214 protein-coding genes, 1 tRNA gene and 2 pseudogenes (2 of these 217 only partly in view) are annotated in these 226622 nt (G+C 72.1%); 117 read left to right on the plus strand and 100 right to left on the minus strand.

The annotated features are described in order from the left end of the window. Positions 1-661 carry the 5' portion of an SDR family NAD(P)-dependent oxidoreductase gene (locus BJ982_RS05755; protein WP_184877270.1) on the minus strand. The gene continues 83 nt to the left of window position 1, outside the view, so the window shows 661 of its 744 coding nt (coding positions 1-661); it begins with the start codon at positions 659-661; its stop codon lies beyond the left edge, outside the window. A gap of 54 nt (positions 662-715) precedes the next feature. On the opposite strand from BJ982_RS05755, the gene BJ982_RS05760 reads away from it, so the two are divergent. Continuing rightward, positions 716-2161 carry a gamma-glutamyltransferase gene (locus BJ982_RS05760; RefSeq protein ID WP_184877272.1) on the plus strand — a complete coding sequence of 482 codons (1446 nt, stop codon included), beginning with the start codon at positions 716-718 and terminating at the stop codon, positions 2159-2161. 103 nt (positions 2162-2264) lie between these two features. Next, a complete protein-coding gene (locus tag BJ982_RS05765; RefSeq protein ID WP_184877274.1) occupies positions 2265-3470 on the plus strand; it encodes a M20 family metallopeptidase in 1206 nt (401 codons plus the stop codon). A gap of 122 nt (positions 3471-3592) precedes the next feature. Here BJ982_RS05765 and BJ982_RS05770 read toward each other — a convergent pair whose 3' ends face one another. The 10 genes from BJ982_RS05770 to BJ982_RS05815 all read right to left on the minus strand — a co-directional run bounded on the left by BJ982_RS05770 (position 3593) and on the right by BJ982_RS05815 (position 10229). After that, on the minus strand, positions 3593-3733 hold the full coding sequence (locus BJ982_RS05770) for a hypothetical protein (RefSeq protein WP_184877276.1): 141 nt from the start codon (positions 3731-3733) through the stop codon (positions 3593-3595). After that, positions 3721-4128, minus strand: coding sequence for a hypothetical protein (locus tag BJ982_RS05775; RefSeq protein WP_184877278.1), 408 nt, complete (start codon positions 4126-4128; stop codon positions 3721-3723). The genes BJ982_RS05770 and BJ982_RS05775 overlap by 13 nt, the downstream gene beginning before the upstream one ends. Continuing rightward, the gene (locus BJ982_RS05780; protein ID WP_184877279.1) at positions 4125-4499 is read right to left on the minus strand and encodes a hypothetical protein; all 375 of its coding nucleotides are present in this window, start codon (positions 4497-4499) and stop codon (positions 4125-4127) included. The genes BJ982_RS05775 and BJ982_RS05780 overlap by 4 nt, the downstream gene beginning before the upstream one ends. Before the next feature lie 38 nt (positions 4500-4537). Continuing rightward, the gene (locus tag BJ982_RS05785) at positions 4538-4825 is read right to left on the minus strand and encodes a hypothetical protein (protein WP_184877281.1); all 288 of its coding nucleotides are present in this window, start codon (positions 4823-4825) and stop codon (positions 4538-4540) included. A 637-nt stretch (positions 4826-5462) separates the two neighbouring features. Next, positions 5463-6683, minus strand: a complete 1221-nt coding sequence (locus tag BJ982_RS05790; RefSeq protein WP_184877283.1) for a helix-turn-helix domain-containing protein — start codon at positions 6681-6683, stop codon at positions 5463-5465. Between the two features lie 210 nt (positions 6684-6893). Next, a complete protein-coding gene (locus BJ982_RS05795) occupies positions 6894-7331 on the minus strand; it encodes a GlcG/HbpS family heme-binding protein (protein ID WP_184877286.1) in 438 nt (145 codons plus the stop codon). Further along, positions 7328-8002 (minus strand): 2-oxo acid dehydrogenase subunit E2, encoded by a 675-nt coding sequence (locus BJ982_RS05800; RefSeq protein WP_184877288.1) that lies wholly within the window; start codon positions 8000-8002, stop codon positions 7328-7330. Before BJ982_RS05800 ends, BJ982_RS05795 begins: the two co-directional genes overlap by 4 nt. Then, a complete protein-coding gene (locus BJ982_RS05805; protein ID WP_184609804.1) occupies positions 7999-8229 on the minus strand; it encodes a biotin/lipoyl-containing protein in 231 nt (76 codons plus the stop codon). Before BJ982_RS05805 ends, BJ982_RS05800 begins: the two co-directional genes overlap by 4 nt. A 21-nt stretch (positions 8230-8250) precedes the next feature. Further along, the gene (locus tag BJ982_RS40285) at positions 8251-9222 is read right to left on the minus strand and encodes an alpha-ketoacid dehydrogenase subunit beta (RefSeq protein ID WP_184877290.1); all 972 of its coding nucleotides are present in this window, start codon (positions 9220-9222) and stop codon (positions 8251-8253) included. Beyond that, complete coding sequence (locus BJ982_RS05815) at positions 9219-10229, minus strand: thiamine pyrophosphate-dependent dehydrogenase E1 component subunit alpha (protein WP_239123293.1); 1011 nt, start codon at positions 10227-10229, stop codon at positions 9219-9221. Before BJ982_RS05815 ends, BJ982_RS40285 begins: the two co-directional genes overlap by 4 nt. Before the next feature lie 137 nt (positions 10230-10366). On the opposite strand from BJ982_RS05815, the gene BJ982_RS05820 reads away from it, so the two are divergent. Beyond that, positions 10367-11167 (plus strand): SDR family NAD(P)-dependent oxidoreductase, encoded by an 801-nt coding sequence (locus BJ982_RS05820; protein ID WP_184877291.1) that lies wholly within the window; start codon positions 10367-10369, stop codon positions 11165-11167. Between the two features lie 2 nt (positions 11168-11169). Further along, positions 11170-12132: a lipoyl synthase gene (gene lipA / locus BJ982_RS05825; protein ID WP_203959297.1), complete on the plus strand. Its 963-nt coding sequence runs from the start codon at positions 11170-11172 to the stop codon at positions 12130-12132. A gap of 27 nt (positions 12133-12159) precedes the next feature. Here lipA and BJ982_RS05830 read toward each other — a convergent pair whose 3' ends face one another. Next, positions 12160-12858, minus strand: coding sequence for a GntR family transcriptional regulator (locus BJ982_RS05830; protein WP_184877295.1), 699 nt, complete (start codon positions 12856-12858; stop codon positions 12160-12162). A gap of 421 nt (positions 12859-13279) precedes the next feature. Here BJ982_RS05830 and BJ982_RS05835 point away from each other — a divergent pair, with 421 nt between their 5' ends. Beyond that, entirely contained in the window at positions 13280-14578 is a 1299-nt protein-coding gene (locus BJ982_RS05835; RefSeq protein ID WP_184877297.1) for a dicarboxylate/amino acid:cation symporter, read from the plus strand. A 166-nt stretch (positions 14579-14744) separates the two neighbouring features. Further along, positions 14745-14945 carry a hypothetical protein gene (locus BJ982_RS05840; RefSeq protein WP_184877299.1) on the plus strand — a complete coding sequence of 67 codons (201 nt, stop codon included), beginning with the start codon at positions 14745-14747 and terminating at the stop codon, positions 14943-14945. A 134-nt stretch (positions 14946-15079) separates the two neighbouring features. Here BJ982_RS05840 and BJ982_RS05845 read toward each other — a convergent pair whose 3' ends face one another. After that, positions 15080-15688, minus strand: coding sequence for a hypothetical protein (locus tag BJ982_RS05845; protein ID WP_184877301.1), 609 nt, complete (start codon positions 15686-15688; stop codon positions 15080-15082). A gap of 312 nt (positions 15689-16000) precedes the next feature. On the opposite strand from BJ982_RS05845, the gene BJ982_RS05850 reads away from it, so the two are divergent. Both BJ982_RS05850 and BJ982_RS05855 read left to right on the plus strand, forming a co-directional pair. Beyond that, entirely contained in the window at positions 16001-16870 is an 870-nt protein-coding gene (locus BJ982_RS05850) for a D-alanyl-D-alanine carboxypeptidase family protein (RefSeq protein WP_221482277.1), read from the plus strand. Between the two features lie 174 nt (positions 16871-17044). Beyond that, a complete protein-coding gene (locus BJ982_RS05855) occupies positions 17045-17644 on the plus strand; it encodes a CBS domain-containing protein (protein ID WP_184877304.1) in 600 nt (199 codons plus the stop codon). An 83-nt stretch (positions 17645-17727) separates the two neighbouring features. On the opposite strand, the gene scpA is transcribed toward BJ982_RS05855, so the two are convergent. Genes scpA through BJ982_RS05880 form a run of 5 tightly spaced genes read right to left on the minus strand, consistent with a single transcriptional unit; the run spans position 17728 to position 25100 of the window. Beyond that, positions 17728-19893, minus strand: a complete 2166-nt coding sequence (gene scpA / locus BJ982_RS05860) for a methylmalonyl-CoA mutase (protein ID WP_184877306.1) — start codon at positions 19891-19893, stop codon at positions 17728-17730. Next, positions 19890-21599, minus strand: a complete 1710-nt coding sequence (locus BJ982_RS05865) for a methylmalonyl-CoA mutase subunit beta (RefSeq protein ID WP_239123802.1) — start codon at positions 21597-21599, stop codon at positions 19890-19892. The genes scpA and BJ982_RS05865 overlap by 4 nt, the downstream gene beginning before the upstream one ends. After that, a complete protein-coding gene (locus tag BJ982_RS05870; protein ID WP_239123801.1) occupies positions 21596-23377 on the minus strand; it encodes an acetyl/propionyl/methylcrotonyl-CoA carboxylase subunit alpha in 1782 nt (593 codons plus the stop codon). The genes BJ982_RS05865 and BJ982_RS05870 overlap by 4 nt, the downstream gene beginning before the upstream one ends. Further along, a complete protein-coding gene (locus tag BJ982_RS05875) occupies positions 23374-23565 on the minus strand; it encodes an acyl-CoA carboxylase epsilon subunit (protein ID WP_184877310.1) in 192 nt (63 codons plus the stop codon). The genes BJ982_RS05870 and BJ982_RS05875 overlap by 4 nt, the downstream gene beginning before the upstream one ends. Then, positions 23562-25100 (minus strand): acyl-CoA carboxylase subunit beta, encoded by a 1539-nt coding sequence (locus BJ982_RS05880; protein ID WP_184877312.1) that lies wholly within the window; start codon positions 25098-25100, stop codon positions 23562-23564. The genes BJ982_RS05875 and BJ982_RS05880 overlap by 4 nt, the downstream gene beginning before the upstream one ends. Positions 25101-25188: 88 nt before the next feature. On the opposite strand from BJ982_RS05880, the gene BJ982_RS05885 reads away from it, so the two are divergent. Further along, the gene (locus BJ982_RS05885) at positions 25189-25878 is read left to right on the plus strand and encodes a TetR/AcrR family transcriptional regulator (protein ID WP_184877314.1); all 690 of its coding nucleotides are present in this window, start codon (positions 25189-25191) and stop codon (positions 25876-25878) included. Between the two features lie 27 nt (positions 25879-25905). Here the strand turns inward: BJ982_RS05885 and BJ982_RS05890 are convergent, their stop codons facing one another. After that, positions 25906-27021, minus strand: coding sequence for an FAD-dependent monooxygenase (locus BJ982_RS05890; RefSeq protein WP_184877316.1), 1116 nt, complete (start codon positions 27019-27021; stop codon positions 25906-25908). Between the two features lie 92 nt (positions 27022-27113). Here BJ982_RS05890 and BJ982_RS05895 point away from each other — a divergent pair, with 92 nt between their 5' ends. Next, positions 27114-28097, plus strand: a complete 984-nt coding sequence (locus BJ982_RS05895; protein ID WP_184877318.1) for a GntR family transcriptional regulator — start codon at positions 27114-27116, stop codon at positions 28095-28097. Here the strand turns inward: BJ982_RS05895 and BJ982_RS05900 are convergent. From BJ982_RS05900 to BJ982_RS05915, 4 genes are read right to left on the minus strand one after another with little or no spacing between them, the layout of a single operon-like run. Then, complete coding sequence (locus BJ982_RS05900) at positions 28054-29139, minus strand: enolase C-terminal domain-like protein (protein ID WP_184877320.1); 1086 nt, start codon at positions 29137-29139, stop codon at positions 28054-28056. The two genes, BJ982_RS05895 and BJ982_RS05900, sit on opposite strands and share 44 nt — an antisense overlap. Before the next feature lies 1 nt (position 29140). Then, a complete protein-coding gene (locus BJ982_RS05905; RefSeq protein ID WP_239123800.1) occupies positions 29141-32236 on the minus strand; it encodes an FAD-binding and (Fe-S)-binding domain-containing protein in 3096 nt (1031 codons plus the stop codon). Then, positions 32233-33999, minus strand: coding sequence for a thiamine pyrophosphate-dependent enzyme (locus BJ982_RS05910; protein WP_184877321.1), 1767 nt, complete (start codon positions 33997-33999; stop codon positions 32233-32235). The genes BJ982_RS05905 and BJ982_RS05910 overlap by 4 nt, the downstream gene beginning before the upstream one ends. Continuing rightward, complete coding sequence (locus BJ982_RS05915; protein ID WP_184877323.1) at positions 33996-34247, minus strand: hypothetical protein; 252 nt, start codon at positions 34245-34247, stop codon at positions 33996-33998. The genes BJ982_RS05910 and BJ982_RS05915 overlap by 4 nt, the downstream gene beginning before the upstream one ends. A 351-nt stretch (positions 34248-34598) precedes the next feature. Between BJ982_RS05915 and BJ982_RS05920 the strand changes: the two genes are divergently transcribed. Then, positions 34599-35114: a DinB family protein gene (locus tag BJ982_RS05920; RefSeq protein WP_184877325.1), complete on the plus strand. Its 516-nt coding sequence runs from the start codon at positions 34599-34601 to the stop codon at positions 35112-35114. 39 nt (positions 35115-35153) lie between these two features. Here the strand turns inward: BJ982_RS05920 and BJ982_RS05925 are convergent, their stop codons facing one another. Then, the gene (locus BJ982_RS05925) at positions 35154-36293 is read right to left on the minus strand and encodes a polyamine ABC transporter substrate-binding protein (RefSeq protein WP_203959512.1); all 1140 of its coding nucleotides are present in this window, start codon (positions 36291-36293) and stop codon (positions 35154-35156) included. 403 nt (positions 36294-36696) lie between these two features. Between BJ982_RS05925 and BJ982_RS05930 the strand changes: the two genes are divergently transcribed. The 6 genes from BJ982_RS05930 to BJ982_RS38430 all read left to right on the plus strand — a co-directional run bounded on the left by BJ982_RS05930 (position 36697) and on the right by BJ982_RS38430 (position 42057). Next, positions 36697-37914 carry a multidrug effflux MFS transporter gene (locus tag BJ982_RS05930; RefSeq protein ID WP_184877327.1) on the plus strand — a complete coding sequence of 406 codons (1218 nt, stop codon included), beginning with the start codon at positions 36697-36699 and terminating at the stop codon, positions 37912-37914. 121 nt (positions 37915-38035) lie between these two features. Further along, the gene (locus BJ982_RS05935) at positions 38036-38743 is read left to right on the plus strand and encodes a CBS domain-containing protein (RefSeq protein ID WP_184877329.1); all 708 of its coding nucleotides are present in this window, start codon (positions 38036-38038) and stop codon (positions 38741-38743) included. After that, complete coding sequence (locus tag BJ982_RS05940; RefSeq protein WP_184877331.1) at positions 38740-39234, plus strand: CBS domain-containing protein; 495 nt, start codon at positions 38740-38742, stop codon at positions 39232-39234. Before BJ982_RS05935 ends, BJ982_RS05940 begins: the two co-directional genes overlap by 4 nt. Positions 39235-39299: 65 nt before the next feature. Then, positions 39300-39683, plus strand: a complete 384-nt coding sequence (locus BJ982_RS05945) for a hypothetical protein (protein WP_184877333.1) — start codon at positions 39300-39302, stop codon at positions 39681-39683. A gap of 101 nt (positions 39684-39784) precedes the next feature. After that, complete coding sequence (locus BJ982_RS05950; protein ID WP_184877334.1) at positions 39785-40837, plus strand: PLP-dependent cysteine synthase family protein; 1053 nt, start codon at positions 39785-39787, stop codon at positions 40835-40837. Continuing rightward, positions 40837-42057, plus strand: a complete 1221-nt coding sequence (locus BJ982_RS38430) for an MFS transporter (RefSeq protein ID WP_239123799.1) — start codon at positions 40837-40839, stop codon at positions 42055-42057. The genes BJ982_RS05950 and BJ982_RS38430 overlap by 1 nt, the downstream gene beginning before the upstream one ends. A 111-nt stretch (positions 42058-42168) precedes the next feature. Here BJ982_RS38430 and BJ982_RS39025 read toward each other — a convergent pair. Next, positions 42169-43305 (minus strand): annotated as a pseudogene (locus BJ982_RS39025) (aminotransferase class V-fold PLP-dependent enzyme); the annotation flags it as partial. A gap of 208 nt (positions 43306-43513) precedes the next feature. Between BJ982_RS39025 and BJ982_RS05960 the strand changes: the two are divergent. Continuing rightward, the gene (locus tag BJ982_RS05960) at positions 43514-44269 is read left to right on the plus strand and encodes a TetR/AcrR family transcriptional regulator (RefSeq protein ID WP_184877337.1); all 756 of its coding nucleotides are present in this window, start codon (positions 43514-43516) and stop codon (positions 44267-44269) included. A gap of 148 nt (positions 44270-44417) precedes the next feature. On the opposite strand, the gene BJ982_RS05965 is transcribed toward BJ982_RS05960, so the two are convergent. Next, positions 44418-46565 (minus strand): (Fe-S)-binding protein, encoded by a 2148-nt coding sequence (locus tag BJ982_RS05965; protein WP_184877339.1) that lies wholly within the window; start codon positions 46563-46565, stop codon positions 44418-44420. Between the two features lie 298 nt (positions 46566-46863). Between BJ982_RS05965 and BJ982_RS05970 the strand changes: the two genes are divergently transcribed. The 18 genes from BJ982_RS05970 to BJ982_RS06055 all read left to right on the plus strand — a co-directional run bounded on the left by BJ982_RS05970 (position 46864) and on the right by BJ982_RS06055 (position 65080). Beyond that, a complete protein-coding gene (locus tag BJ982_RS05970) occupies positions 46864-47910 on the plus strand; it encodes an acyl-CoA dehydrogenase family protein (protein ID WP_203959357.1) in 1047 nt (348 codons plus the stop codon). A gap of 2 nt (positions 47911-47912) precedes the next feature. After that, positions 47913-49040 carry an acyl-CoA dehydrogenase family protein gene (locus tag BJ982_RS05975; protein ID WP_184877342.1) on the plus strand — a complete coding sequence of 376 codons (1128 nt, stop codon included), beginning with the start codon at positions 47913-47915 and terminating at the stop codon, positions 49038-49040. A 224-nt stretch (positions 49041-49264) separates the two neighbouring features. After that, positions 49265-50506 carry an ABC transporter substrate-binding protein gene (locus BJ982_RS05980; RefSeq protein WP_184877344.1) on the plus strand — a complete coding sequence of 414 codons (1242 nt, stop codon included), beginning with the start codon at positions 49265-49267 and terminating at the stop codon, positions 50504-50506. A gap of 7 nt (positions 50507-50513) precedes the next feature. Then, positions 50514-51380, plus strand: coding sequence for a branched-chain amino acid ABC transporter permease (locus tag BJ982_RS05985; RefSeq protein WP_184877346.1), 867 nt, complete (start codon positions 50514-50516; stop codon positions 51378-51380). Between the two features lie 3 nt (positions 51381-51383). Then, positions 51384-53261 (plus strand): branched-chain amino acid ABC transporter ATP-binding protein/permease, encoded by a 1878-nt coding sequence (locus BJ982_RS05990; RefSeq protein ID WP_184877348.1) that lies wholly within the window; start codon positions 51384-51386, stop codon positions 53259-53261. Continuing rightward, a complete protein-coding gene (locus tag BJ982_RS05995) occupies positions 53261-54010 on the plus strand; it encodes an ABC transporter ATP-binding protein (RefSeq protein ID WP_184877350.1) in 750 nt (249 codons plus the stop codon). Before BJ982_RS05990 ends, BJ982_RS05995 begins: the two co-directional genes overlap by 1 nt. Positions 54011-54023: 13 nt before the next feature. Then, positions 54024-54770: an SDR family NAD(P)-dependent oxidoreductase gene (locus BJ982_RS06000; protein ID WP_184877352.1), complete on the plus strand. Its 747-nt coding sequence runs from the start codon at positions 54024-54026 to the stop codon at positions 54768-54770. A gap of 2 nt (positions 54771-54772) precedes the next feature. Then, on the plus strand, positions 54773-55912 hold the full coding sequence (locus BJ982_RS06005) for a CaiB/BaiF CoA transferase family protein (RefSeq protein ID WP_184877354.1): 1140 nt from the start codon (positions 54773-54775) through the stop codon (positions 55910-55912). After that, positions 55909-58017: an acetate--CoA ligase family protein gene (locus BJ982_RS06010; RefSeq protein ID WP_184877356.1), complete on the plus strand. Its 2109-nt coding sequence runs from the start codon at positions 55909-55911 to the stop codon at positions 58015-58017. Before BJ982_RS06005 ends, BJ982_RS06010 begins: the two co-directional genes overlap by 4 nt. Beyond that, positions 58010-58456: a MaoC family dehydratase N-terminal domain-containing protein gene (locus BJ982_RS06015; RefSeq protein WP_184877359.1), complete on the plus strand. Its 447-nt coding sequence runs from the start codon at positions 58010-58012 to the stop codon at positions 58454-58456. The genes BJ982_RS06010 and BJ982_RS06015 overlap by 8 nt, the downstream gene beginning before the upstream one ends. Continuing rightward, positions 58453-58950 (plus strand): MaoC/PaaZ C-terminal domain-containing protein, encoded by a 498-nt coding sequence (locus BJ982_RS06020; protein ID WP_203959358.1) that lies wholly within the window; start codon positions 58453-58455, stop codon positions 58948-58950. Before BJ982_RS06015 ends, BJ982_RS06020 begins: the two co-directional genes overlap by 4 nt. Then, positions 58947-59399, plus strand: coding sequence for a Zn-ribbon domain-containing OB-fold protein (locus tag BJ982_RS06025; RefSeq protein WP_184877361.1), 453 nt, complete (start codon positions 58947-58949; stop codon positions 59397-59399). The genes BJ982_RS06020 and BJ982_RS06025 overlap by 4 nt, the downstream gene beginning before the upstream one ends. Further along, entirely contained in the window at positions 59396-60562 is a 1167-nt protein-coding gene (locus BJ982_RS06030) for an acetyl-CoA acetyltransferase (protein WP_184877363.1), read from the plus strand. Before BJ982_RS06025 ends, BJ982_RS06030 begins: the two co-directional genes overlap by 4 nt. Then, positions 60559-61332, plus strand: a complete 774-nt coding sequence (locus BJ982_RS06035) for an enoyl-CoA hydratase/isomerase family protein (protein ID WP_184877365.1) — start codon at positions 60559-60561, stop codon at positions 61330-61332. The genes BJ982_RS06030 and BJ982_RS06035 overlap by 4 nt, the downstream gene beginning before the upstream one ends. Beyond that, entirely contained in the window at positions 61329-62141 is an 813-nt protein-coding gene (locus BJ982_RS06040; protein ID WP_184877367.1) for an enoyl-CoA hydratase/isomerase family protein, read from the plus strand. Before BJ982_RS06035 ends, BJ982_RS06040 begins: the two co-directional genes overlap by 4 nt. A 4-nt stretch (positions 62142-62145) precedes the next feature. Beyond that, positions 62146-62916, plus strand: coding sequence for an electron transfer flavoprotein subunit beta/FixA family protein (locus BJ982_RS06045; RefSeq protein ID WP_184877369.1), 771 nt, complete (start codon positions 62146-62148; stop codon positions 62914-62916). A gap of 13 nt (positions 62917-62929) precedes the next feature. After that, positions 62930-63889, plus strand: coding sequence for an electron transfer flavoprotein subunit alpha/FixB family protein (locus BJ982_RS06050; RefSeq protein WP_184877371.1), 960 nt, complete (start codon positions 62930-62932; stop codon positions 63887-63889). After that, complete coding sequence (locus BJ982_RS06055) at positions 63890-65080, plus strand: MFS transporter (RefSeq protein WP_184877373.1); 1191 nt, start codon at positions 63890-63892, stop codon at positions 65078-65080. A 102-nt stretch (positions 65081-65182) separates the two neighbouring features. Here the strand turns inward: BJ982_RS06055 and BJ982_RS06060 are convergent, their stop codons facing one another. Then, positions 65183-65734, minus strand: coding sequence for an isochorismatase family protein (locus BJ982_RS06060; RefSeq protein WP_184877375.1), 552 nt, complete (start codon positions 65732-65734; stop codon positions 65183-65185). A 253-nt stretch (positions 65735-65987) separates the two neighbouring features. Between BJ982_RS06060 and BJ982_RS06065 the strand changes: the two genes are divergently transcribed. Beyond that, complete coding sequence (locus BJ982_RS06065; protein WP_184877377.1) at positions 65988-67202, plus strand: MFS transporter; 1215 nt, start codon at positions 65988-65990, stop codon at positions 67200-67202. A 19-nt stretch (positions 67203-67221) separates the two neighbouring features. Here BJ982_RS06065 and BJ982_RS06070 read toward each other — a convergent pair whose 3' ends face one another. Continuing rightward, entirely contained in the window at positions 67222-68619 is a 1398-nt protein-coding gene (locus BJ982_RS06070; RefSeq protein ID WP_184877379.1) for a sensor histidine kinase, read from the minus strand. A gap of 446 nt (positions 68620-69065) precedes the next feature. Here BJ982_RS06070 and BJ982_RS06075 point away from each other — a divergent pair, with 446 nt between their 5' ends. Further along, positions 69066-69431 (plus strand): hypothetical protein, encoded by a 366-nt coding sequence (locus tag BJ982_RS06075; protein WP_184877381.1) that lies wholly within the window; start codon positions 69066-69068, stop codon positions 69429-69431. A gap of 77 nt (positions 69432-69508) precedes the next feature. On the opposite strand, the gene BJ982_RS06080 is transcribed toward BJ982_RS06075, so the two are convergent. Then, complete coding sequence (locus BJ982_RS06080; RefSeq protein WP_203959359.1) at positions 69509-70258, minus strand: DUF2306 domain-containing protein; 750 nt, start codon at positions 70256-70258, stop codon at positions 69509-69511. A 114-nt stretch (positions 70259-70372) separates the two neighbouring features. Here BJ982_RS06080 and BJ982_RS06085 point away from each other — a divergent pair, with 114 nt between their 5' ends. The 4 genes from BJ982_RS06085 to BJ982_RS06100 all read left to right on the plus strand — a co-directional run bounded on the left by BJ982_RS06085 (position 70373) and on the right by BJ982_RS06100 (position 72870). Then, positions 70373-71158 (plus strand): TetR/AcrR family transcriptional regulator, encoded by a 786-nt coding sequence (locus BJ982_RS06085; protein WP_203959360.1) that lies wholly within the window; start codon positions 70373-70375, stop codon positions 71156-71158. 77 nt (positions 71159-71235) lie between these two features. Then, positions 71236-71400, plus strand: a complete 165-nt coding sequence (locus tag BJ982_RS06090) for a hypothetical protein (RefSeq protein WP_184877385.1) — start codon at positions 71236-71238, stop codon at positions 71398-71400. Next, positions 71397-71597 (plus strand): ferredoxin, encoded by a 201-nt coding sequence (locus BJ982_RS06095; RefSeq protein ID WP_184877387.1) that lies wholly within the window; start codon positions 71397-71399, stop codon positions 71595-71597. Before BJ982_RS06090 ends, BJ982_RS06095 begins: the two co-directional genes overlap by 4 nt. A gap of 1 nt (position 71598) precedes the next feature. Continuing rightward, complete coding sequence (locus BJ982_RS06100) at positions 71599-72870, plus strand: cytochrome P450 (protein ID WP_184877389.1); 1272 nt, start codon at positions 71599-71601, stop codon at positions 72868-72870. Between the two features lie 63 nt (positions 72871-72933). Here the strand turns inward: BJ982_RS06100 and BJ982_RS06105 are convergent, their stop codons facing one another. Further along, a complete protein-coding gene (locus BJ982_RS06105) occupies positions 72934-74751 on the minus strand; it encodes an RICIN domain-containing protein (RefSeq protein WP_184877391.1) in 1818 nt (605 codons plus the stop codon). Positions 74752-75418: 667 nt separating this feature from the next. On the opposite strand from BJ982_RS06105, the gene nhaA reads away from it, so the two are divergent. Then, positions 75419-76696, plus strand: a complete 1278-nt coding sequence (nhaA, locus tag BJ982_RS06110; RefSeq protein ID WP_184877393.1) for a Na+/H+ antiporter NhaA — start codon at positions 75419-75421, stop codon at positions 76694-76696. A 93-nt stretch (positions 76697-76789) separates the two neighbouring features. Continuing rightward, the gene (locus BJ982_RS06115) at positions 76790-77713 is read left to right on the plus strand and encodes a TIGR03620 family F420-dependent LLM class oxidoreductase (protein WP_184877395.1); all 924 of its coding nucleotides are present in this window, start codon (positions 76790-76792) and stop codon (positions 77711-77713) included. A gap of 22 nt (positions 77714-77735) precedes the next feature. Here BJ982_RS06115 and BJ982_RS06120 read toward each other — a convergent pair whose 3' ends face one another. The 4 genes from BJ982_RS06120 to BJ982_RS06135 all read right to left on the minus strand — a co-directional run bounded on the left by BJ982_RS06120 (position 77736) and on the right by BJ982_RS06135 (position 82678). Beyond that, positions 77736-78164, minus strand: coding sequence for a DUF2267 domain-containing protein (locus tag BJ982_RS06120; protein ID WP_184877397.1), 429 nt, complete (start codon positions 78162-78164; stop codon positions 77736-77738). 59 nt (positions 78165-78223) lie between these two features. Then, complete coding sequence (locus tag BJ982_RS06125; protein ID WP_184877399.1) at positions 78224-80227, minus strand: erythromycin esterase family protein; 2004 nt, start codon at positions 80225-80227, stop codon at positions 78224-78226. 12 nt (positions 80228-80239) lie between these two features. Continuing rightward, a complete protein-coding gene (locus tag BJ982_RS06130; protein WP_184877401.1) occupies positions 80240-80689 on the minus strand; it encodes a DUF1931 family protein in 450 nt (149 codons plus the stop codon). A gap of 114 nt (positions 80690-80803) precedes the next feature. After that, positions 80804-82678, minus strand: coding sequence for a glycoside hydrolase family 15 protein (locus BJ982_RS06135; protein ID WP_239123442.1), 1875 nt, complete (start codon positions 82676-82678; stop codon positions 80804-80806). A gap of 266 nt (positions 82679-82944) precedes the next feature. Between BJ982_RS06135 and BJ982_RS06140 the strand changes: the two genes are divergently transcribed. The 8 genes and pseudogenes from BJ982_RS06140 (at position 82945) to BJ982_RS06175 (ending at position 90606) form a co-directional block, all read left to right on the plus strand. Further along, positions 82945-83865, plus strand: a complete 921-nt coding sequence (locus BJ982_RS06140; RefSeq protein WP_184877405.1) for an SRPBCC family protein — start codon at positions 82945-82947, stop codon at positions 83863-83865. Positions 83866-83874: 9 nt separating this feature from the next. After that, positions 83875-85047 (plus strand): zinc-dependent alcohol dehydrogenase, encoded by a 1173-nt coding sequence (locus tag BJ982_RS06145; RefSeq protein ID WP_184877407.1) that lies wholly within the window; start codon positions 83875-83877, stop codon positions 85045-85047. Between the two features lie 118 nt (positions 85048-85165). Continuing rightward, positions 85166-85810 (plus strand): annotated as a pseudogene (locus BJ982_RS06150) (sugar isomerase domain-containing protein); the annotation flags it as partial. A gap of 409 nt (positions 85811-86219) precedes the next feature. Beyond that, positions 86220-86408: a DUF6229 family protein gene (locus BJ982_RS06155; RefSeq protein ID WP_184877409.1), complete on the plus strand. Its 189-nt coding sequence runs from the start codon at positions 86220-86222 to the stop codon at positions 86406-86408. 26 nt (positions 86409-86434) lie between these two features. Then, on the plus strand, positions 86435-86623 hold the full coding sequence (locus tag BJ982_RS06160) for a DUF6229 family protein (RefSeq protein ID WP_184877411.1): 189 nt from the start codon (positions 86435-86437) through the stop codon (positions 86621-86623). A 19-nt stretch (positions 86624-86642) separates the two neighbouring features. Continuing rightward, complete coding sequence (locus tag BJ982_RS06165; protein WP_184877413.1) at positions 86643-89516, plus strand: type 2 lanthipeptide synthetase LanM family protein; 2874 nt, start codon at positions 86643-86645, stop codon at positions 89514-89516. Positions 89517-89863: 347 nt separating this feature from the next. After that, a complete protein-coding gene (locus tag BJ982_RS06170; protein ID WP_184877415.1) occupies positions 89864-90205 on the plus strand; it encodes a DUF3147 family protein in 342 nt (113 codons plus the stop codon). Then, positions 90202-90606, plus strand: a complete 405-nt coding sequence (locus BJ982_RS06175) for a DUF3147 family protein (RefSeq protein WP_184877417.1) — start codon at positions 90202-90204, stop codon at positions 90604-90606. The genes BJ982_RS06170 and BJ982_RS06175 overlap by 4 nt, the downstream gene beginning before the upstream one ends. A 14-nt stretch (positions 90607-90620) precedes the next feature. Here BJ982_RS06175 and BJ982_RS06180 read toward each other — a convergent pair whose 3' ends face one another. The 4 genes from BJ982_RS06180 to BJ982_RS06195 all read right to left on the minus strand — a co-directional run bounded on the left by BJ982_RS06180 (position 90621) and on the right by BJ982_RS06195 (position 95223). After that, positions 90621-91679, minus strand: a complete 1059-nt coding sequence (locus tag BJ982_RS06180; protein WP_184877419.1) for a sensor histidine kinase — start codon at positions 91677-91679, stop codon at positions 90621-90623. After that, complete coding sequence (locus BJ982_RS06185) at positions 91666-92331, minus strand: response regulator transcription factor (RefSeq protein WP_184877421.1); 666 nt, start codon at positions 92329-92331, stop codon at positions 91666-91668. Before BJ982_RS06185 ends, BJ982_RS06180 begins: the two co-directional genes overlap by 14 nt. 323 nt (positions 92332-92654) lie before the next feature. Further along, entirely contained in the window at positions 92655-92813 is a 159-nt protein-coding gene (locus BJ982_RS06190; RefSeq protein WP_184877424.1) for a hypothetical protein, read from the minus strand. Positions 92814-92895: 82 nt separating this feature from the next. After that, entirely contained in the window at positions 92896-95223 is a 2328-nt protein-coding gene (locus BJ982_RS06195) for a phosphoketolase family protein (protein ID WP_184877426.1), read from the minus strand. Between the two features lie 86 nt (positions 95224-95309). Here BJ982_RS06195 and BJ982_RS06200 point away from each other — a divergent pair, with 86 nt between their 5' ends. Beyond that, on the plus strand, positions 95310-95951 hold the full coding sequence (locus BJ982_RS06200; RefSeq protein ID WP_184877428.1) for a response regulator transcription factor: 642 nt from the start codon (positions 95310-95312) through the stop codon (positions 95949-95951). 52 nt (positions 95952-96003) lie between these two features. Continuing rightward, positions 96004-96408, plus strand: coding sequence for a pyridoxamine 5'-phosphate oxidase family protein (locus BJ982_RS06205; RefSeq protein ID WP_184877431.1), 405 nt, complete (start codon positions 96004-96006; stop codon positions 96406-96408). Positions 96409-96411: 3 nt separating this feature from the next. On the opposite strand, the gene BJ982_RS06210 is transcribed toward BJ982_RS06205, so the two are convergent. From BJ982_RS06210 to BJ982_RS06220, 3 genes are all read right to left on the minus strand, one after another. Next, positions 96412-98109, minus strand: a complete 1698-nt coding sequence (locus BJ982_RS06210) for a sensor histidine kinase (RefSeq protein WP_184877433.1) — start codon at positions 98107-98109, stop codon at positions 96412-96414. A 69-nt stretch (positions 98110-98178) separates the two neighbouring features. Then, complete coding sequence (locus tag BJ982_RS06215) at positions 98179-98727, minus strand: DoxX family protein (protein WP_184877435.1); 549 nt, start codon at positions 98725-98727, stop codon at positions 98179-98181. 98 nt (positions 98728-98825) lie between these two features. Continuing rightward, positions 98826-99839 carry an Acg family FMN-binding oxidoreductase gene (locus BJ982_RS06220; RefSeq protein WP_184877437.1) on the minus strand — a complete coding sequence of 338 codons (1014 nt, stop codon included), beginning with the start codon at positions 99837-99839 and terminating at the stop codon, positions 98826-98828. A 282-nt stretch (positions 99840-100121) separates the two neighbouring features. Here BJ982_RS06220 and BJ982_RS06225 point away from each other — a divergent pair, with 282 nt between their 5' ends. After that, positions 100122-102749, plus strand: a complete 2628-nt coding sequence (locus tag BJ982_RS06225) for a bifunctional acetate--CoA ligase family protein/GNAT family N-acetyltransferase (protein WP_184877439.1) — start codon at positions 100122-100124, stop codon at positions 102747-102749. 51 nt (positions 102750-102800) lie between these two features. On the opposite strand, the gene BJ982_RS06230 is transcribed toward BJ982_RS06225, so the two are convergent. Then, a complete protein-coding gene (locus BJ982_RS06230; protein WP_184877441.1) occupies positions 102801-103475 on the minus strand; it encodes a CBS domain-containing protein in 675 nt (224 codons plus the stop codon). 359 nt (positions 103476-103834) lie between these two features. Between BJ982_RS06230 and BJ982_RS06235 the strand changes: the two genes are divergently transcribed. From BJ982_RS06235 to BJ982_RS06250, 4 genes are all read left to right on the plus strand, one after another. Next, positions 103835-104482, plus strand: coding sequence for a DsbA family oxidoreductase (locus BJ982_RS06235; protein WP_184877443.1), 648 nt, complete (start codon positions 103835-103837; stop codon positions 104480-104482). Positions 104483-104504: 22 nt separating this feature from the next. Continuing rightward, a complete protein-coding gene (gene cseB, locus BJ982_RS06240) occupies positions 104505-105170 on the plus strand; it encodes a two-component system response regulator CseB (RefSeq protein ID WP_203959362.1) in 666 nt (221 codons plus the stop codon). Continuing rightward, the gene (locus BJ982_RS06245; RefSeq protein ID WP_184877445.1) at positions 105167-106468 is read left to right on the plus strand and encodes a sensor histidine kinase; all 1302 of its coding nucleotides are present in this window, start codon (positions 105167-105169) and stop codon (positions 106466-106468) included. Before cseB ends, BJ982_RS06245 begins: the two co-directional genes overlap by 4 nt. A 113-nt stretch (positions 106469-106581) precedes the next feature. Next, positions 106582-107499, plus strand: a complete 918-nt coding sequence (locus BJ982_RS06250) for a D-alanyl-D-alanine carboxypeptidase family protein (protein WP_184877447.1) — start codon at positions 106582-106584, stop codon at positions 107497-107499. Here the strand turns inward: BJ982_RS06250 and panD are convergent. The 4 genes from panD to BJ982_RS06270 form a co-directional block, all read right to left on the minus strand. Continuing rightward, on the minus strand, positions 107483-107929 hold the full coding sequence (gene panD, locus BJ982_RS06255; protein WP_184888476.1) for an aspartate 1-decarboxylase: 447 nt from the start codon (positions 107927-107929) through the stop codon (positions 107483-107485). The two genes, BJ982_RS06250 and panD, sit on opposite strands and share 17 nt — an antisense overlap. Before the next feature lie 264 nt (positions 107930-108193). Beyond that, entirely contained in the window at positions 108194-109168 is a 975-nt protein-coding gene (locus BJ982_RS06260) for a Ppx/GppA phosphatase family protein (protein WP_203959363.1), read from the minus strand. Positions 109169-109510: 342 nt separating this feature from the next. Next, the gene (locus tag BJ982_RS06265; protein WP_184877451.1) at positions 109511-110599 is read right to left on the minus strand and encodes a hypothetical protein; all 1089 of its coding nucleotides are present in this window, start codon (positions 110597-110599) and stop codon (positions 109511-109513) included. Further along, positions 110583-111197, minus strand: coding sequence for an RNA polymerase sigma factor (locus BJ982_RS06270; protein ID WP_184877453.1), 615 nt, complete (start codon positions 111195-111197; stop codon positions 110583-110585). The genes BJ982_RS06265 and BJ982_RS06270 overlap by 17 nt, the downstream gene beginning before the upstream one ends. A 304-nt stretch (positions 111198-111501) precedes the next feature. Between BJ982_RS06270 and BJ982_RS06275 the strand changes: the two genes are divergently transcribed. The 3 genes from BJ982_RS06275 (at position 111502) to BJ982_RS06285 (ending at position 115387) form a co-directional block, all read left to right on the plus strand. Then, positions 111502-113871 carry an NACHT domain-containing protein gene (locus BJ982_RS06275; RefSeq protein WP_184877455.1) on the plus strand — a complete coding sequence of 790 codons (2370 nt, stop codon included), beginning with the start codon at positions 111502-111504 and terminating at the stop codon, positions 113869-113871. A gap of 135 nt (positions 113872-114006) precedes the next feature. Further along, complete coding sequence (locus BJ982_RS06280; protein ID WP_184877457.1) at positions 114007-114645, plus strand: maleylpyruvate isomerase N-terminal domain-containing protein; 639 nt, start codon at positions 114007-114009, stop codon at positions 114643-114645. 34 nt (positions 114646-114679) lie between these two features. Beyond that, positions 114680-115387: an RraA family protein gene (locus BJ982_RS06285; protein WP_184877459.1), complete on the plus strand. Its 708-nt coding sequence runs from the start codon at positions 114680-114682 to the stop codon at positions 115385-115387. Positions 115388-115430: 43 nt separating this feature from the next. Here BJ982_RS06285 and BJ982_RS06290 read toward each other — a convergent pair. Next, positions 115431-115502 (minus strand) — tRNA-Cys (locus BJ982_RS06290). Between the two features lie 718 nt (positions 115503-116220). Between BJ982_RS06290 and BJ982_RS06295 the strand changes: the two genes are divergently transcribed. From BJ982_RS06295 to BJ982_RS06310, 4 genes are all read left to right on the plus strand, one after another. After that, positions 116221-116718, plus strand: a complete 498-nt coding sequence (locus tag BJ982_RS06295) for a DoxX family membrane protein (RefSeq protein WP_184877462.1) — start codon at positions 116221-116223, stop codon at positions 116716-116718. A 138-nt stretch (positions 116719-116856) separates the two neighbouring features. After that, positions 116857-117366 carry a hypothetical protein gene (locus tag BJ982_RS06300; protein ID WP_184877464.1) on the plus strand — a complete coding sequence of 170 codons (510 nt, stop codon included), beginning with the start codon at positions 116857-116859 and terminating at the stop codon, positions 117364-117366. An 8-nt stretch (positions 117367-117374) separates the two neighbouring features. Continuing rightward, positions 117375-118292 (plus strand): hypothetical protein, encoded by a 918-nt coding sequence (locus BJ982_RS06305; protein WP_184877466.1) that lies wholly within the window; start codon positions 117375-117377, stop codon positions 118290-118292. Positions 118293-118326: 34 nt separating this feature from the next. Continuing rightward, a complete protein-coding gene (locus tag BJ982_RS06310) occupies positions 118327-119646 on the plus strand; it encodes a hypothetical protein (RefSeq protein ID WP_184877468.1) in 1320 nt (439 codons plus the stop codon). Between the two features lie 95 nt (positions 119647-119741). Here the strand turns inward: BJ982_RS06310 and BJ982_RS06315 are convergent, their stop codons facing one another. Further along, entirely contained in the window at positions 119742-121064 is a 1323-nt protein-coding gene (locus BJ982_RS06315) for a helix-turn-helix domain-containing protein (protein ID WP_184877470.1), read from the minus strand. A 188-nt stretch (positions 121065-121252) separates the two neighbouring features. Here BJ982_RS06315 and BJ982_RS06320 point away from each other — a divergent pair, with 188 nt between their 5' ends. From BJ982_RS06320 to BJ982_RS06330, 3 genes are read left to right on the plus strand one after another with little or no spacing between them, the layout of a single operon-like run. Further along, a complete protein-coding gene (locus BJ982_RS06320; protein WP_184877472.1) occupies positions 121253-121609 on the plus strand; it encodes a hypothetical protein in 357 nt (118 codons plus the stop codon). Next, complete coding sequence (locus BJ982_RS06325) at positions 121606-122058, plus strand: hypothetical protein (RefSeq protein ID WP_184877474.1); 453 nt, start codon at positions 121606-121608, stop codon at positions 122056-122058. The genes BJ982_RS06320 and BJ982_RS06325 overlap by 4 nt, the downstream gene beginning before the upstream one ends. After that, positions 122055-122333, plus strand: a complete 279-nt coding sequence (locus BJ982_RS06330) for a hypothetical protein (protein WP_184877476.1) — start codon at positions 122055-122057, stop codon at positions 122331-122333. The genes BJ982_RS06325 and BJ982_RS06330 overlap by 4 nt, the downstream gene beginning before the upstream one ends. An 81-nt stretch (positions 122334-122414) precedes the next feature. Here BJ982_RS06330 and BJ982_RS06335 read toward each other — a convergent pair whose 3' ends face one another. After that, a complete protein-coding gene (locus tag BJ982_RS06335) occupies positions 122415-123605 on the minus strand; it encodes a type II toxin-antitoxin system HipA family toxin (RefSeq protein ID WP_184877478.1) in 1191 nt (396 codons plus the stop codon). Then, positions 123602-125215: a GmrSD restriction endonuclease domain-containing protein gene (locus BJ982_RS06340; RefSeq protein ID WP_184877480.1), complete on the minus strand. Its 1614-nt coding sequence runs from the start codon at positions 125213-125215 to the stop codon at positions 123602-123604. Before BJ982_RS06340 ends, BJ982_RS06335 begins: the two co-directional genes overlap by 4 nt. Before the next feature lie 197 nt (positions 125216-125412). Between BJ982_RS06340 and BJ982_RS06345 the strand changes: the two genes are divergently transcribed. Continuing rightward, positions 125413-126150 carry an SDR family NAD(P)-dependent oxidoreductase gene (locus tag BJ982_RS06345; protein ID WP_184877482.1) on the plus strand — a complete coding sequence of 246 codons (738 nt, stop codon included), beginning with the start codon at positions 125413-125415 and terminating at the stop codon, positions 126148-126150. Between the two features lie 79 nt (positions 126151-126229). Here the strand turns inward: BJ982_RS06345 and hpnH are convergent, their stop codons facing one another. The 8 genes from hpnH to BJ982_RS06380 all read right to left on the minus strand — a co-directional run bounded on the left by hpnH (position 126230) and on the right by BJ982_RS06380 (position 134997). Beyond that, a complete protein-coding gene (gene hpnH, locus BJ982_RS06350; protein ID WP_184877484.1) occupies positions 126230-127234 on the minus strand; it encodes an adenosyl-hopene transferase HpnH in 1005 nt (334 codons plus the stop codon). Further along, the gene (locus tag BJ982_RS06355; RefSeq protein WP_184877486.1) at positions 127231-127965 is read right to left on the minus strand and encodes a phosphorylase family protein; all 735 of its coding nucleotides are present in this window, start codon (positions 127963-127965) and stop codon (positions 127231-127233) included. The genes hpnH and BJ982_RS06355 overlap by 4 nt, the downstream gene beginning before the upstream one ends. Then, complete coding sequence (gene shc, locus BJ982_RS06360) at positions 127962-129980, minus strand: squalene--hopene cyclase (RefSeq protein ID WP_184877488.1); 2019 nt, start codon at positions 129978-129980, stop codon at positions 127962-127964. Before shc ends, BJ982_RS06355 begins: the two co-directional genes overlap by 4 nt. After that, complete coding sequence (locus tag BJ982_RS06365; protein ID WP_184877490.1) at positions 129980-130993, minus strand: polyprenyl synthetase family protein; 1014 nt, start codon at positions 130991-130993, stop codon at positions 129980-129982. Before BJ982_RS06365 ends, shc begins: the two co-directional genes overlap by 1 nt. After that, positions 130990-132312: a hydroxysqualene dehydroxylase HpnE gene (gene hpnE, locus BJ982_RS06370; RefSeq protein WP_184877492.1), complete on the minus strand. Its 1323-nt coding sequence runs from the start codon at positions 132310-132312 to the stop codon at positions 130990-130992. Before hpnE ends, BJ982_RS06365 begins: the two co-directional genes overlap by 4 nt. Then, on the minus strand, positions 132309-133166 hold the full coding sequence (gene hpnD / locus BJ982_RS38435) for a presqualene diphosphate synthase HpnD (protein ID WP_203959364.1): 858 nt from the start codon (positions 133164-133166) through the stop codon (positions 132309-132311). Before hpnD ends, hpnE begins: the two co-directional genes overlap by 4 nt. Positions 133167-133169: 3 nt before the next feature. Continuing rightward, entirely contained in the window at positions 133170-134075 is a 906-nt protein-coding gene (hpnC, locus tag BJ982_RS38440; protein WP_203959365.1) for a squalene synthase HpnC, read from the minus strand. Positions 134076-134175: 100 nt separating this feature from the next. Continuing rightward, a complete protein-coding gene (locus BJ982_RS06380; protein WP_239123445.1) occupies positions 134176-134997 on the minus strand; it encodes a polysaccharide deacetylase family protein in 822 nt (273 codons plus the stop codon). Between BJ982_RS06380 and BJ982_RS06385 the strand changes: the two genes are divergently transcribed. Then, the gene (locus BJ982_RS06385) at positions 134991-136160 is read left to right on the plus strand and encodes an MGDG synthase family glycosyltransferase (RefSeq protein ID WP_239123446.1); all 1170 of its coding nucleotides are present in this window, start codon (positions 134991-134993) and stop codon (positions 136158-136160) included. The genes BJ982_RS06380 and BJ982_RS06385 overlap by 7 nt on opposite strands. Here the strand turns inward: BJ982_RS06385 and BJ982_RS06390 are convergent. After that, positions 136072-136950 (minus strand): DMT family transporter, encoded by an 879-nt coding sequence (locus BJ982_RS06390; protein ID WP_184877494.1) that lies wholly within the window; start codon positions 136948-136950, stop codon positions 136072-136074. The genes BJ982_RS06385 and BJ982_RS06390 overlap by 89 nt on opposite strands. Then, positions 136947-137840: a DMT family transporter gene (locus BJ982_RS06395; protein WP_184877496.1), complete on the minus strand. Its 894-nt coding sequence runs from the start codon at positions 137838-137840 to the stop codon at positions 136947-136949. Before BJ982_RS06395 ends, BJ982_RS06390 begins: the two co-directional genes overlap by 4 nt. Before the next feature lie 409 nt (positions 137841-138249). On the opposite strand from BJ982_RS06395, the gene BJ982_RS06400 reads away from it, so the two are divergent. After that, entirely contained in the window at positions 138250-139203 is a 954-nt protein-coding gene (locus BJ982_RS06400; RefSeq protein ID WP_184877498.1) for a methyltransferase domain-containing protein, read from the plus strand. Here BJ982_RS06400 and BJ982_RS06405 read toward each other — a convergent pair. After that, positions 139200-139634, minus strand: a complete 435-nt coding sequence (locus BJ982_RS06405) for a hypothetical protein (RefSeq protein WP_184877500.1) — start codon at positions 139632-139634, stop codon at positions 139200-139202. The genes BJ982_RS06400 and BJ982_RS06405 overlap by 4 nt on opposite strands. A gap of 222 nt (positions 139635-139856) precedes the next feature. Here BJ982_RS06405 and BJ982_RS06410 point away from each other — a divergent pair, with 222 nt between their 5' ends. Further along, complete coding sequence (locus BJ982_RS06410; protein ID WP_203959366.1) at positions 139857-140258, plus strand: ribosomal maturation YjgA family protein; 402 nt, start codon at positions 139857-139859, stop codon at positions 140256-140258. A gap of 227 nt (positions 140259-140485) precedes the next feature. Here the strand turns inward: BJ982_RS06410 and BJ982_RS06415 are convergent, their stop codons facing one another. The 3 genes from BJ982_RS06415 to BJ982_RS06425 form a co-directional block, all read right to left on the minus strand. Continuing rightward, positions 140486-141334: a dioxygenase family protein gene (locus tag BJ982_RS06415; protein WP_184877504.1), complete on the minus strand. Its 849-nt coding sequence runs from the start codon at positions 141332-141334 to the stop codon at positions 140486-140488. A 421-nt stretch (positions 141335-141755) separates the two neighbouring features. Further along, on the minus strand, positions 141756-144032 hold the full coding sequence (locus tag BJ982_RS06420) for a M4 family metallopeptidase (protein ID WP_239123452.1): 2277 nt from the start codon (positions 144030-144032) through the stop codon (positions 141756-141758). Positions 144033-144212: 180 nt separating this feature from the next. Beyond that, positions 144213-145178: a LysR family transcriptional regulator gene (locus BJ982_RS06425; protein WP_184877508.1), complete on the minus strand. Its 966-nt coding sequence runs from the start codon at positions 145176-145178 to the stop codon at positions 144213-144215. Between the two features lie 355 nt (positions 145179-145533). On the opposite strand from BJ982_RS06425, the gene BJ982_RS06430 reads away from it, so the two are divergent. Beyond that, positions 145534-146214 (plus strand): hypothetical protein, encoded by a 681-nt coding sequence (locus BJ982_RS06430; RefSeq protein ID WP_184877510.1) that lies wholly within the window; start codon positions 145534-145536, stop codon positions 146212-146214. Positions 146215-146417: 203 nt separating this feature from the next. Here the strand turns inward: BJ982_RS06430 and BJ982_RS06435 are convergent, their stop codons facing one another. From BJ982_RS06435 to BJ982_RS06490, 12 genes are all read right to left on the minus strand, one after another. Beyond that, positions 146418-149015, minus strand: coding sequence for a DUF4118 domain-containing protein (locus tag BJ982_RS06435; protein WP_184877512.1), 2598 nt, complete (start codon positions 149013-149015; stop codon positions 146418-146420). A 53-nt stretch (positions 149016-149068) separates the two neighbouring features. Beyond that, positions 149069-149947: a potassium-transporting ATPase subunit C gene (locus tag BJ982_RS06440; RefSeq protein WP_184877514.1), complete on the minus strand. Its 879-nt coding sequence runs from the start codon at positions 149945-149947 to the stop codon at positions 149069-149071. After that, complete coding sequence (gene kdpB, locus BJ982_RS06445) at positions 149947-152094, minus strand: potassium-transporting ATPase subunit KdpB (RefSeq protein WP_184877516.1); 2148 nt, start codon at positions 152092-152094, stop codon at positions 149947-149949. Before kdpB ends, BJ982_RS06440 begins: the two co-directional genes overlap by 1 nt. Beyond that, positions 152094-153755 carry a potassium-transporting ATPase subunit KdpA gene (gene kdpA, locus BJ982_RS06450; protein WP_184877517.1) on the minus strand — a complete coding sequence of 554 codons (1662 nt, stop codon included), beginning with the start codon at positions 153753-153755 and terminating at the stop codon, positions 152094-152096. Before kdpA ends, kdpB begins: the two co-directional genes overlap by 1 nt. Continuing rightward, positions 153755-153844 carry a K(+)-transporting ATPase subunit F gene (kdpF, locus tag BJ982_RS06455; protein WP_184877518.1) on the minus strand — a complete coding sequence of 30 codons (90 nt, stop codon included), beginning with the start codon at positions 153842-153844 and terminating at the stop codon, positions 153755-153757. The genes kdpA and kdpF overlap by 1 nt, the downstream gene beginning before the upstream one ends. Next, positions 153841-153969, minus strand: a complete 129-nt coding sequence (locus BJ982_RS39030; protein ID WP_260413732.1) for a hypothetical protein — start codon at positions 153967-153969, stop codon at positions 153841-153843. The genes kdpF and BJ982_RS39030 overlap by 4 nt, the downstream gene beginning before the upstream one ends. Before the next feature lie 145 nt (positions 153970-154114). Then, the gene (locus BJ982_RS06465) at positions 154115-154789 is read right to left on the minus strand and encodes a DUF6766 family protein (RefSeq protein ID WP_184877519.1); all 675 of its coding nucleotides are present in this window, start codon (positions 154787-154789) and stop codon (positions 154115-154117) included. 174 nt (positions 154790-154963) lie between these two features. Then, positions 154964-155449 carry a hypothetical protein gene (locus BJ982_RS06470; protein ID WP_184877520.1) on the minus strand — a complete coding sequence of 162 codons (486 nt, stop codon included), beginning with the start codon at positions 155447-155449 and terminating at the stop codon, positions 154964-154966. Positions 155450-155585: 136 nt separating this feature from the next. Beyond that, a complete protein-coding gene (locus BJ982_RS06475; protein WP_184877521.1) occupies positions 155586-156002 on the minus strand; it encodes a CBS domain-containing protein in 417 nt (138 codons plus the stop codon). 414 nt (positions 156003-156416) lie between these two features. Beyond that, positions 156417-156749 carry a DUF3140 domain-containing protein gene (locus BJ982_RS06480; RefSeq protein WP_184877522.1) on the minus strand — a complete coding sequence of 111 codons (333 nt, stop codon included), beginning with the start codon at positions 156747-156749 and terminating at the stop codon, positions 156417-156419. 1 nt (position 156750) lies between these two features. After that, complete coding sequence (locus BJ982_RS06485) at positions 156751-156978, minus strand: hypervirulence associated TUDOR domain-containing protein (RefSeq protein ID WP_184877523.1); 228 nt, start codon at positions 156976-156978, stop codon at positions 156751-156753. Positions 156979-157028: 50 nt separating this feature from the next. Then, positions 157029-157490: a carboxymuconolactone decarboxylase family protein gene (locus tag BJ982_RS06490; RefSeq protein WP_203959367.1), complete on the minus strand. Its 462-nt coding sequence runs from the start codon at positions 157488-157490 to the stop codon at positions 157029-157031. Positions 157491-157584: 94 nt separating this feature from the next. On the opposite strand from BJ982_RS06490, the gene sigJ reads away from it, so the two are divergent. The 4 genes from sigJ (at position 157585) to BJ982_RS06510 (ending at position 160699) form a co-directional block, all read left to right on the plus strand. Then, on the plus strand, positions 157585-158484 hold the full coding sequence (sigJ, locus tag BJ982_RS06495) for an RNA polymerase sigma factor SigJ (protein WP_184877524.1): 900 nt from the start codon (positions 157585-157587) through the stop codon (positions 158482-158484). A 164-nt stretch (positions 158485-158648) separates the two neighbouring features. Then, positions 158649-159095: a BP74-related protein gene (locus BJ982_RS06500; protein ID WP_184877526.1), complete on the plus strand. Its 447-nt coding sequence runs from the start codon at positions 158649-158651 to the stop codon at positions 159093-159095. Positions 159096-159209: 114 nt separating this feature from the next. Then, positions 159210-159788: an RNA polymerase sigma factor gene (locus BJ982_RS06505; protein ID WP_184877528.1), complete on the plus strand. Its 579-nt coding sequence runs from the start codon at positions 159210-159212 to the stop codon at positions 159786-159788. Beyond that, positions 159785-160699 (plus strand): hypothetical protein, encoded by a 915-nt coding sequence (locus tag BJ982_RS06510; RefSeq protein WP_184877530.1) that lies wholly within the window; start codon positions 159785-159787, stop codon positions 160697-160699. The genes BJ982_RS06505 and BJ982_RS06510 overlap by 4 nt, the downstream gene beginning before the upstream one ends. Positions 160700-160837: 138 nt before the next feature. On the opposite strand, the gene BJ982_RS06515 is transcribed toward BJ982_RS06510, so the two are convergent. Both BJ982_RS06515 and BJ982_RS06520 read right to left on the minus strand, forming a co-directional pair. Next, positions 160838-161446 (minus strand): class I SAM-dependent methyltransferase, encoded by a 609-nt coding sequence (locus BJ982_RS06515; RefSeq protein ID WP_307784655.1) that lies wholly within the window; start codon positions 161444-161446, stop codon positions 160838-160840. Positions 161447-161552: 106 nt separating this feature from the next. Next, a complete protein-coding gene (locus BJ982_RS06520; protein WP_239123454.1) occupies positions 161553-162872 on the minus strand; it encodes an XRE family transcriptional regulator in 1320 nt (439 codons plus the stop codon). Between the two features lie 282 nt (positions 162873-163154). Here BJ982_RS06520 and BJ982_RS06525 point away from each other — a divergent pair, with 282 nt between their 5' ends. Next, the gene (locus tag BJ982_RS06525) at positions 163155-163400 is read left to right on the plus strand and encodes a hypothetical protein (protein ID WP_184877534.1); all 246 of its coding nucleotides are present in this window, start codon (positions 163155-163157) and stop codon (positions 163398-163400) included. Next, the gene (locus tag BJ982_RS06530; protein ID WP_184877537.1) at positions 163382-163852 is read left to right on the plus strand and encodes a hypothetical protein; all 471 of its coding nucleotides are present in this window, start codon (positions 163382-163384) and stop codon (positions 163850-163852) included. Before BJ982_RS06525 ends, BJ982_RS06530 begins: the two co-directional genes overlap by 19 nt. Positions 163853-164258: 406 nt before the next feature. On the opposite strand, the gene BJ982_RS06535 is transcribed toward BJ982_RS06530, so the two are convergent. Continuing rightward, positions 164259-165152, minus strand: a complete 894-nt coding sequence (locus BJ982_RS06535) for a maleylpyruvate isomerase N-terminal domain-containing protein (RefSeq protein ID WP_239123455.1) — start codon at positions 165150-165152, stop codon at positions 164259-164261. Between the two features lie 69 nt (positions 165153-165221). Here BJ982_RS06535 and BJ982_RS39035 point away from each other — a divergent pair, with 69 nt between their 5' ends. Beyond that, positions 165222-165644: a hypothetical protein gene (locus BJ982_RS39035; RefSeq protein WP_239123456.1), complete on the plus strand. Its 423-nt coding sequence runs from the start codon at positions 165222-165224 to the stop codon at positions 165642-165644. Between the two features lie 116 nt (positions 165645-165760). Continuing rightward, positions 165761-166321 carry a hemerythrin domain-containing protein gene (locus BJ982_RS06545; protein ID WP_203959368.1) on the plus strand — a complete coding sequence of 187 codons (561 nt, stop codon included), beginning with the start codon at positions 165761-165763 and terminating at the stop codon, positions 166319-166321. Positions 166322-166618: 297 nt separating this feature from the next. Here the strand turns inward: BJ982_RS06545 and BJ982_RS06550 are convergent, their stop codons facing one another. From BJ982_RS06550 to BJ982_RS06565, 4 genes are all read right to left on the minus strand, one after another. Next, positions 166619-167131 carry a hypothetical protein gene (locus BJ982_RS06550; protein ID WP_184877539.1) on the minus strand — a complete coding sequence of 171 codons (513 nt, stop codon included), beginning with the start codon at positions 167129-167131 and terminating at the stop codon, positions 166619-166621. Between the two features lie 98 nt (positions 167132-167229). Beyond that, positions 167230-168318, minus strand: coding sequence for a winged helix DNA-binding domain-containing protein (locus BJ982_RS06555; RefSeq protein WP_184877540.1), 1089 nt, complete (start codon positions 168316-168318; stop codon positions 167230-167232). A gap of 49 nt (positions 168319-168367) precedes the next feature. Continuing rightward, positions 168368-168742, minus strand: a complete 375-nt coding sequence (locus BJ982_RS06560) for a hypothetical protein (protein ID WP_184877541.1) — start codon at positions 168740-168742, stop codon at positions 168368-168370. A gap of 105 nt (positions 168743-168847) precedes the next feature. Further along, positions 168848-169015: a hypothetical protein gene (locus BJ982_RS06565; protein WP_184877542.1), complete on the minus strand. Its 168-nt coding sequence runs from the start codon at positions 169013-169015 to the stop codon at positions 168848-168850. Between the two features lie 25 nt (positions 169016-169040). Between BJ982_RS06565 and BJ982_RS06570 the strand changes: the two genes are divergently transcribed. From BJ982_RS06570 to BJ982_RS06580, 3 genes are all read left to right on the plus strand, one after another. Next, positions 169041-169562: a CGNR zinc finger domain-containing protein gene (locus BJ982_RS06570; RefSeq protein ID WP_184877543.1), complete on the plus strand. Its 522-nt coding sequence runs from the start codon at positions 169041-169043 to the stop codon at positions 169560-169562. Positions 169563-169598: 36 nt separating this feature from the next. Then, positions 169599-169829: a DUF2277 domain-containing protein gene (locus BJ982_RS06575; RefSeq protein ID WP_184877544.1), complete on the plus strand. Its 231-nt coding sequence runs from the start codon at positions 169599-169601 to the stop codon at positions 169827-169829. Positions 169830-170405: 576 nt separating this feature from the next. Beyond that, entirely contained in the window at positions 170406-171464 is a 1059-nt protein-coding gene (locus BJ982_RS06580) for a PP2C family protein-serine/threonine phosphatase (RefSeq protein ID WP_184877545.1), read from the plus strand. A gap of 15 nt (positions 171465-171479) precedes the next feature. Here BJ982_RS06580 and BJ982_RS06585 read toward each other — a convergent pair whose 3' ends face one another. The 4 genes from BJ982_RS06585 to BJ982_RS06600 all read right to left on the minus strand — a co-directional run bounded on the left by BJ982_RS06585 (position 171480) and on the right by BJ982_RS06600 (position 176054). Next, complete coding sequence (locus BJ982_RS06585) at positions 171480-172664, minus strand: site-2 protease family protein (RefSeq protein ID WP_184877546.1); 1185 nt, start codon at positions 172662-172664, stop codon at positions 171480-171482. Continuing rightward, on the minus strand, positions 172661-173572 hold the full coding sequence (locus BJ982_RS06590; RefSeq protein WP_184877547.1) for a universal stress protein: 912 nt from the start codon (positions 173570-173572) through the stop codon (positions 172661-172663). Before BJ982_RS06590 ends, BJ982_RS06585 begins: the two co-directional genes overlap by 4 nt. A 54-nt stretch (positions 173573-173626) precedes the next feature. Beyond that, on the minus strand, positions 173627-174208 hold the full coding sequence (locus BJ982_RS06595; RefSeq protein ID WP_184877548.1) for an Rv1733c family protein: 582 nt from the start codon (positions 174206-174208) through the stop codon (positions 173627-173629). A gap of 355 nt (positions 174209-174563) precedes the next feature. Next, positions 174564-176054, minus strand: a complete 1491-nt coding sequence (locus BJ982_RS06600) for a phenylacetate--CoA ligase family protein (protein ID WP_239123458.1) — start codon at positions 176052-176054, stop codon at positions 174564-174566. 211 nt (positions 176055-176265) lie between these two features. On the opposite strand from BJ982_RS06600, the gene BJ982_RS06605 reads away from it, so the two are divergent. Next, positions 176266-177243: a hypothetical protein gene (locus BJ982_RS06605; RefSeq protein ID WP_184877549.1), complete on the plus strand. Its 978-nt coding sequence runs from the start codon at positions 176266-176268 to the stop codon at positions 177241-177243. Here BJ982_RS06605 and BJ982_RS06610 read toward each other — a convergent pair. The 3 genes from BJ982_RS06610 to BJ982_RS06620 are packed head-to-tail and all read right to left on the minus strand — an operon-like array spanning position 177240 to position 181012. Continuing rightward, positions 177240-178499, minus strand: coding sequence for an APC family permease (locus BJ982_RS06610; protein ID WP_184877550.1), 1260 nt, complete (start codon positions 178497-178499; stop codon positions 177240-177242). The two genes, BJ982_RS06605 and BJ982_RS06610, sit on opposite strands and share 4 nt — an antisense overlap. Next, a complete protein-coding gene (locus BJ982_RS06615) occupies positions 178496-179128 on the minus strand; it encodes a DedA family protein (RefSeq protein WP_184877551.1) in 633 nt (210 codons plus the stop codon). Before BJ982_RS06615 ends, BJ982_RS06610 begins: the two co-directional genes overlap by 4 nt. Positions 179129-179164: 36 nt before the next feature. Then, the gene (locus BJ982_RS06620; RefSeq protein ID WP_184877552.1) at positions 179165-181012 is read right to left on the minus strand and encodes a bifunctional copper resistance protein CopD/cytochrome c oxidase assembly protein; all 1848 of its coding nucleotides are present in this window, start codon (positions 181010-181012) and stop codon (positions 179165-179167) included. Positions 181013-181242: 230 nt separating this feature from the next. Between BJ982_RS06620 and BJ982_RS06625 the strand changes: the two genes are divergently transcribed. Next, on the plus strand, positions 181243-181437 hold the full coding sequence (locus BJ982_RS06625) for a CsbD family protein (protein WP_184877554.1): 195 nt from the start codon (positions 181243-181245) through the stop codon (positions 181435-181437). Positions 181438-181548: 111 nt separating this feature from the next. Here the strand turns inward: BJ982_RS06625 and BJ982_RS06630 are convergent, their stop codons facing one another. Next, positions 181549-182292, minus strand: a complete 744-nt coding sequence (locus BJ982_RS06630; RefSeq protein ID WP_184877556.1) for an RraA family protein — start codon at positions 182290-182292, stop codon at positions 181549-181551. A 551-nt stretch (positions 182293-182843) separates the two neighbouring features. Further along, positions 182844-183311 carry a VOC family protein gene (locus BJ982_RS06635; RefSeq protein ID WP_184877557.1) on the minus strand — a complete coding sequence of 156 codons (468 nt, stop codon included), beginning with the start codon at positions 183309-183311 and terminating at the stop codon, positions 182844-182846. A gap of 216 nt (positions 183312-183527) precedes the next feature. On the opposite strand from BJ982_RS06635, the gene BJ982_RS06640 reads away from it, so the two are divergent. The 7 genes from BJ982_RS06640 to gnd all read left to right on the plus strand — a co-directional run bounded on the left by BJ982_RS06640 (position 183528) and on the right by gnd (position 191928). Beyond that, positions 183528-183920, plus strand: coding sequence for a PPOX class F420-dependent oxidoreductase (locus BJ982_RS06640; protein WP_184877559.1), 393 nt, complete (start codon positions 183528-183530; stop codon positions 183918-183920). Between the two features lie 173 nt (positions 183921-184093). Continuing rightward, entirely contained in the window at positions 184094-185413 is a 1320-nt protein-coding gene (locus BJ982_RS06645) for a hemolysin family protein (RefSeq protein ID WP_203959369.1), read from the plus strand. Between the two features lie 19 nt (positions 185414-185432). Further along, entirely contained in the window at positions 185433-186458 is a 1026-nt protein-coding gene (locus BJ982_RS40290; RefSeq protein WP_184877561.1) for a hemolysin family protein, read from the plus strand. Positions 186459-186585: 127 nt separating this feature from the next. Then, complete coding sequence (locus BJ982_RS06655; RefSeq protein WP_184877563.1) at positions 186586-187887, plus strand: acyltransferase family protein; 1302 nt, start codon at positions 186586-186588, stop codon at positions 187885-187887. Between the two features lie 144 nt (positions 187888-188031). After that, positions 188032-189459 (plus strand): LCP family protein, encoded by a 1428-nt coding sequence (locus tag BJ982_RS06660; protein WP_184877566.1) that lies wholly within the window; start codon positions 188032-188034, stop codon positions 189457-189459. Positions 189460-189643: 184 nt separating this feature from the next. Next, positions 189644-190312 (plus strand): HAD family hydrolase, encoded by a 669-nt coding sequence (locus tag BJ982_RS06665; protein WP_184877568.1) that lies wholly within the window; start codon positions 189644-189646, stop codon positions 190310-190312. A gap of 179 nt (positions 190313-190491) precedes the next feature. Next, positions 190492-191928: an NADP-dependent phosphogluconate dehydrogenase gene (gene gnd, locus BJ982_RS06670; RefSeq protein WP_184877570.1), complete on the plus strand. Its 1437-nt coding sequence runs from the start codon at positions 190492-190494 to the stop codon at positions 191926-191928. A gap of 6 nt (positions 191929-191934) precedes the next feature. Here gnd and BJ982_RS06675 read toward each other — a convergent pair whose 3' ends face one another. Then, on the minus strand, positions 191935-192129 hold the full coding sequence (locus BJ982_RS06675; protein WP_184610194.1) for a hypothetical protein: 195 nt from the start codon (positions 192127-192129) through the stop codon (positions 191935-191937). 264 nt (positions 192130-192393) lie between these two features. Here BJ982_RS06675 and BJ982_RS06680 point away from each other — a divergent pair, with 264 nt between their 5' ends. The 13 genes from BJ982_RS06680 to BJ982_RS06740 all read left to right on the plus strand — a co-directional run bounded on the left by BJ982_RS06680 (position 192394) and on the right by BJ982_RS06740 (position 206653). Next, the gene (locus BJ982_RS06680; RefSeq protein WP_507763472.1) at positions 192394-193629 is read left to right on the plus strand and encodes a helix-turn-helix domain-containing protein; all 1236 of its coding nucleotides are present in this window, start codon (positions 192394-192396) and stop codon (positions 193627-193629) included. Positions 193630-193805: 176 nt separating this feature from the next. Further along, positions 193806-194645: an undecaprenyl-diphosphate phosphatase gene (locus BJ982_RS06685; protein WP_239123461.1), complete on the plus strand. Its 840-nt coding sequence runs from the start codon at positions 193806-193808 to the stop codon at positions 194643-194645. 88 nt (positions 194646-194733) lie between these two features. After that, positions 194734-195696, plus strand: coding sequence for a 3-oxoacyl-ACP synthase III family protein (locus tag BJ982_RS06690; protein ID WP_184877575.1), 963 nt, complete (start codon positions 194734-194736; stop codon positions 195694-195696). A gap of 10 nt (positions 195697-195706) precedes the next feature. Further along, complete coding sequence (locus BJ982_RS06695; protein ID WP_184877578.1) at positions 195707-196453, plus strand: glycosyltransferase family 2 protein; 747 nt, start codon at positions 195707-195709, stop codon at positions 196451-196453. Continuing rightward, on the plus strand, positions 196450-197607 hold the full coding sequence (locus BJ982_RS06700) for a cytochrome P450 (RefSeq protein WP_239123462.1): 1158 nt from the start codon (positions 196450-196452) through the stop codon (positions 197605-197607). Before BJ982_RS06695 ends, BJ982_RS06700 begins: the two co-directional genes overlap by 4 nt. Then, a complete protein-coding gene (locus BJ982_RS06705) occupies positions 197600-199171 on the plus strand; it encodes a class I adenylate-forming enzyme family protein (RefSeq protein ID WP_239123463.1) in 1572 nt (523 codons plus the stop codon). The genes BJ982_RS06700 and BJ982_RS06705 overlap by 8 nt, the downstream gene beginning before the upstream one ends. A gap of 73 nt (positions 199172-199244) precedes the next feature. Next, the gene (locus BJ982_RS06710; RefSeq protein WP_239123464.1) at positions 199245-200180 is read left to right on the plus strand and encodes an NAD-dependent epimerase/dehydratase family protein; all 936 of its coding nucleotides are present in this window, start codon (positions 199245-199247) and stop codon (positions 200178-200180) included. A 213-nt stretch (positions 200181-200393) separates the two neighbouring features. Then, positions 200394-201569: a cytochrome P450 gene (locus BJ982_RS06715; protein ID WP_239123471.1), complete on the plus strand. Its 1176-nt coding sequence runs from the start codon at positions 200394-200396 to the stop codon at positions 201567-201569. A gap of 238 nt (positions 201570-201807) precedes the next feature. After that, the gene (locus BJ982_RS06720; protein WP_184877585.1) at positions 201808-202884 is read left to right on the plus strand and encodes an ABC transporter substrate-binding protein; all 1077 of its coding nucleotides are present in this window, start codon (positions 201808-201810) and stop codon (positions 202882-202884) included. 97 nt (positions 202885-202981) lie between these two features. Beyond that, a complete protein-coding gene (locus BJ982_RS06725) occupies positions 202982-203818 on the plus strand; it encodes an ABC transporter ATP-binding protein (protein WP_184877587.1) in 837 nt (278 codons plus the stop codon). Between the two features lie 3 nt (positions 203819-203821). Further along, positions 203822-204682: an ABC transporter permease gene (locus BJ982_RS06730; protein ID WP_184877589.1), complete on the plus strand. Its 861-nt coding sequence runs from the start codon at positions 203822-203824 to the stop codon at positions 204680-204682. Further along, positions 204682-205077, plus strand: a complete 396-nt coding sequence (locus BJ982_RS06735; protein WP_184877592.1) for an RrF2 family transcriptional regulator — start codon at positions 204682-204684, stop codon at positions 205075-205077. Before BJ982_RS06730 ends, BJ982_RS06735 begins: the two co-directional genes overlap by 1 nt. A 97-nt stretch (positions 205078-205174) precedes the next feature. Beyond that, on the plus strand, positions 205175-206653 hold the full coding sequence (locus tag BJ982_RS06740; protein ID WP_184877594.1) for a serine/threonine-protein kinase: 1479 nt from the start codon (positions 205175-205177) through the stop codon (positions 206651-206653). Between the two features lie 9 nt (positions 206654-206662). Here the strand turns inward: BJ982_RS06740 and BJ982_RS06745 are convergent, their stop codons facing one another. Beyond that, positions 206663-208597 carry an amino acid transporter gene (locus BJ982_RS06745; RefSeq protein WP_184877596.1) on the minus strand — a complete coding sequence of 645 codons (1935 nt, stop codon included), beginning with the start codon at positions 208595-208597 and terminating at the stop codon, positions 206663-206665. 598 nt (positions 208598-209195) lie between these two features. Between BJ982_RS06745 and BJ982_RS06750 the strand changes: the two genes are divergently transcribed. Together BJ982_RS06750 and BJ982_RS06755 are read left to right on the plus strand one after the other, a co-directional pair. Beyond that, positions 209196-210161: an ATP-binding protein gene (locus tag BJ982_RS06750; RefSeq protein ID WP_184877598.1), complete on the plus strand. Its 966-nt coding sequence runs from the start codon at positions 209196-209198 to the stop codon at positions 210159-210161. Positions 210162-210277: 116 nt separating this feature from the next. Then, complete coding sequence (locus BJ982_RS06755; protein WP_184877601.1) at positions 210278-210664, plus strand: SCO5389 family protein; 387 nt, start codon at positions 210278-210280, stop codon at positions 210662-210664. On the opposite strand, the gene BJ982_RS06760 is transcribed toward BJ982_RS06755, so the two are convergent. After that, the gene (locus BJ982_RS06760) at positions 210612-211676 is read right to left on the minus strand and encodes a LysR family transcriptional regulator (RefSeq protein WP_184877603.1); all 1065 of its coding nucleotides are present in this window, start codon (positions 211674-211676) and stop codon (positions 210612-210614) included. The two genes, BJ982_RS06755 and BJ982_RS06760, sit on opposite strands and share 53 nt — an antisense overlap. A gap of 97 nt (positions 211677-211773) precedes the next feature. On the opposite strand from BJ982_RS06760, the gene BJ982_RS06765 reads away from it, so the two are divergent. From BJ982_RS06765 to BJ982_RS06780, 4 genes are all read left to right on the plus strand, one after another. Then, positions 211774-213048 carry a pyridoxal phosphate-dependent aminotransferase gene (locus BJ982_RS06765; RefSeq protein ID WP_184877604.1) on the plus strand — a complete coding sequence of 425 codons (1275 nt, stop codon included), beginning with the start codon at positions 211774-211776 and terminating at the stop codon, positions 213046-213048. 140 nt (positions 213049-213188) lie between these two features. Next, entirely contained in the window at positions 213189-214376 is a 1188-nt protein-coding gene (locus BJ982_RS40295) for a cytochrome P450 (RefSeq protein ID WP_184877605.1), read from the plus strand. A 2-nt stretch (positions 214377-214378) separates the two neighbouring features. Then, positions 214379-214705: a 2Fe-2S iron-sulfur cluster-binding protein gene (locus BJ982_RS06775; protein WP_184877606.1), complete on the plus strand. Its 327-nt coding sequence runs from the start codon at positions 214379-214381 to the stop codon at positions 214703-214705. Then, positions 214705-215952, plus strand: coding sequence for an NAD(P)/FAD-dependent oxidoreductase (locus BJ982_RS06780; RefSeq protein ID WP_184877607.1), 1248 nt, complete (start codon positions 214705-214707; stop codon positions 215950-215952). Before BJ982_RS06775 ends, BJ982_RS06780 begins: the two co-directional genes overlap by 1 nt. A 15-nt stretch (positions 215953-215967) precedes the next feature. Here BJ982_RS06780 and BJ982_RS06785 read toward each other — a convergent pair whose 3' ends face one another. The 4 genes from BJ982_RS06785 to BJ982_RS06800 form a co-directional block, all read right to left on the minus strand. After that, a complete protein-coding gene (locus BJ982_RS06785) occupies positions 215968-216891 on the minus strand; it encodes a LysR family transcriptional regulator (RefSeq protein ID WP_184877608.1) in 924 nt (307 codons plus the stop codon). Positions 216892-216954: 63 nt separating this feature from the next. Continuing rightward, the gene (locus tag BJ982_RS06790) at positions 216955-217845 is read right to left on the minus strand and encodes an ABC transporter permease (RefSeq protein ID WP_203959059.1); all 891 of its coding nucleotides are present in this window, start codon (positions 217843-217845) and stop codon (positions 216955-216957) included. Next, positions 217842-218786, minus strand: coding sequence for an ABC transporter permease (locus BJ982_RS06795; RefSeq protein ID WP_184877609.1), 945 nt, complete (start codon positions 218784-218786; stop codon positions 217842-217844). Before BJ982_RS06795 ends, BJ982_RS06790 begins: the two co-directional genes overlap by 4 nt. Before the next feature lie 18 nt (positions 218787-218804). Continuing rightward, positions 218805-220706, minus strand: coding sequence for a dipeptide ABC transporter ATP-binding protein (locus BJ982_RS06800; protein ID WP_203959058.1), 1902 nt, complete (start codon positions 220704-220706; stop codon positions 218805-218807). Between the two features lie 351 nt (positions 220707-221057). Between BJ982_RS06800 and BJ982_RS06805 the strand changes: the two genes are divergently transcribed. The 3 genes from BJ982_RS06805 (at position 221058) to BJ982_RS06815 (ending at position 224124) form a co-directional block, all read left to right on the plus strand. After that, the gene (locus BJ982_RS06805) at positions 221058-222644 is read left to right on the plus strand and encodes an ABC transporter substrate-binding protein (RefSeq protein WP_184877611.1); all 1587 of its coding nucleotides are present in this window, start codon (positions 221058-221060) and stop codon (positions 222642-222644) included. A 91-nt stretch (positions 222645-222735) separates the two neighbouring features. Further along, complete coding sequence (locus BJ982_RS06810; protein WP_184877613.1) at positions 222736-223263, plus strand: DUF3237 family protein; 528 nt, start codon at positions 222736-222738, stop codon at positions 223261-223263. 216 nt (positions 223264-223479) lie between these two features. Further along, positions 223480-224124 (plus strand): GNAT family N-acetyltransferase, encoded by a 645-nt coding sequence (locus BJ982_RS06815; RefSeq protein ID WP_184877615.1) that lies wholly within the window; start codon positions 223480-223482, stop codon positions 224122-224124. A 368-nt stretch (positions 224125-224492) separates the two neighbouring features. Here BJ982_RS06815 and BJ982_RS06820 read toward each other — a convergent pair whose 3' ends face one another. Continuing rightward, positions 224493-224981 carry a hypothetical protein gene (locus tag BJ982_RS06820; RefSeq protein WP_184877617.1) on the minus strand — a complete coding sequence of 163 codons (489 nt, stop codon included), beginning with the start codon at positions 224979-224981 and terminating at the stop codon, positions 224493-224495. A gap of 609 nt (positions 224982-225590) precedes the next feature. On the opposite strand from BJ982_RS06820, the gene BJ982_RS06825 reads away from it, so the two are divergent. After that, a protein-coding gene (locus BJ982_RS06825; protein WP_184877619.1) for an AfsR/SARP family transcriptional regulator crosses the window boundary here: on the plus strand, positions 225591-226622 show its beginning. Its footprint extends 1995 nt past the window's final position; only the first 1032 of its 3027 coding nucleotides appear in the window; its start codon is at positions 225591-225593; the stop codon falls past the right edge of the window.

Below are 226622 nucleotides of genomic sequence, written 5' to 3' on the forward strand. Positions count from 1 at the left end.
GACCGGCGATGTCCTCGGGCTGCGCCTGGCGGCGCAGCGGGATGCGGGACTCCAGCTCCTTGAGCGCCTCGGCGGGGCTGGCCTGGTGGTGCCAGAAGGCGTCGTTGAAGGGGGTGTCCACCCATCCCGGGCAGATACAGTTCACCCGGACGCCGTGCGGTGACAGCTCGTCGGCCAGCGCGCGTGCCAGGTTCACCAGCCCCGCCTTGGAGGCGTGGTAGGCGGGCATGCCCGCGTGCCCGCGCAGCGCGCCGGTGGACGAGGTGAAGATCAGCCGCCCGAGCGGGGACTTCTCCAGGTGCGGCGCGGCGGCCTGCGCGACGAGGAAGGGCGCGCGCAGGTTGACCTGCATGGACAGGTCCCACTGCGCCACCGTCCACTCCGCGAGCGGTGCGGCGAGCAGCACGCCGGCGTTGTAGAAGACCACGTCGAGGCCGCCGCCGAACTCGACGGCCGCGCGCACGGCGTCCCCCGGCCCGTGCGCGGTCGCGAAGTCGCACTCCAGGATCCGCAGCGGGCCCGGCGCCGCCTCCTCGGCGACCTCGCGCGCGGCCGTGAGGTTCCGGTCGGCGAGCAGCACGCTGTCGCCGCGTTGTCGGAACGCCTGGACCACCGCTCTGCCGATGCCGGTCGCGCCGCCCGCGACGAGAACCGATGCCATTGCCACCTCCGAGTATGTTTTATAAATTATCTTCTATATGCAGAGGAGGGGTCAATGGCAAGTTCGCCCGGCTCCGCGTCCACGGCCCACCCCCGGGCCACCGAGGCCGCGCTCGCCGTGTTCCCCGCGGGCGGCAACGCCGTGGACGCCGCCATCGCCGCCCAGGCGGTGCTCACCGTTCTCATGCCGGACGCCTGCGGGCTCGGCGGGGACGCGCTCTGCCTGGTGCGCACGCCCGACGGCCGGGTGACGGCGGTGACCGGCGCCGGCGCGACGGCCGCGGCCTCCCCCCGCGCGCTGTGCTCCGACGGCGGCGGCAGCGTCACCGTGCCCGGCATCGTGGACGCCTGGCAGGTCATGAGCCACCGGTGGGGCCGGCTGCCGCTCGCCCAGGTGCTCGCCCCCGCCATCGCGCTCGCCGCCGACGGGATGCGGGTGAGCGAACCGCTCGCCGCCGCCGTCCGCGCCCAGCGCGCGCGGCTGCTGCGCGGCGGGGCCGAGGGCTGGCCGCTGCTCGACGCGGCGCCCGGCGACCTCGTGACCCAGAAGGAGCTGGCCCGCACCCTGGAACGGATCGCCGCCGAAGGATCACCCGCCTTCTACCAGGGGCGCCTGGCCGGCGCGGTGGCCGCCGCCGTACGGCGCGACGGCGGCCTGCTCACCGAGGACGACCTCGCCCGCCACCGCACCCCGACCGGCCCCCCGATCGGCACGCCGTGGGACGGCGGCACGGCGTTCGTGCAGCCGTCCCCCAGTCAAGGCGTGCTGCTCGCCATGGCGCTCGCCTGGCTGGAACGCGAGGGCGTGCCGGGGCCGCTCGACCACGTCTGCGTGGAGCTCACCGAGGCGGTGTTCGCCGCCCGTGACCGGTGCGCCCGGGACGGCGCCCGGCTCCTCGACGTCCCGCTGCGGGTGGATCTCGAACGGTCCTCCCTGCGCGGCGGGCCGCGCGCCTACCTGCACACCGCCGGGGTCGCCACCGCCGACCCGGCGGGGCACGTCGTGTCGTCGCTGGTCAGCGTGTTCGACGACTTCGGGTCCTGCACGTTCGTGCCCGAAGGCGGGTTCACGCTCAACAACCGCGCGGGCGGATTCACCGCTCCCCCCAACGACCCGGGCCCGGCGCGCCGCCCCGTGCACACCCTGGCCCCCGCGCTGCTGACCGCGCCGGGCCGGGTCACGGCGCTCGCCACCCCCGGCGCCGACGGCCAGGTGCAGACCCTGCTCCAGGTGCTCGCGCGCGTGCGTTTCACCGGAAGCTCCCTGGCCGACGCCGTCCGCGCCCCGCGGTGGCGCAGCGAGGAGGGGCTGCTGCTCGTCGAGGACGGCCACGCGAGCGCCGGCGACCTCGCCCGGCGCGGGCACCGCGTCACCCGCGTCCCCGGCGCCGACATGCGGCTCGGCGCCGTCGTCGCCGCGGGCGCCGAGAACGGCGAGGTCTTCTGCGCGGGCGACTGGCGCAGGCAGGTGCACGCCGCCGTCGCGGAACCGTCCGTCTAGCGGGCCCGGAACGCCGCGGTCCCTCGAACGCGGCCAAGCCCCCTCGGCCCGGCATCTCCCAGCCCGGCATCCCTCAGCCCGGCATCCCTCAGTAAGGAGAACAATGTCCCTGTCCGAAGAACTGGACGCCCTGGTCGACGGCGCCCGCGAGGACCTCGTCGCGCTGTGCGGCCGGCTCGTCGCGGCCCCCAGCGTCAACCCGCCCGGCGACACCAGGGCGGTGGCCGACGTCGTGGCCGGCTACCTGCGTGAGCACGGGTGCGAGCCGGACCTCCTCAGAGTCGATCCGGTGATGCCGAACGTCGTGTCCCGGATCGAGGGCACGGGCCCCGGCCCGCACCTCGTGCTCAACGTGCACATGGACACCATGGACCCGGGCGACGAATCGCTCTGGTCGGTCCCCGTCCACGAGATGACCCGCGAGGACGGGCGCCTGTACGGCCTGGGCATGGGCAACATGAAGGGCGCCGTCGCCGCGATGAGCCTCGCCTACACACTGCTCGCCCGGCACGCCGACCGCTGGCCGGGCACGATCACGTTCACCGCCGTGTCCGACGAGTGCGTGTTCGGGGACAACGGCGCCGCCCACCTGCTCGGCGCGCTGCCCGAGCTGCGGGGCGACGGGCTGATCTGCGGGGAGGGGCCGGGCTGGATGCGGCTCGCGGTCGCGGAGAAGGGCGTGCTCTGGCTGGAGCTGTCCGCGACGGCCGACGGCGGGCACTCCTCGCTGGCGGAGAGCGGCTCCGGCGCGGTCCCCCGGCTCGCGAGGTTCGTCGCGGCCGTCGACGAGCTGAACGGATGGCGCACCACGCTGCCCGCCGAGCTGGCCGACGTCCGCGCCTCCGGCGAGGACCCCTCCGCACGCCTGTCCGCCAACCCCGGCACGGTCGAGGGAGGCTCCTACGTCAGCCAGATCTCCACGAGGGCCGCCGCCGCGGTGGACTTCCGGCTGCCGCCGGGCATCCGCATGAGCGACGTCGAGGACCAGGTGAGCCGCATCGCCGCGCGGATCCCCGGCGCGGACTGGTCCAGGATCAAGGGCTGGGACGCCAACTGGACCGGGACCCGTTCCCCGCTGGTCAGCGCGCTGGCCGGCGCGTTCCGCGAGGTGCGGGGCGCGGAGCCGGAGTACACGATCAGGCTGCCCGCGAGCGACGCCAGCCGCTGGCGGGCCCTCGGCGTGCCGGCACTGTGCTTCGGCCCGCAGCCGGTCCTCGCCGCGGGCATCGACGACTACGCCGAGGAGCAGGACGTCGTCGACTGCGCGAAGATCTACGCCAGGGCCGCCCTGGACTTCCTCACCGCTTGAACGACCTCCGAAGCCCCGAACAACGTCCGAGAGGCCCATCCCCCACATCGTGAGATGTCAGCGACTCGCCTGACGCCGTCCCCGGCATCGGGCACGGCTCGCCCGCCGACGGGAACGCCGCGTCACCATGTGAGCCGGTCGGTGTCGTCATCGGAATCGTCCGGGCTGTCACGGTGTGCCACCCACGCCAGCACCAGACAGCCTGCCGTGAACAGGACGGCGATCGTCAACGCCGCGACGTCGCCGCCGGTCAGATGCTCCACGGACCTGCCCTTCCTTCGACGACGAAGAGCGGGGGGCGGCCTGCCTGGCACAGCGCCTCGTCGACCGCCGCGCGCAGTGAGGCGAAGCGCTTCAGGTGGTTGCGCACGGTGATCTCGCTCCGGCCTATCCTGGTCGCCGCCCGGGGGATGGACAGCCCGGCGGCCAGCAGCGGTGGCAGCCGTGGGTGCCAGGTGGTGTCGGTGGCGGGGCCGTGCAGCCGGCGGTGCCGCACGCGGCGCGCCTGCGCGTGGAAGGCGGGGTCGGCTTGGAAGTGCTTGGTGAGAGTGGCGGTGCCCACGCCCAGCCTGCCGGCGGCGGCCTTGAAGCTCAGACCGTCTTCGACCAGGCGCAGGAAGTCACCGTGCCATCTGACGTCCTTACGGGGCGCCATCATCGGTCCCTTTTCTGGACAAGATCCGCTTCCGCGCCGGCTCGGACGTCGCGGAGCCTGCCGGTGATGTCGTCCTGCGCGCAGACCTCCATCACCAGGTCGGCCACGGTGCGCCGCGCGATGCAGGGGTACAGCCCGGCCGCGCGTTCGGTGGCGTCGAGCCCGGCACGGCGGAAGGCCCACCAGCCGCCGTGCCCGCCGTCCGATCGGCGCACACAGGTGATGCGCCAAGCGGGGTAGTCCCGGTTGAGCGCGGCGAGCCGGTACTCCACGGTCAGCGCCCTGTGCCATCCTTCGCGGGGCGCCTCGCCGTGCTGGGGCACGTAGCCGCCGACGACAGGCCGGGCGTCGTACATGCCGTACACGTCGGGCACATCGCTACCACGGCGGGTGTGCCTCCCTGCTGCGCGGCTCATGCGACCCTCAGCGAGCCGGGCCCCCTCGCGGCCATCGCCTCCGACTCGCCCTCGCGCATCCGCTCGCGCAGTTCCTCCGCCGTGAGCGCCTCGACCATCAGGGCCACCGGGCAGCAGATGGCGATGGCGAAGAACCTGCGGCTCCACAGGCCGTACATGACGTGCCAGCCGGGTTCGAGCTGATCGAGCCGCGCGGCCGTCGCCCTCTTGTCCTCATCCCACCGCAACGGCCGAACGCGGGTGACGGGCGCGCCCACCTCGTGCCGCCCCGCCGCGCGGCTCACGCCGCCGCCCCATGCGGGTGTGGCACGCGCCGGTTACCGGAGCCCGGGATGTCGGGCGCCCGGCCCCGGCCGTAGGCGGCGGCCTCCACGAGGCGGCCGGGCCTGACGCTGCGGGTACCGGCGGGCGGGTGGACCGCCGCCGGACGCGCGGGACCTGCGGGAAAGGACGCGCACAGGCCCAGGCGCCGCCGGGAGGCCATGCGGGCGCGGACCTGCGCCGGGGTCGGCTGCTCCCAGTGGTGGACACGGCGGTGCGGCAGGCTCGCTGCCTCGTGCGCGTAGGGCGGGTGCCCGCACCAGCGGCACCCGAGCGGCTTGGGCGGGGTGTCGGCGCGATGCCGGATACGTATGACACGGGGAGTCGGTCGGATCGGGACAACCCTAGGATTGGGCATCGGATCGCACCTCCAGTGTGCGGTCAAGGGCTCGTCCGGTCGTGTGCAGCGCCGGGCGAGCCCGCCTACGTGTTACGGGTAGAAGCGAACGACGTTGCGTTGTTCATCACGTAGCCCTGTGGCTGCGATGGCGCCGTCACGAATCGACGGCGCGCAGAACGTTCGCATGGTGACAGAACGTAGGCGACAGATGACACACGGATTCCACGGGTGTGAACTACCGGCAGATTGGCCGGATCCGGTCAGTGCGGGAGCCCCATACGGGCGGCCATGCCACGCAGTTCCCTGCCGCCGGCGGCGAGGAGTTGCTGGTTGAGCAGAACCGCCACGGTCTCCCGGATCAGGGGGGAGTTCCGGACGCGCTGAGGCGCCGCCGTCTCGGCACGTCGCAGCCATCCGATCGCCTGGTGCCGAGACGTCTTCTCGCGCGCCAGGCCACGACCCACATCAGCCATCATGCTGACGTACCGGCTCGGGCGGGCGAGCGCCTTGTCCTCCCGCACCCGGCCCGCCAGGTCGAGTACGGCGCCGCCGACCTCTCCGCGCTCCACAGCGATGGCCACGTTCCAGATCCCCACGTTCGTCGTGGAGAAGGCGGCCCAGTTGGCCGTCATGTCGTCGGACACCCGCTTTGCCAGGTCAGCGGCCTCGCGCAGCCAGTGCGCGGCCCCGGCGTTGTTGTGCACCGAGGCGGCGGCGAGCGCGGCCGTCAACGTGAGCATGCCGCACACAGGTACCGCGCCAGGTTCGGCGAGGTGCGGCTGCATCCGGTCCGCCGCCTGCTCCGCAGCCCGCAGTGTGCGGTCCCAACTCCCCTCTCGGGGCATGGTCTGGACACGGAGGAAGTCCGCCTTGCCCTGCTGAACCGGATCGCCCAGGACCACCCCGGCCTCGGCCGCTCGCACGGCGGCGAGATGCGCCAAGTCGGGATGACCGAGTTCCTTGAGTGGGGTCACGGCGAACCGGCATGCCTCGATGAGTGCTTCCAGAGCACGCCGCATCTGCTGCTCGTCCGCCGGTGCGGCGATGTGCACATGCAGTTCATCGATGATCCCGGGGAGCATTCGCCCGATCGCGAGGTAATCCGAGGCCGCCGTCAGCGCATCGACCTTCGCCACATCTTCAAGAAGGTCGGGCAGGGGACGGGCATGGTCCGTCGCGGCGCTGGTGAGGCTGTTGGTCTCCAGAGCTACACGCAGTGCGGGAACGTAGGCGTACGGTCCGGACTGCACCGGATCGTGTGACAGGTGCGGGCCGCCCACGAGATCGGCCTCAGAGACCTGAAGGGCACGGGCGATCGCGGCGATATGGGAGCGCCGGTCGAGGGCCCGTTCCCCGCGCTCCACCATCGACAGGAAACTCTTGCTGACTCCCGCCTGCCCGGCGAGTTCAACCAGGCTCTTCTTCCGCCATTTGCGGAGCATGCGCAATCTGGCACCGGTGGTAGTGCCGTTGTCGTACATAGCCCCGCCCCTCCTGAAGCCTCGACGCCTTCAGGCTAAGCCGCGGAGCTTTCTCCCTGCTATGGATGCCGATTTTCGGTCATCCCACGTCTGAGTCCGCTGGAGCCCGTTACGTTGCGAAACGGGCTCCAGCGGACTTTCTGGTGGTCGTGACGACACCCCGGTGCGGGAGTGCGGTGTGACGGGGTCTCGTCACGCCTTTCCGTGCCGTCAGGCGGTGGTCAGGCCGGCGGCGGCGAGTGCCGCGTCCGCGCATGCCTGGTCGACGTCGGCCGCCGACCCGCTGACGCCGAGGCCGCCGACGAGCCTGCCGCCCACCTTGATGGGCATGCCGCCGGCGAAGACGACGAAGCGCCCGCCGAGGGTGGTGTTGAGCCCCCAGTCGGGGCCCCCGGGCTGGGAGCGTTCCGCCCAGACGTGGCTGGGCAGCCCGCAGCCGACCGCGGTGTACGCCTTGTCGATGGCGAGGGGAAGCGCGACGATCTGCGCCCCGTCCATGCGCATGGCGGCGACCACCTGCCCGCCGAGGTCGACGACGGCCGCTCCCATCGCCACCCCGCGACTCTCGGCCTCGGCGCGTACGCCGTCCAGCAACCGGCCGGCCAGATCGAGGCTCACGTCCTCGCGGCTCACGGTCAGATCGGTCATGCGATCACCTTCATCCACTCAGGTGCTTCCAGCAGTTCGCCGACGTGGGTCAGGAATCGGGCCGCCGGCACGCCGTCGACGACCCGGTGGTCGCACGTCAGCGTGAGGGTGAGTCGGGAGCCGCGGGCCGATCCCACGGCGAGGATCGCCGCCTGCGGCGGCAGGACCATCGCCTGGAACCTGGTGACGCCGAACGGGCCGAGGTTGGAGATCGTGAAGGTCGCCGTGAAGAGCTCCGCGGGACGCAGCTTCCCGTTCCTGGCGGCCTCGGTCAGCCGGACCCGTTCCGCGGCGAGCTCGGGGAGGCCCTTCGTGTCCGCCCCCTGGATCACCGGGGTGATCAGGCCGTCGTCGAGCCCGACGACGAAGGCGACGTTGACGTCGGGGTTCTCCACGATCGCGTCCCCGTCGAAGCGGGCGTTGACCACGGGGAACTCCCGGAGGGCACGGGCCGAGGCCGCGACGAGCGCGTCGGAGTACGACAGCGCCGTCCCCGACGCGCGCAGCGCGGCCAGCGCCCCGGTGTCGATCTCCACGTCCACGCTGAACTGCGGGACCCGCGCGCTGGCCTCCACCGTGCGCACCACCCCGGCGCGCATCCGCGACAGCGGCCGGCGCACCTCCGTCGCGCGCTCGGTCTGCTCGGCCTGCGGGGTCTCCTGGCCGGTCATGGGCTGAGGCGGGCGATGACGGCGCCGACCTCCACGGTGTCGCCCGCCGTCACCAGCAGCTCCGTGACGGTCCCGTCGCCCGGCGACTCGACCTCGGCGTCGACCTTCTCGGTCTCCACCGTGGCGACGGGCTGGCCCTCGGTGACGGTGTCGCCGACCTGGACGTGCCACTCGGTGATGACGCCCTCTTGCATTGACATGCCCCACTTGGGCAGCGTGATGTCCATCCGTGTCCTTTCCGCGGGCCGTCAGGCGAGGGTCTTCATGACCGCGGCCCTGATCCTGTCCTCGTCCACCAGCACCCGCTTCTCCAGGACCGGCGAGAAGGGCACCGGCACGTCCTCCCAGGCCACGCGCTGCGGCGCGGCCTTGAGCACGCCGTAGGCGTTCTCGGTGACGGTGGCGACGATCTCGCTGGCGGCCGAGCAGGTGAGCCGGGCGCTGTCGCAGACGACGAGCCGGCCCGTCTTGCCGACGGACTCCAGGATCGTGTCGGTGTCGAGCGGCGCCAGCGTGCGCGGGTCCACGACCTCGGCCGAGATGCCCTCCTTCTCCAGGGCGGCGGCCACCTTGAGCGCCTTCGGCACGGTCGCGCCGATGGCGACCACGGTCACGTCCGTGCCCCTGCGCTTGACGTCCGCGACGCCGAGCGGGATCGCGTACGGCTCCTCGGGGACCTCGCCCTTGGTGCCGCCGAGGACGAAGTCCTGGAAGTAGACGACCGGGTTCGGCTCGCGGACCGCGGACAGCATCAGTCCCTTGGCGTCGTACGGCGTTGAGGGCATGACGATCTTGAGCCCGGCGACGTTCATCAGCATCGGGTGCGGGTTCTCCGAGTGCTGCGCCGCGCCGGAGCCGCTCGGGCCCGTCGCGGTGAAGTACACGATGGGCAGGTCCACCTGGCCGCCGGACATGTAGCGCAGCTTGGCGGCCTGGTTGGCGACCTGGTCCATGGCGACGTAGAAGAAGGAGCCGACCATGAGGTCCACCACGGGCCGCAGCCCGACGGCGGCGGCGCCCACGCAGGCGCCGACGAACGTGGCCTCGGAGATGGGGGTGTTGCGCACCCGGTCCTCGCCGAACTCGCCGACCAGGCCCCGGGTGGCGCCGATGATCGACCGGTCGACGTCCTCGCCGATCACCACGACGGAGTCGTCCTCGGCCATCGCCGCCCTCAGGCCCTCCTGCATGGCCTGGATGTAGTAGATCTTCCTGCTCACGGGCGGGCACCTTCCGTACGGTCGGCATACAGGTGGGCGAGCGCCTCGTCGGCGTCGGGGAAGGGGCTGGCGTCGGCGAAGGCGACCGCGGCGTCCACGGCGGCCACTTCTTCAGCGTCGATCCGGTCCAGTTCCCCCTCGCCGGCGATCCCGGCGTCGATCAGGTGCCGGCGGAACCTCGCGATGGGCTCCTTGCCCCGCCAGTCGTCCTGCTCGTCCTGCGGGCGGTACTGCCCGGCGAACGCCTCCTCGCCCTCGTTGTGGCCGTGCCACCGGTAGGTGGCGGCCTCGATCAGGCTCGGGCCATCCCCGGCGCGGGCGCGGGCCACCGCCTCCTCGGTCGCCTGCCGTACGGCGAGCACGTCGTTGCCGTCCACCTGCACACCCGGGATGCCCATGGGCGCGCCGCGGTCGGCGATCTTCCCGGCGGTGAGCCGGTGCGTGGGAGTCCACTCGGTGTAGCCGTTGTTCTCGCAGACGAAGACCACCGGCAGCTTCCAGATGGCCGCCAGGTTCATCGCCTCGAAGAAGACCCCCTGGTTGGAGGCCCCGTCGCCGAAGAAGGTCACCGTGACGTTGTCGCGGCCCAGTTGCTTGTCGCCCCAGGCGGAGCCGGTGCCGATCGGGATGCCGCCGCCGACGATGCCGTTGGTGCCGATGATGCCGAGGCTGAAGTCCACGATGTGCATGGATCCGCCCTTGCCGCGGCAGTAGCCGTCCACCCTGCCGAACAGTTCGGCCATCATGCGGTCGACCTGCGCGCCCTTGGCGATCAGGTGGCCGTGGCCGCGGTGCGTGGAGGTGATCCGGTCGTCGTCCCGCAGCGCCGAGCACACGCCGACGGCGACCGCCTCCTCTCCCAGGTAGAGGTGGACGAAGCCGGGAAGCCTGCCCCGTTTGAACAGGAGCGCAAGCCGCTCCTCGAAACGCCGGATGCGCACCATCTGGCGCAGCATCTGCAGTTGCTCGTCGCGCGCGAGCGCGGCACCTCGCATGACGTCGGTCACTGTGCCTCCGAACCGGCCGACCACCATCAGTTCACGTTCCTGCTGCTACGGCTCTTGGCCGACTACGGATTTTTTTATAATATATAGCCCTAACTCCGCAAGGGGTGTCACGCTCCATATCCGCGAAGGGCCACAAATTGGACATTCAGTCATCCCGATCGCTGACAGGGCGCGTCGCCGTCATCACCGGAGGCGCCCAGGGCATCGGCCGGGCCATCGGCGAGCGGTTCGCCGCGGAGGGTGCGACGGTGGTCCTGGCCGACCTCGCCGTGGACAGGGCCGCGTCCGCCGCGGCCGAGATCGAGAGGACCCACGGCCGCCCGGTTCACGCGGTGCGCATGGACGTGGCCGACCCGGCGTCCGTCGAGCAGGCGGCCGACGAGGTGCGCGACCGCGCCGGCCACCCGGACGTGCTGGTCGCCAACGCGGGAACACTGCTGCTCAAGCCCGTGCTCGACATCAGCCTAGACGAGTGGCGGCGTGTCCTCGACGTCAACTTGACCGGCGCGTTCGTCACGGCGCGCGCCTTCGCCGCGCGCATGGTGGAGCGGGGCGCCGGGGGACGGATCATCTTCTCCTCCTCGCTGTTCGGACGCCGCGGCGGCAGGGAGAACGCCGCCTACTCGGCGTCGAAGTTCGGGGTGATCGGGCTGATGGAGTCGATGGCCGCGGAACTGGCCCCGCACGGCGTACTCGTGAACGCGGTCTGCCCCGGCCAGGTGGCGACCGAAATGATCGACCGGCTGGTCGGCGAGCGCGCCGCGCTGACCGGAGCCGACGCCGAGACCGTCAGGAGCGAGATGGTGGAGAGGATCCCCGTCGGCAGGCTCGGGTCGGTCGAGGAGATCGCCGACGTCTACGTCTACCTCGCCGGCGAGCTCAGCCGGTACGTGACGGGACAGTCCCTGATCGTCGACGGCGGCTGGACGGTGGGATGAGCATGGACGCCCCCGACACCCGCGCCCCCGCCGCCGAGCGTCCGGCCGCGAACCCCCCGGCCCGGCGGACGCTGCGCCTGGAGGCGCGCAACAGCGTGACCCCCATCGAGAAGCGGCCCGACTGGATCAAGGCCAGAATGCGCGTGGGCCCGGTCTCCCGCGAGCTGCACGACCTGGTGCGCTCGGCCGGCCTGCACACGGTCTGCGAGGAGGCCGCCTGCCCCAACATCCACGAGTGCTGGGAGGACAGGGAGGCCACCTTCCTCATCGGCGGCGAGCGCTGCACACGGCGCTGCGACTTCTGCCAGATCGACACCGGCAAGCCGTCCGGCTACGACCGGGACGAACCACGCCGGGTCGCCGAGTCGGTCGCGCGCATGGGCCTGAACTACGCGACGGTGACCGGCGTCGCCCGCGACGACCTGCCCGACGGCGGCGCCTGGCTGTACGCCGAGACCTGCCGCCGCATCCACGCGGCGGTCGAGGGATGCGGCGTGGAACTGCTGATCCCCGACTTCATGGGCGTTCCCGAGCTGCTCGGCGAGGTGTTCTCCGCGCGCCCGGAGGTCCTCGCGCACAACGTCGAGACGGTGCCCCGCCTGTTCCGGCGGATCAGGCCCGGTTTCCGCCACGACCGCTCGCTCGGCGTGCTGACGGCGGCGCGGAAGGCCGGTCTGGTCACCAAGTCGAACCTGATCCTCGGGCTCGGCGAGACCCGCGAAGAGGTCTCCGAGGCCATGCGGGAGCTGCTCGACGCGGGCTGCGAGCTGCTCACCATCACCCAGTACCTCCGCCCGAGCACGCGCCACCACCCCGTGACGCGCTGGGTACGACCTCAGGAGTTCGCCGACCTGCGGCAGGAGGCCGAGGAGATGGGCTTCGCCGGCGTCATGTCGGGTCCGCTGGTCCGGTCCTCCTACCGGGCGGGGCGGCTGTACCGGCAGGCCGTGGCCGCGCGGTCGTGACGCCCGGCCATCGCGGGGCGGGCGGGGCTAGTGCTCGACGAGGCCCCGGATCGCGGCGACCGTCGAGCGCACGTGCTCGGCGGCGACGCGGTCGGCCCGCTCCGCGTCCTGGTCGCGGATGGCGTCCAGCAGCTCGGCGTGCACGTTGATCCACCCGCGGCCCAGCGTGGGGGCGATCGCCGAGTAGTAGAAGCGGGCCCGCTTCTTCATGCCCGCCAGGGTGGCGCCCAGCACCGAGTTGTGGGCCGTGGCCCAGATCAGCTCGTAGAACTGGACGTCCAGGACGGCGAGCTCGTGGTCGTCGCCCCGCTCGGCGGCGTCGCGGCTGGACTCGACGATGCGGGAGAGCTCGGCGAGCTCCTGCTCGGTGCGGCGCGCGGCGGCGCGGGCCGCCGCCATGCCTTCGAGCTCGGCCCGCACGTCGAACAGTTCCTCAAGCTCCTTGCTGGTCCGCTCGCAGACATAGGTGCCGTACCGCGGCCGGATCTCGATCCACCCGGCGGCGTCGAGCGCGCGCAGGGTCTCGCGGACGGGAATGCGGCTGACGCCGTAGTGCGCGGCGATGTCGTCGGCGTGCAGGCGCTGGCCCGGCTTCAGACCGCCTCCGATGATCGCCTCTTCCAGCACCTGGTAGAGCTGGGCGGGCAACGTGCTCGACCCGGGCATGGCCAGTAACCCTTGCAGGGACGATGCCGCCTCTTCGGCGTCCCTCGCCTTTCGTGGCATCGCTCTCTCATCCGTCTTGGGAACCTTGAATAAACTATACACTTACCGGCCCGCGTCGATCCGCGACCACTCCCGGCCGGAATCACTTGCGGGCACCGGCCTCATCCTGGAAGAACCGCCCTCCTCCCGTCCAGCCCCAAGCGCCGACGACGCGGATGACCGGATTACGGGGCGGCAGAGGCTTCTCTCCCGGCGGGGAACGTGATATGGATCACAGAAGAAACCGGAATTATCCTACCGGGTAAGGAGGTTTTACCGCCTCGTGAGGTTCTTCCCGGTGACCGTGTGGCTCGTCGAGCGCCTGCACGTGGACCTGTGCCGCCTGAACAGTCAGCTCTGTCCCTGAACGCAGTTTCCACTCCCTTCCCTCACCCCGCATGCCGCCTGGGCGCGAGCATGCCCTTTCGCCGGAGTCGCGTTCGTGAAGAAACCCTCCTTCTCCCTGCAGTTGCTGCTCGGCCTGGTGGTCGGCGTCGCCCTCGGGTTCATCGCCCGCGCCGGTGACGTCGCCTGGCTCACCGCCACCCTGACCGAGATCGGCAAGATCTTCGTCCAGCTTCTCAAGCTCGCCGTCCCGCCGCTGGTCTTCACCGCGATCGTCGTGAGCGTGGCCAACCTGCGCAACGTCAGCGGCGCCGCCAGGCTCGCGAGCAAGACGCTGCTGTGGTTCCTGGTCACCTCGCTGATCGCGGTGGCCTTCGGCATCGGCCTCGGCCTGATCCTGAACCCCGGCCGGGGCGTCACCATCTCCACCGCCGGCGCCAAGGCCGTCGACCTGGAGGGCGCCGGGACCTGGCTGGACTTCCTCACCGGCATCATCCCGACCAACATCGCCACCGCGTTCACCGAGCTCAACGTCCTCCAGATCGTCTTCCTCGGGGTCGTCCTCGGCGCCGCGGCCCTGGCCGTCGGCGAGCGGGCCGAGCCGTTCGTCGCCTTCAGCCGCTCGGTCCTCGACCTGGTCCAGAAGGCCCTGTGGTGGGTGATCAGGCTGGCCCCGATCGGCACCGCCGCCCTGATCGGCAAGTCGGTGGCCTCCTACGGCTGGGACCTGCTCGCCCCGCTCGCCAAGCTCAGCGTGGGCGTCTACATCGGCTGCCTGCTGGTGCTCGTGGTGAGCTACCCGCTGCTGCTCGCCTTCGTCGGCAAGGTCAACCCGCTCACCTTCTACCGCAACGCCTGGCCCGCGATCGAGCTGGCGTTCGTCTCCCGCTCCTCGGTCGGCACCATGCCGCTCACCCAGCGGGTCACCGCCGACCGCCTGGGCGTGGACCGCGACTACGCCGCCTTCGCGGTGCCGTTCGGGGCGACCACCAAGATGGACGGCTGCGCCGCGATCTACCCCGCGCTCGCGGCGATCTTCGTCGCCCAGGTGTTCGCCGTCCCGCTCCACGCGGGCCACTACCTGCTGATCGCGTTCGTGTCCGTGGTCGGCTCGGCCGCGACCGCAGGCCTGACCGGCGCGATCGTGATGCTCACGCTGACGCTGAGCACCCTGGGGCTTCCTCTGGAGGGTGTCGGGCTGCTCCTGGCGATCGACCCGATCCTCGACATGATCCGCACCGCGACCAACGTCGCGGGGCAGATGGTGGTCCCCGTCCTTGTCGCCCGGTCCGAGGGCCGCCTCGACGAGGCCGTCCTGAACGCCCCGCCGCAACCCCTCGACGACGCCCCCGCCACGGTCCGTCCCGCCGCGGGCCCCGAGCCGGCGCCCGCCTGACCGGGCCGGCGTGCTGCCGCCGTGAGGAACATTCGTGGGACCACGGGCGAAGATGCGCCTGTTTCCGCATAGGAGCGGAACGGATACGGCAAAGCGTGGCGTGGGCCTGGGGCGGAGCGGGTAAAACGTGTCAGTTCACTCCGAGGGGTCACCGCGAGGAGGAACCATGAGTGAGGGCACAGTGAACCACGACGTGCCCGTGGAGGGTGTCAGCGGCGCGGAGCCGCCGGCCTCTCCCGGGACGGCATCCGGGACGCGCCGGGCGGAGCCCTACCACGGCGCCGCCCCGCGCTTCTCCGACATCTCCGAGATCGACGACACCATGCGCGAGCACCTCAAGGAACTCAATCCCGACGACTTCGAATGAAGCGAGCGCACCGCCGCAGGACATCGTGTGCGCATCGTTGAGAACCGTCTGAGCAGGGCCGTCGAACCGAAACCGCTGAAGGACACCGCCTCCGGAAGGGCGGCGGACGGGGCGCCGCCCTTCGCGGCGGTCGCTCAGGGAATCTCGGTGTAGCGGAACGAGGAGCGGCCGTTGGCGTCGGTCCAGACATCGGCCGCGGTCGACGCGCCGGACGCGTTGGTCCGCTGCACCTCCAGGCGGATCGTCGTGGGCCCGTTGACGGTGATGTACTCGCTGATCGGGGCGGTCTCGTTCTTGCCGATGGCCCCGGCGGCCAGCGGCGTGGTGTCGAGGATCTGGCTGAGCAGGCGCTCGCTGTTGGGCACGAGCGCGCCCGCGGTGGTGTTCCAGAGCCGCCCGACGACGTACGCGTTGACCGGCGGGACGCCGGTAAGCCGCGTGCGGACGTTCAGGTCGAGCGCGTAGGTGCCCGCGTGGGGCAGGGTGACCGCCAGCCCGGTGCCGACCCACGCCCCGGACGCCGTCGGCTGGAGGTTGACGCGCGCGGGCAGGTAGTTGATGCCCGACGCGATCGCCAGGCCGGCGCCCTCGGCGGGGCCCGACGCCGCGCCGGGCGGCGGCTCCGAGGTCGCGCCGGACGCCGAGGTCGTCATCATGCCCCCGGCCATGAGGACGGCGGCGCCGGCGGCCACCAGGCAGGCACGCCTGCCGGAGACGAAGGCCCTGCGGCTGAAGCTCGACATGGTGATCCCCCACTGCTGTCTCGGCGGGGACCGTGGCCGATCGCACGGTCCTGCGGTCGCGGCACGGCGGCCCTTCCGGGGGGCCGGGGCACGACCGTGGATCATCCTGCCGGTAGAGCGATCATGAGCGAGGGCTCCGCGCGTACAGGTCGGCTCCGTAAACGGTAAACGAACCCCCACCGGCGGGACCGACGCGAGCGTGCCGGTCCTTTCCCGCACCCAGGCCGGGATTTTACTTTTATCGCATAAAAGCATTTCCAACCCCATGGCACGCTAAATGCCGTGCGTCTCTGGAAACTTGCGACAAGCGGCTTGCTCGCCACGTCCGCCCTGGTCAGCGGTGTCTCGTCACCGGCGATCGCCCAGCCCGCGCCCACCGCCGTCCTCGCGTCCGCGCAAAGCCGCGCGCCCGAGGTGTTCGGGCGCGCCGTGTATCTCATGGACGCCTCCAACGGCGCATCCCTGTTGGACGAGAACGCCGCCACGCGGATGCCGATCGCGAGCCTCACCAAGGTCATGACGGCTTACATCGTCCTCAGCGAGGCCAAGCCGGCGGACACCGTCCAGATCGTCCAGCAGGACGCCGACTACGCGGAGGAGGGCGGCGGCACGACCGCCGACCTGCGTCCCGGCGACAAGATCCCGGTCGGGGAGCTGCTCTACGGCCTGATGCTGCCCTCGGGCGCGGACGCCGCGCACGCGCTCGCCCGCCGCTACGGCCCCGGCGTCGACGGTTTCGTCCGCAAGATGAACGCCACCGCGCACCGGCTCGGGCTGCGCGACACCCTGTACGTGAACGCCGACGGGCTGCCGACCCCGGACGGCGACGGCTACTCCACGGCGCGGGACCAGGCGCGGCTGGCCGCGGCCGCCCTGCGCGACGGCAGGTTCAGGGCGATCACCGCCACGCCGAGCCACTCCCTGGCGGAGTCGGCGGAGCACGGGTCCTACACCTGGACCAACACCAACAAGATCGCCGGAGAGCCGGGCGTGCTCGGCGTGAAGACCGGGTTCACCAACGACGCGGGCTTCTGCCTGACGTTCGCGGCGGACCGCGCCGGACGTCGCCTGGTCGGCGTGATCCTCGGCGAGGACGTCTCCTCCCGGCGCTTCGTGACCGCCGAATCGCTGCTGGACTGGGGCGGCGACCACGCCGGCGACACCGCCCGCGACCAGGTGTGACGACCGGCGGACACGGGTTCGCCACGGCGAGCGCCGGAGCGGGCCGAACGTCCCCGGAGCCGGGGCCCTCGGCCTCTTGGCGGCCACCGGCGGCCACGGTTCGATGAAGGAGACGACGAGCCGTATCGAGCATGGCGGGCCTCCCTGGGACGGCCCCGGCAAGGAGGGGGAAGGATGCTCGTCCAGGAGGTCATGACCAGCCCCGCCATCACCCTGCGGCCGGAGGATCCGATACGGCGGGCGATCCGCACGCTGCACTCCCACGGGATCACCGCGGCCCCCGTGCTGGGCGACTACGGGGAGCTGGTCGGGATCGTCAGCGAGATGGACCTGCTGTGCGGCGCGTTCGAGCCCGATCCCCGGGTGAGCGTCCGCAGGTCGGGCGGACCGGCGGACCCCGCGCCGCGGCGGGTCGGCAGCGTGATGTCCACCCAGGTCACCACGGTGGCCGAGGACACCGACGCCGCCGTCCTGGTGGACCTGATGGTCGCCAAGCGGGTCAAGAGCGTGCCGGTGCTCCGCGACGACCAGGTGGTCGGGATGGTCAGCAGGCGTGATCTGATGGCCACCCTCGCCGCGCCCGACGACGAGGTGCGCCGGGCCGTCCTGGACGCGCTGCGCGAACGGTTCCCGTCCGGCCCCGCCTGGGAGGTGACCGTCACCGACGGCGAGGTGGAGCTGCGCGGCCACGCGGGCGGCGACCTCGACGAGATCGCCGGCACGCTGGCGCGCACCGTCCCGGGCGTGAGCCGCGTCCGGCACACGCCCGCGTAACCGGGTCGCCGGGTTCACCGGGGCGCCGCGGACCACGGGTCGCCGGATCGCCAGACCACCGGGCGCGTCGCCGGGGCGCCGGGTCAGACGCCGGCGGTGGCCGGGTGGCCGAGGCGGGACGACAGGTCGCCGAGTAGGCGTAGCGCGGCGTCGGTGATGACGGTGCCGGGCGGGAAGACCTCCGCCACCCCGGCCGCGCGCAGGGCGGGCACGTCGCCGGGCGGGATGACCCCACCGGCCACGATCATGATGTCGTCGCGCCCGAGCGCGGCCAGCTCGTCGCGGAGGGCGGGCACCAGCGTCAGGTGCCCGGCCGCCTGCGAGGAGACCCCGACGATGTGCGCGTCGGCTTCGACGGCCTGGCGGGCGACCTCGGCGGGGGTCTGGAACAGCGGACCCACGTCCACATCGAAGCCGAGGTCGGCGAACGCGGTGGCGATCACCTTCTGGCCCCGGTCGTGCCCGTCCTGGCCCATCTTCGCGACCAGGATGCGCGGACGGCGCCCCTCGGCCGCGGCGAACGCGGCGCAGGCGTCGCGGACCGCCGCGGCGGCGCGGGCGGTGTCCGAGCCGTCCCCCATCTCGTCCCGGTAGACGCCGGTGATGGTGCGGACGTCGGCCTGGTGGCGGCCGAACACCTCCTCCAGCGCCGCGGAGATCTCCCCGACCGTGGCCCGCGCGCGGGCCGCGTCCACGGCCAGGGCCAGCAGGTTGCCGTCCCCGGCCGCGCCTCGGGTGAGCGCGTCGAGCGCCTCGCGTACGGCGGCGGGGTCGCGCTCGGCGCGCAGGCGGCGCAGCCGTTCCACCTGCGTGGCGCGGACGGCGGTGTTGTCCACCTTCAGCACCTCGACCTCGCTGTGCGCGTCGGTGCGGTACCGGTTGACCCCGATGACCGGCTGGGCTCCGGAGTCGATGCGCGCCTGGGCGCGGGCCGCCGCCTCCTCGATGCGCAGCTTGGGCAGCCCGGCCTCGATCGCCTTGGCCATGCCTCCGGCGTTCTCGACCTCGGTGATGTGCTCCCAGGCCCTGCGGGCGAGCCTGCCGGTGAGGGTCTCCACGTAGGAGGAGCCGCCCCAGGGGTCGATGACACGGGTGGTCCCCGACTCGTGCTGCAGGACGAGCTGGGTGTTGCGGGCGATGCGGGCGGAGAAGTCGGTGGGCAGGGCGAGCGCCTCGTCCAGGGCGTTGGTGTGCAGCGACTGGGTGTGCCCTTGGGTGGCGGCCATCGCCTCGACGCAGGTGCGCACCACGTTGTTGAACACGTCCTGCGCGGTCAGCGACCAGCCGGAGGTCTGGCAGTGGGTGCGCAGCGCCAGCGAGCGCGGGTCCCGCCCGCCCGCCTCGCGGACGACGCGGCTCCACAGCAGGCGGGCGGCGCGCAGCTTGGCGACCTCCATGAAGAAGTTCATGCCGACGCACCAGAAGAACGACAGCCGCGGCGCGAAGGCGTCCACGTCGAGCCCGGCGGCGGTGCCGGCGCGCAGGTACTCCAGGCCGTCGGCCAGGGTGTAGGCCAGTTCCAGGTCGCAGGTGGCCCCGGCCTCCTGCAGGTGGTAGCCGGAGATGGAGATCGAGTTGAACTTCGGCATCCGCTGGGAGGTGTAGGCGAAGATGTCGGAGATGATCCGCATCGACGGCGCCGGCGGGTAGATGTAGGTGTTGCGGACCATGAACTCTTTGAGGATGTCGTTCTGGATGGTCCCGGTCAGCTCCTCCGGCCGCACCCCCTGCTCCTCGGCCGCCACGATGTACAGGGCCAGGATCGGCAGCACCGCGCCGTTCATGGTCATCGACACCGACATCTCACCCAGCGGGATGCCGTCGAACAACCGCCGCATGTCGTAGATCGAGTCGATCGCCACCCCCGCCATGCCCACGTCCCCCGCCACCCGCGGATGGTCGGAGTCGTAGCCGCGGTGCGTGGCCAGGTCGAACGCCACCGACAGCCCCTTCTGCCCGGCCGCCAGGTTGCGCCGGTAGAAGGCGTTGGACTCCTCGGCGGTGGAGAACCCCGCGTACTGACGGATCGTCCAGGGACGGGTGACGTACATGGTGGGGTACGGCCCTCGCACGTACGGCGGAATGCCCGGATAGGTGTGCGGGTCGTAGTCCTCCGCTTCGAGGTCGGCGGGGGTGTAGACCGGCGCGACGGGGATGCCCTCGGGGCTCTGCCAGGGGTCGCCGCCGGGCGCCGGGGGCGCGTACCGGGCCGCGCCGGTGAGACCGACGCCGCGGAAGTCGGGGATCACGCGGTCACCTCCAGGTCGGCGAGGGTCGTGCGGAGCACGTCGGGCACGTCGCACCCGGCGTGCAGGACGGCGTCCACGCCGTCGTGACGGTCGCGCCCGGCCAGCCAGATCCTGGTGGCGCCGGCCGCGCGCAGCGCCGCCGCGGCCTGCGCCGCCTGCTCGGCGTACCGGCGGTCGCCGCCGCACAGGCAGGCCACCGTGGTGACGCGCGGGTCGAACTCCTCGGGGATCCCGGTGACGGTCTCGATGCCGCCCGCGTGGAAGACGCCGGCGGCGAACGAGGTCCGCGCGGCGTGCTCGCGCGCCGGGCCGAGGGTGGCGAGGAACACGCGGGGCCGGACCGGGCGGGCGTCGGCCAGATCCCGGAGGTCCTCGTACTCGCCCGCGTGGCGGATGCGGGGCAGGACGCCCTCGGGCGGGCGCGGGGACGGGGCGGCCGGGCGCGGCGGCCGCGACAGGTCGGGGTAGTGGGTGACGCCGATGATCGGGGCGCGCCCGCGCGCGATGTCGCGTGCCCTGGTCGCGCGGACGGCGGCGATCCGCTCGGGCACCAGGCCCGAGGCGAGCGCCGCGGCCATGCCGCCCGCCTCCTCGATCTCCTGGAACCACTCCCAGGCGTGGCCGGCCAGGTCGGCGGTGCGGCGTTCGACGTACCAGGAGCCGCCCGCCGGGTCGGCCACCCGGGCCACGTGCGCCTCGTCGGTCAGCAGCGCGGAGGTGTTGCGGGCGAGACGCCGGGAGAAGGCGCCGGGCGCGCCGAGCGCGTCGTCGAAGGGCCGCACGGTCACGGCGTCGGCCCCGCCCACACCCGCGGCGAAGCAGGCCAGGGTGGTGCGCAGGATGTTGGTGTGGGGGTCGTGGCGGGCCATCATGGCCGCCGAGGTGACCGCGTGCTGGAACTGGCCGGGCGGCCCGCCGCTCACCTCGGCCACCCGCGCCCACAGCACGCGGGCCGCGCGGAACTTGGCGATCGTGGCGAACTGGTCGGCGGTGGCGGCGTAGCGGAACTCGATCTGCCCGAACGCCTCCTCGACGGTGAGGCCGGCGTCGGTGAGCGCGCGCAGGTAGGCCAGGCCGGTCGCGATCGAGCAGCCGAGCTCCTGCGCGTCGCCGGCCCCGGCCTCGTGGTACGGGGTGGCGTCCGCGACCATGGCGCGCATGCCGGGCAGGCCGCCGGCGCGCGCCAGGCCGGTCGCGCCCGCGAGGCCGGCCGGCGTGCCCGGCGGAAGGCCCAGCGGGTCGGCGCCGAGACAGCCCCGCAGCGAGGCGGGCGGCAGGCCGCGCCGTTCGGCCAGCGCGCGCAGCGCCGCGGCGGCCTCGGAGGTGCGGGCGCCCGCGTCGAGCACGATCGGGGTCGTGTCGAGCGGCACGCCGGCGAGGGCCTGGGACAGGTCCTCGGGGGCCACGGCGAGCCAGAGCGACCCGGCGCCATTGGCCAGGTCGGCCAGGACGGCGTCCGGGTCGGCGATGTCGTGCCGCGGCCGCACCTGCCAGGGACGGCCCGGCGGGCGGCCGTCACCGGTGGCCGGCGGGAGGCCGGGCGCGTCGTCGGGCAGGTCCGCGGCGTCGTACAGCGGCGCGAGGGTGACGCCGTCGTAGGTCGTGGTGGCGAGCGCCCGCTCCGGTTCGGCGCCGTCCCCGCCCGCCTTGCGCAGGACCTCCCCGGCCAGCTCCCGCCAGCGCTCGCGGGTCGCGGCCGGTGTCACGACCCGTCCTTGATCTCGCAGATCACCGCGCCCGCCGTCACGGTCGCGCCGGTCTCGGCCGACAGACCGGTCACGACGCCGTCCCGGTGGGCGGTCAGTGGTTGCTCCATCTTCATGGCCTCCAGGACGACGATGACGTCTCCCGCGGCGACGACGTCGCCGTCGGAGACGGCCACCTTGACGATGGTCCCCTGCATGGGGCTGACCAGGGCGTTCCCGCTCGCGGCCGCTTTGGCACCGCCGCGCCGGGACGTGCTCCCGGCGGGGGACGGCCGCCGGTTCGCGGCGGTGACAGGGGCGGTGACAGAGGCGGTGACGGTGCCGGCGGGGAGCACGACCTCCAGGCGCTTGCCCCCCACCTCGACCGTGATCCGTTCCCGCTCCTGTGCCGCCGCGGCCTCGGCGTGGCCGTCGTAGGGGGCGATGGTGTTGTGGAACTCGGTCTCGATCCAGCTGGTGTGGACGGTGAACGGTTCGCCGGTGAAGGCGGGGTCGGTCACGACGGCCCGGTGGAAGGGCAGCGCGGTGGGCATGCCGTCGATCTCGAACTCGGCCAGGGCCCTGCGGGCGCGCCGCAGCGCCTCGGCGCGGGTGGCGCCGGTGACGATCAGCTTGGCGACCAGCGAGTCGAACGCGCCGGGCACGGTCTCGCCCTGCTCGTAGCCCGCGTCGAGGCGGACGCCGGGGCCGGAGGGCGCGCGCCAGCGGGTGATCGTGCCGGGTGCGGGCAGGAAGCCGCGGCCGGGGTCCTCGGCGTTGATCCGGAACTCGACGGAGTGGCCGCGCGCGGGCGGGTCGTCGTAGCCGAGGGGTTCGCCCGCCGCGACGCGGAACATCTCCCGTACCAGGTCGATGCCGGTGACCTCCTCGGTGACCGGGTGCTCGACCTGCAGGCGGGTGTTGACCTCAAGGAACGACACGGTGCCGTCCTGCCCGACGAGGAACTCGCACGTCCCCGCGCCGACGTACCCGGCCTCGCGCAGGATGGCCTTGGAGGACTCGCGCAGCCGCGCCTCCTGCGCCGCGGTCAGGAACGGGGCGGGGGCCTCCTCGACGAGCTTCTGGTGGCGGCGCTGCAGCGAGCAGTCGCGGGTGGAGACCACGACGACGTTGCCGTGCGCGTCGGCCAGGCACTGCGTCTCGACGTGCCGCGGCCTGTCGAGGTAGCGCTCCACGAAGCACTCGCCCCGGCCGAACGACACCACCGCCTCCCGCACGGCGCTGTCGTACAGGTCGGGGATCTCCTCCAGCGTGCGCGCGACCTTGAGCCCGCGCCCGCCGCCGCCGAACGCCGCCTTGATCGCGATGGGCAGCCCGTGCTCCTCGGCGAACGCGACGACCTCCGCCACACCGGACACCGGGTCGGGGGTGCCCGCCACGAGCGGCGCGCCGACCTTCTGGGCGATGTGCCGCGCCTGGACCTTGTCGCCGAGCGCGGTGATCGCGTGCGGCGGCGGCCCGATCCAGGTCAGCCCGGCGTCGATGACGGCCTGGGCGAACGCGGCGTTCTCGGCGAGGAATCCGTAGCCGGGGTGCACGGCGTCCGCGCCGGACCGCGCCGCGACGTCGATGATCTTCTCGATCGACAGGTACGTCTCGGCGGGCGTGGCGCCGCCCAGCGCGTACGCCTCGTCCGCCATGCGGGCGTGGGAGGCGTCCCGGTCGGGGTCGGCGTAGACCGCCACGCTGCCGATCCCGGCGTCCCGGCAGGCCCGGATGACGCGGACGGCGATCTCGCCGCGGTTGGCGACCAGCACCTTGCGCGGACTCGTGCTCACAGGGACCTCCCAAGGTTCCATCGCGACTCCCGCCAGCCGCGGGGACCGGTCGCGAGAGGACCGCGCAGCGCGGGCCGGGGACGGGGCGCCGGGGGCGGCGGCGCGGGGGCGGCGGCCCTCGCGACGCGCAGGGCCACGACGAGGGCGGCGAGCTCCTCGGGCGTCGGGTGGCCGGTGACGACGTTCACAGCGGGATGTTCCCGTGCTTCTTGGGCGGCAGGGCGTCGCGTTTGCCGCGCAGCAGCCGCAGCGCCAGCGTGACCTCGCGGCGCGTCTCGCTCGGCCGGATCACCGCGTCCACGTAGCCGCGCTCGGCCGCCAGGTAGGGCGTGGCCAGGGTCTCCTCGTACTCGCGGATCAGCTCGGCCCGCAACGTGCCGGGGTCGCCGGCGGCGGCCAGGCGCTTGCGGTGCAGGATGCCGACCGCGCCCTGCGCGCCCATCACCGCGATCTGCGCGCTGGACCAGGCGAGGTTGACGTCGGCGCCCAGGTGCTTGGAGCCCATCACGTCGTAGGCGCCGCCGTAGGCCTTGCGGGTGATGACGGTGACGAGCGGGACGGTGGCCTCGCCGTAGGCGTACAGGAGCTTGGCGCCGCGCCGGATGATTCCGTTCCACTCCTGGTCGGTGCCGGGCAGGAAGCCGGGCACGTCCACCAGCGTGAGCACCGGGACGCTGAAGGCATCACAGGTGCGGACGAACCGGGCGGCCTTCTCGGAGGCGTCGATGTCCAGCGTGCCGGCCATGCGCATCGGCTGGTTGGCCACGACGCCGACCGGACGGCCCTCGACGCGGCCGAAGCCGACCACGATGTTGGGCGCGAACAGCGCCTGCACCTCCAGGAAGTCGCCGTCGTCCAGCAGGGCGGCGATCACCTCGTGCATGTCGTAGGGCTGGTTCGGCGAGCCGGGCACCAGCGCGTCCAGCGCGAGGTCGGCGGCGGACGGCTCCAGGTCCGCCTCGAAGACCGGGTGCGGCGGCTCGTCGAGGTTGTTGTCGGGCAGGTACGACAGCAGCGCCCGCGCGTAGTCCAGCGCGTCGTCCTCGTCGTGGGCGAGGTAGTGGGCGACGCCGCTGCGGCTGTTGTGCACCCGGCCGCCGCCCAGTTCCTCGAACGTGACGTCCTCGCCGGTCACGGTCTTGATCACGTCCGGGCCCGTGACGAACATGTGGGACGAGGAGTCCACCATGATCGTGAAGTCGGTGAGCGCGGGCGAGTAGACGTGGCCGCCCGCGCAGGCGCCCATGACGAGGGAGATCTGCGGGATCACGCCGGACGCGCGGATGTTGCGGCGGAAGATCTCGCCGTACATGCCGAGCGAGACCACGCCCTCCTGGATGCGCGCCCCGGCGCCTTCGTTGATGCCGATGATCGGGCAGCCGTTGCGCACGGCCAGGTCCATGACCTTGCAGATCTTCTGGCCGTACACCTCGCCGAGGCTGCCGCCGGCGACCGTGAAGTCCTGCGCGAACACGCACACGCGGCGGCCGTGGATCGTCCCGTGCCCGGTGACCACGCCGTCACCGTAGGCGAGAGATCCCTTGGCCAGCGCGTCCAGTTCGACGAAGGTGCCCGCGTCCAGCAGGCGTTCGACGCGCTCGCGCGCGGTGAGCCTGCCCTTGGCGTGCTGTTTGGCCGCGGCGCGGGCCTCGGCGGCGTGGACCGCCTCGTCGAGGCGCTCCTTCAGGCGGGCGAGGCCGTCCGCGGTTCCGTGCGGGTTCATCCACCACCCCGATAAGACTGAGTATCGCTTTTATGGTACTCAGTATCATGGCGAATGGCAACCCCGCAGGTCCGGAAGAATGACCCACGTGTCCACACCGCCCATCCGCCGCCGCCTCGCCGAGGCCGCCGTCGCGCTGTTCGACGAGAACGGCTACGACGCGACCACGGTCGACGACATCGCGGCCCGCGCGGGGGTGAGCCGCAGCACGTTCTTCCGCCACTACCGCTCGAAGGACGACGCGATCTTCCCCGACCACGACGCGCTGCTGGCCAGGATCGACGCCCGGCTGCGCGCCTCCACCGCCGAGACCGCGATCGTGGCCATCACCGACGCCGTCCGCATCGTGCTCGCCCACTACGTCGACGACGCCGACGTCTCGCTGCGCCGCTACCGCCTCGTCCGCAGGGTGCCCGCGCTGCGCGACCGCGAGATCTCCAGCGTGGCCCGCTACCAGCGGCTGTTCCGCGAGTTCGTCGGCGCGTGGCTCGGCGCGTCCCCCGACGCGGACCTGCGCGCCGAACTCATGGCCGCCTCCGTCGTCGCCGCCCACAACCAGGTGCTGCGCGGCTGGCTGCGCGCCGGCGGCACCTACGACCCCTCCGCCCCCCTCGACCACGCCCTCGGCTACGTCATCGCCACCTTCCGCCACCTGGAACAACCCCAGGACAAGGGGGACGAGATCGTCGTCGCCGCCTTCCCCCGCTCCGCCACCCCCCAGGCCGTGATGTCCGCCGTCCGGCGACACCTGGAGTCCGGCGGAGGCAGCCCCTCCTGAGCCGTCGCCGCGCGTCCCGGCGGAGCGTCAGGGAAGCTCGATCGCGTTCTTGACGCGGTCCACCGGGCTTTCGCCGTCGGGGTCCTCTTCCATGTGCTTGCGGTTCTCTTCGACGAGGGACTGGTTGAGGGTGACGAAGGGGCGCATGCGGGACTCGTAGGCGGCGAAGGCGGTCTCGTGGTCGGACCTCGCCAGCTCGGCGGCGAGGACGTAGGCGCCGATCAGAGCCAGGCTCGTTCCCTGGCCGGACAGCGGGGACGCGCAGTAGCCGGCGTCGCCGAGCAGCGTCACCCGGCCGGACGACCAGCGGTCCATGCGGACCTGGGCCATCGAGTCGAAGTAGAAGTCCGGGGCGTCCCACATCGCCTTGAGCAGCCGGGGCACCTCCCAGCGGGCCCGCGCGCAGCGGTCGGCGACCAGCCGCTTCTGCGCCTCGACGTCACGGTGGTCGTACGCGATCGGGTCGGGGGACTCGAAGCCCAGGTTGACGCGCAGCTCGGTGTTGCCGCGCACCGGGTAGACGGCCCCGCCCACCGACCCGTCGTTGAACCAGGTCTGCCAGTCCTCCAGGCCGAGGTAGTTGTCCGTCGAGAAGATCGACACGTACATCCCGAGGTGGTGGACGAACTCGCGTTCGGGGCCGAAGGCGAGCCTGCGCACGGCCGAGTGCAGGCCGTCCGCGCCGACCACCAGGTCGAAGGCGCGCGGCGCCGACCGCTCGAAGGTGACGCGCACGCCGTGCCCGTCCTGGTCGAGCGTGGCGATGGAGTCGCCGAAGACGTACTCGACGTCGTCGCGCGTCCTGTCGTGGATGAGGCGGCTCAGGTCCTCGCGGAGCAGCTCCACGTCGTCGCCGCCGAGCCGGCCGCTGGACAGCGCCATCTCGGTGGACCGCCACAGCTCGTTGCCGTCGCCGTCGAGCATGGACATGCCCTTCATGTGGGTGCGGTGGCGGCGCACGTCGGCGAGGATCCCAATGCGGTCGGCGACCGTGAGCGCGGCGCCGCGCACGTCGATCGCCTGGCCGCCGGCACGCGCGGCGGGGGCGCGCTCGACCACGGTGACGGCGAAGCCGTGCCGGCGGAGCAGGTAGGCGAGGGCGGGGCCGGCGACGCTCGCGCCGGAGATCAGCACTGAAGTCATGGCTCATTGGTATTCCAGGCGGTGTTCACCCACCCAACTGTGCTAGAACAGTTTCCGCTCCTCCCGCCGCAATCTGTACTAGGACAGTTCTCGTGGACCATCCCTACCTGCGCATCGCGGACGAGCTCCGGCGGCGCATCAGGACCGGCGAGCTCGTGCCCGGCGACAAGGCTCCCTCCACCCGCGCGCTCGCCCGCGACTTCCAGGTGGCGGCGGCCACGGCGGTGCGGGCGCTCGCCGTGCTCAAGGACGAGGGCCTGCTGGAGGCGAGGCCGAGGTCGGGCACCGTGGTGGCGGCGACGCTCGGCAGGCCGCGGCGGCGCGCCGGAGGGACGGAGCTGACCCGGGAACGGATCGTACGCGAGGCGATCGCGACCGCGGACGCCGAAGGGCTCGGCGCGGTGACCATCCGCGCGGTGGCCGCCCGGCTCGGCGTCCCGCCCGCGGCCATCTACCGGCACGTGCGGGGCAGGGACGAGCTGGTCAGGACCATGGCGGACCTGGCCTACAGCGAGGAACGCTACACGGCAGGCCCGCTCGGCAGGCGCGAGCGGCTGGAGACGGTGGCGCGGACGCTGTGGCGGACCTACCGGCGGCATCCGTGGCTGCCCCATCTGACCCCTCTCAGCCGCCCCCTCCCGCTGCCGGGCCTGCTCAGGCACGGCGAGCAGATGCTGCGCGCGCTGGACGGCCTCGGCCTGCCCCCGGCGGCCATGCTGTCCATCGAGGTGCTGATCTACGGGTACGTGCAGGGCTTCGCCGTGCACCTGGAACGGGAGACCCAGGCGATGGCCGCCACCGGGCTGTCCGGCGACCAGTGGATGGACACCCAGGAGCGGGCGATGAACGCCCTCATCGCCTCCGGCCGGGCCCCCTTGTTCACCGGCCTCATGAGACGTCTCGACACGAACGGCTACGACTTCGACCTCGACGAGCTGTTCGAGTTCGGCCTCCGGACGCTCCTCGACGGCCTGGCCGTCGGGGACGACGGGATCGGATCCGCCGGCATGCCGCCGGGAGCCCCGCCCTCGGTCAGGCCACCCGCCAGCGGGCCGCGTCGGACTCCTTCAGGGTGAGCCCGTTGCCGGGGTCGCCGGACGGCACGCGCACCTCGCCGCCGTCCGGCGAGCCGGTCCCGTCGAACAGCATGGTCTCGACGCGCACGTGATCGTGGAACCATTCCAGGTGGCGCAGGTTCGGGACGGCGGCGGCGACGGCGAGGTGCTGGTGCGGGGCGCAGTGGCCCGACACGTCCAGGCCGTGGGCGGCGGCCACGGCGGCGGCGCGCAGGAACTCGCTGATCCCGCCGCAGCGGGTCACGTCGATCTGCTGGCAGTCCACGAACGGGGCCATGCGCCCGAAATAGGTGAGGTCGTAGCCGTACTCCCCGGCGGCCACGTCGGCGTCCACCGCGTCGCGGACCACGCCGAGGCCCTCCAGGTCGTCGGACGAGACCGGTTCCTCGAACCACCGGACGTCCAGGTCGGCGGCGCGTTCCATCACGCGGACGGCCTGCTTGCGCGTGTAGCCGCCGTTGGCGTCCACGAACAGCTCGGCCCGGTCGCCGATGGTCCGGCGGGCGTCGGCCATCCGCCGCAGGTCCCGTCCTGACGCCCGTCCCCACGACTGCGCGATCTTGATCTTCACGCGGGGGATGCCCTGCTCGATGGCCCAGTGGGCCAGCTGGCGGTGCTGCCGCTCCTCGTCGTAGGTCGTGAACCCGCCGCTGCCGTAGACGGGCACGGCCGGGCGCGCCGTGCCGAGGAGGCTCGCCAGCGGCAGGCCGTGGCGGCGCGCCTTGAGGTCCCACAGGGCGCAGTCGGCCGCGGACAGCGCCATCCCCGCGACGCCGGGACGGCCGGCGTTGCGCACCTGCCGCGCCATCGCCGTCCACGCGCCGGGAACGTCGTCGGGGTCCAGCGCGCCGACCGCCGGCGCCAGCAGCTCGGCCACGACCGCGGCCGTCGCGGCGGGCCCGTACGTCCAGCCGAAACCCGTGACGGGGCCGTCGGCGGCGTGGACGATCACGATGGTCGTGCTCGACCAGGCGAAGGTGCCGTCCGCCTCGGGGTCGTCCGTGGGGATCCGGTACGCGCGCGCGGCCAGGTCGATCGCCATGTCATCCCCGCAGGACGCGCCTCGCTCCGAGCGCGAGCCCCGCGAGGAGCACCGCCGCCACGCCCGCGGACGCGCAGGCGCGCACCGCCAGGGACGGGCGCCTCGGCCATGTGGCGAAGGCCCCTTCCGGGCGGGGTGAGTCGCCCTGGTCGCCGCGCAGCCCGGCCCGCAGGAGCTGGGCGAGGTGGACGGCCGCGCGCCCGTCCGCGTCGCTCTGTTCGAGCTGCGTCCGGCAGCTGAACCCGTCGGCGAGGATCACGGCCGACGGGTCGGCCTCCCGGACCGCGGGCAGCAGGACCCGCTCGGCGCACGCCTCGGACACCTCGTAGTGCCCCCGCTCGAACCCGAAGTTGCCCGCCAGCCCGCAGCACCCGGAGTCCAGCACGTGGGCGTCCACGCCCGCCGCGCGCAGCAGCGCCTCGTCGGCGTCGTGCTTGAGGATCGCGTGCTGGTGGCAGTGCACCTGGACGAGCGCCGACCGGGGCACCTTTGGAGGCCGCCACCCCGGGGTGTGGTCGCGCAGCAGCTCGGCCAGGGTCACCGTCTGCCGGCTCAGCCGCCGGACGTCCTCGTCGTCGGGGAACAGCTCCGTCGCGTCGCCGCGGAGGACGGCCGCGCAGCTCGGCTCCAGCGCGACCACCCGCAGTCCGGCCTGGATCGCGGGTCTCAGCTCGGCGACGGTGCGGCGCAGCACCCGCTTGGCGGTGGCGAGCTGGCCGGTGGAGATCCAGGTCAGGCCGCAGCAGACGGCCGCGCGCGGCACCCGGACGCGCCACCCGGCCGACTCCAGAACCTCGACGGCGGCGTCGGCGACGTCGGTGTGGAAGTGGTTGGTGAAGGTGTCCGGCCACAGCAGCACCTCGCCGCGTGTCCCATCGCCTCCCGGCCGACGGCGGGCGAACCGGTCCTGGAAGGTCCGCGGCGCGAACAGCGGCGGCTCGCGCCGCCGGTCGACGCCCGCGGCGGCCTTCGCGAGCCGGCCGAGCAGCGGGGCGTGGGCGAGGACGTTGACCACGCGCGGGGCGCGGGAGGCGAGTACGGCCCAGACGGGCAGCCATCCCATGGAGTAGTGGGCGCGGGGCCGCAGGCGTCCCGCGAAGTGGTGGGACAGGAACTCGGCCTTGTAGGTGGCCATGTCGACGTTGACCGGGCAGTCGGACTTGCACCCCTTGCAGGCCAGGCACAGGTCGAGCGCCTCGTGCACGGCCTTCGACCGCCAGCCCTCCGTCACCGCGCCGCCGCGCGCGGACCCGTCCAGCATCTCGAACAGCAGCCGGGCCCGGCCGCGGGTGGAGTGCTCCTCGGCGCGGGTGACCATGTACGAGGGGCACATGACGCCGCCGTGCTCGCGGCGGCACCGCCCCACCCCCACGCAGCGCAGCACGGCGCGCCCGAAGCTGCCCTCGTCGTCGGGGTACTTGAAGTGGGTCGCCACGTCGCCGTGGTTGTAGTCGGCGCCCAGGCGCAGGAACCCGTCCAGGGGGTAGGGCTTCACCACCTTGCCGGGGTTCATCCGGTCGTCGGGGTCGAAGATCGCCTTGAACCGGCCGAAGGCGTGCACCAGTTCGTCGCCGAACATCTTGGACAGCAGTTCGCCGCGGGCCTGCCCGTCGCCGTGCTCGCCGGACAGGGAGCCGCCGTAGGAGACGACGAGGTCGGCGGCCTCCTCCATGAAGGAGCGGAACCCGGCCACGCCGGCGGCGGTGGTCAGCGCGAACGGGATCCGGGTGTGCACGCAGCCCTGCCCGAAGTGGCCGTAGAGCGAGGCCTGTCGCAGGCCGTACCTCTCGTAGAGGCCCTGTAGGTCGCGCAGGTAGTCGCCGAGCCGGTCCGGCGCGACGGCCGAGTCCTCCCACCCGGGCCAGGTGTCGGGGAGCCCGGGGACGCGCGCGGTGGCGCCGAGCCCGGACTCCCGGATGAGCCACATCTCCTCTTCGAGCCGTTCGTCGTCGAAGTACCCGACGCCGGGGCCGCCCCGGCTCTTGCCGAGGTCGCGCAGCATCGCGTCGGCGGCCCGGTCGGCGTCGTCCTTGTCCTCGCCGCCCATCTGCACCAGCAGCCACGCGCCACCCGCGGGGAGTTTGGACACGGCCTCGGAATTGAGGTGCTTCATGCGCTCGAAGTGGATGAGCTTGTCGTCGACGCCCTCCAGCGCGACGGGCTTGTGCGGAAGGATCGCCGGGACGGCGTCCGCCGCCGCCGCGATGTCGGGATAGGCGATGTAGATCATCGTGCGCGCCTTGACGACGGGCACGAGCGCCAGCCTGGCCCGCAGGACGACCACGAGGGTCCCTTCGGAGCCGACCAGGGCCCGGCCGACGTTGAAGCGGCGTTCCGGCAGCAGGCTGTCGAGGTTGTAGCCGGAGACGCGCCGCGGGATGTCCGGATAGCCCGTGCGGATCCGCTCCAGGTGGGCGTCGCGCAGCTCGCGCAGCCGCGCGTAGATCTCCGCCCGGCGGCCCCCCTGCCGCCGGATCGCCGCGTACTCCTCCTCGCCGGTCTCGCCGACCCACATGCGGGTGCCGTCGTAGAGCAGCACCTCCATCTCGACGAGGTTGTCCACGACCTTGCCGGTCCGCTGGGCCGTGGAGCCGCACGAGTTGTTGCCGATCATCCCGCCGATCGTGCAGTGGTCGTGCGTGGCGGGCCTCGGGCCGAACTCCAGCCCGTACCCGGCGAGCCGCGCGTTGAGCGTGTCCAGGACGATGCCCGGTTCGACCAGGCAGGTCCTGGCCTCGGCGTCGACGTCCAGCAGCCGGTGGCAGTACTTGGACCAGTCCAGCACGACCGCGGTGTTGGTGCACTCCCCCGCCAGGCTGGTCCCTCCGCCGCGGGACAGCAGCGGCGCCCCGTGCCGCCGGCAGACCGCCACCGCCGCGACGGCCGCCTCGACGGTGCGGGGGCACACCACCCCGAGGGGGATCTGCCGGTAGTTGGACGCGTCGGTGGAGTAGGCGCCGCGCATGGTGGCGTCGAACCGCACCTCGCCGTGCACGGCCGCCTCCAGGTCGCGCCGCAGCGCCGCCACGTCGACCGGGGCCGCGGGCTCGGGACGGCGTCCGGTCAGGCCCGGAGGGCGCTGGGTGACGGCGCTCACGACCGCAGCTCGCTGATCTTGTCGCGCGCGACCGTGGCGAGGATGGCGGCCTTGTGCGGCTGGCCGCGCAGGAACGCCTCGGTGAACGCCTTGGCCTGCTCGTACTTGACCTTGCCCGGCATCGGCGGCTCGTTCGGGTTCACGTCGCAGTCCACCAGCGCGGGTCCCGGGTGGGCGAACGCCCGCCGGATCGCGTCCGGCAGGTCCCCCGGCTCCTTCACCTTGGCGCCGAACGCCCCGCACCCGCGTGCCCAGGACGAGAAGTCGGCCTCCGGCTGCCGGTGGCGCACGGCGTACTCGGGATAGCCGAGGATGATCTGCTCCCAGAGGATCTGCCCGTAGGAGTTGTTGTTGTTGATCACGACCTTGATGGGCAGCTCGTGCCGTACGGCGGTCAGGAAGTCGGCCATCAGCATCGCGAACCCGCCGTCGCCGACGAACGCGACGACCTGCCGGCCGGGGAAGGCGTGCTGGATGCCGATCGCGTACGGCAGTCCCGGGGCCATGGTGGCGAGGTTGCCCGACAGGTAGAACTCCCGGCCGCCGCGTATCGTCCAGTGCCGCGCCGCCCACGTGGCGATGGTCCCGGAGTCGCAGGTGAGAACGGCGTCGTCGCCGGCGGCCTCGTCCACGCACGAGATGAGGTACTGCGGGGCGATGGGGTTACGTGACGGGTTCTGCAGCGCCTTCATGTCCGCCCGCCAGGCGTCCATCTTGCGCTGGTACTTGGTCAGGAACGACCGGTCGGAGGCGGGTTCCAGCATGGGCAGGAGCTGCTGGAGCGCCAGCTTGGCGTCCGCGGCGACCGGCGCCTCGGTGGGCCGTCTCATGCCGACCAGGCTGGGCTCGTCGTCGATCTGCACCACGCGCGCCTGGCCGTCGGGCGGCAGGTACTTCCCGTACGGGAACGAGGTCCCGACCATGAGCAGGGTGTCGCATTCCTCCATGAGTTCCTCGCTGGGCGCGGTGCCCAGCAGGCCGAGGCCGCCCGTGGTCAGCGGGTGGTCGTCCGGCACCACGAGCTTGCCGGGGAGGGTCTTCACGATGGGGCTGGCCAGCCGCTCCGCCACCGCCAGCACCTCCCCGCGCGCGTGCCGGGCGCCGACGCCGACGAGCATCGCGACGCGCTCGCCCGCTCCGAGCACCTCCGCCGCCCGCGCCAGGTCCTCCTCGGCCGGCCGCAGCGGCGGCCGCGAGTAGGTGGGCACGCTGTTCGGCGGGCTGCCGGGCCCGACGTGCCGGTACGGGTCCTCGGTGACGGCCGCGACCTGGACGTCGTTGGGGAAGGTCAGGTGGGCCACCGTGCGCCGCGACAGCGCGGTCCGCACGGCCAGGTCGACCACCCCGGGAAGCTGCTGCGGGTTGGTGATCATCAGGTTGTAGGCCGCGACGTCCTGGTAGAGCCGGTCGAGGTGGACCTCCTGCTGGTAGTGCGTGCCGAGGACCGACGTCTCCTGCATCCCGGTCAGCGCCAGGACGGGCACGTGGTCGAGCTTGGCGTCGTACAGGCCGTTGAGCAGGTGGATGGCTCCGGGGCCTGAGGTGGCGGCGCACACGCCGAGCCTGCCGGTCGCCTTGGCGTAGCCGGTCGCCATGAAGGCGGCCGCCTCCTCGTGGTGCACGAGCACGAACCGGAGCTTGTCGCGGTGGCGGCGGAAGCCCTCCATCAGGCCGTTGATGCCGTCGCCGGGCAGACCGAAGATCGTGTCGACTCCCCAGGCCACCAGGCGCCTGGCCAGGCTCTCTCCGACGATTTCCTTCACGCTCGGCCTCCAAGGGTCCGTTCCCCGGCCGCGACGGGACGGCGGGACGCCGTCCGGCGCGCGCGACGCCGGCCGAGCACGTAGGCCAGCGCGATCCCGCCGCCCACGAGGGAGTTCCTGGGCGAGGCGAGGGACGACCTGAGCCGCCGCAGCCCGCCCTTGGGGTCGGCGACGGCGCCCGTGACACCGCCGATCGCCGACACCAGGGCGTCGCCGGCGTTCTTCATCCAGGTGTGCTGATCGTTCATGATGGACTCCGGCCTCGCACGTCCCCGCCGGTCGGCCGCCGGGCGGAGGAACGCGCACCCGATCCGCGATCTCTTGTCCTGTCCGCTGTCGTGCTTCGCGGTGTCCAGCGACCCATTCGGGCCGTTCCCGCGCCCGATCGCCGCAAACGGCGGTTGTGCTGGGATTACCTCATCGGGCCCCGACCCGCACGCGCGCCTGTCGCGCCCGCGCGCCCGGACGGGCCGTACCGGCCCGCGCGTTGACGTCCTCTTGACGCGGACCGTCCGCCGGTCGCGTCACGACTCGCCCTGACTCCGGCGACAGGAAAACACGGTGCGAGAGTGTGGCCGTCCGGCGTAGCGTCGGCAGGCGTGAGCCTTCCGCGGGTACGTCCTCCTTTCGTGGCCGACGAGCGCACCCAGCTGCTGGGCTGGCTCGACATGCAGCGCGGGATCCTCCAGTGGAAGTGCGAGGGGCTCTCGGAGGAGGACGCGCACCGTCCTCTCCTGCCGGGCAGCCCGCTCATGACGGTGGCGGGGATCGTCTCGCACGCCCGCTGGACCGAGCACGGCTGGTTCGAGGTGCTGTTCCTCGGCCGTTCCGCGGAGGGCAACCCCCAGTTCGACCAGGACGTGAAGAACGCGGACATGCGGGCCGAGGGCGTCCCGCTCGCGCGGCTGCTCGACGAGTACGAGCGCCAGTGCGCGATCTCCAACGAGATCGCGGCCGCCCATTCCCTGGACGAGGTGGGCAGGCACCCCGACCACCGCTCGGGCGCCGCGTCCCTGCGCTGGATGCTCCTCCACATGGTCGAGGAGACCGCCCGGCACGCCGGCCACCTGGACGTGATCACCGAGTTGCTGGACGGCCGGAAGGGCTACTACTGACCGGGCGGGCCCGGCCCGCCCGGCGTCCCGGGGCCGTGGCTACTGGTGGACCGTCATCTCGGTGGCGAGGCGGCTGTACTTGGACGCGGCGTCGCCGACGTCGTTGATGGTCTCGCCCTGGAGCAGCTCCGCCGGGGTCATCTGCAGCGGGAGGTTCTTGGCGATCAGCTCCGGGTCGTTCCTGGCGATCAGGTCCATGGCCGCCTTGTTGGGCACCTTGGTGAGGATGTTCTCGGCCACCCAGCTCTGGACGGCCGGGTCCAGGAGGTAGTTGATGAAGGCGTGCGCCGCCTCCTTCTTCTTGGACGACTTCATGACCACCATGGTGTCGGCCCAGAGGTCGCTGCCCTCCTTGGGCACCACGAACTTGATCTTCGGGTTCTGGGTCGGGCACCGGCGGTCGAACGACTCGACCATGGCGGCCTCGCCCTTCTCCAGCCGTTCGGTGAAGGTGGTGTCGTCGTAGGCCAGCAGGGACTTCTTGGTCCTCAGCAGCACTTCCTTGGCCTGGGCGAGCTGCTTGTCGTCGGTGGTGTTGATGGAGTAGCCGAGCGCCTTGAGCGCGGGCAGCGCCAGCCACCGCTCGGTGGTCATCATCGTCACCTTGCCCCGCAGCTCGGGCGCGGGGTTCAGCAGGTCGTTCCAGCTCGTCGGCGGGGTCTGCACCATGTCCGTGCGGTAGCACAGGCCCGTGGTGCCCCAGGTGTAGGGCACCGAGAACTTGTTGCCCTTGTCGAAGGAGAGCTGCGACGCCTCGGGGTAGAGGTTGGCCAGGTTCGGGATCAGCTCGGGGTGGATCGGCTCCAGCCAGCCCTGCTCGTTCAGCGCCTGGGCGTACTGGCCGGAGACGAACGCCACGTCGACGTCGCTCGGCGTGCCGATCGTGTTGGTGACCCGCGCGAAGGCCATCTCGTTGGTGTCGTGCAGGACGATCTTGACGTCGAAGCCCAGCCGGTCCTTCACCCGCTGCGGCATGTCCTTGGGGCTGTAGTTGTCCCAGATCGTGATGCTGAGCGGCGTCTGCTTGCTCAGGTCGGCATTGAGGTCGAGCTGGTTGGCGGCCGCGCTCAGCGCCACTCCCTCGGTGGCCGGACCACCGCCACAGGCCGCGAGGGCGAGCATCGACCCGAGGGCTGCCACCGCGGCCGGAAGACGACGGCTGTACCGGGACCGGGACACGGCCACCACTCCTTAGGTTCTGGAGGTGCTGTGGTTCGAGAAAGGCCGCAGTGCCTGACCCTCGCACGGCAAGCGAGACACAGGAGTGTTGCAGCCCAACCAATTACGGGCAAGGGCTTCCGATCACGACACCGTAGCCTCAACGGCTCAACGGCATAACGGCCGACCCTCATCGGCATATCCGGCCACACATCTCCCCAGGCCACGGGGCGTCGCCGTCGCCGCGCGACGAGGGCCGCGCCGGCCCCTCGCCGTTCCACATGTCGGAACAGACCATCATCAATTGCGCATATCAGGCAAAAATTGCGGCAAGGGACGTCCAAGACCGCTCCCCGCGCGTGATCCGCGCACCGAGGGGTCCTGGCCGTCCGACGCAGCACGCCCAGGAGGATGAATGACGGCGATGTCGACGCGACCCCCCGGGGAACGGCTCTTGATCGGGACGTTCCTCGTTCTCGGGTCGCTCACGGCATTCGGCCCGCTGGCCATCGACCTGTACCTGCCGGCCATGCCCGACCTGGCGAGGATGCTCGGCACCTCCGACTCGCTCGCCCAGCTCACGATCTCCGCCTGCCTGGTCGGCCTGGCCGTGGGACAGCTCGTCGCCGGGCCGCTCAGCGACCGCGTCGGCAGGCGCTGGCCGCTGCTGATCGGGGTGATCCTGTTCACGCTCACCTCCGTGCTGTGCGCGCTGGCCACCTCGATCTGGGTCCTGCTGGTGCTGCGGCTCCTCCAGGGCCTGTGCGGGGCCGCGGGCGTGGTGATCGCCCGCGCCATCGTGCGAGACATGTTCGAGGGGCACAGGACCGCCAAGGCGTTCTCGCACCTCATGCTGATCACCGGTGTCGCCCCCATCGTGGCGCCCCTGCTCGGCGGGCAGATCCTGCGCTTCACCGACTGGCGGGGCCTGTTCGTGGGGCTGGGCGCGATCTCCCTGCTGATCCTCCTCGGCTGCGTCCTCGTGCTGCGCGAGACCCATCCCCCGCACCTGCGGCAGCACGGCGGGGCGGCGGGCACCTTCCTGTCGCTGCGCGGCCTGCTCGCCGACCCGGTCTTCCGCGGCTACCTGATCATCGGCGGGCTGCAGAGCGCCTCGCTGTTCACCTACATCTCGATGAGCTCGTTCGTGCTGCGCCAGGAGCACGGCGTGAGCCCGCAGGGGTTCTCCCTGATCTTCGCCGTCAACGCGGTCGGGCTCGTCCTCGGCAGCCAGGTGAACGGGGCGCTGGTCTCCCGGTTCGGGCCGGAGCGGTTGCTGAGCTTCCAGCTCGTGGTGATGTGCGTGGCCGCGGCCGCGGTCGTGGGCGCCGCCCTCGCCAACGCCGGCCTCGTCGTCCTGCTCGTCCCGCTGTGGATCGTCATGGCCGGCATGGGCGGCATGGGGGCCAACACCACGGCGCTCGCCCTCATCCCCTACGGACACGCCGCGGGCTCGGCCTCCGCCCTCATCGGTACCAGCCAGTTCCTGGTGGGCGCGGCCGTCGCCCCCCTGGCGTCGCTGGTCGGCACCGACAGCCGCGTCATGGGCGCGACCATCGCCCTGGCCACCGCCCTCTCGCTCCTCACCCTCTGGCGGGTCGATCACGCCCGCCGTACCGCCCCCACCGCACCTGCCGAGTAGTGGCCGAGGCCGGGTCAGGACGGGGCCAACGCCTCGGCCGAAAGGGGCCTACGTCCCTGTCCCGCGGGGCCCCCTGCGCGGTGTGCTGGAAGTGGGTCGTCCACCCGCGAGGGAGCCGAACATGCGGAAGAAAGTGCGGGACGTCATGACCGTGAAGGTCGCGTCCGTCAACGGGAGCACGCCGTTCAGGGATGTCGCCGAGGTCCTGATCCGCCACGAGGTGAGCGCCGTCCCGGTGGTCGACGGGGAGGGCCACGTCCTCGGCATGATCTCCGAGGCCGACCTGCTCCGCAAGGAGGAGTTCAAACGGCAGTACTACACGGAGGGCTACCACCTGCCGCTCGGCGCGCGGCTGCGCGAAAGGCTCATCGGCCACGGCTCCAGGCCCGAGGACCGGGCGCGCGGCGAGACGGCCGCCGAGCTCATGACCAGCCCCGCCGTCACGATCAAGGACTACGCCTCGGTGGTCACCGCGGCCCGCCGGATGAGCGCGAACGGCGTCAAGCGCCTGCCGGTGGTGGACGACGAAGGGCGCCTGCGGGGCATCGTCAGCCGCCACGACCTGCTCGCGGTGTTCCTCAGGGCCGACGAGGAGATCGCCAAGGAGATCGAGGACGACGTCATCGGCGCCCTGTGGCCGTACCGGCCCGAGGTGCGGGTGACGGTGGACGACGGCGTCGTGACCCTGACCGGGCGCATGCCCACCGCCCGCGACGCGCGGCTGCTGATCCAGATGACCGGACGGGTCAACGGGGTGATCGACGTGGTCGACGCGCTGCGCCACGGCCCGGCCGGCCTGCCGCGCGCCCGGGGGACGGAGGCGTCATGAACCTCGACCGGCTGACGGCCGCCGACGTGATGAGCCGGGTCCTGGTCGCCGTCGGACCGGAGGAGTCGCCGCTGATCGCCTGGGAGATCATGCGCCGGGGAGGCGTCCACCACCTGCCCGTGATCGACGACCGGCTGCGGCTGCACGGCGTGCTCACCCGCGAGCAGGTCGCCGCGAACTGGTCGGGAGGCCCGGCCGTGCAGTCCGCCGGCCAGGTGAGTCACCTGCTGGCCGGGCGGGCGTGCCCGCACGTGTCCCCCTCCACCCCCGTGCCGGTGATCGCCGCCGCCATGGTGGACCACGGCGTCGACGTACTTCCCGTGATCGGCCGGTCGGAGACGCTGGAAGGGCTGGTCACAGCCACCGACGTGCTCCGCGCGGTCGCGGGGCGCCCCGGCCCGGCACCCACCCACACCGACATCGCCACGGGGCTGTTCCGGCTGGAACCCATCGTCCCGCCGCGCCGCGACGACCCTCCGGCGGCCACCTGAGGCGAAGTGATTACCCGTCCGTCGCCAACACAGGGTGGTGATCGTGTTACTTGTAGTGACTAGTCATGAATGCCGAGGACCGGTCGCGAAGAGAGCCACGCTGGACGGCGTGGCTCTGCGTGCTGGTCGGCGTCATCACGGTCGCCCACCTGTGGACGCACGTCACCGCCCCGCACCAGCACGGCTTCCAGCTCGGCGCGCTGGTGATGGACTCCTGCCCCGACCACCCCGCGCACGACCACCACGACGAGTCCGCCCATCCCGAGGTGTTCCTCCTGCCCGCCTGGGGCTGCGCGGTCCCGGCGCAGGCGCCGGTCGCGCTCGCCGTCCCCGGCGCCACCCCGGCGCCCGTCGCCGCCGCCCCGCGGGAGCGGCCGCGCCGCGCCCCGCCGCGCTGTCACCGTGAGAGGGCCGCGCTGACCCACACGCTTGAGATCTGCCGTCGCTGACGGCCGGCGAGCCGCTGTCCGGACCGGACACCGGGCTCGCTCGCCGTGCCGATCACCCAGCGACGCCGGCGCCGACCGCGCCGGAGAGAGCGTGCGTCACCATGTCGACCCTTTCACCCGTCATCGCCTCCCCCGCCGTCGCCCAGTTGGTGGGCAACACCCCCGTCCGCCGTATCTCCGCACCCTTCACCCCCGCGGGCCGGGGCTTCTGGGCCAAGCTCGAAGGGGCCAACCCCGGCGGCGTCAAGGACCGCGCCGCCCGGCACATCATCGAGCGCGCGCGGGCGCGCGGCGACCTGGCGCCCGGCGCGACGATCGTCGAGTCCACGTCCGGCACGTTCGGGCTGGGCCTCGCGCTGGCCGCGATCACGCACGGCCATCCCCTCACCGTGGTCACCGACCCCGGCATGGAGGCGATCGTGGCGCGCCTTTTGACCGCGTACGGCGCCCGCGTGGACACCGTGACCACCCCGCACCCGGCCGGGGGCTGGCAGCGGGCCCGGCTGGACCGGGTACGCGAGGTGCTCACCGCCGACCCCGGCGCCTACTGCCCGAGTCAGTACGACAACCCCGACATCGTCGACGCCTACGCCGGCCTGGCGGGCGAGCTGGCCGACCAGGTCGGCCGCGTCGACGTCCTGGTGTGCAGTGTGGGCACCGGAGGCCACTCGGCCGGCATCGCCAAGGTGCTCCGCGGCCGGTATCCGGACATGAGGCTGATCGGCGTCGACTCGATCGGCTCCGCGATCTTCGGGCAGCCGGCCAGGCCGCGGCTCATGCGCGGCCTGGGCAGCAGCATCCACCCGCGCAACGTCGCCCACCCCTGGTTCGACGAGGTCCACTGGGTCGCCCCGCACGAGGCGGTGTGGGCCTGCCGGACGCTGGCCGCCACGCACTACACCACCGGGGGCTGGAGCGTCGGCGCCGTCACCGTCGTCGCCGCCTGGTGCGCCCGCACCCTGCCCGCCGGCACCCGGATCGTCACGGTGTTCCCCGACGGCCCCGCCCGCTACTACACCACCGTCTTCGACGACGCCTACTGCGCGGCCCACGACCTGCTCGGCCGGCCTCCCGCCGAGGAGCCCGACGAGATCCGGCATCCCGGACAGGCCGAGGTGACGCGCTGGACCCGCTACGCCATGGCGAACCGCTGATGTGGCGGCGTTTCACCGCGTTCGACCGCGGCGTGCGGCTGCTCATGCTCAACCAGCTCACGATCAACATCGGCTTCTACATGCTCATGCCCTACCTCGCCGGGCACCTGTCGGCGGGGCTCGGCATGGCGGCCTGGGCGGTCGCACTGGTGCTCGGCGTGCGCAACCTGTCCCAGCAGGGCCTGTTCCTGCTGGGCGGCACGCTGGCCGACCGGCTCGGGTACAAGCCCGTGATCGTCGGCGGCTGCCTGCTGCGCACCGCCGGGTTCGCCCTGCTCGGGCTGTCCGACTCGCTGCCGGCGCTGCTGGTGGCGTCGGTCGCCACGGGGTTCGCCGGGGCGCTGTTCAACCCCGCGGTGCGCGCCTACCTGGCCCACGACGCCGGGCCGCGCCGCGTGGAGGCGTTCGCGCTGTTCAACGTGTTCTACCAGGCGGGCATCCTGGCGGGGCCGCTGATCGGGCTGGCGCTGGTGGCGCTGGACTTCCGCCTGGTGTGTCTCGTGGCGGCCACGCTGTTCGCCCTGCTCACCGTCGTGCAGATCCGTGCGCTGCCCCGCTGCGCCGTCCCGCCCGCCTCGCCCGGCGCCGCCACCGGCGTGCTGGCCGCCTGGCGGGGGATGCTGGGCGACCGGCCGTTCGTGCTGTTCTGCGCGGCGATGGCGGGCGCGTACGTGCTGTCGTTCCAGATCTACCTGCTGCTGCCGTTGGCCGCGGGCGGCAGCGGGGCCGTGAGCCTGCTGTTCGTGCTGTCGGCGGCGGTCGCCATCGCGGGCCAGACGCGGATCACCGACTGGGCGCGACGCCGCTGGAGCAACTCCGCGGCGATCACCCGCGGGCTGCTGCTCATGGGGGCGGCGTTCCTGCCGCCCGCGCTGTGCGTCACGCTCTGGCCCCGGTCCACGGTGGCGCAGGTGGCGGCGGTCGTCGTCTGCACGGCCGTGCTGACGCTCGGGACGACGCTGAGCTACCCGTTCGAGATGGACACCATCCTCACCCTGTCACGGGGCAGGATGGTGGCCACGCACTACGGCCTGTACAACACGGTCGCGGGCGTCGGCATCGCGGCGGGGAACCTGCTGGTCGGCGTGCTGATCGACATCGGGTCCCCGGCGCTGCCCTGGCTGGCCCTCGCGGCGCTCGGCGGGGCGTGCGCGCTGGCCGTGCGTCTGTTGCGCGAGGTCCCGCAGGGCGCGCGCGAACAGGTCCACCTCGTCCCGTGACGTGAACAGGGCGGGCGTGACCCGGACGCAGGCGCCCCCGGCCGTCCCGCCGCGCTGGACGGTGAAGACGCGGTGCCGGTCGTACAGGTGCGCGACGATGGCCTGGTTGGCGGCGTCGGAGGTGTGCCCGGTGAGCCGGAACGCGGTGATCGCACCGTACATGTCCGGGTCCTCGGGGGTGAGGATCTCCACGTTCGGCAGGTCCCGCACCTGGTGGACCCAGCGGTCCCTCAGGAAGCGCAGCCGCGCCTGCTTGGCCGCCGCGCCCAGGGCGTCGTGAAAGTCCAGCGCGGCGGGCACGCCGAGCACGGCGGCCACGTCCAGGGTGCCGCTGTGCACCCGCGAGCGGACGTCGCCGGCGGGATAGGTCTCGTCGGCGAAGGCCCGGTCGATGTCGGCCAGGCGATGCGCGCGGATGTGGACGAACCCGGTGCCGAGCGGCGCGCCCATCCACTTGTGCAGCGAGAACCCGGCGAAGTCCGCGCCCAGGTCCGGGACGGCGAAGTCGAGCTGCCCCCACGAGTGGGCGGCGTCCACGATCACGTCCACGCCGGACGCCCGCGCCGTCGCCGCCAGCTCGGCGACCGGCAGGACCAGGCCGGTGCGGTTGTTCATGTGGCTGAGCAGCAGGAGCCGCACCCGGGGGTTGTCGCGCAGCGCCCGGGCGTAGACGTCCACGGCCCGGGTGCGGCTCACCGGCTCGGGGATCACGACGCGCACCACGTCGACGCCCCGGCGCTCGCGCAGCCAGTTCATCGCGTACTGCATGCCGGGGTAGTCGAGGTCGGCGTACATGACCGCGTCGCCGGGCCGCAGCCGCCGGTACCCGGCGATGAGGAGTTGCAGCGCCTCGGTGCCGCCCCGGGTGAGCGCGATCTCCTCCGGCGGGACCCCGGCCGCGGAGGCGACGCGCCGCCGCACCTGCTCGGCCCGCTGCTTGTAGGCGGTGCGCAGCAGGTGGCTGTTGCGCGCGTTCACCAGGTCGACGGCGCGGTGGTAGGCGTGCCGCACCGGCTCGGGCATGATCCCGTAGTAGCCGTTCTCCAGGTTCACGAAGTCGCGGGCCACCCGGTACCGGCGCGCCACGCCCCGCCAGAACCGCTCGTCGGTGGCCAGGTCCTCGGCGCTCACCCCCGAGGGGGCCTCCGGCGGCCCGGCCGCGGCCTCCGCCCGCGCCGGGGTCCGCCCCGGCGGGGCGAGCCCCAGCGAGAGGCCCAGCGTCCCCACGTCCCGCCTGGAGAGGCTCATCGGTCCACGCCACGCGCGTCCGGCGCTCTGAGCTGCCTGTTCGTCACGTGATCACCATTCCCTGCCGCCGTGGCCGCTCAATCTCTCCCTGGCACGCGAGCCGTTTTCCTGGGGCCGCGGCAGTGAGGGCGGCCGCCTTTTGTCATAGACTGAATGGCATTCAGATATTGGGGTGTCAGTGGACCTGTTAGACGTGGTGGGGGCTCGAATGGCGAAGCCGGGTGCGGCGCCGAGAAAGCAGGGGAGATCGTCCCGAGAGGGCGACGACACCGAGGCGGTCATCGATCTCGACGATCCGCGGTTGCAGACCGAGGCCGCGCGCGGCCTCGTCGAGGCGGCGCGTGAACTGTTCGTCAAGAAAGGCTTCTCGGCGACGAGCGTGAGCGACATCACCGAGCGCGCGGGCATGAGCGTGGGGTCGCTGTACTACCACTACGGCAGCAAGACCAACATCTACGTGGCGATCTGGCTGCAGTACCAGCGCAGCCAGGAGGCCCGCGCCCGCGAGACGGTCATCGCGGTGCGCGCCGCGGGGGTCACCAACGGATTGCGGCTGTTCCTGGCCGGCACCCGCGCCTACCTGCTCGGGGCCTGGGAGCACCGGGACGTGGTGCGGCTGGCCGCCGACGGCGACACTCCGCCGGGGTTCGGGCTGCGCACCCGGCGGATCAACCAGGAATGGTTCCGGCAGAATTCCGCGCTGCTGCGCGACAGCGCCAACACCGCTGGGCAGGACGATCCGCTGGCCATCCGGGCGATCGTCGCGATCGTCACCGACGCCATGGGCGGGATCTGCCGGGAAGTGGCCGCCTGCGCCACCCGCGAGGAGGCCGAGGAACTGGTCGCCCGCGCCATCGACGTCTTCGCCCGGCTGGCCAATTCTCCCGTGGACCAGCAATTCCGGCCCGACGTCCGGCCGGCCACGGCGTTCGGCGTCACCGTCCGCGACGACGGCGGCTGGTGACGGCGAATCGGCCGCGCCGGGCCGGCGCGGCCGATTCATCGGGAAATAACTGATCTCCGAGTAATGCCCCGAGTCAGGCGGCGAACGGATCACGGGTGAGGGAAGCGGTCGAACGCCGTCCGGCCCCGGACGGTGATCCGGGGGCGGCTCACCGTCCCGCGGGACCGCTCGCCACGGGCTCGCCCTTGACGGACTTGATCAGGAGCTGGGCGACGTCGACGACTTCCAGGGTTTCCTTGGCCTGGCCGGTGTTCTTCTTCTCGTTGATCGCGTCCCCGAGCATCACCAGGCAGAACGGGCACGCGGTGGACACGGTGTCGGGGTCGGTGGTCAGCGCCTCGTCCACCCGCTCGGTGTTGATCCGCTTGCCGATCCGCTCCTCCATCCACATCCGCGCCCCACCCGCACCACAACAAAACCCCCGCTCCTTGCACCGGTGCATCTCCTGGGTCCGCACCCCCGGCACCGTGGCCATGATGTCGCGCGGCTGCGCGTACACCTTGTTGTGCCGCCCCAGGAAACACGGATCGTGGTAAGTGATCTTCTCCTCGATCGGCGTCACCGGGGTCAGCCTGCCCTGCTCCACCAGATGCGCCAGCAACTGGGTGTGGTGGACGACCTCGAAGTGGCCGCCGAGCTGGGGGTATTCGTTGGCCAGGGTGTTGAAGCAGTGCGGGCACGTCGCCACGATCTTCGTCACCCCGGCCTCGTTCAACGTCTCGATGTTCTGCCGGGCCAGCATGTCGAACACGAACTCCATGCCCAGGCGACGAGCCGGATCCCCGGTGCACGCCTCCATCGGCCCCAGCACCGCGAACCTCACCCCGGCGATGTGCAGCAACTCGGCCACCGCCTTGGTGGTCTTGCGGGCCCGGTCCTCCAGCGCACCGGCGCACCCCACCCAGAACAGGTACTCCACATCGCCGGGCATCTTCTCATCGACCATCTGGACCTCGATGGGGTCCACCTCACGAGAGGCCAGCTCCTCGATCCACTCGGCGCGCTTACCCTCCGGCAGACCCCACGGATTGCCCTTGTTCTCCAGGTTCTTCAACATCACCCCCGCCTCCGAGGGGAAGCTGGACTCGATCATCACCTGGTAACGGCGCATGTCGAGGATGTGATCGATGTGATCGATGTCCACCGGGCACTGCTCCACACACGCGCCACAGTTGGTACACGACCACAACACATCCGGATGGATCACACCCTCCTCGCCCACCAGCGGCTTCTCCAGCAGGGCGAGCACGTCCTGCGGATGGGAGTCCTTCTCCGCGTCGCCCGCGAGCAGGTACGGAGCCACCTGGAACGCGTGGTCGCGCTGGTCGAGGATCAGCATCTTCGGCGACAGCGGCTTGCCGGTGTTCCAGGCGGGGCACTGCGACTGGCACCGCCCGCATTCCGTGCAGGTGTAGAAGTCCAGGAAGCCCTTCCACGTGGTGTCCCCGATCTTGCCGCGGCCGAAGACGTCGGTGTCGGGGTCGGCTTCCTCGAAGTCGAGCACCTTGCCGTTGCTGCGCATCTCGGGCACCGGCCCCAGACCGTCGGGACGGCGCGAGAACAGAACGTTCAGCGGCGCGGTGAAGATGTGCAGGTGCTTGGAGTTCACCACGATGACCAGGAACACCAGCATCACGCCGATATGCAGCAGGAGGCCGATCTCCTCCAGGAGCGTGCTCGTGGGCAGGATCCTCGCGGTGAGCTCGGAGGCGAAGGCGCCCGACTCGTAGGGGAAGTTGCCCGTGTTGATCGAGGCGCCGCGGAACAGGAACAGCGTCCAGATCACGTTGAAGATCATGAAGAGCACGAGCCAGGCCCCGCCGAGGTGCGAGCCGGAGAACCGTGAGCCGCGGCCGAGCCGCTTGGGCGAGTTCTTGACGCGGATCGCGGCGAAGGCGACCAGTCCGGCGAGCGCGGCGACGGCGATGAAGTCCTGGAGGAACCCGAGCACCGGCCAGGTCCCGATGAGCGGGATGTGGAAGTCGGGCTCCCCGGTGATCGCCCCCTGGATCAGCGCGCCGTACGCCTCCAGGTAGACGGTGGCGAGGATGAAGAACGCCCACATCACGAAGAAGTGCGCCGTGCCGGACGGCGTCCACTTCAGCAGCTTCTTCTGGCCGAAGACCTCCACCACCTGGGCTTTGATCTCCGCCCCGACGTTCTCCCTGGCGTACCGCAGGCGTTCGGGGGCGGGCTGGCCGCTGGTGGCGAGCCTGTAGAGGAACGCCACCCGGCGGCCCGCCAGGGCGAGCGCGACGCCGGTCGCGACGAGCCCGATGATCGCAACCCAGAGCACGGGTCCTCCTCAGCGAGGCGACATGGCTGGTGAAACCGCCATCTGAATGTCATTCATCGCCGCATGGAATCCGTGCGGAGCGGGTACCGCGTCACGCCCGGGGCTTCCGATCGGCATTGAAGAAGCTAAACATGCTGCTGAAGGGGTGGTCAACAGTCCCACCGAACGGGATTCAAGTTGCGGGAATGTAACGCCCATGTGTCCGTTGACGCCCTTCTCGGCACCGTGCTAGACATTGCCCTGAATGACATTCAGTCATGTTCCGCCCCTGGTCGCAAGGGGCATGGGAGGTGCTGTAGTGCTCGCTCTACTGAGTGACGAGCAGCAAATGCTCAAAGAGGTGGCCGCCCAGATCGCCGGCTCCGCCGGCCCGTCGAACCCCAGTGACCTGAACACCGTGGACCGCGCCGCGGCCTGGCGGTCGCTCGCGCAGGCCGGGCTGCTGGCGCTGCGGACCCGGGACGACGACGGGCGCCCGGTCGGTTCGGGCGTGGAGGTCGCGGTGGTGGCCGAGGCGCTGGGCGCGGGCCTGGTACCGGTGCCCTACCTCGGATCGGCCGTGCTCGCCACGGAGCTGCTCGCCCTGGCCGGCGCGCACGACGAGGCCGAGGCCCTGTCCGAAGGGGACGCGAGGACCACGGTGCTGCTCGACCGCCACCTGTCCGCCCTGGCCGTGCTGCCGGGCGAGCAGGTCTACGCGTGGGACGCGGACGGCGCCGCCGACGCGCTGGCGCTGACCGCCGGGCCCGACGGGCACCAAGTCGTACGGGTATCACTGGACACCGGGTTCGTCCCCGCGACCGGAGCCGACCTCACCCGCACGCTGCTGCGTTCCGACGGCCCGATCGACGAGGCCCGGCTCACCCCGGTGGGCCGCCCCCTCTCCGCCGAGGCGCTGCTGCGCTGGGAGGCGCTCGCGCTCACGGTGATCAGCGCGGACATCGTCGGCGTCATGCGCGCCGCCGTGGCCAGGGCCGTCGCCTACACCAAGGAGCGCGTCCAGTACGGCGTGCTGATCGGCTCGTTCCAGGCGGTGCAGCACCTGTGCGCCGAGGCGTACGTGCAGGCGGAGGCGTCGGCGAGCGCGACCAACTACGCGGCCTGGGCCGTGGACGAGCTGGACGTGGCGGAGGCCCTCATGGCGGCCCGCACCGCGAAGACGCAGGCCGCCCTCGTGGCGCGCGAGGTGACCGAGACCGTCATGCAGGTGTTCGGCGGCATCGGCCAGACCTACGAGCACATCGCGCACGTCCACACGCGGCGTGCCCTGACCGACCGCCAGGTCCTCGGCGACGAGGGCGTCCAACTGCCGCGCATCGCCGACGTCCGGCTGACGGGAGAGTGACCATGGACTACCGCGACACCCCCGAGGAGGCGGAGTTCCGCGCGACCCTGCGCGAGTGGCTGAGCGCCACCATCCCCGCCGGCTGGGACAAGATCGAGGACGAGCTGGAGGCGGTCAGGCTCCGCAAGGACTGGCACCGCACCCTCTACCGCGCCGGATACGTCGGGATGAGCTGGCCGGTCGAGTACGGCGGGCGCGGCCTGAGCCCCGTGTACGACGCGATCCTCAACGAGGAGTCGGGCAACCTGGGGGCCCCTCCGCTGCCGTCCGTCGGCTACATCGGCCGTGCCATCTTCATGTACGCCTCCGAGGAGCAGAAGAGGCGGTTCCTGCCGCCGCTGCTGTCCGGCGAGGCGAGCTGGTGCCAGGGCTTCAGCGAGCCGGAGGCCGGGTCCGACCTCGCCTCGCTGCGCACGGCGGCGCGGCTCGACGGGGACCACTACGTGGTCAACGGGCAGAAGATGTGGACCAGCGGCGGCCAGTACGCCGACTGGTGCCTCCTGCTGGCCAGGACCGACCCGGACGTCCCCAAGCACAAGGGCATCTCGGCCTTCCTGGTCTCGATGACCGAGCCGGGGGTCACGGTACGGCCCATCGTGATCGCCAGCGGCGAGGCCGAGACCGCCGAGGTGTTCTGGGACGACGTGCGGATCCCGGTGGAGCAGCGGCTCGGCGCCCCCGGCGAGGGCTGGCGGATCGCGATGACCACGGTGGCCTACGAGCGGGGCCCCGCCGACATCGGGTTCATCGCCAACTACCGGCGCACGCTGCGCAAGGTCGAGGGGCTCGCCGCCGAGCGCGGCCTGCTGGAGAAGGAGGAGGTCCGCAAGGCCCTGGCCCGCGCCTACGTACGCGGCGAGGTGCTGCGCCTCAACTGCATGGAGCAGCTCTCGATGCGGGTCTCCGGGCGGGCGCCGGGCCCCGAGGGTTCGATCGCGAAGCTGCTGTGGGCCGACGCCGAGCAGTCCCTGCAGCACCTGGCCATGGACATTCTCGGCGCCGACGAGATGACCGGCGTCGCCGCCGGCTGGCTCAGCTCCTACTTCACCTCCCGCCCCGTCAGCGTCTACGGCGGGTCGGCCCAGATCCAGAAGAACATCATCGCGCGCATGCTGGACATGCCGCGCTGATCCGCGGGACCTCGGCCGCGCCCGGCCCCTTCTCCGGTCCGGGTGACGGCGCCCCGGCGGGCGCCGGGCTCCCATTTCCGTGATCTTCATGTGGTCGGCGGCACGCAGGCCGTGCCGTATGCGATCACTTCTCTTTCCCATCCCCCAGGGCTCGCGCGGCCCGTCGCGCGCGCCCCTCCTCCCTGAACACCATTCAGTCGCATCGCCCGGCCGAGGAGGCCGCCATGAGATCACGCCACATCCGTCTTTCCGCGATATCGCTCAGCGCCCTGCTCGCGTTCTCCGTGGCCGCGTGCGGCGGCGAAGGGAGCGACGGCGCGTCCGGCGGCAGCGCCGACAAGCCCTTCGTCGTCTACTTCACCGGGGACTACTCCGGTGCGATCTCCACGAACAACGCGAGCCTGGACGCGGGCATCAAGATCGCGGCGGAGGAGCTGAACGCCGCCGGCGGCATCAACGGCCGCAAGGTCGTGGTCGAGACGGCCAACGACCAGAACGACCCGACCAAGGCGGTCAGCCTCCTCCAGCAGCGGCTCTCCTCGGGATCCAAGCCCGACCTGGTCTACCCGGGCGGCTCCAGCGCCGTCTCCCTCTCACTGCTGCCGATCCTGAGCCGACAGAAGATCCTCTCGATCGGCGGCACGGTCAGCACCCTGCTGAACGACCCGAAGAAGTTCCCCTACCACTTCGGGGTCTCCTCACCCGGCAAGGACTACGCGCCCGCGCTGATCCGGACGGCGAAGGAGAAGGGCTACAAGAAGATCGGCATGCTCTACTCCAACGACGCCACGGGCCAGAGCTCGGCCGAGATCTACAAGGCGGCCGTCCAGGGCGCGGGCATGGAGTTCGTCGAGGCCCGCTACGAGGCCACGGCGCTGGACATGACCTCGCAGCTCAACCAGCTCCGCGCGCAGAACCCCGACGCGCTGGTGCTCAACGGGTACGGCACCGCGGCGCTGTACGTGATGCGCAGCCGGGCCCAGATCGGCTGGGACATCCCTGCCTTCTGCGACCAGCTCGCCTCCGGCTTCCCGTACCTGAAGAACCTCAAGACGGACCAGCTCAAGAACGTGTTCGTGGTCGTCTCCAGCGCGACGCTGGAGGACAGCGAGCGTCACCCGAACCTGGGCGCCTTCATCGACGACATCAAGAAGAGTCCGGCGGCCGGCGGCATCGGCAACACCGGCTGGGGGCTCTACGCCACCGGGCACGACGCCCTCGCCGTCGTCGCCTACGCCGCGCAGCAGGCCAAGACCAACGAGTCCGACAAGGTCAAGGCCACGCTGGAGAACCTCCCGCAGCCCTCGGGCGCGCCGCTCTGGTACGCCGCGGGTCCCGCCGGGCAGTACGTGCAGTTCAAGTACTCGCCGGCGAACCACTTCCCGACCACGAGCGAGGAGACCTTCCAGTACGTCCCGCCGGGCGTCTACAACGGCGAAGGCTTCTACGCGCCCGAGAAGGCGTGAGGTCGCGATGACGACCGTATGGGCCGGGCTGGCGACGGGCGCGATCTACTCGCTGATCGCGATCGGGTACAACGTCGTGCTCCTCGCCTCCGGGACGTTCAACTTCGCGCACGCGCAACTCCTGATGGTCGGCACGTTCCTGGCCTACACCGGGGCCGTCACGCTGGGGCTCCCCGTGCTGCCGACCGTGCTGCTCGCGATGATCGGCGTGGCGGCCATCGCGCTCATCGAGGAGCGGATCGCCATCCGTCCGCTCCTCGGCCGCAGCGACAGCCACGGCACGCTGATCACCACGGTCGGCGCCGCCACCATCCTGGACGGGCTCGCCGCGGTCATCTGGGGCAGGGAGCCGCTGACCGTGCCGTCGGTGCTGCCCGACCGGCCGCTCGACCTGCTCGGCGGCACCGTCCGGCCGGTGGACCTGGTGCTGATCGCCTTCACGCTCGTCGTCGGCGTGGGACTGCACCTGTGGTCCCGGCACACGCTGACCGGCCTCGCCTCCCTGGCCTCCGCGGAGGACAGGGACGCGGCCTCGGCGCGCGGCATCAACGTGCGGCTCCTCGGCGTGGGCGCCTTCGCCCTCGCCGGGGCGGTCGCCGGAGTGTTCGGCCTGCTGGTCGGGGCGCGCACGTACGCCGTCTTCGACCTCGGGCACGACCTGGCGCTGTTCGGGTTCGTGGCCATCGCGATCGGAGGATCGGGCAGCCAGCTCGGCGGCCTGATCGGCGGATTCGCCACCGGGCTCGTGTACGCGTTCGCCGCCAGGTACATCGGCGCGGCCTACCCGCAGATCGTGGTCTTCGCGGCGTTCCTGCTCATCCTGTTCCTGCGACCGCGCGGCCTGTTCGGCGCCGCGCTCGAACGGCGGGTGTAGCCCATGAACGCCCTCGTCCACCGGTACCGCCCGCTGGGCATCGTGCTCCTGCTGGCCCTGCTGCTCATCGCCCCCACCGCGGGCCTGCTCAACGGCTACTGGTCGCGCACGGTGATGCTGATCGCGATCCTGAGCCTGCTGGTCAGCGGCCTGAACGTCGTCCTCGGCTACGCCGGCGAGCTGGCCATGGGACAGGTCGCGCTGTACGCCGTGGGCGCCTACGTCGCGGGCTACCTCGGCGTCGAGCTCGGCATGACGAACGTGCTGTTCTCGCTGCTGGGGGCCACCCTGGCCGCGGTCGTGGTCGGTCTCATCACCGGCATACCCGGGTTGCGCCTCGGCGGCTGGTCGCTGGCGATGGTGACGTTCTTCCTGGTCACGCTGGTGCCGAACCTGGTCGACGTCTTCTCCGGCTTCACCGGCGGCACGCTCGGCATGGGCACCGCCGTCCCCACCCTGTTCGGCATGGAGATCGTCGGCGACCGGCTCTACTGGCTGATCATCCTGGTCGTGGCGGCCTGGTTCGCGGTCGCCCGCAACCTGCTGCTGTCGCGGCACGGCAACATGTTCCTGGTCCTGCGGCAGAGCCCGATCCTGGCCTCGGTGCTCGGCGTCTCGGTGTACCGGCTGAAGCTGCTGGTGTACGTCGTCGGCGCGATCCCCGCCGCACTGGCCGGGGCGCTGTTCTCGATGCTGGACGGGTTCATCGCGCCGGACACCTTCACCTTCGCGCTCGCGCTCAGCGTGCTCGCCGCGTCCGTCGTCGGCGGCGCGACCTCGGTGTACGGCGCGATCGCCGGCGCGGCGGTGATGCAGCTCGGGCAGCAGACCTTCACCCAGTTCCAGACCTGGCAGCTCGTCATCTACGGCGCGTTCCTGCTGATCGCGGGCATCGCGTTCAACCGAGGGCTCGCCGGCCTCGCCCAGGACGGCCTGGCCGCCGTCCGCCGCAGGGGCTGGCTGCCGACTCCCGCCCCGGTCACCGTCGCCGCCGCCGAACCGGCCGGCGAGGTGGAGACGCGGCTCGAACCGCTGCACGGCGTGACGCTGCGCACCGAGGGGCTCGGCAAGTCCTTCGGCGGCAACCGGGCGCTCGACGACGTCACGATCGAGGCCAGGCCCGGCGAGGTCACCGCGCTCATCGGCCCGAACGGCTCGGGCAAGACCACCATGCTGAACCTGATCTGCGGCCTCTACAAGCCGTCCGCCGGGCGGCTGCTGCTGGGCGAGGAGGAGATCGGCGGCCACCCGACGTACCGCATCGCCCGGCACGGCGTGGCCCGCACCTTCCAGACCCCGCTGATCCCCGCGCACATGACGACGCTCGCGTTCGTCGCCACCGGCAGGTACGTGAGCCACCGCGTCGGCATCCTGCCCGCGATCCTGCGCCTCCCGGCCTTCCGCAAGGGGTACGCGACCGACGACGCGCGGGCCATGGCCCTGCTGCGGCTGGTCGGCATCGCCGACGTCGCCCACCAGCAGGTCGACTCGCTGGCCCTCGGCACCCGGCGGCTGGTCGAGGTGGCCCGCTGCCTCGCCTCCGGCGCCCGCGTGTTCCTGTTCGACGAGGTCGGCTCCGGCCTCGACGAGAGCGACCTCGAAGTGCTCGAACGGGCCATCGGAATGATCCGCGAGGCCGGCGGGACGGTGATCCTCGTCGAGCACAACTTCCCCCTCGTGCTCAAGCTGTCCGACCGAATCCACGTGCTCAGCCAGGGACGGCTGCTCGCCTCCGGCACTCCCGCGCAGATCCAGAACGACCGCAGGGTGCTCGCCGAGTACACCGGCGCGACCGACGGCGGGGATGCCGCCGACGCCTTCGACTCGGTGGCCGACCTTCAGGCCGCCGACGGTCCCGCCACGCCGAAGGGAGCCAAGTGATGTTGTCCGTCACCGGCGTCACCGGTGGATACGGTGACCTGCGGGTCCTGTGGGACGTGGACGTGGCCGTGCGCCCCGGCCGGATCACCGTCGTGCTCGGGCGCAACGGCGCCGGCAAGACCTCGCTGCTCTCCGCCATCGCCGGGCTGCTGCCCACCGTGAGCCAGGGCCGCGTCGAGCTCGACGGGCGCGACCTCAGCGGCGCCGCCGCCCACCGGCGGGTGCGGGCCGGTCTCGCGCTCGTGCAGGAGAACAAGCGGGTGTTCCGCGCCCGCAGCGTCGAGGAGAACCTGCTCCTCGGCGGATACAGCCTCGGCGGCTTCGGGCTGCGCGGCGGCGCGCGCGGGGCGGCGCTGGAGAAGGCCTACGAGCGTTTCCCCGTCCTGCGCCAGCGGCGGCGCGAACCGGCGGGCAGCCTGTCCGGCGGCCAGCAGCAGATGCTGGCCATCGGACAGGCCCTGATGCCGGGGCCGAAGCTGCTGATGCTCGACGAGCCCTCCGCGGGCCTCGCGCCCGCCATCGTCAACGAGGTCCTGGAGATGGTCGCGGCGCTGCGCGACGAGGGCCTGTCCATCCTGCTGGTCGAGCAGCGGATCGAGCACGCGCTGGCCATCGCCGACGACGTCGCGGTCATGGAGAACGGGCGCATCATCACCACCGGCCCGAAGTCCGCCTTCGACGACGGCGCGGTGATCCGCGAGGTCTACCTCGGCCGGTCGGGCGAACGCCTGACCACCGGCAACCATTGAGAGGAAAGAACTGATGTTGCTGAAGGACAGGGTCGCCGTGGTCACCGGCGCCGCGCAGGGCATCGGCCGGTCGGTCGCCGAGCTGTACGCCCGCGAGGGCGCCCGGGTGGCGGTGGTCGACGTCAAGGCGGACGCCGCGGAGAAGGTGGCGGCGGGCATCCGTGAGGCGGGCGGCCAGGCGATGGCCGTGGCCTGCGACGTGTCGGACCGGGCGGCGGTGGACGAGGCGGCCGCGGCCGTGAAGGCGGCGTACGGGCCGATCGACATCCTGGTGAACAACGCGGGCGTCACGCGCCCGGCGATGCTGCACAAGATGACCCAGGAGGAGTGGGACGTCGTCATGGGCGTCCACCTGCACGGCTCCTTCTACTGGCTGCAGGCCGTGGTGCACGACATGATCGAGCGGCAGCGCGGGTGGATCATCTTCAGCTCCTCCTCGACCGCGCAGAACGGCTCGATCGGCCAGATCAACTACGCGGCCGCCAAGTCGGGGATGCTCGGCATGGTCCGCACGGCCGCCCGCGAGCTCGGCCGGTACAACATCCTGGTCAACGCGGTCGCGCCCGCGGCGGCCACCGAGATGACGCTCAAGGTCCGCACGGACCCGCGCTTCGCCGACGGCGTCAAGCGGCTGCCGCTGCGCCGCCACGCCGAACCCGAGGAGATCGCGCCGACCTTCCTGTACCTGGCCTCCGACGCGAGCAGCTACGTCACCGGCCAGGTCCTCTCGGTGGACGGCGGCGGGATGATGGTGCGTTGACGGTGACGGCCAGTGGCCCGCTGGGCGGCGTGCGGATCGTCACCTTCGCCCCGCTCTACCAGGGGCCGTACGCGACGACGCTGCTCGCCGACCTCGGCGCGGACGTGATCACGGTCGAGCGGCCGGGGACCGGCGACGGCGCCCGCCTCCAGGGCGTCATGTTCGCCGCGCTCAACCGGGGCAAACGCTCGGTGGCCCTGGACCTCAAACGCCCCGAGGACCAGGAGACCGCCCGCCGGCTCGCCGGCACGGCCGACGTCCTCGTCGAGGCGTTCCGCCCCGGCACCATGGAACGGTACGGCCTCGGGTACCCGCGCCTGAGCGCCGGCCATCCCGGCCTGGTCTACGTGTCGCTCTCCGGCTTCGGCCAGGACGGGCCGTACCGGGACCGGGCCGGGCACGACCTGATGTACCAGGCGGCGGCGGGACTGCTCGACGGGCTGGTGGACCGGCCCGGGGCGGTCCACCCGCCGCCCGAGCTGGAGGCGGGCGCGATCGTCGGCGCCCTCTACGCCGCGCTCGGCGCGCTGGCCGGCCTGGTCGGCAGGGCCGCCACCGGCCGGGGCACCCACGTCGACATGTCCACCCACGAGGCCCTGCTGTCGGTGATGTCCCTGCGGCTGGAACCGGTGCTCAACGGCTCCGGCACACCGGCCCCCGCGCCCGGCCCCGAACCCGGATACGGGCTCTACCGCTGCGCGGACCGCCGGCTGATCGCGCTCGGCATCGGCTTCGAGGACCATTTCTGGGCTCTGCTGTGCGAGGCGACCGGCCTCACCGCGTACGCCGGGCTCACCCAGGCCGAGCGGGCGGCGCGGGGCGACACGCTCGCCGGGCTGCTGTCCGAGGCCCTGTCCGCCCATACCTACGCCCACTGGCAGGAACTCTTCGACCGGATCGGGGTGCCCGCCGGCCCGGTCCACCGGCTGCGCGAGATCCCCGACGACCCCCACGTGCGCGCCCGGCAGGCGATCCGCGCGCTGGACGGCGGCGACGGCCGCCGCTACGTGCGCCAGCCGCTGCGGTTCAGCGGATACGGCGCGCCCGACCCCGCCCCGGCCCCCGGCCTGGGCGAGCACACCGCTTCGCTCCTTCACGAGCTGGACGCATCACCGCACCATCAGGAGGTACCCGAGCCATGACCGCGCCCCCGCCCCCGCCCGCGCTCGACCGGCTGCTCTCCCCTCGGTCGATCGCCATGGTCGGCGCGTCCAACAGCCCCACCCGCATCGGAGGCACCGTCTTCGGCAACCTCCTGCGCGCCTTCCCCGGCGAGGTCCACCCGGTACACCCCAAGGACGAGGTGGTCCAGGGCCGGACGGCCTACCGCAGCGTGAGCGACCTGCCCGAGGCCGTCGACATGGCCGTGATCGCGGTGCCCGCCCGCGCCGTCGTGGACGTGGTCGCCGAGTGCGCCGCCCGCGGCATCGGCGGCGCCACCGTCATCACCTCGGGCTTCGCCGAGGCCGGGCCGGAGGGCCGCGCCCTCCAGGACCGGCTGACCGCGGTGGCCCACGAGACCGGCATCCGCGTGATCGGCCCGAACTGCATCGGGTACATGAACACGCACGGCGGCGTGATGGCCAACTTCATGATCACCCCAGACCAGCCGCTCCCCGAGTCCGGTCCCGTGGCGCTCGTCTCGCAGAGCGGCGGCTTCGGCTCCTACATCACCAACAAGGCCGTGCTGGCCGGGCTGCGGCTCGGCTGGTTCGTCTCCACCGGCAACGAGGCCGACGTCAACGTGGCGCAGGTCCTGCGGCACCTGGTGGAGCGGCCCGAGGTCGGGGTGCTGCTGTCGTTCGTCGAGACGCTGCGCGACCCCGAGATCTTCATGGCGACCGCGCGCCGCGCCGCCGAGCTGGACAAGCCGCTGGTGCTGCTCAAGGCCGGCCGCTCCGACGAGGCCGCCCGCGCCGCGATGAGCCACACCGCCTCGATCGTGGGCTCGGCCCAGGTCTTCGACGCGGTCTGCCGCCAGTACGGGGTGTTCGTGGCCTCCACCATGGAGGAGCTGCTCGACCTCGGCACCATCTTCCAGGACGGCCGCCGCGCGGCCGGCGACCGCGTGATCGTGATGACGTCCTCCGGCGGCGCGGGCGTGCTGCTCGCCGACGAGGCCGGGCAGGCGGGCCTGTCGGTGCCCGAGCTGCCCGCCGAGGAGCAGGCGGCGCTGGAGGCCGACATGCCGCTGCCGTTCTACGGCAGCACCTCCAACCCGGTCGACACCACCGCGCAGACCACCGCGATGCCCGACGCCTACCGCAAGGTGCTGAACAAGGTCGCGGCCAGCCCGTCCGGCGACATGGTCGCCGCCGTCACCTGGGCGGGGCCGGGTCCCGCCAACGACGCGATCGTCGAGATGTACCGGAACACCGCCAAGCCGGTCGCGATCCTGTCCACCGCCTGGTCCGAGCAGTTCCAGCGGGCCGGGGTGCCGACCTTCACCGACCCGCGCCGGGCGATGGCCTCGCTGAGCGCGCTCGCCCGTCTCTCGGCGCGCGGCCCGGTGCCGCCCGACCCGGAGGCGTTCGCCGCCGACGGCGACCGCGTGCGGCGGGTGCGCGAGCTGATCGCGGCGGCGGGCGAGGAGACGACGCTGCTGGAGTCGACCGGCAAGAGCATCCTCGCCATGTACGACGTGCCGGTGACCCGCGAGGAACTGGTCACCGGCGTGGACGCGGCGGTGGAGGCGGCGGCGCGCATCGGCGGGCCCGTGGCGATCAAGGTGATGTCGTACCGGCTGCCGCACAAGTCCGACGCCGGGGCGATCCGGCTCGGCCTGCGCGGCCCGGACGCCGTGCGCGACGGCTACCGCGAGATGCTCGACGAGGTGGCCCGCCGGGCCCCGGACGCGCGCGTCGAGGGCGTGCTCGTCCAGCAGATGGCGCCCGCCCGGCTGGAGCTGACCTGCGGCGTGCAGCGTGACCCGGTCTTCGGGCCCATGGTCGCGGTCGGGCTCGGCGGGGTGCTGGTGGAGGTGCTGAGCGAGGCCGTGCTGCTCCGCCCGCCGTTCGACGCGGACGCGGCGGTGGCGGCGCTCGGCCGGCTGCTCGGCGGGCGCCTGGTCACCGGGCGGCGCGGGCTGTCGGAGGAGGAGCTCCGGGCCACCGCCCAGATCATGACCGGGCTCGGCGCGCTGGCGCTCGAACTCGACGAGGTCGCCGAGGTGGACGTCAACCCGCTGCGCGTCGCCGACGGCGCGGTGCTGGCCGCCGACGCGCTGATCGTCGTGCGCCATGACTGACCGTCGCCACCTGATCGGGCACGCGTACACGCCGTACACGTTCCCGGTGGAGCACGGCAAGGTGCGCGAGTTCGCCCGCGCCGTCAAGGACGAGGACCCGGTCTACCACGACGTCGAGGCGGCGCGGGCCGCCGGATACCGGCACCTGCCGGCGCCGCCCACCTTCTCCGCCGTCACCTCGCACTGGGCGACGCGGAACGTGGACGTGCTCCGGCTGGACCTGCGCCGGGTTCTGGCGGGCGGCGCGGAGTGGGAGTACCTGGGCGACATCGCCGCCGGCGACGTGCTCACGGTGCGGTCGCACATCGCGGACGTGCAGGAGAAGACCGGCAGCCGCGGCCCGATGACCTTGGTGATCACCGAGCACGAATTCGTCAACGAACGCGAGGAGACCGTGATGCGGCTGCGCAGCACGGTGATCGAAATGGGGGAACAGTGACAGCACCGGACCCGGAACCGGGCACGGCCCCGGACACAGGACCGGACACGCCACCGGGGACGGTGGCCCCGGAGCGCCGCGTCGGGCCGCTGACGCGCACCGACTTCGTCCGGTACGCCGGAGCCGGCGGCGACTTCAACCCCATCCACCACGACGAGACCTTCGCCCGCTCCGCCGGGTACCCGTCGGTCTTCGGGCACGGGCTGCTCACCGCCGGCGTCCTCGCCGGGTACGCCGCCTCGTGGCTCGGCCGCCGCAACCTGCGCCGGTTCACGGTCCGGTACGTCGGCCAGGTCTGGCCGGGCGACACGCTCGTGCTCAGCGGCGAGGTGCTCCGCACCGGGACGGCCGAGGACGGCGGCACCGAGGTCGAGGCGAGCCTGGAGGTGCACACCGAGGCCGCGGGCCGCGAGCGCAGGCTGGTGCTCCGGGGCGGCGCGACCGCCGCCTACCCGGCCCCCGCGCTCGCCCTGGCGGAAGGAGAACGGGCATGACCGCGCCCGACAGGGAGGCGACCGCGACCGGGCCGGCCTCCCACCATGAGACGGCCCTGACCGGATCGGCCCCCCACCGGGAGTACCTGGACCGGCTCGCCGCCGGCAGCGTGCCGTTCCAGACGTGCGACGGATGCCTGACCGCCGTGTTCCCGCCCCGGGTGATCTGCCCGGCGTGCGGGGCCACCGAGCTGCGGTGGAGCGAGAGCTCCGGGCTCGGCGCCGTCTACTCGACCAGCGTCATCACCCCGCGGGACACCGACCCGTACCCGGTCGTGCTCGTCGACCTCGACGAGGGCTTCCGGATGATGAGCACCGTCGTGGAGACCCCCGCCGCCGACGTGCCGATCGGGATGCGCGTGCGCGCCCACGTCGACCGGGAGGGCTCTTCCGACCCCCGGGTCGTGTTCACGGCGGCGGAGGCCGCGGAAGGAGAGGAGGCGTCATGAGTTCCCGCGATCTGCGAGGCGCCGCGGCGATCGTGGGGGTCGCCGAGTCCGACCTCGGAGAGGTGGGCCAGGACCGGTACGCCGTCGAGCTGGCGGCGCAGGCCGCCGGCGCGGCGCTCGCCGAGGCGGGCCTGACCACCCGGGACGTGGACGGGCTGTTCTGCGCCATCGCCGGGCGCGGCATGGCCCCGCTCGACGTCGGCGAATACCTGGGCGTGCGCCCCCGCTACACCGACGGCACCATGGTCGGCGGCAGCTCGTTCGTGTCGCACCTGCACCACGCCGCGCTGGCCATCGCGGCCGGGGCGTGCGACGTCGCCCTGATCGTCTACGGCAGCACGGCGCGCTCCGACAGCGGGCGCGGCAGGCTCGCCATGGGCCCGCCCGAGCTGCCCTCCTACGAGGCCGCCTACCGGCCGCGCCCGCCGATCACCGGATACGCGCTCGCCGCCGCGCGGCACATGCACCAGTACGGCACCACCCGCGCCCACCTCGCCGAGGTCGCGGTCGCGGCGCGGCAGTGGGCGCGGCTCAACCCCAAGGCGTTCGCCCGCGACCCGCTGACCGTCGAGGACGTCCTGGCCGCCCGCGTCGTGTCCAGCCCGCTGTCCACCCTCGACTGCTGCCTGGTCACCGACGGCGGCGGGGCGGTCGTGGTGACGAGCGCGGCGCGCGCCGCGGACCTGCCGCGCCCGCCGGTGTACCTGCTCGGCGCGGGCGAGGCGCACTGGCACCGCGCGATCTCGCAGATGCCCGACCTGACCGTCACGGCCGCCACCGAGTCCTCCGCCCGCGCGTACGCGATGGCGGGCCTCGGACCCGAGGACGTGGACATGGTGCAGCTCTACGACGCCTTCACCATCAACACCATCCTGTTCCTGGAGGACCTGGGCTTCTGCAAGAAGGGCGAGGGCGGCGACTTCGTCTCCGGCGGACGCATCGCGCCGGGCGGGGTCCTGCCGGTCAACACCAACGGCGGCGGCCTGTCGTACTGCCACCCGGGCATGTACGGCATCTTCCCCCTCATCGAGGCCACCCGGCAGATCCGCGGCGAGGCGGGCGAGCGGCAGCAGCCCGGCGTGTCCGTCGCGGTCGCGCACGGCAACGGCGGGCAGCTCTCCAGCCAGGTCACCGCGATCCTCGGCGGGCGGGACGCCCTATGAGCACGGTGATCACCGAGCGGGACGGCCCCGTGCTGACCGTCACGCTGAACCGGCCGCACGTGCTCAACGCGCTGGACGCCGAGACGCTGCTCGCGCTCGCGGACGCCTGGCACGAGGCGGCGGACCCGGAGGTCCGGGCCGTCGTCGTGACCGGCAGCGGGAAGGGCTTCTGCGCCGGAGCCGACCTGCGCACGCCCCCCGACCCGTCCCGCAAGCCGGGCAGCTCCGGGCTGCGGCACACCTACCACCCGCACGTGCTGGCGATGGCCGCGCTGGAGAAGCCGGTGATCGCCGCGGTGAACGGCGCCGCCGCCGGGGCCGGGCTGTCCCTGGCCGCCGCCGCGGACGTGCGGATCGCCGCCGCCACCGCGAAGTTCGTGCCCGCCTTCGCCACGGTCGGGCTCGTGCCCGACGCCGGAGGCGCCTACTTCCTGCCCCGCCTGCTCGGCTACGCCCGCGCGTTCGAGTGGCTGGCCACCGGCAGGGCCGTCCCCGCCGAGGAGGCCCTGAGCTGGGGACTCGTCTCGCGCGTGGTCCCGCCAGAGGAGCTGCTGCCCGCCGCGGCCGAGCTGGCCCACCGGATGGCCGCCATGCCCGGCGTGGCGGTCGGGCTGACCAAGAGGCTCCTCGACCACGGCCTCACCCACGGGCTCGCCGACCTTCTGGACGAGGAGGCGCGGGCCCAGGCCCGTGCCGTCGCCGACCCCGGACGTCAGCGCGCCCGCGCCGAGATGGTGAACCGGCTTTCCGCTACCAAGGAGGACAGATGAGCGACTACAAGACCTTGCTGGTGAGTGTGGAGGACGGGCTCGCCACGATCGCGCTGAACCGTCCGGAACGGCTGAACGCGATCGGCGGCGGCCTGGAGCGCGAGCTGGCCGAGGCGCTCGCGGAGGTCGGCGCGGACAAGTCCGTGCGGGCCGTGCTGCTGCGCGGCGAGGGCCGGGCGTTCTGCGTCGGCGGCGACGTCAAGGAGATGGCCGTACGCGCCGAGGACTCCGAAGACGCCGAGGGACCGAGCGCGGGCCAGCAGGTCTACCAGCTCCTGCACGGCCGCCAGATCCTGGAGACCATCCTGTCGGTGCCGCAGCCGATCGTCGCCGCCGTGCACGGGTACGCGATGGGGCTCGGCGCGACGATCGCGCTGTTCTGCGACGTCGTGATCGCCGCCGAGGACGCCCAGTTCGCCGACACCCACGTCGCGGTCGGGCTCGTCGCCGGCGACGGGGGCGCCGTGGCGTGGCCGCTCGCGATGCCGCTCGGCGCGGCCCGCTACTACCTGATGACCGGCGACCGGCTCGACGGCGCCGAGGCGGTACGGCTCGGCCTCGCCCTGCGCGCCGTCCCCGCCGGCGGCCTGGTGGACGAGGCGACCGCCGTCGCGCGCAAGCTCGCCGCCTGCGCCCCCCTCGCGGTGCAAGGGACGAAGACGACGGTCAACAAGATCGTGCGGGAGCGGATGAACCTGCTGCTCGACCTGGGCCTGATCCTGGAGGGCGGCACCTTCGTCAGCGACGACCACAAGGAGGCAGCCGCCGCGTTCGTCGAGAAGCGCGCCCCCGTCTTCCGGGGCCGGTGACCACATGAAGATCGTTGTCTGCGTCAAGTACGTCCCCGACATGGCCTCCCAGCCGCGCTTCACCCCCGGCCACCGGGTCGACCGCGCGGGCGGGCAGCTCTCCGAGCTGGACGAGTACGCCGTCGAGCAGGCGCTGCGCGTCGTGGAGTCCGTGCCCGGCGCGCACGTCACCCACCTGACCGCCGGGCCGCCCGCCGCCGCCGAGGCGCTGCGCAAGGCGCTCGCGATGGGCGGCGACGCGGCGGTGCACGTCAGCGACGAGGCGATCGCCGGGTCCGACGGGCCCGCCACCGCGCTCGTCCTCGCCGCCGCGCTGCGCCGCCTCGACCCCGACCTCGTGGTCTGCGCGATGGCCTCCACCGACGGCGGCACCTCGCTGGTCCCGGCCATGCTCGCCGAACACCTGGACATGCCGCAGCTCACCTTCGCCGGCGAGGTGAGCGTGGCCGGCGGCGCCGTGCGGATCCGGCGTGACGCCGCGGGAGAGATCCGGCACCTGGAGGGCACGCTGCCCGCCGTCGTGTCGGTGACCGACCGCATCGGCGACCCCCGGTACCCGTCCTTCAAGGGGATCATGGCGGCGAAGAAGAAGTCGCTGGAGACCTGGACCCTCGCCGACCTCGGCGTGCCCGCCGACCAGGTCGGCGCCGCGGCCAGGACCGTGGTCGAGGACATCACCGCGAGGCCCGCCCGCACCGCCGGGACCATCGTGCCGGACGAGGGCGAGGGAGGGCGCTCGCTCGCCGGCTTCCTGTCCACGCGCAAGTTCATCTGAAGAAGGGACGGCAGTGTCAGAGATTCTCGTGCTCATCGGGCACGTCGCGGGACAGGTCGGCAAGCCGGGTCTGGAACTGCTCACGCTGGCCCGGGAGCTCGGCGACCCGGTCGCCGTGTGCGCGGGCACGGCGGACGAGGGCGTCGTCGAGACGCTCGGCCGGTACGGCGCCCGCCGGGTCCACGTCATCGAGTCCGCCGAGCTGGAGGAGTATCCGGCGGCCTGGGTGCGCGCCCTGGCCGAGCTCGCCGCGGAGGCGTCGCCGGCGGCCGTGCTCGTCGAGTCCACCCCGGACGGCAAGGAGACCGCGGCGCGCCTGGCCGTCCGGCTCGGCGGCGGCGTGCTGACCGACGCCGTGGACGTCCGGCCGGGGCCGGACGGCCCCGTCGTCACCCAGTGGGCCTTCGCGGCGTCCTTCACCGTGACGTCCCGGGTGGCGCGCGGGCTGCCGATCATCGCGGTCAAGCCGAACGCCGTCGTGCCCGCCGAGGCCCCGGTCACGCCGGCCGTCACCCGGAGCGCCCTGACGCTCGGCGACGCCGACCGCCGCACCCGGATCGTGTCGCGCGCCGCCCGGGAGAGCACCGGCAGGCCGCAGCTCACCGAGGCGGACGTCGTGGTCGCCGGCGGCCGCGGCATGGGAGGAGCCGAGCAGTTCACGCTGATCGAACGGCTCGCGGACGCGCTCGGCGGCGCGGTCGGCGCCTCGCGCGCCGCGGTGGACTCGGGCTGGTACGCCCACACCCACCAGGTCGGGCAGACGGGGGCCACGGTGTCGCCGCAGCTCTACCTCGCCGTCGGCATCTCGGGGGCGATCCAGCACCGCGCCGGCATGCAGACCAGCAAGACCATCGTCGCGGTGAACAAGGACCCCGAGGCGCCCATCTTCGAACTGGCCGACTACGGCGTGGTCGGCGATCTCTTCGAGGTGGTGCCACAACTCCTCGACGAGGTCGCCAGGCGGCGATCCTAGGTGGGCGGCTTCCGCGAGCTGCCCCGCGAGGTCAAGATCCTGACCGTCGTCGCCTTCACGGTGGCGGTCGGGTTCGGCATCCAGTCCCCGGCGATCCCCGTGTTCGCCGGGGAGTTCGGGGTCGGCAGCACGGCCATCGGGGCGGTGGTCTCGGCGTTCGCGTTCATGCGCCTGGCCACCGGCCTGCCCGGCGGGCGGCTGGTCAACCGCTTCGGCGAACGCCGGGTGCTCCTCACCGGCATGGCCATGCTCGCCGCGACCAGCATCCTCGCCGGGCTCTCCTGGAACTACGCGCTCCTGCTGATCTTCCGGGGCGCGTGCGGCGTCGGCTCGGCGCTGTACACGGTGTCGGCCATGAACATGCTGCTGCGGGTCACCCCGGCCTCGCACCGGGGAAGGGCCACCGGCTACTTCCAGGGAGGCTACTACCTCGGCACGGTCACCGGCCCCGCCCTGGGCGGAGGGCTGCTCGGCGTCTCCCCGCGCCTGCCGTTCTTCGTGTACGGCGTGGCGGTGGCGATCGCGGGCGTCATCGCGGCCGTCGCGCTGGCGCGGGCCGCGCTGGTCGCGCCCGCCCCGCCGCGCGCGCAATCGGCCCGGCAGGGCGTCACGCTGGGGCAGGCGCTGCGGCAGCGGCCCTACCTCGCCGCGCTGAGCTCGAACTTCGCGCTCGGCTGGGCGGTGTTCGGGGTGCGGGTCTCGGTGCTGCCGCTGTACCTGCTGGTGGTGATCAAGGCGAGCCCGACCTGGATCGGCGCCGGGCTCGCCGTGGGAGCCATCGTGCAGGCGGCGGCGCTGCCCCTCGCCGGACGGATGGCCGACCTGTGGGGACGCCGGCCGTCCCTGCTGCTCGGCCAGGGGCTGATCCTGTGCTGCCTGGCCATGGTGACGGCGTGGCAGACGCTCCCGTCCTACCTCGCCGCGTTCGCGCTGATCGGGCTCGGCACCGCCTTCTGCACCACGGGCGGCGCGGCCACCGTGGGCGACGTCACCCAGGGGCGCGGCGGCACCGTCGTGGCCGGGTACCAGATGACCGCCGACCTCGGCATGACCGTCGGCCCCTTGGTGGCGGGCGCGCTGGCGGCCTCGTTCTCCTACGAGGTGGCGTTCATGGGCACCGCCGCCGTCGTGCTCGTCAGCTGGTTCATGGCCCTCACCGTCCCGCCACGCCCCACCGAACAACCGGCCTGACCGCACACCGGCTCCACCGGGCGACCGGCCCGGCCCCCCGACACCGGCGGCCCGCCGTTCCCGCTCCGCGAGTCCGGGGACCGCGGGCGCCGGCGTGCCGGCTCAGGCGAAGGCGACGTCCGCGGTGTCGACGGTGCCGCCCTGGCGGCCGGGCGCGTTCTGGTACTTCCAGTAGAGGTTGGTGTGCGCGATCACCTGGTCGGGGGGCGGCGCGCCGTACTTGGTCAGGTCTTCGGTGGTGTGCGCGTCGCCGACGAGCGTCACGTCGTACCCGCGGACCATGGCCCCGTGGATCGTCGCGCGGATACACGCGTCGCTCTGGGCGCCGGTGACGACGACCCGGCCCACCCCGCGCTCGGCGAGCACGGCCTCCAGCTCGGTGTCCTCGAAGGAGTCGCCGTAGTTCTTGTGGACGACGGGCTCGGAATCGCCGTGGACCAGCTCGGGCACGTACCGCCAGGCGTCGCTGTCGCGCGGGAGGCCCTCGTCGGAGTGCTGGACCCAGACCACGGGCACGGCCTCGGCGCGGGCCTTGTCGACGAGGGTGTTGATGTTCGCGATCACACCGTCTCGGTTGTGGGCGTCGGCCACCACGCCGTTCTGGACGTCGATGACGAGCAGGGCGGTGTTCGGCCGGTCGGGCAACGTGGTCATGGCACCTTCTGTTCCTGGTCTCGTTTCCTGCGGCCTCCCACACTAGGCACCGCGACCGACAAAGCGGCAGGCCAGATCACCCGGCGACCGCATGGACGGCACGCTGACCGCCGGCGTGGCCCCCGTGCCCGCCGGAGGCGGGGCGGCATCTCTTTGACACCGGTTCGCGGAGGACGGTGGTGTTCTGCCGCGAATGTGTTAGTCCGGAGGTGAAACCGCCGAACGCAGTCGGACCCGCGGGCAGGTCGTCACCATGATTCCGGAGGAGGACGTCGCCCGCCGCGCCCGGCGGAGATCTCTCACGGCCCTCCTGCTCGCCGAGGTGATCTCGGTCGCGGGCACCTATGTCACCCGGCTGGCGCTCCCCTGGTTCGTCCTGACCGCGACGGACTCGACCAGCCAGATGGGCGCCGTCCTCGCGACCCAGATGGCGGCCATGGCGATCTTCGGCATTCCCGCGGGGCCGCTCGCCGACCGGCTCACGCCCCGGCGCACCATGCAGATCGCCGACCTCGCGCGCGGGGCCCTGATCCTGCTCGTGCCGGTGCTCCAGGCGGCGCACCTGCTGTCGTTCCCCGTCCTGCTCGCCATCGTCTTCCTCGTGGGGTCGTTCTTCACGCCGTACCACGCGGCGCAGCGGGTCCTGCTGCCGGATCTCGTCCGGGACGACCAGCAGGCCCTGTCCCAGGCGAACGCGCTGCTCATCGGCGCCACCCGGACCGCGTCCCTGCTCGGCCCCGCCGTCGCGGGAATGCTCGTCGCCACCTCCGGCGCCTCCACCGCGCTGATCGTCGACGCGGCCACCTTCTTCGCGTCCTACCTCCTGATCACGTTCTTCGTCCGCGGGAAACAGCCGTCCTCCGCCGGGAACGCGCCGCCGACCGTCTTCTCCGGCCTGATCCTGCTGGTGCGCGACCGCGTGCTGCGTCCCTGGACGATCGCGCAGTGCGTCTGTGAGATGGCCGTCCAGATCGTCCTGGCGGCCGTCCCGATCATGGCCTTTCTGCGGTACGGCGGGGACCCGCGCACGGCGGGCCTGCTCCTCATGATGTTCGGCGCGGGCGCCGTCGCCGGCAACGTCCTCGTGCTGCTCCTGCTGCCCCGCTGGACCACCTCCCGCCTGATCGTCGCGGGTTGCGTCCTCGAACCGGCCATCCTCTGGGTGCTCGCGATCGACACCCGCGCGGTCACCGTCGGCGTGGTGCTGCTGCTCGCCGGCTCGGCCCTCGGGCTCATCAACGGCCCCGGCACCGCGATGCAGACCCACCACACCCCGCCCGCCCTGCGCACCCATGGCATGTCCGCCTTCGCGACCCTCATCCTCGGGTCCGGCGCCCTCGGCCTGGCGCTGACGGCCCCGGCTCTCGAAACCCTCTCCCCCGAGGCCGTCTTCACCCTGGTCGCCATGCTCTACACGATCGGCTCCCTCTTCGCCATCGCCTCGACCGCGCGCTCGGACGGCGCGTGACGGGCCGGGAGGCGCGCGCTCAGGAGGCGGCCGGGTCCGCGGCGGGCGCGTGGCCGGGGTGGCGGGGCAGGCGGAGGACGAAGCGGGCGCCGGTGGAGCTGTCCTCGATGCGGAGGGTGCCGCCGTGGGACTCGGCGATCTGGCGGGCGATCGCCAGGCCCAGGCCGGTGCCGCCCGCGTCCTTGGCACGGGCCTGGTCCAGGCGCGCGAACCGCTGGAAGACCAGCTCGCGCTTGTCCGGGGCGATGCCGGGGCCGTCGTCGAGGACCTCCAGCACGGCGGCGCCGTGCGGGAAGCCCTCGCCGGCGGCGTCGCCGTGGCCCACCACGACCGTGATCATGCTCTCGGCGTGCCGGTCGGCGTTGTCCAGGAGGTTGGTGAACAGCCGGCCCAAGTGGGTCCGGTCGCCGAGCACCACCACGCCGGGCTCCAGATGGCAGACGATCTTCTTGGTCGTCTGGTGGCGCATCCGGCACTCCCCCACCACCATCTCGACCAGGTCCACCGGCTCACGCTCGGGCGGCACGCCGGACTCCAGGCGGGCGATGGTCAGCAGGTCGCAGACGATCGACTCCAGCCGGTCCAGGCCCGCCAGGATGGCCTCGGCCAGCGCGGGGACGCTGGTCTGCCGGGGCGCCAGCATGGCGTCCTCCACCTCGGCGCGCATGGCGGTGATGGGACTTCTGAGGTCGTGGGAGGCGGCGGAGGCGAACTGGCGCTGCTGCTCCATGGCGCCCTGGAGCCGGGTCAGCGTGTGGTTGACGCTGTCGGCCAGCTCGTGGATCTCGGTGTCGGCCGGCGCGGGCACACGGCGGCCGGGACAGGAGACGTTGATCTCGTCCAGTTCTCTGCGGATCGCGTCCACCGGCCGCAGGGACCTGGTGACGATGCGGTTGCCGAGGTAGGTGATCGCGACGGTCAGCAGGATCACCGAGGCGCCCACCAGGGCGGCCAGCCCCGGGTCGGTCCACACGGGAAGTTGCGGCGAGGCGGTGTAGACGGTCCAGTCGCCGCCCGGCCGGTGCGCGGACTGCGCCACGACGATGAAGCACCGGTCCCGCCCGGCGACGCCGTCGCACACGACCTGGTTCCGGGTGCCCTCGCCGTCGGGGGTGAACGTCGCCATCGGGGGTTGTCCGCGCAGGGCGGGGGTGGACGCCACGACCCGGCCGTCCTGATCGACGATCTGCACGTCGCGGAACCGCCGGACGGTGAGCACGGGATCCACCTGCCCGTGCTCCACCTTGAGCGCCACGCGGCCCGCGGTCGCGCGGATTTCCTCGGTGAGTTTGGTGGTGGCGTAATGGTGGAGGGCGGTCATCAGCGCGACGGCCATCAGCGTGGAGAGGACGGCGGCCACCATGCCGGTGAACACGGTGATGCGGCGGGTGATCGAACGTCCGTGCCTGGCGTTCATCCTCCCCTCCCCCGCCAATGGACCGCACCGGCCCTGAGCCTGTCGATGAGGCGTCGTCCGCGGGTCCCGAGACGTGATCGGGCGGTGATCGTCCGCCCACGCATCCAACGCATCGTCGTACATACCCGCTGGTCAGCGGCACTACCAAGGCAAAACCGGAGGGGCGCGGCTCCCGGACGTGGACCGGACGGGGCCGGCGTGGCGGCTGGTCGCGCACCCCGGTCACTCATTCGAACTATTCGAAGTATTCGGACATATCCGACTATTCACGGTGAATGACATAATGAGAGGCTAAATAGCGACCAAGAGGTAGTTATCGTCGTTTGCCGGGCATCGGCCTGGAAAGACCCTAGGTGGGCAGGCTCTGGACGAGTCACCTGCGCATTTATCTCGATACAAGCGATAAATGCCTTCATAGGGGGACCCGACATCAAGGGGGATACGCAATGCCCGGCATCAAGAAATTCGCCGCGACGCTCGCCGTCACGGCCGCGCTCACCGGTGGCGCCGTGGGGCTGAGCGCCGTGACGGCCACCGGCGCCGCCGCGTCCACCGCCGTCACGACCGGCGGCGACTGGGAGGGCGGCCACGGCAAATGGGGCCACGGCGGCGGCCACGGCAAGTGGGGCGGCTGGAGCGGCGGCCACGGCAAGTGGAGCGGCTGGGAGGGCGGCGGCGGCAACTGGGGCGGCCACGGCGGCGGTCATGGTGGCGGCCACGGCAAGTGGGGCGGCCACGGCGGTGGCAACTGGGGCGGCTGGGGCGGCGGGTTCGGCTTCCCCATCTGGGAGCTCACCGACTTCTGGTGGTGATCCACCCTCGTGGATCATGATCACGAAGGTCCTGGAGCGATCACGCTCCAGGACCTTCCGCATCCATCCGGTCGCGCTCAGGCGGCGGTGCCGGCGCGGGCACGGGCGCGGCGCCTGCCGGCGGCGCCGCGCTCCAGCCACCACTCGACCAGCAGCAGGGGCACCGTCCATCCCAGCCAGCCGCCGAGCCCGGCCACGGTCCGGGTCAGCTCCTGCTGGTCGCCGCCGAAGAGGGTGTCCAGCGACGGGGTGAGCGTCAGGGTGAGGATCACACCCCAGATCCGGTTGGTGATGATGGAGAACGTCAGCGCGAAGGCCCGCAGCATCCATCGCCGGTGGTCGGCGAACCGGCGCCGCCTGGCCATGCGGTACCCGGCGGCGGTGCAGCCGAGCCACAGCAGCGCCAGCATGACGTTGCTGACCGCCAGCACCGGCCCGAACGGCGTGACCGCCCCGATGACGATGCCGGAGAGTCCGGCGGGGAGCACGCCGGCGAAGACGTAGACGCGACCGGCCCACCGGTGCGCGGCGGGGTGGCGCCGCCGGAACCACGGCCACACCTGCAGGAAACAGGTGATCATGGCCACGCTCGCGAACAGCACGTGGGCGACCAGCAGCGGGTAGTGGGCGGCGAAGCCCTCCACCTGCGGCACCCGGGACCGCGCGGGGTCGCCGGTGAGGTACGGGGGCAGCGAGAAGGCCAGGAACAGCACGGCGAGGAACCCGAGCGGCGCCATCCAGGGCCGCCGCCACCAGGGAACGCGCGCGCGAGCCCGCGGTGACGGGCTGGGGTCGTGCTCTTGAGGTGCCCGCGTGGAGATGGCCATGGACGGCTCCGTTCGCCTGGATGCGTATGACGTACGCAGAGCGTAGAGCATGCGCATCGCGTAGGGAATACGCCTTGCGTATGAGATACGCGTAGGCTTGCTACCATGGCGGCGATGAACGAGAAGTCCCGCGACGATCTGCCGCGCTCACTGGAAGCCCTCTGGAAGGGCAGGGAACGCCGCCCGCGCGGCCCGGCGCAGGCGCTCAGCCTGCCGCGCATCGTCGACGCGGCCATCGCCCTCGCCGACGAGGAGGGCCTGCCCGCGCTGTCCATGGCCCGGCTCGCCCAGCGTCTCGGCTGCGCCACCATGTCGCTGTACCGGCACGTCGCCGGCAAGGACGAGCTGCAGCTCCTGATGGCCGACGCGGCGTCGACCCCCGCGCCGCGCATCGAGCCGGGCCCGGGCGGCTGGCGGGCCGGGCTGGGGCGGTGGGCGCTGGAGATGCTCGGGGTCTACCACCGGCACCCCTGGATCCTCCAGATCACCGGCGGCCCGCCTCTGGACCCGGGCCAGCTCGCCTGGGTGGACGCCGGGCTGCGCACGCTGAGGGACACGCCGCTGTCGCCGAGAGAGAAGCTGTCGGCGCTCATGCTGGTGATGTACTACACGCGCGGCCACGCGCAGATCTGGGCGCGCCCTCCCTGGCAGCCCGCCGAGGCCCTCACCGACGAGGCGGCCTATGAGACGCTGCTCACGCGCTTGGTGGACGCCGAGCGGTTCCCTGATCTGGCGGAGGCCATCGCGGGGGGTGCCTTCGCCCCCGAGCCGGACGCCGCTCCCGAGGCGGGCTTCACGGCCGGGCTCGACCGCATTCTCGACGGCATCGACACCCTGATCGGCCACCGCGATCCGGAGTACCGGACTTCACCGGACACCGACTACAAAACCTCCGAATAAACCCATTAATCGTCGCTAGCTGCGAAAACTCCCACCATTTCTTGACATGCCGTGTGAATGATCTTTTAATCTGGGGTATGGGGCGTATCTCGGTGGTCACCGCCACCGAGTCGAATCGGCCGATCATCGATCTGCCGCTCACCGTCGGCCTGCTCCCGCGGCCGGGCGAATTTCTGATCGCCGAGGCGCTGGTCGCCGCCCGTCGCGAGGGACATCACGACACAGAGGGAGCGCCGGAATGAGACTGAAGATCGACCCTCGGCGGTGCCAGGGCCACGGCCGCTGCTACGACCTCGCGCCGGGCCTGTTCGGCGAGGACGACGAGGGGTACGGGAAGGTCCTCGGGGACGGCGCCGTGCCGCCCGGGGAGGAGGAGGCGGCGCGCCTCGCGGTGTCCAACTGCCCGGAGCGCGCGATCGAGACCGGCCGGGAGCCCTGACATGACCGTCGAGGACCGCTTCACGCGGCAGTTCCGGGAGAAGCCGAGCGACCGTCTCATGGGCGCCCGCAACCAGGTCGTCACCGGCCCGGTGTCGGACTGGACCACCGACTTCTCCCACACCGAGCCCGAGTGGGCCGCCGACCCGTACCCGATCCAGGACGACCTGCGGCGGCGCTGCCCGATCGCGCACACCGACCGGTTCGGAGGCGGCTGGCTGCCGACCCGGTACGACGACGTCGCGGCCATCGCCTACGACACCGAGCGCTTCTCGTCGCGGGCGGTCATCATGGGCAACTACCGGCCGCCCCAGACGCTGGCGCCGGTCGGCGGCGCGCCGCCGATCTCCTCCGACCCGCCCTTCCACCACGACGCCCGCAAGCTGCTGCTCCCGGCCTTCACCAAGAGCGCGGTCGCCAAACGGGAGGAGGCGACCCGCGCCTACTGCCACGAGCTCGTCGACGCGCTGGAGGGCCGGGAGGTCGTGGACGCGGCGCGCGACTACGCCCAGCACATCCCGGTCCGGGTCATCGCCGACATGCTGGGCTTCCCGCCCGAGGACGGGCCGCGGTTCCGGGAGTTCGTCGAGAACACGCTCGAAGGCGCCAACCTGCCGCCGGACGAGCGGATCCGGCGGCTGGACGCGCTGTTCGACTACCTGTACGACCAGATCGGCGACCACGTCGACAACCCTCGCGACGATCTGACGACGTACCTCATGAACGCCGAGCTCCACGGCACGAAGCTGCAGCCGTCCCACGTGGCCGGCACGATGTCGCTCCTGCTGATCGCCGGCATCGACACCACGTGGAGCGCGATCGGGGCGTCGCTGTGGCACCTGGCGAAGACGCCCGAGCACCGCGAGCGGCTGGTGGCCGAGCCCGGCCTGCTCCCGACCGCGATGGAGGAGCTGCTCAGGGTCTACGCGCCGGTGACGATGGCGCGGCTGGTCAAGGACGACATGCGCTGGGGCGGCGTCGACATGAGGGCCGAGGACTGGATCCTGCTGTCGTTCCCCGCGGCCAACCGTGACCCGGCGCAGTTCGACCGGGCGGACGAGGTGGTCCTGGACCGCGAGGTCAACCGGCACGTCGCGTTCGGCCTCGGCATCCACCGCTGCGTGGGCTCCCACCTGGCCCGCATGGAGCTGCGGATCGCCCTGGAGGTCTGGCTGGAGCGCCTCCCCGTCTTCCACCTCGCCGCCCCCTCGGCCGTGACCTGGGCGGCGGGCCAGGTCCGCGGCCCGCGGGCCCTCCCGCTCCGTATCGGCTGACCGTTCCGGGAAGCTCAGGAAGGAAAGGCGTGGGCCGCCCCGGAAAGGGCGGCCCACGGTGGGTCAGACCGGGTTGAGGTACCAGATCTGGTTGCCGGCGACGATGCCGCTGCCGCCGTCGGTGTTACCGGTGATGGTCTGCTGGTCGAGCGTTGTGCCGCTCGTGGGCGAGTCCAGCACCTTGCCGCTGAAGCGGTTGACCAGGTAGAACGTCCCGTCCGCGACGCGGCGCAGCGTCCATTGCTGGTTGGTCGCGGTGCCGCAGGTCGCCTGCCTGATCTGGACGCCGTTGGAGCTGCTCGCCGTCACCAGGTCCAGGCACTTGGAGCTGTTGACGTTCACGAGCTTCCAGTACGAGCCGGTGGCCTGGAGCTGCCAGCGCTGGCTGGTGGCCCCGGACGGCGCGTTGTGCGTGATCAGCGCGCCGGACGCCGTCGAGCCGCCCGCGGGCTCGGCGTTGTCGCGGGTGCCGAGGCCCTGCAGGTAGTAAATGCCGTTGTTGACCGGTGCGATACCGGTGACCTGGTTGAACACCCACTGCTGGTTGGTCGCCCCGGTGTAGACCTCCTGGGTGACGGGGGCGGGGTAGGCCGAGCCCGCGGTCAGCGCGAGACCGGACAGCCAGTCGAAGATCGCGTAGGTGTTGGTGCCGGTCGGCAGGTAGGCGAAGCGCATGCCGTCCTGGCCGTTGCAGATGTACTGCAGCAGGGTCGTGCCGGGCGTGGTGCCGCTGTAGGCGCTGTCGGCGCACAGGCGGCTGCCCACGTTGATGAACTGCAGCCCGGTCGTGTAGCCCATCAGCCACTTCTGGCTGGGGGTGTCGACGCGCGTGCGCTGGCTCAGCTCCGTCAGCGCCCCGGTGGAGGCGCCGATGGGTTCCAGTGCCCCTCCGGTGGCCACGTTCGTGATGACGTAGGTATTACCGGTCTTGGGGTGCGGGTCGCTGTCGGCGGTGCCGCCCTGGATCAGGTACGCGCTGTTGGCGACGTTCCAGTGGGTGGCGAGGTAGCTGCCCGCGGTGGGGGCGGCGTTGTAGTAGTCGTCCCGGTTGCAGTCGGGGAGGCGGTAGTCGTTCCACTGCAGGCAGGACCACGTGGGCGTGCCCCCGTAGCACATCAGGTCCCACTGGTCGAGGCAGTGCCAGCTCCCGTCGGAGTGGGCGGCACTGAGCTGCACGGCGCCGAAGGTGTGCCCGAGCTCGTGGGCGATGGCGTTGGCGCCGAAGCACCCGGGGATGGCGTCGACGCGGGCGTAGGCGAGGCCGTTGTTGAGGTTGGTGGACCCGGTGGTGGTGTCGTCGCCGCTGATCTCACCCATGCCGCAGATGACCGTGGCCTCGGTGAGCAGCAGGTAGTGCCGGTCGGTGCTGGTGTAGCCGAGGGCCGCGACGGCGCTCTTGCCGGAGGCGAAGTCGACGAGCGAGCCGGCGGGGACGACCACGTTGCGCACGACGGCGGCGCAGCCCCCGGACACGGCCGTGGTGACGTAGCGGACGTGCCTGCTGCGGTTGGAGGTGGCGGCGGCGTCGTTGAAGGCGTCGTCGGCGTTGGCGAGCCAGGCGCGGATCATGGGGAGGAGCTGGGTGTAGCGGTCGGGCATGGACGGCTCCCGCACGTACAGGACCTCGACGCGCTTTCCGCTGGTGCCGTCGCCGTCGCAGGCGACGAGCTGCGGGCTGACCCGGGCGGCCTTGGCCTGGCTCGGCGCCAGGGCGGCCGGTCCCGCCCGCTGGCCGATCTTCGCGCCCGGGAAGACGTCGGAGGCGACGCGGACGGGACCGTCGTCCCGGGGGGCGGCCATGGCCGCCGAGGGTAAGGCGATCAGGCCGGTCGCGAGGAGGAGCCATGCGGCGAGGAGGGACAGCTTTCGCCTGGGTTGCATTCCGATGAACTCCCATCGGTGTACGGATACACCCTCAAAGGGGCGATTCATCGGCAATGATCACATCCGACGGAGTAAATGCAAGGCGCTTGTAATATTTATCACAAGCCATTGACTCGATGGATGTCAGCGCGTATTGGCGTGTTTGTCAACACGTTGGGTAACGCTTCTTTCCGCTTCGAACACACACCGAAGTCGAGGAACACGGCAGGTGACGGCGAGACGACGGCCAGACGACGGCCGGAAGACGCCAGGCGGAGGCGATGGCCGTCCTGACATATACGAAAGGCGGACCGCCATGATTAACGGCCATGACAAAGCCCGGCCACTTTCACGGTGAAGCGTAATAACCGGGATTCCCGGGGCCGGTCAGCTCACGTGGCGGTGGGCGGCCGAACGGCACCGCGGCCCCTCCAGGACGGCGAAACGCGGCTCGACGTGCGGCGGCGGCGACCGCCGTTCCCCAGCACGTCCGGCTCCACGAGGATCCGCGCGGTGAGGACCGCGAGGCGCGGGAAGCGGTCGAGCGCGTCGGCCGCCCGGCTCAGGCAGCCGGGGTCCACCCGGCCCCCGCCGGATCACGGTCCCGTCTTCCTTTAAGGTAGGGAACGGTGCGCCGGGAAGTCTGGTCGGCAATGTCCGATTCAATGGCGACCCTGGAGCGTTCGTGGGCACCTCACAGACGAAGGCGTTCCGCCTGCTGGGCCGAGGCTCGAAAGGCGAGGCCGGCCGTATCGCCGCCGTCCTGCGCGAAGAGACCGTCGGAGGCGCCCTGCTGCTGTTCGCCGCGGTGGCGGGGCTGGTCTGGGCCAACAGCCCATGGTCCGGCGCCTACCACGCCGTGCGCGCCTTCGAGTTCGGGCCCGCCGCCCTCCACCTGCGCCTGAACACGGCGGCCTGGGCGGCGGACGGCCTGCTGGCGATCTTCTTCTTCGTGGCCGGGCTGGAGCTCAAGCGGGAGTTCATCGCCGGCGACCTGCGCCGGCCGCGCCAGGCGGCGGTGCCGGTCGCGGCCGCACTCGGCGGCGTGATCGTCCCGGCCGCGATCTACCTGTGCCTCACCATGGGCACGGCGACGGCCAAGGGCTGGGCGATCCCCACGGCCACCGACATCGCCTTCGCCCTGGCCGTGCTGGCGGTCGCGGGACGGCACCTGCCCTCGGCGCTGCGGGCCTTCCTGCTCGCGCTCGCCGTCGTGGACGACCTGGTCGCCATCGTGATCATCGCCGTCTTCTACACCACCCACCTGTCGGTGCCGCCCCTGCTCGCCGCGCTGCTCCCCCTGGCGGCGTTCGCCGTGCTGGTACGGCGCGGGGTGCGCGCGTGGTGGCTGCTGATACCGCTCGCGGTGGTCACCTGGGCGCTGGTCCACGCGTCCGGCGTGCACGCCACCGTCGCCGGGGTGCTGCTGGCCTTCGCGGTGCCCGTACGGCGTGCCGACGCGCCCGGCTCTCCGGCCGGCTCTGTCCCCGGCTCCGTGCCCGACCTCGCCGGGCACTTCGAGCACCGCTTCCGGCCCATCTCGGCCTCCCTGGCGGTCCCGGTGTTCGCGTTCCTGTCCGCGGGGGTGACGCTCGGCGGCCTGGACGGCGTCGCCACCGCGCTCGGCGACCCCGTGGCGGTCGGCGTGGCCACCGGGCTGGTGATCGGCAAGCCCGCGGGGGTCATGGCGGCCACCTGGCTGGTGGCCCGCTTCACCCGGGCGGAACTCGACTCGGGTCTCGCATGGATCGACGTGCTCGGCCTGTCCGTCCTGGCCGGGATGGGGTTCACCGTGTCGCTGCTCATCGGCGAGCTGGCCTTCGGGGCCGACACCACCGCGGGCCGGCACGTCACGATCGCGGTGCTCGCCGGGTCGCTCACCGCGGCCGTGCTCGCCTCCGTGATCCTGCGCCTGCGCGGCCGTGTCTATCTCCGCATCCGGCAGGCCGAGGAGAACGGATAGCACCGGAAAAGCGGAAAACATTGATGTGACCCGCACCTCCGCCCGCGGGAGACGGGGAAGGCTCCCGAGCGTGACCAGGACCGGAGGCCGGCCATGCACGAGACGAACACCGCGCCGCGGACGGACCCCGCGGCGCTGAAAGAGCGTTTGGGCCGCGTCGGGGTGTGGCTCGCCCGGCCGTGCTTCGACCCCGCGGCCACGAGCCGGGCCGCGGCGGTCACGATCGAGGAGCTGGGATACCGGGCCCTGTGGTTCGGCGAGCTGCTGGGCGGCAAGGAGTCGCTGGTCAACGCGTCGATCCTGCTGTCGGCGACCGACGACCTCATGGTCGCCACGGGCATCGCCAACATCTGGGCACGGGACGCGACCGCCGTGGCGGCCGGGGCGAACGCGCTCGCCGAGGCGTGGGAGGGACGCTTCGTCCTCGGCCTCGGCGTGAGCCACGACCCGCTGGTGCGGCCCCGGGGGCACGCGTACGGCAGACCGGTCGCGACCATGCGGGCCTACCTGGACGCCATGGACCGCGCCCCCTACCAGCCCCCGCTGCCGGAACCGCCCGCCCGGGTGCTCGCGGCCCTGCGGGAGCGGATGCTGCGCCTGGCGGCCGAGCGCGCCCAGGGGGCGCACACCTACTTCGTCACCCCCGAGCACACCTTGCGGGCGCGGGAGATCCTCGGCCCGGAACCGCTGCTGGCCCCCGAGCAGGCGTTCGTGCTGGAGACCAGCCCGGACCGGGCCCGCGCCGCCGCGCGGGAGTACATGTCCTTCTACCTGGAGCTGCCGAACTACCTCAACAGCCTGCGCGAGCTCGGCTGGTCGGACGCCGACTTCGGCGACGGCGGCAGCGACGCGCTGGTGGACGCGATCGTGCCGTGGGGTGATCCGGACACCGTGGCCGAACGGGTGCGCGCCCACCACGAGGCCGGCGCCGACCACGTCTGCGTCCAGCCCCTGGCGGACTCGACCGACGGGTGCGTCGAGCAGCTCCGGCGGCTCGCCCCCGCCGTCCTCGGCTGACGCGGGGCCCTGCCAGGCACGGCTAGGGGAGCACGTCGGCCAGGTCCCTCGGCATGCTCGCCTTGACGTCCTCCCACTCGCCGTCGGCGATGTAGGCGCGCAGGGCGGTCAGCACCGTCGCGACGAGCTGCTCGGTGCCGCCCTTGACCTCGTAGGGGAACTCCTTGCGCACGCGTGCCAGGAACTTCCGCCTGTCCATCTTGGCCGGCACGGCGCTCGGGTCCCAGCCCTCGTAGTAGAGGCCGCGGACCAGCATCGGGAGCTGGGCGCCGAGCTGCGCCGCCTCCTCGACGGTCAGCCGGTCGCGCAGCGTGTGCAGGACCGCCCGCGCGGCGGCGTAGGACTGGTTGCGCCGCTCCTTGGGCCAGCCGTACGCCTGCTCGATCTGTTTGAGCAGGTGGTTGGTCTTGTCGACGGTGGTGTTGAACGATGAGTATCCCGTGTCCGCCATCGGTTCTGCTCCGTCCCTGCGGTTTCGCCGTTCACGGGGCCCGTCGTGCCTGCGGCGCGTCAGACGGTGAACGGATAGGTCTCCGGAACTTCGCCCTCTTCCCACCGGGCCGTGCGTTCGAGGGGTTCGACGGCCCGCGTCTCGTCGATGTGGATCACGGCGTCGAACTGCTCGGACACGCGGCAGCGGAAGTAGTGGCTCTGCCGCTCGGTCCGCGGCCGGTAGATCACGCCGATCGCCCGTTCCAGGCGGGCCTTGCGCAGCGCCCGCGCGGCCTCCGGCGCGACCGCGAACGAGACCAGGAACTCCTTGCCCCCGACCTCGTGGTGCAGTTCCTCGATCGACTCGGGGAGCCCCGGACGCACCCGCTTCCGCCCGGCGGGCCCGTCCCAGTCGTCCGCCGCGGTCACCGTGCCCGTGTAGGTGGTGAAGCCGATCAGGCGGCACTCCCCGGCGAACCGCTCGCGGGCGAGCTGCCCTAGGGTGACCTCGCCGCGCGTGCCGGCCTCGGTCACCCGCGCGTCCCCCACGTGGGAGTTGTGCGCCCACACCACGATCTTCGCGGGGCCTCCCCGGCGGCCCAGGTGGGCGGCCAGCGCCTCCAGCGTCTCGGCCATGTGACGGTCGCGCAGGTTCCACGACGAGACCGGGCCCCGGAACATGGTGCGGTAGTACTCCTCGGCCGCCGCGACCACCCGCGCGTTGCGCTGGGCGTAGAACAGCTCGTCCTCGGCCAGGATCCCGTCGCGCCGCGCGTACTCCAGGGCGTGGCGCCGCAAATCGACGAGCTGGTCGACCACCTCGCGCTCGCAGCTCTCCCCCGCTCCGAACCCGGCCGCGAAGCCGTACGCCCGGCCCTCGTCGCCGTCCTGGTGGTCGAAGCAGGCGTAGCGCTCGCGGGCCCGCGCCGCGGCGGCCGGGTCCACCCGCTCCAGGTAGGCGATGACCTCGTGCATGGACCGGTGGAGGCCGTACAGGTCGATCCCGTAGAAGCCGGCGCGGTCCTCCTCCGGCAGGCCGTCGTTGTGCCCGCGCAGCCATCCGGCGAAGTCGAGCATGACCGCGTTGCGCCACATCCACGCGGGGAAGCGTACGAAGCCGCGCAGCGCCTCCTCGGCGGAGCCGTCCTCGCCGTGTCCCCGGACGTACCGGTTCACCCGGTAGGCGTCGGGCCAGTCGGCCTCGGCGGCGACGGCGCGGAACCCCTTCTCCTCGATGAGGCGACGGGTCATCCGGGCGCGTGCCGCGTAGAACTCGTGGGTGCCGTGGGACGCCTCGCCGATGAGGACGACGCGCGCGTCCCCCACGAGCGTGAACAGGGCGTCGTCGCCGGGGACGCCGTCCTCGGTGGACAGCGCCTCGGCGCGGACGGCGGCGACGTCGCTCATGGCCCGCGTGCCGTGCGGCCCGGTGCGGGTCCTGGACGCCGCGCGCAGCAGGTCGCGGACCTCCTCGTCGGTCGCCTGGGTGAAGTCCCAGTAGGACCGGCCGACGGAGAGGAACGGCGACGGGGTCGTGGCGCAGACCACCTCGTCGACGAGGAACTCCAGGTCCTCAAGGGTGGACTCGGGCGCGGCGGGCACGGCGACGACGATGGCGGCGGGCTCGAACCCGCGCAGGGCGTGGATCGCCGCCCGCATGCTCGCCCCGGTCGCGAGCCCGTCGTCCACCAGCACGACCGTCTTCCCGGTGAGCTCGGGCGGCTGCCGTCCCTCGCGGTAGATCCTCTCGTGCCTGAGCAGTTCATGGGCCTCGCGCCGGGCCGCCGCGCGCATCGTCTCCGCCGGGATGTCGAGCGCCCCCGCGATGTCCTCGTTCACGACGACGGCCCCGCCACCGGCGATCGCGCCCATCGCCAGCTCCTCCCGGCCGGGCACGCCGAGCTTTCGCACGAGGAAGACGTCGAGCGGCGCGTCCAGGGACATGGCGATCTCGTACGCCACCGGCACCCCGCCGCGCGGGAGCGCCAGGACGACGACGCCGGGGCGGTCCCGGTAGCCGTCCAGCAGACCCGCGAGAACCCGCCCCGCGTCGCGCCGATTCTGGAACAGGCGGTTCGACATGGCGGCGGCCTCCTAGAGCAGGAGCTCGAAGACGGAGATGGCGCGGTCCCATTCCTCGGCGGTGGGGTTCTTCCGGCCGGGATCGAGGATCTTGAACGTGCGGGCCAGGGCCAGTGAGAGACCGCCGACCACCTCCGGCAGCCGCTCCACCACCTCCGTGCCGAGGGAGCCGTTCAGCGGCGGGAACGCGGCGAGCCGCTCCAGGACGGGCGTGAGCGCGATGTCGTGGTCCAGTTCCCTGAACCGGTGGATGCTCTCCTGCAGGCCCTTGGTGACGGGCAGGTCCCACGGCTCCACGACGTCGCGGCCGTTGGCCTTGGCGTGGGCCTCCGCGATCACCAGCAGGTCGTAGAGCTTGCCGTTGACGAAGTCGTTGTAGCGCCGCAGGTCGGCCTTGTCCACGTCCAGACCCGCCGCCGCGCGAAAGAACCGCTCGAATCGCGGCACCGCCATGAGTACCATGCGAGTTCCTTCCGACCGTGCTTCCCTGAGACTAAAAGCACCTCATATCCATCAATTCGGACATAGCTCGCTAAAGCTGACACTACGCCCCTCTTCTTGGCGTGGGGAAGGTGGTCAGAGCCTTCCGCCGGGGAAGTCGCCCGCGCGCGCCGCGGGCTCGCCGTGCTCGGCGCGGATGAGGTGGATCACCGCGTTGATCAGCGACAGGTGCGCGAACGCCTGGGGAAAGTTGCCCAGGTGCCGCCCGGTGAGCGGGTCGATCTCCTCGGCGTAGAGGCCGAGGGGGCTCGCGAAGGACACGAGCTTCTCGCAGAGGCGGCGGGCCCGGCACAGCTCCCCGATCTCGGTGAGCGCGGACACCAGCCAGAACGAGCAGATCGTGAAGGTGCCCTCCTCGCCCGGCATGCCGTCGTCGGTGTCCTTGGTGGAGTAGCGCAGCACGAGATCGTCCACGGTCAGCTCGCCGGCGATGGCCAGCACGGTGCTCCGGACGCGCGCGTCCTCCGGCGGCAGGAAGCCGACCAGGGGGATGAGCAGGAGGGACGCGTCCAGGGCGTCGGTGTCGTAGTGCTGGGTGAACGTCCCCCGCTCGCTGACCGCGCGGGCGCACACCTCGGCGTGGATCTCGTCGGCGACCGACTGCCAGCGCGCGGCCAGTTCGGTCTCCTCGCGCGTGCGCGCCAGGCGGGCGCCCCGGTCCAGCGCCACCCAGCACATGACCTTGGAGGAGGTGAAGTGCTTGGGTTCGCCGCGTACCTCCCAGATGCCCCGGTCGGGTTCCCGCCAGTGCTCGATGGCCGACTCGACCAGGCGCTTCAGGATGGGCCACATGCGCTGGTCCAGGCGGTCGCGGGACCGGGTGTGGATGTAGAACGACTCCAGCACCATCCCCCACACGTCGTTCTGGCGGTGCCGGTAGGCGGCGTTGCCCACACGCACCGGCCGCGCGCCGTCGTGGCCGTGAAGATGGTCGAGCACCCGTTCCTCCAGGTCGCGCTCGCCGTCCACGCCGTACACGACCTGCAGGTCCCGGTCGCGCTCGGCGACGTCGGCGGTGAACCAGAAGAAGTCGTCGGCCTCCCAGTCGAGGCCGAGCGTGTAGAGGCCCCAGAGCGCGAAGGTGGAGTCGCGGATCCAGCTGTAGCGGTAGTCCCAGTTCCGCTCGCCGCCGGGCGTCTCGGGCAGCGAGGTGGTGGGCGCGGCGACCAGGGCGCCGCTCGGGGCGAAGGTCAGGCCCTTGAGGGTCAGCGCGCTGCGCTCCAGGCATCCGCGCCAGGGATGGTCGGGGAAGCGGCCCCGGGCGAGCCAGTGCTGCCAGTGGTGCGCGGTCCACACCAGGCGGCGGTACGCCTCGTCGAAGGTGTACGGCGGCTCGTGCTCGGTCCAGGACAGCGAGCAGAACCGCGTCTGCCCCTGCTTCAGCAAAGTACGGGCCACGGCCCGCCCCTTCTCGAACCCCAGCCGCATGTCGGTGGTCAGCTTCAGCTCGATCGGCGTTCCCTCGGCGCGGGCGAGGCCCTGGTGGTAGCCGCGGTCGGTGTAGCACCAGTCGGCCGCCAGCCGGCCGTAGTCGAAGACCGGCTCGCAGTCGAGCGTGATCTGCGCCTCGCCGCTGACGCAGCGGACGGTCCGCAGCAGGACATGGTCGGCGTCGTAGTCGGTCGGCGCCCGCCGGTGGGTGCGGGACATTTCCCCGTGGTGGTGCCACGGGCCGATGAGCAGGAGGTCGCGGACGATGATCCAGCCGGTGGCCGTCCCCCAGCTCGTCTCCAGCACCATCGTGCCGGGCAGGTAGCGCCGCGCCGAGGGGACGGCGATGTCGGCGGGGCCGAGGCGGAAACCGCCCGCGCTCCGGTCGAGGATGGCCCCGAACACGCTCGGGGAGTCCAGCCGGGGCAGGCACAGCCATTCGATGTTCCCGCTCGGCGCGACCAAGGCCGTGACCTCACAGTCGGAGAGGAAGCCGTAGTCGGCGATCGGAGGGAACACCGATTCTCCACGCGACGTGTCCATCTCGAAGCACCCCCGTGCGCCGGCGGGCGGCCCGGCAGGTCTCCCCCTAGCCACCAAACCCGGCTAAATCAGCATATATACCACCAAACCACCTACTCGGATCAGTGTCGCCCCGGGTCAGAGGGGTACGGCTTAGCGGTACACGAAGGATTCGCCGCGGGCCGGGGGACGACGCCCGGCGAGGGCGCGAAGGCGGCGCCCGGTGGATCGCATCGAGAATCACTCGGCCATGTGAGGTTCACATGAGCGAAGCAGATCACCACAGCGCTCAGCGCTGGGCCGGCGTCCTCGGATGGGTCAGCGCGGGCCTGGGCGTCCTCCAGGTCGCCGCGCCCGACGCCGTCCTCCGGGTGATCGGCGTCGGGGACAGGCCCTGGGCCCGCCAGGTGGTGCGGCTGGTCGGCATCCGGGAGCTGTTCCAGGCCGCCGTCCTGCTCGGAAGCCGCAGGCCGGGCCCGCTGGTGTGGACCCGCGTGGCGGGCGACGCCATGGACCTGGCCCTGCTGGGCCGCCTGATGGCCGAGCCCGAGGACGGCGGCGGCCGGCGGCGTCTCGCCGCGAGCACCGCCGCCGTGACCGGCATCGCCTTCGCCGACATCGTCACCGCGGTGCGCGGCGGCCACGAGCCGGGCATCCCGTCGCACCACCTCACCAACCTGCGCGCGGCCACCACCGTCAACCGGCCGCGCCGGGAGGTCTACCGGTTCTGGCGCGACGTCGAGAACCTGCCGCGCTTCATGATCCACCTGGAGTCGGTGGAGCCGATCGCGGGCGGGTACTCGCACTGGAGGGCCAAGGGCCCCGCCCACAAGCGCGTCGAGTGGGACGCCGAGATCATCGAGGACCAGACCGAGCAACTGATCGCCTGGCGGTCGGTCGAGGGCGCCACCGTGCGCAACCGGGGCTCGGTGCGCTTCACCGACGCCCCCGGCGGGCACGGCACCGAGGTCCGGGTGGACATCGACTACGACCCGCCCGCGGGCAAGGTCGGCCTCGCCTTCGCCCGGCTGCTCGGCGAGCACCCCCAGCAGCAGGTGTGCGACGACCTGCGCCGGTTCAAGCAGGTCATGGAGGCCGGCGAGGTGGCCCGCTCGGAAGGCAGCCCCGAGGGCACGCGCGCCCGGCGGCAGCTCTTCCAGCGCCCCGCGCAGCCGGTGAGGTGAGGAGGGACCATGAAGGCCAACTGCTGGATGGGGCGCAACACGGTCGAGGTCCAGGAGGTCCCCGAGCCCCGGATCATCAACCCGAGGGATGCCGTCGTCCGCATCACCTCCACCGCGATCTGCGGCTCCGACCTGCACCTGTACGACGGCTTCGTCCCGACCATGAAGAAGGGCGACGTCCTCGGCCACGAGTTCATGGGCGAGGTCGTGGAGGTCGGCCCCGGGGTCACCACGCTCCGGGTGGGCGACCGGGTCGTCGTCCCGTTCCCGATCGCCTGCGGCGGGTGCCTGGCCTGCGAGAACGGGCTGTTCTCCGTGTGCGAGAACTCCAACCCCAACGCGGGCATGGCCGAGAAGCTCCTCGGCCACTCCCCGGCGGGGATCTTCGGCTACTCCCACATGCTCGGCGGGTACCCCGGAGGCCAGGCGCAGTACGCCCGCGTGCCCTTCGCCGACGTCGGGCCGATCGTGGTCGACGACGACCTGCCCGACGACAAGGTGCTGCTCCTGTCCGACATCCTCCCCACCGGCTGGATGGGCGCCGAGATGTGCGAGATCAAGCCGGGCGACGTGATCGCCGTGTGGGGCGCGGGCCCGGTGGGACAGTTCGCGGTCGCGAGCGCCCTGCTCATGGGCGCCGAGCGGGTGATCTGCATCGACCGCTTCCCATACCGGCTCCAGATCGCCGCACGCGCCGGCGCGGAGACGATCAACTACGAGCAGACCGACGTCCTGGACGCGCTGCGGGACATGACCGCGGGCCGGGGGCCTGACGCGTGCATCGACGCCGTGGGCATGGAGGCGCACTACCCCGTCCCGGTCGTCCACGCCTACGACCGGGCCAAGCAGGCGACCCGGGTCGAGACCGACCGGCCGTACGCGCTGCGGGAGGCGATCCTGGCCTGCCGCAACGGCGGCATCGTCTCGGTGATCGGCGTCTACGCGGGCCTGGTGGACAAGTTCCCGATGGGCTCGTTGATGAACCGGTCGCTGACCATGAAGACGGGCCAGTGCCACGTCCAGCGGTACATGGAGCCTCTGCTGCGAAGGATCAGGGAGGGGGCGCTCGACCCCAGCTTCGTGATCACCCACCACCTGGACCTGGAGGACGCCCCGCGCGGCTTCGAGATGTTCAAGCACAAGGAGAACGAGTGCAACAAGGTCGTCCTGCACCCCTGGTGACCGGAGACGCGCCCGCCCTGAGCGAAGGCGCGGGCGGGAGAACGGTGGAGCCGATCGCCCCTCGGTTCCACCGTCTTCCGTTCCATGTCCACCCGCCGCACAGACGACCGATTCCGCCCGGCCCGGTTCCGGCATCATCCAGGCGTTCGGCACCGGGCACTCCCGCTCGTTCACCATGGAGATCGCCGGCCGCGCGGGCGGCCTGGTGCCCGCGAACCAGATCGCGATCAAGGATCTCGTCATGCACGGCGGCGCCGGCCCCGCCGAGATCCTCGACCCCACCAGCGAACGGGACCCCTCGCTCGCGCGGCGCATCTGGTCGCTGCACGACATCCGCGCGGACGACGTCTTCCTGATCGCCTCCAACTCCGGCATCAACGGCACGATCGTCGAGATGGCCAAGCTCGCACGGGCGAACGGCAACGCCGTCGTCGCGGTCACCTCCGTGGCGCACAGCATGACCACGCCCTCCCGGCACCCGTCGGGGCGGCGCCTGCTCGACGAGGCGGACGTCGTGATCGACAACTGCGGCGTGCCCGGCGACGCGGCCTACACGCCGGCCAACGGCGCCAAGATCGTCCCGACCTCGACCATGACGAGCGTGCTCATCGCCCAGCTCATCACCGCGGAGATCTGCGCGGACCTGCTCGCGCGCGGCATCGCCCCGCCGGTCTATCTGTCCGCGAACATCCCGGCCGGCGACGACCACAACGAGCGGGTCCTGGCCAAGTACGCCGCCCGGATCCGCAAGAGCGAGCCCTGACGGGCGTTGTCACAACCGCCGCGCGCGCCGCGCTCCGTGAACGCGCGACGCGAAAACGGCTTTGTCATGCGGCCGTAATTCCGGAACCCACCCGGTGCCGGAAATGAGGCACGAGCCCCCCAGGTCACGGTGCCGGCCACCCGTGCGGCACCCGGCCGGGGAGCATGCGACCGAATTCGCGATACGGTCGGATCACCTGGTCCGTATCGTGCCGGGCGGGTGGCACGGGCGGCGCCACCGGCCGATGACCGCGATACGAATCGCATTCGGCATAACATTCGCTACACCTTCTCCCCATTCCCGTTCCAATAAATGGCGACAAAGCGGGATCTGTAACTGGTGGCTGTTGATTTCGCGAAACATCCCGTTAACGTGGATCTGCACCACCAGGTCGCGAAGGGAGTAAGAAATGCCAGTCACCCTGGAACGCTCCGAACAGATCATCGCCGCGTGGCGCAGCGGCGCGGACGTCGACGGCTGGGAGAACCCCGCCGGTCCGCTCCTCAGCGAGTACGCCGAGTCCGAGATCACCACCGCCTTCGGTGAGACGCGCAGACCCACCGCGTGCACCGGCGCCAACACCAACCCGTGCTGCTGACCGACGAAGGCCGGAGGGAACAACGAATGCCCGTGACCACCGAACGCTCCGAAGAGATCATCGCCGCGTGGCGCAGCGGCGCGGACGTCGACGGCTGGGAGAACCCGGCCGGTCCGCTCCTGAGCGCGTACGCCGAGTCGGACCTGACGACGGCCTTCGTCGAGACGCGCAGGGCCACCGCGTGCAGCGGCTCCTTCACCCACCCGTGCTGCTGACCGACGAAGGGTGAGAAGCATGGCCGGGGACTTCGACCCGTCGCTCGACCACCTGACCGCCCCGGCGCTGCACAGGCTGTCGGCCGTACTGGCTTCGGTCCCCGGCCTCACGGCGGCGGAGGCCCGTGTGATCCACCGGGGCGCGGCGGAGGCGCTGGAGGAGACCGTCCGCCGCAAGGTGAACCGGGTCCTGCTGCTGGAGCTCAACGCGGCCAGGATCAGCGGCCGGCTGCGGGGCGCGACCCCCGAGGCACGGTGGCGCGAATGGAAGGCGACGGCCGCGACCCCGGAGTTCTGGCGCTCGCTGACCCCGCACTACCCGACGATGCGGTCCCGGCTCGCCGTGATCGTCGCCAACCGGTGCGCCGCGGCCGAGGAGCTGGCCCGCAGGTTCGCCGCCGACCGCGCCGACCTCGCCGCACTGCCCGGCGCCCCGGGCGGCGAGCTGACCGAGGTCCGGTTCGGCGCCGGTGACAGCCACCGCGGCGGACGCGCGGTCGCCGTCCTGCACGGCTCCGGCGGGCGGGTGGTCTACAAGCCGCGATCCCTCGCCGTGGACCGCGAGCTGGCACGCCTGATCGCCCGCCTGGCGCCCGCGCTGCCCCACGGCGCCGTGATCCGCGTACCCGAGGTGCTCACCCGCCCGGACCACGGCTGGGCGGAGCACATCGCGCACCGCTACTGCGCCGGCGACGCCGAGCTGCGCGCCTTCTACCGCGGCATCGGGCACTGGCTCGCGCTGATGCGCCTGGTCGGCGGCAGCGACCTGCACGCGGAGAACCTCATCGCGGCCGGGCCCGCGCCGGTCGTCGTCGACTGCGAGACGCTGTTCACCCCGCACGCCGCCTCCAAGCCCTCCGGCCACGGCGCGGCCGTCGACCGCGCGTCCGAGCTGCTCATGGGGTCGGTGCTGCGCATCGGCCTGCTGCCCGGCCGCGGCGCCGCGCTCGGCTGGCGTGGCGTGGACGTCTCCGCCCTCGGCGCGCTGCCCGGCCAGCAGCCGCACGTGCGGGTGCCGGTCGTCGTCGACGCGGGCACGGACGCGGCCAGGCTGGGCGTGCGGCGCGTGGAGATGGCGGCGGCGGGCAACCACCCGAGCCCCGAACCCGTCCTCGCCCGCTACTGGGACCTGGTGCTGGACGGGTTCGCCGAGCTGTCAGGCCACCTGGACGCCCTGGACCGGCGCGGCGACCTCGGCGGCATGCTGGCCGGCTTCGCCGACCTCCCCGTCCGCGTGGTGCCGCGCGCCACCGAGGCGTACGCCGAGCTGGCCCGCATGCTCTGGCATCCCGGTTCGCTGCACGACGAGGCCACCGCGTGCCGGTCGGCGGCACGCCTGCTGGCCGAGCACGCGGACAACCAGCCGGGCACGCCGTCGGACCCCAAGGTCATAGACGCCGAGGTGACCGAGTTGCTGAACGGCGACATCCCCTTCTTCGCCACGACCCCGGCCCGCGGCCGCATGGACGGACCCGGCGGCACCGCGTGGGGAGAGGAACAGGACCTCATCGCGGACGCGCTGCGGCGCTGGCGCGAGCGCGAGTCGGCCCTGGACCGCGACGTGATCCGCGCCGCGCTCGTCAGCGCCTACCTCAACGAGGGCTGGCTGCCGCGGACCGCGCGGATGGCCACGCCCCTGATCCGGCAGGACGACCTGGACGGGCGCCGCCGCCGGCTGGCGGCGGGCATGGCGCGCCGCCTGCGGGACACGGCGGTGCGCGGCGACGACGGCACGGTGACCTGGATCGCCCCGGTGCTGACCGCCTCAGGATGGTCGGTGCAGTCGCTGACCGCCGACGTGTACGGCGGGGCGCACGGGGTCGCGATCGCGCTGGCCGCCTACGTGGCCGAGACCGCGCGGGGCGAGGCCGACGAGGTGCCGGGGCTGGACCGGCTGCTGGCCGACCTGCTCCACACGATCAGGCTGGCCGAGGACCACGACGCCGCCCTGCGGCGCTCAGGGACGCCCCGCCGTCCCGACCCGCCGGGCGGATATGTCGGCATCGGCTCGTGGATCTGGAGCTGGCTGCTGCTCGGCCGGCTCGGCGCCGTCCCGGACGACGAGGCCCTGGCCCGGGCGTGCGTGCCGGCCGAGGAGCTGCCCGCGGCGGTGGCGGCGGACGAGGTCTACGACCTGCTCGGCGGGATGGCCGGGGCCGTGGTGCCGCTGCTGCGCCTGGCCGGGCGCACCGGCGACGCGCGGTGGTCCACGCGGGCCCGCGAGATCGGCGATCGCCTCGTCGCGCTGGCCGCCGACGACGGCCGGGGGGCGCGCTGGCCCAACGCCGACAACCGGACCGGGCTCGGTGGCATGGCGCACGGCGCCACCGGGATCGGCTGGGCCCTCGCCCGGCTGGCCGACGCCGGGGTGCCCGGGGCCGCGCGGTTCGCCGCCCTGGCCGACCGGGCCTTCCTGTTCGAGGAGTCCCTGTACGACCCGGACGGGGACGGCTGGCTGGACCTGCGCGAGGCCGAGCCGCAGGTGACGGCCAGCGCGTGGTGCCACGGGGCCGGCGGCGTCGGCGTCGTCGCGGCGGACCTGCTGGCCCGGCACGCGTCCCCCCGGTGGCAGGACGTGCTGCGCCGCGCGGCGGCGTCCTGCTGGAAGCGCGGCATGGGCTGGAACCACACGCTGTGCCACGGCGATCTCGGCAACTGGGAGGTGCTGGAGCGGGCGATCGACGCCGGCCTCGGCCCCGAGCGGCTGACCCGCGAGCACCTGTACGCGTACATGATCGGCACCGTGGAGGAGCACGGCCCGGTCACCGGCCTGGCCCGCGACGCCTTCACCCCCGGCCTGCTTCCCGGCGTGTGCGGCATGCTGTACCAGCTCCTGCGCGCCCGCCCCGGCGCCCCCCTGCCCTCGGTGCTGCTCCCCGACCCCGGCGCGTAGCCGGACGGCAAGCTGCTGCTGGAGACCGACCTTCGCCTCGGCCTCACCGAAGACGGCGGCGGGGCGGTGCCGGAAAGGGCGCGGGCGTCACTCCCGGCCCGGCTCCTGGTCCGTGGCGCCGCGCACCACGGCCACCGCGCCGGTGGCGGCGTCCGTACACCGTATGAGCGGAGTCCCCAGGTCACAGGATGCTCCCCCGCCGCGCGCCCGGGTCAGGGCCGAAGGTCACCGCGGCGGCGGACCTCCGGCCGGAGCCCGGCGCTGGTAGGGCGGGCGGAATACGGGGCAGGATCCAATGATCCCCGTCCTGAGGCGACGGTTCGCGGCGGGGACCTCGTGGAGGCGTCATGAGCCAGGTCTGGTTGCTCGCGCTGCGCGGGCTGTTCGGCGGCCTGCTGGTGACGGCCTTCGCCCTGCTCGGCGAGATGGTGTCCCCGAAGAGGTTCGCCGGCATCTTCGCCGCGGGGCCCGCCGTGGCCCTGGCGGGGATGAGCATCACGGTGCTGCACGCGGGAAGCCGTCCGCTCGCCGACTCCGCGCTCGGCATGATCGTCGGGTCGGCGGCGCTGGTGGTCTACTGCGCCCTGGCCGTCCCTCTGGTGGGGCGTCTCGGCGCGGTCGCCGGCTCGGCGGCGGCGGTCGGGGTGTGGCTGGCCGTCGCGGGCCTCGGATGGTGGCTGATGCCGTGAGCGGGCGGGAGAGGATCCGGCTGCGCCCGTCCGGGGCGCGGTGCGCGCACCCGGCCGGCATGGCGCTGCGTTTCGCCTTCGGCGCGGCCATCTCGGTGGTCGCGGCCCTGGTCACCGACCGGTGGGGCCCCGTCACGGGCGGCGTGTTCCTCGCCTTTCCCGCCACCCTGGCCGCCACGCTGACCCTCATCGAGCACGAGGAGCACCGGCGCCTCCCGGTCGAGCAGGACGCCCGCGGCGCGGTGCTCGGCGCGGCGGGCATGATCGTGTTCGCCGTGTGCGTGTGGGCGCTCGCCACCCGGCTGCCCGCCGCGCTGGTCCTCGTGACCGCGACCGTGGCCTGGGCACTGGTCGCCGTCGCCCTCTACCTGCTCTTCCAGGGGCGGCGCGACGGCGGGTGACGCCCGCGGCGGGTTCAGCGGGCCGCTCCGGGGCGCAGGGCCGGGCCGGGGTGTTCGGCCGTGGCGAGCGGCAGGTGGATGGTCGCGGTGAGGCCGCCGGACGGCGCGGAGGTCAGGGTGACCTGCCCGGTGTGGGACTCCACGATGCCCCGGACGATCATCAGCCCGAGGCCGGAGCTGGACGAATAGGACCAGTCCGCGCGGCGCACGAGCTCCTCGGCGCGTTCGGGCGGGATCCCCGGCCCGTGGTCCTCCACCTGCGCGACGACCGTCGCCGCGTCCTGCCGCACCCGCAGGACGACCGGCGCCCGGCCGTGCCGCGTCGCGTTCTCCACGAGGCAGTCGAGCGCGGTCTCCAGCCGCTCCTCGTCGCCCACGACCGGGGCGGGGACGGTGTCCACGTGGATCGTGCCGTTCACCAGGGGCGCCCAGCGCCGGCCGACCCGCTGGACGAGCGTGCCGAGGTTCAGGACGCGGGCGCCCGCGCCGGGATCCTGGTGCGCCCAGGCCAGGGCGGACAGGCGGCCGGTGATCCGGGAGAGCTTGTCCAGCTCCTCCACGACGACGCCCAGGTCCGCGGCCGGGTCGGAGTCGGCGCCCTCCACCTGGAGCATCTCGGCGTACCCCCGGGCGACGGTGAGCGGGGTGCGCAGCTCGTGGGTCGCGACCCGCACGAACCTCTCCGTCATCTCGTGCGCCAGGCGCTCGCGCGCGGCGGCCAGCCGGGCCTCGGCCGCCGCGGCCGTCCGCCACCGCACGTGCCAGACCATGACGAGGAACAGCAGGCACATCAGGGGGATCTCCGCCGTCTCCTCGAAGGCGATGACCTCGGAGCTGGCGTGCCAGTACAGCGGCACCCCCGTCGCCGCGGCGACGGCCAGGCAGACCGCGAGGGTGGCGGGCATCGGCCACGGCCGCACGCCGTACACCAGCGCGAACGAGATCCAGACCAGGTGGAAGGGGATGGTCTCGGCGCCGGGGAGTATCCACATGAGCGTGGCGTTGACCGTGGCGAAGACCGCCCAGGCCGGGACCGCCCAGCGCGCCGCCCGCGTCAGGTCAGCCCGCGACAAAGCTGTAGCCCACGTTGCGGATGGTCTCGATGGAGTCGGCGCCGAGCTTGGCGCGCAGCCGCCGCACGTACACGTCCACCACGTTGCTGGCGGCGTCGAAGGCGTGCCCCCACACGTCGGTGAGCAGTTCCTCGCGCCCGCACACGTCCCCGGCGCGGCCCATGAGGTGGCTGAGCAGCACGAACTCGCGTTGCGTGAGCTGGACGCTGCGGCCGGGGAGCTCGGCGGTGCGGCGGTGCGGGTCGAGGGCGACCTGCCCGGCCCTGATGCAGCGCCGGGCCGCCGCGGGCGCGGGCTCGGCCGCCCTGATGCGTACCCGGGCCACGAGCTCGGCGAGCGCGAACGGCTTGGCGAGGTAGTCGACGGCGCCATGGGCGAAGCACTCGACCTTGGCGGCGACGTCGCCGATGGCGGACAGGACCAGGACGCGCTGGTCGGGGCGCCGGGCGAGCATCTGCCGCAGCACGTCCACGCCGCCGAGCCGTGGCAGCATCAGGTCCAGTACGACCAGCGCGAACTCCTCGGCGTCCGCGAGCAGGAGGGCCTGCTCGCCGGTTCCCACGGTCCGGACGACGTGGCCGTCGCGTTCCAGGGCGCGCGAGACGAACCTGCAGATCCTCGGCTCGTCGTCCACGACCATGATCCGGGGCATCCAAGCTCCACGAGACTCAGCGGCGCCCTTTGCCCGACAACGCCGTCCGCTCCCTACGTCTCGTGTGTACCGCCCCTGATCAAGACCGGCAAGCATCCGGCTACGCCCCATATGGACGAGGTGTCTGACCTGGGGTGAAATGAGGTCAATCTGACAGTCAGATGACGGAGTCGTCATCTCCCGTGCCCCAGAAGGCACGGCCCCGGCACGAACGGCGCGGACGGGCCCGCCGGAACGGGCTTCCCGGACATGCGAAAACGCCCGGATATCGATATCCGGGCGTTTCTCGTGGGCGTGCGGGGGACGGGGTCCACCCGGACGGGTCACACGTCCATGCACCACATCCAGCCGTGGCCGCTGACCCAACAGCGGTACCACTCGTTGGGCATGGCGTTGGCCGGGGCGCTCGTGGCGGCGAAGGCGGCGCCGGCGAGGGCGACCGTGGCGGTCAGCGTGGCGACGCGGCGGGTGATCTTGCGCATCAGATCTCCTGAGGTCTCGTGGGGCGAACACCTGAAGTCAACCAACGGCGTCTTGGACCGCTCTTGGAGATCACTGCAGCGCTCACCGCCCCTGCGGCTCCGGCCAGGTCCAGTCGCGGACCTCCGGGGCGTCCTCGCCGTGGTCGCGGGTGTGGGCGCGTGCCCGGAGGCGGGCGTCCGACATGCGCTGCCGCAGGTGGGCGGCGGTGACGCGCAGGCCGGGGACGCGGTCGACGACGTCCATGACCAGGTGGTAGCGGTCGATGTCGTTGAGCATGGCCATGTCGAAGGGGGTTGTGGTGGTGCCCTCCTCCTTGTAACCGCGCACGTGCAGGTTGGCGTGGCCGTTCCTGCGGTAGGTGAGCCGGTGGATCAGCCACGGGTAGCCGTGGAAGTTGAAGATCACCGGCTTGTTCGTGGTGAAAAGGGCGTCGAACTCGGCGTCGGGCATGCCGTGCGGGTGCTCGGTCGGCGGCTGGAGTCGCATCAGGTCCACGACGTTGATCACCCGGACCCGCAGCCACGGCAGGTGCTCGCGCAGCAGCGCGGCGGCGGCCAGGGTCTCCAGCGTGGGCACGTCCCCGGCGCAGGCCAGCACGACGTCCGGCTCCTGCCCCGCGTCGTTGCTCGCCCAGTCGATGATGCCGAGGCCGCGGGCGCAGTGCGTGACCGCCTCCTCCTCGCCGAACAGGTCGAGCACGGGCTGCTTGCCCGCCACGACCACGTTGACGTAGTCGCGGGAGCGCAGGCAGTGGTCGGCCACCGAGAGCAGCGTGTTGGCGTCCGGCGGCAGGTACACGCGCACGACGCTCGCCTTCTTGTTGACGACGACGTCGAGGAACCCGGGGTCCTGGTGACTGAAGCCGTTGTGGTCCTGACGCCAGACGTGCGAGGACAGCAGGTAGTTGAGCGAGGCGACCGGCCGCCGCCAGGGGATGCGCCGGCTCGCGTCCAGCCACTTGGCGTGCTGGTTGAACATGGCGTCGACGATGTGGATGAACGCCTCGTAGCAGGTGAACAGGCCGTGCCTGCCGGTGAGCAGGTAACCCTCCAGCCAGCCCTGGCACAGGTGCTCGCTCAGCACCTCCATGACCCGCCCGCCCTCGGCCAGGTGCGCGTCGGTGGGCAGGGCCTCCGCGTGCCAGGCCCGGTCGGTGACCTCGAAGACGGCCGACAGCCGGTTGGAGTCGGTCTCGTCCGGCCCCATGAGGCGGAACGTCCGCGGGTTGGCGGCGATCACGTCGCGCAGGAACCGGCCGAGGACGCGGGTCGGCTCGGTGAACGCGGCGCCGGGCGCGGGCACCGCGACGGCGTGGTCGCGGAAGTCGGGCAGGACGAGGGGGCGCAGGATCTCGCCGCCGTTGGCGTGCGGGCTGGCGCTCATGCGCAGGGGACCCTCGGGGACGGTCTCCAGGATCTCGGCGACCGGGCGGCCGTCGGCGTCGAAGAGCTCGCCGGGCCGGTAGGACCGCATCCACTCCTCCAGCATGGCCAGGTGCGCGGGGTTCTCTCGGACGGCGGCCAGCGGGACCTGGTGGGCGCGCCAGGTGCCCTCCACGGGGAGGCCGTCGACCTCGCGGGGGCCGGTCCAGCCTTTGGGGGTGCGCAGCACGATCATCGGGAGCCGGTCGGCGCGGCCGTCCTTGTAGGCGGCGATCTCGTCGAAGACCGTGTCCAGCGTCTGCGCCATGAGCGCGTGCATGGTCGTGGGGTCGTCCCCTTCGACCAGGTACGGCCGGTAGCCGTACCCCTCCATGAGCTTGACCAGGTCCTCGGAGGGGATCCGGGACAGCACCGTCGGGTTCGCGATCTTGTAGCCGTTGAGGTGCAGGATCGGCAGGACGACCCCGTCGCGGCGCGGGTCGAGGAACTTGTTGGAGTGCCAGCTCGCCGCCAGCGGGCCCGTCTCGGCCTCGCCGTCCCCGATCACGCACGCGACCACGAGGCCCGGGTTGTCGAAGGCGGCGCCGTAGGCGTGGGCCAGCGAGTAGCCCAGCTCGCCGCCCTCGTGGATCGAGCCGGGCGTCTCCGGGGCCACGTGGCTCGGGATTCCGCCAGGGAAGGAGAACTGGCGGAACAGGCGGCGCATGCCCTCGGCGTCCTGCGAGACGTCGGGGTAGCGGTCCGAGTAGGCGCCCTCCAGCCAGGCGTGTGCCACCGCGGCGGGGCCGCCGTGACCGGGCCCGGCGATGTAGATCATGTCCTGGTCGCGCTCGGCGATGACCCGGTTGAGGTGGGCGAAGCAGAAGTTCAGCCCGGGAGTCGTGCCCCAGTGACCGAGCAGGCGCGGCTTGATGTGCTCCGGCTTCAACGGCTCGGTCAGCAGCGGGTTGTCCAGCAGGTAGATCTGGCCCACGGCGAGGTAGTTGGCGGCGCGCCAGAAGGCGTCGATTCTCTCAAGGGCGTCCATGAGATGATCGTCGCCTGAGCCGAACGCCGAGGTAAGGGACCTTGGTCCCTACCCGGCAGGGGCCATGGCGGCATAAATTCTCGTACATGATTCGCGTATTCCTTCTCGATGACCACGAGGTCGTCCGGCGGGGCGTCGCCGCCCTGCTGAACACCGAGGACGACATCGAGGTGATCGGCGAGGCCGGCACGGCCGAGTCGGCCATCGCGCGCATCCCGGCGCTGCGGCCCGACGTGGCCGTCCTCGACGTCCGCCTGCCCGACGGCAGCGGCGTCGACGTGTGCCGCGAGGTGCGCTCACGGCTGCCGGGGCTGGCGTGCCTGATGCTCACCTCCTTCGCCGACGACGACGCCCTGTTCGACGCCGTCATGGCGGGGGCCTCGGGGTACGTGCTCAAGCAGATCCACGGCTCGGACCTGGTCGGCGCGGTCCGCACGGTCGCGGCGGGCCAGTCCCTGCTCGACCCGCAGACCACCGCCGCGATGCTGCAGCGGCTGCGCGACCAGGCCGCCAGGAAGGACCCCCTGGCCGCGCTGTCGGACCAGGAGCGCCACATCCTCGAACTCATCGGCGAGGGGCTGACCAACCGGCAGATCGGCGAGCGGCTGTTCCTCGCCGAGAAGACCGTGAAGAACTACGTGTCGAACCTGCTGGGCAAGCTCAGCATGCAGCGCCGCACGCAGGCCGCCGCCCTGGCGGCGCGGATGAAGGCGGAACGGCACGAGTGAAGTGACTTTCGTCCCTGAACGCGAGACCACTCGGCGGAAGACCCTTGATGTCATGAAACTCGATACGGCCGGGCTGCGGGTCCTCACCCGTGAGGAGTGCCTTCACCTGTTCACGCTGACGCCGGTCGGACGCATCGTCTTCACCGACCGCGCCCTGCCGAGCGTCCAGCCCGTCAACTTCCTCCTGCACGGCGACGACATCGTGATCCGCACGTCGGCCGGGTCCAAGCTCGCCGCCGCCACCCGCAACGCCGTGGTGGCCTTCGAGGTCGACGAGATCGACGTGACGACCCGCACGGGCTGGTCCGTGACCGCCGTCGGGCACGCCCGCGCGGTGACCGACCCGGCCGAGATCGAACGCCTCTCGGCGTTGCCGCTGGTCCGGTGGGTGCCGGGCGATCAGGACCATTTCATCGTGGTGCGCGCCGAGCAGGTCTCCGGCCGGCGAATCGTCTGAGGATCATTTAAGGGGAACGTCCCAGACCAGCCGCGTCCCGCCCTCGGCCGGGGACTCGGCGACGAACGTCCCGCCGAGCCGCTCCGCCCGCTCCTGCAGGTTGCGCAGGCCGCTGCGGCGCCCCTCCGCGGGCAGGCCGACCCCGTTGTCCTGGACGACGAGCACGACGCGTCCGGCGTCCACCCGCGCGGCGACGTCCGCCTTCGACGCCTTGGCGTGCCGCACCAGGTTCGACAGCGCCTCTTGGAGGACGGCGAGAAGCTGGTCGGCGATCGGCGCGGGCACGTCGTTGTCGAGCTGCCCCTCCATGCGCAGCCCCGGCATGAACCCCAGGTGACCCCGCGCGCCCTCCACGAGCGCCACGACCCGGGCCCGCAGGCCGGGATCGGCGAGGTCCGGTGGCGTCTGGAGCGCGAAGATCGTGGAGCGGATCTGGCGGATCGTCTCGTCCAGCTCGTCGACGGCGTGCCGCACCCGGGTGGACGCCTCGGGGCGCTCGACCAGCCGCACCGCGCTCATCAGCGTCATCGCGACCGCGAACAGGCGCTGGATCACGACGTCGTGCAGGTCCTTGGCGATGCGGTCGCGGTCTTCCAGCAGGCCCAGGCGCTCGGCGTCCTTGCGTGCCGTCGCCAGCTCCAGCGCGATGGCCGCCTGGCCCGCGAAGGCGTGCAGCATGCGCAGCATCGACGGGGAGAACGGCAGCCGGCCCGGCCGCTTGCCCAGCGCGAGCACGCCGCGCACCGACCCGGCGGCGCCGAGCGGCACCGCCGCCGCGGGCCCTGATTCCACCTCGTCGGACATGTGGAAGCCGACCGTGCCCACGTCGCCCACGTCGCCGGCCGTGTACGGCTCCCCCGCCGCGTACGCCGCGCCCGGCAGCGAGCCCTCGACGGGGACCTCGGCGCCCACCAGGTCCTCGGCGCCCTCGGCGATCCCGACGCGCAGCGTCTTCCCGTCCGCGGACGGGAAGAGGATCGTGGTGACGTCGGCGTCGGCCATCTCCTGGACGTGCCGGGCGACCTGGCTCAGCACCTCGTCCACCCCCGCGCCGGTGAGCAGGGTGGTGGTGACCTCGGAGGACGCCTGGAGCCAGATCTCCCTGCGGCGCGTCTCCTCGTACAGGCGGGCGTTCTCGATGGCGACGCCGGCGGCGGTGGCCAGGGCGGTGACGACCGCCTGGTCCTCCTCGTCGAACTCCGCCCCGCCGCGCTTCTCGGTGAGGTAAAGGTTGCCGAAGACCTCGTCGCGCACCCGGAGCGGCACGCCGAGGAAGGACCTCATCGGCGGGTGGCCGGGCGGGAAGCCGTAGGACTCGGGATGGTCGGAGATGGCGGCGAGCCGCAGCGGCGCCGGTTCCTTGATCAGCAGGCCGAGCAGGCCGAGGCCGTGCGGCCAGTGCTCGATGCGGGCGATCTCCTCTTCGGACAGCCCGACCGGGATGAACTCCAGCAGCGTGCTCTCTTCGCCGATCACGCCGAGCGCGCCGTAACCCGCGTCGACCAGGCGGGTCGCGGTCTCGACGATGCGGCGCAGCACCGTCTCCAGTTGCAGGTCGCTGCCGACGGAGACGACGGCCTCCAGCAGCGCGTGCACCCGGTCGCGGGTGGCGAGGACGGCTTCCAGCCTGGTCTGAAGTTCGGCCAGCAGCTCGTCCAGCCGCATGCTGGGGACGAGGGAACTCGGCTCACCACTGCTCATAGCGGGATTCTTACATCAACGCGCTGAGGAGCCCATCCGGACCCGGATGGGCTCCTCAGGTGGGGCCGATCACTTGAGGACGGGGTACTTGCGCACCAGCGGGGTGGCGCCCCACCAGCGGCCGACGCCGAGGGTGTCGCCGGCCGAGACCAGCGCCAGGCCGGCCAGCACGACCGCGTAGACGAGGTGCTCGTCCATGAAGGGGTTGGTGGTGAGGGGAAGCTCGGCCGCCCACATCAGCACCATCATGAGCCCGCCGGCGACGGCGGCGATCCGCAGGCCGGCGCCGAGGATCAGCGCGACGCCGACGCCGAGCAGGCCGATCATGAAGAGCCAGTCGACCCACGCCTGCCCGGCGAGGCCGGAGAAGAGGTCGCCGAGGGTGTTCTCGCCGGTGCCCTTGAGGAAGCCGGTGGTCGGGCTGCCGCCCTCGATCCAGGCGCGGTCGCCGGGGGTCGAGAAGCCCAGGCCGAAGGTCTTGTCGAGGAAGGCCCAGAGGAAGACCCAGCCGAGGGCGATGCGGGCGATGGCCCAGACGTATCCGGCGCCGCGGGAAGAGGAGGCGTCCATGACGGGAAGGTCGGAGACGGAGTGCCGTCCGTTGATGGTGGCCATCATCGGCCCCTTTCGTCGAGTGTGCCGGTCGGTAAGCCTTTGCCGTTTCCTTACGCCTTAATCACACCGTTTCGCAGGACCGAATCCGAGGGCTGGACGACTCACCCCTCCGGCACCGAAGTCCCGTCATCCTCGGGACCTTCGGACTCTTGCAGAACCTCGCCCAGCGGGCGCCGCACGCCGCGCGTGCGGCCGGGCGCGTGGCCGAGACGCAGGATCATCTGCGGAAACTCCCCCGAGCACAGCTCGTGCCTGACGAACTCCCGCAGGTGGTGGTTCTCCAGCGCCTGGGTGTGGAACGCGGCGGTCACGTCGTGGGCGGAGGCGCGCAGCAGCACGCGCTGCAGCGCCTGCCCGGCCGCGATCCAGTCCTCCGGCGCGTCGCCGGGCGTGGTGAGCAGCGCGACGACGCCCGTCTCCACCGCCTCCTGCCGGTCCTCGCCGGTGCCCCAGGCGCGCCCGGCCGTGTAGTCGCGCTGGGCGAAGTGCGGCCACGTGCGCCCCGGCTCGCCGGGGTAGGCGTCGGCGGGCACCCCGTCCATGTGCCGGCTGCCCGGCGGGCGGCCCCAGCGGACGATCTCCAGGGTGAACGCGCGGTCCCGCGCCTGGACGTCCTGCGCCGCGGCGGTGACGGCCGCCAGGATCCGCGCCGCGGCCTCCGAGCCCACCGGGGTCAGCCGCGCGCCCTCGGCCCGCGCCTCGCCGACCAGGGTGTCCAGCAGGTCGCCGGAGACCGGGTCGGGGAGGAACCCCGCGCGGTGCGTGCGGCGGCGCGGGATCTCGGCGTTCATCACGCGCACGTCCTCGTCGGCCTCCTCGTCGGGGCCGAGCCGCACGGTCGCCAGCAGGGCGGGACGGTCGGGGTCGGGCAGGACGCGGACGACCGGCCGGTGCCCCATCGCCCGCAGGGCCGTGCGGATGTTGAACAGCGCCGCGCCGCAGCCGAGCAGCAGCTCCCTGCCCGCGGCGTCGGCGACGCGCAGCAGGCGGTCGGTGTCGGACCGCAGGCTGATCTCGCCTTCCTCCAGCGCGAAGCTCCACGGCTGCGTGTTGTGCGGCGACGGGGCCCAGACCGCGGCCTCCACCGCGGCGCGCAGCTCCTCTTTCGTACGCATGAGCGCTACACCTCCAGGCTCCAGTCCACCGCCGCGGACCCCCGCGACGGCAGGGACGAAGGGCACCGGCGGGAGGGACGTTGGTCGGGTCGGCCCGCCGTGCGCCGCTTGCTCCGAGCCCTGGCCGGAGCCGTGGGACCGACCAAAGTCCCTCGTGCGCGGGCCGTCCGGCACTGCCGCGCGGGCGCCGCGAAGCGGGACCGTGGCGGTGGACTTCCGATGGAGGCGCCGGCGGGCCTGACCCCCGCCGGCGCCGTCCGGCCGGCGAATTGGAGAACTTGCATGTCCGAGGAATGCGACGTCCTGCTCAGAGACGGCGGCATCGCCCACGTGCGCCCACTGGCGCCGGGCGACCGCGCCGCGCTCCACGACCTCGTCGACCGGACCTCGGAACGCTCCGCCTACCTGCGCTTCTTCACCGGCGGCCGGGGGACCGCGCGCGCCCACATGGACCGGATCACCGGCCCCGGCCACGAGGGCCGCGTGCTGCTGGCGACCGTCCGCGACCGCCCCGCCGCCATCGCCGAGTACACGCCCGCCGCCGACCCGTCGGTCGCGGAGATGGCGATCCTGATCGACGACGCCGCCCAGGGGCAAGGGCTCGGCACGCTGCTGCTGGAGCACCTGGCCGTCCGCGCCGCGGAGGCAGGGGTGAGGGAGCTGGTCGGCGAGGTGCTCGCCGAGAACCGCGCGATGCTCGGCGTGCTCCGCGACCTCGGCCTGCCGGTGGACCTCCATTTCGACGGTGGCCTGGTGCACCTGCGGATCGGGCTGGACCCCGATGACCGGTTGCTGGACCGCGTGGCGGCCCGCGACCACCAGGCCGAGCGGGCGTCGCTGGCCCGCGTGCTCGCCCCCGCGTCCATCGCCGTGGTCGGCGCGGGCCGCGACCCGTCCGGCGCCGGGCACAAGGTGCTGCGCAACCTCCTCGACGGAGGCTTCCCCGGCCCGGTCTACCCGGTGAACCCGAAGGCGGCGCGGGTGGCCGGGGTCACGGCGTACCCGGACCTGGGCGCGGTGCCCGGCCCGGTGGACCTGGCCGTGATCGCCGTGCCCGCGCCCGCCGTCCTGGACGTGGCCAGGGACTGTGCGGCGGCGGGGGTCAAGGGCCTCGTCGTGCTGACGGCCGGGTTCGCCGAGAACGGCGGGCGCGCCGCCGAGCGCGCGCTGGTGGCGATCTGCCGGTCGGCGGGCATGCGGATGATCGGCCCGAACTGCCTGGGCATCGTCAACACCGCGGCCCGAATGAACGCGACCTTCCTCACCGCGCCCGTGACCGAGGGAAGCGTCGCGGTGCTGTCGCAGTCCGGCGCGGTGGGCGCGGCGCTGCTGGACCGGCTGCCGGTGTCCTCGTTCGTCTCGGTCGGCAACAAGGCCGACGTGAGCGGCAACGACCTGCTCGACCACTGGGAGGACGACGAGGCGACCCGCGTCATCGCGCTCTACCTGGAGTCGTTCGGCAACCCCCGCAAGTTCGCGAGGATCGCCGCGCGCGTCGGCCGCCGCAAACCGGTGCTGCTGGTCAAGAGCGGCCGGTCCGGGGCCGGCGACCGCGCGGTCGCCTCGCACACCGCGGCCGCCGCCACGCCCGACGTCGCGGTGGACGCGCTGGTGCGCGCGGCCGGGGTGATCCGCCTGGACGGCGTGCGCGACCTGCTCGACACGGCGAGGCTCCTGACCGCCCAGCCGCTGCCCGCCGGGCGCAGGGTCGCCATCGTCGGCAACTCGGGCGGGCCGGAGGCCATGACCGCGGACGCCTGCGAGCGCGAAGGGCTGGTCGTGCCCGAGCCGGCCCTGTCCGGGAGCCTCGCCGGGCGGGTGCCCGCCGCGGCGGCGCTCGGCAACCCGGTGGACCTGACCGCCGACGCCTCGGCGGAGGAGATCGGGCTGGCCGTGGAGAGCGCGCTGGCCCGGCCGGACGTCGACGCCGTGCTGATCGTCTACACCCCGCCCTTCGGGTCCGGGCTGGAGGCCACGGCCAAGGCCGTCGCCGAGGCCGCCCGCGGCAGCGGGAAGACCGTGGTGGCCTGCGTGATGGGCCAGGACGGCACGATCGAGGACAGCGCCCCCGCCGTCCCCGTCTACGCCTTCCCCGAGCAGGCCGTCCAGGCGCTGGCCCGCGCCGCCGCGTACGCCGAGTGGCTGCGCACCCCGCCCGACCGGGTCGAGGGCGCCTCCATCGAGGCCGACCGGGCGGCCAAGGAGATCGTGCGCGCCGAGCTCGTGGCCCGCCCCGAGGGCGGCTGGCTGGACCCGGACGCGACGGAGCGGCTGCTCCGCGCGTTCGGCGTGTCCGTCGCCGAGTCGGTCACCGTGGAGGGCCCGTGGGCGGCGGGCGAGGCCGCGGCGGAGTTCGGGACGCCCGTCGTGCTCAAGGCGACGGGGCTCGTGCACAAGAGCGACGTCGGCGGCGTGCGCGTGGGTCTCGCCACGCCCGGCGAGGTGCGCCAGGCGTACCGCGAGATGGCGGCGGAGGTCGGGCCGGCGATGACCGGCGCGATCGTGCAGCGCATGGTCCCCCCGGGCGTCGAGATCATCGTCGGCGGCGTCAACTACCCGGCGTTCGGCCCGCTGCTCATGACCGGCATGGGCGGCGTCACCGCCGACCTGCTCGCCGACCGCGCCTTCCGTGTCCCGCCGGTCAGCGCCGACACCGCGGCCGAGATGATCGCCGACCTGCGCTGCTCCCCGCTCCTGTACGGCTACCGCGGCGGCCCGCGGTGCGACACCGCCGCCCTCGCCGGCCAGATCACCCGGGTCGGCCGGCTCCTGGACGCGCTGCCCGAGGTCGCCGAGCTGGACCTCAACCCCGTCATCGTCACCCCCGCCGGCGCCGTCGCCGTGGACGCCCGCGTCCGCCTCGCCCCCTGCGCCCCCGCGCCGTCGCCCTACGCCCGCCGCCTCCGCTGACCATGGATCCGGCCCGGCCTCCTGAGGGAGCCGGGCCGGAGGTGTGAAGGGTCACAGCAGCGGAAGACGTACGGCCTCCTCCTGCCAGGGCGGGCAGGTCAGGCGGGACACCACCGCGATGACGCCGTCCACGTGCCGCACCGCGTACAGCAGCGCGGAGATCTGGGAGGGGCGCTCCGCCTCGCCGGCGATGGTGACGACGCCGTCGGCGAGGCCGATGTCCAGGGTGGCGGGGTCGAGCCCGATCTCGTCGCGGACGACCGAGACGATGTCGTCGCGCAGGTCGGCCTCCGGGCGTTCGAAGACCCGCAGCAGGTCGGACCGGTGGACGGTGCCGGCGATCCTGCCGGTCACGGGGTCGATGACCGGGAGCTGCTCGACGTGCCGTTCGTGCATCAGGCGGGCGGCGTCCCTGACCGGCGTCCCCGGGGTGACCGTGACGGCGGGGGCGGTCATCAGCTCGCCCGCGCGCACGCCCGCGGCCTTGCGCCGGTCGAGCCGCCGCGTGCGCGTGAGCAGGGGAGCCGGGAACGCGTGCCCGGGCTCGATCTCCTTGAGCAGCAGGTCGTCCTGGGAGACCACGCCCACCGGACGGCGGTCACGGTCGATGACCGTGACGGCCCCGACGGCGTACTTCCTCATCGTGGCCACGATCTCGGAGAACGGCGCGTCCTGGTGGACGGCGATCGCCACACGTCCCATCACGTTCCTGACTTCGATCGTCATGATGTCTCCTCCTTCGTGCTCCACACTCCTCCGGCGCCCGCCGCGGCGGCAGCGGCGAACGTCCCCGGGCGGAGAGGCTTACGGCTCGGGCCGGGACGGGACCTCGTCGGCGCGCGGCGGTGCCGAAGGTCCCGCGTACGCGGAGCGGACGGCCGACCTGCGCAGGGCGGTCAACGACATCGCGCACGTCTACCTGGCCACCGAGGAGGAGAAGCGCAGGCTGGAGGACAGCCGACGCCGTCGGCGCCCCCGCCGCCGACGCGACGCCACAGTGCGTGATATGCACGAGAACGCACGATTCGGCGGGCCGCTGCGCGCCGGCGTGGCGTACGCGGACGTGAATGGGGAGGTCACCGGCGGTGAAGGTGCAGATCTGGGCGGACGTCATCTGCCCGTGGTGCGGCATCGGCCGTCACCGGCTCAAGGCGGCGCTGGAGCGGTTCGAGCACGCGGACGAGGTCGAGGTGGTCCACCGCTCCTTCCAGCTCGACCCCGGCGCGCCCGTCGGCGTCTCACGGCCGGTGGCCGAGATGCTCACCGCCAAGTACGGCATGGACCCGGCCCAGGTGGCCGCGATGAACGCGCGCGTGGAGGAGCTGGCCCACGCCGAAGGGCTCAAGCCGTACATCGTGGCCGACAACGTGGTGGGCGGCACCGCGCTCGCCCACGAGTTCCTCGCGCACGCCACCGCGCACGGCCTGCACACCCGGGCGTGGGACCACGTCTTCAGCGCCTACTGGGGCGAGGCCCGTCCCGTGTTCACCGTCGACGCGCTGGTTTCGCTCGGCGAGGAGATCGGCCTGGACCCGGCGGGCACCCGCGAGGCCCTCACCGACCGCCGCCACCGCTCGCAGGTCGAGCAGGAGCAGGCCGAAGCCCGGGCCCTCGGCGCGACCGGAGTCCCCTTCACCGTCGTCGGCGACCGCTACGGCCTCGCCGGCGCCCAGGACCCCGACACCGTCCTCGACGTCCTGCGACGGGCTTGGAACGGCGCTCACCAGGCATGACGGCGGGCGCGTAAGGTACAGGGTGACCTCCATCCTGCTCGTCGAGGACGACGACGTGATCCGCAAGACCGTCGCGATGGCCCTGGAGCGGTACGGCTACCGTCTCGCCACCGCCGCCGACGGTCTGGGCGGCCTGGAGGCCTTCCTGGCGGGCGGCCACGACCTGCTCGTGCTCGACGTGATGCTCCCCGGGCTGGACGGCATCGGCCTGTGCCGCAGGATCAGGGAGTCCAGCCAGGTGCCGATCCTGATGATGTCGGCGCGCGGCGACTCGCTGGACGTGGTGTCGGGGCTGGAGGCCGGGGCCGACGACTACGTCGTCAAGCCCGTCGACATCCCGGTGCTGGTCGCCCGGATCAGGTCGCTGCTGCGCCGCGCCACCACACCCGCGCCCCTGTCCGGCGTGCTCACGTTCGGTGAGCTGACCGTGGACCCGGCCGCGCTGGAGGTACGGCTCGGCGGACGGGCGGTCGAGCTGGCGCCGACCGAGCTGCGGCTGCTCCTGGAGTTCGCGGCCAACCCCGGGATCGTGCTGGAGCGCGCCACCCTGCTCCGCACCGTGTGGGACTACGGGTGGGACGGCGACAGCCGCGTCGTCGACCTGTGCGTGCAGCGGCTGCGCAAGAAGATCGGCGCCGACCGTATCGAGACCGTGCGCGGGTTCGGCTACAAACTGCGCCGGTCATGAGGCACGTCTCGCTGCGCTGGAAGGTCGCGGCCCTGATCACTTTGGCGTGCTGCGCGGTCGCGGCCGTCGTCGGCGCGCTCGTCCACCGCACGACCCTTGAGCGCGCGATGTGGCTGGGCGAGGCGCGGGCACTGGAGTCGGCCGAGACGATCGCCAAGGACTACCGCGCGGGCGCCCCCGCCGAGGCGTCCGCCCCGTGGACCGAATGGATCAAGTCACCGGACGACCTGCCCCCGCCCCTGCGCGAGCGACTCGCCGCGGCGTCGTCCACGGCCTGGCCGTCGTCCGCCACCTGGTACGACGACAGGAACCCCGAACAGCCGTGGATGTGGGCGGCGCAGCGGGTGGACGGCGGCCGCGTCGCCACCTCCCGGATCGAGATGGGCTCGGAGCGGCTCAGGCTGCGCGCCCTCGACCGCGCCATGGTCCGGGCCGCGCTGACCGCGCTCGTCGTCGTGGTGCCGGTCTCCGTGGGCCTGGCCGAGCTCGCCAACCGGCGGCTGCGGCGCGTCGCCGTCACCGCCCGCAGGATCGCGGACGGCGACCTGGACGCCCGCGTCGGCGGGAAGGGGCACGCCACCGGCCCGCGCGGCCTGGCGCGCTGGGCCGGGTCCGACGAGATCGCCGGCATCTCCGCCGCCGTGGACTCCATGGCGGCGAGCCTTCAGTACCGGTTGCTGGCCGAGCAGCGGTTCACCGCCGACGTCGCCCACGACCTGCGTACCCCGCTGATGGGCATGCTCGCCGCGGCCGAGCTGCTGGACGACGGCGAGGCCGCCGATCTGGTGCGCGACCGCCTGCGCGTGCTGCGCGCGCTGGTCGAGGACCTGCTGGAGGTGTCCCGGCTGGACGCGGGCGCCGAGGTGGCCGAGCGGATCCGGGTGCCGCTGGCCGAGCTGGCCGAACGGTCCGCGGCCCGCGTGGGGGTGGACGCGCGTGTGGTGGCCTCGGGCGACCCGGTGGCCGAGACCGACCCGCGCCGTCTGGACAGGATCGTCGCCAACCTCGTCCTGAACGCCTGCCGCCACGGCGAGCCGCCCGTGGAGATCACGGTGGAGGACCATGCGATCGAGGTGCGCGACCACGGGCCGGGTTTCCCTCCGGAGCTGCTGAGCGACGGCCCGAGACGCTTTCGCACCGGCGCCGCCGAACGCGGTCGCGGCCACGGCCTCGGGCTGACGATCGCGCTGGGCCAGGCCGGCGTCATAGGCGCCGACCTCACCCTGGCCAACGCCCACGACGGCGGCGCCGTCGCCACCCTCCGCCTCCCCCGCCGGGCGCCGGAGTCACCACGCTGACACACGGGCCGATACAGGCCGGCACGGCGTGATACACGGCTGATACACGGTCAAGCCCGGGCGGAGACACCGGCGCGGCCGTACGGACACATGAGCGGCGCACGCTGTCCGCCATGCGACGTTCCTTGATGCTCCTCCTCCTGGCGGGCGTCCTCGCCGGATGCGGGAGCGTGCCGTCCGTCTCCGGAGCCGCCGTGCCCGGCGTACCGCTGCCATGGCCGGAGGAAGGCCAGGCGGCGGTCGAGGTGGAAGGCGTGGGCAGCCTGGGCGTCAGCGGCGACCCGCGCCCCGTCCCCATCGCCAGCGTGGCGAAGGTCATGACGGCCTACGTGATCCTGCGCGGCCACCCGCTCAGGCCCGGCGACGACGGCCCGGCCATCACGGTGGACCGCATGGCCGCCGACGAGTCCTACGCGCCGCAGGAATCCACCGTCCCGGTCAGGGAGGGCAGCCGGATACGGCTGCGGCCTCTGCTGGAGCTGATGATGGTGCCGTCCGGCAACAACGTGGCGCGCCTTCTGGCCCGCTGGGACGCCGGTTCGCAGCCGCGCTTCGTCGCGCGGATGAACGCCGTCGCCCGCCGCCTGGACATGGACGACACCCGGTACACGGGAGCGAGCGGCGCCGAGGACAGCACCGTCAGCACCGCGGCCGACCAGCTCAAACTCGCCGCGCGGGCGATGCGCGACCCCGTCTTCCGCGAGGTGGTGGCGCGGGCCGACACCGCCGTCCCCGGCGAGGCGAGAAGGCTGCCCAACACCAACACGCTGTTGAACAAGCATGGCGTCATCGGCATCAAGACCGGCTCCGGCACCGCCGCGGGCGGCAACCTGATGTGGGCCTCCCGCGTACGGAGCCGCCTGGTGCTCGGCGTGATCCTCGGCCAGGCGACCGGCGTCACCCCCGTCGCCGCCAAGGCGGCGGCCCTGGAGGCCGGCGAGAAGATGAGCGCCGCGGTCGAACGATGGCTCCTCACATCCGCACCCCACTCCCTGACCCGCCCGGCTCGTCTCGTCATCCGCCGCGCGTGAGCGGCGGGGCCGGCTCCTCGGCCGCCAGGTTCCCGGGCCGCAGGCCGTGGCCCGCCGGCACGCCGGAGAGGCCGTCGTCCAGGCTGACGATCCGGTTGTCCGCGTCCACGAACACGACGCTGGGCCGCAGCGCGCGGGCCTCGGCGTCGCTCACCGTCGCGTACGAGATCACGATGACCAGGTCGCCCTTGTGGACGAGCCGGGCCGCGGCGCCGTTGACGCCGATGATCCCGCTGCCGCGCTCCCCCTCGATCACGTAGGTCTCCAGGCGGTTGCCATTGTCGATGTCCACGACGTGGACCAGTTCGCCGGGCAGCAGGTCGGCGGCCTCCATGAGGTCGGCGTCAATGGTCAGCGATCCCACATAGTGCAGGTCGCACTGGGTCACGGTCGCCCGGTGGATCTTGGACTTGAGCATCGTCCGGTACATCGGCGTGTCCTCTCCGACATGCGTCACACCTCGTCGTCGGTCGTCTGGCTGCGATTCTTCACAGAAGCGGAAGAACCAGACGACATGGCGACCGCACTCTACGGCGACAGGCGAACCGATGACCGACCCGGCGACGCCGCGACCATCCTCGGCGCCTTCGTGACGGCGCTCGCCCGGAACGTCGAGGCCGCGAACCAGGGACGGGACCGCATGCGCCTGCGGCTGTCCGTGCAATCCGGTGCCGTGACCGAAGGGTCTCGGCGTTCAGCGGGAGGCGAGGCGTTCGAGGAGGAGGCCCTCGCGGGTGGACCAGGGGCAGATTTCCACGGTGGGGGTGGCGTAGGTGTGCATGAGGGCTTCGGCTATCAGGGCGCCGGCGAGGGATTGTTCGGCGCGGTGGGGGCTGATGCCGGGGAGGGTGCCGCGGGCGGGGACGGCGGTGCCGGCGAGGAGGGCCAGGGACGCGCGGACGCCGGGGAGGGTGAGGTGGCGGCGGGTGCCGTGTTCGCCGGGGTGGGCGGCGGCTAAGCGGGCGAGCTGGGAGAAGGTCTTGGAGGAGGCCAGCACGCGCACCCCGGAGGCCGGGGCGGGCAGGCCCGGGAGCGCGCCGAGGCTCTTGCGGAGCCGGCGCCGCACCTCGCGCAGGTGCCGCGGGGAGCAGGCCATGCCGCCCGGCAGCCACCGCCGGGTGACGGTCCTGGCGCCGAGGGGCAGCGAGTGCACGACGTCGGGCTCCTCGCCGGTGCCGTACGCCAGCTCGACGGTGCCTCCGCCGATGTCCAGCACGAGCGTCGGACCGGACGTGGGCGCGTACAGCTGACCGGATGAGGACTCGTGCGCCACGCCGGATGAGAGCTCGTATGCCGGGCCAGAGGCCGGGTGAGGCTGAGAGGTGGAGGCCGGGTGGGGGAAGGTGCGGGTCCACTGGCGGGCGGCCACGTAGGCCAAGCGCGCCTCTTCCTTGCCCGGGAGGACGCGGAGGAGGGTGCCAGTGGTGCTGGCGACGTGGGCGATCACCTCCTCGCGGTCGGGGGCGTCGCGGATGACGGAGGTGGCGAACGCGAACACCTCGCCGTCGTCCGGGCCCGCGCCGATGGTCTCGGCCACCGCCTGCTGGACGCTGCGCATGCCGCGCTCGCCGAGGCGTCCGTCCGGCTTGAGCATGGTGTGCAGCCCCAGCCGCACCTTGCGCGACGTCACCGTCTCCAGGGCGCCCTTCTTCCGGGGCCGCCGCACCACGGTCAGAAGGGCACTGTGGCACCCGACGTCCAGAACCCCTGCCTGCCGCATCTCCACCGCCTCTCACGGGGCCCACTACCCGACTAGCGGACCGGCTCTCCCGTCGCGAGCCTGATCCGGGGGGTGACCGCACGACGTTCAGGGGTGCCTCACCCCACCAGAACGACCGGACTATAGCCTTTCATCGCATTCGACCGGTTTGACCGGTCTTTACGGCATTCGAACGCCTCGCCGCAGTGCCGCTGTGGTGTCGTAGTCAAGTTTCATGCCCGCAATACAGGTGAAATTCACCAACTTGTCACGCACTGGACGTGTCATCGTTCATTGACACGCGCGGTCCGGTCAATGCGCGGGGGCGGAATGGTCCTCGATCTCGTGCTCGGTGCCCGGGCCGCGCACGCGGAACACGCCGGGGATGATCTCCTTGGACCGGGCCCTGACCTGGCCGGCTATCCGGACCGGCCAGACGGTGTCGAGCGTCCACAGAACCCCCGCCAGCGCGTCCACCTCCTGCAGGTCCAGATGCCGCAGGTCCAGACCCGAGGCGTCGACGTCGACCGCCCCCAGGTCGTGGATGAGGTCGTCGATCAGGTCACCGATGAGGTCGCTCGTCAGGTCGGAGGGGTAGGCCCTGGCGAGGTCGTCCTCCAGGCGGTAGGCGCCGGCGAGGACGCGCTTCCAGTCGCGGACCAGGCTGATCGTGCCGACGACGTCCCCGGCCTGGGCGAGCACGGCGGCGACGTCACGGTCGATCCTGCGGATCCTGTCGGCGGCGCGGCCGAGGTCGACGGCCCAGTTGAGCGGGCTGTTGAGGCCGCGCACGCCGTCGAGCATCCCGGCCAGTTCGTGGACCCGCCCGCGCACCTGGAAGCGGGCGAAGACGTCGGCGTACTGCCCCGCGCCGAGCCCGAGCGCGTCCAGGATGGTGAGGGTGCGGGCCAGCGTCCGCGCCCGCACGAGCAGGAGGCTGACCTCGCGGTCCATCGTGAGCGCGCGCACGAGGTCTTCCGCGCGGTCCACGACACCGCCCGGGGCGCCCGCGAGGTACAGCTCCCGGACCAGCTCGCGGGCGTGGCCGAGCATGCCGTCGCGCAGGTCGTCGTGCACGACGTCGCGCACCGGGTCGCGGGGCCGTTCGAGCTGGCGGTCGTACTCGCGGCCGCGGTCGAGGCCGCGGAGCAGGGCCAGGTCCTGCCGCAGGTTGTGGACCTTCGCCCGGATCGCGATGATCGAGGTGGCCGTATCGCCGCCGGGACGGCCCGCGGCCCGGGACGGCGGCTGGTCCTGCGCGACGACCATGAACCGGAGCAGCGCACGGTCGAGCCCGGCCGACGCGCGCAGGCGCTGGTCCAGCTCGCGCGCCGCCGCGTCCAGCAGGGCGTCCAGGGCGGCGTCCTCGTCGCCCGCGGGAAGGTCATGGTCGGCGCTCATCGGTCCCCCTTCGTGCCATGATGACGTCCGCCTCGCGCGTGAGAATCCTGCGGCCCTTCTTCAGCAGGTCGCGCGCCTGCTGGTCGGTGACGCCGAGCTCGACGGCGATGTCCACCGGCCGGAACCCGTCGATGTGGAAGGCCATGGCGGTCCGCACGTCCGGCGGTAACCGGCGCAGGGCCTGCAGGACGTGCAGGGTCTGCGCGGTCAGCTCGCCGGGGTCCTGGCCGCTCCAGGCGGTCTCGTCCGGGCCGCTGCGGAGGACGGTCGGTGGTTCGCGCCGCCGGTCGGGCGGCCGCCGGTAGGTGCGCAGCGCGATGGTGCGTATCCACGCGCGCGGGTCGCGCACGGCCTCCCACTGCTCGGGGCGGCGCTGGATGAGGAGCCACGCCTCGGCGAAGGCGGCCTGGGTGGCGTCCAGCGCCTCTTCCCTGCCGGCTCCGTTGACCATCACGAACCGGGCGACCTTGTGGTACTCGTCCTCGAAGAGGGCGAGGAAGCCCGCCCGCATCGCGGCCAGCCTCGTGTCGGGCGGCCGGCCGGCGTCCCTCGGCGTCCAGTCGACGGAGGGCCGCACGGAGGATTCGTCGGAGGTCATCGAGACGACCACCGGCGTTCCGATCCCCTGGTCCGGCCGCCACCTGTCGCGGGATCCCTCACACCGGCTCCTCTCTCCCTGGCTCGTGTACGCGCTCTCATAGAAGAGGCCCCAGCGAGCATGATCGGGAAAGGAAATCCGAGAATTTCCCGGGGACTGTCGCGGTCGGTCTCGGCTTCGGTGCGTGACGATTACAAGTGGGGCATACCATCCGGTAGCGCCGGCCGCGTGCCCGACGGTGGCCTCGGGATGTCTGGCGGATCGGCGCGCACGGCCGCGGCCGCGACGGCGGAGGGCTGGGCGAGTGAAGCGCTGGACGAGGGCGTCACTGCTGATCGTCGCCATCTCGCTGTTCTCGGTGCTGTGCGGCGTCGCGGTGAACCAGGTGTTCGACGGCCGCGAGTGGAGCCGTCACTGGGGTGTGGTCGCGATGGTCTTCTCCCTGGCGGGGACCGTCCTCACCATGCTGGTGTTCCCCCGCTTCGACCCGGCGCGGCGCGGCGAGGAGGCGAGGGCTCCGGCGCACGTGAGGCTGGCCCGGCGGGTCTACCGGCAGGAGAAGGCGGCACGCGACGCGCTGCTCGGCCCGGTCGTCCCCGCCGCCGACGTCGCCTTCGACTCCCTCGACGGCGAACCGCCGGGAGGGCTCGCCGACGGCCTCGCGCGGCGCACGTGGCAGACGGCGGTGCGGCTGCTGTCCTGGCGGGAGACCCCGGACGAGGGCGACGGCGCGTCGGGAACGCTGGAGGACATCGCCGGCTTCTACGACGGCCTGCCCGACGGCCGGCTCGTCATCGTGGGCGACAAGGGCTCGGGCAAGACGGTCCTGGCCATCCACCTGGTGATGCGCCGCGCCAAGGCGATCATGGACGACCCGGACGCGAAGGATCCCGTGCCGGTGCGGCTGAGCGCCGCGTCCTGGACCACCGACCGGCCGTTCCCTGACTGGCTCGCCGACCAGATCAAGGCGTACGGCCTGCCCTCCGCGGACGCGGCGCGGCTGGTCGCCGAGCGGCGGATCCTGCCCGTGCTGGACGGCCTGGACGAGATGGACCCCGAGCCTGCCGCGGAGGACGCCGGGACCGCGCCGCGCCGGGCGGCGGCCCTGCTGGCCGAGCTCAACACGTTCTACGCCGCCGAGGAGCACAAGTACGCGCCCGTGGTCGTGACCACCCGGCCGGGCCGCCACGCCGACCTGGACCGGCACGAGGAGACGCTCGACCGCGCCCGCACGGTCGCCATCCGCCCGCTCACCGTCCAGCAGATCACCGGCTACCTCACCGAGCGGTACCGGGGCCGGCTGCCGAAGGCGCGGCGCGCCTGGGAGCCCCTGCTGGTGGCCCTGGAGGACCACGCCGGCCTGAGGCGGCTGCTGGCCACGCCGTGGCGGATGACGCTGGCCGCCACCGCGATCGAGGCCGATCCCTCCGTCGCGGCCGAGCTGCTGCGCGGCGACGCCGGGCGCGCGAACGGAGCCGCGCCGAAGCCCGCCCTGCTCGCCGCGTTCGTCCCGGCCGCGGTGCGCGCCGCGGGCGGACGCCACCGTCCCGAGCAGGTCGAACGCTGGCTGGCCCACCTCGCGCGCCACCTGGACTGGCAGCGCGGGTACGCCGTCCGCCACCCGCCCGCCCCCGAGCCGCCGGAGCGTCGCCACCACGCCCCCGTGGCGCCGTACATGTTCGCCGGGGACTGGACGATCATGGTGCCGCTCCCCGCCGAGAGCTCCGCTCCGGAGCCGGACCCGCGCCTGGCGCCCACCGAGATGTCGGCGGTGGACATCGTGCCGCACCTGCTGTGGCCGATGGGCGGCTCGCTCGCGCCCCGCCTGGTCCACGCGGGGCTGGCCATCGCGGCCATGCTGGCGGCGGGCGCCACGGTGACAGGGCTGACCTCCTTCGGCGACGTCACGGCGTGGGTGTCCCACCTGGTGCACGCGCAGTGGATGCCCGCCGCCTGGCAGGCCTTCGGGCTGGTGGTGACCGGCTTCGCGGTCGCGGCCGTCGCGCCGGTCTTCGGCGTGTGGTGGAGGCCGCCGAGCGTCCGCACCCGGGCGAAGGTCTCCTTCCACGACCGCAGGCAGGGAATGGACGCGGGCCTCGGGCTCGGCCTCATGGGCGGGCTGATGTGCGCGCTGCCTCTGGCGCTCACCGCGGGGTTGGGCGGGATCGCGCACAGCGACGACCAGGCGGGCCTGTGGCTGCAGCCCGGGCTCGGCACGGGGCTGAAGACGGCGCTGGCGGTGGTGGGATCCCTCACCCTCTTGAGCGGGATCGCAGGCTGGCTCCTCGTGGGGCTGGACGACAAGCGGCGGGCGTGGGAGCCGTGGGCCGACCTGGACTCCCCGCAGCGCGCCATCCGCGACGACCTGCGGGCGGGGGTGGCGGCGGGGCTGGCGTTCGGCGTCGTGACCGGCGGCTTCGCGGGTCTGATCGGCGGGCCCGCCCTCGGGGTGCGGACCGGCCTGTTCGTCGGCATCGCCATCGGGCTGATGGCGGGAGGCACGGCGGCCAGGTACGCCATCGCCGTCCCCATGGCCGCGCTGCGGGGACGGCTGCCGTGGCGGGTGGCGTCCTTCTGCCGGTGGGCGTGCGCGGCGGGCCTGCTGCGCACCGCGGGCACGGCGTACCAGTTCCGGCACCGCGAGCTGCAGAGCTGGCTGGCGCGGAACAGGTGACCGCCCGCGGCGCGGCCGAAATCGGGGCTTCCGCCGCCGCGCGGCTGTGGGAATGTAGAGCCCGGGACGTCCGGCCGACCGGTCCGGACGGCCATCGGACGGCTCATGGGCGAGATTCTCACAAGGGAGAACGCGATGACCGCTATCAAGGACGACTTTCTCGCAACGGCCCGTGCGGCGGCGAACCTGCTGCGCGATCCCGCGGTGGCCGCCGCCTGGGACAAGCCGAGCGCGTTGGCGGAGTTCCGCGTGAGCGGGCTCGCCGGCCACCTGGCGTACCAGATCCTGATCATTTCCCGCATCCTGAACTCCCCTGTGCCGGAGGAACCGACCATCTCCCTTCTGGACCACTACGGCCGCGCGGAGTGGATCGGCAAGTCCGTCGACGACGACTTCAACGTCCGCATCCGGGAGGGTGGCGAGCAGGTCGCCGCCGACGGGCCGGAGGCGCTGGCGGCGCTCGTGGACGCCACCGTGGAGGAGCTGTCGGACGGGCTGCCGCGCGCGGAGAACCGGCCGGTGCGCGTCCCGCTGTGGGGGCCGTGGTCGCTGCTGCTGGACGACCTGCTGGTGACGCGCATGATGGAGCTGGCCGTCCACTCCGACGACCTGGCCGTCAGCGTGGGCGTGCCCACCCCGCCGATCCCCGCGACCGCCGTGGACACGGTGGTCGACCTGCTGTCGCGCCTGGCCGTGCGCCGCCACGGCGCGACGAACGTGCTGCGCGCCTTCAGCCGCGCCGAGCGCGCCCCCGCCGGCATCGCCGCGTTCTGAGCCGCCCAGGGATCACCGAGGAAAGGGACACATCATGGATCATGCGGAGCTTCGCGAGCGTTTCGCCACGCTGACCACGGCCCACCTCGCGGACGCGTGCATCCGCGCTGAGGTCCCGGTGCGCTGCGCCCCCGCGCCGGTGCGCCCGGTGCTGCCCGGGACGCGGCTGGCGGGACGGGTGGCGCCCGCGCGGCACGCCGGCAGCGTGGACATCTTCCTGGAGGCGTTCCACGAGGCCGCGCCCGGCGACGTGCTGGTCGTCGACAACGGCGGGCGCGTGGACGAGGCGTGCGTCGGCGACCTGGTCGTGCTGGAGGCGCGGGCGGCCGGGCTGGACGGCATCGTGATCTGGGGCCTGCACCGCGACACGGCCGACATCCTGGCGATCGGCCTGCCGGTCTTCAGCGTCGGCGCGACCTCGACCGGGCCGCTGAAGCTCGACGCGCGGCCGGGCGACGCGCTGGACTCCGCGACCGTCGGCGAGTGGACGGTGGGCCGCGCGGACGTGGCGCTCGGCGACGACGACGGTGTGCTGTTCGTCCCCGGGGACCGGGTCGGCGAGCTGCTCACGCTCGCGGAGAAGATCCGCGACACCGAGCGCCGCCAGGCCGAGCGGATCCGCTCGGGCTCCTCGCTGCGCGAGCAGGTGCGTTTCGGCGTCTACCTGGAGCGGCGCAAGGAGAACCCCGCGCTGACCTTCCGCGAGCACCTGCGTGCCGTGGGCGGGGCCATCGAGGAATGACGGGCGGCGGGGCGGTCCCGTACGGGGCCGCCCCGCCGTGTCGAGGCCGTGACCGGAATCGAACCGGCGTACACCGCTTTGCAGGCGGTTCCCTGAGCCACTCGGGCACACGGCCGTGTCCTGGAATTTCGCGCCACGCCTGAAATTCAGGAATGGCGGAAAGCGTTTAGGAATAGTCGACAGACCATTTCATGGACTGAAGGAAGAAGGGAGACACCCGGCGTCGCGCCACACGGAAATGCCGTCCGCGAGCACAGAAGGGTGAAGTGAGCTGGGAGGACGCGCGACTAGGCGCGACAACAACAGGACGAGAGGCTCCCACCGTGGGCGGCGTGCGGCTTCATGACCGCCGACCTCGTGCCCATCATGTGGCTCCTGCCTTCTTCGTCCGGGGAGCGGGGCCGCGAACTCAGGGCCCGGCCGCTCCATGCGAAATCAATACTAGGCACCGATATCAACGCAGTCAATCTCGAACGTGAATGCACTCGCCCCTGATTGATTTCTTTCCGCCGCGCGCCGGCTCCGCGCCCCGCCCGGCACGCCGCCGGCGGCCCGCGGCGGCCCCCTCGGAGCCGTCGCGGCCTCCGGGGGGTCGAGGGCCCGCCCCGCCGCGGCGTCCGACCGCGATCCGAGGTCTTGTGACAAATCGGGGGTAAAGCTACGATCAAAACAACTCTTAGGAAACTTTCCTAAAAGAAAGTCGAGCGTCGTCGAGGGGACCAGGCACGATGATGCCTCTTCCGATCGCGGCGCCCACTTCGACCCACCTCCCGCTCATGCTCGCCACGGCGGGACACGGGCACGTGCGGGCGCGACACGCGAAGGAGACCGCGATGCCAACCGTGAACCGTCGGCGCAGGCCGCCCCAGCAGCCAGTGGCCGGTATCGAGGCCACCCTCGTCGCCCTGCTGCGCAGGCGCGCCCCCGACGTGATGCGCTGGGCCCTCGGCCTGGTGTTCCTCTGGTTCGGCGCGCTGAAGGTCGCGAACGCCACCCCCGTGGGCGACCTGGTCGCCGACACGCTCTCCTTCGTCCCCGTCCCGGCGTCGATCCTGGTGCCCGCGCTCGGCCTCTTCGAGATCGCCGTGGGCGTACTCCTGGTGATCAACAGGTGGCTGCGCCCGGTCCTGGTCGCGTTGTTATGCCACCTGGCCGGGACGTTCCTCGTCCTGGTGGTCCGCCCCGACACCGCCTTCAAGGGCGGCAACGTCCTCATGCTCACCATGGAGGGCGAGTTCGTCGTCAAGAACGTGGTCCTGATCGCCGCCACCCTCCTCGTGGCCGCCACCCTGCCCTCGCGAACCGGCGACAGCGGCCCCGTCCAGCCCTGACCTCCGGCCCCGGCACGCGCAGCCGTGGCCGATCGCCGCGACAGGCGTGGCGATCATGACGTGACGTGATCGGATCACTACGGTGTGCATGCACCTCCTCGGTGCCCCTATCCGACGACTCGATGCCGGAAGAAGGACATGCACACCATCCGCGTGACCGGCCGCATGGCCATGCTCATCTCAGGGATGGCGATCGCCGCCGTCTGCGGCCTCGCCCCCATGGCCGCCGCGGCGACCGCCGGCCTCCCCGGGCGGGCGCTCGATCCTCCCGCCGAGGAACCGTGCCCGGGCGGGGAGCCGAAACCCTGCGGCGCGCCCGCGCAGGAACGCGAAAGCGTCGACGCCGGGCGCGAGGAGGCCAAGAAGGCCGCGGCGACGGCCGAGAAGGACATCGCCGCGGCCAAGGAGAGGGCCGAGAAGTGCGCTCCGGAGTCCAAGGAGTGCATGGCGAACCTCATCGGCGACGGCGCCGAGCAGCACAAGGGCCTGGACGACACCCGGCAGGCGCTGGAGGCGTTCAAGCCCGCGCCGGCGGACAACGCCGCCCCGGCCGTCGCCGGGGCGTGCGACGCGTTCGCCGCGGCGCTGGGCCCGCTGGTCCGAGGGGACGCCTCCCAGCTCACCGGCGTCTGCGAGCTGATGAAGTGATGACCGCCATGAGCGCACGCATCAGATGGACGGCGCCGGTCCTCGCCGCCGCCCTGTGCACGCCCGCGCACGCCGCGTACGCCGGGCAGGCGTCCCCGTCGCCCGATATGCCCGTCGCGCAGGCCTTCGACGGCGACAAGCCTCTGTCCTCGGTGGCGAAGGTCACCGAGCGCTGCGCCGAGCGCCCCGGCGACTGCCGCTTCACCATCGACAAGAGCGCCTCCGGCGAGTACTACAGTGCGGTGAAGTCCCTGGGGAACGCGGTCATCAACTGCACCCTCCACTCGATCAAGGTGACCCGGCAGGTCACGCTGCGGACCTCCACCTCCGACAACCTCGGCGGCCACATCGCCGGGAAGATCTCCGCGGAGGGCTCGGTCAACGGCTCCGGCGAGATCACGGGCGGCGTCAACGCCGAGGGCAACGGCAGCTTCGACACGCCCAACAAGCAGCAGGGCCCCTCCGCCACGGTCGGGGCCAAGGCCGGCGCCAACGGCAGCGGGAAGATCTCCGGCTCGCTCGGCGTGAAGGGTGCGTTCGAGGGCGCCTTCCAGCTCCAGTACCAGCGCACCTGGACGACGGAGAACACCGAGTCGACCAGCTACGACGTCACCGTGCCGTCCGGCGACGCCCTGGTGTTCGGCGCCAGCTCCGCCATGCAGCGCATCGCCGGCACCATCACCGTGGGCGGACTCCAGATCCGCGAAGTCGTCGTGGACGGCCCGTCCAGCATCAACACCAGCACGTTCTTCGCCAGCACCATGACCGCGCCCGGCGGGACCTGCCAGCGGCTGCGGCCGGAGGACAAGCCCCCGACCGGCGGCCCCGGCGATCGGCTCGCGGCCGGCGGGCTCACCGAGCTCACCGCGCCGCCGCCCGGCGCGCGGCTGAAGGAGCGCGTGACGCTCCCCGTCGGCCGTCCCTGACCGTCCGCCCGAGCGTTCATTCGTGGAGATCATTGTGAAAAGGTTTCTCAGCCGTGCCCGGACCGGATCGGTCCGGGCCGCGGGTGTCGCCGCCGTCCTGGGCCTCGGCCTGTGCGCGCTCACCCTGCCCGCGGACGCCGAACGGGCCGCGCCCGTCCCGGTGGCCGTCGTCAACGGCGACTTCGCGCTGCCCGCGTTCACCGCCGACCCGAACTGGGCGGCGGTCCAGGGCTGGTCGGTGGGCTCGACCAACGGCTCGGGGACGTCGTCGGGCGTCGCGCGGTACGGGCCGAACTCCGGGCATCCGGCCGGGAAGGCGGCCGTCATGCTGCGCTTCCCCCTGCCCGCCTACGCCTTCAAGCAGCGGCTGCGCGGCGTACGGCCGGGAGCCCAGGTCACCGTCACCTTCGACGACAGCCCCGGCGTCGCCGCCGCCTGCACCCCCGGCTCGGTCGCGGACGGCCAGTCCTACACCGTCGAAGGGACCGGCGGCGCGGCGAGCACCAGGACGACCGCCCCAGACCCGGACAAGAAGGCCGGCACCCTCGGCAAGGGCGTCTGGCGCACCGGACAGACGTACACCTTCACCGCCGGCGAGTACGAGCCGCTGCTCACCTTCACCTCCCAGGTGCCGAACAGCGCGAACGCCGGCGGGGGCTGCGGCCCCCTGATCGCCGACGTGCGGGCGACGCAGGCACCCCCTCCCGTGGACAAGACGATCCCGAAGACCGCCCTGCCGCCCTCGCTGGCCTTCTACGGCAATGACAGCAGGCCGGTCGCCGACGCGGTCAACTACTGCCTCGGCGTGGTGACCAGGTGCGTCTTCACCCCGGCGGAGGAATACTCCTACAGCTACTACGAGCCCGCCCAGGTCAACGGGGACGCCTACATCAACTGCACGCGCAACGAGCTGAAGCGCGCCCGGCCGCTGACGTTCGGGGGACGCTCCTACGGTGACCTGCCCGCCAACGCGGGGCTGCCGCCGAACGGGACCACCGTCACCAACCTGGCCCAGCAGTACGTCAACGGAATCGGCGCCGCCCCCGACTGGACCACGACCACCACGCGGAACGTCACCGAGGTCGTCCAGCCCTCCGAGGCGTCCTGGATCGAGACCCAGGCGGGCCGCCGCCGCACCGAGGGGTGGTTCACCTCCTCGCCCGCGCCCGCCGACCCGAACACCGAGTGGCGGCTCTACACCGTCCTGGACCACGCGGCCACCACGCTCCCGGACCGGGTCTACCAGCGCACCGGCCCCATGACCTCGGCCGAGAAGCTGCGCTGCCGCTCCGACCGCCCGACCGCCCCGACCCCGGTCGGCGCGGGCGACCCTGCGGGCTTCACGCGCGGCTGAGTCGTCCGCCCGGCGCCGCCATCCCGGACGCGCGCTCGCCGAATCGGATGTTGAGAGTACGGCGGGAGTGCGTGCCGGGTATGGCGGGTCGCCGGTCAGGCCGACGATCGCCCGGCCACCAAGGCACGGAGCTCACGAGCGGCGGGGAGATCGTGCGCCTTCTCGGGCAGCGCACCGGTGATCTCTCCGACGAGCCTGCGGCGTGCCGCAGTGACGGGCATTGGTCTCGTGACGTCAAGAGCGTGATCAAGTCCTTCGGTGACCTCGCGGTCCCTGACCAACGCCCAAGCCTGGACGAGGTGCATGTTCGCCCTTCCCCCGGCCTTCTCTCGTGGACATGCCGCGAAAGCCTGCTCGATCATGGGCATGGCCGCCTTCGTATCACCCAGCTCGGTCAGCGCGTACGCCTGGGCGAACTGGACGCTCTCCAGCGAGACACCCCAGACGGAGATGTGATCGCTCGTCACGGCCGTAGGCAGTCGCTGGAAGACGTCGTCGAGGTCGGTCACCGCTTTACGCGCGTCTTCGGATCTGCCCGCACAGGCGAGCATGCGAGCGCGAGTCTTCAAGCCCTCGGCCAGTCCCTGGCCCGCTCGTCCCTGAGCGAGATGAACGACTTCCTCGATCAAGTCGTCCGCGACCGTCCCACCACGACGGAGATAGAACGACTCAGAAGCCTCACGGGCGCGTATCCACATGCGCAGTTCGACATCTCCGGCTGCGTCCGCCGCCGAGCGGGCGGCTCGCCATGAGCGCCAGGACGCGCGGGCGCTGGAGGTGTCCGCCAGCTCCAAGGCCATGAACGCCGTGAGCTGCGCGTAGACGCGGAGAAGATCCGCGCGTTCCGTGTCGCCCACCGTCCGCGCGAGTCGCTGTTCCAGGGCCTGGATGTCACCTGCAAGATCGACGAACCGGGAACCCGGCGGTTCGGTCCAGACACCTTGCGCGTAATCCCATGCGATTTGTTCCCATTCTTCCACGCTGTTCTCGGCGGACTGGCCGGTGAGCCTTGGCAGGCTCGAATGGAGGGCGTCTATCGCGGAGGCGGGAATGTGGGCTCCGGCGCCGAGCGTGGCCAAAAGCTGGAGAAGAGTACGGCGTTCCACATCGACCTCGTCACACGTTGGAGGACAGGAATCGACAACCACTGTACCCGCCCTAAATTGGGCAAGCTCTATCACGAATGCGTGAAGCGCCACAATCTGTCCAGTGGCCCCCAAAACATCATCGATGGCCTTGATGTGATCGCGGTGCGGCCGGGCGATGCCACGCTCCCACCTCGACAGTTCGCCTTGATCGACGAATGCGGCTTTCGCCAGATCGCGCTGGGAAAGATCACGAACGTCCACCCGCCAATGACGCAGGGAAGCACCGAGCAGACGCCACGGTGATTCATCCGCTTTGACCTGATCGCTCATCCGCGACATGGACGACTCCCCGGTGATGGATTGATGGAAAGGCTCTTCCCATCAAGATTCGCCTTGGTCCCTCCCCAAAGCTCTTCCACTATGACATCGCTACCGGAGAAAAGACCCGGTAAACAGCGGACCCGCCCGGCGCGCACAACACCGGAGGACCCTGACCGAAATGTGGAGGACGACCTGAGATGAAGCCTGGAATGATCGGCGTCCACCGGGGAGCCGATGCCCCGCCGCCGCCCCGCTGGTACCGGCGTGCGAGGCGGAACAGAGGACGGCACCGCGTCGGGGCCCCGTCCGTACCGATCGCGCCCCGCCGCTGGGACGTGGCCGAGCGTGCCGCCGCCGCGCTGCTCGACCGGATGGAGCCGGGATGGTTCGTCACCTACGGCGTGGGCAGCCGCCGGTTCGCCGCCATCGCCGTCTGGTCCACTCCGGTACCCCTGATGGTCCAGGCCGCCACGATCGAGGAACTCCGCGACCTGATGCGCGAAGCCGAGCTGGACCCGGCAAGGCCAGGTCTGTCGTGGGCGTGGGCGGCATGAGGACCTCCGGCGAGGAGCCGCCCGACCCGTACGGCTTCGGGCCGGGCGCGCGGATCTCGGTGGGAGGCCACTTCCCGCCCACGACGGCCGGCCGCGCGCCCGAACCCCCCGCGCCCGCCCAACCCGCCGATGCCGCCCAACCCGCCGATCCCGCCCGATCCGCCCAGCCCACCGAGCACGCCCGTGCCGACCCCGGCGACGGGGCCGCCCCAGCCGCGACGGACGGCGAATTGCACGCGGTCGCGCTGGTCGCCCGCTCGCTGACCGAGCACGCCGTGCCCTGGACGGTGGCGGTGCCCAGGACCCGTGCCACCACGGCATGCGGCGTCGTGGCCGTCGTCGCCGACATCTCCCGGTCCCGCGTCATCTGGATGCCGGGCGTGCTGATGTGCCGGGAGTGCGCCGCGGTGGTCACCGGCGGGCGGGAGGACGTCGGTGAGCGTCCTTGACCGACGGCGCCGCCGGGCACGGCCCGCACGTTCTCCCGCCCCAGCCCGACTGCCGGCCGATCACGTGGCAGGCCGCGCTCCCCCCGGAGGATCGCCGCAAGGTCCTGCGCTGGACCTGCACGTGCAAGCCGTTGGTGTACTACCTGATCACCTCGGGCGGTCGCGGCTACGTCGAGCGCGCCACGCGCGGCGGCGACACCGACCAAACTCCGCGCCTCCGCTACGCCCCCCTCGCCGACCTGTGGGAACACCTCCTCCTCGGCCGCGCCCGATGACATCCCAGCCGGAGCGATCGACAGGCACACCGAGTTCCTGAGCGGCATCCTTCGCATGCTCGCCATAGGAATATCTGCGCTTCAGAGCCCTTTCATGAGCGGCAATGTGCGCAACCGTGTCTCCACATGTGCCCTTACGAAATCAGGGACCGGGCAGCCGGAAAGCACTTCTGCCCACGAGTCGGCCAACGCGGCCACCGACTCGTGGGCAGTTCGCGCAACCGCCTCGGCGTCCGCGCCGACCGCCTCGGCGAAGCCACGGAAATGGTCCGACGTCACGTACCGAGTGTCATGCTGCCCACCAATCGGCAAGGTCAGGGTGTCTGTGCTGAACAACTCGTAGGCGGTTACCGATACAACGTCGTACGCGGGGGAAAGCCGCCGGGTCCGGCCGTCAGGGTAGCGCAGGGACCAGTTCTTCATATGCTCGTCGGTATTGCCTACGATGATGCACGCCGCAACCCGGCGCACGAACTCCGCCAGATCCTGCGGGCATTCTTTCTGGATCAGCTCACCGATGTCCTCGGCCCGCCCCCGATCCTTGTGTATGGGGGCAAGCCCGAAGACCTGTGCGAAGTCCTCCTGGTGGATCCGCGCCCTCGCGGCGCGATCGAAACGCCTGATGGCATATGCGCGCTCACCAGGCTTTATCAGGCCGGCAGGGATCTCCCTGAGGTCGGCCGGGGCGACCAGACGGTGCTCTGGGACGTCTAGCCCCGCGAGGCGCAGCCAGGTCATGATGGCGTACTCGTTCTCGGGAAGCGCGGGAAGCCGCGTACTCGGGAATTTGACGATCCAGTCACCGCCGACGCCCTCGTACCGGAACTCGTCGCCGACCTTACGCATCGACAGCTTCACCTGCATGCCGGAAAGTGAGAAGCTCAGCTTTCCAGGAACCGGTGTCGCGGCCGTGTCCTCGGCGACAGCCTCGTCCACATGAGGTTGGTCCATGCGCACCGTGACAGCACCTGGCAGATCCTCACCCAGATGGACCAGCAGGGAGAAGTCACTCATCCAGTTCACACCGAGTTCGGACATGATCATTCTCCGGAGTCCTGAACCCTTCTCCGGCAGAAGATTGGCGAACCACGGAGGCACGCTGCCCCCGTATCCCTTCTCGGTCGTCAGCGGATCGTACTCGTAGCGCAATCCGAGGACCGGCCGGTCGACCGCCCGATCGGTATATCTGAAGGAAACCCGGCCTGCCTGCTGGGTGAGGAGCCCTACCTCGCGTTCGCCCAGCAGGACGCGCGCGACGGCGCGATTCTTCATTCCTCACCACCCAGGCGAGGGAGCCCGGGGCCGTCGGGAAAACCGAACAATGCGTTCTCCTGGACGTGGGACTCGATCAGTTCTCGCACGTGCTCCGCTCGCCGGGCCAGAAACTCCTCAGCCGATCCCGCACGCCAGAGACGTATGCCGACCTGGTCGATGACATGACTATGGAATGCACTCTGAAAATCAGAATAGCTGGCCTCGTCGAGAAGCCACCGAAGTGACCGAGCCGTTTCAGCGGGTGGATGGACGAAGCAGTTGGCGATACTTTCAGCCAAGGGTAGGTCATGGGAAGCCAGACGAGCCAATGGACTACCGTCCGTGTCCATGAGCGCCCAGGCGTCGACCGGCCCGGTATCGAAGACCATTCCACCGTCGTCTCTGGCGAGCACATGGGGATGACGAGAGAGCAGGGCAAGAATATTCACTTTGGCCTGTGCCGTATTGAGCTTTATCGCCGAGAGATCTGCTCGCCATACTTTCTTATCCAGCAACTGCAGCAGCCGATCGGCGCTGGCCACCGGATCACCGTCAATGACCCTGGTGTTCTGCCGCAGCGCCCTGGCGGCACCCAGCGGCGCCACCCCGAGCACCGAGCCACGCCAAACCCATCGGCGTAGTAGTTCAGCGGCCCTACCTTCAGGCGAGCCGAATACGGAGTTGAACCTTGCCAGGATCACCAGGAAGAGCATATAGGGCAGCAAACGCACATGTGGAATTCCTGCGACCTCGCGAAGAAACTCCACGGCCCCGCCGAGTGCGTACTCGGTCTTTTTGAACGCGGCACGTCGCTCACCTTCGCCACCGAATCCGAAGCTCTGATCACGCGCGAGACGGCCACGGTTGACGATGAGCACCGACTGAATCAAGACACGTTCGGGGATCGGACCGAATCCGAACCCTCGAACTGATGCGGCAAGGGACTGCAGATCCGAGGGTTGCATCTGGTCAGCCACGTTGCGCAGCGCATTGAATATCTCTGGTCGGGTCAAGCTCCTGCCAGAGGTGTTAATGCGGTCGAAGATGTCCTGGACCGCGCCCTCATCGCCCCCTTCGACGATGTGCACGGGCACGGCGTAGTCCCGGATCGCCACGGCGACCGCGAGACAGCGGGCAACAGCGTCTTCGCCGAGCCAGGTACGCTCATGCTGCCATCTGATAAGTCGCACGGTGTCCAGCGCCAGGGAAACCGGCATCCAATGATCCGGAATCTGGTTTCGCCTTCCCGCCGAGACGAACCGGTCCTCTGCAAGATCGTAGAAGACGCGAAAACGTGGATCGACGGTGTCAGGCGGGGCAGCGAGCGCGCCGACCAAACTGGTGATGCGCTGCTGTCCGTCCACCACCCACATGGCATACGGACTTTCGGCCGCATGGATGACGAGCGGACCCACGTCGAGCGTGGCAGGGCCTGCTGGTCGCCGCCACATGAGCAGAGTTCCGATTGGATAGCCACGCAGAATGCTGTCGAACAGCAGCAGCACGTCATCGCGTCGCCATCGATAGGATCGCTGAAAAGCGGGAATCCGAATTTCGCCCGACAATACCCATTCCACGAGGCTGCCCACCTTCGCCTGGAAGACCGTGGAGTGGGTGGTCGCGGGCATCCCGCCTCCTTTCCTCGTGCACAGGCCATCGTATGCCGTAGCTGATTGCGTAGCGAACCGAATACATAGTGTGTCGGGGCCGCCCCGGCCACGGTGAGCGGTCGTCTCAGAGGGGGTCCAGTGGCCGCCCGATTCGGGTCGCGCCACGCCCAGGTCTGGTGCCAGCGTTCCGGAGGGGTAGACCATAGCCTGCGGTCATGAGGGTGGCCGGGGCGCGGGTGCTGATCACGGGGGGATCGTCCGGGGTCGGTGCGGCGGTCGCGCGGGTGATGGCCGGGGCCGGGGCCAAGGTGGTCGTCGCCGGGCGGGATCGGGAGCGGCTGGAGGCCGTGGCCGCACAGACCGGAGGGCTGGCCGTCGTCTCCGATGTCACCGCGGACGGCGAGCTGCTCGCCGGGTGTGCAGGGAACGTCGATGTGCTCGTCAACAACGCCGGGGCGGGATGGGCGGGGCCCTTGGTCGAGATGGCGCCGGGCCGGGTGGACGAGCTAGTGGCGGTCAACCTCGCGGCGCCGATCCATCTGACGCGGCTCCTGCTGCCCCGGATGATCGAGGCCGGGCGTGGACACGTCGTCTTCGTGGCCTCGATCGCGGGCGCGGTCGGGGTCGGGCGCGAGGCGGTGTACTCGGCGGCAAAGGCCGGGCTCATCGTGTTCGCGGAGGCGCTGCGGCAGGAGCTGCGCGCGGTCCCGGGCGTCGGAGTCTCGGTGATCGTCCCCGGTGTGGTGGACACGCCGTTCTTCCTGCGGCGCGGCGCCCCGTACGACCGCCGCTGGCCGCCGCCGATCCCTCCGGAACGGGTAGCGCGCTGCGTCCTGAGAGCCGTCGAACGCGGGCGCGCCGAGTCGTACGTCCCCGGCTGGCTCAGGGTCCCGGCGCGGCTGCGGGGCTCCCTGCCCGGCCTGTACCGAGGGCTCGCCGGACGCCTCGGGTGACCAGGCCGACGGCGGGTCCGGCGCACCAAGACCAGCACGAGAGACCGGCCCGCCAGGACCGGCCGTTGCGCGGGGGCGGTCAGCGGGCGTGGATGGCGCGGAGTGATTCCTTCAGGGAGCTCAGGGTGGCGAAGATGGCGGTGGGTTCGTAGCCGCAGTGGGCCATGCAGTTGGCGCAGCGCGGGTCGCGGCCGCGGCCGTAGGCGTTCCAGTCGGTGTCCTCCACCAGTTCCCGGTACGTGCGGGCGTAGCCGTCCGACATCAGGTAGCACGGGCGCTGCCAGCCGAACAGGGAGTACGACGGTATGGCCCAGGCGGTGCAGGGGAAGTCGACCTTCCCTTCGAGGAAGTCCAGGAACAGCGGCGAGTGGTTGAAGCGCCACCTGCGGCGGTTGCCGCCCGCGAACGCCTTCCTGAACAGGGCGCGGATCTCGGCCACGCCGAGGAAGTGCTCCTGGTCCGGGGCCTTCTCGTAGGCGTAGGCCGGTGAGATCATCATCTGGTCCACGGCCAGGTCGTCGTTGAGGTAGTTGAGCACGTCGATGACGGTCTGCGGTGAGTCGCCGCTGTAGAAGGTGGTGTTCGTCGTGACCCGGAAGCCGCGGCGGCGGCACTCGCGGACCGCGGCCACCGCCTCGTCGAAGACGCCCTGCTTGCACACCGACGCGTCGTGGCGCTCGCGCAGGCCGTCGATGTGGACGGTCCAGGCGAAGTACCGCGACGGCGTGAACTGGTCGATCTTCCTCGGGATCAGCACGGCGTTGGTGCACAGGTAGACGTACTTCTTGCGCTCGACGAGCCGGCGCACCATCTCCCCGATCTGGGGGTGCATGAGCGGTTCGCCGCCCGCGATGGAGACCATGGGGGCGCCGCTCTCCTCGACGGCCGCGACGGCCTGGTCGACGGGCATGCGCCGCTTCAGCACGTCGGCGGGATGCTGGATCTTGCCGCAGCCGGCGCACGCCAGGTTGCAGGCGAACAGCGGCTCCAGCTCGACCAGGAGCGGGAACTTGGCGCGCCGCCGCAGCTTCTGGCCAAGTATGTAGCCGCCCACGCGCAGGCTCTGGCGAAACGGGATCGTCATGACAGCACCTCCCCGGGAGGCGGTATCGGAATGTCGTCCTCGGCCCTGCCGGGCCGAGTCCCTGCCTGTTCCACGGCGCGCGCCCACCGGGTGAGGGCGGGGCCGACGAGGCGGAGCGCGCGGCGCGCGGTGAGGCCCGCGCGCAGGGTGGCGAGGCCGAGCAGCGGCGTCCCCGGGCCGTCCACGACGACGCGCACCGCGGCCACCGGGCGTCCCCCGGCCGCCTCGGCGAGCGGCCCGGCCTCCATGTCCACGGCGAGGGCCACGTCCCGGCCGGGTGAGGAGGCCCCGCGGGGGCCGGGTACGGGGGCGAGGGGAAGGCCGGGCACGGGGGCCGGGCGGCGGGTCGCGGCGAGGCGGCGGCGCTCGGTCTCGCGCACCACGTGGCCGATGGTCAGCAGCGGCCCGACGCGGACGCGCAGCCCGGCCCGCGTGAGTTCCCTGGCCAGCAGGGACGCGGACGCGCAGGGGTGGGCGTGCGCGCCGAACCGCACCTCGTCGGCCACCACGACGTCCCCGGGCCGCAGGGCCGCGTCGAGCGCGCCGCCGAACCCGGCCACGGCCAGCGCGTCGTACGGCGGCAGCAGGCACCCGGCGCGTGCGGCCCGGCGCGGGCCCATGCCGGTCTTGATCACGCGCGCGTCCACGCCCGATGGCGGCACGGCGGTGAGGCCGTGACGCAGGGCCCTGGCTTCGAGGGCGAGCGCGGCGCAGACCAGGAGGCGGGTCATGGGGCGCCGTCCCCCTCATGGGCAGCCAGGAAGCCGTCCTCCTCGCGGTCGGCCAGGAAGCCGTCCTCCTCGCGCGCCTCCAGGAAGCCGTCGCTCTCGCGGGCGGCCAGGTAGCTCTCCCCGCCGTGGGTGGCCAGGTCGCTCTCCCGCTCGCGGGCCGCCAGGTAGCGGCCGAGGGCGCTGATCGGGAAGACCAGCCGGTAGAGGTGGTAGTTGATGTAGAAGTCGCCGGGGAATCCGGTGCCGGTGAAGTACGGCTCGTCCCAGGTGCCGTCCGGCCGCTGGGTCTCCACGAGCCATCGCACGCCCCGGTCCACGACCTCCGAGCGTTCGCCCGCGGCGAGCAGGGCGAGCAGCGCCCAGGCGGTCTGCGACGCGGTGGAGGCCCCGCGCCCGATCCACGCCGGGTCGGCGTAGGACCGCAGGTCCTCCCCCCAGCCGCCGTCCTCGTTCTGGTGGTCGCGCAGCCAGGCGACCGCGCGCCGCACGCAGGCGCTCTCCGGGCGCACGCCGGCCGCGACCAGCGCGGGGACCACGGCGCCGATGCCGTACACGTGGTTGGCGCCCCAGCGTCCGAACCAGGAGCCGTCCGCCTCCTGCGCCTTGAGCAGCCAGACGACCGCGCGCCGCAGCAGCCGGGTCCGCCCGTACCCCTCGTGGGCGAGCGCCTCGACGACGTGCGCGGTGACGTCGGCGGACGGCGGGTCGATGACCGCGCCGAAGTCGCAGAACGGCAGCCGCGTGATGAGCGCGCGGGTGTTGTCGGCGTCGAAGGCCGCGAAGCCGCCGTCGCGGGACACCATGCCCGCCATCCACCGCACCCCGCGGTCGACGGCCTCGCGCGCGCCGGGGCGTCCGGTGCGGCGCAGGGCCAGGACGACCTCGGCGGTGTCGTCGGTGTCGGGGTAGCCGTCGTTGTCGAACTCGAACGCCCACCCGCCGGGCGGTAGGCCCGGCCGCCGCACGGCCCAGTCGCCCGGCCCCTTGACCTCCTCGCCGATCAGCCAGTCCGCGGCCTGGACGATGGCCGGGTCCTCGGCGGGGATTCCGGCGTCCAGCAGCGCGTTGACCGCGAGCGCGGTGTCCCACACCGGGGACTGGCACGCCTCCAGCCTGCGCTTCTCGCCGTCCCTGATCGTGAACCGGTCGAGCCCCTGGATGCCCTTGCGCATGACGGGGTGGTCGACGTCGTAGCCGGACAGGTTGAGGGCGATCAGCGAGTACACCCAGGGCGGCTGGATGCCTCCCCAGGAGCCGTCCGGCTCCTGCCGGGCGACGATCCACTCGGCGGCGCGCCGCAGCGCCGCCGCGCGCGTGCCCTTCAGCGGCGCCCGCTCGTACCGGCGCAGCACGTGGTCCAGCGCGGCGAAGGCCCTCTCCCAGCCCGTGCGCGCCTCACGCCGCACGGGCCGTCCGGTGCGCAGCTCGTCCAGGTCGAACGGCAACGGGCGCACGGGCCGGTGCGCGCGCACGATGGTGAGCGGGACGATGGTCTGCCGGGCCCAGCACCCCCAGTCGTACACGTTGAACGGGAACCAGGGCGGCAGGTACACCAGCTCGGGCGGCAGCGCGGGCAGGTCCTCCCACCGCCACTGGCCGAACAGGGCCAGCCAGACGCGGGTGAACACACGGGTCGCCTCGATGCCGCCCGCGCGCAGGACGTAGGCGGCGGCGGCGCGCATGTGCGGCGCCTCGGGCGGGTCGCCCGCGAGACGCAGCGCGGCGTACGCCTCGACCGTGGTGGACGGCTCGGGCGGGCCGCCGTGGAAGTTGGCCCAGGTGCCGTCGGCGCGCTGCTCGGCGCGGATCCACCGCGCCGCCCCGGCGGTGTCCTCCTCGCCGCGGATGCCGAGGAACTCCCGCAGCAGCAGGTCCTCGGCGTCCATGGTGACGTTGGTCTGCAGTTCGCCCTTCCACCACCCCTGCGGCGAGCGCAGTCCGATCAGGTGGTCGCAGGCCGCGCCGAGGGCGAGCCCGGCGCTGGAGGCGGGCAGGTCGACGTCGACGGTGGTCATCAGCGGTCCCTGCCGGTGAGGAACAGGACGATGTCCAGGAAGTCGGCGCGGACGTCGGCGGGCATGCCGGCGTCGGCGAGGTGGCGTCCGGCGGCGTCGAGCCGGTGTTTGGCCTCGGTCTCGGCCCAGTCCCTGCCGCCCGCCTCCTCGACCAGGCGCGCGGCGGTCCGCAGGTCCTCCTCGGAGAGGGGATCGGGCCGGGCGAACAGGCGGGCCAGGTGGACGGCCGCCGGGGCGCCGCCGGTGAGGGCGGCGACGACGGGCAGGCTCTTCTTGCGGGCCCGCAGGTCCGACAGCACCGGCTTGCCGGTCGCCTCGGGGCTGCCCCAGATGCCGAGCAGGTCGTCGGCGAGCTGGAAGGCCAGCCCCGCCTCCGCGCCGAACGCGGCCAGGGCCGAGACCAGCGGCGCCGGGCCCGCCACGGCGGTGGCGCCGATGGAGCAGGCGCACGCCAGCAGGTCGCCGGTCTTGCGCGCCGACATCTCCAGGCACTCGTCGAGGGACACGTCGTCGCGCCGCTCGAACGCCAGGTCCAGCCCCTGTCCCGCGATGAGGCCGCGGGTGGCGCGGCCGAGCGCGCGGGCCGCGCCCACGAAGCCCGGACCCTCCCGTTCGACCAGCACCTCCCCGGCCAGCGCGAGCAGGGCGTCGCCCGCGAGGATCGCCTCGGCCTCGCCGAACACCGTCCACGCGGCGGGGCGGTGCCTGCGGGTGCGGTCGCCGTCCATGATGTCGTCGTGGAGCAGCGAGAACGCGTGCACGAGCTCCACCGCGGCCCCGGCCACGGCCCCCTGCGCGGCGTCGCCGCCCGCGGCCCTGGCCGACAGGACGGCGAGCGCGGGGCGCAGCGCCTTGCCGCCGTGGGAGGCCGCGCGTCCGGAGGCGTCCGCCCAGCCCAAGTGGTAGGCGGCGACCCGCGCCGTGATCGGGTCGAGCCGCGCGACCGCCTCCCGCAGCACCGGCTCGACCAGCCCGCGCGCGGCCTCCACCGCCGCCGGGACCACCGGGGTCACGAGGGGACCCACTGCCGTAGATGCCGCCTGACGAGGCGGGCCGCGTCGAGTCCGCTGCGCACGGCGCCCTCCATGGTGTCGGGCCAGCCCGTGTTCGTCCACGCGCCGGCGAGGTAGAGGCCGGGCCACCGGGTGGCGGCCCGTGGGCGGAGAGATCCGCTGCCAGGGCTCTGCTGGAAGGTGGCGCGACGCTCCCGGGTGACGAAGAAGTCGACGAGCCGCGCGTCGCGCCGCGCGGGGAAGAGCTGTTCGAGGGCGGGGACGAACTCGGCCTGGAGCTTGGCGACCGGCGCGTCGATCCACCGGGCGGCGGCGGAGACCGAGACGGCGAGGTACTGGCCGCGGGTCAGCCCGGCGACGCGGGTCTTGTCGAAGATCCACTGCACCGGGGAGTCGACGACGGCGGCGAACGGCAGGTCGGTGATCCGCCGGTCGAAGACGGCGTGCACGTTGACGATGGGGCCGGCCCCGAGGCCGCTCCAGTCCTCCCGGTCGGGCGCGGCCTCGTGCGGGGTCAGCTTGGCGGCCTGCTCGTGCGGCGTGGCGACGATGACGGCGGACGCGGCGACCCTTTCCCCGCCCACGACCACTGCGGGGCCGGCCTCGACGGCCGTGACCTTGGCCGACAGGCGCACCTCGCCGCCGCGCGCGGCGATGGCGGCCATGGCGCGCGTGCCGTGCAGCTCGCCGAGGGGGACGGCGGGCACGCCGATGTCGGCCGCGCCTGCCCGGCCGAGCAGGGCCGTTCTGAACACCTTGACGGCCGGGGCCAGCGACGCCTCCTCGCTCGGGACGTTGAGCGCCGCCACCGTGAACAGGTCCCACAGCGCCTCGCGGGCGCGGGCGCGCTGGCCGTGGCCGGCGAGCCAGGCGCCGAGGGTGACCCTGTCCAGCGCCGGGTCGGCCGGGTCCAGGCGGGTCAGCGCGACGGACGCGCGGAGGGCGCGCAGCCGGTCGGCCGGTCGCAGGAGCCCGTAGGCGGCGATCGCGGGGGCCAGGTGGAACGGGCCGGGGAGCGCGGCGCGGCGCAGCCGTCCCGCGCGCCCGGACGGGGTGAGGACGCGGACGTCGAAGCGGTCCTGGAGGTGGACGTCGCCGGGGGCGGCGATGCGGGCGAGCAGTCCCCGGTAGGCGGTGCAGCAGCGCAGGAACACGTGCTGGCCGTTGTCCACGGTGAGCCCGTCGCGCGGGAAGGAGTGGGTGGCGCCGCCCAGCCGGGGACGCGCCTCGTACAGCGTCACCGGCAGCCCCGCCTCGCCGAGGGCCACGGCGGCGGCGATGCCCGCCAGGCCGCCGCCGACGATCGCGACCGGCCTCATCGGCCCGCCCCGGCGAGCGCCCGCGCCGCCACCATCGCCTTCTCCCACGCCGGCAGCGAGGACCTGCCGGCCACCGCCCGCGTGGGGTGGGCCGCGATGCGTTCGAGCAGGGTGCGGTAGATGCCGGCCATGGCCGCGGTGCAGGCGGCGCTGCGCCGGTCGAGCAGGGGCAGCAGCCGCATGCCGCGGTGGTACCACTCGCGGGCCCGGTCCGCCTCGAACCGGATCAGCGCGGCCAGGCGGTGCGGCGGGTCGGTGAACGCGCCGGAGGAGTCCAGGGCGAGCGTGCAGCCGAAGCGTTCGAGGTCCTCGGCGGGCAGGTACACGCGCCCGGCCAGCCGGTCCTCGCGGACGTCCCGCAGGATGTTGGTGATCTGCAGCGCCACGCCGAGGGCGTCGGCGAGCGGCGTGGCCGCCTCCTGGTCCTCGGCGCCGAAGACGCCGAGCGACAGCCGCCCGACGGACCCGGCGACGCACCGGCAGTAGGTGAGCAGGTCGTCGAAGCCCTCGTAGGCCGTGCCGCGCACGTCGGCGGCGCAGCCGTCGATCAGCTCCTCGAACGCCCGCAGCGGGATGGGGAAGCGGCGGGCGGCGTCCAGCAGCGCCACCAGGACCAGGTCGTCCTGGCCGGGGCGTGCCGCCAGGAGCGCGGCGCGCGCCTCGGACAGGCGGGCCAGGCGCTCGGCGGCGGGGCCGTCGGCGTCGCCGATGTCGTCGATGCGGCGGGCGAAGGCGTACACGGCGCTGAGCGCCCGGCGCTTGGGGGCGGGCAGCAGGCGGATGCCGTAGGAGAAGTTCCTGGCCTGTACGCGGACGATCCGCTCGCAGCGGCGGTACGCGAGGGCGACGCTCACCCCTCACCTCTCCTTCGCTAGTAGTCGGAGCCAGGACGCCAGCCACCGGGCACGGCGCGGGCGCACGGCGCGGCCGAGCACGTCGTGGCCGGCGCGGCGCAGCGCCGCGATCGTGGCGAGGCCGCCCGCGATGTAGCCGGCCACGGCCGGGCGCGCGGGCCCGGTGAGCGCGGCGACCAGCGGACGGCCTTCGTCCAGCAGCCGCGCGGCCCGGGACGTCTGCACGGCGAGCACCCGGCGCAGCGCCTCCGGGGTGGTGGTCCCGGCCAGGTCCGCCTCGGCGCAACCGTGGTCGTGCAGGTCCTTGGCGGGCAGGTAGACCCGGCCGCGCCGGTGGTCCTCGCCGACGTCCTGGCAGTGCTCGACGACCTGCAGCGCCGAGCACACCCGGTCCGCCAGCGCCATGCGCTCCGGCGTGGCCTGGCCGAAGACGTGCAGCACGAGGTGCCCGACCGGGTTGGCCGACAGCTCGCAGTAGCCGAGCAGTTCCTCGAAGGTGTCGTAGCGGGTGACGACCTGGTCGCGCCGGTTGGCCCGCACCAGCTTCCTGAGCGGTTCGGCCGGGATCGCGCACGCCGTCACGGTGGGCGCGAGGGCGCGGACGGCCTGAAGGCAGGGGGTCGCGCCCGCGTAGAGGCGGTCCAGGTCGGAATCGACGAGGTCGAGCAGCCACATCCGATCGCCGGGCTTTGCCTCGTCGCCCGCGTCATCGACGAAGCGTGCGAATCCGTAAACCGCGAGAAGGTGCCCGCGACACGCGCGCGGCAGTAACCGTAAGGCCACCGGAAAATTTTCACCGGTGACCCCCGATACGACGTCGAGTTTGCCGTCCTGCCGCGCTGACACCGCTACGGAATTTCCGCCCGCAGACCTCACCAAACGAGGAAAGCCCTGCTCAACGGCAGCCATTGCCTCCCGCTGCGATAAATTTACGGCCCGCAGAAATGGGGCCGCGCCGCCGGTAAAGGGGCGGCGCGGCCCGTCGTTCCCATAGGGAGCGTTGGCACGATCACGCCTTTAGGGAAACAGCGGCCCGGAGAGGAGTGACGGCAACGGTCACCGGGCGGCCGTGACGGCGTACGACGCCGTGGTCGCGCAGCGGCCCGGGGCGCAGGCCCAGGGAGCGGCAGCGGCCCACCAGCTCGGGCAGCGCGCCGAGCGCCGCCCGCCAGGATCCGGGGGCCGAGGTGTGGTCGGAGTCGTGCAGCAGCAGGGTGGCGCCGCCCCGCAGGCCGGGGGCCAGCGCGGCCAGCACCGAGGCGGGGCTCGCCGTGGCCGTCCAGTCCCGGCCCCAGGCCGTCCACAGCACCGGGCGCAGCCCGCACGCCCGCGCCGCGGCCAGCGTCTCGGCGCTGAGCACGCCGTACGGCGGCCGGTACCAGGCCGGGCGCGTGCCGGTGACCGCGCGGACCAGCGCGCACGCGTCGGCGATCTCGCGCGTGGCGCGGCCCGGCCGCATGACGAGGGCGTTGTCGTGACGCCAGCCGTGCACGGCGATCTCGTGCCCCTCGGCGACGACGCGCCGCCCCAGCTCGGGGTGGCGTTCGAGCATCTCGCCGAGCACGAAGAACGTGGCCAGGCAGCCGAGCCGCCGCAGCTCGTCGAGGAAGCGCGGCGTGGAGGCGGGGTCGGGGCCGTCGTCGAAGGTCAGCGCGACGCGCCCGGCGCCGCCGACCCCCGCGAGCCCGGGCAGCAGCCGGCGCACCACGGGCAGCCACGTGGCCGCGGGCCCGGCGTGCACGGCGACCGCCCCGCCCAGCGCCAGCAGGACCCGGACGGCCGGTCCGGTGCCGGCGCGGGCCGCCGGATCAGGCGAGGCGCACCGTGACACGGCGGGTGGTGATCCTGAGCGCGGGCATGGGGGCGGGCCATGACGGCGTCGCCGTGGAGCTGGCCGGGCGGCTCGCCGCGCGCGGGGCCGAGGTCGAGGTCATCGATGTCCTCCAGGTGCTGCCGTTCCGGCTCGGACCGCTGCTGCGCGGCTGGTACCAGTGGGCGATCAGGCGGGCTCCCTGGCTCTACGAGGTCATCTACCAGGTCTTCTTCACCGGCAAACGGGGCCCCTCGTCCTCGCCGCTCGCCGCGCTCGGCGCGGCGCGGCTGGTCCGCCTGCCGGGGCCGCGCGGCTGCGACGAGGTCGTCTCGACCTTCCACCTGGCCGCCCAGATGGCGGGGCTGCTCCGGGAGCGGGGCCTGCTGCGGGCGCGCAGCACGGTGCTGGTCACCGACTTCGCCGTGCACCGGATGTGGCTGCACCCGGGCAACGACCGGTACCTGTGCCCGGACCCGGCCGCGGCCGGGCCCATCACGGCCGCGACCGGCAGGCCCGCGTCCCCCTGCGCCCCGGTCGTACGCCCGGAGTTCCGGCCCGCGGCCACCCGTGCGGAGGGAGCTGGGGCCTTGAGCGGGACGAGGCGGAACGGGCCCGCGGGGGTGCGGAGGCGGATCGGCGCGCGGGAGGGGGATCGGCTGGTGCTGATCTCCAGTGGTTCGTGGGGGGTCGGCCGGGTGGAGCGGACGGCGCGGCTCCTGGCGCGTTCGGGCAGGTACACGCCGGTGGTCCTGTGCGCGGGCAACGACGCCCTGCGCCGGCGGCTGGCGGTGCGCGGCGCGGGCATCGCGCTCGGCTGGCGCGACGACCTGCCCGAGCTCATGGCCGCCGCGTACGCGCTCGTGGACAACGCGGCCGGGCTGACCTGCGAGGAGGCGTTCGCGGCCGGGCTGCCCGTGGTCTCGTACCTGCCGATCGCCGGGCACGGCCGCGACGGCGCGCTGGCGATGGCGCGGGCGGGGGTGAGCGCTCACGCCCGCCGCGGCGCGGACCTCCTGCGCGCCCTCGACGATCTCGGGGACCGGCGGGAGCGCGCCCTGGCGCTGTTCGGCTCACCGCCCGCGGATTCGCTGATCATGCCCCTTCCTGCGCCTGCCCTCTCGCCGCCCGCGCCTGCGCCCGGATGGGGGGCGACTGGGACAGAAGGAAGCTCCCGTAGATGATCAGGCCGATGCCGGCCGCCTCCAGGACCACCCACCCCCCGGTCCTGACGTACTCACCGAACAGCAGGGTGCCGTACAGGATGCTCGACACCGGGTCGCTGATGGTGAGCGCCGGCTGTGCGGCGACCAGCGGCCCGCTCTGCAGCGCGTTCTGCAGCAGGAACAGGCTGCACAACCCCGTGAACACCATCGCGTACAGCTCCCAGGAGCGGAAGAGGACCGCGGCGTCGGTGTCGAAGATGGTGGTGCTCTCCTTCATGAACGTGGCCGTGAACGCGAAGCCGATGCCGGCGGCGATGCCGAGCGCGACGGCCCGCCCGACGCCGGGCATGAGCCGTGCCACCATGACGAGCCCGATGACCGTGCCCACGGTGATGAAGGTGGTCGTCAGCCAGCGCGCCGAGTCCGGCGCGTGCTGACCGGGGCCGGGCGCGGCGCTGAGCAGGAACGTCACCAGGCCGACGGTCATCATCGCCACCGCCAGCCACGAGCGCGTGTCCAGCTTGATGCCGAACATCCAGGCGATGAGCAGCATGGTGAACGGCAGCTCGACCACGAGGGTCGGCTGGACCAGCGCGAGCGCGCCCATCGACAGGGCGGCGGCCTGGAAGGCGAACCCGGAGATCAGCGCGACGATGCCGAGGAGCCACACCGGGCGGCGGATCAGGTCGAGGATCAGGGCGAGCCGGAACGCCTTCTGCTCGGGCACCTCCCGCGCCGCGCGGCGCTGCAGCACGGAGGCGAGCGCGTTGCTCGCCGCCGCGAACACGGCGAGGGCCACGGCGATCATGACGGTCTCCGCCGGGCGTGGCGTGGATGCCCGGCTTCGCCGGGTTTGGCGAGGAACGGCGACCGGCCGAGGAGCAGGATGCCGGTGACCATCGCGATCAGCCCCACCACTTCGGCCGCGAGCGCGACGGCCGTCACCTGCAACCGCTCCGAGAAGACCACGATGCCGAGGACGATGCCGGTGACCGGCTCGGCGGCGGTGGTGGCCGGCAGCGAGACGCGCAGCGGAGCGGCGTCGAACGCGCTTTGGTTGAGGAACAGGCCGACCACCGCGACGCCGGGTATGGCGTACGGCTGCCAGGTGCGCAGCAGCGCGCCGAGCCCGCCGCCGAACACGGCGAGCGCGCTGTGCGTGAGCACGTCCTGCATGCCGTAGAGAACCCCCGCGGCGGCGGCGAGCAGCATGGCCTTGACCTGTAGCGACGCCCGGACCGCGAACATGACGAGCAGGGCGGACAGCGCGGCGGCGGGGATCATCGCGAGCCACCGCCAGGACAGGGGATCGGCGGGGTCGGCGACCCTGGCCTCCTGGGGCCGGCCGAAGAAGAGGAACAGGGCCACCCCGCCGCACACCAGCACCGCGCCGAGCCATTCGGCCAGGTTGAAGTGCTGCTTGTAGACCACGTGCGCGGCGATGAGCGCGAACAGCAGGTTCGTGGCCAGGAGCGGCTCCACCCACGAGACGCTGGCCCGGCCGAGCGCGACCGCGCCGAGGACCTGGCCGCAGAACATCAGGCCGATGCCCACGAGCCACAGGGGCATGCGCAGCAGGTCCAGGAGCAGCCGCGGGTGCAGCACCTCGCTCAGCGGCTCGTTGTAGGCGGCGTGCTGCTGCGCGACGAAGCCGAGGCCCAGCAGGCAGGCCGCGGCCAGGGAAAGCCAGACGGTCACGTAAGCCCCCTCCGATACACGCCCCTATCGGTATCCGCCCAGGTCAGCGTATGCGATGGACCCCGCGTGACCTTGTTGGCCGGGCCGGTCGCCACGGACGAGGGTGTCGCGGGCGGCCCGCGCCGGCCGGCGGACCTTCCCGTTGAGGCGACCGTGCCGTAATTGGGCCGGCGGAAGGCCCGCTTCCGGAGGTTCTTGACCGGTATCGGTAGACATTCCTCACGTACATACCGGACATTTCCCGAGATCGATATCAGGAACGCGCAGGACATACCGGGAATCGTCCAGACGGCCTTGATCCACTCCCCGCGCCACACGGCCTTATTCCCAGATCACCGGCGTTGACATGTCGCTCGACAGGCTGATAGGAAGTGTTCGTCATATCGGGCTTGAATAACAGGGAAAGCTCGTGACCACCAAGGCGTTACGGCGACGGCCCTATCTTCCCGGCCTCTCCCTCGGAGATTATCTCGATTTCATCGAGGACCGCTTTCCCGCCTTCGCCCGCGTGCTCTGGTTCGACAGGACGGGCGGCGCCGACGCGCTCGAATCCCTGCCGCGGCCGGCTCGCGGCGGGCCCACGAACGGCGCGAACCCCAGGGGAGACCTCGGACGCCACGCCCAGCGCGACCCGATGGCCAGGGCCCACGGAATGCGCGCGCTCTTCACCCTCGCCGCGGGCGTCACCTCCCCCGAGCGCGTCCCGCGCGGCTGGAACGTCCTCGACCCGCTAGGCGGGGACGGCGTGCTCGCCCAGGTCTTCGCGACCATGGCCCCCCAGGCCGGGCACGCCGTCATCACCAGCGACGTGGCGGGCGAGATGGTGATCGAGGCGCTGCGCGCGGGCCTTCCCGCCGTGCGCCAGCGGGCGCGGTTCCTGTTCATGCGAGACGAGGCCGTCGACGCGGTGCTCCTGGCGTACGGCACGCACCGGATCCCCGAGGCGGACCGGCTGCCCGTCTGCCGGGAGGCGGCCCGCGTCCTGCGCCCCGGAGGCAGGCTGGTCATCCACGATTTCGAGGACGCCTCCCCTGCCGCGCCGCGGCCCTCCGGGGGCGCGCGCCGCCCGGTCGCGGTGGGCCACCCCCATCCGCGTCTCACCGCCGCCGACATGGAGCGGTGCCTCGCGCTCAGCGGCCTCGACGCGATCAGGGTGCACCGCGTCCACGACCCGCTCGTCCTGCGCAGGAGCTCGGCCGCCGAGGCCCGCGCCCTGCTCTCCGGCCACCTTCTCGACATGGAGGGGCCGGCCGTCTTCCGCGACGGCCCGGACTGGGTGGCGGAGATTCCCCGGGTGGCGCTGGTGGCCGTCGGCGAGAAACGACCGGAGCGAGAAGCGCCCGTCCTCCGCCGTTCCCGCTAGGCGGGCTCGCCGTCGTCCTGCGAAAGGGAGCTGATCTCACAGGGAATCGCCGCGCGGATCGCCTCGGCGACGTTGGGACCGTCGATCACGGACACGGACGGCGATGTCTGCTCTTCGAGGGGCGGCTCCAGGACCATGAGGGTGTAGCCGAATTCGAGAAGTATTTCGGCTATCGTGCGGTGCATCGAAACGACGACATGGCGTTCCAGCGCGTCAATTGACTGGCTTCCGTTCTGAATACGGCTCGTCATCGCGCCGAGCGCCGTTTTCGCGCACTCGTTCATGCGCCAGATCACCCGGACCGCGTCGTGGTCGAGGTGGGCGTCGAATCCACTGGAACATCCAGTGGTATAACGCGGAAGTCCGACCAGTCGTAAAATGAGGTAGACGTCCTCCGCCAACGCCTGCCCCATCGGTGACAGATCGCTCATGGACGAAACGCTAAGTGCTGCGTCCGCCGATTACCAGACTCGTGTTGCCGAGAATCAGTTGATGATGTCAACATACTTGGTCAACCCATGACATCTTCACGATCCGCCCGTGAAGCATGACAGGCCGCCTCGGCCTCACACCGTACCGCGCCCCAGGCCGGCGGGGCGCGGTGGTTTCTCGGAGTTTCTCCGTCCCCGGCGCGGAACCGTACAATGCGCGGCGTGACGAGGGCCGGACGACGTGAGGGCACGCGGGCGCGTCTGGCGGCGGCCGGCGCCGTGGCGGCGACGGTCGCGGCGGGGCTGGCGGTCCGGGCCCTCGGCATGGGAGATGTCGCCAAGTACGCCGGGGACGCCCTCTACACGGTGATGATCTACGGGCTGGTCGTCCTCGTGGCGCCGCGGGCGAGACCGGTGACCGCGAGCGCCGTGGCGCTGGCCGTGAGCTGGGCCATCGAGTTCGCGCAGGTCACCGGCATTCCGGCGGAGCTGTCCCGGCACAGCGCGCTGGCGCGGCTGGTGCTGGGTTCGACCTTCAACGCGCCCGACCTGTTCTGGTACGCGGCCGGGGCGGCCGTCGCGTTCCTGGTTCATCTGGCCGCACGGGCGCGCCGCCGCGCGTGACCTGGAGGTGCCGCCGCATGCGAAAGGCCCCGGTCTGCGGAAACCGGGGCCCGCGAATCGAACGCTGCGAAAGTCCTGCTCGTCAGGAGACCCCCGGAGACGCAGGAGATCTCCGGTGGTGCGGCACGGCCACCGTGTGATCCTCGGGGGTGTCCACACAACACTGCCGATCACGCGGTGGCCGTGCTCTGACCAGTGAGATCAGGGATTCTCACTGGGGCTTGAGGTCAGCCCACGCGCTGCCACAGGGACGGCACGTTCGGCGGCTCCCAGCCCGGCAGGGCGGTGTGCGACTGGAGGCACCGGTAGGTGGAACCGCTGTACAGGACCGTGTCGCCGGCGTTGTAGTTCTTCCACGCCGCCCAGGTGGTGGTCCCGGTGGACGGGCTGGGGGAGGGCGTGTTCGACCTGGTCGGCGTGGGGGTCGGTGTCCGGCTCGGGGTCGGGCCCGCGACGTTGAGCACGAAGTCGTACGACCCCTGCTTGGGGTTGCTGCCGCTGACGGTCATCAGCAGGCGGGGGTCGTAGATGGTGTCGGTGCTGTTGCGCGGCTCGCCCGGGAAGTAGAGCTGCGTGGTCAGGATCGGCCGGTTGGGCGCCTGCAGCTTGACGTGGAGGTGCCGCGTACGGCCCGGGTAGAGGCCCGGCACGATCGTGGTCAGCTTGTAGGCCCCGTTGGCGTCGGTGTAGAAGTGACCGCGCTGGTTGTACGTGACGTTGTCATAGTTGCCGTTGGTGTCCGCCTGCCACCAGTCCAGCAGCACGTTGGCGAGCGGCTGGCAGTTGATTCCGAAGACGAAGCCGCTGACCACCAAGGGGGTGCCGCTACCCGGGATCGTGCTGCGCTGCGGCGAGCCCGGCTTGAAGTACGGGCCCTCGGTCTGGGCGATGGTGGGGGCGTCGCCCGGGTCGCAGTTGTACGGCGTGGGGCTCAGGGTGGTGCCACCGGCCGCCACGACGTCACGGGCGAGAGAGGCGTGCGCGACCTTGCCCGCGATGAGCGGGACGGGGGCGCCGATGAGCGCCGCCTTCAACAAGGTCTTGCGGGTGATCCCGCGCGGCTTTTCCTCTTCCATGGGGGGTCCCTCCTTGTAGGTGCTGGTACCAAATTGACAGCGAGTGTTACCGCGGAGAACCCCCCATGTTTGCATAAGACCGTCGTATACCATCTTGGATATTTTGCTGGATGTGACGGTGATGCAGCAGCTAAGAGTGGGTTTCGCGGGGTCGGGGGGTTCGGGCGAGGCCACGGGCTTCCACCGGGCAGCCGTGCGCCCGGCCGCTCGGCGGCCGGGCGTGGGATTCGCTGTCAGTGGAGGAGTCAAGGCGGCGGCCCCCCCGCGAGGTACGCCGCCCTGACTCCTCCCCGGGCGGACACGGCTCCGCCCGGTTCGGCGACGCCGCCCCGCTCCTGCGGAGTTGGAGCCGGGGCGACGTCATGTGGTCAGGGTGTCCGCGAGCGGGCGGCCGAGCGAGGAGGCCGCCCGCCCTCGGAGATCAGACGCGCTGCCAGAGAGCCGGGACGTTCGGCGGCTCCCAGCCGGGCAGCGCGGTGTGCGACTGCAGGCAACGGTAGGAGACGCCCTGGTAGGTCACCGTCTGGCCGGCGGTGTAGGCGGTCCACTCCTTCCAGGTGGTCTCACCCGGTCCATCGCCGCCGACGGTGAGGTTGAAGCTCGCCGTCCGGTCGACGTTGGCGCCGTCCGCGTTGATGGTGATCGGGTAGGTGTCCGCCTCGGTGGCCGAGGTGGTGCTGATCGTCACCGTGGAGGTCCCACCGGCCGTGATCGACTGCGGCGAGAAGCTGACCGACACGCCGGCCGGGAGCTTGGCGGCCGACAGGGTGATCGACTGGGCGGAGCCCTGGGTGACCTGGGTCCTCAGCGTCGTGGTCGTCGACTGGCCGGCGTTGACGTTCGCCGAGGACGGGTCGAGCGTGACGCTGTAGTCGTTGTCACCGGGGTTCACGGTGCCGACCGTCAGGCTGAAGGTCGCCGTCTTGTCGATGTCCGCGCCGTCGGCGGTCACCGTGATCTGGTAGGTGCCGGACGGGGTGCCGGAGGAGGTCGCCAGCCGCAGCGACGAGGTCTGCCCGGACTGGATGGTCGCCGGGGTGAACGTCGCGGTCACGCCGGTGGGCAGGTTGCTCGCCCGCAGGGTGACCGACTGGGCGTTGCCCGAGGTGACCGTCGTGCTGAGGTTGGTCGTGACCGCCTGGCCGGCCTCGGTGGTGGCCGAGGTCGGGTTCAGCGAGAAGCTGAAGTCGTTGTTCGGCGTGGTGATCGTGCAGGTCGGCTCACCGGACTGGGCGGGAACCTGGACGGCGGTCCACGCGGCCTTGGCCGCGTTGAACTCGGTGCAGCTGTTGGGGAACAGCTGCTTGGCGGCCGTCAGCGAGTGCAGGCGGAACCTGGCGTAGGTCCGCGCGCCGCTCTTGAGGTTCATGCCGCTCATGAAGATCTGGCCGGCCTTCTGGATGCCGATGCCGGTCAGCGAGGACGGGCCGGTGCAGACCGGGCTGTTCGGCTTGCCGCCACCGGGGTTGGTGCCCTCGGCGAGCAGGTAGAACCAGTGGTTCTGCGGACCGGCGGCCCTGTGGACCTCGGTGTTCGGGATCGCGCTGGTCCAGCAGTTGGGGTCGCCGTTGGTCGACGGCTGGTACATGTACCGGATCGGGCCGCTGCCGACCAGGTTGACCTCTTCGCCGACCTGGTAGTCCCCGGGGTCGTTCGGGTTGTTGGCGTAGTACTCGGTCAGCGCGCCGAAGATGTCACCGGTCGACTCGCCGAGACCGCCGCCCTCGCCACCGCTGCCCGTGCTGCCCGTGTACTGGTCGATCGCGTGGCCGTACTCGTGGGCGACGACGTCCATCGGCGTGGCCTGGCGCTGGTTGTCCTGGCTGTGGCCGAAGTTGGTGTAGCTGCCGTTCCAGAACGCGTTGACGTCGTTCAGGCCCACGCGGGCGGGCGGGGCGCCGCCGCTGCCGTTGATGCCGTTACGGCCCAGCCACTCCTTGAGCATGTCCGACTCTTTTTGCGCGGCGTACAGCGCGTCCACGCAGGCGGTCTCGAGGTTGGTGCCCGAGCCGGTGCCCCAGGAGTCGGTGCTCTTCGTGTAGGCCGTACCGCCCTGGCCGCCACACCGCAGGCCCGGACGGGTGGTGTCCGTCATCGAGTACGAGCCGGCGGAGCCGCTCGTCTGGATGGTGACCTGGCCGTTGTAGTAGCCGTTGCCGGAGCCGTGCTTGACCTCGTCGTAGGAGTCGACGACCTTGCCCGTGGCGGCGTCGACGAAGACGTGCAGGACGCTCGGGGCGTTGTCCTTCTTGACGCCGGTGACGACGGTCTCCCACGTCAGGGCGGGCTTGGCCAGAAGGGCGTGGACGACGAGCTTCGGCGTGCCGACGGACTCGACCTTGGCCAGCTGCGCGCGCGACGTGGCGGCGGCCTTGGCGGCGGTCAGCTTGGGCACGTTGGCGACCTGCAGCTCGGACTCGATGCCGTTGCTGACCGCCTGCACCGCCTGCCCGCTGGCGTCCGTGGAGATGACGACCTCGCCACCGTGCACTGGGATGCCCGCGTAGGTGCGGTTGTACGTCAGGTACTGAATGCCGCGCAGCCCGGAGATGGACTTGGACAGCGCGAACTTGTCCTGCGGCGTCGCGTGCAGCTGCGCCGAGTACGTCGTGAGCGCGCTCGCCGCGCTGGCGAGTGCGCGCGCCTGGGGGCTCGGTGAAGCCGGGGCGCTGGCCGCGGAAGCCGACGTTGTGGTCACTCCCGCGAGTGCTGACGAGGCCAGGGCCGCTGCAGCCAGTACAGCTAGCGAGGCCGACCTCTTAAGTGGGGATTTCACTCCTTGTGACTCCTGTCCCTTGGGGGGTTGAGGGGAGGAGCCCGGCCGGGGCTGAAGCACACCGTGACATTCACGATGCGAGGGGGGTAACCCCACAGCTTCCTATACGATCGCGCTATAGGGGTCCTGGGCCTGGGGCTGAGGAAGGGGTCCGTGTCGCTTGAGCCAGTCCTGATACACGGGTGCCTTCTCGGCGTCCGCCCAGTACGCGCGCCGTACCGCCGTCACGAGCTCGGAGATCTGCGGGTCCACGGGCCCGGCTTCCGTCCACCCGATCAGGTGGCGGAAGCTGAGCGGTGTACCCGCCAGAGGCCGGATGGCGATGCCGGGGTAGCCTCTGCTGGTCGCCTGGAACATCCCGACGCACCGCGATGCGGCGATCAGGTCCACCGCGACGCTGAGGGTGGCCTCGCAGCCGATCTTCGGGACGAATCCCGCCTTGGCGCAGGCGTCGGAGAAATGCTCCCGATGCCCGACCTCGATCATGACCGGCAGCGACCAGTCCTCGTCGGCCAGGTCGGCCAGCTCGATCTCCTGGTGCGCGGCCAGCGGATGGTTCTCGGCCACGGCGACGAAGATCGGCTCCCACGCGACCGGGGCGTATCCGACGCCGGCGGGCGGTGTGAGGGGGAGGCCGGGGTAGTCGGCGAGGGTCGCCAGTTCGAGCCGCTGCGAACGCAGGAGGCTCGGCAGCACGTCCATCGCCTCCTCCGTCCGCATGCTCACCTCGGCGTCGGGAAGAAGCTCCCGGAGGGTGCCGATGATGTGCAGGGCGAGGTGACTGGACATGCACCCCACCCGCACGACACTCCGGCCGGCGAACCTCATTCCGTCGCGCCGCAGTTCCTCGAACGCGGGCAGCAGCGAGCGAGATCGGGCCAGCACCCACTCGCCGAGTGGCGTGGCCGTCGCTCCCTCGCGCCCGCGCTCGAACAGCGGGCTGCCGAACATCGACTCGATGCGCCGAAGCTGAGCCGCCAGGGACGGCTGGGAGGTCTTCAGCGCGGCAGCGGCCTTGGAGATGCTCCCGTGGTCCGCGATGGCGCAGACCGCACGCAGATGACGCACTTCTAGATCCACGACATGAGCTTAATAAGTAAAGAAACTTTAGAGTAGACCCAATAATGGCTCGTCAGCCGTACTGGTCCCCGAGCGGAGCGGGGACGGCGGCTCATCGAGGGGCGACGCGACGAGGCCCGCCGCGCCCCCCACAGGCACGCCCGCGAACGCCCCGCCGAAGCCGGACAAGAGGCTCACGCCGTCACGCGGACCCCACGAACACCCCGCGGCTTCCGGCCCGAACTTTCGCGGACGAAGAAACCGCCCCGAACTTTCGGGGCCGAAGAACTTTCGGGCCGGCCCGGCCGCCGGATCAGGCCCAGCGCGGGGCGAACCGGACACGGCATGGGTACGTTTCAGGGCCATGGGACATCGAGTGCTGGCCGTACTGCTCTTGGTGGCGGGGTTCGTCGTACTGGCCCCCGGCACCGCCTGCGCCTGCAGTTGCAGCGACCTGAAGCCCGCCGACCAGATGCGGCTCTCCGCCGCCGTCTTCACCGGGACCGTCGTGGCCGCACGGCAGGTCGAGGGCGACCCGGCGGGCCCGACGCCGCCGATCGTCTACACGTTCCGCCCCGACCAGGTCTACAAGGGGGAGCCGGTCACCGAGGTGCGGGTCGCGTCCAACGCCGAGAGCCCCGCGTGCGGCTACCGGTTCTCCACCGGGGGCCGGTACCTCGTCTTCGCCTCCGCGGAGAAGACGGGCATGCTGCAGCCCGACCCCGGCGTGCCCCTGCACACCGGGCTGTGCATGGGCAACCGCCAGGTCGCCCTCGGGACCGGCCCGGTGCGCGCCGGGGATCCCGTCCTGAACGGCGACCCGATCAGTGCCGAACTGGTCGACGCCCTCGGCGCCCCGAAGCCGCCCTCCGCCGCCCCCTCGGCGCCGGCCACCGCCCCGCCGACCGCCGCGCCCGCGTCGCCCGCCGCCTCCACCGGCGGGAGCGCACCCACCTGGATCATCGTCGCCGGGGCCGTCGCGGGCGCCGCCGTGGTCGTCGCGGCCTGGCGCCTGCCGGCCCGCCGCAGGGTGCGGCGCGACTGACCCCGGAGACACGAACGCCTGCCCCCGCGCGCGAGGGCAGGCGTTTCGCGTGCGCGTCAGCGACGCTTGGTCTTGCCCCGGGAGGACGACTCCCGAAAGCCGGAGACGAGACCAAAGGTGATCAGCGCGACGACGGCGAGCGCCAGGGCGACGAGAATGGTCTTGATCATTATCAGGCTCCGCGATTCAGTGACATAGAGTATTCACAGGTGACTATTCGCATTGTCTCCCGCCGTGTCACCGATAAACGCGCCTTCCTCCAGCGGTGTCACCGCCCGCCGTGCGATCGGCAGGCCGATCACCATCGTGAGCCCGCCGCCGGGCGTCTCCTCGGGCACGAGCGTGCCGCCCATCGCCTCGGCCAGTCCCCGGGACAGGGCGAGGCCGAGCCCCACGCCCGTGTGGTTGTCGCGGTCCCCCATGCGCTGGAAGGGCATGAAGACCCGGTCATGGTCCTCGGGGGGAATCCCCGGGCCCCGGTCGATGACCCGGATCTCCACCTGGCCGCCGTGCGCGCTCGCGGTGACGAGCACCCTGGCGTCCGGGGGGCTGTAGCGGACGGCGTTGCCCATGACGTTGACCAGGATCCGCTCCAGCAGCGCCGGGTCGGCGTCCACCTCGGGCAGGCCGGCCGGGATGTCCCGCTCCACGCGGTCCCTGACCGGGCCGAGGTCGTCGATCGCCAGCGGCACGATCTCGGACATCGCGGTCGGCTCCGAACTGAGCCCCAGCACGCCCGCCTGCAGACGGCTCATGTCCAGCAGGTTGGCCACCAGCCGGTCCAGCTTGGCGAGCGACTCGTCCGCCGTGGCGAGCAGCTCGCCCCGGTCCTCCTCGCTCCAGGTCACCTCCGTGCTGCGCAGGCTCTCGACCGCCGCCTTGGCCGAGGCCAGCGGCGTGCGCAGATCGTGACTGACGGCGGCGAGCAGGGCCGTGCGCATCTTGTCCGCCTCTGCCAGCGGCCTGGCCTGCTCGGCCGCCTCGCGCAGCCGCTCCTGGCGCAGCGCGATGGCCGCCTCGGCGGCGAACGCCTCCAGGACCCTGCGGTCGGAGGCGTCCAGCAGCCGTCCGTTCACCGCGAGCACCAGGTCCTCGTCGATGGTCACGTCGGTGTCGGCCACGGAGGGGGCCGTGCAGGGGGCGGCGCCGGCGATGGCGACGACGCGCCACGCCTCCGGCTCGGAGTAGTCGTCCGGGCTGGGGTCGCCCACCCGCTCCAGCAGCGTCACCGACGACAGGCCGAAGGTCTCGCGCAGCCGGGCGAGCAGGGACGGCAGCGCCGCCTCACCGCGCAGCACGTGCCCGGCCAGGGTGGACAGCACCTCGGCGTCCGCGCTCGCCCGCGCCGACTCCCGGGTGCGCCGCGCCGCCAGGTCCACGACGGCGCTGACCATCACCGCCACGAGGATGTACACGCCGAGCGCGAGCAGGTTCTCCGGCTGGGAGATCGTGAACTGGTTCACCGGCGGGGTGAAGAAGTAGTTGAGCAGCAGGAACCCGGCCACGGCCGCGGTCACCGCGGGCCACATGCCGCCCACCAGGGCGACGCAGACGACCGTGAACAGGAACAGCAGGATCTCGCTCGGCAGCGCCAGCTCACCGCGGAACGGCAGCAGCGCGCCGGTGAGCAGGGGCGGGATCAGCACGGCCATGGCCCAGCCGATGATCCTGCGGGTGCCGGTCAGCGCGGCCCTGCGCATCGGGCGCCGTCCCTTGCTGACCTCCGGGTGGGTGACCATGTGGACGTCGATGGCCCCGGACAGGACGGTGGTCGTGGCGCCGACCCCGCGCGCGAACAGCGAGGCGATCCGCCCCCGGCGTGAGGCGCCGAGCACGAGCTGTGTGGCGTTGACACCGCGCGCGAAGTCCACCAGGGCGTGCGGGATGTCGTCCCCGATGACCTGGTGGTAGGTGCCGCCGAGGCTCTCCACGAGCGTGCGCTGCCGCAGCAGGTTCGCCGGGTCGGCGCCGTTCAGCCCGTCGGAGCGGGTGACGTGGACGGCCAGCAGGTCGGCGCCCTTGCTCCTGGCCGCGATCCTCGCCGCGCGGCGGATCAGCGTGTCGCCCTCGGGCCCGCCGGTCACCGCGACGACGACGCGCTCGCGGGCCTCCCAGGTGCCCGAGATGCCGTGGGCGGCGCGGTAGCTGTCGAGCTGCTCGTCGACCTTTCCCGCCACCCACAGCAGCGCCAGCTCGCGCAGCGCCGTCAGGTTGCCGACCCGGAAGTAGTTCGACAGCGCGGCGTCGATCTTCTCCGGGGGGTAGATGTTGCCGTGGGCCATGCGGCGGCGCAGCGCCTCGGGGGCCATGTCCACGATCTCCACCTGGTCCGCCCTTCGCACGACCTCGTCGGGCACGGTCTCGCGCTGCGGCACCCCGGTGATCTGCCGGACGACGTCGTTCAGCGACTCCAGGTGCTGGATGTTGACGGTGGAGACCACGTCGATCCCGGCGTCGAGGATCTCCTCGACGTCCTGCCAGCGCTTGGCGTTGCGCGAGCCCGGCACGTTGGTGTGCGCCAGCTCGTCGATCAGCGCCAGCTTCGGAGCCCGGGCGATCACCGCGTCGGTGTCGAGCTCGGTGAAGCTCGCCCCCCGGTAGACGACGGTCCTGCGGGGGACGGTCTCCAGTCCTTCAAGGAGATCGGCGGTGCGGCGGCGGCCGTGGGTCTCGGCGAACCCGACGACGACGTCGGTTCCCCGCTCGCGGCGGCGGTGGCCTTCGCCCAGCATGGCGAAGGTCTTGCCGACGCCGGGCGCCGCGCCGAGATAGATCCGCAACCGGCCGCGGACCGGGTTCATCGACCCATCCCTTCCTATCTTTATGCGCCTGTATCTGGTTTACCCCCTGCGGCTCACCCCTTCGCCCGGTCGAGGGCCAGGTTGAGCCCGAGGACGTTCACCGCGGGCTCGCCCATGAAGCCGAGCGCGCGGCCCGTGGTGTTCTCCCGAATCAGCGCCCGCACCGCCTCCGGCGTCATGCCGCGCTCCCGCGCGACCCTCGGCGCCTGGAGGTCGGCGTAGGCCACCGAGATGTGCGGGTCCAGACCGGACCCGCTCGCGGTGACCGCGTCCGGGGGCACCACCGCCCTCGCCGTGCCCCGGACCGCGACCGTGCGCCCGGCGGCGTAATCTTCGCCGGGCCTGCCGCACTCCACCTTCACACCCCGGTACTCGGCGACGAAGGGGACGGCGGGGCACGCCTGGTTGACGCTGACCGCGCGGGCGGGCGTCCCGACGGCCGGGAACACCTTCAGCACCGCGCCCACCCCGTCGGGCGTGCAGTACGGCCGGGCGCCGCTGACGCCCTCCAGCTCGCCGACCGCCTTGCTGCGGGCGCACACCTGGGTGAGCAGGCTCTGCTTGCCCGTGTCGGGATTCCCCTCGGCGTCCTTGGCCCCGGGCACCGGCAGGGTGTCCACGATGTTCTCGGGCCCGAGGTTGCTCGCGGCGCTGGAGGTCGGGTCGTAGCCGGCGCCGGCCGCCGAAGGACGGCTCTGGAAGTACTTCTTGACGGGGTTGCCGTCCGCGTCGGTGAAGTACTGCCCGATGACGCCGCTGCCGACGTCCTTGCCGTCCTTCTGGACCATAGAGCCGTTGGCGTTGCCGTTGAACAGCGCCTGGGCCACGCCGGTGACGACCAGCGGGTAGATCGCGCCGGTGACCAGGGTGAGGGCGAGCAGGACGCGCAGCGCGGCGAGGTGCTGACGGATCCAGCTTGGCAGACGTTCCATTACGACATCCCCGGAAGGAGGTGGACGAACAGGTCGATGACCTTGATCCCGATGAACGGGACGACGATGCCGCCGAGGCCGTACAGATAGATGTTGCGGCTGAGCAGCTTGGCGGCCGTGGACGGCCGGTACCGTACGCCGCGCAGCGCCAGCGGGATCAGCGCGACGATGACGACGGCGTTGAAGACGACCGCGGAGAGGATCGCCGACTGCGGACTGGCCAGGCGCATGACGTTGAGCGCGTCCAGGCCCGGGTAGACCGCGGCGAACATCGCCGGGATGATCGCGAAGTACTTGGCGATGTCGTTGGCGATCGAGAACGTGGTCAGCGCGCCGCGGGTGATCAGGAGCTGCTTGCCGATCTCCACGATCTCGATGAGCTTGGTCGGGTTGGAGTCCAGGTCCACCATGTTCCCGGCCTCCTTGGCGGCCGAGGTGCCCGTGTTCATGGCCACGCCGACGTCCGCCTGCGCGAGCGCGGGGGCGTCGTTGGTGCCGTCGCCGGTCATCGCGACCAGCCGTCCGCCCTCCTGCTCCCGCCGGATCAGCGCCAGCTTGTCCTCGGGCGTGGCCTCGGCGAGGAAGTCGTCCACGCCGGCCTCCTCGGCGATGGCGCGGGCGGTCAGCGGGTTGTCCCCGGTGATCATCACGGTGCGGATGCCCATGCGGCGCATCTCGTCGAACCGCTCGCGCATGCCCTGTTTGACGACGTCCTTGAGGTGGATGACGCCGAGCACGCGCGCCTTGCCGCCCACGACCTCGCCGACGACCAGCGGGGTGCCGCCGGAGGCCGAGATGCCGTCCACCAGGTGGCCGACCTCGTCGGTGGGGTGGCCCCCGTTGTCGCGCACCCACTTCATGACCGCCGTGGCCGCGCCCTTGCGCACCTGGCGGCCGTCCACGTCGACGCCGGACATGCGGGTCTGGGCGGTGAAGGGGATCCATGCCGCGTGGGCCAGCTCGCCGGGCTCGCGCTCCCGCAGGCCGTACGCCTGCTTGGCGAAGACCACGATCGAACGGCCCTCGGGGGTCTCGTCGGCGAGGCTGGCGAGCTGGGCGGCGGCGGCGAGGTCCGCGGCCGAGACGCCCGGGGCGGGCGCGAAGTCCGACGCCTGCCGGTTGCCGAGCGTGATCGTGCCGGTCTTGTCCAGCAGCAGGGTGCTCACGTCGCCCGCGGCCTCGACCGCGCGCCCGCTCATCGCGAGCACGTTGCGCTGCACCAGCCGGTCCATGCCGGCGATGCCGATCGCCGACAGCAGCGCGCCGATCGTCGTCGGGATCAGGCACACCAGCAGCGAGACCAGCACGATGCCCGTGACGCCGTCGCCGGTCAGCGCGAGGGAGTCGGGAATGCCGGGGTTCTCCGCCTTGGAGTAGATGGCCAACGGCTGCATGGTGGCGGTGGCGACCAGGAAGATGATCGTCAGCGCGGCCAGCAGGATGTTGAGCGCGATCTCGTTGGGGGTCTTCTGCCGGTTCGCGCCCTCGACCAGGGCGATCATGCGGTCGATGAAGCTCTCGCCGGGCTTCTGCGTGATCTGGACGACGATGCGGTCCGACAGCACCTTCGTGCCGCCGGTGACGGCCGAGCGGTCGCCGCCGGACTCGCGGATCACCGGCGCGGACTCGCCCGTGATGGCCGACTCGTCCACGCTGGCGATGCCCTCGACGACGTCGCCGTCCCCGGGGATGACCTGCCCGGCCTCGACGACCACGTGGTCGCCCTGCCGCAGTTCGGCGGCGCCCACGCTCTCCTCGGCCGGGGCGGTCTGGCCGGGGCTCCAGCCGGCGAGCCTGCGCGCCATCGTGTCGCGCTTGGCGGCGCGCAGCGTGGCGGCCTGCGCCTTGCCACGGCCCTCGGCCACGGCCTCGGCGAGGTTGGCGAAGACGACGGTGAGCCACAGCCAGACGACGATCGCCCAGGCGAAGACGGACGGATGGGTGATCGCGAGCACGGTGGTGAAGACCGCGCCGATCTCGACGATGAACATGACCGGGTTGCGCCACAGCGTGGCCGGGTTGAGCTTGCGCAGCGCGTCCGGCAGCGAGGTGACGAGTTGCTTGGGGTCGAGCAGCCCGCCGCCCACCTTGGCGTTCTTGGCGGGCACGGGAGGACGGCCCGGCGCCTGGACCACAGGGGTTGCCATTACTTGATTCCTTCTGCGAGCGGCCCGAGCGCCAGGGCGGGGAGGAAGGTCAGCGCGACGAGGATGACCGTCACGCCGACGACCATCCCGACGAACTGCGGGCGGTGCGTGGGCAGCGTGCCCACCGACACCGGCGCCGGGGCCTGCCTGGCCAGCGAGCCGGCCAGGGCCAGCACGAAGATGATCGGCAGGAAGCGGCCGAACGCCATGCACAGGCCGAGCGCGACGTCGTACCACGGCGTGTTCACGGTGAGGCCGCCGAAGGCCGAGCCGTTGTTGTTGGAGGCGCTGGTGAAGGCGTAGAGCACCTCCGACAGGCCGTGCGGGCCGCCGTTGAGCATGCTCGCGCGCCGCTCGGGCGAGCCCATCGCCAGGGCCGTGCCGATGAGCACGAGCACCGGCGTGGTGAGGAAGTACAGCGAGGCCAGCTTGATCTCGCGCGCGCCGATCTTCTTGCCGATGTACTCGGGCGTGCGGCCGACCATGAGTCCCGCCACGAAGACGGTGATCACCGCGAGCATCAGCATGCCGTACAGCCCGGCTCCGACGCCGCCGGGCGCGACCTCGCCCAGCATCATGTTGACCATCGTCATCATGCCGCCGAGCGCGGTATAGGAATCGTGGAAGGAGTTCACCGCGCCGGTCGAGGTCAGCGTCGTCGCGGCGCCGAAGGTGGCCGAGTTCGGGACGCCGAACCTGATCTCCTTGCCTTCCAGGGCGGCGCCCACCGCCTGCGGGACGGTCCCGTTGTGGGCGATCTCCAGGCCGGTCAGCAGCGCGACGCTGGCGCAGGCGAGCACGCCCATGACGGCGACGATCGCGTAGCCCTGCCGCTTGTCGCCGACCATCCGGCCGAACGTGCGGGGCAGCGCGAACGGCAGCACGAGGATCGCGAAGATCTCGATCCAGTTCGTCCAGGCGGTGGCGTTCTCGAAGGGGTGGGCGGAGTTGGCGTTGTAGAAGCCGCCGCCGTTGTTGCCCAGCTCCTTGATGATCTCCTGGCTCGCCACCGGGCCGCCGGTGAGCGTCTGCTTCGCCCCGGTCAGGGTGGTGACGGCGTGCGGCTCGGCGAAGTTCTGGATCACGCCGCCGATCACCAGCGCGACCGCGCCGATGAACGCGATCGGCAGGAGGACGCGGAGCGTGCCGCGGGTCAGGTCCACCCAGAAGTTGCCGAGGTTCTCGGTCCGCCGGCGCGCGAACCCGCGCACGAGCGCGATCGCGACGGACATGCCGACCGCGGCGGACACGAAGTTCTGCACGGCGAGGCCGGCCATCTGCACCAGGTGGCCCAACGTGGACTCACCCGAGTACGCCTGCCAGTTGGTGTTGGTGACGAAGCTGACCGCCGTGTTCCAGGCGACGTGGTCGGTCACCGGCGGGAAGCCCAGGCTCAGGAAGAGCTTGTCCTGAAGGCGCTGGAAGCCGTACAGGAACAGGATGGACACGGCAGAGAACGCGAGCACCGAGCGGGCGTACACGCTCCACCGCTGCTCGGCGTCGGGCTGGACCCCGACGAAGCGGTAGATCAGGCGCTCCACCGCGAGGTGCCGCGTCCCGCTGTAGACGCGGTACATGTAGTCGCCGAGTGGCCGGTGCGTCAGGGCCAGGGCGACGATCAGGGATCCGATGAAGAGGATCCCTGCGGTCGTCGACGACATCAGAAGCGCTCCGGGAACAGCAGGGCCGCGACCATGAAGATCACGAGGGCGATGGTGACCACCAGCCCGGCGGCGTTGACAGCGCTCACAGGCGCTCCACCGCCTTGACGACGAGCCCGAGGATCACGAAGATCGCGATCGTCAGGGCGACGAAGATGACGTCGGCCATCCCCTTACTCCTCAAATCCGGACGAACATGCTCCGGCACGTCCATGACGGACGGCCTCAAAGCAAGCAAATCGCTGGATTTCGGAGGTTCTACAAGTCTTGACGGCCTCTCTACGCCGCCCACCGCATTCTTGATGCCATCTTTACGGCCGGCGTGGCGGCGGGCCCGCGCCAGGCGCGGCCGGCGAAGGTCAGCCCTCCTCGCCGGTCTCCTGGTGCGGGGCCCCGACCGGCTTCGACTCCGGCGACCCGCGCTGCCGCAGGTAGACCGACAGCACCACCATCGACAGCACGGCGAGGAACTCCGACTGCCAGTTCTGCAGCGTGCGGTTCCAGAAGTCCGGCGAGCCCAGGTAGCCGAGCGCCGACACCGGGTCCTGGAGCCGGGCGAGCCGCTCGGCGTTGTGGCTCGCGGTCCCCGCCACCCACTGCGCCAGCCACGACATCACGAAGACGGTGCCCATGACCACGCCCAGCGACCTGCCGTACAGCCACGGCCGCAGGCCGGTCCCCTTGGCCCAGGACGGGGCCCGCTCCGGCGCGTACCGCCCCACCTGCTGCTCGGCGTCGCTTCCCGTGCCCTCCTCGCCGATCTTCTTGGACTCCGGCGACCCGCGCTGCACCAGCCAGACCGTCACCAGGATGAACAGAAGGAACTGCAGGTACTCCGACTGCCAGTTCTCGGCCACGTCCACGGCGAAGTCCGACGAGGTCACGTAGGACGCCCACGAGATCGGCGCGCCGCCGTCCGCCACCTGCTGCTGGTTGTACGCCGCGTTCCCGGCCAGCGACTGCCCCGCCAGCGCCACCACGAAGATCACCAGAAAGAACAGACTGAGCGCGTTGTCCCGGACGAACCGCCGCATCACCCCTCCTCCCTCCGGCCGCACCGACCGTCACCCGCTGCCCGCCGCCCCGTGGCACCGGCCGTCCTCATCCGCCCTCGTCCGTCCTCATCTGCGCAGCAGCCCGATGACCAGGAAATACGCGAGCCCGACGACGATGATCGCGACCGTGAGGGTGAAGACCGTCCGCATCGCTCAGCCCTCCACCTTGCACAGGTACGGCTTCTCTCCCTGCGGCGTGCACCCGGCCGCCCGCACGAGCCATCCCTGGGAGAACCGGTGCAGGAAGAGCGTGTCCCCCGCCACCCGCACCTGCGCTTCGCGCCCCCACACCTGCGCCGCTCCCCGCACCCCCGCCGACGGCCCGTCCTCTCCGTTGGGCTCCGCGCCTCCCCCCGACGAGCCCACCTTTGTACTCCCCCCGGACGAGCCCGCCTTCCCCTCCGGCAGATCGACCTTGAGGATGGCCTCGGCGCAGCCGGTCTCCTCGTCGAAGGCGACCGCCTCCGCGGTGTCCGGCGCGAGAAGCGCGCACGCGGCCTCCCCCTGCCCGCCCCGCACCGCCGCGACGAACCGATCGGCCGCCGACACCACCCCCGCCTCCTGCCCCGAAGCGCACCCGGCCAAGGCGGCGACCATCCCCGCACCGACCACCGCCGCCACCAGTACCGCTCTTCGCATAGGCCCCGCTACCCCTGCGTTTCGCCTTGTCACATCGCTTCCTCGACGAGGCGGGAGGGGCGCGGACGGCGCGGGCACGCGGAATCCCCGGGCGGACGGGGCCGCGCCGGGGACCTGCGTGGATGCTCGCGGACGGTCAGTCGGTGGTGATGGCGTCGACGAGGTCGCCGACGGGGGCGTCCGGGAGGGAGCGGGCGACGTCGGCGAGGGCGACGATGCCCACCAGCGAGTGGCCGTCGATGACGGGGAGTCGGCGGACCTTGTGGTGCGCCATGGTCTTGAGCACTTCCTTGGCGTCGTCGTCGGCGCCGATGGTGACGGCCTCGGCCTGCGCCAGCGAGCCCGCCAGGCAGGACTTGGGATCCTTGCCCTTGGCCAGCACCTTGACCACGATGTCGCGGTCGGTGAGCATGCCCTTCAGCCTGTTGTCGGTTCCGCAGATCGGCAGCGAGCCGACGTCGAGCCGCGCCATCTTCTCCGCGGCGTCGAAGACGGTCTCGTCGGCCTCCACGCACTCGACGTTCGGCATCATGATCTCTCGTGCGGTCGGCATACGCGCTCCTTTCTCTGGATCGGCCGGGGACTCTTTACGGCTGCCCCTACTCCGGGGCCTGAAACGGCATCTCCACGTCCCGCCGGAAGCCCGTCCGATCGTCCAGCCTTGGCAAACGGCTCTACCCCTGGTAGACGGCCGGTATGGCGACGACCCCCGAGTGCAGATATGCCAGCAAGCCGAAATAGTAATTACGGACATACAGAAAAGGCGTTCCGATGGCCGACGCACCGATCTCCTCCGCCTCCTATGACCGCGTCGCCGTGATCACCGGCGCCGACTCGGGCATAGGCAGGGCTACGGCCGTGAAGCTCGCCGAGCACGGGCCGACCGGCCATCACACCATGCGGCCCGCTCGCCACGCCGGTTCCCCGACGCGGCCCGCTTGCCATGCCGGTCACGCCATGCGGCCGGTCACTTCAGCGGGTCGTGGCCCCAGTTCATCAGGGAGTACCGCCACGGCGTGTCCCGGACGTCCCCCTTGGGCCGCTGGGCCACGTGCCGGTGGACGTAGCCGGTGACCTTTCTCATGTGGGCGTAGTCGTCGTCGGTCAGCTCTCCTCTCTTCTTGCGGAGGATGTCGACGATGTGCCGCCCGGAGGCGTGCCCCGTGGACTCGCCCCCGCCCGGCTTGTCCCCCACGGCGCCGGACTCCGAGGTGCCGAGCCACCGCTCCAGCTCCGCGGCGGTCATGTTGACGGCCTCGCCGAACTCGTCCGCGACGCGCCGCCGCTCGTCCCCGGCCATCTCAGCGCCTCTTCCGCAGCGCCGAGGGCTTGTGGACGGCGCTCCGTCCGCTCTTGTCGCTCTTGACGAGGTACTGCGGGTCGTCCGGCGAGGCGTCCACCACCCGGCCGGCCCGCTCGGTCCTCTCGGTGATCTTCTGCTCGACCGTTCCCGTCGCGGTGCCGCCGTGGCTCTTCCACGTGACCTTGTCGCCGACGGAGATATCATCATCTTTGTCGCTTTTGCCCATACGGTCGGTGTGCCCGCCCACCGGACCGGGCACTCCGCCCTTCCGAGCCGTCAGGCCCAGGTCACGCCGGCCGGCTGCTTGGTGGTGGCGTTGAGCCGGTTGAAGAGGTTCGTCAAGGCGATCATGAGGAGGAGGGCCGAGAGCCGCCGCTCGTCGTAATGGCCGACGGCGGCCTCCCAGACGTCCTCGGGCACCGCGTCCCCCGACCGGTCGGCGATCCGGGTGGCGTGCTCGGCCAGCGCCAGCGCCGCCCGCTCGGCGTCGTCGAAGAACGGCGCCTCCCGCCACGCCGCCAGCGCGTGCAGCCGCTCGTCGGTCTCCCCCGCCTTCCTGGCGCTGTCCACCCCTCCGTACAGACACGCGCCGCACCCGTTGATCTGGCTCACCCGCAGATGGACCAGCTCCAGCGTCCGCTGCGGCACCCCGCCCCGCCCTATGGCCTTGAACAGGGCCTGGATACCCTGCATGGCGTCGGGCAGGACCATCACCGGGTTGTTCATCCGTGCGTCCACGATCTTCTCCTTCTCATTCGCCGGCGGTGCTCGTCACATCGGCCGGTCGTCGTCCGTCATCGCACTGACGGACGGCACCGGAGGGATGTGACAGATGACCGGGAACGAATTCCTGGCGGAGCGCTTCGAGGAGCGCCGGCCCCAGTTGCGCGCGGTGGCCTACCGCATGCTCGGCTCGCTCAGCGAGGCCGACGACGCCGTCCAGGAGGCGTGGCTCCGGCTCAGCCGGTCCGACTCCGCCGCGATCGAGAACCTCGGCGGCTGGCTGACCACGGTGGTGGGGCGGGTGTGCCTGGACATGCTGCGGTCCAGGACCGCCCGGCGCGAGGAGCCGCTTGAGGAGCCCGGCGGACAGGTCCGCATCCCCGACCCGATCATCAGCGGGCCCGGCGGCCCCGACCCCGAGCAGCAGGCACTGCTCGCGGACTCGGTCGGCCTGGCCCTGCTGGTGGTCCTGGAGACGCTGGGACCGGCCGAGCGGCTGGCCTTCGTCCTGCACGACCTGTTCGCGGTGCCGTTCGACGACATCGCCCCCGTCATCGGGCGCACCCCGGCCGCGGCCCGGCAGCTCGCCAGCCGCGCCCGGCGCCGCGTCCAGGCGACGGCCCCCACCCCCGGTGCCGACCCGGCCCGCCACCGTCGGATCGTGGACGCCTTCCTCGCCGCCGCGCGCGACGGCGACCTCGACGCGCTGGTGGCCGTGCTGGACCCGGACGTCGTGGTGCGTTCGGACGGCGGCGCGCTGCGCCCGAGCGCCGTCCACCGGGGCGCGACCAACGTCGCCTCCCAGGCGATCACCTTCGCCCGCTTCGCCCGGGCGTCGGCGTCCCGGCCCGTCCTCGTCAACGGCACCCCGGGCGTCATGGCGGAGGCGGACGGCCGGATCTTCGCGATCCTGTCCTTCACGATCGCGCACGGCAAGATCACCGCCCTGGACATCCTCACCGACCCGGAGCGGCTCGCCCGCATCGACCCCGCCGTCCTGGACGGCTGACGTCCCCGCAGATCAGGACGGCCGGACGGCGGTAGCGCCCCGGCCGTCTTTGTCCATGCTTTGTTTGTCCGGCGCCTTCCCCCCGATGCCGAACAACCTCCACGGCTATACATGACGGCGAGCGGGCGGCCTCGTGGGGCGCCCCGACAAGGAACGGAGGCACCATGCCACGCGTCTTCTCCAAGATCGGCATCTCCGCCGCCGCGGCGATCCTCGGCGTCCTCGCGGCGACGTCACCGGCCGCGGCGACCGGCCGCGCCGCGACGGACCCCGCCTACTTCGCCTTCACCGACGCGTCCGACCAGTACTTCGTCCTCAAGCTCACCGACCCGGCGAAGATCCAGCACGCGAGGGACCTGATCAACGGCGTGACCACGGACCAGCCGCACGTCATCGGCACCATCGTCCCCTCCCAGGCCTCGTACAACCAGGGCTGGAGCTACCACTACGACCCCGCGACGATCGACTTCTTCGACGCCGCCACCGAGGTCTGCGACGCCTCCATCGACTACGTCGAGGAACACCTGGACGAGGCCGGCGGCGCCTTCCTCCCGAACTACACCTGGTGCCCGTGGAGCTCACACCTCGTAGAGGAAGTCTCCACCGCCTGACCCGAGGCCGCCACGCCCATCCCGTCACCACTACGCATTGAACCCGAAGCATTACAAATAGTTTCTTTCGGGCTATGTGCGACACAGCTGGGCGGGAACTCGACATGAAGGGGCATGAGTATCCACGACACAGGCCCGCCGGATCGGGAGCGACGGTTCGCTGATCTCTTCACGGCGACCTATCCGGCGGTTCTGCGTTTCGCCGAGCGTCGAGTCCATCCGAGCCACGCCGAGGACATCGCGGCCGAAGTGTTCGTCGTGGCCTGGCGCCGTCTCGAAGACGTCCCGGCCCAGGCGGACGACGCACGAGCCTGGCTGTTCGGCATCGCCCGGATGACCCTGATGGCCAGCGTCCGAGGTGAGCGGAGACGACAGGCGCTGGCCGTGCGCGTCTCCGAGAACCCGGCGGCGCACGCCCACGCCGGAGAGCTCGACCCCGATCTGGTCGCCCGGCGCGTCGATCTGGTCCGGGCGTGGTCCCGGCTGTCCGCGGTACATCAGGAGGCGCTGGCCCTGGCCGTGTGGGACGGGCTGGACGCACCCCGGGCGGCCCAGGTTCTGGGCATCTCCCCGGTCGCCTACCGCCTGCGCCTGAGCCGTGCCCGCAAGGCCCTGCGCGCCCACACCAAGGCCTTGCCCCAGACCCCCGCCAGCCGGCCGGTCGCCGCCACGCCCCGAGGGAGTTCGACATGAACGACACCAAGAGCACGCTCAGCGACCGCCGGCTCGACCGGATGCTCGCCGGCCTCGACGCGGCCGTGACGAGCCCCGACCTCGTCACCGGCTCTGACGCGAAGGCGCGGGCCGTGCTGCGCCGGGTGCTCTCCGGGGCCGAGGACCGGACGTCCGTCCCGGGGCTGACGCCCTCGCGGCCCCGACGGCGGGTGAGGGTGGCACGACGGGCAGCCGCCTTCGGCGCCGTCGCGGCCACCGTCACCGTCGGTTTCGTCGCCGGCCCGTCCTTGTTCCGCGGCGGTCAGGCGTTGGCCTGGTCGGCGACACCACACGCCCTGTCCACGGGCGCGGCACGCCAGGCCGAGTCGGCGTGCCTCAAGGCGGTCCTCGACGACCCCGCGCCCGTCGAGGGCGCGGACCGGTCGAGGATGCGTCCGGTGATCACCGAGGCGCGCGGTTCCCTGGTCATGGTCTATCTGACCGATCGCGCGGCGAGCCCGAGCGAGTCGACGTGTTACGTGCGCGACGGGTCGGTCGTGGCCATGGGCGGCAGCCTCGCGACTCCGCAGTCACCCCCGGCGCCGGCCGTGGGGCCGAAGTCGGTGCTCGTCAACCTCGGAGGGGTGATGAGCACGTCCTCGGGCAGCATCCGAGGCGTCACCGGACGCGTCGGCGCCGATGTCGTCGGGGTCGTCTTCGACACCGTGGCCAAGGGGCCGGTGACCGCGACCGTCCGCGAGGGACACGTCGCCGTATGGTGGCCCGACGCCCCGACGACCGAACAACAGGAGAACGCGGCGACCGCACCGGAGATCCGCGGCGCCACCCTGACGCTGCGCGACGGTTCGACCCGCCAGGTCGGCGTCGAGGACCTCAGCGACCGCACGACTCGGGAGCCGACTCGGCCCGCCTCGGGCGGATCCGAGTGACCGCGAGCGTCGACCGCCGCCGACACCGCGGATCAACGGGTCGGACGAGCCGGTGAGGCGGGCCTTCTCTCCGGGGTGACCATGCCGCGGGTTCAGGGGGTCACGTGGGCGCTCCCTGAACCCGCGGCGCGCCGTCCGTCATCCGCTGGAGGCAGCGGGCTTGGCCGCCAGCAGGTACGCCTGCTGGAACCGCTCGTTCGCGGCGGGTTCCCGGACAAGGTTCGCGTTCATCGCGAAACCGGCCTGCCGCAGTAGCTCGGCCAGGTGATCGGGCGACCAGCGATAGGCGAGCGACACCTTGTGGTCGAACGGCTCAACGTCGAACCCCGACCGGTCCTCGGCGAAGAAGCCGAGCAGCAGGTGGCCGCCCGGCGCCAGCACTCGACGGAACTCGGCCAGGAACGCCGGGACATGCTCGGGCGGCGTATGGATGAGCGAGTAATAGGCGACGACACCCCCGAGGCTGCCGTCCGGAACGTCCAGCGCGTCCATCGACCCGACCTCGAACCGCAGCTCGGGGTACGTCCGGCGCGCGATCTCGATCATCGCCGGCGACAGGTCGACCCCGAACGCGTCCACCCCCAGCGAGGCCAGATACGCCGTCATGCGCCCCGGCCCGCACCCGAGATCGCCGACCGCCCCCTGCCCCGCGTCCCGCACCAACTCGGCGAACACCCCGAACATCGCCCGGTCGAACGGCATGGCATCGACCAACGTCCGCACATGATCGGCGTAGACCTCGGCCATCGCGTCATAGTCCGCCCGGACATCCCGCAAAAACCCTGGTTCCTCCAAAGACGCTCCACTCATGACCAAGCACCATACCCACCCCCACCGACACTCCCGCCCGACCTCAGGCGACCAGCAGGGCGCGGAGTGTTCGGGCGGCGGGGAGGGTTCGAGCCTTTTCGGGGAGTGCGGTGAGGATTTCGCCGGTCATGTGCCGTCGTGACGCGCTGGCCGGCCGTACGCCAAGCACGTTGACGGCCTGTTGGAGGCCTTCCCCCACGTCACGGCGCCCCACGAGGTCCAGTGCCCGGAGCATTTCCATCTCCGCGGCGTGTTCCGGGCTCACACCATCACTGGCCTTGTCGATCGCCGAACTCGCTCGGCTGTCGCCGAGAAGGACGTAGACATACGACTGGGCCCAGGAGAGATAGCGCGCAGCACCGGTCTGATCCGCCGCCCCCTCCAGCGCGTCGAGCGCGGTGTACGCCTCACGCGCAGCCGACTCACCCCGCCGAGCCGCCAGGGACGCGCGCACGCCGTACGCCTGCACGAGTCCTCTGGACGGCCGCGCGCCGGCGATGCCGATCGCCTCGTCGGCCAACGTCAGGGCGACCGTGTCGGGCCTGCTCGACCACCGGGCCATGCTGGCCTCCTTCGAGCGCACCCATACCGCCAGGTCACGGTCACCGGACGCGTCGGCCGCACGCCGGGCAGTCCCCCAGGTGACGCGCGCGGCCCGCTGGTCCCCGATGTCGTCGAGCTGGGAGGCCAGCATCCACCCGAACTCCGCGCCCACCCGCGCCAGCCCGGCCTGCGCCAACGGCGGATTTCCCCGGTTCAGCAGATTTCCTACGGCGATCAGTTCGGCCGTCAGATCCGGAATCAGCGAACCAACGGGCCGGACCTTCAGCAACTCACCGTATTCCTGGACGGTGGACTCCCAGCCATCCACGTCGACGCGCTCCCCGAGAGCGCGTTCCACCCCGCCCAGAACCGTTTCCAACGCCCCCGCCGGAATCACCGTCCCGGCGCTCACCGCAGCGAGAAGCCGAACCGCCGCCCTACGTTCCATATCCATCGCGTCCATGAAAATAGGGGAAGCCGCACCCAGCGTACGCGCCGTTTCACACAAGAGATGAGTCTCGGCCAGGGGATAGACGAGTTCACCCGACCGCGTATCCGCCGATCGCGTCTTCTCCCTGAACAGCTCCGCCTCTGAGAGTTCAAAGCTTCGCGCGTACAGCTGGGGATACGGGGCGCGCGGTCGGTGCTTCCCGGCCTCCCAAGAACGGACCATACGGACGAGAGACTCTCGGGTCGGCAGATGCGCCCGTGTACGTTCGTCGGCGGCCTCGGTCAGCTGACGGGCCATCGCCTTCAGGGACCAACCGCGCGATTCACGCTCTTCACGGAGCCGGATGGACCAGGCGGGGAGATCGCTCATGCGCGCCCTCCGAACAGACGCAGGGATATCCGTCGCACCCAAAGTTATCCTCTGTCGCGGCACGGTCACGCAGCGTTCTGATGAATCCGTCTCACCGACACGGCCTACCGGCGCGACGGACGACCGGACGTGGCCCTCGATGTCATCCGAGGTGCGAACCATGCCTGAAAGCACTACGCACAGTGATCACACCCCGACCCGTTCCGCCGTCCACGGCGCTTGCCTTCGCCGGGGGGCGGCATGAGCCGGGGCCAGGGCCGACACCGCATCGGCGCTCCCGTCATGGAAGCGAAGCCGCGGCGCTGGGACCCGGCCGAACGCGCGGCCGCCGCTCAACTCGACCAACTGGAGCCCGGGTGGTTCGTCACCTACGGGGTGGGAAGCCGCAGGTTCGTGGCGATCGCCGCCTGGCGGGTCCCCTCCCCGTTGCGGATCGAGACCGCGTCCATCAAGGAACTGCGGGAACTCATGCGCGAGGCGGAGTCGGAGGCGGCCCGCCCAGGAGAGCTGTGGACACGGGTGGCATGACCGTCCACGGCCGACACACCCCCGAGCCCATCCCGTCCGCCGGGAACGACCCCGAACCCCCCACCGACCCGTACGGTCTGAGTCCGCGCGCGACCATCTCGATCGGCGGCTACTTCCCCCCGACCACCGGCCTGCGCGTGCCGGAGGAGCAGAGCACAATGACGGTTCTGAAGGCCAGTGACGGCACCGCAGGACACGGCCCTCATGTCCCCGAACCCCAGCCGGACTGCCAACAGGTCGTCTGGCTGCCGGTGACCCAAGTGGACCCACGCCGGCGCGTCCTGCGCTGGACCTGCCAGTGCAAGCCGGTGGTGTACTACCTGATCGCCTCCGGTGGCCGCGGCTACATCGAACGCACCGGCCAAGGCCGGACAACGGTCGAGACCTCCCGGATGCGGTACACACAGACCGGCGACCTATGGGAACTGATCCTGCTGGGGCGTGCCCATTGATGGCCACCTATAAGGCGTCTTCAACGCGATCTGAGACGTACCGCCGGAACATACATGTGAGGACGCGTACCCCGTTTCCGTACATGCTTTCCAGCATGCGATCCAAGCGCCAGCCCTCCTGCTCGATGCGATTGATCGCCTCGGTAGCTCCCCATGAGGTGTGAACCTGCCTGTACTTCTTAGGGACTTCCTCTGGGATGTAGGCGACATAGACCTGGTAACCGCGCTCAATGGCAGTACGCGCATCCTGCGAGAGCTGCTCTTGGAACTCACCATCCCCATCCCCACCCAAGCGCCCCATACCAGCTCACCTTCGCGTGTATGCCTGCAGAAGCACACGATCAAACGATGATGGTCCGCGCATGGTTCCGCGTGAGGCCATCGCGAGGTCCGTTACGGGGTCGGGTCAGGCGTCTATGGGGGTTTCGGCGTGGTGGTGGCGGGGGCGGCGGTTGGTGGGGAGGCGGACTTCTTTCAGGAAGGGGGGGAGGAGCCAGGGGCGGCGGCCCCAGGCGGCCAGGTTGCCGGTGAGGACGGCGCGGGTGCGGCTGATGCGGCCGAAGAGCATCAGGTTCAGGGCCGGGGGGTTGAAGGCGACGTGGGCGTCGACGCGGGGGCCGGGGGGCTCGACGGAGACGCGGCCGTCGTGGAGGACCAGGCTCGCGGGCGCGGTGTGGCGGGAGTGGAAGCGGACGGCGATGCGGCCGGCGCGGCGGGACTGGGAGGTGTCCATGAGCCGCCCGTAGTCCTCGCGGATCATGCCGATGAGGAACAGGTCGAAGAACAGGGCGGCCTCGCGCGGGGGGATGGTCCACGGGGCCCGCAGGCGGTGGGCGATGTCCCAGCCGTGGATGTGCAGCTCGTTGACGAGGTGGGCGAGGACGCCGGCGAGGGGGACGCGGGCCTCGCCGAGCCACGGGATGAACGACGACGGGTCCAGGTGCTCGGTGACGCGCAGGATCTCGTCGATGTGGTCGCGCAGGCAGCGGGCCAGCTCGTACGGGTCGCGCTCGGGGTAGGACCGCAGGGCCAGGTCGTTGACGTCGGCGACGGTGTCGATGTTGGTCTGTGCGATGGGCCCCGCCAGCTCGGGCATGGGGTGCGGGGCGTTGTCGTCGCGCACGATCGCCGTGTAGAGCAGCGCGATGGCGGCGACGTGGGCGCCGGTCTCGGCGACGGTCCAGTCGCGGGTCGCCATGGCCTGCGGCGGGACGGACGTGAGGAGGTGGGCGAACCGGTCACCCGCACGCCTCAGCGCGGTGCGGGCGGTCTTCCACTGGAAATCGTTCACGGTGGACACGGCCTGGCCCCCTCCTCGTCGAAGTCACGATCACCGTAACAGCGGGCTGACCTGGGCGGTTCTTCTCACGTGCGCTTCACGGCCGAGGGCGGCGGGGGCGGACGTACGCTGATCGGCACGGGCGGGCGGGACGAGGTCTCTGACAATCCCCTTAACTACTGCCTCTTTACCCTCTCTTATCGCCAGATGTCCGTGTTCCGGGGTCTTACGGGGAAAGCTTCAATTGCCCGGCACTACCGCCGGGTCGGCGGCACCACTGGGGGATCCATGGTAGTGAACGCGGACTTGGCCAAGGTTCTCGACAAGGAGTTCGAGGACAAAAGCCTTCCTGAGCTCATCAAGGCGCCCGTTTCGGCCCTGGCCGGAGTGAGCGAAGGCGACGCCAAGCTTCTCAAGGAAGCCTTCAAAATCACCACGGTCGGAGACCTCGGGCGTAACAAATACTTTCGCACCGCCGTGGCGCTCACCGAGCTCGCGGACAGCACCAAGTAGGGCCCAACGATCGTGCCGGATATCGGCCGGCGGCCACGGAGGGCGGCTGCCGGCCGTTCCATGACCAACGAAAGCGGGGGGACCTGATGTCGGAAGGCAGGACTGTTCCTGAGCTGATGGACGAGAACGACGTGGTCGCGCTCCTCGTCCACCAACACCAGATGATCAAGGATTTGTTCGGCGAGGTGGAGCGGGCCACCGGCGGGGCGAGGGCCGAGGCGTTCGAACGCCTGGTACGGCTGCTCTCGGTGCACGAGACCGCCGAGGAGGAGGTCGTCCACCCGTACGCCAGACGCGCGCTCGCCGACGGGGACGCCATCGTCGAGGCGCGGCTGCGGGAGGAGAACGAGGCCAAGCGGCTTCTCGCGCTCATGGAGCAGCGGGGCACGGACGATCCGCAGTTCGGCTCGCGCCTGCAGGAGCTGCGCGCCGGCGTCATCGCGCACGCCGAGGCCGAGGAGCGGGACGAGTTCCCGCAGCTCGTCAGGGAGACCAGCGAGAACGAGCGCCGTGCGCTCGCGCTCGGGGTCAAGGCGGCCGAGTCGCTCGCCCCGACGCACCCGCATCCGGGGGTCGAGTCGGCGACGAAGAACGTCGTGTTCGGTACGCCGACCGCGATCTTCGACCGCGCCCGGGACGTCATCCGCAGGATGACGCGGAAAGGGGGCACCCGCTGACGGGTTCGTGCGCGGCCCTTCCGAGGTCGCGCACGAATTCCCCGAGACCGGATTTCACGGCACGCCTTCCTATCGCCGGGACGGCACATGGCTTTCTCGCCGGAACGTCGGCCGGGAACGGAATCGGCCCGCGTACCGAGACGGTTTCCCCCATGGCGGCAAGGAATCGGGGCCACGCTTTTCCACGCCTCGGTTCTCATGACTTCACGAGTCATTCACCTTCTATCAATCTATCGTTCATCTAAGGAACGTCACAGAAAGTGATACCGGCGATACGGTAAGCGATGAACGATGACCTCACCGGCACGTCCGGCGGCGCCGCGTCCCGCGCGTGCCGGTGGGGGCCGTCATGTGGAACCCGTACGCGGTCACCAGCCCGTACGCGAGGTGGGGGACCAGGTCGGACAGCCACCCCACGGCGCCCCACGTGCGGGGGTCGGTGAGGCCCAGAGCGATCATGGGCGTGTTGGCGACGGCCGTGACGGCCAGGCCGAGGCCCACGCCGGCGGCCGGTTCCGGGACGTCCCGCACACCGGTGCGCAGCAGCCCGTACGCCACGCCGAGCCCGACCCCCGTCAGGATGCCCAGCAGCGCGCCGGCGGCCTCCTCGCGATTGGGGGCCCGCTCCTCGTCCCCGAAGCCGATCCCGGCCTTCCCGGCGAGCTCCTCCGCGGTCCGCGCGGGCAGGCCGCTAGGCGATCGGCCGCGCACCACCTGGTCCAGGTAGGTCACGACGTAGAGGGCGGTCGTGCCCGCGGCGCCGGCCAGGGCGCCGGCGGCCAGGTTCCGGCAGACGGTCGAACCCTCCATGAGCGCCCCTTCCCGTCGCGGCGGCGCCACGCGCCCGCTCGTTGACTGCCTACCCGGCGGCGTACCCGGCGGCGACGGCGTTCACGGCAAACGGCACGTCAAGGCCTGCCGGGGGAGAAGCGAACGTCCTGGCCGCTCTTGCCCGGGGCGGCGAAGGCGAGGAGGTTCATGCCCTCCTCGGCCAGAGCGTCGCGCGTCATGGGGCCGAGCGCGGTGAACGGCGTGATCTCCAGGGTCGCCGCGTCGCCGCGTTCGACGATCTTCCAGGTGCCGGCGACGAACCCGTCCACGAGGATCGTCGCGCGGATGATGCCGTTGACGGTGAAGACGGCCTTGCGGTGCTCCTCGGTGATGACGCGCGCGCGGTCGGCGTGGGAGAGCAGGAGGTTGTCGAACTCGCCGACGAACCGCACCGGCGTCTCCGTGTCGGGGTCGGGCAGCGGGCCGTCCGGCACGTCGAACAGCTCGACGCCCGCCTCGTCCCGGTGGACGCGCAGGCCGGGCAGCCCGCGGACGACCTCGCGCAGCCCGGTGAGCCCGGACCACGCCTGCATGTCCTTGATCGAGGCGGGGCCGAAGGCGGCGAGGTAGCGCAGGACCATGGTCTCGATCGCCGAGCCGTCGCCGAGGGGCCGTTCCAGCCAGTACTCGGCGGTGGTGTGGCGCGCCCGCGAGACGGCGCCCCAGATGCCGCGGGGCGGCACCTGCACGAGCGCCAGCTTGGCGCGGACCAGCTTGGACAACGCCTCGCCGTCCCCCCACCGCTCCCCGAGGTGTCCGGCGAGCTCCTCGAAGGTGAGCGGGCGGTCCTCGACCAGTTTGCGGCCGAGCGCGACCACCTCCTCCTGGTCGGCGCCGGCGAGGCGTGCGCCGTGGCTCGACCGGGCCCAGCGGTCGAGGACCGGCTGGACGACCGGCCGCAGCTCCAGGCAGTCGCGCGCGCTGACGAGGTGGATGGTGCCGCGCATCAGCGCCACCCGGACCACCGCCCTGTCGTTCAGGAGCCGGGCGAGGTCGTCCTTCTCGAAGTCCCGGAGGCGGGTCCAGAGATTCACGTACGGCGAGGTCGGTGCCTGGGACTGCATCCCGACCAGGTGTTCGATGGCCTCCAGCGCCGTCTTGCCGTGCCGGCGGAGCAGCAGTTGACGTTCCAGCAGTGCGCGGTTGAGCGCGCGGCGGGTCAGCATAAGCAAATTATGGAGAATGTACGGGTCTGCACCGCTCTGCGACCGTGCGCTACAGCGCCTCGGCCGCCTTCCCGACGCCCTTCAGCGCGCGGAAGAGGTTCTGCTCGGCGAGGAAGTGCCCGACGGCGATGATCAGCGCCAGCGGCCAGTCGATGAGGTTGAAGGCCACGAGGACGCCGAGCGCCGCGTAGTAGGTGAGCCTGTCCGGCGGAGGGATGCCGATCGTCCCGATGAACGGCAGCCTCAGCTCGTACACGCACCCTCCCGGAAGGCGGTGGCCGAGGCGGTGGACGATGCCCGCGAAGACGGAATGGGTGCCCGACGGCCGGGCCGCGTGGGACGGGCCGGCGCCCGACGGCCGGGACGGGCGGGACGGAGCGGTGCCCGTCGGCCGGGACGGGGCGGCGATCGTCTGTGGCGCCATGGCGGGCCTCCAGGAGTCGGGACGGTTAGGGCATCCCCGCCGAGAATCGTCCGGTAACCGCCTTTGACTGGGAGTTTGTCCACCTCCCAGGGAACGAACGGCGGCTCACCGCCCCGGCGGGGTGGAGGCGGGGCGCGCCAGCACGGTGGCGCCGCCCGCCGGCCCGGTGAGGACCCGCCAGACCCCGCAGTGGCACGACTGGTAGCGCACCAGACCCTCGCTGGTGAAGTGATGTGATCGCGTCCGCCAGGTGTGGCCGTCATGGTCGGTCATATTTCGAGTGTGCTGTAATGGCATTGTGCATCTCAACCCTTACGGGGAAGATCCGGTCCAGCTCATGACCGACCTCGCCAACACCCCTCCCAGCTCGCTCGACGACCTGGTGGACCGCTGCCGCGCCGCGGGACTGCGGCTGGACGGGCCGTCCCCCCGCCCGGAGGATCTGGCGACGGCGCGCGCGCTCATCGGCGAGTGGTGCGCCGTGGTCGACGCCGAGGACGACGGCGAGCGCGCGGCCCTGCTGAACAAGCTGCTGGCGTCGGCCGCCGCGCATCCGCGCCTGAGCGACCACGCGGGCACGGGCTGGCACCTGCACTACCGCGACGAGGCGCTGCCGCTCGGCGAGGTACTGCGGGCGCTGGTCGCGGTGGGCACGGCGCTCCACCTCACCGGACGGGGTATGTCGCGGCTCGGCCGCTGCGCCGCCGAGGAGTGCTCCCAGGTGTACGCGGACGTGTCGCGCGGCGGGCGGCAGCGCTACTGCTCCCCCCGCTGCGCCAACCGCGACGCCGTGCGCCGGCATCGCGCCCGGCGCCCATGAGCGCTTCCGCGCCCGTCATGACGTACGGTCCATGGCATGTGCCGGAGTATCAAGACCTTGCGCGAGCCCTACACCAGCGACGTCACCGACGAGGACGTGCGGGCCGCGGCGCTGCAGTACGTCCGCAAGATCTCGGGGTTCCGCGCCCCCTCGGCCCGCAACGCGGAGGCGTTCGACCAGGCCGTGGCGGCGATCACGGCGGCGACCCGCACCCTGTTGGACGACCTGGAGTTGAGGCGCACGGGACGGGACACGGCGGCTTCCTGAACCACCGCCCATAAGTCACACTTGATCCGCACATTTCGGCCTATCAAGTTATAGCGGGGCTTTAGCCGGCGGCCGTGGCGCGGAAACCACAAGTCCTATATCGAATCAGTCCCAGTTGGCTGATCCGAGAGTAAGGTTCGATTCATGAGCCCTTCAGAGACCTCCCGGCGCGAATCGCGCTCGGGCAGGCTCGGTGCGGCTTTCGGACGCCCCCGGGCGTCCGGTTCGTTGGTCCTGTGAGGTCGTCGAGTGCTTGGTCACGTAGGCGCGAAATGGTGAGAATCATCCCTGGGTCATCGCGTTCACACGACGCATATGCGGACGGCGTCCGCGTGCCCGCCGCTCCCCATATCGGGCTTCCGCGACGTCCCTCCGGACGCCGTAACCGAAGCCGCGTCACTCATACCTGTGACCCTCACGTAAGGTCGCCACGCTGTTCGCCGATTCCCGGTCTTGTTACAGTGGCCGCGGAGCACCGGGAAGTCTGGTCGAAAATCGACCGAAATGACCTATCCCGCGGAGGCATCCTGTGACGGACGACGTCAGCCCCCGGAGCGTCACGGCCGCGGAGTGCCGATGACCCGGGAGAACCGCAGAACGCAGACGCTCATGGGCGCCCTGCCCTTCGCGTCGCTGGGCATCGTCGCCGCGGTCGACATCCTGACCGGGCCCGACCTCGGCTACCTCTCGCTGCTCGCCGTCGGCCCGGCGTTCGCGAGTCTCGTGGGCGGCGTGCGGCGCACCGTGCTGATCGGCGTCATCGCGCTGGTCACCTCGCTGCTGCTCGCCGTGTACAACGACCTGCTCGGCGACCGGCAGAGCACCATGAGCCTGGTCTCCATCACCGGCGTGACCGCCGCGAGCATCCTGGCCACGGTCGGACGCCAGCGGCGCGAACGCGAGCTCGCCACCGTGCGCTCGGTCGCCGAGGTCGCCCAGCGGGTGCTGCTCAGGCCCGTCCCGCGCCGGGCCGGCCACTTACGCGCGGCGGTGTCGTACACCTCGGCCAACGCCGAGGCCCGCATCGGCGGCGACCTGTACGAGGTCGTGACCGGCCCCGGCGGGGTGCGCGCCATCGTCGGCGACGTCCAGGGCAAGGGCCTGGAGGCGGTCGAGACCGCCGCGCTCGTGCTCGGCGCGTTCCGCGAGGCCGCGCACGACGAACCCGACCTGCGCGGCGTCAGCGGGCGGCTGGAGAAGGCGCTCAACCGGCGCCTGTCCGGCGAGGAGTTCGTCACCGCGATCCTCGTGGACGCCGACCCGGCCGGGAAGCTGACCCTGCTCAACTACGGGCACCCGCCGCCGCTGATCATCCACGCGGACGGCGAGATCACGCTGGCCGAGCCCGCGGAGAGCGCGCCGCCGCTGGGCCTCGCCGTCCTGGAGGTCGAGGGCCCGAACCCGCACCAGGTCGCGTTCGGGCCGGGGGACCAGGTCCTGCTCTACACCGACGGGGTGATCGAGGCGCGCGACCGCGCGGGACGGTTCTATCCCCTGGCCGAGCGGGCGTTCCTGCTGAAGGACGACGACCCTGAGGCCGCGCTCGAAGCGCTCAGGCTCGACCTGGTCCACCACGTCGACGCGCCCCTGCACGACGACGCGGCGATGCTGCTGCTGCGCTTCCGGGAAGGGTGACGCCCGGCCCGCCTCTCAGCCGCCGGGCCCGTCACGCAGGGCCTGGCCCGGCTGGTCGGGCCGCGGGCCGGTCCCGGCGGGGGCGCGCAGCGCGGCCTGCTGCAGCGCCCGGCCGAGGTCGGCGGTGGTGACCATGCCGACGATGCGCCCTCCCTCGACGACCACGGCCACCAGCTCCCCCGCGACCCGCGACGCCGACGGCTCCAGGATCCGCGTGGCGTCGTCGTCGGGAGAGAGCAGGTGGCCCGCGCTGAGGGGACGGGCCAGCGCGGAGACGCGCGTGTCGCGCCGCCGCGCGGCCGGAACCGCGGTCAGGGCCTGGAGCGGCAGCGCCCCGGTGACGGCGCCGCCGAACTCGACCACGGGGAACACGCTCTGGCGGGAGCGCAGCGCGGTGGAGTCCACGAAGCTCTCCACGTCCTGCCAGGCGGGGGCGACGTCCGGCGCGGGGGTCATCACGTCGCGGACGTGCCAGCCGCCGAGCCCCTCGTGCGCGGCCCTGATCATGCCCTCACCGCGGGCGGCGGTGATCAGGAACCAGCCGATCAGCATCATCCACAGCCCGCCGGTCCAGGCCATGAGGACGAGCTCCACCGCCCCGAGCGCGATGAGGCCGGCGCCGAGTCCCTGCCCGGCCCGGGAGGCCGCCAGGTCGGCGCGGGCCCGGTCGCGGCCGCGGTGCCACAGGAAGGCGTGCAGCACCCGCCCGCCGTCCAAGGGGGCGCCCGGCAGCATGTTGAAGACCGCCAGCACGGCGTTCATGAGCGCCAGCCAGCGCACCGCCGCCACGATCAGCGCCGGGCCGCTCACCGGCAGGACGCAGAGATAGAACACGACGGCGAGGACCAGGCTGACGAGCGGCCCCGCGACGGCGATCCTGAACTCGTCCTTCGGCGTCTTGGACTCCCCGGCGAACTCGGTGACCCCGCCGAGCAGCCACAGGGTGATCGAGGTGACCGGCACGCCCCTGCGCCGGGCGACGAGGGCGTGGGCCAGCTCGTGCGCGAGCAGCGAGCCCAGGAACAGGACGGCCGTGGCCGCGCCCACCGCCCAGTACCGCGCGGGCGGCCGGCCAGGGATCGCCTGGGGCAGCACCGTGCTCGCCAGCACTCCCCCGATCAAAATCATGATCAGCAGTGTGGACCAGTGCGCCCCCACGGGGATGCCCGCGACGCGGCCGAGGCGCACGCTCTGCTTCATGTGTCCCGCCCCTCCCATCGGGCGGCCTCCTCGGTGCCCGGGCCGCCGGGACGCACGCGGACGACCGCGACGGGGCAGCGCGCGTGGTGCAGCACGCCGTGGCTGACCGAGCCGAGCACGGCCGCGCGGAGGGCGCCCCGGCCCCGCGACCCGACGACGACCAGGTCGGCGGTGGCCGACGCCTCCGACAGCGCCTCCACCGGGTGCGCCCACGGCATCGACTCCGTCACCCGGAGCTGCGGGTACTTGTCCCGCCACGGCAGCAACTGCTCCTTGGCGGCCTTGCGCCCGAGGTCGTACAGCCGCTCCATGTGCGGGGTGTCGCTGGCCGGGATGGGCAGGAACGCGGTCTGCTCCCAGGCGTAGATCGCACGCAGGCGGCAGCCCCGGCGCGCGGCCTCCTCGAAGGCGTACCGCAGCGCGGGCTCGGACTCCGGCGACCCGTCGTGCCCGACGACGATCTCGCCGTGCTCGCGGGACTCCTCGTCGCACCTGACGACGATCACCGGGCAGTCGGCGCGCCCGGCGACGCCGATCGACACCGAGCCGAGCACCATCCCGAGGAACCCGCCGTGCCCCCGGGTGCCGACCACGAGGACCTCGGCCTCCTCGGCCTGGCGCAGCAGCTCGGTGCGCACGTCGCCCACCCGCGACACGGTCTCGACCTCCAGGCCCGGCACCTGGTCGCGCGCCTCGTCGGCGGCCTGGGCGAGCACGGCCCGGGACGCCTCCTCCAGCGAGTCCTGGAAGCCGGGCGGCGTGGCGAGCGGCTGGACGTACATCCACGGCTCGCTGATGTGGACGACGCGCAGCCCGGCGCCGCGCCGCCGCGCGTCCTCGGCGGCCCAGCGGGCGGCGACCACCGAGGGGGGCGAGCCGTCGACCCCTACGACAACGTGTCCGCTCATGGGTGCCTCCTCCCACGCGGGCCTACGGCCCCGTGGACCCCGCCGTCCGGCCGGTCACGGCTGCCTGGGACGCCGCCAGCGGTCGTGGACGGCCGTCCACTCCTTCTCCCACTCGACGTAGCGGCGGCGGTCCAGCATCCACCGCAGGAGGGCGAGGTTCAGGAAGAGCAACCCCCCGATCCCGGCGACGACGCCGAAGCCCGCCACGACGGCGTCGGCGACCGTCTGGGCGTGCGTGCGGGGGGCGGCGGTGGGAGTGCCGTGCGCGTCGACCCACAGCTCCAGCGACGATCCCGCCTTGGCGTGCGCGGGCACCGACACCACGCCCATGTGGACGCTGCCGTCGGGCATGTACCAGCGGGCCTTGGCCTTGACCCCGAGCACGGTTCCCTGGGACGAGACAGGGTTGGTGGCGGCGCCGTTCTCCAGCAGGACGGCGGTGACCTGCTGGCGGACCTCCGGGTCCACGCGCTCGGCCGTCAGCCCCCGCTGGTACACCACGCGGCCGGCCAGGAGGGCGGGCCACACGCTGGCGACCAGGACCAGCAGGGTGAGCAGGACCGCGACGGCCTCGATGCGGTCAGAGCGCCTGCGCAGCGGATTGTGGTCGAACCGATAACGGCGAACACACCTCATCGTCCACCTGGCCAAGGATCGCATAGTGCACCTCCCTGTCAGGGAATCTCCATCCAGCGTCGGGTACGGACGAGCGACCCGACAGGGTCTTACGACGCCTCGCGGCGGGACGTTCGGCCCTGCCCGCCACCTGCGCTTTCTCACGCATGGTGACCACCTAACCCCTAACGTACGACGCCGCGGGGGCCAGGGGTATACCGGCCCGCCGACGGCGCGCGCCGCGGGACCGCGGGCGCGCCGGCGGTGACGATCCGGTCGTGAACTGCCCACGACGCGGACCCGGAAGCGTCAAGGGAATCAAAACTCACCTCGCAGACCGTTTTTGTGCATTCCTCCGGGTTTCGCCAGGTTCGTGCTATGCGGGACGGGTGTAGCGGTGTTTGACGCCGGGCGGGAAGTACTCCGGGTCGCCGGTCTCGCGCAGCTCGACCACGGGGGTCTGGTGCTCCTGGGGCACGTAGTGGGCGAACTCGCTGTTGAGGCGGAGCAGCTCGGTCCGGATCGAGCCGGCGATCACCGGGACGAGCGCCGGGTCGGGCCGCACTCCGGGGGCCAGCTCGACCACGACCGACAGGCGGCGGTCGTGGCCGGCGTCCTCCTCGGCGCGCAGCACGAACTTGCCGGTGACCTTCTCGCCGATGTCGGCCCGCTCCAGGCCCACGGTGACGTTCTCGGGGTAGACGTTGGCCCCGAAGAACGAGACCGTGAACATCGACCGCCCGAAGACGTACACGAAGGGCAGCTCGGGGACGGTTTCGTCGGGCCCGTGCCCCACGGCGGGGTCGAAGCCGCGCGCGCGGCAGAACTCCAGCATCACGTCGAAGGGCACGACGCCGCCCTCGTCGGCGATGTGGTAGCGGATCAGCGGCACGCCGTTGTCGCCGGTGAAGAGCAGCGTGCCGTCCCGGACCTCGAAGTAGCGGCTCTCCGGGTCGTACTGCACGAGGGTCGGCAGGCGGGAGTCGCCGAACAGCTCGCGCGCGGCGTCGGGACGCCCGGCCAGGAACCGGCGGGCCCGGACGCTGAGCGGGGTCTCGGCGCCGAGCACGCCGGCGTCGGCGGTGCCGTAGAGGGACGCCGAGTCGTGGCAGGGGTCGGTCATGCCCGCCCGGCGCCCGACCAGGTCGCGCCACTGCTCGCTGAACACCTCGCCGGCGAGCACCAGCTTGACGTGGTGGGCGGGCCAGTCGATTCCCCGGGCGAGCCCCGCGTCCACGACGTTCTTGACGAAGGGGGGATAGCCGAGCAGCACCACCTGGTCGAAGTGCGGCCCGAGCTCACCGACGACCCGCAGGATCTCGCCGATGTCGTTGCCGGGGGTGGCCACGGTGATCGGGTAGCCCTTGGCGGCGAGGTGGCGGCAGCAGGCGGCGGTGTACATGCCGCCCACCCAGGTGCCGAGCGCGAAGCAGATGACGGCGAGGGTGGTGCGCTCGCCGGCGTGGAAGCCGTCGCGGAAGACCTGCTCGAAGCGGGCGGCGACGAGGCGCTCGTCGAGCACGGACCGCGGCCAGACGGTCGGCGCGCCCGAGGAGCCGGAGGAGACCGCGACCATGTCGCAGGCGTCCAGCCTGCCGTGCCGGCAGAGCCGGGGCAGAGGATGGCGCCGGTGGTAGGACTCCTTGTCGAGCAGGGGGACGCGCGCGAAGTCCCGCACCGTGCGGATCGCGGCGGGGTCCACCCCCTTCTCGCGCAGGAAGTCGGCGTACGCGGGGACGGTCGCGGCCACGTCGTGGAACAGGGCGAGCGCGGCCTCGGCGCCGCGGCCGGATGTGTCGGGCGGAGGGGTCTCGTAGAACTCCCGCAGCCCGGCCAGCACGCGGGCGGGACGATCTTCGTCGATCACGGCACGCTCCAGTCGTCGGGGACCGGGTCAAGCTTGGCAGGTTCCGCCGGTCAGGCGTCGAATCCGGGGCTCCGGATCCGTGACTCCCGTGACACAGGAGAGTCATGAAATGGTTGCGAATCTTGGGGGAATCTGTGAAGTTTCCGGACAGATCGTTGTCACAGCTGCTAAGAAGATGCGCGGCCGAAATGTAGAACAGAGAGGTTCGGTAATGGACCGCGACGGCACCCCGCGCCCGCACGAAGAGGAGCCTCTGAAGCAGACCGGTCCGTTGGGCGTCCCGTGGAACGGCGAGCCGGAGCCCCGGGCCGGAGATGTCCTGTCCGACGGCTGGAGCCCGGATCACGACCCCGCCCACGCCGGGGACGACACGCCGGAACACCCCCACCCCGGGCACGACCCCGACCACGCCGGGTTCGGCGTCGCCGGCCCCTACGGACCCGAGGAGCGGTCCCCGGACGGCGACCACGACCTCCGCGAGGGCGGCTTCGACGGGGCCGACGATTATGAGCGTCCGGAAGGCTACGCCCGTCCCGACGACGGCTGGGACGCCGACCGCACCCAGCACGACCCCGACGACGAGCCGCGCACCGGCTTCCTCGGATCCGGCTGGACCGGCGAGGACGACGCGGAAGAGGAGAAGAAGGGCCAGAACCGGCGGCTGATCCTCGCCATGGTCGCGATCGTGGTCCTCGCAGTCTCCGGCGGCTGGATCGTCTCGTCCTCGGTCGGCTCCCGTCCCGAGGCGGCCTGCGCGTCGCCGTCCGACTGCGCCCCCGCGGGCCAGCCCCTGCCGACCCTCAGCGACGGCACCACGCCCGCCCCGTCCTCCCTGGACCCCACGACGGAGCCGCCGGCCGAGGAGCCGAGCGCCACCCCGTCGCAGGCCTCGCCCGCGCCCGGCACGACGGCCCCGGCGGCGCGCACCACGGACGCGCCGACGCAGGACCAGCGGGACCCGACGACCCGGCCCACGCCGACCCACACGCGCGACCGCGCCCCCGACCCCCGCCCGAGGAGCACCGAGGACCCGCAGGTCCCCCGCCCCGACACCCCGGAGGACCCCGAGCCCACCGAGAAGCCGTCCCCGACGCCTCCGCCCACCACCGAGGCGCCCCAGCCCGCCCCGACCCCGACCAAGGAGAAGGAGAAGGAGCGCGGCGGCGGCCTGCTCGACTGGCTGTTCTAGCGCCGCAGCGCCCTGCGGACGCCCCACACGGCCAGGCCGGCGGCGAGCACCGCGCTCCCCGACACCACGGAGGCGGCCGGGAGGCTGAAGGCCAGCGCCAGGCAGCCCGCGATGCCCGCCGCGGGGACGACCCGCGGCGGACGGCGCTCGGCCGCGGTCAGCCGGAGGGCCGCGGCGTTGGCGATGGCGTAGTACACGAGCACGCCGAAGGACGAGAAGCCGATCGCGCCCCGCACGTCGGCGACCGCGGCGATCACGGTCACCACCAGGCCGGCCGCGGTCTGGGCGCGGTGCGGCACGCCGGTGCGCGGGTGGACGGCGTCGAGCGCGCGGGGCAGGTGGCCGTCCCTGGCCATCGCGAGCACCATGCGCGACACGCCGAGCAGCAGCGCGAGCAGGGACCCGAGCGCCGCCGTCGCCGCGCCCACCGTGACCAGCGGCACCAGCGGCGCGGCTCCGGCGGCGCGCACCGCGTCGGCGACGGGCGCCGCGGCGCGCGCCAGCCGGTCGGGGCCGAGCGCGGCGAGCAGGGCGACGGCCACGGCGGCGTAGGTGAGCAGCGCGATCCCGAGGGCGATCGGCACGGCGCGCGGGATGGTCCTGGCCGGGTCGCGCACCTCCTCGCCGAGCGTGGTGATCCTGGCGTACCCGGCGAAGGCGAAGAACAGTAGCGCGGCCGCCTGCGGGACGCCGCCCGCCGCCGCGGCGAGCGGTTCCGGCCACGCGAGGCCGGCACGGGCGCCGGCGAGGCAGGCCGCGACCGCCACGGCCAGCACGACGAGCACGACGGCGACGATCAGGCGGGTCGCCCAGGCGGCCTTGCGCACGCCCGCGTCGTTCAGCGCGGTCAGCGCGACGACGGCGGCCACCGCGATCAGGTGCTCGTGCCCCGGCCAGACGTAGGCGCCGACGATGAGCGCCATCGCGGCGCAGCTCGCGGTCTTGCCCGTGACGAACCCCCACCCGGCCAGGTAGCCCCACACCTCGCCGAGCCGCTCGCGGCCGTACACGTAGGTGCCGCCGGAGAGCGGGTGGCGCGCCGCCAGCCGGGCCGAGCAGGTGGCGTTGCAGTACGCGACCAGGGCGGCGAGGCCGAGCGCGGGTAACAGCGCGGTGCCCGCGGCGGCCGCGGCCGGGGCGAAGGCGGCGAACACCCCGGCGCCGATCATGGACCCGAGGCCGATCACGACGGCGTCCCCGAGGCCGAGCCGCCGGGCGAGCCCCGCCGGAGGCGGCGTGGCACCGGCCTCGGTCATGAGGGATCCTTGCGGCGGCGGCGCCGCAGCAGATGGCGGACGATCAGCGCCACGACCAGGAGCGCGACGGCGATCAGGATGTAGGTCTCGTACCGGGTGAACTCCTCGTAGATCTCGGTGATGTGGAAGCCCGCCAGGTAGCCGGCGGTGGTCCACGTCGCGACCCACAGCACCGCGCCGATGATGTTGAAGATCAGGAAGCGGCGCCACGGCATGCACGTCGCGCCGGCCACCAGGCCGTTGGCCTGGCGCAGCCCGTCGATGAAGCGGGCGACGACGATGATCGGAGCGCCCCTGCGCCGGAAGAAGGCCTCGACCCTGTCGAAGCGCTCGGGGGGCAGGAGGATGTACTTGCCGAAGCGCTGCACCAGCGCGCGCCCGCCGGTGCGCCCGATCAGGTACCCGAGGTTGTCCCCGAGGACGGCGGCGGCGAACGCGACGGCGCCCACGGCCACGACGTCGAGACGCCCGGTGCCGGCGTAGACGGCGGCGGCGATCAGCACGGTCTCGCCCGGGACGGGGATGCCGAAGTCCTCGACGAAGATCAGCGCACCGACGGCCAGGTAACCGTAGCGATCCAGCAGCGGGGCCAGGTCGGCCAGCGGGCCCGGCAGCGGTGACGGCGCCATACCGTCACTCTATGCGATCATGCCGTTCCGGCCCGCTCACGGCCGCGTGGCGGCGGCGGGCTCCTCGGCGGCGACGCGACGCGCGGCGCCGCGCCTGCGGGCCGCCAGCACGACCAGCAGCGCCGCGATCGTCACCGCGGCCACGCCCGGCCCGAGGGCGGCGCCGCGGAGCTGGTCGGCCGCGCGGTCGGGCGCCCAGGGCAGCGCCAGGTCGTCGTACCAGTCGCGGCCCTGGACGGGGCCCGCGAGGAACACGACGGCCATCCACGCCTGCACGGCCAGGGCGCCGGCCAGCATGAGCATGCGCTGCAGCGGTCCGATCGCGCGCGGCAGCGGGTCCAGGCCGAGGGCGACGCAGAAGAACCACGTGCCCGTCGTGAACAGGACGACCCAGACGGCCAGGCGCACGGCGAGGCTCTCCTGCGCGGGCTCGAACAGCCCAGCGGCGTAGAAGATCAGGTAGGGGGCGGCGTACAGGCCGAACGCGGCCCACGGGTGGGTCAGTGCCCGGGCCCGGGGGCCCTCGGCGGCGGCGCGCAGCGGCGTCCACACCTCGCGCAGCGGGACGAGCGGCGCGGACAGCGCGATCAGGGCGGGCGCCAGCGTGCCGACGAGGGCGTACTGCAGGGCGTGCACGGAGAAGATCGCCGGGCCGTACGCGGCGATGCCGCCCGCCGTCGCGTACAGCAGGACGGCCAGGCCCGCCAGTGCCGCCACCGCGCGGCCGGCCGGCCAGGAGCCGCCGGCCCAGCGGCGCGCGCCGAGGACGTAGGCTACGGCCAGGCCGGCGACGGCGAGGATCACGATGGGGTCGGGGCGGATCTCGGTGATCAGACGGCCCAGGGTGAAGGGCCGCAGCGTGTAGCCGAGCAGTTCGTGGGAGGAGTGCGCCGAGCCGGCGTCCGGCGGCGGCGTGCGGGACAGGGCCACCGCGAGGCCGAGCGTGCACGCCATCACGCCGACCTCCGCGGTCGCCAGGCGCAGGAACGGCCGCGACGTCGTGCCCGCCTCCAGGGCGACGATCGTGCGGCGGCGGTGGCGCAGCCCGAACCAGCCGAGCGCGGCGAGCGCGGCGAGCTTGCCGAGGACCAGGAGGCCGTAGCGGGACTGCCAGAGCTCGCCCAGGTCGCCGATGCGGATCCACGCGTTGACCGCGCCGGAGAAGCCGACCGCGACGAAGGCGCACAGGGCGAGCGCGCTGAACCTGCCCACGGCGGCGGGCAGGTCGTCGGACCGGCGCAGCGCGATGACGAGCGCGAACAGGCCGCCCACCCACAGCGTGACGCCGGCGATGTGCAGCATCAGGCTGGAGACGGCGAGGTTGTGGTCCGCGGCCGAGGCCGAGTGGCCGACGTAGGCAGGGGGCAGGACGGCGAAGACGGCGAGCGCGAGCAGCAGGGCCCGGCCTGCGGGGCCGAGCGTGAGCGTGGTGGCCGCGGCGATGACCAGGGTGATCAGCGTGACGATCAGGAACGCCTCGCCCTGCGGCACCTCGGTGCTGAAGTTGATCAGGAATCCCGACTCCAGCGCCTCGCCGACGGGCAGCCCGAGCAGATCGGAGAGGGTGAGGACCTGCGTGACCACCGCCGTGGCGGCCCAGGCGAGCGCCCACTGGCCGGCGAGGCGGGTGAGGTGCCGCCGGGTGTCGGCCCCGTTGGCGAGTGCGACGGCGGCGAGCAGCAGCCCGATGGTCGCCACGGCGCAGGCGTCGTGGACGACGCGCACGATCGGCAGACCGAAGGAGGTGACCGGCCCCGGGGAGGGGAGGCCGGGGATCTCCGGCTGTGGCCAGCCGCCGCCGAGCCACAGGGCCGCCAGGAGCACGGCGAACGTGCCGGCGGCGATGAGCGCGTACACGGCCGGGCGCCGTAGGAGTGTGCTCATGCGCTCCTGACTTCCTCGCTTCGGGGGCCGAACCCACGATGTCATCGTGTGATCAAGTATCACCGCATCCGGGCTCCGCGGCGAGACTTTCAGGGGTTCACAGCGTCACAAGGGCTTTTATCGCTCCATGTCATGACTTGGGAGAGTGCGGGAGCTGGTAGGGCGTTTATTGCCTCGTACACCGGACAGTCAACGAAGGGGATGGACCCATACACCGAAGGGGGCACGTCATGGGGAGCGACGACAAGGTGGCCAACAAGGCCGAGCAGCTCAAGGGCAAGACCAAGAAGGGGCTCGGCGACCTCACCGGCGACGACGAGCTGCGCGCCCAGGGGGAGGCCGACGAGGCCAGGGGCAAGGTCAAGCAGGCCGGCGAGCGCGTGAAGGACGCCGCCAAGAACGTCAAGGACGCGTTCAAGCGCTGATCTCGACCCACCGCGGCGGAGGAGGCCCCGTGACCGGGGACCCTCCGCCGCCGCCGTGCCGGAGCCCGACCGGCACGGCGCGGACGGACCTTCGACAGAGCTCAGTAGACCTCAGTAACGGCGCAGCTCGCCGACCACGCCTCCATAGTCCCCGTGTCCCCGGTAGGCCGGGTGCCCCCCGTAGGGGCCGTAGCCTCCGCCGTCCCGCGCCCGCGCGTCGTCCAGGGCGTGGCCGTCGCGCAGCGTGCGGACCACGTCCTCCTTGTACCGGTTGGCCTCGGCCAGCGAGGCGCCGTCGCGCAGGGCCCTGACCACGTCCTCCTCGGCGTCCGCGTACATGTAGGAGTCGGGGAAGACGTCCGTGGAGGGCAGCGCGACCACGCCGGACCCGTCCATGACGATGGACGTGGTCTCGTCCACGACCACCCCGGCGATCTCCACCGGACCGCCGACGCAGGCCACGTGCACGTCGGGCCCGGGCCCGGCCGTGGCCTCGTAGAGCGCCCAGACGGGCAGGCCGAGGTCGCGGAAGGCGTTCACGTCCCGGACGCCGCCCTCCACCAGGAGGCCCGTCGCGCCGCGGGCGAGCGCGGCGCGGGTCAGGATCTCTCCCCACACCGCTCCGGCCGCCGCCTCCGCGCCGGCGACCACGATCACCCGGTCCTCCAGGTCCTCGTCCATCATGCGGTGCAGAGGGTCCAGCCCGTCGGCGCCGGGCCCCGGCGCCAGTCGTACGGTGCGGGCCCTGCCCAGCAGGCCGAGCGATCGGTGTATGGGACGCAGCGGCGGGCTGAGCCACCCGGTGAGCCCTCGCAGTTGGAGTACGTCCGCGATCGCGGTGGTAGGCGGAACCACGGTATCGATCACCTCTTGTAAAGAGATTTTCAGATCTCGCCGTCCGGAGGCGGCGAAGGGTTGTCAGGACGACACGTCGTCGATCTCAGCGATCCCGGCCTGGAGCGGGGCGTGCCCGGTTCGCGACCGGTCCGTGACGGGCCGGCCGCGGTGGAACGGCGCGGCCCAGCGCATCCGGCTCGCCTGCCCCCACGGCGATGATGTGATGCACGGCGCTTCCTCTCCCCGGCCACGGGAACGGCGGTTCCGGTGGCGTGCGAAGGACCTGACCCTCTTTTCGTGCCCTGTGCCGCTCGAATGATCGGGCAATCACCTGCCCGTTCATTCACAATAACCGGCTTTTCTCACGGACAAGAGTCCCGCATCAGACTAAGTAGACGGTAGAGCCGATGTGCGGGAAAGGGTGGCGGTTTCATTACGGAGATGCGGGAAGACGGTTTCGTCTACGTCGCCCCTGGCCCCGCGAACGGCCCCCGGCGGCGAAAGCGCTGGTCGGGACCGGTCCAGGTGAAGCGGTTCACGGGATGTGCGCGAACCGATACTCGCCCGGGTCAGCCTCCGTCGCCACCCGTCCCCCAGAGCGAGCGGACCTCCTCGAAGACCTTCTGATCATGGGAGATCTCGACGACGTTCCCGTCGGGGTCGGTCAGCGCGCACACGTAGCCGACCGGAGGCGGCAGGAGCCGCGGCTCCCAGTGGAGGCACCCGAGCGCGCGCGCCCGGGCGGCGATCGCGTCCACGTCCTCGCGGCGCGGCACCTCCATGCCGAGGTGCGCGAACGGCGTGAGCTGCGGGCTCGGCCGCCCCTTGTCCTTGGCGAACTCCACCAGCACCAGCACGAACGGCGTCTCCGCCTGGCCGGGGTTGGAGAGCCACGCGTTGCGTCCCTGCTCGTCGCTGTGGGTCGAGACCACCACGAGCGGGGTCATGGCCGTGTAGAACTCGACGGACGCGTCGAGGTCGGCGCTCGGCAGCGCGACGTGCGTCCAGCGCGCCTCGGTGAGCCTCTCTCCCGCCATGGCGCCTCCTCCCGGTCCGTGGACCGGTCCCCGAGCTTTCCCCTCCGAAACCCCGCCCATTCGAGCTCTTTTGTCGGCAAGGTCGTTCATCCCGCTAAGCGATTCAGCGTTTCGAGGAATCGTGCCCGCCCATTCACATGTGAACCGCGGCGCGGAATGATCCGCGGCCTCCCGGCGTTCCGGGCTCGCGGAACCTCCGTAGATCAGGAGAGATCGATGAGCAAGCTGAACGACGACGCCAAGGCCCTGCTCCGCAGGCCGGTGCACGCGTGGGTGACCGTGGCGGGGCCCGACGGGGCGCTGCACAGCACCGTGGTCTGGGTGGACCTGGACGGTGACGAGGTCATCTTCAACACCGCCGTGGGGCGGGTCAAGGAGCGCTACCTGCGCGAGAACCCCCGCGTCGCCATCGGCGTCCTCGACCCGGACGACGCGCACCACCTGGTCAGCGTCTCGGGCACGGCCCGGCTGGACCTGGAGGGGGCGGACGAGGTCATCGATCGCCTGGCCAAGAAGTACCTGAACGCCGACGCCTACCCCTTCCGGCAGCCGGGTGAGCAGCGGATCAACGTGCGGATCACCCCGGACCACGTGATCCACAACGGCTGACGACCGGCACGGCGCCCGCCCCGGTCCGCTTCTGCGGCGGGGCCCGGGCGCCGGGGTCGCTCGCGAGAGGACGTCCAGCAGTACGCCCGTTCCGATACGGTTTCCGCGGATAACTGCATCTGTCGCATGGTCTCGTCTCCTGGACGGGCTTCGCGGGAGGCGGCACCGTGATCGTGGAACTGCTCTTTCTGCTGGGCGCGCTGACCCTCGTCATCGCGAACGGCCTCTTCGTGGCGGCCGAGTTCTCGCTGGTCACCGTGGAGCGCGGCGAGGTGCGCCGCCTCGCCGGCGCGGGCGACCGCGGCGCGCAGGGCGTCCAGGCGGCGATCCGGCGGCTGTCCTTCCAGCTCTCGGGCGCGCAGCTCGGCATCACGATCACCTCGCTGCTGCTCGGCGTCACCGCCGAACCCGCCATCGCCGGGCTGCTGCGGCCCGCGCTCGGCGCCGTCCCCGGCCTGCGCGGCCCCGCGGCCGGCAGCGTCGCCGCGCTGCTGGGGCTGCTGATCGCCACGGTCGGCCAGATGGTGCTCGGCGAGCTGGTCCCCAAGAACGCCGCCCTGTCGCGCCCGATGATGGTCGCCCGGCTGGCCACGCCTCCCCAGCGCGCCTTCTCCGCCGTGTTCGCCCCGCTGATCAAGGCGTGCAACGCCACCGCCGACGCGATCGTGCGGGCGTTCGGCGCCGAGCCGCAGGACGAGCTGGCCTCGGCGCGCTCGCCGGACGAGCTCAGCCTGCTGATGAGCCTGTCCGCCCAGGCCGGCGCCCTTCCCGGCGGGACCGCCGCCATGCTGCGCCGCGCGCTGCGGTTCGGCGACCGGACGGCGGCCGAGGCGATGACCCCGCGCACCGACTGCGTGACCGTGACCGGCGGCGCCGCCGTCGCCGAGTTCCTGACCATCGCCCGGCGGGAGCGCCACCTGCGGCTGCCCGTCTCCGGCGGCGACCTCGACGACATCGTCGGCGTGGCCTCGGTGGCCGGGGCCTTCGCCGTCCCCGCGGACCGGCGCGCGAGCACGCCGGTCGCGGCGATCGGGCACCCGCCCGTCCTCGTCCCCGGGTCCCTGGACCTGGCCACGGTGCTGGAGCGCCTGTTCGCGGCCGGGCAGGAGATGGCCGTCGTGGTCGACGAGTACGGGGGCTTCGCCGGGATCGTCACGGTGGAGGATCTGGCCGAGGAGCTGATCGGCGACATCGCCGACGAGTACGACCTGCCCGAGGAGGGCTCGGCCGAGCCGGCGTCCGCGCTGCTGGCGCCGGGGGCGTCGGTCGCCGTGCCCGCCGGGCTGCGCGCCCACGAGGTCGAGGAGCGCACCGGCTTCCAGATGCCCGAGGGGCCCTACGAGACGCTCGCCGGGCTCCTGATCAGCAGGCTCGGCCGCCTCCCTGAGGCGGGCGACGGGGTGACCGTGCACGGGTGGGGGCTGCGGGCCGACGTCGTGCGGCGACGCAGGATCGAGCGCATCACGCTCACCGCGCCGGGCGGGGAGTCATGACCACCCCCGGAGGCGGCCGGTGAGCCTTGTGGAGGCGCTCCTCATCGTGGCCCTGCTGGGGGTGAACGGTTTCTTCGTCGGCGCGGAGTTCGCGCTGATCTCCGCGCGGCGCACGCAGATCGAACCTCTGGCGAGGGGCGGCTCGCGGCGGGCGCGCGCCGTGCTCGGCGCGATGGACGACGTGCCGCTCATGCTCGCCGCCGCGCAGCTCGGCGTGACGCTGGCCTCGCTCGCCCTCGGCGCCGTGGGGGAGCCGGTGCTGGCCCACGCGCTGGAACCGCTGTTCGCCGCCCTCGGCGTCCCGGGAAGCCTGGTGCACCCGGCCGCCTTCGCGCTGGCCCTGCTGGTGGTCGTCTCCGCGCACGTGATCATCGGTGAGATGGTGCCGAAGAACCTCGCCCTGTCCGGGCCGGACGAGGCGGCCCTGTGGCTGGTGCCCACCCTGCGCATGGTCGCCCGCACCCTGCGGCCCGTGCTGGTGGCCATCAACGCGATCTCCGTGGCGGTGCTGCGGGCGCTGAAGATCCCGCCGACCGAGGAGGTCCGCTCGGTCTTCACCTCCGACGAGATGCCGGCCGTCATCCTGGAGTCGCGCCGGCACCTGCTGCTCGACCAGGACGAGTACGACCGCATGATCGCCACGCTGGCGCTGCGCGCGCGGCCGGTGACCTCGGTCATGGTGCCCGTGGCGGACGCCGTCACCGTGCCCGCGACCACGACCGCCGCCGACCTGCAGGAGTACGCGGGGCGGCACGGCCACTCGCGCTTCCCGGTGCGCGGGAACGAGCCGGGCCGGCTGTCGGGGTACCTGCACGTGCTGGACGCGCTGAACGGGTACGCGCCGGACCAGCCTCTGCCTGCCCGCCCGCTGCCGGTCGTCCACCGCGAGACCTCGCTGGCCGACGTCCTGGCGACGATGCGCAAGCGGCGGGCGCAGCTCGCGGCGGTCGGGGACGACGGCGGGGCCGTGATCGGGGTCGTCACGCTGCAGGACGTGCTCACCGGCCTGCTGCGGCACGCCGATCCGGAGACCACTCCGGGATAGCCGTCCGTAACCTCGGATTAAGGCGTGATTTATGCCCTTATGCGGCTATTCCCACTTTTCATCGTGTTTGACCCAGTAAGGTGAGCCGGTGGTTAGGGAAGCGGACATCCGGGGTAGCGCGGTCCAAATGCCCGTCGACGGTCGCATCGAAACCTCCGCACCATCCGTTGACCCCGCCTCCTCGTCACCGTCCGCCCCGCCGATCCCCCGCCAGGCGTGGCTGGACGCGCTGCGCGGGCTCGCGGCGCTCGTGGTCGTGTTCGAGCACTCGCTGGACGCCCTGCTGCCGGAGGTCCGCGGCACCGTCAGCCCGTGGTTCGACTTCGGCCAGTACGGGGTGCTGCTCTTCTTCCTGATCAGCGGATACGTCGTCCCGGTCTCCCTGGAGCGGCGCGCCAGCGTCCGCGGCTTCTGGATCACCAGGTTCTTCCGCATCTACCCCTTGTGGGCGGTGGCGGCGGCCGTCGGCACCGCGTTCGCCGTCGCGGGCGTGTGGAACGTCATCCCCGGGCAGACGGCCGAGCGGCCGTGGACGGCGCTGCTGGCCCACCTCACCATGCTCCAGGACCTGCTCCAGGTGCCGAGCGTGGTCAACGTCTTCTGGACCCTCTCCTACGAGATGGCGTTCTACCTGCTCGTCACCGCGATGTTCGTGCTCGGCTCGCGCGGCGCGGGCGCGGGCACGTCCCTGTCGTTCGCGGCGTGCGGGCTCCTCGCCGGCCTGCTGATCCCCGCCGGCTGGCTGACCAGGAACCTCGGGATGGCCGTGGTGGGCGTGGCGACGGTCGCCCTGCTCGGGGGCATCGCCGCCGTCGTCAGCGCCGACCGGAACGTGCGGACGCGCGGCGCGGTCGTCATCGCCGCCCTCGCGCTCGTGCTGCTGACCTTCAACAGCAGGGTCGGCGCCTGGCAGAGCCTGGTCATCCTCGCCACCATGTTCGCCGGGACGGCCGTCTACCGCCTCCAGCACGCCGAGCCCGCCGCGCGCACGCGCTGGATGCTCGCGCTGGTGCCCGTCGTCTCGGTCGCCGCCGCCGTGCTGCTCGGGCCGGGCTGGGGCATGTCGGAGAGCGCCGAGCAGGCGTTCAAGTGGAGCTGGTCGGCGGCCCTGATCGGCGCCTGGCTGACGTTCGCCGCCGGGCTCGCGCTGCGCCACCGCGCGCTCTCGCCGGTGCTGGTCTGGCTCGGGCTGGTGAGCTACTCCATCTACCTGCTGCACCCGCTGGTCCTGCAGGTGGTCCGGCGGCTGACCATGGACCCCTCGCAGATCTCGCTGCCGGCCCGGCTGGCGTGGGAGGCGGCGTTCTTCGCGGTCGTCCTCGGGTGCGCGGCGCTCGGCCATCGTTTCGTCGAGAGACCGGCCCAGCGCGTGGGGCGCCGTCTCGCCCGCGCGGTGCCGCGGGAGGCGACGCTTCACCTGGAAAAATGACGATTTCCTGCGAATACTGCGACACCGGGCCACAAATATCAGGGTGCTCGCTAGACTGGCCTGCGGCTTGCCGGGCACGAGGATCCGGCGCCTGGAGTCGGCGCGTGGCCTCGGGCCACCAGCCCTGGCCATTCCGTGGGGACAATGAACGGCGGGCTTGTCGATGTACGCCCTGTCCAGCCCGCAGGCGACCCGGCCACCGGTCGCCGCAAGCGGTGGTGGACCTCATGGCTCTGGTGCCTGGTCGCGGCCGTGGCGGGGGTCGCCGTGGCGGCGAGCGCCACGCTCATCGGCGCCTACACCAAGCTGAGCGGCAACATCAAGCACGTCACGGTCGACGCCAACGACCTCGGCACGCGCCCGGCCAAGGTGAGCAAGGCCCTGAACATCCTGATGGTCGGGTCCGACACGCGGGCGGGCGCCAACATCAAGTACGGCCACCGCGAGTACGGCGAGCGCACCGACACGATCATCCTCGCACACATCTCGCCCAGCCGGGACAACGCTCTCCTCATCAGCTTCCCGCGTGACTCACTGGTGCAACTTCCCACGTGCCCGGCCAAGAACGGCCTCACCGGACAGCGTGCGCACGTCGGGATGATCAACGAGTCGTTCAACTTCGGCGGCATCGGCTGCACCTGGAAGACGATCGAATCCCTCACGGGCATCCGCATCGACCACTTCGTCAAGGTCGACTTCACCGGCTTCAAGAGCATGGTGAACGCCCTCGGCGGGGTCGAGGTCTGTGTGCCGAAGCCCATCGACGACACCAAGGCCCTGCTCCACCTGCCCGCGGGCCGGCAGACGCTCAAGGGCGAGCAGGCCCTCGGCTACGTCCGCGTGCGCTACGCCATCGGGGACGGCTCCGACATCGGCCGCATCCAGCGGCAGCAGATGTTCCTCGCCTCCATGATCAAGAAGGCGATGAGCGGCGCCACGCTCACCGACCCGGCCAAGCTGTTCGGCTTCCTGGACGCGGCCACCAAGTCGGTCACGACCGACCCCCAGCTGACGCTCGGCGTCATGAAGGACCTGGCCACCAGCGCCCAGGGCCTCGCCGCCGGCGACATCCACTTCATCACCACGCCGTGGCGCTACTCGCTCACCCAGCCGGGGCGGGTCGAGTGGGTGCAGCCGCAGGCCAGGCAGCTCTTCCGGCTTGTCGCCACCGACACCAAGGTCAAGGGGTCGGCCATCAAGACCGGCCGCGAGGCCAAGGTGCCCAAGGCCAAGATCGAGATCTCGGTCCAGAACGGCACCGCCCGCGCCGGCCTCGGCGCGCAGGTCGCCGCCGCGCTGGAGCAGCGCGGGTACAACGTGGTCAAGGTCGGCGACGCGAAGGTCAAGCCGTACCCGAAGACCACGATCAAGTACGCGGCCGACGGGCGCTCACGCGTCCCGACCCTCGCCGGGGACCTCGTCCTCGCGCGCAACGCCATGGTCGGTGACGTCACGACGACGCGGCTGGTCCTGGTGATCGGCGCGGACTGGAAGGGTCTCAAGCCCGCCCCGGTCTCCGACGAGGAGCTCAAGGGCATCGACGCCACCCAGGACTCCTGCTCCGACACCTGAGCCCTTCCCCGCCGCCGACGCCGGCTTCACCCGTTCTGATCCGCCACGGCCGGTTCCTGTTGGACGCGCGCTCTCCGGGGTACGGAACCGGACACGTGGCCGGGCCGTCGCGGGGGTGTCGGCGGCCGGGTGTTCCTACGGGGCGGGGCGGGCCATGGCCCGGTGATTCCAGGATGGTGAAGCGATGCGGCGCGGCGTTATCTTCGATCTCGACGGCACCCTGGTCGACACCACGTACCTGCACGTGGTGGCGTGGTGGGAGGCTTTCAGGAGCCGCCGGAGGGACATCCTCATGCTGGACGTCCACGGGGCCATCGGCCGCGCCGACCGGGCCCTGCTCGACTACCTGCTGCCCGAGGCGGGCGAGGAGGAGGCGCAGGCCATCTCCGACGCGCACGCTGAGATCTACAAACCGCAACTCGACAACGTGCGCCCCGTGCCCGGCGCGGGCGAGCTGATGCGGACGCTCGCCGACCGGGGGCTGACCGTGGTGGTCGCGACCAGCGCGCCCAAGGACCAGGCCGAGCGGCTGGTCAAGATCACGGGCGCGGAGGACGCGGTGGCGGTGCTGGTGCACGCCGGGGACGTCGACAAGTCCAAGCCCCACCCCGAGCCGGTGCGGCAGGCACTCGACAAGTCGGGCATATCCGCCGAGCAGGCGTTCATGATCGGGGACAGCGTCTGGGACGCGCTGTCGGCCCGCGCGGCCGGGGCCGCGTGCCTGGGCGTGCGATCCGGAGGCATCGACACGGCCTCGCTGCGGGACGCCGGCGCCGAGGCCGTCTACAAGGACTGCCGCGACCTGCTCTACAACCTGGAGGAGAGCCCGCTGGAGCGCCTCCTGCGATCCTGACCCTCACCTCGCGCGCGGCCCCGCGACCGTCTCCTTCACAATGGGAACCGCCCCGGAAACGCCGCGGACGGCCCCGGGCGCCACCGCCGTCGTCGGCCCGATCCTCGCCGCGCCGCCGTCCCCGTCGAACCCCGCGGCCCTCCTCGGCGTATCGCTGACCAGAAGGAGAGTGATCGGACATGACGACAGAGCGCGCGGTCATCGGAGTCACCGGACTCGGGGTCATGGGCCGGAACCTTGCGCGGAACTTCGCCAGGCACGGCTACCCCGTGGCCGTGCACAACCGGACGGAGGCGAAGACCAAGGCGCTGATCGAGCAGTTCGGCGCCGAGGGCGATTTCCTGCCCGCCGAGACCCCGGAGGCCTTCGTCGCCTCGCTCGCCCGCCCTCGCAAGATTGTGATCATGGTCAAGGCGGGGGCCTCGACGGACGCGGTGATCGACGAGTTCGCGCCGCTGCTGGAGCCCGGCGACATCCTGATGGACGGCGGCAACGCCCACTTCGCCGACACGCGCCGCCGCGAGAAGGCGCTGCGGGAGCGCGGCGTCCACTTCGTCGGCACGGGCATCTCGGGCGGGGAGCAGGGCGCCCTGGAGGGCCCGAGCATCATGCCGGGCGGCTCGCCCGAGGCGTACGAGCACCTCGGGCCGATCCTGGAGGACATCGCGGCGAAGGTCGACGGGGTGCCGTGCTGCGCCTACGTCGGGCCGGATGGTGCCGGACATTTCGTGAAAATGGTGCACAACGGCATCGAGTACGCCGACATGCAGCTCATCGCCGAGGCCTACGACACGCTGCGCCTGGGCGCCGGAATGTCCCCGGAGCAGATCGCCGAGGTGTTCCGCCTCTGGAACACCGGCCGCCTGGAGTCCTACCTCATCGAGATCACCACGGTGGTGCTCTCGCATCGGGACGCGGCCACCGGCGAGCCCTTCGTCGACGTCGTGCTCGACCAGGCCGAGCAGAAGGGCACGGGCCGGTGGACGGTCCAGACCGCGCTCGACCTCGGCGTGCCGGTCAGCGGCATCGCCGAGGCCGTCTTCGCCCGCTCCCTGTCCGGCCACGCCGGGATGCGCGAGGCCGCGCGCGTCCTGCCCGGCCCGTCCGGCGACGGCCTGGAGCCGTCGTTCGCCGACGACGTCGAGCAGGCCCTGTACGCCTCCAAGCTGGTGGCCTACGCCCAGGGCTTCAACGAGATCCAGGCCGGCAGCGCCGAGTACGGATGGGACATCGACCTCGGCGCGATGGCGACGATCTGGCGGGGCGGGTGCATCATCAGGGCGCGCTTCCTGGACCGGATCCGCGCCGCCTACGAGGCCGACCCCGGCGTGCCCACACTGCTGGCGGACGCGTCCTTCGCGGCCGAGCTGTCGCGGGCCCAGCGGGCCTGGCGGGACGTCACCGTCGCCGCCGCCCGCCGTGGCATCCCGGCGCCGGGTTTCGCCGGCTCGCTGGCCTACTACGACGCCCTGCGCGCCGAGCGCCTGCCCGCCGCGCTGATCCAGGGCCTGCGCGACTACTTCGGCGCGCACACCTACCGGAGGGCCGACCGCGACGGCGTCTACCACACCCGGTGGGAGCTGCCCGGGAACCCGGAGATCCGCGTGGACGTCTGAGACCGGTCAGAGCGCCGAGCGCGCGCGCTGCTCCTGCTCGGCGATCAGCTCGGCGAGGGTGGTGGCGTCGTCGGCGTCCACCGTGCGCCACACCCCCGCCGCCTCGGTGGCGTCGTCGAAGCGCAGGCGGGTCGCCCAGAAGCGCCCGGCGTCGGAGCGGAAGACCACCCACCCGGAGGCCCCGGCCGGCGCGGGGTTCACCGGACCTCCCCTGCCCGGGGGCGCGGTGGTGGCGCGAGGTGCCGCCGGCGGAGGTGGATTGCTCTGATCTGTCGCACGTGGCCCGACCTCGGTTCGCATCAGTAGGCCCACAAGCACCGGCAATCGTTCCTATGGGCCTGTCCTTTATGGCGTCATCGGTCTGCGCGAGACGCATCCGCGCTACGGTCAGTGTGAGGGATCGGTGACACGGTGTCATCATTGCCATGATGCCGCACCGTCATTGCCGCAACACCTGGAGTAATGATGACCATCGGCGAGGATCTCAGGGTCGCGCGCAGGCGCGCCGGGCTCAGCCTCGGCCGGCTCGCCGCGATGACCGGCGTTTCCGCAGGCCATCTCAGCCGGGTGGAACGGGGGGACCGCGAGGTGACCCCGGCCGTCATCCGCCACTACGAGGTCGCTCTGGGGATGTCGCCGGTTCGGTTCATGGCAACGGAAACCCCCCATTCTCGCGACGCCGAAACGGGTACCGTCGATGACATGAAGCGCAGGGGCCTACTCTCGGTCATCGCGGCGGCTTCGGTGGGGGTCGCCACGGGCGAGCCTCTGACACGCCTGCTTGACGGATTGTCGACCGAACCGCCAAACCTCGTCGGCTTACCCGAAGTGCGGGCGGTCGAGGCCGCCGCCGACCTGTACATGCGCATGGACCTCGCCCGCGGGGGCAACGCCGCCATCGCCATGGCGCGCGGTTCCCTCGAATGGGCGGTCAAGCTGCGGGACCGGCCCATGGCCGAGCCCACCCGCGACCGTCTCAGCTCCGCCATCGGCCTCCTGGCCGACCGCGTCGGCTGGGCCACCTACGACCAGGGCCGCCTCGAACCGGCCACCGGACTCCTCACCTTCGCCCTCGACTCCGCGGCGCGCGGCTCCGACCGCGACCTGCGGGCGCACACCATGCTCGACCTGTCGGTGGCCTTCGCCGACCTGGGCCGTCCGCGCGACGGCGTCGACATCCTCCGCATGGCGCTCGGCGACGAACGCATCTCCAGCGCCGAGCGCGCCAACCTCCACGCCGTGGCCGCCCGCCACTGCGCCGCCGCGGGCGACCGCGCGGCCGGGCTGCGGCACATCGGCCTCGCCGAGGAGGCCCTCGCCAGGGCCGAGCCGGCGCTCGCGCCCGACTGGGCGCACCACATCACCGTCTCGCCCGGCCACCACGACAGCGCGCTCGGGCTGGCGCTGTTCCAGCTCGGCGAGGACGCCCGGGCGCGCGTGCGGCTCAGCGCCGCGCTGGAACGCCTCGGCGAGAGCCGCACGCGCACGGGCCTGCGGTGCCTGACGCGTCTGGCCGTGCTGCGCATCCGCGAGGGCGACCGCGAGGCGGGCGCCGAGCAGGCGCGCCGCGCGGTGGTGCTCGCCTCGGACGTCCAGTCGATGCGCGTGGCCAGCGATCTTCGCATGATGATCGACGGCGTTCGCCAGAGCGGAATGACCGAGCTCGCCCGCGAACTGTCGGGAACGCTGACGGCGGCCTGAGACGGGCGCGGCGTCCCTCAGCGCCCACGACCGGTTAAGGGGACAGGAAAGCACCAAAGCCGTACGGCCGACCGTATATCGGCCGTACGGCCGAGCCCCGTGGTCCGGAATTCGGCTAACCTCGCCTGGTCCCCGCATGCGCCAGGCGCTTCGCCGCGTCCCGGCCCTGTCGAAAGGTGTGTTCGTTGATCGGCTGGTTCGAGGCGCTCGTGCTGGGGGTGGTGCAGGGACTGACGGAATTCCTGCCGATCTCCTCCAGCGCGCACATCCGGGTGGTGTCGGCCTTCTTCGGCTGGAAGGACCCCGGGGCCGCGTTCACCGCGGTCATCCAGCTCGGCACCGAGGCCGCCGTGCTGATCTACTTCCGCCACCGCATCTGGGACATCGTCTCCACCTGGGCCCGCTCGCTGTGGAAGCCGGACCTGCGGCCGGAACCCGCCGCCCGCATGGGGTGGTACATCATCGTGGGCAGCATCCCCCTCGGCGTCGGCGGCGTGATCTTCAAGGAGCAGATCGAGACCACCGTGCGCGACCTGCGCCTCATCGGCACCTGCCTGATCGTCTTCGGACTGCTGCTCGCGGTCGCCGACCGTATGGCGCGCAACGAGCTGACCCTGGACAAGAACCTCAACACCCCGCACGCGCTGACGTACGGCCTCGCGCAGGCGCTGGCGCTGATCCCGGGCGTGTCGCGCTCGGGCGGCACCACCGGCGCGGGCCTGCTGCTCGGCTACCGGCGCGAGGAGGCGGCCGAGTACTCGTTCCTGCTGGCGATCCCGGCGGTGCTGGGGTCCGGGGTGTTCGAGCTCTTCAAGATCGGCGACGGTGAGACGACGCCGAACTGGGGCCCGACGATCCTCGCCACCATCGTGTCGTTCGCGATCGGCTACGCCGTGATCGCCTGGCTGATGCGGTACATCAGCACCCACCGTTTCACGCCGTTCATCATCTACCGGGTCGTCCTCGGCCTCGCGGTCATCGGGGCCGTCAGCTTCGACCTCATCCCGGCGATCTAGTCCCGGACCGTGCGCCGATCGCGCCCGGTAAAGAGCAGGTAGATTCCGATCGGGGGATATTTCACGACAATCGAGCACGGGGGGCGCGATGAAGGCCCGTATCGCGGGCGTCGCGGCGTACCTGCCGGAACGCTCCATGACCAGCGACGAGGTCGAGTCGCGGATCGAGGGATACGTCCCGTACCGCGGGGTCATCGAGCGCATGACCGGCATCAGGCGGCGGCACCTCGCCGCGGACGACGAGCAGGCGTCCGACCTCGCCGTCGCCGCGGTGCGCCGGCTCCCGGAACCCCGGGAGCCGGACCTGCTCATCTTCGCGTCCGCGTCCCAGGACATGGTCGAACCGGCCACCGCGCACATGGTGGCGGCCAAGCTCGGCCTGTCCTGCCCCGTCTTCGACGTCAAGAACGCCTGCAACAGCCTCTTGAACGGCATCCAGGTGGCCGAGGCGCTGATCCGCACCGGCGCCCACCGCACGGTCGTGGTGTGCAGCGGCGAGCTGCCCTCCCGTGCCGTGCGGTGGCGGGTCGAGAGCCGGGCGCAGTTCGCCGACGCCTTCGCCGGGTACACGCTGTCGGACGCCGGCGCCGCGGTGCTGGTCACCGCCGACCCGGGCCGGGGCATCTTCTACCGCGCCTTCGCCGCGCACTCCACGGCCTGGTCGGCGGGCACGCTGCCCGGCGGCGGCTCGGCGCACCCGCGCGACCCCGAGTACACCTACTTCCGCGGCGACGGACGCCGGCTGAAGGAGGCGTTCGAGCTGGCCGGGCCGGACCTCTTCCTGACCGCGCTCAAGCGCACCGGCCTGACCTGGGAGGACTTCTCCGTCGTGGCCGTGCACCAGGTCGCGATGCCCTACCTGGACGTGCTGGCCCAGGCCCTCGGCATCCCCGGCGACCGCCTCGTCGTGACGCTGCCCGAGCACGGCAACTGCGCGTCGGCCACGCTGCCGCTCCAGCTCGCGGCGGCGGGCGCGGCACCGGGCGACCGGGTGGCGCTGCTCGGCCTCGGCGGCGGCATCAGCCTCGGCGTGCTGTTCGCGGACCTGTGAGGACGGACCGATGAACCTGTGGGTGATCGTCCCCGCCTACAACGAGGCGAAAGGGATCGAGGCGACGCTGCGCGCGCTCGAAGACCAGGACGACCGCGCGTTCACGCTGGTCGTGGTCGACAACATGAGCACCGACGCCACCGCCGAGGTCGTCCGGGCCTACGCCGCCGGCTCGTCCCTGACCGTCGAGATCGTCACCGAGCGGCGCAAGGGCACCGGCGCGGCGTCCGACACCGGCATGCGGCACGCCATCGCGCGCGGCGCCACCCACCTGCTGCGCACCGACGCCGACTGCCTGCCGCGCCGCGACTGGGTGCGGGCCATGAAGCGCGGGTTCGCCGACGGCCTGGAGATGGTCGGCGGCCTGCTGCGGCCCCGCACCGACGAGTTCCGGCTGAAGTTCTGGGAGCGGTGGCTGCTGCCGTCGGTGGTGGAGACGGCGGCGCTGTTCGGCCGCGTCCGCCCGGGCAACCGCGGCGCCTACCTCGGGCCCTACGTCATGATGCCCGGCGCCACCGTGGGCATCACCGCGGCCCTGTACGAGCGGGCGGGCGGGTTCCCGCGCACCGCGATCGAAGAGGTCCACGAGGACCGTGCCCTGGTCAACCGCGTGCGCGCCATCACCCGCGCCTACGGCACCCGGCGGGACGTCGTGGTGTACGGCTCGGTGCGGCGGCTGCGCGCGTACGGGCTGGCGGGGACGCTGGCCTGGTACGCCGACCACCACTACCGGCCCGAGGTGGTCGACGTCCGGTGAGACGCCGTGGCGCGGGGCGGGCGATGGCCGCCGAGCGGCGGCTCTACCTGGCCGCCCATCCGGTCGCCTATCCCCTGGTCCGCGCGCTCGCCAGGCTCGGCCCCGTGGTGCGGGTGCCCGGGCTCGGGGTGGTGGTGAACGACGCCGCGACCGCCCGCGCGGTGCTGACCGACCAGCGCTTCCGCAAGGACGGCCCCGGCTCTCCCGGCGACCTGTGGACGCCCGTGCTCGGGCCGTCGGTGCTGCTGAACATGGAAGGCGAGGCGCACACGGCGCTGCGGCGCAAGCTCGCCCCGCTGTTCACCCCCGCGCACGTCACGGCCCTGGTGGACGAGGTGCTGGCCGGGCCGCTCCGCGACCTGTCCGACCGGCTGGCGCGCGGCGCGACCGTGGACCTGGTGGACGAGATGCGGCTGATGGCGGGGACGGTGATCTGCCGGCTGATCGGCATGCGGGAGGTGCCGGCGCGGGAGGCGCGGTCGCTGTTCGCCGACGGGGAGCGGGTCGCGTCCATGGTCTCGCTGCGCTCCCGGCGGCTGTCGGACCGGCAGGTCGCGGCGGCGCGCCGGGTGCTGGACCGGGTCGGCGCCATCGCGGCGGACGCCTACGGGAAGGGCGACGCGGCGACCGTCATGGGCCGTATGCGGGCGCTCGGGCTGTCGGAGGCCGAGGCGCGCGGCGCGGCGGGGGCGTTCTTCCTGACCGGCACCGAGACGGTCGCGACGTTCGTGCCGAGGTTGGTCGCCCTGCTGCACGACTCCGGCACGCGGGTCGAGAAGCCGGAGGACCTGGACCGGGTCGTCGAGGAGGCCATGCGGGTGACGACGCCGACGCCGGTCATGCTGCGCTCGGTGGCGGCGCCCGCCCGGGTCGGACGGGTCCGGGTGCGCCCGGGAGACCGCGTGGTGATCGCCACCCACAACTGCGCCCGCGCCCACGGCCCGTTCGACCCGGCGGCCGAGCACCCCGCCGAGCTGCGGCGGCTCTGGTTCGGGGCGGGCCCGCACTTCTGCGTCGGCCATCCGCTGGCGATGGCCGAGATCCGGGCCGTGGCCGGGACGGTGCTGGCGCACCGGCCGCGGGTGGTCCGCCGCGAGGTGGCCCGGGGCGTGCTCATCCCCACCTATCGACACCTGTGGATAACTTGTGGATGACGTGTGGACAGGCGACGTCGTGGGCGACGTCCTCGACGGGCCGGCGCGCCACGGCCAGGTCGCGATCATCGACGGGCGCGGGCGGACGCTGACGTACGGGGAGCTGCGCCGCCGCGTCCGCGCCGTCGCCGGGGCCATGGCCGGCCTGGCGCCGGGCGAGCCGGTGCTGTTCGCCGTGCGGCCGGGGCCGGACGCCGTCGTCTGCGCGCTGGGGGCGGTCGCGGCGGGCGGCATGCTCGTGCTGGCCGACCCGGGGCTCGCCCCCACCGTGGCCGCCGCCCGGCTGAGGCTCGCCCCGCCGCGCTGGGTGATCGCCGACTCGCTGGTCTACGCGCTCGGCGGCCCGCTGCGCGCCCTCGCCGCCCGCCGCGGCCTCCACCTCCCGCACCTGCGCGACCCCGTACCGGGCCGCCCGGTCCGCCACCTGTACGCGGGCCGCCGGCTGCCCGGCGTGCCGCGCGGAGCGATCCGCCTGGGATCCCTCGGCGCGGGAGACCATTCGGCCGACCGCCCGCCTGCCCTCGGCGTGGACGGATCGGGCGCGTCCGCGGCGGCCGGGGCCCGTGGGCCGTCGCACGCGGGGCAGCCGGCCGTCGTGGCCTTCACCTCGGGTACCACCGGGCGGCCGCGCGGGGTCGTGCACACGCGCGGGTCCCTGGCCGCGGGCTCGGCGCTGTTCCGTGCGGCGGTCCCGCTGGCGGACGACGACGTCGTCCACACCGACCAGCTCATGGTGGGGTTGCCCGCGCTGGCGGCCGGCGCCACCTGGTCGCTGCCGGGCCCGGGCCCCTGGGCGGCCGAGCTGGCCGCGCGCGGAGCCACGCACGCCTTCCAGGTGCCCGTCCGGCTGGACCGCGCCCTGCGCGACACCGCCGCGCTGCCCCGGAGGCTGCGCTGCCTGCTGCTCGGCACGGCGCCCAGCCCGCCCGCCGTGCTGCGCCGCGCCCGGGACGCCGCGCCGCACGCCGAGATCCTGTCGGTGTACGCCCTCACCGAGGCGCTGCCGGTCGCGGTCGCGCGCGCCGAGGACAAGCTGGCCTGCCGGGAGGGCGACCTGCTCGGCACGCCGCTGCCCGGCGTGCGGACGCGGATCGCGGACGACGGCGAGCTGTTCGTCGCCGGGCCGCAGCTCGCCCGCGGCTACCTCGGCGAGCCCCCGCTGCGGGAGGTCGCGACGGGCGACCTGGCCCGCCTCGACGGGCACGGGCGGCTGGTGCTGCTCGGCCGCAAGAAGGACATGCTTCTCAGGGACGGCGTGAACATCTATCCGGGCCTGTACGAGCCCGCGATCGGCGCGCTGCCGGGGGTGGCCGAGGCGGCGATCGTCGGCGTGCCGGACCCGGAGACCGGGGACGAGGAGGTCGTGCTCGCCGTCGTCCCGGGGCCGGGCTTCGACGCCGGGGCGCTGCGCCGCGCCCTCCCAGGGGTCGTGGACGCGGGGGCGCTGCCGGACCGGGTGGCGGTACTGGACGACTTCCCGCGCGGCGGCCGCACCGACAAGCTCGACCGTGCCGCCCTACGGGCCGCCGTGGCGAGGCGGGAGACGCGGGGCGCCGCGGGATGACGGCGGCGGAGCCGAGGACGCGGGCGGCACGGGATGACAATGGCGGAGCCGGGGGCGCGGGGTGAGGGTCGCGGTGACGGGCGCGTCCGGGTTCGCCGGGGGCGCGGTCGTGCGGGGGGCGGTGGCTCGGGGGTGGCGGGTGTACGCCTTCGGGCGACGGCCGGCATCCGGGATCGGCGCGGGACCGTTCGGCGACCTGGTGCGCGGGGGCACGGTGCCGTACCGCTCCTGGGACGTCGCCGCCGACGCGTCCGGCGACCTGCCCGAGGTGGACGCGGTGATCCACTGCGCGGGCACGGTGACCGACTGGGGCCCGGCCGGAGAGTTCACGCGGGTGAACGTGACCGGGACCGCCCGGGTGCGGCGGGCGTTCTCCGGCGCGCGGTTCGTGCACGTCAGCACGGCCAGCGTGTACGACCCGTCCCGGCCGACCGTGATGGCCCGCGAGCACGAGTTCCCCGCCCGGCGGTACGCCAACGCCTACGGCGCCTCGAAGGCCCGCGCCGAGCGCGCGGCGGGCGAGGACGCGATCGTCCTCAGGCCGCACGCGGTGTACGGGCCCGGCGATCCGACGCTGCTGCCGCGGGTGCTGGCGTCGGTGCGCGGGGGGCGTCTGTGGGCGGTGGGCGACGGGCGCCAGCGCGTCAGCCTGACCTCGGTGGGCAACCTGGCCGAGGCGTGCCTGCTCGCGGCGTCCGGGCCGGTGGAGCGGGGCGTCTTCAACGTCGCGGACGCCGAGCCGGTGGTGCTGGACGACGCGCTGCGCTGGATCCTGCGCGAGCGCGGCATCGACGCCGAACCGTCCTATCTGCCCGCCGGGCTGATGACGCCGGTGGCCGGGGTCATGGAGATCGCCTTCCGCCTGCTGCGCCGTCCCTCGCCGCCGCGCCTGACCCGCTACGCGGTCGGCCACCTCGCCGTGGAGCGCACGCTGGACATCTCGGCCGCGCGGGAGCGCCTCGGGTATCGCCCGTCGCCGACCTCGTTCCGCGGGGCCGCGGCGTGGTGAACTCCCGCTCACGGCCGTGCCGGGCCGGCGGTGAGATCCGGCGTCGTCCGTGAGACGAACCCATCGGGGCCGAAAGTTGCACCGGTTGTCATCATCAATCCTTACAATTCCTGACAATCGGCATTGCGGGAACGGCGTCCGGGTGCGACCGTCGATATGAGCCTGCTCGCGGTACCCGTCCGGAGACGTTCCTCGATGAGAGGGGCACGCACCGTGTCCGATCTGCCCCAGCTGCCGTTCCCGCGGCGCAACCGGCTGGAGATGTCGCCGAAGTTCCGCGAGCTGCGGGCCACCGCGCCGATCGTCCGCGTGCGCACGGGCACGGGCGACGAGGCATGGTTCGCGGTGAGATACGACGTGGTGCGGACGCTGCTGGGAGACGACCGCTTCGGGCGCACCCATCCGGACCCCGAGAACGCCCCCCGCGTGTCGCACGCGGTCATCGCGGGCGTGCCGCGCGGCGGTTTCGAGACCGAGAAGGCCGACCACGCGCGGATGCGCAAGCTGCTCACCCCCGCCTTCTCGGCGCGGCGCATGAAGCTGCTGAGCGGCCACGTCCAGGACATCGTGGACGAGCTCCTCGACGAGCTCGCCGCGAAGACCCCTCCCGCCGACCTGCACGCGCACCTGTCCGTGCCGCTGCCCGCGCTGGTGATCTCCGAGCTGCTCGGCGTGCCCCGCGAGGACCGCGAGCGCTTCCGCGCGCTGGCCGACGCGATGACCGACATGTCGGCCCCCGGCACGGCGCACGCCGCGCTGGAGGAGCTGAGCGGTTACATCCACGAGCTCATGGTCGAGAAGCGCCGCCGCCCGGCCGAGGACGTGTTCTCCGACATGGCCACGATGGACGCCGACGACCAGGAGGTCGCCGAGCTGGGCGCGATGCTGCTGTTCGCCGGTCACGAGACCACGGTGAACCGCATCGACCACGGCGTGGCCTACCTGCTCACCAACCCCGACCAGCGGGACGCGCTGGCCGCCGACCCCTCCCTCGCCCCGGCGGCCGTGGAGGAGATCCTGCGCATGTCGGCGCCGTCCGACCTGGGCGTGACCCGGTGGGCGCGGACGGACGTCGAGATCGGGGGCGTCACGATCCGCAGGGGCGACGCGGTGATCGTCGGCACCATGGCCGCCAACCGCGACGAGGGCGTGTTCCAGGAGCCGGACCGGTTCGACATCCTCCGGCACGGCGAGGAGCCGCACCTGGCCTTCGCGCACGGCATGCACTACTGCATCGGGGCGAGCCTCGCCCGGGTGGAGCTGCGCAGCGTGTTCGGCACGCTGTTCCGGCGGTTCCCCGCCCTGGAGCTGGCGGTGCCGCTGGAGAGGATCCCGGTCAGGACCGACCGCGTGACCGGCGGCTTCGCGGAGATGCCCGTCGTCTGGTGACCTCCACGCCGAGGTGATCGCGGCCGGCCCCCGCGGACCGGGGCGCCGGCCGGACCCGTGAACACGGTCTTTCCGACCGCTGCCGTACGCGTGCCGAACCCCTTCCTGACCGCTGCCCCGAGGGACACGAACCGGTAACAACGCGTGCCCATATCGTCACACCTGCTTGACACCCGGCTCCGCATGTCGTCTTATATCACCTACCCGACTTATTAAGTAGGAATTAAAGGAGAGGTACATGAAGGTGCGCGGGCTCCGGGGGATGACGGCGGCGTTGGCCGCGGTCGCGGTGACCGCCCTCGCGGCGGCCTGCGGCGGCGGTGGCGACACCACGACCGCCTCCGGCGGTGCCGGCGGGGGCGGCACGACCAAGACCGAGCTGCGGCTCGGGTTCTTTCCCAACATCACCCACTCGACCGCCCTCGTCGGCGTCAAGAAGGGCTTCTTCACCAAGGCCCTCGGCGACAACGTCACGCTGAAGACCGCCACCTTCAACGCCGGCCCCGCCGCGACCGAGGCGCTCTTTTCGGACGCCATCGACGCGACCTATATCGGCCCCAACCCGGCCATCAACGCGTGGTCCAAGTCCAAGGGCCAGGCCATCAAGATCGTCGCGGGCGCCGCGTCCGGCGGCGTCTACCTCGTCGTCAAGCCGGAGATCAACTCCGTCCAGGACCTCAAGGGCAAGAAGATCGCGACGCCGCAGCTCGGCAACACCCAGGACGTCGCGCTGCGCTACTGGCTGCAGGAGAAGGGCCTCAAGACCGACACCAAGGGCGGCGGCGACGTCTCCATCGTCCCGCAGGAGAACGCCCAGACCCTGCAGACCTTCGCGACCGGCGACATCGACGGCGCCTGGGTGCCCGAGCCGTTCGCCAGCCGCCTGATCCAGGAGAGCAAGGGCAAGATCCTGGTCAACGAGACCGACCTCTGGCCGAACAAGCAGTTCGTCATCACCCACCTGATCGTCCGGCAGCAGTTCCTCAAGGAGCACCCCGACATCGTCAAGAAGCTGATCGAGGGGCACGTCGAGTCGACCGCCTACATCAAGTCCGACCCGGCGGGCGCCAAGGAGGCGATCAACGCCGAGCTTCAGGACCTCTCCGGCAAGCCGCTGAAGAACGAGGTCCTGGACAGCGCCTTCCAGAACATCACCTTCACCAACGACCCCATCGCGTCCTCCCTGATCGGAAGCGCCGACCACGCGCAGAAGGTCGGGCTGCTCGACCCGGTGGACCTCAACGGCATCTACGACCTCACGATCCTGAACCAGGTGCTGGCCGCCAAGGGGGAGCAGGCGGTGAGCGACAAGTGACCGGGCACCACACGGCGGGCCCGGTCGTCCGCGGAACGAACGAGCCGACGCGGCGCTCCCGGTCCATGACCGGCGGGCTGCCGGGTGAGGAGTCGAAGTGACAGCTCCAAGTCAGGAGCTGCGCTCCAGCCGGACCGACGGGCACGGGCCCGCGGTCCGGCTGGACGCGGTTTCCAAGGTGTACGGCCGGGAGCTCCTGGCCCTGGACCGGGTCAGCCTGTCGGTGGGCCGCGCCGAGTTCGTGTGCCTGCTCGGCGCGTCGGGCTGTGGCAAGAGCACGCTGCTCAACCTGGTCGCCGGTCTCGACCACGCCACGGCCGGGGACATCGACACCCAGGGCGGGCGCGTCGCGATGATGTTCCAGGAGCCCGCGCTGTTCCCGTGGCTCACCGTCTCGGCCAACATCGAGCTCGCGCTGCGGGTGACGAGCAAGGGCAGGAGCACCACCAAGAAGGAGCGCCGCGAGCGGGCGGCCGAGCTGCTGGAGATCGTCCACCTGAGCGGTTTCGGCGGCAAGCGCCCGCACGAGCTGTCCGGCGGCATGCGCCAGCGGGTCGCCCTCGCCCGGTCGCTCGCCCAGGAGGCCGACGTCCTGCTGATGGACGAGCCCTTCGGCGCCCTGGACGCGATGACCCGCGACCTGCTCCACGACCAGTTGGAGCGCATCTGGCGGGAGCGGCGGCTCACCGTCCTGTTCGTCACCCACAACGTGCGCGAGGCCGTGCGCCTCGGCGACCGGGTGGTGCTGCTGAGCAGCAGGCCGGGCACGGTGATCCACGACTTCCCCGTCGACCTGCCCCGGCCGCGCCGCACGGACTCGGCCGAGGTCGCCGAGCTGACGACCACGATCACCGACAGGCTCCGCCAGGAGGTGCTGCGGCACGCCAAGCCGGCGCGGCAGCCGGTGGGCGCCGCGTCGAGAGGCGACGGGTGAGGAATGACCACCACAGAGGTATCCCAGAGCATCGCCGGCCTGGACGCCCTTGAGCTGTCCACCCGCGAGCGGCGCCACCTGGCGTCCAGGATCTGGTCACGCGCGTGGCCGATGATCTCCGCCATCGTGCTGGTGCTCGCGGTGTGGGAGCTGGTCGTGCTGAGCGGCTGGCGTCCCGAGTACGTGCTCCCCGGCCCGATCACCGTGCTGCAGGACCTCGGGACGCGCCTCGGCGACCCGGAGTTCTACGACGCCGTCTTCGTCACGATGCGCCGGGCCATCGTCGGGTTCGCGCTGGCCGTCCTGGTCGGGCTGATCGTCGGCGCGGCGGTCTCGCGGGTGCGCCCGCTGCGCGCGGCCTTCGGGTCGCTGATCACGGGCCTGCAGACCATGCCGTCCATCGCGTGGTTCCCGCTGGCGATCCTGCTGTTCAAGCTGAGCGAGAGCGCGATCCTGTTCGTGGTGGTCCTCGGCGCCGCCCCGTCCATCGCCAACGGGCTGATCGCCGGGGTGGACTACACGCCGCCGATCCTGCTGAGGGCCGGGCACATCCTCGGGCTGCGGCGGCTGGCGCTGTACCGGCACGTCATCATGCCCGCCTCGCTGCCCTCGTTCCTGTCCGGTCTCAAGCAAGGGTGGGCGTTCGCGTGGCGCTCCCTGATGGCGGGCGAGCTGCTCGTGATCATCGCCCACCAGACCTCGATCGGTGAACAGCTCGACAACGCACGAGAACTGTCCGACGCGCCGGGCCTGCTCGCCACGATGATCGTCATCCTGATCATCGGCATCGTGGTGGACATGTGTTTCGGCGCCGCCGACAACGCTCTCCGGCGCCGCTGGGGGCTCGACCAACCTGTGGGCTGATGCGGATCTCAGCCAGGACGCAGTACGCCCTGCGCGCCGCGGCCGAGCTGGCGGCCGCTCCCCCGGGCCCCGTGCCCGCCGAGCGGATCGCCGGCTCGCAGGACATCCCCCGCAGGTTCCTGGACAACATCCTGCTCCAGTTGCGGCGCGCGGGGCTCATCGAGAGCCAGCGCGGCCCCGACGGCGGCTACTGGCTCGCGAGGCCGGCCTCCGAGATCACCCTCGCGGACATCATCGTCGTGGTGGAGGGCGTGCCGTCGGGCGGCGAGACATTCCCGGGTGTGGCGGGGCCGCTGGCGGAGGTGTGGACGGCGCTCCGGGCGTTCGAGAACACGACGCTGACCGAGATCACGCTGGCGCACATCGCCAGCGGTTCCCTGCCTCCGCTTTCGTGATGCCGTCCCGGCCCGTTGCGGCGCGCCGGCCACACGACTGTGGAAGACTGCGCATCTGCTGATTTCTTGCTCTATCGCCCGCGAAGGGGCATCGCAGATGGGAACTCCAGGGCAGCTCGTCGTCAAGAGGTACCGGCTCATGCGGGCGCTGGGCCAGGGCGGCATGGGCATGGTCTGGGAGGGGCACGACACACTTCTGGACCGGCCGGTCGCGGTCAAGGAAGTCCTGATCCCCGACACGCTGAACTCCCGTCAGCGGCTCAACATGATCCACAGCACGGCCCGCGAGGCCCGCATGGCGGCGCGGCTCAACCACCGCAACATCGTCAGCGTCTTCGACGTGGCCGACGAGGACGGCCGCCCGTGGATCATCATGGAGCTCGTCCCGTCGCGCTCGCTCGACCGGGTGATCGCGAGCGAGGGCCCGCTGTCGGTCGCCCGCGCGGTGGCCATCGGCACCGAGGTCCTCACCGCCCTGTCGGTCGCGCACGCCGCCGGCGTGGTGCACCGCGACGTCAAACCGGCCAACATCCTCATCGGCTACGACGGCCGGATCGTCCTCAGCGACTTCGGCATCGCCACCCTTCTGGACGATCCCCACGCCTCGCGCGGCGGCGCCACCGGCTCGCCCGGCTTCCTCGCCCCGGAACGCCGCGGCGGCAAGCCCGCGGAGCCCGCCTCCGACCTGTGGTCGCTCGGCGCGACGCTGTACGCCACCGTCGTCGGACGGCCGCCGTTCGAGGGGACGCGCGGGCAGCTCTCCACCCTGCTCGTCCAGGACGCCGAGCTGGCCAAGGCCCCCGCGGAGCTGCGCCCGGTCCTGGCGGGGCTGCTCACCGCGGACCCCGCCGCGCGCATGGGGGCCGCCGAGGCCAAGCGCCTGCTCGACGAGATGGCGACCCCCGAGGCCGCGCCGGCCCCCGTACGGCGCCGGGGCCGCCGGCTGCTCGCCATGGGGACGGCCGCCGCGGTGGCCGCGGTCGCGATCGGCGGGTGGGCGTTCCTGCGCCCGTCCGACCCGGCGGGCGCCGGCCCGGTCGCCGCCTCGCCGGCCGGCGCGTCGACGTCCCCGGCCCGGCCCTCGGCCTCGCCCACGCCCACGCCGGCCCGGCTGAAGCTGAAGTGGTACGACCCCGGCAAGGGCTGGAAGGCGGGGGTGCCCAAGGGCTGGCGGCTGTCGATCCAGGAGGACACCTACACGTGGGCGGACCGGGACGGCATCGCGCACCTGGGGGTCGAGGTGATCGACGCGCGCGGGAGGAACCCGGTGGACGTGCTGGAGGAGGTCGAGTCCTCGCTGTCCACATCGGTCAGGAAGTATCAGCGCGTCCGGCTGAAGAAGGCGCCGTCCAAACACGGGACCGTGGCCGCGGAATGGGAGAGCACCTGGACCGGGCCGGGCTACCACTCCTGGGCGGTGCGCGGCGTCGCCTACCGCGAGGTGCAGCGGATGATCGTCACGGGCGACAAGATCAGCGTCCTGGACTGGTCGGCCACGGACGCCGAGTGGAACCGGCTCAGACCGACGATGGACGCGGTCTTCAAGTACTACCGCCCGCCGGGCACCGACGGCTGAGCCGCGCCGTCAGCCGACGTGCACCGGCGGGCGCCGGCCGTCGTCCGGCTCGGCCTGGCGCAGCACCTCGCGGGTGAGCGGCGCGACATCGCCGCCGCCGAACACCAGGTAGCGCAGCAGCGCGGCGATCGGGTTGCCCTCCGACCAGTGGAAGTAGACGTGCGGCAGCTTGCCGGTCTCGTCGCGGATGTGCAGCAGGACGGCGGCGATGGCGTTCGGCACCGTCGCGCCCCGCACCCGCAGGATCTTGTAGCCGTGCCGCTCCTCGCCCTTGACGCACAGCTCGGAGTGGAACTCCGAGGCGTCCTCGACCGTGACCTCCAGGAAGACCAGGGGCTCTTCCTCGGGGAGGTGGTGGTTGCGCCGGGTCTCGTGGTCCTTGTCGGCGTACTCCCGCGCGTCGCGGGCGTCCGGCTCGTTGGCGATGATGCGGATCTTGCCGGGCACGTCGATCATGCCCCTGGCCTTCTCGTCCAGCTCGATGGCGCTCACCCGCAGCTCGGTCGAGCGGGTCGCCCGGGAGATCAGCGAGGTGACGACGATGGCCAGCACGAACAGGAACGCGATCTTCAGGCCGTCCGGCCGCTCGACGATGTTGGCCACGGCCGTGTAGGCGAGCACCAGCGCCACCAGGCCGAAGCCGACCGTCCTTCCGCGCCTGCGCTTGTGCCAGGCCGAGAGCGTGACCGCGACCGCCGCCGAGAGGATCAGCGCCAGCACGCCCGTGGCGTACGCGCCGCCCTGCTCCTCGACGCCCGCGCCGAAGAAGATCGTGATGCCGCAGGCGATGCACGTGAAGACCAGCACCAGGGGGCGCACGGCGCGCGTCCAGTCGGGCGCCATGCCGTAGCGCGGCAGGTAGCGGGGCACGATGTTGAGCAGTCCCGCCATGGCGGACGCCCCGGCGAACCACAGGATGGCGATCGTGCTGAGGTCGTACGCCGTGCCGAACAGGTCGCCGAGGTACTCGTGGGCGAGGTAGGCCAGGGCCCGCCCGCTCGCCTTGCCGCCCTCCTCGAACTCCTTCGGCGGGATCAGCACGCTGGTGGCGAAGGAGCTGGAGACCAGGAACACGCTCATGATCAGGGCGGCGGTGGTGAGCAGCAGCCTCGCGCCCTTGATCCGCTGCCGCAGGTCGCCCTTGACCAGCGGCATCACCGCGACGCCCGTCTCGAACCCCGACAGGCCGAGCGCGAGCTTGGGCATCACGAACAGCGACACGGCGATCATGGCGAGCGGCCCGGAGTGCTCGGTGGTCAGCGCCGTACGCCAGTCGCCGATCAGGTCCGGGTGGGCCACGGCCCGCACGACCGAGGTGGCCACCACGATCACGTTCAGCAGGAGGTAGACGGCCACCAGCACGACGGCCAGGCCGATGGCCTCGCTGAAGCCTCCGAGGAACACCGCGCCGAGCGCGGCGACCAGGAACAGCGTGATCGGGACCTTCCACCCGTCGAACACGTCGGGGACGAACGGGTTCTGCAGGATGTGCGCCGTGGCGTCGGCGGCCGAGAGCGTGATCGTGACGACGAACGCGGTGGCGACGAAGCCGAGCAGGAACAGCACGAGCAGCTTGCCGCGCCATCCGGGCAGAAGCCCTTCGAGCATGGAGAGCGAGCCGAGGCCGTTCGGGCTCTCGGCGGCCACCGCGCGATACGTCGGCAGCGCTCCGAACAGGGTGAGCGCGACGAGGAGCAGCGTGGCGACGGGGGACAGGGCGCCGGCGGCGAGGGCGGCGATGCCGGGCTGGTAGCCGAGCGTCGAGAAGTAGTCGACGCCGGTGAGGCACATGACCTGCCACCAGCGGTGCTGCTCGTGCGGGGCGGGGTCGGCGTGCTGCCCCACGGACCGGCGGTCGGACTGGAGGAGCCCGTGGAGGAGCCAGGCGCGCACTCTGTCGTCGGCGCGTCTCCCGCTCGACGGCGGAGAGGAAGTGGCCGTCACTGTCACCCCTTGTCCGAACACAGCAGGATGTAGAGGAACCCTACTCAACAGGCGTCCCGCGAAGCGGGTAACCGTGCCACGTCATCAGTGATCTGCCCACGGCGCGCCGGGGCAGACGCACCCGCCGGTCCATGACCGGTCCGCACCATAGATCCGATACGCCCCATAACCAGAAGAAAATCCGCATCGGTGTATCGCGTCCCTCCCGTCCCGGCGCCCTATGTACCCCGGGACCTGCGCCTAGACCTCCGACCTCTGCTCGACCCCGGGTCCGCAACTATCGTTGTCGAAGTATCTGACCGCGCCCCGAAAATTCGCACCGACACACGGACCTGCGGGGCCTTCCGGTGCGTGCGATAAAGAAACCAGCACAGAAGACGTCCCACCTCCCCGGCCGCCCGCGACCATGTCATCGCCTCCCCCGCCACAGCTCAGAGCGCGGCGCCCGGCGCTCCACCGTGCCGCTCCACCGTGCCGTTCCGCCGCGCCGTCCGGCCATGCCCCCGCCATGCCACGGAGGTCCACGCGCGCAGGGACGCGTGTCACGATGGTGCCACGGTACTTGCAATGGTTTTCATAATCAGATTGGATCCCAGCCATGAGAGTCGCCTTCGTGGGAAAAGGTGGTAGCGGTAAGACCACCCTGTCCTCGCTGTTCGCCCGGTACACCGCGCGTGCCGGCGGTCCGGTGGTGGCCATCGACGCCGACATCAACCAGCACCTGGGCCTGGCCCTCGGGCTCACCCCCGACCGGCTGCCCGCCCCGCTGGGCGCGGGCATCACCGCGATCAAGGACTACCTGCGCGGCGACAACCCCCGCATCCCCTCGGCCGCCACCATGGTCAAGACCACCCCGCCCGGCTCCGGCTCCCGCCTGATCACCATCGACGACCCCTACTTCACCCGCCACCACACCACCACCGTCCCCGAACTCGGCGGCCTGGCCCTGATGGTCACCGGCCCCTTCAACGAAGACGACCTCGGCGTGGCCTGCTACCACTCCAAGGTCGGCGCGGTGGAGCTCTACCTCAACCACCTCATCGACGGCCCCGGCGAACACGTCATCGTCGACATGACCGCCGGCGGCGACTCCTTCGCCTCGGGCATGTTCACCCGCTTCGACATGACCTACCTGGTCGCCGAACCCACCCGCCAGGGCATCGGCGTCTACCACCAGTACGCCGAACACGCCCGCGACTTCGACGTCCCCCTCGCCGTCATCGGCAACAAGATCCACACCCCCGACGACGTCGCCTTCCTACGCCGCCACGTCGGCGAGGCCCTGCTGGTCGCCCTGCCCCACTCCCCCGCCGTCCGCGCCATGGAACAAGGCCACCCCTTCACCCTGGACGACCTGGAACCCCAAGGCCACCACGCCCTGGCCGTCCTCAAAGACCACCTGGACGCCCAGACCAAGGACTGGGCCAAGTTCGGCCGCCAGACCATCGAGTTCCACACCCGCAACGCCCACGCCTGGGCCAACCGCGCCACCGGCCAGGACCTGCTCCAGCAGATCGACCACGACTTCGTCTACGGCCGCCGCCCCACCCTCGCCACGGGCTGAGACCGGCGACCGGCGCGGCGGCGCGTCCCACGCGACTGTCGCTTCCGCGCCACCTTCAGCCCGCGCCACCGCCCGCTTACCGTCGGATCCGTCCCCGCTGTAGAGGAGAACCTCGCATGTCGCTGACCGTTCCCCCAGAGCTTCTCGACCAGGCGCGCGCCGGTGAGGTCGACGACGCCGCCTTCGTGGCCTGCGTCCGCGACTCACTGCCCTACGCCTGGTCGCTCATCACCGGTCTCATCCGGCAACGGCAGGAGACCGGTGCGGAGTTCGCCGACAACCACACCCCGCCCCCGGACGAGGCGGCCCGTGGCCAGCTCCTGCGGTGCCTGGCGAGCGACGCGATGCGCGGCGCCCTTGAGCGTCACTTCGGCGTGCGGCTCGCGTTCCAGAACTGCCACCGCGTGGCGGTGTTCGACCCGGCGGCCGAGAAGGCGCACGCCGAGTTCGTCACCGCGCGCTCGCAGATCCTGAACCAGAGCCCCGACCTGGTGGACTGCTGACCGGCGGTCCGCCGCCTTCCACGGGGCCGTACGGGATCCCCGCCCGTACGGCCCCGTGGTACGCCTGGAGCGGGTCGGCCGACGCGCGCACCGGCGCGAGTCCGGCGGCGAGGTAGCGTGCCGCCACGTGCAGGGCGCGCAGCGTCGCCGCGATCGACGGGCGGTTGACGCTCGGCCCGCGCACCACCGCCTTGACCTCGCGCGTGACGGGCTCGCCCGGCAGCTCGCGCACCGCGACGCCGCGCACCCCGGCCGCGAGGGCCAGTGCGGGTACGGCCGCGATGCCGATGCCCTGGGCGACCAGGCCGAGGATCGTCCCGAGGCCCTCGAACTCCCACGGCACCGGCGGCGCGCCGCCGGCCTCGGCGAGCAGGCGGTCCACCGCCACGCGGGACGGCTCCCCCTCGGGTGTCGCCATCCACGGCTCCTCGCGCAGCCGCCGCAGGTCCACCGGCGTGGCGGGGTCGGCGACGGGATGACGCCGGGGCACCACCAGCACCAGCGGGTCGCGCAGCAGCGGGTGGACCCGCAGCACCTCACCGTCCCGGACGGCAGCCTGCGTGTGCCAGTCGTCGACGAGGGCGATGTCGGCCTCGCCCGCCTCGACCTCCGCGATGCCCCGCCCGGGACCGCTCTGCCTGAGGCGCAGGGTCAAGGAGGTGTGGCGGCGCAGCGACCGGGCCAGGACGGGGGCGAAGGCGACGGCGGCGGTCGGGAAGGCGGTGACGACCACCCGTCCGGAGGGGGTGCCCCGGTGGGCGGACAGGTCGGACTCGGCCGTCTCGACCATGGCGAGGATGCGCTCGCCGTGCCGGACGAGGCGGTGGCCGGCGTCGGTGAGTTCGGCGCTGCGCGAGGTGCGATCCAGCAGAACCGAGCTCGTCTCGCGTTCCAGGGCGGCGAGCTGCTGGGACACCGCCGAGGCGCTGTACCCGAGCGCGGCGGCGGTCGCCGCGATGCTCCCCCGGCGCGCGAACTCGCAGAGCAGGGCAAGGCGCCGCAGGTCGAGCATCGGTTCTCCTTACGGTCACCCCTGGAAAGCCTCGCTTGTCCTGATGGATGTACCCGCGCAAGCTGGGCACGTCCCCGGATGCGAGGAGGTTATGGCCGTGAACATCACGCTTTCCGCCACACTGGCAGCTAATGAGGAGATTGCCCGAAGACGCGGCGCCGGGCAGCGGGTCCTGAACCTGGCCTTCGGCGAGGCCGGGCTCCCCGTCCACCCGGCGCTGCGCGAACGCCTCGCGCGGGCCGCCACGGACAACGGGTACGGCCCGGTGGCCGGCGCGCCGTCCCTGCGCGAGGCCGCCGCGGGCTACTGGACCCGCCGTGACCTCCCCACCGACCCCGATCTCGTCGTCTGCGGCCCCGGAAGCAAGCCCCTCCTCTACGCGCTGCTGCTCGCGATCGGCGGCGACGTCGTGCTGCCCGTGCCGAGCTGGGTGAGCTACGCCGCCCAGGCCGAGCTGGCCGGCGTCCGTCCGATCCCGGTCCCCGTGCCTCCCGGCGAGGGAGGGGCACCGGACCCCGAGCGGGTGGCCGACGCCGTCCTGCGGGCGCGCGCCGAGGGACGCCGGGTCGGATCGCTGCTCGTCACGCTGCCGGACAACCCCACGGGACGGCTGGCCAGGCAGGCGACCGTGCGACGCCTGGCGCGGATCGCCCGCGATCTCGACCTGATCATCGTCTCCGACGAGATCTACCGGGACCTCGTCCACGACGAACGCGCCCCCTTCCTGTCGCCCGCGGCCGTCGCGCCCGAGCGGACCGTCGTCACGACCGGCCTCAGCAAGAGCCTGGCGCTCGGCGGGTGGCGCATCGGCGTCGCGCGGCTCCCCTCCGCGCCGCTGCGCGACCGGGTGCTCGCCATCGCCTCCGAGATCTGGTCGAGCCCCGCGGCCCCCGTGCAGCACGCCGCCGCGTACGCCTACGCCGAGCCGCCTGAGCTGGCCGAGCGCGTCGCCGCGAGCCGCCGGCTGCACGGCGTCGTGGCCCGCGCGGTGGCCGGCAGGTTCGCCGCGGCGGGCGCCCGCGTGCCGTCCCCGCAGGGCGGCTTCTACCTGTATCCGGACCTCGCGCCGCTGAGCCGGTTCGCCACCTCCGACGCGCTCGCCGCGACGCTGCTCGACGGCCACGGGGTGGGCGTGCTGCCGGGCACGGCGTTCGGGGACTCCCCCGGCGCGCTGCGCGTCCGGGTCGCCACGAGCCTGCTGTACGGAGAGTCGGAGGAGCGCCGTCTGGCCGCCCTCACCGCCGAGCGCCCACTGGACCTGCCGTGGGTCGCCGCGGCGCTCGCGCACCTCGGCGAGGCGCTCCATGGGCTCACCGAGCGACGGGGTTTCGCGGCGTGGATCCCGGCCGCGCTCGCCCCGGCCGCGCCCTAGGAGCGCAGTCGCCGGATCGGCTCGTGGGCGTGAATGTTCATCGCTTCGCCAGAAAAACATGCCCTGATATATGCGGTTTATGAGTGGATGTCCGACTGTCAGACTCGTCGGCACTGGGAGGACGAACAGGGAGTGCTAACGTGCCGAACACCGCGACGGCCCCGGTCGCAGACTGGTTCACGCTGGACCGGCTCCACGCCGACCCGTACCCGATATACGCGCGGCTGAGACGCGAGGCGCCGATCGCCTGGGTTCCCGCGACCCGGAGCTACTTTCTCACCAGCTACCGAGCATGCCGCGATGTGAATCTCGACCAGGAGGTCTTCACCGCGACCCGGGAGTACACCCGCCGGTATTCGATGGGCGCCAGCATGCTGCACAAGGACGACCCCGAACACGCGACCGAGCGGAAGGCGTTCGGCGGCGTGCTCAAGCCCAACGCCATCGCGCGAGATTGGAACCGCGTGTTCGAGGTGAACGCGCGAAAACACCTCGCCGGGTTGCGTGACGCCGGTCCCGGCGCGGACCTGGTCGAGGCCTTCTCCGGCCCGTTCGCCGCCGACTGCCTCCGCGAGATGCTCGGCTTTCGCAACGTCGGCCAGCACGACGTGCACCGATGGTCCCAGGCGATCATGGACGGCAACAGCAACAGCGACGACGATGACGAGGTGTGGGAGCGATACCGCCATAGCGGCGAGGAGATCGACGAGGCCCTCGACGAGGTGATCCCGCTCCTGCGCGCCGAACCGGACGGCTCGCTCATCTCCACGCTGATCAACGGTCCCGAGCCGATGGACCTGGAGTCGATCAGGGCGAATGTCAAGATGACCATCGGCGGGGGAGTCAAGGAACCGCGCGACGCGCTGGTGATCGCGCTGTGGGGGCTGCTGAGCCACCCGGACCAGTTCGACCGGGTCAGACGTGATCCGGGCGCAGCCGTGCCGGCGTTCGACGAGGCGGTGCGGTGGGTGTCCCCGATCGGGATGTACCCGCGGAAGACGACACGGGCGACGGAGCTGGCGGGGGTGAGCCTGCCCGCCGGCGCCCATCTCAGCGTCGTGATCGCCGCGGCCAACCGTGACGAGACGGTGTTCGGCGACGGCGAGGAGTTCGACATCAACAGGGAGCGCAAGCCCCACCTCGCCTTCGCCAACGGAGCGCACATCTGCGCCGGCCAGCACGTCGCCAAGGCGATGATCGGACGTGTCGCGCTGCCGATGCTGATCTCCGCGCTCCCCGGGTTGCGTCCGGCGGAGGACACCGAGCCGCGCAGCGGCGGGTGGATCTTCCGCCGCATCTACGAACTCCGCCTCGCGTGGGACGTGTGAGCATGGCGAAGATCGTGTATCGGTACCGCGACGGCGCGCGGCGGACCGTTGAGCGCGACACGCCGGCATCGATCATGCGGGCCGCCGTGGAGGCCGGTGTCCCGGGCATCGTCGGGGAGTGCGGCGGACAGACGATGTGCGCGACCTGCCACGTGTACGTCGACGACGCGTACGCGGGCCGCCTTCCCGTCATCGGGGACGAGGAAGAGGAGATGCTGGAGTGCACGGCCGCGCCACGGGACGCGGGGCGCAGCCGCCTCGGCTGTCAGATCGTCGTCGGCGCCGGTCTCGACGAGATCGAGGTCGATGTGCCGGACACCCAGATCTGATGACGGACCACCGGCGCCGTGCCGGGCGCGTGGTCATCGTCGGAGCCGGTACGGCGGGCGTCCAGCTCGCCGACTCCCTGCGGGCCGGCGGGCACGACGGGCCCATCGTCCTCATCGGCGATGAGCCCGCACTGCCCTACCAGCGGCCACCGCTGTCCAAGGAGTACCTGACCGGGCCGGACGGGGCGATCGCGCCCCCGCTGCGCGGCGAATCGTTCTACACCGGCAACGACATCGAACTCCGCCGGGGGGAGGCCGTCACCGAGATCGACACCAGCCGCCGCCACGCGGTGCTGGACGGCGGCGAGCGCGTGGCATACGACCACCTGGTGCTGGCCACGGGCGCCAGGAACCGGACCCTGGACCTTCCGGGGAGCGGCCTCGCCGGCGTGACATCGCTGCGCACTCTCGCGGACTCGGCCCACCTCAGGCGGCGGCTGACAACCGCCGGGCGGGTCGTGGTGCTGGGAGCCGGATTCGTCGGACTGGAGTTCACGGCGGCGGCCCGCCTGCGCGGGGTGGAGGCCGTCGTGTTCGAGACCGCCGCCCGGCCGATGGCACGGGTCGCCAGCCCGGCGCTGTCGGAGTTCATCGCCCGCGTTCACACCGAGATGGGCACCGAACTGCGCCACGGTCAGTCGGTCGTCGAGATCACCGGCACCGCCGGCGCCGTGGCGGCGGTAAGGACCGGACGGGGCGAACTGCTGGAGACCGACCTGGTACTCGTCTGTGTCGGTGCGGCGCCGGCGGACGAACTGGCACGCCGCGCCGGTATCACGGTGGAGAACGGGATCCGGGTCGACGACAGGTTCCGCACCAGCGCTCCCGGGATCTGGGCGATCGGGGACTGCGCGAGCTTTCCCGATTCCCGTTCCGGCCGCAGACTACGCCTGGAATCGGTGCAGAACGCCTCCGCCCAGGCCAGGGTCCTGGCGCGCGTCATGCTCGGTGACGACGTGCGGTACAGCGACGTCCCGTGGTTCTGGAGCAACCAGGGATCGATACGTCTGCAGATCGCCGGGGTGCGGTTCGACGGGGACAGGGCGCTGTCCCTGGGTGATCCGGCCGGCGGATCGTTCTCGGTGCTGAGTTTCCGGGAGGACAGGTTGGTGGCCGTCGAGTCGGTGAACCGGCCTCGGGACCACGTGTCGGCGCGGCGGGCGCTGGCCAAGCGGCTGAGCCTGCGGCCCGAGGAGGTCGTCGCCGGGTTCGACCTCGGCGACCTCGTCGGCGGCGCGTCGAGATAGAGCCAGGAAACGCCGTCAGCGACCGGCCGGCTCCGGCGGCAGGCCCCCGGCGCCCCACTCAAGGGCGGTCGCATACTCGATCAGCTCCCGGACCCGGTGGGCGAGGCGCACGCGCGACGGCCAGATCATGACCACTCTTACCGGCCGGGCCGGCGGCGACAGCTCCTTGACGACGACGGACAGCCCCTCGTGGCTGCGGTCGTTGTGAGAACGCTGCACCGACACCGCGTACCCCATGCCCCTTCCGACGAGGGCACGGGTCAGCTCGAAGCTGGTGGTCGTGTGGCCCTTGGTGACCGAGAGCCCCCTGTCGTGGAAGACGGAGAGCGTGTGCTCCTGGCTCACCGGCGTGCTCGGGAGTACGAGCGGCTCGTCGACGAGGTCGGCGAGGTCGACCGTCGGCGCGGACGCCAGCCGGTGGTCCTCCGAGAGAAGGACGTAGGGGTGTGCCTCGTACAGGACGATGCGGTCGAGGCCGGCCGTGAGACTCCATTCGTAGGCGACGCCGACGTCGAGCGCTCCCGTGCGCAGCTTGCTCTGCAGCACGTCCTGGTCACACTCGACGAAGTCGAGCCGCACGCGCGGATGCAGGTCGCCGAACCCCTGGAGCAGCCGTGGGAGCACGATCGAGGCGAGGGGCGCGTAGCAGCCGAGCATGACGGGGCCGGCCAGCTCGGTGCTCGAACACGTCACGCTGAGTTCGTTCGCGTCGCGAAGCACCAGCTTGGCCTGTTCCAGGGCGCGCACCCCACTGGCGGTCAGCGTCACCCCGCGCGCCTTGCGCCGGACGAAGAGCTGGGTGTTGAGGGTGCGTTCGAGCTCGGTCAGGGCGGCGGACAGCGCGGACTGCGACACGTGCAGCTTGTCGGCCGCGTGGAAGATGCTGCCCGCTTCGGCGGCGGCCACGAAGTAGCTCAGTTGACGCAGAGTGAAGTTCATTCGTCCCTCACCGATGGGCGACGCTCGAAACCCGCATCGTATGCGACCCCTTCGGCACCTCGTTCAGCGGAGAAGCGCGACGTCACGGCGGCGGACCCGCAGCCGCTGAAGCGCGTTGAGCGCCCGCGCGCGCGGGTCGACGGTGGCACGCAGGCTGGAGCCGAGAAGGTTGAGGAAGAAGACGCAGACGAGCAACGCCATGCCCGGGAAGATCACCAGCCAGGGGGCGACGGTCAGGTAGTCACGTCCGTCGGCGATCATGTTGCCCCACGTCGGCGTCGGCGGCGCGATGCCCAGACCGAGGAAGCTCAGCGCGCCGTCGATCAGCATGCTCATCGCGGACACGATCACCAGGTGCACGACCGCGAGGGGCAGCACGTTGGGGAGGATGTGCCTGACAAGGATCTTCCACGCCGGCACTCCGGCGGCGCGCGCCGCGTCGATGTAGTTGCGCCCGCTCACGCTCAGCGCCCGGCTCCGGATGACGCGGGCGCTGAAGGGCGTGAAGACCATGGTCAGCGCCAGTAGCTCGGTGGACATGCTCGGGCCGAGCGCGACGGCGAGCGACATGGCGAGCACGACCCCGGGAAAGGCCATGCCCGCGTCCACCAACCGCATGAGCACCGCGTCCGCCGCGCGGAAGAACCCGCTGACCATCCCGATCAGCAGGCCGAGCGTGCCCGCGCACAGGGTGATGAGCGCGGCCAGGCCCAGCGAGTACCGGCCCCCGGTGACAAGGCGGCTCAGCACGTCACGCCCATAGGCGTCCGTGCCGAACGGATGCGACCAGCTCGGCGGGAGGAGCCTGCTCGACGGGTGGATCGCCCGGGTCGACGGCAGGACGAGCGGTAGCAGCGCGACCGCCACGACCATCGCCCCGAGGACGACGGCCGACACGGTCAGCGCCCGGTTACGCCGGACGAAGCCCCCGAACTTGTGCATCTGTGGTCTCACGAGACTCGAACCTTCGGGTCGATCAGGGCATAGGAGAGGTCGACGAGGAGGTTGACGACGACGAACATGAGCGTGACGAACAGGGTGACGCCCTGTACCAGGGGATAGTCCCTGGTCGAGATCGCCTGGAGGGCCAGGGACCCGAGGCCGGGGATCACGAACACGGTCTCCACGATCACCACGCCGCCGACGAGAGTGGCGAAGTGACCTCCCATGACCGTGAGGACCGGCATCAACGCGTTGGGCACCGCGTGCCCGATGGCCACCCTGGTCTCGCTCAGGCCCTTGGAACGAGCGGTGCGCAGGTACAGCTGCGACATCTCGTTCATGACGCTCTCCCGCAGGAAGACGAGGTAGACGGCGACGTCACCGATGACCAGCACGGTGACGGGGAGTACGAGGTAAGGGACCGCCGCGACCGGATCGGCGAGCAGGTCCGCGTATCCGCTCGGAGGGAACCACCGCAGGACCATCGCGAAGATCAGGATGACGATGAGAGCGACCCAGAACTGTGGGAGTGCCATGCCGAGCGAGGCCGTCTGGGTCACCGAGCGGGCCGCCGGGCTTCGTGGGCGGACGGTGCCCCACAGCGTGATCCCCAGCGCGATGGCGAAGCTGATCACCGTGCTGAACAACGCCAGGGTGAGAGTGGGCGCGATGTGCCCGATGATCACCGGTAGGACGGGGCCGGAGAAGGTGATCGAGCTGCCGAGGTCTCCGGACAGGACCCGGCCGAGCCAGGCGCCGTACTGTTCGAACCATGTCCCGGACAGGCCGAGGCTGTCGCGCAGCGTGGCGAGCTGCTGGGGGTCCGCGGTCTCCCCCAGGATCGACACGGCGGGGTCGCCGGGCACGAGCCGGATCACGACGAACATCACGGTCCCGACCACCCACAGCACGACGACCAGGTCTCGCGCCCGCCGGAGCAGGATCTTCAGCATCGTTCGCTTCCTCCCCGATCAGGTGCCGGCCGGGTACGGCGCGACCGGGGCGCCGATCGTGAGCTTGGGGTTCGCCTGGAGCAGACGTCTCGTGTACGGATGGGCGTGCGGGGAGAGGATGGCCTCGGGCCGGCCGATCTCCACGATCTCGCCCTGGTACATCACACCGATGCGATCCGCCACGGACAGCACCAGGCTGAGGTTGTGGGTGATGAAGACGAAGCCGAGCCCCCGTTCCCGCTTCAGGTCCAGGAGAAGGTTCATGACCTGGCCCTGGACGGAGACATCGAGGGCGGAGGTGGGCTCGTCGGCGACGATCAGCTCGGGTTCCGGCGCGATGGCGCGGGCGATGGCCACCCGCTGACGCTGTCCGCCGGACAACTGACCCGGCAGCTTGCCCGCGGTGGAGGCGGGCAGCCCCACCTCGTCGAGCAGCTCCCGCACCCGTTCGTCGAGCGCGTCCCCGCGCAACGGGGTGAGCTCTCGCAACGGCTCCTTGATGATGGCCGAGACGGTGTAGCGCGGGTCGAGGGAGCTCTGGGGGTCCTGGAAGACGATCTGCACCCGTTGGCGGAAGGCCCGCTTGTCCCCCTGAACGCCACCGCCGGTGAGCACGATGTCCTCGCCGACGGCGACGCTCCCTGAGGAGGGCCGTTCAAGCCCGGCGATCATGCGCCCAAGCGTCGTCTTGCCGGAACCGGACTCGCCGACGAGGCCGAAGAACTCTCCCCGGGCGACGGAGAGCGACAGATTCCTGACCGCCCGCACCTGCCGTGATCTCCGGCTGAGGCGGGTGACGGAGCCGAAGGTCTTGCCGACGTCCCTCACCTGGAGAAGGGGCGAGGCCGTGCCGAAGTCGCCGGACGGCGCCGGCGGGGCGACGAGCGCCGGTGCCTCGACATCGACGGGCCCGGTCGCGGGGTGCCAGCAGGCGACCCGGGAGTCCCCGGTGCCGGCGAGGCCCGGCTCCTCGCCCGCGCACCGTTCGGTGACGCGCGGGCATCGCGGGGCGTAGAGGCAGCCGGCGAACCGCTCCGCCGGGCCTGGCACCGAGCCGGGGATCGAGGGCAGGCCACCGGTCCTGCGCACCTCCGCCTGCGGAACGCAGTCGAGCAGAGCACGGGTGTAGGGGTGCCGGGGCGCGGTGAGCATGTCCGCCGCGGGGCCGGCCTCGACGAGGCGCCCGCCGTACATGACCGCGATGCGATCGGCCATCTCGGCGGCGACGGCCATGTCATGGGTGATGAACACGCATGCCGTACGGTGCTCTCGTTGTACCCGGCGGAACAGGTCCAGGATGTCCGCTTGGGTGGTCACGTCGAGAGCGGTGGTGGGTTCGTCGGCCAGCAGCAGGTCCGGGTCGGACATGAGCGACATGGCGATCATGACGCGCTGTTGCATTCCGCCGGAAAGCTGGTGAGGGTAGAGCGCCATGATGCGGTCGGTGTCCGCCAGCCCGACCTCGGCGAGAAGGCCGCGCGCCTTGCGCTCCGCCCGGTCCGTCGCGCCAGGCGTTCGCGCGCGTCGCCCGCGCAGGCCCTGCGCCGCGTGGTGGGCCTCGACGAGTTGCCTGCCGATCCGCTGTGACGGGTTGAGGGACTCCAGCGCCTCCTGAAAGATCATTCCGATCCGGCGGCCCCGGTATCGGCGCATCTCCTCGTCGGGCAGTCCGACGATGTCGGTGCCGTCGATGTTGATCTTTCCCCGGGTCCGCACCGGGGCGGTGAACTCCAGCAACCGCATGATGGACAGCGCGGTCACGGTCTTGCCGCTGCCCGACTCGCCGACGACGCAGAGCGTCTGCCCGCGCTCCAGTGTCACGGACAGGTGGTGGACGAGTTCGAGTTCCGCCGTGTCGGTGCTGACGGCGACCGAGAGGCCGCGCACGTCGAGGATCGGCGTCTCAGAAACGGCGGGCACGTTGACCCTCGATGCCGGTTCGCCCGCCTGCGCGGCGTGCGCGTGCCGGTTTTGAGATGATCGTCACTTTTCTCCCCGCACAGGTGGATTGGTGCGTGACACGACTGTGTCACCCAGGTTTCCTCCGGTAAACCAGATAAAAGTGTTCCTCTTCATCGACTGAGTCGAGGAAGTCCGGGACGGCGCGAGGCGGATGCCCCGCGACCCCCGCCCCCTCCTCGACTCAGACGAGGATTCTGTGCTGTTTTTTTCGGTTTATTGCGCGGAACCGATATGCCACATTGCAAGGCAATCTCGGCTGCTACGGCACCGGAAGTCCCATCACACGTCCCCCGGAGCGAAGGAGCACCCGTGAGTAGATCACCCGGGTCCCGCCGGTACGCGCTATCGATCTCGGCACTGGTGACGATCTGCCTGCTCGCCGTGGCCGGCTGCACCGGCCAGGGCACGGCGGCCCGTCCGACCGGCGGACAAGGCCCCGTCAGAGGCGGAAACCTCAACGTCGCGATCCCCAACGACCCCGGCTCGCTGGACTTCGTCGCCAAACCCAACCTCCTGGCCGCCCACATGGGCGACATGATCTTCGAGAAGCTGTTCGAGGTCGACAAGAACTACGAGGCGCGGCCCATGCTCGTCGACGCCTACGAGCGCAGCGAGGACGGCCTGACCTACACCTTCACCCTTCGCAAGGACGTCACCTTCCACGACGGCACGCCGCTGACCTCCAAGGACGTCGTCGCGAGCATGAAGCGCTGGCTCACCGGCAACGCGACGGGAAAGCTCGTCGCCAAGCAGGTCGACGACGTCAAGGCGGCGGACGAGCACACCGTGCGGTTCCTGCTCTCGAAGCCGCGCTACGGCCTGATCAAGGAGCTCACCACGTCGTCGGCCGCCATCTACCAGGCGAAGTCCCTGGAGGGCGTGGGTGCGAACGGGCTGACGACCCCCCAGATCATCGGCACCGGCCCGTACCGGCTCAAGTCCTGGAACGTGGGACAGAAGATCATCTTCGAGCGTTACGACAAGTACGTCTCGCGCGGCGAGGAGGACTGGGGCGGCCAGGCCGGAGCCAAGCACGCCTACCTGGACACCATCACCTACCTCGTCGTGTCCGATGAGGACGCGTTGGTCAACGGCCTGAAGGCGGGGCGCTGGGACTACGCCATGCCCTCCAACGAGAAGTACGAGACGCTCAAGAGTGACCCCTCTCTCACGGTGGCCACCTGGAGTTCCGGCAACGTCAACTTCATCCTGCCCAACCGGAACCCCGCCTCGGTCTTCCATGACGTCCGCGCCCGGCAGGGACTCAACCTCATCCTGAACAAGCCCGAACTCAACGCCGTCGGCGGCGGCGGCCAGGACATCACCGCGTTGACCGGCTCCTTCGCCATGCCGGCCAACAAGGGAATGCACTCCACCGTCGGCGCGGACCGGTTCCAGGCCCATGACCCGGCCCAGGGCAAGAAGCTGCTCGAACAGGCCGGCCTGAAGCCGGGACAGGTCCTGCGGATCGTGACGACCAAGGCGTACCCGCAGCTCGCCCAGTGGGCGGTCGTCATCCAGCAGGAGCTGCAGGAGGTCGGCGTCGAAGCCAAGATCGAGACCTACGACTTCACCGCCATGCTGGCGACCACGATGACCCGTCCCACCGAATGGGACATCTCCATGATGATGTACAACGGCAGCATGACCACCCCGGCGCAGTTCGCGCTGATGCAGGGGTTCGACGAACAGGGCCAGGCGAAGATCGCCGCCTACGACCGCGCCGCGGACGAGGCCGGGGCGAAGGCCGCCGTCGACGACCTGCAGACCTACATCTGGGACCAACTGCCGGGCATCGCCATCAGCCAGTCGAAGTTCTACGCCGCCTACACCGCCAGGCTGCGCGGCTACGACGACTTCTACCGCATCTTCTGGAACGCCTGGATCACGCGCTGAGCCGCGCCGTGGACCCCAGGATGATCGACGGAGCGGACCACCTCGGGCTCGGTACGGACCAGGTTCGCGCCGGCGGAGAACGGGAGGAGCCATGGTGACCGTGCAGGACGGCGACGGCGCACTTCTCCGGCCCCCGGAGCTGGAGTACGTCATGACCGTCAGCCTGGACATGACGCCCGGCAGTCTCCGGAGGCTGGAAGGCGTCCCAGGCGGTGGCGACCGCTGGTCGATCAACGTCGCCGGGGGCCGCTTCGAGGGCCCTGGCATGCGCGGACGGGTGCTGCCCGGAGGCATCGAGAACCCGCGCCTGCGGCCGGACGGCACACTGATGATCAATGCGAGATGGCTACTGGAAGAGGAGGACGGCACGGTCATCTACGTGCGCAACCGCGGGATCAGGCGAGCCTACGACCCGGCCAGGATGACCGCCTGGATGACGAGGTCCGAGCCGGTGCGCGCCTCGGACTTCTATTTCCGCGTGGTTCCGACCTTCGAGGTCGCCTCCCCCCGGTTCCACTGGCTCACCGAGAACATCTTCGTCGGCCGCTTGGAGGACCCCCTGGACTCCGGCCCGCCGGTCGGCCAGGGCCCTACGATGACGTACTTCCGCGTGTGCTGACCTTCCCCTCGCGGGGGCCGGCGCCGTGCGCCGGCATCTGCGGTCACCGGCAGGCTTTATTGCCGAACCTTTACCTTCCGGCCCATGGCCCCGATCATGTAAATCGCGGCGCTGACCTGCGGTTTCACTGTTCCCGGCATCGCCTCCCGGCAGGCGCGCCAAGTTGTTCCATGTGATTTCGCCCACCGTATACAGGAGAGCCCCCATCATGTGCTCATGCCCGCTTTTGTCACCCTGTCCGGGCGCTCCGTGCGCCTGGAACCACTCAGCCTCGCGGTGGTCGACGACCTGGTCGCCGCGGCGAGTGAAGACCGTTCCACCTACGCCTTCACTCGGGTTCCCGTAGGCCGGGAAGAGATGACCTCGTACGTCGAGGCCGCTCTGGCTGAGCAGGCGGACGGCCGCACGTTGCCGTTCGCCATCCGGTGGCTGCACACCGACCGCATCGTCGGTGCCACCCGTCTCATGCACCTGGAGTACTGGCAGGGCCCCCTGCCGTGGCCTCCGGGCACGCGGGGCGCGGTGGGCGAGGTCCCGTCCGTGGCGGACATCGGTTACACCTGGCTGGCCGCATCGGCCCAGGGCACCAGCGTGAACCGGGAGAGCAAGTACCTCATGCTCACGCACGCCTTCGAGACCTGGCAGGTCCACCGCATCACCCTGAAAGCAGACGTACGTAACGAACGATCCCGGGCCGCCATCGAGGCCCTCGGCGCACACCTGGACGGTGTGCGGCGGGCGGACAGCCGAGGCGCCGACGACACGGTCCGAGATACGGCGTACTACTCCATCCTGAGTTCCGAATGGCCCGCGGTCCGAGAACGGATGCGCATGAGGCTCGGCCTTCTGGAAGCCGCGTGACGCCCCTCTCCCTTCGATGAACCCATGGAACGCACGGCCCGCCGGGAAGCTTCACGCTTTCCCGGCGGGCCGTGTCGTTTCTCCGCATATGTCACATATGCCGTATATACGGCATATGTCGTGCTGTTTCTCAGGTCTTCTCCCGGAGGCGGAGGTGAGGGTCCCCCACTGGTTCCCCCCACTGGCTCCCTCACCGCCGCCTCCGAGATCCCCCCGCCGGTTCCCCGCCGGACGTTCCCGCCGCGTGAGTCCCCTACAGGGTGGTGCCGCCGTGTGCTCCCTGCCGGCCCTTACGCGATCCCCACGTTCCCCCGTGACGATCCTCGTTCAGCCCCGCCGGTGTGCTCGTGCCGGCCTGTGAGCAGGGCTCACTCGTCGTCCTGGTCGGCCTCGTAGACGTAGTCCCAGCGGCCGCAGTAGACCTTCTTGTCCCGGCTGTCGTCCCAGTAGCAGACCCGGACCTGGGCGTTGTCCACGTCCCTCTCCCAGAAGTGGAAGGTCCGGTAGCCGTTGGAGCCGCACTTGATGGCCGAGTCGACCGACTCGTCGCCGTCGGTGTTCTCGAACTTGACCTGCACGTAGCCGCACAGCCAGCGCGGGGAGTCCTTGTCGTACAACCGGCCGCTGACGTGGAGCCGGTCGGCGCGGTCGATCCACACGTCGCCGCGGGCCTTGGCGCGCGAACCGTGGAAGTACTTGCTGTAGTCATAGCCCCAGCTGTCCTCGAAGTCATCGAGGACGGAGGCGCCGGCCTTGGTCGTGGCGGCGCTCGCCGAGGTGGCGAGGGCGGGCGCCCCCACCGCGAGGACGGTGGTGGCTGCGGCGAGTCCGAGGATGGTACGGATGGAGCGGCGCATCTGGTTCTCCTGTTCGAGGGTCCCCCGGTGTTCTCCTGCTGCCGGGGTGGTACGTGATTAGTGAAAAGCCGACCGCCTGCAGGACGCTTACAACGGCCTTACGCCGCCTGCAGACCGCTTGAGACGGTGGTCACGCCGTATGGCCGGGTATGGCCGGGATACCGGTGACCGCGATGAGGGCTCCGTGGAGCCGGACCGTGCGGTGAATCCCCGAGAGCCCCGTCATCCCGGCACGGCGGACGCCGCCCGGGGAAGGCTGAATATGCGGCCCTGCCGGATCCGTGTCAGGAGCCGGATCCGGCGATGGTGGCCGGCGTCTCGCGCGACCGCCCCCGCACAGGGGCCACGCTCGACTGCCCTCAGCATGAACCCGTACGGTCAACGTGAAATTAACGGGGAATCAACGGACGTCATACGCGCGCGCCGCACCCGCCCTGGTGCGGGCGGGGTCCGGCTCCCCCCGGGGAGTTGCGTGGTGGTGCGCCGGAGCTGACCGGAAAACGACGGTGAATCAACGCCTGGATTAACGTCGGGCCCGCCGCATAGGGCTGAAAGCATCGGGGGATCTATGCTTTGCATTGAATCGGCTAAAGGGTGGGGAACTCGGACATGGCTAGTCAGGGCGACGAGGCTGGCCTTCGCTTCGCGGTCCTCGGACCGGTGCTTGCCTGGCAGGACGGCCGGGAGCTGGAGCTGGGCACGCCGCTGCAACGGTCCATCCTCGCCATGCTGCTGCTCCGCGAGGGCCGCGCGGTGTCCCCCACGGAGATGATCGACGCCATCTGGGGGGACGACGCGCCGCCGCGGGCGCTCGGCGCGCTGCGGACGTACGTCTCCCGGCTGCGCGCCGTCCTCGAACCGGACCGCTCCCCGCGCATGCGCCCCGAGCTGCTGACCTCGGTCGGGCGCGGCTACGCGCTGCGGCTCCCGCCGGGCGCGCTCGACCTGGCCGAGTTCGAGCGCCTCGTCGGCGAGGCCGAGACCGAGCGCAGGAACGACGACCCGGCCGCCGCCGCGGCCACCCTGCGCCGGGCGCTCGGCCTGTGGTCGGGCGAGCCACTGGCCGGCGCCGTCGGGCCGTACATCGAGAGCCAGCGCGGCCGGCTCGTCGAGCGCCGCATCGGCGTGGTCGAGACCCTCATGCGGCTGGACCTCGAACTCGGCCGGCACGCCGACGTGGTCCACGAGCTCATCGCGCTCATCTCCGAGCACCCGCTCAGGGAACGCCTGCGCGGGCAGCTCATGCTGGCCTACTACCGCTGCGGACGGCAGGCGGACGCGCTCGCCGTCTTCGGCGACATCCGCCGCGCCCTGGTCGAGGAGCTCGGCATCGACCCCGGCCGCGAGCTGGCCTCGCTCCACCAGCGCATCCTCGCCGCCGACCCCGGCCTCGCCTGGACGCGCCGCGCGCCCTCCCCCGACGGGGACGGCCCCGGCAAGGACGCGCGCGCCGCCGCGGCCGAGGCGCCGGCCGCCGAGGACGCCGAGCACGAGGGCGTCCAGGAGATGCCGCGCCCCGCGCAGCTCCCCGCCGCCGTGAGCGACTTCACCGGGCGCAGGGAAGTCGTCAACCGGCTGCGCACGCTGCTGACGAGCGCGGGCGGGGCCGAGGGCGTGCCCGTGGCCGCGGTGTCGGGCATC

Source organism: Sphaerisporangium siamense (genome assembly GCF_014205275.1).
Classification (GTDB): domain Bacteria; phylum Actinomycetota; class Actinomycetes; order Streptosporangiales; family Streptosporangiaceae; genus Sphaerisporangium; species Sphaerisporangium siamense.

Bases quoted from the DNA above. Each gene is read 5' to 3' on its own strand.
- BJ982_RS05760 (WP_184877272.1), top strand. From the start codon at position 716: ATGGCAAGTTCGCCCGGCTCCGCGTCCACGGCCCACCCCCGGGCCACC.
- BJ982_RS05765 (WP_184877274.1), top strand. From the start codon at position 2,265: ATGTCCCTGTCCGAAGAACTGGACGCCCTGGTCGACGGCGCCCGCGAG.
- BJ982_RS05775 (WP_184877278.1), bottom strand. From the start codon at position 4,128: ATGATGGCGCCCCGTAAGGACGTCAGATGGCACGGTGACTTCCTGCGC.
- BJ982_RS05790 (WP_184877283.1), bottom strand. From the start codon at position 6,683: ATGTACGACAACGGCACTACCACCGGTGCCAGATTGCGCATGCTCCGC.
- BJ982_RS05795 (WP_184877286.1), bottom strand. From the start codon at position 7,331: ATGACCGATCTGACCGTGAGCCGCGAGGACGTGAGCCTCGATCTGGCC.
- BJ982_RS05800 (WP_184877288.1), bottom strand. From the start codon at position 8,002: ATGACCGGCCAGGAGACCCCGCAGGCCGAGCAGACCGAGCGCGCGACG.
- BJ982_RS05805 (WP_184609804.1), bottom strand. From the start codon at position 8,229: ATGGACATCACGCTGCCCAAGTGGGGCATGTCAATGCAAGAGGGCGTC.
- lipA (WP_203959297.1), top strand. From the start codon at position 11,170: ATGGACGCCCCCGACACCCGCGCCCCCGCCGCCGAGCGTCCGGCCGCG.
- BJ982_RS05830 (WP_184877295.1), bottom strand. From the start codon at position 12,858: ATGCCACGAAAGGCGAGGGACGCCGAAGAGGCGGCATCGTCCCTGCAA.
- BJ982_RS05840 (WP_184877299.1), top strand. From the start codon at position 14,745: ATGAGTGAGGGCACAGTGAACCACGACGTGCCCGTGGAGGGTGTCAGC.
- BJ982_RS05845 (WP_184877301.1), bottom strand. From the start codon at position 15,688: ATGTCGAGCTTCAGCCGCAGGGCCTTCGTCTCCGGCAGGCGTGCCTGC.
- BJ982_RS05855 (WP_184877304.1), top strand. From the start codon at position 17,045: ATGCTCGTCCAGGAGGTCATGACCAGCCCCGCCATCACCCTGCGGCCG.
- BJ982_RS05880 (WP_184877312.1), bottom strand. From the start codon at position 25,100: ATGAACCCGCACGGAACCGCGGACGGCCTCGCCCGCCTGAAGGAGCGC.
- BJ982_RS05890 (WP_184877316.1), bottom strand. From the start codon at position 27,021: ATGACTTCAGTGCTGATCTCCGGCGCGAGCGTCGCCGGCCCCGCCCTC.
- BJ982_RS05900 (WP_184877320.1), bottom strand. From the start codon at position 29,139: ATGGCGATCGACCTGGCCGCGCGCGCGTACCGGATCCCCACGGACGAC.
- BJ982_RS05915 (WP_184877323.1), bottom strand. From the start codon at position 34,247: ATGAACGATCAGCACACCTGGATGAAGAACGCCGGCGACGCCCTGGTG.
- BJ982_RS05930 (WP_184877327.1), top strand. From the start codon at position 36,697: ATGTCGACGCGACCCCCCGGGGAACGGCTCTTGATCGGGACGTTCCTC.
- BJ982_RS05935 (WP_184877329.1), top strand. From the start codon at position 38,036: ATGCGGAAGAAAGTGCGGGACGTCATGACCGTGAAGGTCGCGTCCGTC.
- BJ982_RS05940 (WP_184877331.1), top strand. From the start codon at position 38,740: ATGAACCTCGACCGGCTGACGGCCGCCGACGTGATGAGCCGGGTCCTG.
- BJ982_RS05945 (WP_184877333.1), top strand. From the start codon at position 39,300: ATGAATGCCGAGGACCGGTCGCGAAGAGAGCCACGCTGGACGGCGTGG.
- BJ982_RS05950 (WP_184877334.1), top strand. From the start codon at position 39,785: ATGTCGACCCTTTCACCCGTCATCGCCTCCCCCGCCGTCGCCCAGTTG.
- BJ982_RS38430 (WP_239123799.1), top strand. From the start codon at position 40,837: ATGTGGCGGCGTTTCACCGCGTTCGACCGCGGCGTGCGGCTGCTCATG.
- BJ982_RS05960 (WP_184877337.1), top strand. From the start codon at position 43,514: ATGGCGAAGCCGGGTGCGGCGCCGAGAAAGCAGGGGAGATCGTCCCGA.
- BJ982_RS05975 (WP_184877342.1), top strand. From the start codon at position 47,913: ATGGACTACCGCGACACCCCCGAGGAGGCGGAGTTCCGCGCGACCCTG.
- BJ982_RS05980 (WP_184877344.1), top strand. From the start codon at position 49,265: ATGAGATCACGCCACATCCGTCTTTCCGCGATATCGCTCAGCGCCCTG.
- BJ982_RS05985 (WP_184877346.1), top strand. From the start codon at position 50,514: ATGACGACCGTATGGGCCGGGCTGGCGACGGGCGCGATCTACTCGCTG.
- BJ982_RS05990 (WP_184877348.1), top strand. From the start codon at position 51,384: ATGAACGCCCTCGTCCACCGGTACCGCCCGCTGGGCATCGTGCTCCTG.
- BJ982_RS05995 (WP_184877350.1), top strand. From the start codon at position 53,261: ATGTTGTCCGTCACCGGCGTCACCGGTGGATACGGTGACCTGCGGGTC.
- BJ982_RS06000 (WP_184877352.1), top strand. From the start codon at position 54,024: ATGTTGCTGAAGGACAGGGTCGCCGTGGTCACCGGCGCCGCGCAGGGC.
- BJ982_RS06010 (WP_184877356.1), top strand. From the start codon at position 55,909: ATGACCGCGCCCCCGCCCCCGCCCGCGCTCGACCGGCTGCTCTCCCCT.
- BJ982_RS06015 (WP_184877359.1), top strand. From the start codon at position 58,010: ATGACTGACCGTCGCCACCTGATCGGGCACGCGTACACGCCGTACACG.
- BJ982_RS06025 (WP_184877361.1), top strand. From the start codon at position 58,947: ATGACCGCGCCCGACAGGGAGGCGACCGCGACCGGGCCGGCCTCCCAC.
- BJ982_RS06030 (WP_184877363.1), top strand. From the start codon at position 59,396: ATGAGTTCCCGCGATCTGCGAGGCGCCGCGGCGATCGTGGGGGTCGCC.
- BJ982_RS06035 (WP_184877365.1), top strand. From the start codon at position 60,559: ATGAGCACGGTGATCACCGAGCGGGACGGCCCCGTGCTGACCGTCACG.
- BJ982_RS06040 (WP_184877367.1), top strand. From the start codon at position 61,329: ATGAGCGACTACAAGACCTTGCTGGTGAGTGTGGAGGACGGGCTCGCC.
- BJ982_RS06045 (WP_184877369.1), top strand. From the start codon at position 62,146: ATGAAGATCGTTGTCTGCGTCAAGTACGTCCCCGACATGGCCTCCCAG.
- BJ982_RS06060 (WP_184877375.1), bottom strand. From the start codon at position 65,734: ATGACCACGTTGCCCGACCGGCCGAACACCGCCCTGCTCGTCATCGAC.
- BJ982_RS06065 (WP_184877377.1), top strand. From the start codon at position 65,988: ATGATTCCGGAGGAGGACGTCGCCCGCCGCGCCCGGCGGAGATCTCTC.
- BJ982_RS06070 (WP_184877379.1), bottom strand. From the start codon at position 68,619: ATGAACGCCAGGCACGGACGTTCGATCACCCGCCGCATCACCGTGTTC.
- BJ982_RS06075 (WP_184877381.1), top strand. From the start codon at position 69,066: ATGCCCGGCATCAAGAAATTCGCCGCGACGCTCGCCGTCACGGCCGCG.
- BJ982_RS06080 (WP_203959359.1), bottom strand. From the start codon at position 70,258: ATGGCCATCTCCACGCGGGCACCTCAAGAGCACGACCCCAGCCCGTCA.
- BJ982_RS06085 (WP_203959360.1), top strand. From the start codon at position 70,373: ATGAACGAGAAGTCCCGCGACGATCTGCCGCGCTCACTGGAAGCCCTC.
- BJ982_RS06090 (WP_184877385.1), top strand. From the start codon at position 71,236: ATGGGGCGTATCTCGGTGGTCACCGCCACCGAGTCGAATCGGCCGATC.
- BJ982_RS06095 (WP_184877387.1), top strand. From the start codon at position 71,397: ATGAGACTGAAGATCGACCCTCGGCGGTGCCAGGGCCACGGCCGCTGC.
- BJ982_RS06100 (WP_184877389.1), top strand. From the start codon at position 71,599: ATGACCGTCGAGGACCGCTTCACGCGGCAGTTCCGGGAGAAGCCGAGC.
- BJ982_RS06105 (WP_184877391.1), bottom strand. From the start codon at position 74,751: ATGCAACCCAGGCGAAAGCTGTCCCTCCTCGCCGCATGGCTCCTCCTC.
- BJ982_RS06115 (WP_184877395.1), top strand. From the start codon at position 76,790: ATGCACGAGACGAACACCGCGCCGCGGACGGACCCCGCGGCGCTGAAA.
- BJ982_RS06120 (WP_184877397.1), bottom strand. From the start codon at position 78,164: ATGGCGGACACGGGATACTCATCGTTCAACACCACCGTCGACAAGACC.
- BJ982_RS06125 (WP_184877399.1), bottom strand. From the start codon at position 80,227: ATGTCGAACCGCCTGTTCCAGAATCGGCGCGACGCGGGGCGGGTTCTC.
- BJ982_RS06130 (WP_184877401.1), bottom strand. From the start codon at position 80,689: ATGGTACTCATGGCGGTGCCGCGATTCGAGCGGTTCTTTCGCGCGGCG.
- BJ982_RS06140 (WP_184877405.1), top strand. From the start codon at position 82,945: ATGAGCGAAGCAGATCACCACAGCGCTCAGCGCTGGGCCGGCGTCCTC.
- BJ982_RS06145 (WP_184877407.1), top strand. From the start codon at position 83,875: ATGAAGGCCAACTGCTGGATGGGGCGCAACACGGTCGAGGTCCAGGAG.
- BJ982_RS06155 (WP_184877409.1), top strand. From the start codon at position 86,220: ATGCCAGTCACCCTGGAACGCTCCGAACAGATCATCGCCGCGTGGCGC.
- BJ982_RS06160 (WP_184877411.1), top strand. From the start codon at position 86,435: ATGCCCGTGACCACCGAACGCTCCGAAGAGATCATCGCCGCGTGGCGC.
- BJ982_RS06165 (WP_184877413.1), top strand. From the start codon at position 86,643: ATGGCCGGGGACTTCGACCCGTCGCTCGACCACCTGACCGCCCCGGCG.
- BJ982_RS06170 (WP_184877415.1), top strand. From the start codon at position 89,864: ATGAGCCAGGTCTGGTTGCTCGCGCTGCGCGGGCTGTTCGGCGGCCTG.
- BJ982_RS06185 (WP_184877421.1), bottom strand. From the start codon at position 92,331: ATGCCCCGGATCATGGTCGTGGACGACGAGCCGAGGATCTGCAGGTTC.
- BJ982_RS06190 (WP_184877424.1), bottom strand. From the start codon at position 92,813: ATGCGCAAGATCACCCGCCGCGTCGCCACGCTGACCGCCACGGTCGCC.
- BJ982_RS06195 (WP_184877426.1), bottom strand. From the start codon at position 95,223: ATGGACGCCCTTGAGAGAATCGACGCCTTCTGGCGCGCCGCCAACTAC.
- BJ982_RS06200 (WP_184877428.1), top strand. From the start codon at position 95,310: ATGATTCGCGTATTCCTTCTCGATGACCACGAGGTCGTCCGGCGGGGC.
- BJ982_RS06205 (WP_184877431.1), top strand. From the start codon at position 96,004: ATGAAACTCGATACGGCCGGGCTGCGGGTCCTCACCCGTGAGGAGTGC.
- BJ982_RS06210 (WP_184877433.1), bottom strand. From the start codon at position 98,109: ATGAGCAGTGGTGAGCCGAGTTCCCTCGTCCCCAGCATGCGGCTGGAC.
- BJ982_RS06215 (WP_184877435.1), bottom strand. From the start codon at position 98,727: ATGATGGCCACCATCAACGGACGGCACTCCGTCTCCGACCTTCCCGTC.
- BJ982_RS06220 (WP_184877437.1), bottom strand. From the start codon at position 99,839: ATGCGTACGAAAGAGGAGCTGCGCGCCGCGGTGGAGGCCGCGGTCTGG.
- BJ982_RS06225 (WP_184877439.1), top strand. From the start codon at position 100,122: ATGTCCGAGGAATGCGACGTCCTGCTCAGAGACGGCGGCATCGCCCAC.
- BJ982_RS06230 (WP_184877441.1), bottom strand. From the start codon at position 103,475: ATGACGATCGAAGTCAGGAACGTGATGGGACGTGTGGCGATCGCCGTC.
- BJ982_RS06245 (WP_184877445.1), top strand. From the start codon at position 105,167: ATGAGGCACGTCTCGCTGCGCTGGAAGGTCGCGGCCCTGATCACTTTG.
- BJ982_RS06250 (WP_184877447.1), top strand. From the start codon at position 106,582: ATGCGACGTTCCTTGATGCTCCTCCTCCTGGCGGGCGTCCTCGCCGGA.
- panD (WP_184888476.1), bottom strand. From the start codon at position 107,929: ATGTACCGGACGATGCTCAAGTCCAAGATCCACCGGGCGACCGTGACC.
- BJ982_RS06265 (WP_184877451.1), bottom strand. From the start codon at position 110,599: ATGAGCGCCGACCATGACCTTCCCGCGGGCGACGAGGACGCCGCCCTG.
- BJ982_RS06270 (WP_184877453.1), bottom strand. From the start codon at position 111,197: ATGACCTCCGACGAATCCTCCGTGCGGCCCTCCGTCGACTGGACGCCG.
- BJ982_RS06280 (WP_184877457.1), top strand. From the start codon at position 114,007: ATGACCGCTATCAAGGACGACTTTCTCGCAACGGCCCGTGCGGCGGCG.
- BJ982_RS06285 (WP_184877459.1), top strand. From the start codon at position 114,680: ATGGATCATGCGGAGCTTCGCGAGCGTTTCGCCACGCTGACCACGGCC.
- BJ982_RS06295 (WP_184877462.1), top strand. From the start codon at position 116,221: ATGCCAACCGTGAACCGTCGGCGCAGGCCGCCCCAGCAGCCAGTGGCC.
- BJ982_RS06300 (WP_184877464.1), top strand. From the start codon at position 116,857: ATGCACACCATCCGCGTGACCGGCCGCATGGCCATGCTCATCTCAGGG.
- BJ982_RS06305 (WP_184877466.1), top strand. From the start codon at position 117,375: ATGAGCGCACGCATCAGATGGACGGCGCCGGTCCTCGCCGCCGCCCTG.
- BJ982_RS06315 (WP_184877470.1), bottom strand. From the start codon at position 121,064: ATGAGCGATCAGGTCAAAGCGGATGAATCACCGTGGCGTCTGCTCGGT.
- BJ982_RS06320 (WP_184877472.1), top strand. From the start codon at position 121,253: ATGAAGCCTGGAATGATCGGCGTCCACCGGGGAGCCGATGCCCCGCCG.
- BJ982_RS06325 (WP_184877474.1), top strand. From the start codon at position 121,606: ATGAGGACCTCCGGCGAGGAGCCGCCCGACCCGTACGGCTTCGGGCCG.
- BJ982_RS06335 (WP_184877478.1), bottom strand. From the start codon at position 123,605: ATGAAGAATCGCGCCGTCGCGCGCGTCCTGCTGGGCGAACGCGAGGTA.
- BJ982_RS06340 (WP_184877480.1), bottom strand. From the start codon at position 125,215: ATGCCCGCGACCACCCACTCCACGGTCTTCCAGGCGAAGGTGGGCAGC.
- BJ982_RS06345 (WP_184877482.1), top strand. From the start codon at position 125,413: ATGAGGGTGGCCGGGGCGCGGGTGCTGATCACGGGGGGATCGTCCGGG.
- hpnH (WP_184877484.1), bottom strand. From the start codon at position 127,234: ATGACGATCCCGTTTCGCCAGAGCCTGCGCGTGGGCGGCTACATACTT.
- BJ982_RS06355 (WP_184877486.1), bottom strand. From the start codon at position 127,965: ATGACCCGCCTCCTGGTCTGCGCCGCGCTCGCCCTCGAAGCCAGGGCC.
- shc (WP_184877488.1), bottom strand. From the start codon at position 129,980: ATGACCACCGTCGACGTCGACCTGCCCGCCTCCAGCGCCGGGCTCGCC.
- hpnE (WP_184877492.1), bottom strand. From the start codon at position 132,312: ATGAGGCCGGTCGCGATCGTCGGCGGCGGCCTGGCGGGCATCGCCGCC.
- hpnC (WP_203959365.1), bottom strand. From the start codon at position 134,075: ATGGCTGCCGTTGAGCAGGGCTTTCCTCGTTTGGTGAGGTCTGCGGGC.
- BJ982_RS06390 (WP_184877494.1), bottom strand. From the start codon at position 136,950: ATGATCGCCGTGGCCCTCGCCGTGTTCGCGGCGGCGAGCAACGCGCTC.
- BJ982_RS06405 (WP_184877500.1), bottom strand. From the start codon at position 139,634: ATGAGCGATCTGTCACCGATGGGGCAGGCGTTGGCGGAGGACGTCTAC.
- BJ982_RS06415 (WP_184877504.1), bottom strand. From the start codon at position 141,334: ATGGAAGAGGAAAAGCCGCGCGGGATCACCCGCAAGACCTTGTTGAAG.
- BJ982_RS06430 (WP_184877510.1), top strand. From the start codon at position 145,534: ATGGGACATCGAGTGCTGGCCGTACTGCTCTTGGTGGCGGGGTTCGTC.
- BJ982_RS06435 (WP_184877512.1), bottom strand. From the start codon at position 149,015: ATGAACCCGGTCCGCGGCCGGTTGCGGATCTATCTCGGCGCGGCGCCC.
- BJ982_RS06440 (WP_184877514.1), bottom strand. From the start codon at position 149,947: ATGGAACGTCTGCCAAGCTGGATCCGTCAGCACCTCGCCGCGCTGCGC.
- kdpB (WP_184877516.1), bottom strand. From the start codon at position 152,094: ATGGCAACCCCTGTGGTCCAGGCGCCGGGCCGTCCTCCCGTGCCCGCC.
- kdpA (WP_184877517.1), bottom strand. From the start codon at position 153,755: ATGTCGTCGACGACCGCAGGGATCCTCTTCATCGGATCCCTGATCGTC.
- BJ982_RS39030 (WP_260413732.1), bottom strand. From the start codon at position 153,969: ATGGACGTGCCGGAGCATGTTCGTCCGGATTTGAGGAGTAAGGGGATG.
- BJ982_RS06465 (WP_184877519.1), bottom strand. From the start codon at position 154,789: ATGCGGCGGTTCGTCCGGGACAACGCGCTCAGTCTGTTCTTTCTGGTG.
- BJ982_RS06470 (WP_184877520.1), bottom strand. From the start codon at position 155,449: ATGCGAAGAGCGGTACTGGTGGCGGCGGTGGTCGGTGCGGGGATGGTC.
- BJ982_RS06475 (WP_184877521.1), bottom strand. From the start codon at position 156,002: ATGCCGACCGCACGAGAGATCATGATGCCGAACGTCGAGTGCGTGGAG.
- BJ982_RS06480 (WP_184877522.1), bottom strand. From the start codon at position 156,749: ATGGCCGGGGACGAGCGGCGGCGCGTCGCGGACGAGTTCGGCGAGGCC.
- BJ982_RS06485 (WP_184877523.1), bottom strand. From the start codon at position 156,978: ATGGGCAAAAGCGACAAAGATGATGATATCTCCGTCGGCGACAAGGTC.
- sigJ (WP_184877524.1), top strand. From the start codon at position 157,585: ATGACCGGGAACGAATTCCTGGCGGAGCGCTTCGAGGAGCGCCGGCCC.
- BJ982_RS06500 (WP_184877526.1), top strand. From the start codon at position 158,649: ATGCCACGCGTCTTCTCCAAGATCGGCATCTCCGCCGCCGCGGCGATC.
- BJ982_RS06505 (WP_184877528.1), top strand. From the start codon at position 159,210: ATGAGTATCCACGACACAGGCCCGCCGGATCGGGAGCGACGGTTCGCT.
- BJ982_RS06510 (WP_184877530.1), top strand. From the start codon at position 159,785: ATGAACGACACCAAGAGCACGCTCAGCGACCGCCGGCTCGACCGGATG.
- BJ982_RS06515 (WP_307784655.1), bottom strand. From the start codon at position 161,446: ATGGCCGAGGTCTACGCCGATCATGTGCGGACGTTGGTCGATGCCATG.
- BJ982_RS06520 (WP_239123454.1), bottom strand. From the start codon at position 162,872: ATGAGCGATCTCCCCGCCTGGTCCATCCGGCTCCGTGAAGAGCGTGAA.
- BJ982_RS06525 (WP_184877534.1), top strand. From the start codon at position 163,155: ATGGAAGCGAAGCCGCGGCGCTGGGACCCGGCCGAACGCGCGGCCGCC.
- BJ982_RS06545 (WP_203959368.1), top strand. From the start codon at position 165,761: ATGGACGAGAACGACGTGGTCGCGCTCCTCGTCCACCAACACCAGATG.
- BJ982_RS06550 (WP_184877539.1), bottom strand. From the start codon at position 167,131: ATGGAGGGTTCGACCGTCTGCCGGAACCTGGCCGCCGGCGCCCTGGCC.
- BJ982_RS06555 (WP_184877540.1), bottom strand. From the start codon at position 168,318: ATGCTGACCCGCCGCGCGCTCAACCGCGCACTGCTGGAACGTCAACTG.
- BJ982_RS06560 (WP_184877541.1), bottom strand. From the start codon at position 168,742: ATGGCGCCACAGACGATCGCCGCCCCGTCCCGGCCGACGGGCACCGCT.
- BJ982_RS06565 (WP_184877542.1), bottom strand. From the start codon at position 169,015: ATGACCGACCATGACGGCCACACCTGGCGGACGCGATCACATCACTTC.
- BJ982_RS06575 (WP_184877544.1), top strand. From the start codon at position 169,599: ATGTGCCGGAGTATCAAGACCTTGCGCGAGCCCTACACCAGCGACGTC.
- BJ982_RS06580 (WP_184877545.1), top strand. From the start codon at position 170,406: ATGACCCGGGAGAACCGCAGAACGCAGACGCTCATGGGCGCCCTGCCC.
- BJ982_RS06585 (WP_184877546.1), bottom strand. From the start codon at position 172,664: ATGAAGCAGAGCGTGCGCCTCGGCCGCGTCGCGGGCATCCCCGTGGGG.
- BJ982_RS06590 (WP_184877547.1), bottom strand. From the start codon at position 173,572: ATGAGCGGACACGTTGTCGTAGGGGTCGACGGCTCGCCCCCCTCGGTG.
- BJ982_RS06595 (WP_184877548.1), bottom strand. From the start codon at position 174,208: ATGAGGTGTGTTCGCCGTTATCGGTTCGACCACAATCCGCTGCGCAGG.
- BJ982_RS06605 (WP_184877549.1), top strand. From the start codon at position 176,266: ATGGACCGCGACGGCACCCCGCGCCCGCACGAAGAGGAGCCTCTGAAG.
- BJ982_RS06610 (WP_184877550.1), bottom strand. From the start codon at position 178,499: ATGACCGAGGCCGGTGCCACGCCGCCTCCGGCGGGGCTCGCCCGGCGG.
- BJ982_RS06615 (WP_184877551.1), bottom strand. From the start codon at position 179,128: ATGGCGCCGTCACCGCTGCCGGGCCCGCTGGCCGACCTGGCCCCGCTG.
- BJ982_RS06620 (WP_184877552.1), bottom strand. From the start codon at position 181,012: ATGAGCACACTCCTACGGCGCCCGGCCGTGTACGCGCTCATCGCCGCC.
- BJ982_RS06625 (WP_184877554.1), top strand. From the start codon at position 181,243: ATGGGGAGCGACGACAAGGTGGCCAACAAGGCCGAGCAGCTCAAGGGC.
- BJ982_RS06635 (WP_184877557.1), bottom strand. From the start codon at position 183,311: ATGGCGGGAGAGAGGCTCACCGAGGCGCGCTGGACGCACGTCGCGCTG.
- BJ982_RS06640 (WP_184877559.1), top strand. From the start codon at position 183,528: ATGAGCAAGCTGAACGACGACGCCAAGGCCCTGCTCCGCAGGCCGGTG.
- BJ982_RS06655 (WP_184877563.1), top strand. From the start codon at position 186,586: ATGCCCGTCGACGGTCGCATCGAAACCTCCGCACCATCCGTTGACCCC.
- BJ982_RS06660 (WP_184877566.1), top strand. From the start codon at position 188,032: ATGAACGGCGGGCTTGTCGATGTACGCCCTGTCCAGCCCGCAGGCGAC.
- BJ982_RS06665 (WP_184877568.1), top strand. From the start codon at position 189,644: ATGCGGCGCGGCGTTATCTTCGATCTCGACGGCACCCTGGTCGACACC.
- gnd (WP_184877570.1), top strand. From the start codon at position 190,492: ATGACGACAGAGCGCGCGGTCATCGGAGTCACCGGACTCGGGGTCATG.
- BJ982_RS06680 (WP_507763472.1), top strand. From the start codon at position 192,394: ATGACCATCGGCGAGGATCTCAGGGTCGCGCGCAGGCGCGCCGGGCTC.
- BJ982_RS06690 (WP_184877575.1), top strand. From the start codon at position 194,734: ATGAAGGCCCGTATCGCGGGCGTCGCGGCGTACCTGCCGGAACGCTCC.
- BJ982_RS06695 (WP_184877578.1), top strand. From the start codon at position 195,707: ATGAACCTGTGGGTGATCGTCCCCGCCTACAACGAGGCGAAAGGGATC.
- BJ982_RS06720 (WP_184877585.1), top strand. From the start codon at position 201,808: ATGAAGGTGCGCGGGCTCCGGGGGATGACGGCGGCGTTGGCCGCGGTC.
- BJ982_RS06730 (WP_184877589.1), top strand. From the start codon at position 203,822: ATGACCACCACAGAGGTATCCCAGAGCATCGCCGGCCTGGACGCCCTT.
- BJ982_RS06735 (WP_184877592.1), top strand. From the start codon at position 204,682: ATGCGGATCTCAGCCAGGACGCAGTACGCCCTGCGCGCCGCGGCCGAG.
- BJ982_RS06740 (WP_184877594.1), top strand. From the start codon at position 205,175: ATGGGAACTCCAGGGCAGCTCGTCGTCAAGAGGTACCGGCTCATGCGG.
- BJ982_RS06750 (WP_184877598.1), top strand. From the start codon at position 209,196: ATGAGAGTCGCCTTCGTGGGAAAAGGTGGTAGCGGTAAGACCACCCTG.
- BJ982_RS06755 (WP_184877601.1), top strand. From the start codon at position 210,278: ATGTCGCTGACCGTTCCCCCAGAGCTTCTCGACCAGGCGCGCGCCGGT.
- BJ982_RS06760 (WP_184877603.1), bottom strand. From the start codon at position 211,676: ATGCTCGACCTGCGGCGCCTTGCCCTGCTCTGCGAGTTCGCGCGCCGG.
- BJ982_RS06775 (WP_184877606.1), top strand. From the start codon at position 214,379: ATGGCGAAGATCGTGTATCGGTACCGCGACGGCGCGCGGCGGACCGTT.
- BJ982_RS06780 (WP_184877607.1), top strand. From the start codon at position 214,705: ATGACGGACCACCGGCGCCGTGCCGGGCGCGTGGTCATCGTCGGAGCC.
- BJ982_RS06785 (WP_184877608.1), bottom strand. From the start codon at position 216,891: ATGAACTTCACTCTGCGTCAACTGAGCTACTTCGTGGCCGCCGCCGAA.
- BJ982_RS06795 (WP_184877609.1), bottom strand. From the start codon at position 218,786: ATGCTGAAGATCCTGCTCCGGCGGGCGCGAGACCTGGTCGTCGTGCTG.
- BJ982_RS06810 (WP_184877613.1), top strand. From the start codon at position 222,736: ATGGTGACCGTGCAGGACGGCGACGGCGCACTTCTCCGGCCCCCGGAG.
- BJ982_RS06815 (WP_184877615.1), top strand. From the start codon at position 223,480: ATGCCCGCTTTTGTCACCCTGTCCGGGCGCTCCGTGCGCCTGGAACCA.
- BJ982_RS06820 (WP_184877617.1), bottom strand. From the start codon at position 224,981: ATGCGCCGCTCCATCCGTACCATCCTCGGACTCGCCGCAGCCACCACC.